The sequence below is a fragment of the Deinococcus radiotolerans genome (genome assembly GCF_014647435.1).
GTDB classification, from domain to species: Bacteria; Deinococcota; Deinococci; order Deinococcales; family Deinococcaceae; genus Deinococcus; species Deinococcus radiotolerans.
Map to the genome: position 1 here is coordinate 1 of NZ_BMPE01000003.1, position 230,686 is coordinate 230,686.

Genomic DNA, 230,686 nt, shown 5'->3' on the forward strand with positions numbered 1-230,686 from the left:
ACTTCACCCCGAAAGGCGTCGTCCGTTTCGTGAGTCTGGAGACCACCGGGGGGCGGTCCGCTCACTCAGCCCTGTCGAACTGTCCTTTGCTTCTCAAGCATCTTCCGTTGTCATGCTTCACAGAACCTTGGGGGTTCCGGTGCGCCTTCTTCGGAGCGGGCTCCGTTCAGCGACTTAAGAAGTGTACCAACTTTGCTTAAATCTGTCAACCTTCTACTCACGAGAGTTGAGCGGAAAACGCTCAGATATGACAGGTCCCCCACGACACGTCGTGGTCAGCCGGACACTTCCTGCCTCCTTTCCAACCAGACTCAGTCAGGCCAGATCACAGGCAGGCCTGATAACTTACCTCGGCCCTTCCAGGCTGTCAACTCTCTCAGCACACTGCTGGGAACCCCGAATGGTCTCAGTCCCTGCACAGGGAATAAACGCTCCTATCTCCGAACCTGGAGTGGCGGTGCGCCCCACAGCGTCAGGCGCAAGGAATCACGTGCGCGCACCAGCACCGCATCCAGGACGGGACCGCGGGACGCCACCCCGCGCACCCATACCGCCCCGCCCGCTGATACGCCCGACGCGAGAATTCCGGGCGAGGACGGAAGCTCGCCGGGCACGCCACCGACAAAGACCCCGGACGCCTGGTACTCGCCTGGGCCCCACACGCCCGGTGCTGACGTCAGGTCACCGGGCGTGAGCCGCTGACAGTCGAGGTAAACCCGGCGACCCGCGACGTTTACCTGCACCCGACTCTCGAAGGACCTGAACGCCAACCTCTCCCCCATCTGGACACGGCCCGCCGCGAGCGTCTCGGTCAGTCCGAACTGCGCGCCTTCCTCCAGCTCCGCCGTGAGCGTCTGCGTGAAGGCGCTGCCCGCGAAAGGAATGGTGCGTTCCGGGTGGTATTCCAGCCGACCATCCGCCGCCACCGCAAAGTGAATGTCCTGCGTGGCGCTCCGTCCATCCGGGGCCGGCTGAACCCGCGTTGCAGCCTGGGTGAGGATCAGCACGCGCGCGCCTTCCCCGACGACCGCGCGGATCTCAGCGTGATCGCCGCCCAGCACGCCCCCGGTGGGATTCATAATGAACACCATCAGCGTCCCGCAGGGCAGCTCGAACGGCCGGATCACCATCAGGGGTGCTTTCTGAATGTCCCGCAGCAGAACCGTCCGGCCCCTGCGTAGTCCGAAATTCAGGTGCAGCACACCGGTACGGGTGCGGGCCAGCAGTGTCAGACCGGTGCTCCCTGCCACCCGACACGGGGCGGGGCGACGTCACGAAACAGAAGGTCATGTTCAATCCAGGCGATGACGTCCATCAGCCCGTCCCCGCTTTTCAGGTTCGTGAACACGAAGGGCCGCACCTCGCCCCCCACCGTCCGGCCGGCCCGCGCGTCCGCGTCCATGACTGCCAGGTTCGCCCCCACCAGCGGCGCTAGGTCAGTCTTGTTGATCACCAGCAGGTCCGACGCGCGCACGCCCGGACCTCCCTTGCGCGGCACCTTCTCACCACCGGAGACGTCCAGCACGAACATCCAGGCGTCCACAAGTTCCGGCGAGAATGACGACGCCAGGTTATCCCCACCCGACTCGATGAACAGCAGCTCCAGGCGCGGGTACCCGGCGGTGAGCGCCTCGGCCGCCTCCTGATTCAGGGAGGTGTCCTCGCGGATCGCGGTGTGCGGGCAGCCGCCCGTCTGCACGCCCCGGATGCGGTCGGCGGGCAGCGCGGCTGCCGCCGTCAGGATCCGCTGGTCCTCGAAGGTGTAGATATCATTCGTGATGACGGCTAGTTCGTACCGGTCACGCAGCGCGCGGCACAGCGCTTCCAGCAGCGCCGTCTTGCCACTCCCGACGGGGCCGCCCACGCCGATCCGCAGGGGAGAGGTAGGAATCTGATGGGTCATGGCGTCTCCTTGGGGGTCACGTCTGGAAGAGTCGCGCGTCCAGGCCGGGCTGCTCACTGGCGGCGACGTCCAGGTGCGGGGTGAAGGTGAAGAGGTCGTCCGGCGTGGCGTGCAGGGCCGCGTGGACGCAGGCCTGCGCGGCCCCGTCGCAGTGGGCGGCGCAGCGCTGGGCGTCCAGCCCGCCGAGTTTCATCAGGCGCGTGGCGCTGGTGGCACGGCCCAGCAGCCAGCCGCTCACGAACGCCGTGACGGTATCCGCGCGGGGCGTGCCGAGCGCGTGCCCGAGCGCGCCGAACGTGGTGGCGTGGTGCCGGGTGGCGGGCAGGGCCACCAGGATGTCCGGCCAGAGGTGTGTGGCGGCGCGGCGCAGGTTCGCCCCGACCCGCGTGCTCGCCGCGCGCGGGCCCGGCACGAGCTTCAGGTCGTCCAGCAGATCGTCGAGTTCCGCTAGCGTGGCGGGGTCGGCGCCCCACGCCAGCGCGCAGGCGGGCGCGTCCTGCGCGCCCCACCCGTGCGTGAGTTGCCCCGCCAGGAACGCCGTCAGGTCGGCCGGTGTGCGCACCTCGCCGCGCGTCGTGAGGGTCTCCAGCCCGTCACTGAAGGCATACGCCCCGGTCGGGAACGCCGAATCCGCCAGCTGGAGCAGGCGCAGCAGGCTCATCCCTCGTGCTCCCAGGACGGGCGTCCGTGGAAGGGCCGTTCCTCTCGCGTGAAGGGCACGCCCAGACGCGTGAGCAGCAGTTCCAGCGGGGCGTCCCACAGTGCCAGGAACGCCCCTCCGTCCGGCACGAGGTCGCGGTGCAGGTTGCCCACCGCGTGCCCCAGGGCCGCCGCCTCGGCCAGCGTGCGCGGCGTGACGACCGCCACGTCCTCCGGGGCGGCGTCCACGACGTAAGTCACGTCGCCCCGCACCTCCAGCGGGGTGCCCGGCGACAGCACCGTCCCGGTCGGCAGGGCCAGCAGCAGTTCCACGCCGTCCGGGGCGCGCAGGCGGCGGCGCACCCGGCGGCGGTCGGCGGCCGTCATGGGCACCCGCACCAATTCGCCCGTCACCGTGCCTGCGGCCGTGACCATGCCCAGGACCGGGCGGCGCAACCCGGACACTTTCACACCCCTTGACCCCGGACGAACGCGTACCACGCGTCCAGGCCCGCGCCGCTGAGGCTGCTCAGTTCGATGACCGGCACGCCGGGCCGCGCCCGGTCGATGTTCTCCCGGCACAGGTCCCGGTCGAACCCCACCGCGTCCGCAAGGTCCATCTTCGTGATCACCACCACGTCCGCTGTGTTGAACATCGTCGGGTACTTCAGCGGCTTGTCCTCGCCCTCGGTGGTGCTGATCAGCACTGCGCGGGCCGCCTCGCCCAGATCGTACGAACTGGGGCACACCAGATTCCCCACGTTCTCCAGGAAGAGCACCTCCAGCCCCGCCAGATCGAAGCGCGGCAGCACCGCCTGCACCATCGCCGCGTCCAGGTGGCAGATGGTCCCCGTGACGATCTGCTCGGCCTGCGCGCCGTGCTGCCGCAGCCGCGCCGCGTCGTTCTCGGTCGCCAGGTCCCCCACCGCGACCGCCATGTTCACCTGCCCCGCGAGATCCCGCAGCGTGCGTTCCAGCAGCGCCGTCTTGCCCGCACCGGGACTGCTCGCCAGATTGATCGCCCGCACGCCCGCCGCCGCGAAGGCCGCGCGGTTCTCAGCCGCCGTGTGGTCGTTCGCCTTCAGGATGTGCTGCCGCACCGTCACGATGCGCGGTTTCGTCGCCGTCATAGGTCCTCCCGGTCAGGTTCAGCCAGTTCGATCTCGTCCAGTTCCAGCTCGTCGCCCGCCAGCAGCGTCGGCGTGGGCGCGCCACACGCCGGGCAGCGCAGGCCCCTTTTGACGTCCAGTGTCACGCGTCCGTGCACCGGGCACTCGCCCACGCCCGGCACCGTCACGACGCTCAGGCGCGCGCCCTCCAGGGGCGTCCCCGCCGCGCAGGCTGGAAAGGCGGCCGTCAGCGCCTCCGGCACCACGCTCGACCACGCGCCCACCCGTACCGTCAGTGCCGACGCCCGCGCCGCGCCGTGCTCACGCAGCACCTCCGACGCCACGTCAATCAGCGACAGGGCAATCGACGCCTCATGCACGGGCAGACTCTGGGCGCTGAGCGCTGGGTTGTGAGGGGACGGAGTGCATCAGAACAGGAAGTACCGCTGCGCGAGTGGCAGTTCGTCGAGGGGTTCGCAGGTGGCGACCTCGCCGTTCACGCGCACCTCGTAGGTTTCGGGGTTGACGTGGATGTCGGGCGTCTCGGCGTTCAGGATCATGTCCTTCTTGCCGATGTCGCGGGTGTGCTGCACGGCGCTGTAGCGGCGGCCCACGTCCGGCAGGTGGCCTCCCTCCAGGCTGACCTGGGAGACGAAGTGCAGGCAGGTGGCGTCCATTCCGCCCCCGTGTGCGGCGAACATGGGGCGCGGGTATACGGGTTGCGGCGTGGGGATGCTGGCGTTCGCGTCGCCCATCTGCGCGGCGACGACCAGACCGCCCTTGATCACCATGGCGGTCTTCGCGCCGAAGAAGGCAGGTTTCCACAGCACCAGATCGGCGAGTTTTCCGACCTCGACGCTGCCGACCTCGTGCGCGATGCCGTGCGCGACGGCAGGGTTGACGGTGTACTTGGCGACGTAGCGCCGGGCGCGCAGGTTGTCCGCGCGGGTGTCGGTGCCCAGCCCGGGGATGCTCAGCGGACCGCGCTGGAGTTTCATCTTGTGCGCGGCCTGCCACGTGCGGGTGATGACCTCGCCCACGCGGCCCATCGCCTGACTGTCGCTGCTCATCATGGAAAAGACGCCCAGGTCGTGCAGGACGTCCTCGGCGGCGATCGTCTCGGGGCGGATGCGGCTCTCGGCGAAACTCACGTCCTCGGGAATGCGCGGGCTGAGGTGGTGGCAGACCATCAGCATGTCGAGGTGCTCGTGGATGGTGTTCACCGTGAACGGCATGGTGGGGTTCGTGGAGCTGGGCAGGACGTTCGGCAGGCCTGCGACCCGGATGATGTCCGGCGCGTGCCCGCCCCCGGCGCCCTCGGTGTGGAAGGTGTGGATGGTGCGCCCGGCGAACGCCCGGATGGAGTCCTCGACGAACCCCGACTCGTTCAGCGTGTCGGTGTGAATGGCCACCTGAATGTCGAAGTCCTCGGCGACGCTCAGGGCGGCGTGGATGGCGGCGGGCGTGGTGCCCCAGTCCTCGTGCAGTTTCAGGCCCAGCGCCCCGGCGTGGATCTGCTCGGCCAGGGGCGCCTGCGTGCTGGCGTTGCCCTTGCCCAGCAGCCCGAAGTTCAGCGGCAGGCCCGCCAGGGCTTCCAGCATGCGGTGGATGTGCCACTCGCCGGGCGTGCAGGTCGTGGCGGAGGTGCCCGCCGTGGGGCCGGTGCCGCCGCCGATCATGGTCGTCACGCCGGATTCCAGCGCCGTCCAGCACTGCTGCGGCGCGATGAAGTGAATGTGCGTGTCCACGCCACCCGCCGTGAGGATGTGTCCCTCGCCCGCGATGATCTCGGTGCTCGCCCCGATGGTCAGGCCCGTTGTTACACCGTCCTGCGTGCCGGGATTCCCGGCCTTCCCGATGGCCGTGATCCGTCCGTTCTTGACGCCCACGTCGGCCTTCACGACGCCCCAGTGGTCGAGGATCAGGGCGTTCGTGATGACCAGGTCCGGCACGTTCGGATCGGAACGGGTGGCGGTGCTGCTCTGCCCCAGTCCGTCGCGGATGACCTTCCCGCCGCCGAACTTGACCTCCTCGCCGTACGTGGTGAAATCCCGCTCGACCTCGATCAGGAGGCCCGTGTCGCCCAGGCGCACGCGGTCCCCGACGGTGGGGCCGTACAGGTCGGCGTACTGCCGACGCGTGACCTTCATTCCGCCCCTCCGAAACCCTGCTCCCGCGCCCGTCTCAGAGCGGCGTCCTTCATTCCGGCGCTGTCGAGATCGCCGCTGACCAGCGCGTTCATGCCGTACACCTCGCGCGTGCCGCCCAGCGGGACGAGGTTCACGTCGCGTTCCTCGCCCGGCTCGAAACGCACGGCGGTCCCGGCGGGAATGTTCAGGCGCTGCCCGTAGGCCGCCGCGCGGTCGAAGTGCAGGCCCGCGTTCACCTCGAAGAAGTGAAAGTGACTGCCGACCTGGATGGGCCGGTCCGAACGGTTCGCCACGGTCAGGGCCGTCACGGGTCGCCCGGCGTTCAGGTCAATCTCTCCGTCCTCCAGGAGGTACTCGCCGGGCACGACGCGGCTGGCCGCGCCGCGGATCGGGTCGTGAATGGTGACCAGTTTCGTGCCGTCGGGGAAGGTGCCCTCCACCTGAATGTCGTGGATCAGTTCGGGCACGCCGTCCATCACGTCCTCTGGGGTCAGGAGGGTCGCGCCCCAGCTCATCAGGTCCTCCACGCGCCGACCGTCGCGGATGCCTTCCAGTACGGCGGCGGTGATCAGGGCGACCGCTTCCGGGTGGTTGAGTTTCAGGCCGCGCGCACGCCGACTCTGGGCGAGCTGGGCGGCGGCGTGAATCAGGAGTTTGTCGCGTTCACGTTCGGTGAGCTGCATGCGGGGCGGACCTCCTGAGCGTGTGTGGGATGCCCTCAGCGTAGCGCGGCAGGCGCCAACGAGGGGGTTCCGGCGGGCGCGGCTGTGTAGGCAGCGTGCCGTGAGGGGCGCGTGCTACCTTCGGCGTACCTGAGTCCGGGGAAGTCCGGTGCGATTCCGGCGCTGTTGCGCAGCGGTGTGCGTGGTCCACGCGAGCCCGAATGCCGTTCAGGGACGCCCCCTTCGCGGGGCACCTCTCGCCTTCAGAGGGCCAGCAGACCGAACGCCCGCCATCCGGCGCGCCGCCGCTCCGGCCCCGCCAGAGCGCAGCGGCATTTTTTCTGCTGTGTGCTCGCGCTGCGCGCTGGCGTCTCGTCTCCCCGCACACGCCGGAGCTCACCATGCGATTTGCCCTTCTGCTGACCTTGAGCGTCAGCACTGCCGCGTCCGCCACCTCGTACCCCCTGACCGTCCGCGATGACCTGGGCCGCACCGTCACGCTGAACCGCGAGCCGCGCCGCATCATCGCCATGCTGCCCAGCCACACCGAGACGCTCGCCGCGCTGGGCGCGTCGGATCAGCTGATCGCCGTGGACACCTACAGCAACTACCCCAAGGCCGTCGTGGAGCGCCTGCCCCGCGTGGGCAGCGCGTACCAGCCGAACCTGGAAGCGATCCTGGCCCTCAAGCCGGACCTCGTGCTGGCCGACGAGTCCAGTGGGTCGCGCCTGACGGAGAAACTCGCGCAGGCGGGCCTGACCGTGTACGGCGGCACCGGGCAGTCCTTCAACGAGGTGTTCGAGAAGATCGCGGTGCTGGGGAAACTCACGAACCATGAGGCGAACGCCACGCGCCTGATCGCGTCCATGCGCGCCGACCTGAACGCCCTGCAACGCAGCGTGGCGGGCCTGCCGAAAGTCAGCACGTACTACGAGATCGACCCCAGCCCGTACTCGGTCGGGCCGAACTCGTTCATCGGGACGCTGATCACCAAGGCGGGCGGGCAGACGATCGTGCCGCCCGCGCTGGGTGACTTCCCGAAACTGGACCCGGAACTGATCGTGCAGCGCAACCCGCAGGTCATGGTGGGCCTCACGCTCGCGCAGGCGCGCGTCCGGCCGGGCTGGTCGGGCCTGCGGGCCGTGACGACCGGGCGGGTGTTCAGCCCCACCCCGGAGGAACGCGACGCGCTGAGCCGCCCCGGGCCGCGCCTGGCGCAGGCGCTGCGCGCCCTGATCCGCTTCCTGCACCCCGAGGCGCTGTGAGCGACACCGTGACCGCAGAGCGGCGCGCGCAGGCCATGCAGGCCTTGACCGAGCAGCGCGACGCGTACCGCAAGCGCGAGGGGATCAGCAAGGGCCGCCGGGGCCTGCTGATCGTGAACACCGGGCACGGCAAGGGCAAGACGACCGCCGCGCTGGGCCTGATGCTGCGCGCGCACGGCCGGGGCCTGCGCGTGCGGATGTTCCAGTTCCTGAAGCACGACACCGCCAAATTCGGCGAGCACCGCACGCTGGAGGCCCTGGGCATTCCCTGCCAGGGCCTGGGGGACGGCTGGACGTGGCGCAGCAAGGACTTGGAGAACTCCGCGGCGCTGGCCGAGCACGGCTGGACGCTGGCCCGGGCCGCGATCCTGGGCGGTGAGGACGACCTGATCGTCCTTGATGAGTTCACGTACCCCCTCAAGTTCGGCTGGGTGCCCTGGGCGGACGTGGAAGCCACGCTGCGCGCCCGCGATCCGCGCCTGCACGTGGTCATCACCGGCCGGGACGCCCTGCCGGAACTGGTGGCCCTGGCCGACACCGTCAGTGAGATTCAACCGGTCAAGCACGCGTATGAGGCAGGCATCGGCGGGCAGAGCGGCATCGAGTACTGATCAGCAGACCCTCCCCAGGCCTGCGGTAGGCCTGGGGAGGGTCTGTCCAGGTCTCAGCCGACGCGGCCGAGACGCTGCGCGAGGATGCCCGGGCCGTGTTCGGCGGCCACGCGCACCAGGATGCCCATCTTGTGCGGGTTCGCTTCCAGATCAATCCGCAGGCCCAGGTCCGCGGCCGCCTCGCTGCACGCCGGCCCGATGCTGACCACCACGAGTCGGTTCAGGCCCGCGCGGGCTTCTTCCAGCAGGCCCAGTTTCTCGGCGTACTTCAGGAAGTGCAGGATCTGCGTGCCGCTGGAGAGCAGCAGGATGTCCGGGCCGCCCAGCACCACGTCCCGCACTGCCCGGGCCAGTGGGGCGGGGTCCTGCGGGAACGCGCAGCGGTATACGGGCACGCTGGTCACGCGGATCCCGGCGTAACCCAGTTCGCGCAGCATGGCGCCGGGGATGGCCTCGCCGTACTCGAGGATCACGGCGTGCTGCCCGCGGGTGAGCGTGGCGAGGAGGTGCTCGGTGACCTCGTGCCAGGTGCTGGGCTTGGCGACCTGGGTGCTGCTCAGGCCGAAGGTCTTGAGGGCCTGGGCGGGTTTGCTGCCGCGGGACACGAACGGCACGGCCTGGAGGGCGTCGAGGTGGCTGGGGTCGCGGGCGGTGAGTTCCTTGAGGAACATGCGGGTGCCCACGCCCGTGAGGCAGGCGACGGTGTGGATGTCCCCGGCGAGGAGGTCACGTTCGAACTGGGCGAGGGGGCCGGTCAGGTCGAGTTTCATCTCGCGCATGCTGGGGGCCACCTGAGGGGCGCCGCCGTACTTGCGGATCAGGGTTTCCATTTCCTCGCTGCGGCGGGATTCCAGACTCAGGACGTTCAGGCCAGCGAACCAGTCCATACGTCACCTCCTTCGGTGCGCGCGGCGTACACGGGGACGCTCACGCTGGGATCGTCGAGGCTCAGGCCGCTGTCGAGGTCGAAGGCGTGCTTGAGCAGGGGCGAGGCGACCTTCACGCGGGTCTGGCCGCCAGCGGTGTAACTGCCGGTCAGGCCGCGCGACAGGACGTTCGCGCCGGTGAAGGGGTCACGGTTCCCGATGGCGTACACGCGCTCACCGACGCGGAACACGGCGACCTGCTGGCCCGAGATGAGGGCGCACACGCCGGTGCCGGGCAGGATGTCGTCCAGCGCGCACACGCGCGTCATGGGGAGCGGAACTGGGGTGGGTGTGGCGGTGAGGGTCATGGCACTTCTCCTTGCGGCGGGCCCTGCGGTCAGGGTGAGGGTCGGGCTTCAGCGGGGTGTCAGCCGGGCGGGGGTGAGTCGGGTGGGGTTCAGTCGCCGCCGAGCATCGGCAGGGGGTAGAAGTGAGGGTGGTCGGCGGGGCGGATCTGGCCGCGCTCGTCCACCCACTGCACGCCGTCGTCACGGGCGTCCGTGTTGATGAAGGTGCGGAAACGGGCGCGGATGGCGGGGTCCGCGACAGCGGCGGCCCACTCGTCCTGGTACGTGCCGATGTGCCGCTGCATCTCGGCGTCCAGTTCGGCGCACAGGCCCAGGCGGTCGTCGATGATCACGGCCCTCAGGTACTCCAGGCCGCCCTCCAGGTTTTCAAGCCAGGCGCTGGTGCGCTGAAGGCGGTCGGCGGTGCGGACGTAGAACATCAGGTAGCGGTCCAGCAGCGTGATGACCTCGTCCTCGGTCAGGTCACTGGCGAGGAGCAGCGCGTGCTTGGGCGTCACGCCGCCGTTCCCGCCGACGTACACGTTCCAGCCCTTCTCGGTGGCGATGATCCCGAAGTCCTTGCTGCGGGCCTCGGCGCACTCGCGGGTGCAGCCGGACACGCCGCTCTTGAGCTTGTGGGGGCTGCGCAGGCCCCGGTAGCGCAGTTCCAGGCGGATGGCGAGGCTGGTGGAGTCCTGCACGCCGTAGCGGCACCAGGTGCTGCCGACGCAGCTTTTCACGGTGCGCAGGCTCTTGCCGTACGCGTGGCCGCTCTCGAAGCCGGCGGCGATCAGGGCCTCCCAGATGGCGGGCAGGTCATCCCGCTGCGCGCCGAGCAGGTCGATGCGCTGCCCGCCGGTGATCTTGCAGTACAGCCCGAACTGCTGCGCGACCGCGCCGATGGCGATCAGGCCCTCGGCCGTGACCTCACCGCCGGGGATGCGGGGCACGACCGAGTACGTGCCGTTCTTCTGGATGTTGGCCAGGAACGCGTCGTTGGTGTCCTGCACGGGGGCGTGCTGCGGCGCGACGACCAGTTCGTTGTGCAGCGTGGCGAGGATGCTGCCCACGGCGGGTTTGCAGATCTCGCAGCCCAGCCCCGAGCCGTGCGCGTCCAGCACCTCGTCCCAGGTGGTGTGGCCCCGGACGCGGATCAAGTCGAACAGTTCCTGCCGGGAGTACGGGTAGTGCTCGCACAGGTGGTTCGTGACGGTCTCGCCCAGGCGGCGCAGTTCGCTGTGCAGCAGGCCGTGCAGGCTGGGTACGCAGCCGCCGCAGCCGGTGCCCGCGCCGGTGCACTTCTTCAGGCTGGCGACGTCCCGCGCGCCCTCGGCTATGGCGGCGCACAGGGCGCTCTCGCGGACGTTCTCACACGAGCAGAGCAGCGCGTCGCTGCTGGTGGAGACGGCCCCGCCAGGCAGGGGGGGCACGATCAGCGTCTCCGGCGGGACGCTCAGGGGCGTGCCGGACAGCGTGAGGTCCAGAAGGTCGCTGTAGCGCGCCGTGTCACCCACGAGCAGGCCACCCAGCACGCGCCCGTCCCCGGAGAGGACGACCTTGCTGTACGTGCCGCGCACGTTGTCACTCAGGGACACGCTGCGCGCGCCGGGCGTGACGCCCTTCGCGTCGCCGAACGACCCGACCTCCACGCCCAGCAGTTTCAGCTTGGTGCTCAGGTCCGCGCCGCGGAACTGCGCGGGCGCGGCGTCCAGCAGGCCCAGGTCCCGCAAGACGTTCACGGCCGCCACCTTCGCCATCTGGTAGCCGGGGGCGACCAGGCCGTACACGCGCCCGTCGTGCAGGGCGCACTCGCCGACCGCGTACACGTGCGGGTCGCTGGTGCGGCAGGTGTCGTCGATCAGGACGCCGCCACGTTCCCCGACCGTCAGGCCGGCGGCGCGGGCCAGGTCGTCCCGGGGGCGGATGCCGGCGCTGAACACGACCAGTCCGGCGTCCAGGCCCGCGCCGCCCCCGAAGTCCAAGCCGGTCACGCGGCCCGCGTCGTCCGTGCGGACCTGCTGCGTGGTGGTGTTCACGTGCACGCCGATGCCCATCGCCTCGATGGTGCGGCGCAGCGCCGCGCCGCCCTCGGCGTCCAGCTGGGCGGGCATCAGGTGCGGGGCGAACTCCACGACGTGCGTTTCGAGGCCCAGCTTGCGCAGCGCGCCGGCAGCCTCCAGGCCCAGCAGGCCGCCACCGATGACCACGCCGACCTGGGTGTCCTGCGCGGCCTCGCGGATGGCGTCCAGGTCATCCAGGGTGCGGTACACGAAGCAGCCGCGGGCGTCGCGGCCCGGCACGGGCGGCACGAAGGGGAACGAGCCGGTGGCGAACACCAGCGCGTCGTACGCGAGGGTCCACCCGGCGATCTGCACGGTCTTCGCGGTCAGGTTCACGGCGTCGGCGCGGCCCGTCACGACGGTCACGCCTGCCTCGCGGTACCCGGCGTCGGTGGCCAGGGACAGGTTGGGGCGGGGGTCGTCGAAGTGGCTAGAGAGGTGCACGCGGTCGTACGCGAGGCGGCGCTCCTCGCTGATCACGGTGAGGCGCAGGACGTCCGGGCCGGCGTGCTGACGCAGCTGCTCGGTCAGGCGGTGGCCGACCATGCCGTTGCCGACGATCACGAGGTGGGGGATTGGGGTGGACACGGTGAAGCCTCCATCAGGTCTGGGAAGGGGCCGTGGCATTCGGGGCCCGGCTGCTGGGGCACAGTTAACGAGCCTTCATGCAATTTGTCAAGGAAAATTGGTCACGAGCTAAGTTTTTTGACCAATTCGCCTGTACAACTCCCTATATTTTCCCTCTTGTCGCAAAATTTTTGAACGCTTTGCAGATTTGGCCTTGACTTCCCGCTTCCGGTCCGCCACCGTGACCGCATGAGTCAGGCGACCCTGCACGCCCCCACCGTCCGGACCACGTGTCCCTACTGCGCCGTGCAGTGCAATTTCGACCTGCACCTTGACCGCGGCCTGCCGGTGAAGGTCACGCCCACGAAGGACTGCCCGGTCGCGCACGGCACCGTCTGTAAGAAGGGTCTGGCCGCCCTGAACGACCTGCGCCACCCCGAACGCCTGACCACGCCCCTGCTGCGGAAGAACGGTGAACTCACCCCAGTGGACTGGCCGGAAGCGCTCGCGTACGTCCGGCAGGCCCTGGGCAGCCTCGCGCCTGAGCGCATTGGCGTGTTTGGCAGCGGCAGCCTGACGAACGAGAAGACGTACCTGCTGGGCAAGTTCGCCCGCGTGGCCCTGCGCACCCCGCACATCGATTACAACGGCCGGTACTGCATGGCCAGCGCGTCGACCGCGCTGAACCGCACCGTCGGGTACGACCGTGGCCTGGGCTTCCCGCTGGACGACCTGGTCCGCAGCGACCTCCTGATCCTCGTCGGCGCGAACGTCGCCGAGACCCTGCCGCCGCTGATGCAGTACCTCAAGGGCGTCAAGGACCGCGGCGGCACGGTGTATGCGATTGATCCGCGCGCCACGACCACCAGCAAGGTCGCCGGGCGGCACCTCGCGCCGCGCCCCGGCACGGACGGCATCCTGGCGCTGGGCCTGCTGCACCTGATGAAACAGTGGGGCCGGATCCGCCCCACCGCGCCGGCCCACGGCATGGCCCAGGTGCTCGCCCAGGCGGACGACTACCCGCCCGCGCGCGTCGCGCACGACTGCGGGCTGACCGAAGCGGACGTGTTCACGCTGGGCCGCGCGTACGCCGAGGCGCGCACCCCCCTGATCCTCACCGGGCGCGGCCCGGAACAGCACGTGCAGGGTACCGACACCGTGCAGGCCTGGCTGAACCTGGCGTTCCTGACCGGGCATTTCGGCAAGGTCGGCGGCGGGTACGCGCCCCTGACCGGGCAGGGCAACGGTCAGGGCGGCCGCGAGCACGGGCAGAAGAATGACCAGCTGCCCGGCGCGCGCAGCCTGCGCGACCCCCACCACCGCGCCGAGATAGCCGCCCTGTGGAACGTGCCGGAATCCACCCTGCCGCAGCCGGGGTACAGCGCGCAGGAACTCCTGAACGCCTGCGGCCAGCCGGGCGAGGGCGGCCTGGACGCCCTGATCGTGCTGGGCAGCAACCCGGCCGTGAGTGCCGCCGGGGCCGGGCAGGTCACGGAGCACCTGAAGGCCCTGAAGCACCTGATCGTGATTGACTTCCTACCCAGCGAGACTGCGCAGCTGGCCACGCTGGTGCTGCCGGGCAGCATGTGGTGCGAGGAGGACGGCACCACCACCAACCTGGAGGGCCGCGTGCAGCGCCGCCGCCGCGCCGTCACGCCGCCCGGCGCGGCCCGCGAGGACTGGCGCATCCTGTGCGACCTGGCAGGTGCCCTGGGCCGGCCCGATGGGTTCACCTACCCCGACTTCCGCGCCCTTCAGAACGAGTTCTTCCGCGCCACGCGCGGCGGCAGGGCGGACTACAGCGGCCTGAGCGCCGGGCGCCTCGATCAGGCCAGCGCGCAGTGGCCCGTGAGAAGCGCCAGCGGCCCCGACACCCCGTACGCCTACGCGCCGCCCTTCCCCACCCCGGACGGGCTGGCGACCCTGCACGTTCCGCAGCTGCGCGCGCCCGTCCACGGCCCCCGCGCGCTGCACCTCACCACGGGACGCCTGGGTAATCAGTACCAGAGCGGCACCCAGACCCGCCGCAATCCCGCGCTGAAAGCCGAGCTGACCGTGCAGCTGCACCCCGACACCGCCCACGAGCACGGCCTGCATGCTGGGGACCTCGTGACGCTGCGCACCGCGCACGGGCAGGCCACCGCGCCCGTCACCCTCACACCGGGCCTGCGGCGCGACACCGTGTTCATTCCCTTCCACTGGCCGGGCAGCGCGAACCTCCTCACCGACCCGCACACACTTGACCCGCACTCGCGCATGCCGGGCTTCAAGGTCACGCCCGTCACGCTGCACCCCGCCCGGCTGACCCTGCCGGCGTCCACCTCGCCGCTGCTCAGCCCGGTGTCCTGACCCTCACCAGGAGCGTTCACATGCCCCCACCCACCCCCTGACCCACCCGGAGTTCACCCGTCAGGCCTGCGCCCCGCGCCGGTCCCGCCCCATCACGCCCGCAGGAGGCCCCGCATGACCACTGTTCCCGCCGCTCCGCCCCTGACCGCCGACGCCCGCCGGGTCGTCACCGCCGCCACCGTCGGCTTCACGCTGATGTTCGCCGTGTGGGTCATGTTCGCCATCGTGGGCCTGCCCATCCGCAAGCAGCTGGGCCTGACGGACGCGCAGTTCACGCTGCTGACCGCCATTCCCGTCCTGACCGGCTCCCTGCTGCGCCTCCCCGCGGGCATCTGGGCGGACCGGTACGGCGGGAAGGCCGTATTCCTGATCACCACGGTGGTCACCGCGCTGTTCTCCCTGGCGCTCGCCTGGGCAGACGGGTACACCACCCTGCTGGTCCTCGCGCTGGGCGTGGGCCTGGCCGGGGTCAGCTTCGCCGTTGGGAACGCCTGGATTGCGCAGTGGGTCCCGGTCGCCCGGCAGGGGCTCGCGCTGGGCACCTTTGGCGCCGGGAACGCCGGGGCGAGCATCACCAAACTCCTCGCGCCGCTGATGATCACGCTCGTCCCGGCGGGCCTGCTCATTCCCGGCGGGTGGCACTTCGTGCCGTTCGTGTTCGGCCTGGCGCTGCTGCTGTGCGCCGCGCTGACCGCCCGCCTCACGCCCGCTGATCAGAGCACGCCGACCGGCCGCACCCTGAGCGACTGGCTACGGCCCCTGGCGCGCGCGCAGGTGTGGCGCTTCGGGCTGTACTACGTGGTGTTCTTCGGCGCGTACGTCGCGTGCAGCCTCTTCCTGCCCAAGTACTACGTGGATCACTACGGCGTGCCGCTGGCGCAGGCGGGCCTGCTGACGGCGCTGTTCATCTTCCCCGCCAGCCTCCTGCGGCCCCTGGGCGGGTACCTCTCGGACCGCTTCGGGCCGCGCGCGGTGACCACCGTGGCCTTCGGGGTGATGCTGGCGGGCCTGCTGCCCCTGCTGCGTGACCTGAACGTCACGACGTTCATGCTGCTCACCACGGTCATCGGGGTGGGCATGGGTGTCGGCAAGGCCAGCACCTACACCCTGGTCGCCCAGTGGAACCCGGGGCAGATGGGCGTCGTGGGAGGGCTCGTGGGCCTGCTGGGGGGCCTGGGCGGCTTCATCCTGCCGCTGGCCTTCGCGGCACTGAAACCCACGCTGGGCGCCCAGAGTGCGTTCGTGACGTTGTTCGCCCTGACCGCGCTGAGCACCGTGGTGTTCGTGGCGAACATGGTCCGCCTGAAGGTGCTGGGGCGCGTGCCGGACTTCGCCTGACCCACTTCATTCGCCGGGCGCCGGGAGATGCCGCTCCCGGCGCCTAACGTTCCTGCGCGTGTTCCAGCGCGTTCTCCAGCAGCAGCGTCACGTGCTGGTCGGCCAGGTGGTAGTACACGGTGCGGCCCTCCTTGCGGTACCCGACCAGCCGGTGCGCGCGCAGCAGGCGCAGCTGGTGACTGGCGGCGCTCTCACTGATGCCCGCCACGGTCGCCAGGTCATGCACGCACAGTTCCTGCGCGGCCAGGGCGCTCAGCATCCGCAGGCGCGTGGGGTCCGCGACGGCCTTCAGCAGGGCGCTGGCGGCCTCCACGGCCTGCTGAGTGGGCAGCGCCGCGCGCGCGTTCGCCACCGCGTCCGGGTGGCGGCAGTCCTCATCACAGCGGGGAAGCTCGGCGGTCAAGCGCGCCCCCGGTCTGGGCGGAAGCGCAGCAGACGCAGGGCGTTCGCGGTCACCAGCGCCGTGGCGCCCGTGTCGGACAGGATGGCTGGCCACAGGCCCGTGATGCCCAGCAGCGTCGTGACGAGGAACACGGCCTTCAGGCCCACCGCGAACGCCACGTTCTGCCGGATGTTGCGCGTGGCGGCGCGGGACAGCTGGATCAGGTCCGGCACGCCGCGCACCTCGCGGCCCAGCAGCGCGGCGTCCGCGGTTTCCAGCGCCACGTCCGTGCCCCCGCCCATGGCGATACCCACGGTAGCGGCGGCCAGAGCGGGCGCGTCGTTGATGCCGTCCCCGACCATCGCCACGCCGCCGCGCGCCTTCAGGGTCTCGATGAGCCGCAGCTTGTCCTCCGGGAGCAGTTCGGCGTGCACCTCGATGTTCAGGGCCTCCCCGATGGCGCGCGCGGTGCGGGCGTTATCCCCGGTGAGCATCACCGGCTGCACGCCCAGCGCCCGCAGCCCATCGGCGGCGGCGCGCGCGTCCGGGCGAGGTTCGTCCCGCAGCGCGATCAGCCCGAGCACCTGGGCGCCCTCAAGCAGGAGTACCACCGTCTTGCCCTGATCCTCCAGGGCCGTGACGGTTCCCTCGAGCTGCGCGGTCCAGGCACCCTGTTCGCGGGCGAAGCGGGGCGAGCCGACGCTCAGGGCGCGGCCGTCCACGGTGGCCTGGGCGGCCCGGCCCGGTAGGGCGCGGGCGTCCTGCGCGGCGGGCAGGTCCGCGCCTGCCTGCTCAAGGATCGCGCGGGCCAGCGGGTGGCTGGAGCCCTGCTCCACGGCCGCGGCGAGGCGCAGCACGCTGGCCTCATCCAGGCGGCCGGGAACGACGTCGGTCACGGCGGGGCGCCCGGCGGTCAGGGTGCCGGTCTTGTCGAACGCCACGGTGCGGACGCCCCCGACCGCTTCCAAGGCCGCGCCGCCCTTGATGAGCAGGCCACGGCGGGTGCCGGCGCTCACGGCGCTGGTGATCGCGGCGGGCACGCTCAGGACCAGCGCGCAGGGGCAGCCGATCAGCAGCAGCGCCACGCCCTTGTACAGCCATTCGTGCCACGCGCCGCCCAGCAGCGGCGGGATCAGGGCCGTCAGCAGCGCGATCAGCAGGACCACAGGCGTGTAGACCCGTGAGAAGCGGTCAATGAACCGCGCGACCGGCGCGCGGTGCGCCTCGGCCTGCTCGACAAGGTGAATGATGCGCGCGATGGTGTTGTCCCGGGCCTCGGCATTCACGCGCAGGGTCAGCACACCGTCGGTGTTGATGCTCCCGGCGTACACGGCGTCCCCCGGGCCCTTGAGGATCGGAACGCTCTCGCCCGTGACGGGGGAGTCGTCGAGGCTGGACTGCCCCTGCGTGACCGTACCGTCGGCGGGGACGCGGCCGCCGGGCTGCACCTGCACCAGTTGCCCGACGCGCAGGGTGTCGGCGGGCACCTCGACCACCCGCCCCTTGGTGAGCAGCAGGGCCGTTTTGGGCGTCAGGCGGGTGAGGGCCTGGATGCCGCTGCGCGCGCGGCTCACGGCGACGCCCTCCAGCAGTTCCCCGATGGCGAAGAAGAACACGACCACGGCGGCCTCGGCGGCCTCGCCGATCAGCAGGGCGCCCAGCGCGGCCAGCGTGACCAGGGTGTTGATGCCGAAGGGGTCCCCGGCGCGGGCGGCGGCCACGGCCCGGCGGGCCAGCGGGGCCACGCCGAGCAGCGTGGCCGCGGCGTAACCCCACACGGCGAGGCGAGGTTCGATCCAGCTGAATGTCCACGCCAGGGCCAGTAGCGCGCCCGAGGTGATCACGAGGCGGCCCTGGGCGGTCTGCCACCAGGGGCGCGGCGTGATGGGGACCTCGGGCGTCAGGAGGCGCGGTTCGTGCCCGAGGCCGCGCAGGGTCTGTTCCAGCGCGGCGCGCGGGGTCTGCGCCTCGTCGAGGGTCAGGGTGAGGCTCTGGCGGGTGAGGTTCGTGCGGGCCTGGGTGGCGCCGGGCATGCGGCTCAGGGCGCCCTCGATCTTGCGCACGCAGGACGGGCAGTCCATGCCCTCGACGAAGTAGTCGAGTTCCGCGGGTGTGGCGAGGGGTCCAGGAGCGCTCATGCCCCCAGCATATCTGAAAACCTGCTCAGATATTCACTTTCTGTCGCTGCGCTCCTTACAGACCGAACACCGCACGCTGCTGCGGGTGAATCAGGTCGTTGTACTCCGGATGCCGGCGGATGTACGCCGCAATAAAGGGGCACATGGGCAGCACCAGCTTCCCCTGCGCCCGGACATCATCGAGCGCCGCGCGGGCCAGCTGACTGCCCAGCCCCTCGCCCTCATGCCCTTCCTCGACCTCCGTGTGGGGCAGCATCACCGCGTTCCCCACCGGACGGAACTCCGCGAAGCCCAGCACCCGCTCGCCGTCCAGCAGTTCGTAGCGTTGCCTGTCATCGTTGCGCTGCACGTGTGGGGTCATGCCGGTCATCCTACCGCCTGCCCCGGTGGAACCCGAACCCCGCGCCACGCACGCAGGGCTCACCGCACGCCATACGCCGGGGCGGTATGCTGGGCGGCAGGAACCGTCATGCCCGATCTACCCCCCGCCCTGACCGAGACCGACACCCGCGTCCTGATGCGCCTGCGCCGCATCGAGGGTCAGGTGCGCGGCCTGCAACGCATGATCGAGGAAGGCCGTGACTGCCACGACATCCTGACCCAGCTGTCCGGCGTGCGCAGCGCCCTGGACGCGGCCGGAGAACAGATCCTCGAGCAGTACGCCGCCGGGTGCCGCGCCCGGCCCGGCGAGGCCATCACGCCGCAGGACGTGGTCCGCGCCGTGAAACTCCTGCGCCGCTGACCCGCACGGAACGGACGCGACTCAGGATAGGGTGGCCCGGCAGTCGACTGCACCGGGCCACCCTGCGAGACGCTGAGGCTCAGTGCGCCTGACGGCGGGGCAGCAGGTGCAGCGCGCCCACCACCACCAGCCCAACGATCAGGCCCACGACGGCGCTGCCGAGCGTCTCGACCAGCCACGTGACCAGGCCGCCCAGCGCGGGCAGGGCGTGCGCCGCGCCGTGTGAGAGGTCATGCAGGACATCCTCCGGGGCGTGCCAGCCGAAGTCCGCCACGCCCACGATCAGGATGTGCCCCCCAACCCACAGCATCGCGGCCGTTCCGATGGTCGCCAGGGTGCCCAGCACGATGGGCATGCCCTTCACGAGGCCCCGGCCGATGGCGCGGCCCGTGCCCGTACGCGCCCGGGCGAGGCGCAGGCCGATGTCGTCCATCTTCACGATCAGGCCCACGACGCCGTACACCAGCGCCGTGATCAGGAGGGCCACGACGATCAGGATGATGGTGCGCTGCCAGAAGGGTTCCGTGGCGACTTCGGCCAGGGAGATGGCCATGATCTCGGCCGAAAGGATGAAGTCGGTGCGGATCGCGCCGCTGACCATCAGCTTCTCGTGCTCGGCGCTGCTGAGGCGGGCCTCGGCCTGCGCGTTGTCCTCGTGGCCGCCCCGCACGGCCTCAATGAGTTTCTCGGCGCCCTCGAAGCACAGGTACGCGCCGCCCAGCATCAGGATGGGCGTCATGGCCTGCGGCAGGAACTCGCTGAGGAGCAGCGCCACGGGCAGGATGAACACCACCTTGTTCCGCAGGGAGCCGCGCGCGATCCGCCAGATGATCGGCAGTTCACGGTCGGGGCTGAAGCCCGTCACGTAGCGGGGCGTGACGGCCGTGTCGTCCACGACCACGCCCACGGCTTTCACGCCGGCTTTCGCGGCGGCGGCGCCGATGTCGTCGATGGACGCGGCGGCGAGGCGGGCGATGGCGGCCACGTCGTCCAGCAGCGCGACAAGACCGCCGCTCACAGGCGGGCTCCGGAGGTTGAGGATCGGTGCGGCATGCCCGACCAGGGTAGCAGCGCAGGGGCCGGGCGCGGCGCAGCATCAAGGCTTGATGGCCCCCGGCTCAGGTGGGTTGCCTGCCCAGACACGCGTCCACACGGGCGCCGGGCGCGGTGTATGCTGAGGCACCTGACAATCAGGCTGTCGTTCTGCATGGATAACCGGCAGCCCGCCCCCGCACCTTCGCACCCTGGCGTCAACCATGCGCGGCCTCCCCACTTCATCCGGGGACGCGGCGCGCTGGACGGCACAGGACGGGAGGACGAGCGGTGATGGTGGAACTGATGATCAACGGAGAAACGCGGCGGGTGCCCAGTGCGGCGCACACGACGCTCCTGAATGCCCTGCGCGGCCAGGGCCTGACCGGCTGCAAGGAAGGCTGCGCGGAAGGCGAGTGCGGCGCCTGCGCGGTGCTCGTGGCCCGCGCGGACGGTAACGGCACCCGCTGGGAGAGCGTGAACGCCTGCCTGGCCCTGCTGCCCGCGCTGGACGGCGCGGAGATCGTGACCAGCGAGGGCCTCGGCACTCCCGCGGCCCTGCACCCCGCGCAGGAGGAACTGGCCGTGCGGGGCGGCTCCCAGTGCGGGTACTGCACGCCGGGCTTCGTGGTGAGCCTCGCGGCCGAGTACCTGCGCCCCGAACGGACGCCCGGCCAGCATGGCGAGGCGAACGGCTTCGACGTGCACTCGCTGAGCGGGAACCTGTGCCGCTGCACCGGGTACCGCCCAATCGTGGACGCCGCCCGCGCCCTGGGCACCCCGGGTGACGGCGACCCGCTGGCCGCGCGGCGCTCGCAGCCTGCGCCGCGTCCCCGAGCCACGCAGCTGGACGCGGCAGATGGCGTCTTCCACCGCCCGGCCACGCTGGAAGACGCCCTGGCCCTGCTCGCGGCGCACCCGGACGCGCGGGTACTGGCGGGCGGCACCGACTGGGGCGTGGACGTGAACCTGCGCCGCGCCCGCGCCGCCATGACCGTCGCCGTGGACGCCCTGCCGGAACTCCGCACGTTCGAGGTCGACGGGGACATGATGCGGCTGGGTGCGGGCCTAACCCTCAGCGACCTAGAACGCCGCCTGAAGGGGCGGGTGCCGCTGCTGCGCGAGTGGTTCCCGCAGTTCGCGTCCCGCCTGATCCGGAACTCCGCCACGCTGGGTGGGAACCTGGGCACCGCCTCGCCCATCGGGGACAGCCCGCCCGTGCTGCTGGCCCTGGAGGCCGAACTCGAACTGGTGGGGCCGGGCGGCGTGCGGGTCGTGCCTCTGAGGGACTACTTCACCGGGTACCGCCAGACGGTGCGCGCGCCCGGCGAACTGATCCAGGCGGTGCGCATCCCCACACCCCTGGCGCCAGTCACGGCGTTCCACAAGATCGCCAAACGCCGGTTCGACGACATCTCCAGCGTGGCCGTCGGGTACGCCCTGCGCGTGGACGGCGGCGTGGTCACGCAGGCCCGCATCGGCCTGGGCGGCGTGGCGGCCACGCCCCTGCGCGCCACCGAGGCCGAGGCGGCGCTGGAAGGGCAGCCCTGGACGGCGGACACCGCGCGCCGCGCCGCCCGCATCCTGGGGGCAACAGGCACGCCCCTGAGTGACCACCGCGCCAGCGCCGCCTACCGCGCGGCCATGCTGGAGCAGAGCCTCCTGAAATTCCACTGGGAGACGGCGCAGGAGGTGAGCGCGTGAGCGTTCACGAGGTTCCCGCCGGGGCCCCCGTGGGGCAGGCGCTGGCGCATGAGAGCGCGGCGCTGCACGTGACCGGACAGGCGCTGTACACCGATGATCTGGGCGTGCGAATGAGCGGGCTGCTGCACGCCTGGCCGGTGGGTTCACCGCACGCGCACGCGCGGGTGCTGAGCCTCGACCCTTCAGGCGCGCTGGCGGTGCCGGGCGTGGTGCGGGTCCTGACCCGCGAGGACGTACCCGGCGTGAACGACGCGGGCGTGAAGGGCGACGAGCCCCTCTTCCCCACCGAGACGATGTTCGTGGGGCACGCGGTGTGCTGGGTGCTGGCCGACAGCGAGGACGCTGCCCGGCAGGGCGCCGCGGCCGTGCAGGTCACGTACGAACCGCTGCCGTCCCTGATCACGCTGCGCGAGGCGATGGACGCCGGGTCGTTCCAGGGCGCGCAGTCCACGCTGCGCCGCGGGGACGTGCAGATCGGCTTCGCGCAGGCCGCGCACGTCTTCGAGGGCGAATTCGAGCTGGGCGGGCAGGAGCACTTCTACCTCGAGACGCACGCCTCGCTGGCGCACGTGGACGAGTCCGGGCAGGTGTTCATCCAGTGCAGCACGCAGCACCCCAGTGAGACGCAGGACATCACGGCGCACGTGTTGGGCCTGGACGCGAACGCCGTGACCGTGCAGTGCCTGCGCATGGGCGGCGGGTTTGGCGGCAAGGAGATGCAGCCGCACGGTTTCGCGGCCATCGCGGCGCTGGGCGCGACCCTGACCGGGCGGCCCGTGCGCCTGCGCCTGAACCGCACGCTGGACCTGACCATGACCGGCAAGCGCCACCCGTTCCACGCGTCGTGGAAGGCGGGCTTTGGCGCCGACGGGCGCTTCACGGCGCTACAGGTGCAGCTGACCAGTGACGGCGGCTGGAGCCTGGACCTGTCCGAGCCGGTCATGGCGCGCGCCCTATGCCACGTGGACAACGCGTACTTCATTCCGCACGTGGAGGCCCGCGGGCGGATCGCGCGGACGAACAAGACCTCCCAGACGGCCTTCCGGGGCTTCGGGGGGCCGCAGGGCATGCTGGTCGTGGAGGACCTGCTGGGCCGCGTGGCGCCGCTGCTGGGCCTCGACGCGCACGAGCTGCGGCAGCGGAACTTCTACCAGCCGGGCGAGTGCACCCCGTACGGGCAGCCGGTCCGGCACGCCGAGCGGCTTCAGACGATCTGGGCCGAACTGCTGGAAAGCAGCGACTTCCACGCCCGCCACACCGAGGTGGAGGCGTTCAACGCCGCGAATGAACACGTCAAGCGCGGGCTGGCGCTCACGCCCGTGAAGTTTGGGATCTCGTTCAACTTCACGGCGTACAACCAGGCGGGCGCGCTCGTGCACGTGTACAAGGACGGCTCGGTCCTCGTGAACCACGGCGGCACCGAGATGGGCCAGGGCCTGCACACAAAGATGCTGCAGGTCGCGGCGACCGCGCTGGGCGTGCCGCTGGACGCCGTGCGCCTTGCCCCGACCCGCACGGACAAGGTCCCGAACACCAGCGCCACGGCCGCCAGCAGCGGCGCGGACCTGAACGGCGGCGCGGTGAAGGACGCCTGCGACCAGATCCGCGCCCGCCTCTCGGAAGTGGCCGCCGGGCGGCTGGCCGTGCACCCGGACGACGTGCGCTTCGAGGCGGGCCGCGTGTTCCCGCTGGGCCACCCGGAGCGCGGCTTCACGTTCCGGGAGCTCGTGCACGACGCGTACCACCGCCGCACACAGCTGTGGGCGGCGGGCTTCTACCGCACGCCGGGCCTGCACTGGGACCGCGAGGCGATGCAGGGCGAACCGTTCAAGTACTTCAGTTACGGCGCCAGCGTCACCGAGGTGGAACTCGACGGCTTCACCGGCGCGTACCGCGTGCTGCGGGCCGACCTGCTGCACGACGTGGGTGACAGCCTCTCCCCCCTGATTGACCTGGGTCAGGTGGAGGGCGGGTACCTGCAGGGCCTGGGCTGGCTGACCCTCGAGGAACTGAGGTGGGACGAGTCCACCGGAGCGGGACGGGGGCGCTTGCTCACGCAGGCGGCCAGCACGTATAAATTGCCTTCGCTCTCGGAGCTGCCCGCGGACTTCCGCGTGGCGCTCCTGCGCCAAGCCACCGAGACCGGCGTGGTGTACGGCAGCAAGGCGGTCGGGGAACCCCCGCTGATGCTGGCGATCTCCGCCCGCGAGGCCCTGCGCGCCGCGTGCGCCGCCTTCGGCCCGGCCGGACAGCCCACCGAACTGGCGTCCCCGGCCACGCCGGAAGCGGCGTTCTGGGCGCTGCACGCCGCCCGGTCCTGGTCTTCAACGCCCGCCACTGAATCTGACGCGCCCGGCGCGACCCAAGGAGTCCCCACATGACCGAAGCTGCCCTGCTCATTACTGCCCCGATGCCCGCCAGCGCCCTGAGCGCCGCCGACCTGGCCCTGCTGCACGCGGACCTGCCCGTGAACGGCCCGCGCTTCCTGGAGGACGAGGCGTGCGACGCGGACGCGCTGGCGCTGCTGGAATGGGACGCGGAACTGCCGCTGAGCCCGCAGGACCTGCTGCCGCTGGAATGGACGCGCACACCCTGACACCCCAGCACGTGGCAACCGGCGGCCCGGCGTGGCTCGTGGCCCTGACGCGGCTGGCGGCGCAGGGCGAGGCGGCGGTGCTCGTCAGCGTGATGGCCGCCCGCGGCCACACGCCCCGCGAGGCGGGCGCACGGATGGTCGTCAGCCGGACCGGCAGCTGGGGCAGCGTGGGCGGCGGGAACCTGGAGGCGACCGCCGTGGAGCGCGCCCGCACCCTGATCCGCGCAGGCACCCAGGCCCCCGAGACGCTGACACTGCGCCTGACGGACCGCGCCGCGAACGGGCACGGGCGGCAGTGCTGCGGCGGTGAGGTCACCCTGCACCTCGACCCCGTGCTGCACGCCCAGCCGCAGGTGGCCGTGTTCGGTGCGGGACACGTGGGCCTGGAACTGGCGCGGCTGCTGGCCCGGCACCCCATCGGGCTGCACCTGATCGATTCGCGCGCCGCGCAGCTGACCCCCGAACGCCTGGCTCCACTGCGGGACGCCGAGGCGCAGGTCACCGCGCACCACGCGCCCATCCCGGAACTGGTGCTGGATGGGCTGCCACTCAGCACACATATTCTGATCCTCACGCATGACCACGCCGAAGACGCTGCCATTCTGGACGCCGCGCTGCGCCGCCCGGGCACTGGCTTCCTGGGCCTGATCGGGTCGAGCGCCAAGTGGACCCGCTTTCAGGCGCAGCTGCGCGACCTGGGCCACCCGCCGGACGCCCTGGCCCGCGTCACCTCACCCATCGGCCTGCCGGACCTGAACACCGGCCCCGCCCGCAAGCACCCGGCCGTGATTGCCCTGAGCGTCGCGGCGCAGCTCCTCCCCCACCTCACCCTCCAGCCGGACCCAGTGCCGGCGCCTGAAAGGACGTCATGACCGCCACCCTCTACCGCGCCACCTTCCTGCACACCCCCGAGAATCCCTTCACGCACGCCGAGGCGCTGCACGCCGAATCCGACGGCGGCCTGCTCGTTGAGGGGGGCGTGATCCGGGCCCGGGGCGCCTTTGCCGACCTGCGCGCGGCGCACCCGGACGCGCCCGTGACCGACCTGCGCGGCGGGCTGCTGCTGCCGGGCTTCGTTGACACGCACGTGCACCTGCCGCAGGTGCGGGTGATCGGCGGGCTGGGCCTGCCGCTGCTGGACTGGCTGGATCAGTGCGCGCTGCCCGAGGAGGCCCGCATGGCCGACGTCGCGTACGCGCGCGGCGTGGCGCGGGACTTCATCGGCGGCCTGCTGGGGGCGGGCACCACCACGGCGCTCGTGTTCGGGTCGCACTTTGCGGGCGCGGTGGACGCCTTCTTCGAGGAGGCCGCTCAGGCGGGGCTGCGGGCTGTGACCGGGCTGGTCGTCAGTGACCGCCTGCTGCGGGACGAGCTGCACACCACGCCGGAGCGCGCCTACGCCGAGGGCAAGGCCCTTATTGAGCGCTGGCATGAGGTGGGCCGCGCGCTGTACGCGGTCACGCCGCGCTTCAGCCTCTCGGCCTCGGAGGGCATCCTGGACGCCTGCGCCGCCCTGATGCGCGAGCACCCGGGCGTGCGCTTCACGAGCCACATCAACGAGAACACCCGCGAGATCGAGGTGGTCCGCGAGCTGTTCCCCGGCGCGCGCGACTACCTGGACACCTACGAGCGCGCCGGGCTGATCGGCCGCCACAGCGTCCTGGCGCACAACGTGCACCCCAGCGACCGGGAACTGGGCGTCATGGCCGCCGCGCGCTGCACGGCCGCGCACTGCCCGTGCAGCAACTCCGCGCTGGGCAGCGGCTTCTTCCCGCTGCGCCGCCACCTGGACGCCGGCGTGCCCGTGTCCCTGGGCAGCGACGTGGGCGGCGGGACCGGCTTCAGCCTGCTCAAGGAGGGCCTGCAGGCGCACTTCATGCAGAACCTGATGCCCGGCGGGGTGCCCCTGAGCCCCGCGCACCTCCTGTACCTCGCCACGAAAGCGGGCGCCGACGCGCTGGACCTGCCCGAGGTCGGTGCGTTCGAGCCGGGCCAGCAGTTCGACGCGGTGCACCTCGCCCCCGCGCCCGGCACGCCGCTGGACGCCGTGTTCCGGCACGCGGCCAGCCCCGAGCGGGCCCTGGCCGCCGCGTTCGCCACCGGCACGCCCGGGGACGTGGCGCGCGTCTGGATCGGCGGGGAGCCCGCCTTGACCCGGGCCTGACGCCGCGGCTCAGTGGGTGTCGATCCAGCTGCTCAGCGTGGCTTTCGGTACGGCGCCCACCTGCCGCCCGGCGAGTTTCCCGCCGCGGAACAGCAGCAGCGTGGGAATGCCCTGCACGCCGTACTCGCCGGGCGCGCGGGGGTGCTCGTCCACGTTGACCTTCACGACCTTGAGCTTCCCGGCCCGTTCGCGGGCGAGGTCCTCCAGGACGGGGCCGATCACGCGGCACGGGCCGCACCAGGGCGCCCAGAAATCCACCAGGACCGGGACGTCCGCCTGCACGTCCTGCGTGAAGGTGGCGTCACTGCCGCTGACCAGCCAGGGCAGGGCCGCGCCGCAGCGGGCGCAGCTGGGCACCTGGCCTTCCGGCACGGTGGACACGCGGTTCTTCGCGCCGCACGCGGCGCACGTCAGGACGTCGCTCATCCTGAAAGTATGCGCCCCGGGCCCGCCGGGCGCGCTTTACGGAAACTGAACACAGGCCCGCTACGGTGCGCAGCATGAACCGACTGCTGACCGCCCTGCTCACGGCCGCGCTGCTGGCCACGCCCGCGCACGCCCAGATGGATCACTCCGGGCACGCCATGCCGGGCATGACCGCCGCGCCCGCCGCCCCGAACCTGAAGGCCCTGAGTGGCCGGGCCTTCGACCGCGCGTACCTGAGCCTGATGGTCGCGCACCACCAGGGCGCGCTGGACATGGCGCGCGCCGCGCAGCCCCGCCTGAAGGATGCCAGGGTGAAGGCCTGGGCGGCGGCCGTCATCAAGGACCAGAGCCGGGAGATCACGCAGATGACTGCGTGGCTGGGCGCGCTGGGCGGCGTGGACGCCTCTGCGCGTGGGCACATGCAGGGCGTGATGGCGGGCATGATCGCGCCCCTGCGCTCAGCGGCGAACGCGGACCGCGCGTTCGTGCAGGGCATGCTGCCGCACCACCAGAGTGCGCTGGAGATGGCAGGCGTGGCCCTGCAGCGCAGCAGCGACCCGCGCGTGCTGCAGCTGTCGCGTGACATCGTGCGCGCGCAGGCCGCCGAGATGTACGCGTACCGCCTGTGGCTGCTGCGCTGAGCGTCCGCTACGCTGCGTGGGCATGGCGCGCGTCCTGATCGTCGATGACGACCCGGCGATCCTGGAGATCCTGGGCGCGTACCTGCGTGCCGACGGGCACGAGGTGACCGAGGCGAGCAGCGGCGTGCAGGCGCGCGCGCTGCTGCCGGGCGCGGACCTGGCCGTGCTGGACTGGATGCTGCCGGGCGTGAGCGGCCTGGACCTGGCGCGCGAGCAGCGCCGCGCGGATCCGGACTTCCCGCTGCTGCTGCTCAGCGCCCGCGGGGAGGAGGAGGACCGCCTGCGGGGCCTGGAGGTCGGCGCGGACGATTACGTGACCAAGCCCTTCTCGCCGCGTGAGGTCGCAGCGCGCGTGCGGGCCCTGCTGCGCCGCAGTGGCGTGCGGGACGTGACGGACGTGGGCGGCCTGCACCTCAACGAGCGCACGCGTGAGGTGACGCTGGACGGGCGACCCCTGACGCTGACCCGGCTGGAATTCGAGCTGCTGCGGACCCTGGCGCGTCACCCGGGCCTGGTGTGGACCCGCGAGCGCCTGCTGGACCGCGTGTGGGGCCCGGACGACCCGGTGGTGGAGCGGGTGGTGGACGTGCACCTGGCGGGGTTGCGCCGCAAGCTGGGCGAGGACGCCACCCATCCACGCTTTATCGAGACGGTGCGCGGCGTCGGGTACCGCTTCCGGGAGGGCACGTGAAGCTGTTCCCGCGCCTGTTCCTGGCGCACCTGCTGGTGATCCTGGTGGCGCTGGGGGCGCTGCTGCTGGTGGCCGAGTGGACGCTGCCGGGCGTGTACCAGCACCACGTGGAGCAGATGGTGCAGGCCATGGGGGACCGCGGCCGGGCGCTCCGGCCGGATCTGGAGGCCGGCATGCGCGGCGCGCTGACGGGCGCGCTGCTGCTGGCGCTGCCGTTCGCGGCAGGCGCGGCGGCCGTCACGGCCCTCCTGACCTCAAGGCGGGTGGTGCGGTCGGTGGCGCTGCTGGGCGAGGGAAGCCGCGACCTGGCGGGCGGGCAGTACGCGCGGCGCCTGCCGGAGCAGGGCCGGGATGAGCTGTCGGAACTGGCGCGGAACTTCAACCGGCTGGCGGCCGCGCTGGAACGCGTGGAGCAGGACCGCGTGGCCCTGATCGGCGAGGTCGGGCATGAACTGCGCACGCCCCTGGCGGCGCTGCGCGGGTACAGCGAGGCGCTGCTGGACGGCGTGCTGCCCCCGGCGGCCGTGGCGCCTGCCGTGGAACGGGAGGTACGGTTTCTGGAGCGCCTGGCGCAGGACCTGAGCCTGGTGTCCCGCGCCGAGGCCGGGCACGTGGAACTGGACCTGCGGAACGTGCCGGTGCAGGACCTGCTGGACGCCGCGCGCGACCGGTTCGCGGAGGCGTTCGCGGCGCGGGGCGTGGACCTGCGCGTGGCGCGTTCGGCATCGTGGGTGCGGGCGGATCCGGAACGGGCGGGGCAGGTGCTGGCGAACCTGCTGCACAACGCGGCGCGGCACACGCCGCCCGGCGGGACGGTCCGCCTGGACGTGCTGGTCGGGGACGCGCAGGTGGCGCTGACGGTGCATGATGCCGGCCCGGGGATTGCGCCGGAGCACCTGGAGCGGATCTTCGAGCGCTTCTACCGCGTGAACGAGGCCCGCACGCGCGGCGAGGGCAGCGGCGTGGGCCTGACGATCGCGCGGGCGCTGGCGCAGCGCATGGGCGGCAGCCTGAACGTGACGTCCAGTGCGGCCGGCAGCGTCTTCACGTTCACACTGCCGCGCGTGACTGCTGAATCCAGACACGCTGACCCTGAACAGGTGGAGCCAGCTGGTCTCTAACGCTCGCCTTGCGTCCATCAGAGGGTCGCTGCGGTGGACGCCCACCACGGCGGATTCCATGGGCGCGGCCCGGTTCAGGCCGCTGGAGTGCAGCTGATCACACATTCAGCTGAAGACTTCATAAAGAGTGCTGCACCATTGACCTTCATCGAATCCCGATCTTGTGCTGGTGAACTCTGCTCTGAACGCGGGACGCTGCCCGCACGTGGTGGGCGCGTGACTGGCGCGCCGTCCGATCTGGACCTCAGCCTGCTGCACGCCCTTCAGGCCTACCGGCGCGGTGACTTCACGGTCCGCCTGCCCAGCACCTGGGAAGGCGTGAACGGCCGCATCGCGGACACCTTCAACGACATCGTCGAGGAATCCGCGCGGATCGCGCAGGACGCCGCGCGGGTGGGCCGCACGGTCGGGAAGGAAGGGAACGTCAAGCAGCGCATCCCCCTGGGCACCACGACGGGCAGCTGGGCCGCACTCATCGAGGGCGTGAACGAACTGGTGGACGACCTCGTGTGGCCCACCACCGAGATGACGCGCGTGGTTACGGCGGTCGCGCACGGGGACCTGTCTCAGCTGATGGCGACCGAGGCGAACGGGCAGCCCATGCAGGGGCAGTTCCTGCAGATCGTGTCCACCGTGAACACCATGGTGGGGCAGCTGAACTCGTTCGCGGGCGAGGTGACCCGCGTGGCGCGCGAGGTGGGCACCGAAGGGAAACTGGGCGGTCAGGCGCAGGTGGCCGGGGTCGGTGGGGTGTGGCGTGACCTGACCGAGAACGTGAACGGCATGGCGAACAACCTGACGAGTCAGGTGCGCAACATCGCGGACGTCACGACCGCCGTGGCGAACGGGGACCTGAGCCGCAAGATCACCGTGGACGCCCGCGGGGAGATCCTGGACCTGAAGAACACCATCAACACCATGGTGGACCAGCTGAACTCGTTCGCGGGCGAGGTGACCCGCGTGGCGCGCGAGGTGGGTACCGAGGGCCGCCTGGGCGGTCAGGCGGACGTGCGCGGCGTGGGCGGCACCTGGAAGGACCTCACGGACAACGTGAACTCCATGGCCGCGAACCTCACCGGGCAGGTGCGCAACATCGCGGACGTGACGACCGCCGTGGCGAATGGCGACCTGTCGAAGAAGATCACGGTGGCCGCGCAGGGTGAGATTCTGGAGCTGAAGAACACCATCAACACCATGGTCGATCAGCTGAACGCCTTCGCGGGCGAGGTGACCCGCGTGGCGCGCGAGGTGGGCACCGAGGGCCGCCTGGGCGGTCAGGCGGACGTGCGCGGTGTGGGCGGCACCTGGAAGGACCTCACGGACAACGTGAACTCCATGGCCGCGAACCTCACCGGGCAGGTGCGCAACATCGCGGACGTGACGACCGCCGTGGCGAACGGGGACCTGAGTCGCAAGATCACCGTGGACGCCCGCGGGGAGATCCTGGACCTGAAGAACACCATCAACACCATGGTGGACCAGCTGAACGCCTTCGCGTTCGAGGTGACCCGCGTGGCGCGCGAGGTGGGTACCGAAGGGAAACTGGGCGGTCAGGCGCAGGTGGCCGGGGTCGGCGGCACCTGGAAGGACCTGACCGACAACGTGAACTCCATGGCGAACAACCTCACCGATCAGGTGCGCAACATCGCCTTCGTGACGACGGCCGTGGCGAACGGGGACCTGTCGAAGAAGATCACGGTGGACGTCAAGGGTGAGATCCTGGACCTGAAGAACACCATCAACACCATGGTGGACCAGCTGAACTCGTTCGCGGGCGAGGTGACCCGCGTGGCGCGCGAGGTGGGCACGGAAGGGAAGCTGGGTGGTCAGGCGCAGGTGGCCGGGGTCGGCGGCACCTGGAAGGACCTCACCGACAACGTGAACGGCATGGCCACCAACCTCACCGATCAGGTGCGCGGCATCGCGCGGGTCGTGACAGCCGTCGCGGGCGGCGAACTGAACCGCAAGCTGAACGTGAAAGCGCAGGGCGAAATTGCGGAACTGGCCGAGACGATCAACTCCATGATCGACACGCTGGCCACCTTCGCGCAGCAGGTCACGACCGTGGCACGCGAGGTGGGCACGGAAGGCAAGCTGGGCGGGCAGGCGAACGTACCCGGCGCCAGCGGCACCTGGAAGGACCTGACCGACAACGTGAACGGCCTGGCCGCGAACCTCACCACGCAGGTGCGCGCCATTGCCGAGGTGGCGACCGCCGTGACCAAGGGCGACCTGACCCGCAGCATCTCGGTGGAGGCCAGCGGGGAGGTGGACGCGCTGAAGAACAACATCAACGAGATGATCGTGAACCTGCGCGACACCACCGAGAAGAACACCGAGCAGGACTGGCTGAAGACCAACCTCGCGAAGTTCACGGGGATGCTGCAGGGGCAGCGGGACCTGCTGACCGTCAGCCGCCTGATCCTCTCGGAACTGGCGCCCCTGGTGCGCGCCAAGCACGGCGTGTTCTACACCCTGGACGAGGAGGCCAGCCCGCCCGCGCTGCAACTGCAGGCCAGCTACGCGTACCGCGAGCGCAAGGGGCTGGGCAACCGCTTCCGTCTGGGCGAGGGGCTGGTGGGACAGGCGGCGCTGGAGCAGCAGGCGATCGTGCTGACCGACGTGCCCGGCGATTACGTGCAGATCAACAGTGGCCTGGGGGCCGCCACGCCCACCACCATCGTGGTGCTGCCCGTGGTGTTCGAGGGGCAGACGAAGGCCGTGATTGAACTGGCGTCCTTCGAGCGGTTCAGCGCCACGCACATGAGCTTCCTGGAGCAGTTCACGGAATCCGTGGGGATCGTGCTGAACACCATCCAGGCGACCATGCGCACCGAGACGCTGCTGCGGCAGTCGCAGAGCATGGCGCAGGAACTCCAGAGTCAGCAGGAGGAACTGCGGCAGACGAACGAGGAGCTGGAGGAAAAAGCGCGCCTGCTGGCCGATCAGAACCGCGAGGTCGAGAAGAAGAACCAGCAGGTCGAGTCCGCCCGGCACGCGCTGGAGGAGAAGGCCGCGCAGCTGGCCCTGACCAGTAAGTACAAGAGCGAGTTCCTGGCGAACATGAGTCACGAGCTGCGCACGCCGCTGAACAGCCTGCTGCTGCTCGCCAACCAGCTCCGCGACAACCCGGAAGGGAACCTGACCGATCAGCAGCGCACGTACGCCAAGACCATCTACGGCGCCGGGAACGACCTGCTGAACCTCATCAACGACATCCTGGACCTCAGCAAGATCGAGTCCGGCACCGTCAGCGCTGATCCGACGAACGTGCCCCTGTCGCACGTGCGTGAGGCGGTGGAGTCCACCTTCGCGCCCCTCGGGGCGGCCAAGAACGTGGATCTGGTGCTGGACTTCGACCCGGGCCTGCCGCGCAGCATCCTGACCGACGACACGCGCCTCCTGCAGATCCTGAAGAACCTGCTGTCGAACGCGTTCAAGTTCACGTCCAGCGGCAGCGTGACCCTGCAGGTGGCGCCGGTCACGCAGGGCTGGAGTCCGGACCAGCACGTCCTGAACCGCGCGTCGCAGGTGCTGGCGTTCCGCGTGGCGGACACGGGCATCGGCATTCCGGCGGACAAGCAGCGCCTGATCTTCGAGGCGTTCCAGCAGGCGGACGGGTCCACCAGCCGCAAGTACGGCGGGACCGGCCTGGGCCTGGCGATCAGCCGCGAACTGGCCCGCATCCTGGGCGGCGAGATCACGCTGAGCAGCACGCCCGGCGTGGGCAGCGAGTTCACGCTGTTCCTTCCCGCGCGCTTCCAGACGCCCGGGCGCAGCGAGGCTCCGGCCCTGTCCGCCCCGGCGCGCCCGGCCCAGCCCCACGTCCCGGCGGCTTCCCCAGCGTCCCTCGCCGCCACCCCGGCCCTGACGGAGGAGCCCGACGCGACGGTGGTGGACGACCGGTCCAGCCTGCAACCCGGGGACCGGACCCTGCTGATCGTGGAGGACGACCCCACGTACGCGGCGACGCTGCTGGACCTGGCGCACGAGCGGGGCTTCATGGGCCTGATCGCCGCGCGCGGGGACGAGGCGCTGCGCCTGGCGCAGGAGTACCGCCCGCAGGCGATCACGCTGGACCTGGCGCTGCCCGACACGAACGGCTGGGCGGTCCTGGACCGGCTCAAGCACGACCCGCACACGCGGCACATTCCGGTGCACGTGATCAGCGGGCAGGAGCCCAGCATCGTGAGCCGCAAGCTGGGCGCGCTGGACCACACCACGAAATCCGGTAACCGGCAGGACCTGGCGAGCGTGTTCACGAACCTCGAGGCGTTCCTGGCCCGGCGGGTCAAGCGGGTGCTGATCGTCGAGGATGACGAATCTCAGCGGCAGAGCATCGAGACCTTGATCGCCGACACCGACGTGGAGACCACCTCGGTCACCACCGGGCAGGCCGCGCTGGACGCCCTGGCGGACACGGCGTTCGACTGCGTGGTGCTGGACCTACACCTGCCGGACATGACGGGCTTCGAGCTGATGGGCACGCTGCACGACACGCCCGCCTACCGGGCCATGCCGATCATCGTGTACACCGCGCAGGACCTGACCCGCGCGCAGGAGGCGGAGCTGCGCCGCGCCGCGAAGTCCATCATCTTGAAAGACGTCCGCTCGCCCGAGCGGCTGCTGGACGAGGTGACGCTGTTCCTGCACCGCGTGGAGGCCAGCCTGCCCGAAAGCAAGCGTCAGGCGCTCGACGCGGCCCGGCAGCAGGAACCGGCCCTGCAGGGCAAGAAGGTGCTGGTCGTGGATGACGACATCCGCAACATCTTCGCGCTGACGGCCGTGCTGGAACGCCACCAGATGCAGATCCTGACCGCCGAGAACGGCCGCGAGGCGATCAGCATGCTCGACAGCCACCCGGACACCGACGTGATCCTGATGGACGTCATGATGCCCGAGCTGGACGGCTACGAGACCACCCGCCTGATCCGCGGCAACCCGGAGTTCCGGACGCTGCCCATCATTTCCCTGACCGCCAAGGCCATGCCCGGCGACCGCGAGCAGTCCATCGAGTCCGGCGCGAGCGATTACATCAGTAAACCCGTGAACACCGCGCAACTCCTGTCGCTGCTGCGGGTCTGGTTGTCGAAGTGACCGCGGCGCGCCTCGCCGCGCGGGCGGCGGACGGTCCGGGCGCCCCGGTATGGGGGAGTGTGCGGGCATGAGCCGCGAATCCGGGACGCCCGAACTGACCGAGGACATCGAACTGAGCCTGCTGCTGGAAGGCGTGTACCGCGTGACCGGGCACGACTTCCGGCAGTACACGCCCGCTACGATGCGCCGCCGCGCGCTGCACGCTGCGGCGGCCGAGGGCCTGCACTCGATCAGTGAGTTGCAGGGGCGGGTGCTGCGGGACGCGGCGGCCATGCAGCGGCTGCGAGAGACGCTGAGCATCAACGTGACCGAGATGTTCCGCGACCCCACCTTCTTCCAGGCGCTGCGGGAGCAGGTGCTGCCCGTACTGCGCACGCACCCGTTCATCCGCATCTGGCACGCGGGCTGCTCGACGGGTGAGGAGGTGTACTCCCTGGCGATCCTGCTGCGCGAGGCGGGCCTGCTGGACCGGTCGCGGCTGTACGCCACGGACATGCACGCCCCGGCCCTGAACGCCGCGCGCAGCGGCATCTACCCCCTGCAGAAGCTCGCGGCGTACGAGCGGAACTACCGCGAGGCGGGCGGCACCGGGGAGTTCGGCGCGTACTTCACGGCGCAGTACGAGCACGCCCTGGTCCGTGCGGACCTGCGGCAGAACATCATCTGGGGGCAGCACAACCTCGCCACGGACAGCAGCTTCAATGAGTTTCACCTGATCCTGTGCCGCAACGTCCTGATCTACTTCACGCGGCAACTTCAGGAACAGGTGAAGGCGCTGCTGTGGCACAGCCTGACGCCATTCGGCATGCTGGCCCTAGGCCGCCACGAGAGCATGGACTTCAGCGAGCACGCCCCCAGGTTCACGACCCTGAACCTGACGGAGAAGTTGTACCGGAGGATCGGCTGATGCCGCACCAGATTGCCGTCCCGCCCGCCCGGGTTCTGATCGTGGATGATCAGGACAGCAAGCGGCTGGGCCTGGCGGCCGCGCTGCACCCCCTGGGCTACGAGATCGTGATGGCCGCGTCGGGCCGGGAGGCGCTGCGGTACCTGCTGTCGAACGAGGTGGCGGTGATCCTGCTGGACGTGCGCATGCCCGAGCTGGACGGCTTCGAGACGGCCGCCCTGATCCGCTCGCGCCGCCAGTCGGAGACCACGCCGATCATCTTCGTCACGGCGTTCACGCACGCGGAATCCGACACGCTGACCGGCTACACGCACGGCGCGGTGGACTTCATCTTCTCCCCCATTCAGCCTGAAATCCTGCGGGCCAAGGTGCAGGTGTTCGTGGACCTCTACCGGCACGCGCACCTCGCGCGCGCGCAGGAGCGGCGCCTGCGGGAACTGGAGGGCCAGCAGGCCCGCCGGGAGCTGCACAAGTTGTCGAGCGCGCTGGAACAGGCCGCCGACCCCGTGATCATCACCGACGCGCAGGGCCACATCGAGTACGTGAACGCCGCCTTCAGCGCCAACATCGGGCACAGCGCCGCCGACCTCAGTGGCCGCCCGCTGGCGTCGCTGCAACCCGCCGCGGACGGCGCCGCCGACCTTCAGGCCCTGTGGTGTCAGGTGCGGGCCGGGCAGGTGCGGCGCGCCGAGGTCACGTACCACCGACCCGACGGCCAGCCGTACCATCAGGCGACCACCATCACCCCCCTGACGGACGACGCGGGGACCGTGACGCACTTCATCATCACCGGGCATGACGTGAGTGAGCGCAAGCGCATGGAGGCCGAGATGCAGGCCCTGAACGCCAGCCTGGAGGCCCGGGTCCGTGAACGCACCGCGCAGCTTCAGGAGGTCAACGAGGAGATTGAGGCGTACGCGTACTCGATCAGCCACGACCTGCGCACGCCCCTGCGGCACATCATGAGTTTCGCGGATCTGCTGTCCCGCTCGATGGGCGACGCGCTGCCCGCCAAGGCCCGCGATTACCTCAGCCGCATTCAGGGCAGCGCGCAGCGCATGAGTGAACTGATCGACCGGCTGCTGGATTTCGCCCGCACGGGCCGCCACCAGCTCACGCCGCAGGCCATCGACCTGGGCGCGCTGATCAACGAGGTGATCTCGTACTACCTGCGCGACCCGGCGGCGCCGGCCATCACCTGGGACATCGGGCCGATGCCCACCGTCACGGCGGACCTGATCAGCCTGCGGGAACTGCTGGGCAACCTGATCTCCAACGCCGTGAAGTACTCCCGCAACGCCGAGGGCGGCCCCCGCATCCGCGTGCAAGCCGAACTGATCGGCGGGTACCACCACGTGTCCGTCACCGACAACGGCGTGGGCTTCGACATGGCCTACAGCCACAAACTGTTCACGGTGTTCCAGCGGCTGCACACCTACGATCACTTCGAGGGGCACGGGGTGGGCCTGGCGCACGTCAAGCGCATCATCGTCCGGCACGGCGGCACGGTGCAGGCGCACAGCGAGGAGGGCCGTGGCGCGACCTTCACGTTCACCCTGCCCGCCCTGGTCGCCGCGTCGTATCCGGCCGCCGAGGGCCGCCGGGTCGGTCAGGCCTGAACTGGGCCGCACGCCCGGTCGCCGGGCGTGCGCCGTGCCGCTGGCCCGCACCGCCGGACCGGCTTTTGCTAGATTGGCGCTGATGCTGCGCCCGCCCGACCTGCCCAGCCGCGCCCTGCTGCGGCTGCGGCTGAACCTGGGCCGGGCGGCTGCGAATGAGATCGCCCCGAACCTGCACGGGTGGTGGTGCGCGAACCTGGGCCGTCCCCTGCGGGTCTGACCTCCGGATGGCTTCCCGAAAGCGCGCCCACAGTGCGCGCGTCGCCGCTTTCTTCCCTGGAGGATGACCGTGACCACCCTGACCCTGCCCGACCACCTGATGGCCCTGGACGCCCGCGACCCGCTGGCCCATAAACGCAGCGAATTTCACCTGCCGCGCGGGGTGGTGTACCTCGACGGCAACAGCCTGGGCGCGCTGCCCCGCCGCGTCCCTGAACGCGTGGCGCAGGTCGCGCAGGGCGAGTGGGGCGAGCAGCTGATCCGCTCCTGGACCGCCGGAGCCGAGGAGGGCCGCGACTGGATGGCCCTGCCGGACCGGGTGGCCGCCAAGATTGCCCGACTGATCGGCGCCGCGCCGCACGAGGTGGCGGTGGGCGACTCGACCAGCGTGAACACCTTCAAGGTGCTCGCCGCGGCGCTGGGCGTGGCGCAGCCGGGCCGCCGCATAATCCTGACCGACGCGGAGAACTTCCCCACGGACCTGTACGTCGCCCAGGGCCTGAACGCGCTGCTGGGCGGCACGCTGGAACTGCGCCGCGTGCCCGCGGACGACATTGAAACGCACCTGACGGACGACGTGGCGGTCCTGCTGCTGACGCAGGTGGATTACCGCACCGGCCGCCGGCTGGACCTGAAGGGCATCACGGCGCAGGCCCAGGCAAAGGGCACCGTGACCGTGTGGGACCTGGCGCACTCCGCGGGCGCGTTCCCGGTGGACCTGAACGGCGCGGGAGCGGATTTCGCGGTGGGCTGCGGGTACAAGTTCCTGAACGGCGGTCCCGGCGCGCCCGCGTTCCTGTTCGCCGCCGAGCGGCACCACGCGCAGGCCCCGGTGGCCATCAGCGGCTGGATGGGGCACGCCGACCCCTTCGAGATGGCCCGCGACTTCACGCCCGCGCCCGGCGCGCGCCGCTTCGTGGCGGGTACGCCCATGGTCCTGAGCCTGAGCGCGCTGGATGAGGCGCTGGATGTGTTCGCGGACGTGGACATGGAGGCCCTGCGGGCCAAGAGCCTGTCCCTGACCGACACGTTCATCGAACTGCTCGAGCCCCTGACGGCCCGCTTCCCGCTGACGCTGGTCACGCCGCTGGACCACGCGCGGCGCGGCTCGCAGGTCAGTTACCGCCACCCGCAGGCGCGCGAGGTGATGGCCGACCTGATCGCCGCCGGGATCATCGGGGACTTCCGCACGCCGGACATCCTGCGCTTCGGGTTCACGCCCCTGTACCACTCGCACGCGGACGTGTGGCAGGCTGCGCGGGGCGTGCAGGCCGCGCTGGAGGCCCGCGCATGACGGGACAGCCCGCACGGCCCGGCGCGCCCGACCGGGACGCGCCCGAACAGGCGTACACGGACTTCACCCGCAGCCTCAGCTACGGCGACTACCTGCAACTGGACGTGCTGAAAAGTGCGCACCGCCCGGTCACGGCCGCGCACGACGAGCACCTCTTCATCGCGGTGCATCACGTTTCGGAAGTGTGGCTGGACCTGATCATCCGCGAGCTGCGCGCCGCGATGGACCAGCTCGCGCGCGGCATCACGGACGCGCCCCAGAAGGGCCTGTCTCGCGTGGTGCGCGCCCAGGAGCAGCTCACGAACGCCTGGGAAGTCCTCAAAACCATGACCCCGGCTGACTACCTGCAGTTCCGCAGCGCGTTCGGGCAGGCGTCCGGCTTTCAGAGCGCGTCGTACCGCATGGTGGAGTTCCTGCTGGGGAACCGCCACGCGGTGCTGCTGCGCCCGCACGAGCACCGCCCGGACCTGATCGGGCCGCTGCGTGAGGTGATTGAGGCCCCCAGCGTGTACGACCTGACGCTGCGCCTGATGCACGCGCGCGGCCTGAGTGTCCCGGACGAGGTCCTGAACCGCGACCTGACGCTGCCGCCCGTGCTGAACGAGACGGTGCTGGACTCCTGGCTGACCGTGTACCAGAACCCGGAAACGTACTGGGACCTGTACGAACTGGCCGAGAAGCTGCTGGACGTGGAGGACAACTTCCGCCGCTGGCGCTTCAATCACCTGACGACCGTGGAGCGCACCATCGGGTTCAAGCGCGGTTCGGGCGGCACGAGTGGCGCCGGGTACCTGCGCCGCGCGCTGGAGACCGTGCTGTTCCCGGAACTGTGGGAAGTCCGCACGCGCCTGTGACCGCCTGACGTGCCCGTTCTCGCCGCGCTGGCCTTCCTGGGCCTGACCCTGCTCGCTGCGCCGCTGGCCGCGGCGGCGCAGCGCGTGCGGGTGCCGCCCACGCTGCCCGCGGCGGGCCTGCTGCTGCTGGCCGCCGCGTGGGCCGCGCAGGTGGCCGTGACCCTGAATGCCCTGGGGCTGGGTGCCGGGGACGCCCCCGCGTTCATCACGGACACGGGGACCGGCCGGGCCATGCTGACCGGCCTGCTGGGCGGCACGCTGCTGCTCGCGGCGTGGGTGGCGCGCGCGCCCGCTCTGACGCTGCTGCCCGGGGCGCTGCTGCTGGCGTGGGGCGCGTCCGGGGTGGGGCACGGCGCGGGGCACACCCTGTGGATTCGCGGCCTGCACGCCCTGCACCTGAGTGCCATGGGTGTCTGGCTGGGCGGGGTGCTCAGCCTGACCGTGGCCCGGCCCCTGACGGCGCGCGCCGCCGCGCGCTTCACGCCTCTGGCGGCGGGCAGTGTGGCCGTGCTGGCCGGGACGGGCCTCCTGATGGCGCACGAGCACCTGCCCACCCTGGCCGAGTGGTTCAGCACCCGCTACGGGCAGACGCTGCTGCTGAAACTCGCGCTGGTGGCGCTGGCGCTGGGCGCGGCCACCCTGGTGCGGCGCGCCTTCGCGCGGCAGGACCGGCGGGTGCGGCTGCTGCTGGCCCGCGAGGCCCTGCTGCTGCTGGCCGTGCTGGGCGTCACCGGCGTGCTCAGCACCACCGACCCGCTGGGCCACGCCACGCACAGTCAGGGCCAGTCCCCCGGTCCAGGCAGAGCGCGCTGACCGCCTGGCCTCCCGTCTCCCCGGTGCCGTCACCTGGGGCCGTGGCGCCACGAATCCCCCGCACGTGCGGGACACTGTGACGCATGCGTGACCTGCTGCTCGACGTGTTCCATGGCGCCCTGAACGCAACCCGCGCGGACAGCCTCACGGCGCCGCACCTGCCCGGCACAGCCCCGGACTTCATCCTGAGCGTCGGGAAGGCAGGAGCCGGCATGCTGGGCGCCGCCCTGACGCGCTTTCCTGGCGTGCCCGCGCTGCTGGTCGTGCCGGACGGCGCGGCGGGCGGCCCGTGGCTCGCCGGGGTGGAGGTGCGTGAGGCGGGCCACCCGGCGCCGGATGAGCGCAGCGTGGCCGCCGCCCGGCGGGCGCTGGAGGTCTTCAGGTCGCTGGGGCCGGACGCGCGGGTGCTGGCGCTGCTGTCCGGGGGCGGATCGGCACTGCTGTGCGCGCCGCGCGGCGTGACCCTGGCGCAGAAGGTGGACGTGTCCGGGGAGCTCATGCGGGCCGGGGCAGACATTGCCGCCCTGAACGTGGTCCGCCGGGCCCTATCGGACGTGAAGGGCGGGCGGCTGGCCGCGGCCACGCGGGCGCAGGTGGAGACCCTGATCCTCAGCGACGTGGTGGGCGACGATCCGGCGGTGATTGCCAGCGGGCCCACGGTGCCCGGCCGGACGACACCCGCGGACGCCCTGGCCGTGCTGGATCGGTTCGGTGTGGCGGCGCCCGAAGTGCGGGCGGCCCTGAACCAGCCCGTGAACGGGACGCCGCCTGTCAGGCCCGCCGGGCCGGTCCGGATGATCGGGGGGAACCGAGATCTGCTCGCCGCGGCGGCCCAGCAGCTCGCGGCGCGGGGCGTGACGCCGGTGATCCTGGGCGATACGTTCACCGGGGAGGCAAGAGAACTCGCCAGTTTTCACGCCGCGCTGTGCCGCTCTGTGATGCAGCATGGGTTGCCGTGGGCCGCGCCAGTGGCCCTGGTATCCGGTGGGGAGGCGACCGTGACCGTGCGGGGCGCCGGGCGCGGCGGTCGAAACACGGAGTTCGCCCTGGCACTCGGGCTGGCGCTGGAAGACGGCGGTGTCCACGCCCTGTCAGCTGGGTCGGATGGCGTGGACGGCACGTCCGGCGGGGCGGGCGCGCTGCTCACGCCGCACACCCTGCACCGCGCCCGCGCTGCCGGACTGGACGCCCGGGCAGCGCTGGACGCCAACGACAGTGGCTCCCTGTTCGCCGCGCTGGGTGACCTGATCCCGGCGCGGCCCAGCGGGCAGAATCTGAACGACCTGCGCATCATCCTGGTCGGTGGCGGACGCGGAATGAATGGGTGAGTCCGGGGAAAAACTATGGACGGCGGGCCGGTCCCGCCGTCCATGTCCCTTGCCGGCCGGCTACTCGTTGGCCAGGAAGGCGTAGCGGGCCAGGAGCAGGATGGCCACGCCGTACAGGATCGGGCTGACCTGCCGCGCGCGCCCGGCGAGGACCTTCACGGCGCAGTACGTGATCACGCCGAAACTCACGCCATTGGCGATGCTGAATGTCAGCGGCATGGCCACGATGGTCAGGAACGCGGGGAGGCTCTCGCTGAGGTCATCCCAGTCGATGTGGCGCACACCGTCCATCATCAGGGCGCCCACTAGGATCAGCGCGGGGGCGGTCGCGGCGGCCGGGATCGCGGCGGCCAGCGGCCACAGGAACATGCTGAGCAGGAACAGCACGCCGACCGTCACGGCAGTCAGGCCAGTGCGGCCCCCCTCACCGATGCCGCTGGCGCTCTCCACGTACGCCGTGGTGGTGCTGGTGCCCATGAACGCCCCGAACATGGCGGCCAGGCCGTCCATGGCGAAGGTGCGCCGCGCGCGGGGCATATCACCTTTGGCATCCAGGTAGCCACTTTTCTGCGCCAGGCCGGTCAGGGTGCCGGTCGCGTCGAAGAAATCCACGAAAAAGAACGTGAACACCACGCTCAGCAGACCCAGGCCCAGCGCGCCGGCCAGGTCCAGCTGCCCGACCAGGCTGGCGGGCCACACCGGCGCGTCAATGATGCCCAGCACCCGCCCGCCGAAACCGGGGAAGGCCTGCAATGCGCCGTCCGGGCCGCCCGCGAACACGGGGAGGCGCAGGAGGATGGCGGCGGCGCTGGTCAGCAGGATGCCCCACAGCACCGCGCCCTTCACCTGCCGCACCATCAGGGCCGCCGTGATGACCAGGCCCGCGATGGTCAGCAGCGCGCCCGGTGAGGTGAGGGTGCCCAGGCCCACGATGGTCGCGGGGTTCGTGACGACAATCCCGGCGCTGCGCAGACCCAGGAAGGCCAGGAACGCCCCGATCCCGCCGGTGATCGCGAACTTCAGGCCCAGTGGGATGGCGCGCACGATGGCCTGCCGGGCGCCCAGCACACTGAGCAGCACGAACAGGGCGCCCGAGATGAACACGGCGCCCAGCGCGGTCTGCCACGGCACGCCCATGCCCTGCACGACCGTGAATGCGAAAAAGGCGTTCAGGCCCATGCCGGGCGCCTGAGCGAATGGGTAGCGGGCCACGAGGCCCATGGCCAGCGAGCCGAACGCGGCGGCCAGCGCGGTCGTCATGAGGAGCTGCACGAACGCGTTCGGCACGGGAATCGCGCCGGACAGCAGCTGCGGGTTCACGAACAGGATGTAACTCATGGTGAGGAACGTCGTGACGCCCGCGCGGACCTCCTGCGCGGCGCTGCTGCCGTGCGCGCTCAGGCCGAAGTACCGGTCCAGGGGGGAAAGGGGGGAACTGGTCAAGGGTGAACCTCCAGGGGAAGCCGCGCCGGGTCCCGGCGGGGAAAGGGGCATTAAACCACCCTCAGCTCATCCCTGTGCCCCGCGGTACGTCCCTGGTGACACCCCGCCAGCCGGTCAGGGCAGCGGAACCGGCGCGCTGTCCGCGAAGCTGGGCGGCACCTCGCGCCCGTCCCGCAGGGCCTGCACGAACGCCGTGAACTGGGCGTCCAGCTGGTCGCGCACGGCCCGCCAGCGGTCCAGGCTGCCGCCGGACGGATCCATGAACGGGTAGTGCCGGCGCTCGGTGCGGCCCGGGTAGACCGGGCAGGCCCCGGCGGCGCTGTCACACACGGTGATCACGTACTCGAAGTTCTGCGCGTCCGGCACGTCCCAGAGGGTCTTGCTGGTGTGGCGGCTCAGGTCGATGCTGCGCTCGGCCATGACCGTGATCGCCTCGGGCTTGACGCGGGTGGCTTCAGTCCCGGCCGAGTGGACGTCCAGCGGCACGCCCAGCCTCTCGGCCGCCGCGCGGGTCAGGCCCTCGGCCATCTGGCTGCGGGCGGAATTATGCGTACAGAGGATCAACACGCGCGTCATGCGGGTCAGGATACCCGCGCAGCGCCCCGGCGCCCGGCCACTCAGGTCTGAAACGCGAGGTACGTGCGGGTCAGGAAGGCCGGATCGCTCAGCTGCCCGCCCAGCAGCTCCTCGGCGCGGCGCAGCCGGTACCGCAGGGTGTTCAGGTGCAGGTTCAGCTCCTGCGCCAGCGCCGCCAGGGAGCCCACGTGGCCCAGGTACGCGCGCAGCGTGGCCGCCAGCTTCCCGTCGGGGTCCCCGGCGCGCAGCCGCGCCTGCCAGTCCGCAGCGTGCGCGGCCCGCTCGGGGCTGTCCAGCAGGGGCCGCAGCGGGTCAGGCTGAGTGAAGGTCGCCGCCCCACGTCCCGGCGCGCGCGTCAGGGCCTGCACCGCCTCGCGCAGGGCCTCGGCGGCCGAGGCCGGACTGGCGTGCGGTCGGCTCACGCCCAGGCGGAAGGACGCGGTGGTGGCGTTCAGCAGCGCGTCGTGCAGGCCCGGTGCGCCGCTGCCGTCCCCAGCGGGCCACAGCCACGCGGCCACGTCGCCGTCACCCTCAACGCGTACCGCGGTCAGGCACGGCACGCCCCGGCGGTAGAAGAAACCCTCGCCGACGCTGCACAGCACGTCCAGCTGCGCAGTCCGGGCCTCGCGCGCGCGGGCCGAGCGGGGGCTGGGGCCGTCAAGGCGCAGCGCGGCGACCATAAAGGCCTCGCCGGGCGGCAGGTGCGCGGCGTCGCCGGAGAGCAGCGCCTCGAACTGCCGCTCGCCCACCCGGCGCCGCGCGGCGCCCGCCGCGGCCGCCTGAAGCCGCGCGAGGCGCAGGAGTTCCGCGATGAGCGCGGCAAGGTCCGCCCAGCCGGGCTCGGCGCGCAGGTGCAGCGTGCCCACCGGGCGGCGCTCGAACGCGAGGGGCACCTCGGTGCTCACCGCGCCGTCCGGGGCGAGCCCCGCGTGCGCCACCACGTCCCCCCAGCTGGCCCGGACGGTGACCTCGCCGCCCGTGACCCCGGCCAGCCAGCGGGCCAGCGCCGCCTCCGGCTGCGGGTGGCCCAGGGCCCGCTGCGCGCTGTCCAGCAGGGCGCGCAGGTCCGGTAGATGAGGGCGCAGCGCCTGAGCCTGAAGTCGGGCGAACGCCGCACGGACGTCGCCCACTGGCACGCCGGGCAGGACCCGCACGGCGGCCTCCGCGTCCGGCAGCAGCTCCTCGCCTCCGTGAGGGTGGAGGCCCAGGGCCGCCCGCAGCGCCGTGAGTGACACACTCACTCCTTTCGCCCCACACTGGTCATTGTCAGATCATACAAAAGTGGTTGTAGTTTCTGTGCCTTCCACCGTTGAGCGCTCAGGCCGCGCGGGCCTACGCTGCGGGGAAGCCCAATTCACGTGACCGGCACCCGAGCCGCGACCCCGTCTCTCCTGGAGGATTCATGACCGTCACCACCCCGTCCCCCCAAGGCGCCCTGCACGACCGCCTGCGCACACCCCTGCTGCACTTCATCGGCGGGCAGTGGGTGCCCGCGCAGTCCGGCGAGACCTTCGACTTCCACGCCCCAGCCGATAACCGCGTGCTGGGCCAGGCCGCCAGCGGTGACGCCCGCGACATGGACCGCGCCGCGCAGGCCGCGCACGCCGCGTTCCCCGCCTGGCGGGCGCTGAGCGGCAAGAAACGCCGCGCGCTGCTGTACCGCGTGGCGGACCTGATCGAGGCGCGCGCGCACGACATCGCCGTGGCCGAGAGCACCGATACGGGGCAGCCCATCCGCTTCATGAAGAGTGCCGCCGTGCGCGCCGCCGAGAACTTCCGCTTCTTCGCCGACCGCGCCGAGGGCGCCCAGGACGGCCTGAGCCTGCCCACCGAGGGCTTCCTGAACTACACCGTCCGCCAGCCCATCGGGCCGGTCGGCGTGATCACCCCGTGGAACACGCCGTTCATGCTGAGTTCCTGGAAGATCGCGCCTGCCCTGGCCGCCGGGTGCACGGTCGTGCACAAGCCCGCCGAGTGGAGCCCCGTGACCGCCACGATCCTCGCCGAGATCATGCACGAGGCCGGGATTCCCGCTGGTGTGGTGAACCTCGTGCACGGCTTCGGTGAGACCGCCGGGAAGGCCCTGACCGAGCACCCCCTGATTAAAGCCATCGCTTTCATTGGGGAGAGCCGCACCGGGAGCCTCATCCAGAAGCAGGGCGCGGACACCCTCAAGCGCGTGCACCTCGAACTGGGCGGGAAGAACCCGGTCGTGGTGTTCGACGACGCCGACCTGAGCCGCGCGCTGGACGCCGCAATCTTCATGATCTACTCCCTGAACGGGCAGCGCTGCACGAGTTCCAGTCGCCTGCTCGTGCAGCGTGGCGTGCATGACCAGTTTGTCGAGCAGCTTGCGGCGCGCGTGGCGAACATCCGCGTGGGGGACCCCCTGGACCCCGCCACCGAGGTCGGGCCCCTGATTCACCCCCGGCAGTTCGAGAAGGTCTGCTCGTACTTCGACGCAGCCCGCGCGGACGGCGCGACCATCAAGGTCGGCGGCGAGCGCATCGGCGACACCGGGAACTACGTGCGCCCCACCCTCTTCACAGACGCCCGCAACGACATGCGGATCGCGCAGGAAGAGATCTTCGGGCCCGTCCTCACGGTCATCCCGTTCGACACGGACGAGGACGCGCTGCGCCTCGCCAATGACGTGCCGTACGGTCTCGCGGCGTACCTGTGGACGAACGACCTGACCCGCGCGCACACCTTCGCGCACGGCCTGGACAGCGGCATGATCTGGGTGAACAGCGAGAACGTCCGCCACCTGCCCACCCCGTTCGGCGGCATGAAGGCCAGCGGCATCGGCCGCGACGGCGGCGACTACTCCTTCGACTTCTACATGGAAACGAAGAACGTCGCCATCAACCTCAGTGGCCACCGCGCCCAGCAGCTCGGGATGCCGGGCACGCCCCAGAACAAGGAGAATTGAGATGGCCCGTACCGGACAGCAGTTCCTCGACCGCCTGCGCCAGAACCCGCCCAACCTGTACATCGACGGGCAGCGGGTGGAGGACGCCACCACGCACCCCGCCACGCGCAACATCGCCCACTCCCTGGCGGGGCTGTACGACCTGCAGCACGACCCACGCTACCGTGACGTGCTGACCTTCGAGGAGGACGGCGAGCAGCACGCGACCGCGTTCATGGTGCCCCGCACCAAAGAGGACCTGCGCCGGATCGGCGAGGCGCACCGCATCCGCGCGAACTACTCGCTGGGTACGCTGGGCCGCGCGCCGGATTACATGAACACGAACGTCATGGCCGCCGGGATGGCCAGCGCGTACTTCGACCAGTGCGAATCGAGCGGCGAGCCCGGCTCGGGCCGGAACTTCAGCGAGAACATGCGCCGCTACTTCGAGTACGTGCGCGACCACGACCTGTGCCTCACGCACGCCCTGACGAATCCGCAGGTGAACCGCAGCAAGCAGGCCAGTGAACTGCCCGACCCGTACATCGCCATGGGCATCGTCGAGGAAACTGAGGCCGGTGTGATCGTGCGCGGCGCGCGGATGCTCGCCACCCTTCCCATCGCGGACGAGATCCTGATCTTCCCGTCGACCGTTATCAAGGAAAACGGGGACCGCAGCCGCTACGCCATCGGCTTCGGGCTGCCCACGAACACGCCGGGCCTGTACTTCCAGTGCCGCGAGCCCTTCGACCTGGGCCGCGACGTGGAAGACCACCCGCTGTCCAGCCGCTTCGACGAGCAGGACGCGTTCGTGATCTTCGACGACGTCCTCGTGCCGTGGGAGCGGGTGTTCCTGATGTACGACATGACCCTCGCCAACCAGGCCTACGCCAAGACTGACGCCGTGCTGCACATGGCGTACCAGGTCGTGAACCAGAAGGTCAGCAAGACCGAGGCGTTCCTGGGTCTCGCGCAGAGCATCGTGGACACCGTCGGCAGCGGGCAGTTCCAGCACGTGCAGAGCAAGGTCAGCGAGATCATCGTGACCCTGGAGATCATGAAGGCCCTGCAGGTGGCCGCCGTGGAGGGCGCGCAGCTCAACGCCTACGGCGTCATGACCCCCGCACGCGGCCCGCTGGACGCCGCGCGGAACTACTACCCGGCGATCTACCCGCGCCTGAACGAGATCATCCAGCTCCTCGGCGCCTCCGGGATCATCATGATGCCCGGCAAGGCCGACCGCGAGGGGCCGCTGGGGGCGTTCATCGAGAAGCACCTCCAGGCCACGAATGCCAGCGCCGAGGAGCGGCTGAAACTCTTCCGCCTCGCGTGGGACCTGACCCTGAGCAGCTTCGGCGCGCGGCAGAACCTGTACGAGAAGCACTTCTTCGGCGACCCGGTCCGCATGCACAGCGCCCTGTACGAGGTGTACGACAAGGCGCCCTACGTGCAGCGCATCCGCGAGTTCATCCACCAGACCAGCCCTGACCAGACCAACCCCGACCAGACCAAAACCGTGGCGGCGGACTGACATGGAGACGCCCAATACCATCCGCATCGCGCACGGCATCTTCTACGTCACGGATCTCGCCGCGTCCCGCCACTTCTACGTGGACCTGCTGGGCCTGAACGTCCTGCACGAGACCGAGGGCGCCCTGTACCTGCGCGCCAACGAGGACCGCGAATGGACGCTGAAACTCGAACTCGCCCCCGAGGCGGGCGTGAAGCACCTCGCGTACCGCGTGGGCACCGACGCCGACCTGGACGCCCTGACCGCGTTCCTGGACGCGCAGGGCATCCCCTGGCGCTGGGAGACCGAACTCGACCGCCCGCGCCTGCTGCGCTTCCAGGACCCGTACGGCGTGCCCGTCGCGTTCTACGCGCAGTCGGTCAAGCACCCCTGGCTGCTGCAGGACTACCACCTGCACCGCGGCGCGGGCCTGCAACGCATCGACCACATCAACGTCATGACGCCCGACGTGGAGGGCGTGATGCGCTGGTACATGGATCACCTGGGTTTCCGCCTCAGCGAGTACACCGAGGACGACCACGGGCGCATCTGGGCCGCGTGGATCCAGCGCCGGGGCAGTGTGCACGACCTCGCCCTCACCAACGGCATGGGGCCGAGGCTGCATCACTTCGCGTACTGGATGCCGGACATGCAGAGCATCATCCGCACCTGCGACATCCTCGCGGGCGCGCGCATGCCCGAACACATCGAGCGCGGCCCCGGCCGCCACGGCGTCAGCAACGCCTTCTTCCTGTACATCCGTGACCCCGACGGGCACCGCATCGAGCTGTACACGTGCGACTACCTGACCGTCGACCCGGACTTCGAACCGATCCGCTGGCACCTCGCCGACCCCCGCCGCCAGACCCTCTGGGGCGCCAAGACCCCGAAAAGCTGGTTCGAGGAGGGCTCCCTGCTGGAAGCCTTCGGCGGCGGCTGGGTGCAACCCCGCGAGAGCGACCTGAAAGGCCTGCCCGTCCACGTCATCTAAGGTGAGTGGGTCGTCAACCCCTCTGGCCCCTGTGCCTTTCTGGCTCCCCTGTGGGGAGCGGGCGGCGCAGTGGACGGAGGGGTCCGCCCGCGACTCCATTCCCACCTGAGGTTTCCAATGAAAACTGCGAATTTTATGGCCCGTGGCCGTCAGCACCGTGGCGTGCTGCAAGGTGGCCTGCTGATCGACGCGGCGGGCGAGGCGCACCGCCCGGACGAGGTGCAGTTCCTGCTGCCCGTGAACCCCGGTAAGGTGATTGCGCTGGCGCTGAACTACGCCGATCACAATGCCGAGCTGGGCTTCAAGACGCCGGAGGAACCGGTGATGTTCCTCAAGCCGAACACCAGTCTGCTGCCGCACGGCGGCACGGTGGAGTACCCGCGCGGGGCGCAGTTCATGCACTACGAGGTGGAACTGGGCATCGTGGTCGGCCGGGACGCGCGGCGCGTGAAGGCGAAGGACGCGGAAGCGTATATCGGCGGGTACACGATCGCGAACGATCTGGTCGTGCGGGATTACGTCAGCAACTACTACCGCCCGCCCATGCGCGCCAAGGGCTGGGATACCTTCGGGCCGCTGGGGCCGTACCTCGTGTCGGCGGACGAGGTGCCGGACCCGTACAACCTGGGCCTGCGGGCCTTCGTGAACGGCGAACTGCGCCAGGAGGGCAACACGCGCGACATGATCCTCCGCGGGCCGGAACTGATCGAATTCATGAGCCGCTTCATGACCCTGCAGGCGGGCGACGTGATACTGACCGGCACACCGAAGGGCGTGTCGCACGTGAAGCCGGGCGACGTGATGCGCCTGGAGATCGACGGGCTGGGCGCGCTGGAGAACGACGTGCAGTGGGAATCGGAGGACGCCGAGCCGCTGATCGCGCAGGAAGGGCAGCGGATCTGATGCCGCACCTGACCGTGGAGTACACCGACAACCTGACGGCGCCCCGCGTGCCGGAGCTGCTGCGCGCGCTGAACGGGGTGCTGCTGGCCCGCCCGGACGTGTACCCGCCGGGCGGCATCCGCGCCCGTGCGCACCGCCTCACCGAGTACGTCGTCGCGGACGGCGCGCATGACGACGCGTTCGTGCACGTCACGCTGAAGATCGCCGCCGGGCGTAGCGAGGCCGTGAAGGCCGAGACGGGCGCGGCGCTGTTCGAGGTGCTCAAGGCCCACTTTGCCAGCGACTTCGAATCCCGCTATCTGGCGCTGTCACTGGAGATCGCGGAGTTCAGCGAGGCCGGCACCTTCAAGCACAACAACATCCACGCCCGCTACCGCAAGGTGACGTCGTGAGTGGCCTGAGTGACGCGCAGGTGCAGGACGCCGCGCGCCGCCTGCACGCCGCCGAGCAGTCCCGCGCCCCCATGCGGCAGCTGTCCGGGCAGTACCCCGGCCTGACCATTGCGGACGCGTACCGGGTGCAGGACGCCTGGGTGAGCCACAAGCTCACGCAGGGCCGCCGCGTGATCGGGCACAAGATCGGCCTGACATCGCGCGCCATGCAGCAGGCCGTGAACATCGACGAGCCCGACTACGGCACCCTCCTTGACGACATGGTGTTCAGCGAACTCCAGCCCATCCCGTCGGGGCGATTCATCGTGCCGCGCGTGGAGGTGGAACTCGCGTTCATCCTCGGGAAGGACCTGCGCGGGCCGAACGTGACCGTCATGGACGTGCTGGACGCCACGCGCTGGGTGGTCCCGGCCGCCGAGATCATCGACGCGCGCATCGAACGCGTGGACCGCGAGACGGGCGCGACCCGCAAGGTGACGGACACCATCAGCGACAACGCCGCGAACGCCGGGATCGTGCTCGGCGGGCGGCCCGTGCGACCCACCGACGTGGACCTGCGCTGGGTGGGCGCACTGCTGTTCCGCAACGGCGTGATCGAGGAGACCGGCGTGGCGGCCGGCGTGCTGAACCACCCGGCCGAGGGCGTGGCGTGGCTGGCCAACCGCCTCGCGCCGCACGGCGTGACCCTGCGCGCTGGGGAGACGGTCCTGGCCGGGTCGTTCGTGCGCCCGGTGGACGCCGCGCCCGGCGACCTGTTCCACGCGGATTACGGCCCGCTGGGCAGCGTGACCCTGAGGTTCGCGCGGTGAACGCCCCCGACCTGCACAATCCGTTCAAGGCGGCGCTGGCGCGCGGCGAGTTCCAGCTGGGCCTGTGGCTGGCGCTGGCCGACCCGTACAGCGCCGAGATCATCGCCGGGGCGGGCTTCGACTGGCTGCTGATTGACGGGGAGCACGCCCCGAACGACGTGCGCAGCACCCTGTCCGTGGTGCAGGCGCTCGCGGCGTACCCGGTGACGCCCATCGTGCGGCCCCCCATCGGGCAGACGCACCTGCTCAAGCAGTACCTGGATCTGGGCGTGCAGACGCTGCTGGTGCCCATGGTCGAGAGTGGCGCGCAGGCCCGTGAGCTGGTCGCCGCGACCCGCTACCCGCCGCGCGGCGTGCGGGGCGTGGGCAGCGCGATTGCCCGCGCGTCCCGCTGGAACGGCATTCCCGACTACCTGCACCGCACCGACGCGGAAATCTGCCTGCTCGTTCAGGTCGAGAGTGCCGCCGGACTGGCCGCGCTGGACGACATCCTGGCCGTCGAGGGTGTGGACGGCGTGTTCATCGGCCCGGCGGACCTGAGTGCCAGCCTGGGTCACCTCGGGAACCCCGCGCATCCCGACGTTCAAGCCGCGATTCTGGATGCCGTGACCCGCACCCGCGCGGCCGGGAAGGCAGCAGGCATCCTCTGCACGGAAGTGCAGGTCGACACCTACCGCGCGGCCGGTTGCACGTTTATTGCAGCGGGCGTGGACACGACCCTGCTGGCCCGCGCCGCGCGCGAACTGGCCGGCCGGCACCGCGCCGAGGGCGAGCAGGGGAACAGCGGGCCCTACTAACGGCGATCATGCTTAAAACGGAGTGGAAGGTGCAGGCCTTCCACTCCGCGTTCACCCGCGCCGTGGCCGGTGCGGGAGGCACCCCGGCGCTCAGAGGCCCAGGCTGACGTACTTGACTTCCAGGTACTCCTCCAGGCCCCAGTGGCCGCCCTCGCGGCCCACGCCGCTGTTTTTCATGCCGCCGAACGGCATCTGCGGGGCGGCCGCGCTGGGCACGCCGTCGTTGATGCCCACGATGCCGTACTCCAGCGCCTCGGCCACGCGGAACGCGCGGCTCAGGTCGCGGGTATACGCGTACGCGGCCAGGCCGTACTCGCTGGCGTTCGCCAGGGCCAGGCCCTCTTCCTCGGTGTCGAACACGACGACCGGCGCTACGGGCCCGAAGGTCTCCTCGCGCAGGATCAGGCTGTCGGGGTGCACGCCGGTCAGCACGGTCGGCTGGAAGTACAGGCCCTCGTGCACCTCTCCTCCGGTCACGGCGGTTGCGCCGCGCGTCAGGGCGTCCTCCACCTGCGCGCGGACCTTGTCCAGGCCCGCCTGCTCCACGACCGGGCCGACCCCGGTGCTGTCCAGCAGGGGGTCACCCAGGACCAGTTCGCCGGTCAGGCGTTTCAGAATCTCTGTGAAGGGCGCGGCCACGTCCCGCTGCACGTACACGCGGTTGGTGCTGATGCAGGTCTGCCCGGAGTTCCGGAACTTGCTGGCGACCACCTCCCGCGCGGCGCGGTCCAGGTCGGCGTCCGCGAAGATCAGGAACGGCGCGTGCCCGCCGAGTTCCAGGGACACGCGCTTGAGGGTCCGCGCGGCCTGCCCGTACAGCAGCCGGCCCACGGCGGTGGACCCCGTGAAGGTCAGTTTGCGGACCCGCTCGTCGGCCATGAAGGGTGCGCTGAAGGCGGGCGCGTCGTTGGTGGGGAGCACCTGCAGCGTGTTGGGCGGCCCGCCCGCCTGGAGCCACAGTTCTGCGAGGTACAGGGCGGTCATGGGGCTCTGCTCGGCGGGCTTGAGGATCATGACGCACCCGGCGGCCAGGGCGGGCGCGGCCTTGCGGGTGATCATGCCCGCCGGGAAGTTCCACGGCGTGACGGCGTACACGATCCCGACCGGTTCGCTGCGGGTGAAGCCCCGCTTGTGGTCGAAGCGGCTGGGCACGCGCTCGCCGCCGATGCGGCTGGCCTCCTCGGCGCACCATTCGACGAAACTGGCCGCGTAGTGCACCTCGCCGCGCGTTTCCGTGATGGGTTTACCCATCTCCAGGGTCATGAGCCGCGCGAGCTGCTCCTTGTGCTCGAACATCAGGTCATGCCAGCGGCGCAGCACCTGCCCCCGCTGGTAGGGGTTCACGTTCCGCCACGCCTTCAGGGCCTCATCGGCCGCGTCGATGGCGCGCCGGGCGTCGTCGGCGGTGCAGTCGGCAACTGCGCCGATGGGCCGCTGCGTGCCGGGGTGAATGACCTCGAAGGTCCGGGGGGTGGCGTGCCACGCGCCGTCAAAGTACGCCTGGCTGCGGATGACGCTGTCGTTGGTGATCATGGGGCCTCGCTCGTCGGTGACGTCCACTGGGACGCCGCCGCGCGCCGGGATGACCGGTCAGGAAAGGGGGAAGTGCCGAAGGTCGCCTCCGATGATAGTGAGCGCGGGCCGCTGCGGGGCGTCGGGCGTCCCGCGCTGGTGATCGACCCCGCAAGGCAGCGCGTTCCAGACAGGCCGCCCGGCCCCACGCCGGGCGGGGGGCTACGCTGAGCCGCATGACCGACCCGGCGCGGCTGACCCTCCCCGACCTCCTCACGCGCGCCCGGCAGCTGATCGCGTCCGGGGAGCGGCGCCTGTTGGGCCTGACCGGCAGTCCGGGCGCCGGGAAATCCACGCTGGCTGCGATGCTGGCGGCGCAGCTGGGCGATCAGGTCGCGCTGGTGCCCATGGACGGCTTTCACCTGGCCAACGAGGAGTTACGCCGACTGGGCCGCGCGCCGCGCAAGGGCGCGCCCGACACCTTCGACGTGGGCGGGTACGCGGCGCTGCTCACGCGGGTGCGCCGTCAGGACGAGGAGGTAGTGTACGCTCCTCGCTTCGACCGGCACCTGGAGGAGAGTATCGGCAGCGCCCTGCCGGTGCCACGCTCGGCGCCGCTGGTGATCACGGAGGGCAATTACCTGCTGCTGGACGGGCCGTGGCAGGCGGCGCGCGCACAGCTGGACGAGGTGTGGTTTCTGGCGCCGCCCGAGGACGCGCGCCGCGCGGGCCTGATCGCCCGGCACGAGGCGCACGGCCGCGACGCGCTGGCCGCCCGGCAGTGGGTGGAGTCGGTGGATGACGCGAACGCCCGCCTGATCGAGGCCGCGCAGGAGCGCGCGGACCTGATCGTGCGCCTGGACTGGTGAGCGCAGGGCCAGAGGGTAACCGCCTGAACGTCCAGTGGGCGGGAATGTGCTGATCGTCCGTGATTGCGCAGCCGCGCCAGATCAGAGCGTCCTGCCAGGTCCATGCAGAACAGATCCGGCCGACTGTCCCGTACTCGGGGGGCGGTCCGGATCTGCGCTCAGCGGTCAGTGCAGCTCGTCGCTGTCCACCTGTGGTTCGGGGAGGACGTGGAGGGTGGAGGGCGCCGCGGGCGGACCCGGCGGCAGCGGTTCGGCGAGAGCGCCCAGCAGCCATTCGATCTGCTGGACGTTTGCCTGCTCGTGAGGATCAGACATGCCGTCATGCTGGCACCCTGCGGGGCGTGGCGTTGCCTCAGGTGACGCAGGTCCTGTCCCGGATGCTTGAGCACTTCTTCATCCGGCGGCCCCATCTTGCTGCCGGGCCGTGAAGCAGCTTCAGCCGAAGCGGCCCGTGACGTACGCCTCGGTCCGCTCGTCACGCGGTGAGGTGAACAGCTGATCGGTGACGCCGTGCTCCACGAGGTCGCCGTTCAGGAAGAAGCTGGTCGTGTCACTGACGCGCGCTGCCTGGTGCATGTTGTGCGTGACGATGATGATGGTCGTGACCTTCTTCAGGTCGGTCATCAGGTCCTCGATCTTGGCGGTGCTGGCGGGGTCCAGGGCGCTGGTGGGTTCGTCCATCAGCAGGATCTCGGGTTCCACGGCCAGCGCGCGGGCGATGCACAGGCGCTGCTGCTGTCCGCCGCTCAGGCCGGTGGCGGGCGTCTTGAGGCGGTCCTTGACTTCCTCCCAGAGGGCCGCGCCGCGCAGGGAGCGTTCGGCGATCTCCATCAGGCGTTTCTGGTCGCGCATCCCGGCGAGTTTCAGGCCGGACACGACGTTCTCGAAGACGCTCATGGTCGGGAAGGGGTTGGGTTTCTGGAAGACCATGCCCACGCGGCGGCGCATGGTGACGGGGTCCACGCCGCTGCCGTACACGTTCTCGCCATCGAGCAGGATGGTGCCCTCGACGCGCGCGCCGGGCGTGAGGTCGTGCATGCGGTTGATGGCGCGCAGGAAGGTGGTCTTCCCGCAGCCGCTGGGGCCGATCAGGGCGTTCACGCTGCCGCGCTGCACGCGGAGGTTGACGTTCTTCACGGCCTGCTTGTCGCCGTAGTAGATGTTGACGTTCTGGGCGTCGAGGATGGGGGTCACGGCATTCTCCTTATTTGCGGCGGCTGGCGCGGCGGGCCAGCAGGCTGGTGAGGAAGATCAGGGTGATGAGCAGCAGCGCGCCGGCCTTGGCGAGACGCTGGTTCTCGTCGTAGGCGCTGGTCGCGCCGCGGTAGATCTCAAGCGGCAGGGCGCTCATGGGCTTGGTCGGGTCGAGGTTGATCTGGTTGTTCCCGAACGCCGTGAACAGCAGCGGCGCGGCCTCCCCGGCGACGCGGGCCAGGGCCAGCATCACACCGGTGACGATGCCCCCGGCAGCGGCGGGCAGCACAATCCGCAGGGTGACCAGCCACTTGGGGAGGCCCAGGGCCAGGCCAGCCTCGCGCACGGTCTGCGGGACGAGTTTCAGGACTTCTTCCGTGGTGCGCACGACGATGGGGATCATCAGGAAGCCCAGCGCGACGGCGCCCGCGAGGCCCGAGAAGCCGAAGTGCAGGACGATCAGGCCGTACGCGACGAGGCCCATGACGATCGCGGGAATCCCGGCGAGCACGTCGCTGATCATGCGGATGCTGGGCATCAGCGGGTGGCGGGGGTACTCGGCCAGGAAGATCCCGCCGGACACGCCGACCACGACCCCCAGCACGCTGGCCAGCGCGAGCATCTCGATGCTGCCCAGGATGGCGTTCGCGAGGCCGCCGCCGGTCTCACCCTCGGGGGCGGGGACCTTGGTGAAGAAGTCGAGGTTCATGGCGCCCAGGCCCTCGCGGATCAGGTACGCGAAGATCAGGATCAGGGGGGCCACGACAATCGCGGTGGCCAGGACGATCAGGCCGCCCATGACAAGGTTCTTCGTGCGCCGGGCGGGGCTCAGCTGGTGCCGGGTGTTCCTGGGGGTGGTCGCGGCGCTCATCATTGGATTCCCTTGGGCGTCAGGCGCGCGATGATCAGGCGTGCGACGTAGTTCACGATGACGCTCAGCAGGAACAGGCTCAGGCCGAGCGTGACGACGCTGGAGCGGTGCAGGGTTTCCTGCGCGTCCCCGAACTGGTTGGCGATCACGGAGGCCATGGTGCTGGCGTTGCCCCAGATGCTCTTGAGGATGTCCTGGCTGTCCCCGATGACCATGGCGACGGCCAGCGTCTCGCCGAGCGCGCGGCCCAGCGCGAGGATCACGCCGCCCATGATGCCCGCGCGGGCGTACGGGAGGATCGCGCGGGAGATGACTTCCCACTTCGTGGCGCCCAGCGCGTACATCGCTTCCCGCTGGTCCTGCGGCACGAGCCGGATCACGTCCCGCGCGACGGAGGCGGTGTAGGGCAGGATCATGACGGTCAGGATGATGACCGCCAGGGCCAGGCCGCGCCCGGCGGCGCTGCTGGGCACGAAGAAGCACTCCAGGCTGGTCTGGTTCCTGTTCCACAGTTCGGTGCAGCGCGTCAGGGTCTGGACGTTCTCGGGGCTGGTGAAGAAGCTGGTCTGCCACTTGCCGAGGATCGGGGCGATCACGAACAGCGCCCACAGGCCGTACACGACGCTGGGCACCGCCGCGAGCAGTTCGATCAGGTAACCGACCGGGTTGGCGAGCCACTTGGGCGCGTACTCGGCGACGAACAGCGCGCTGGCAATCGCTAGGGGCACGCTGATGACCAGCGCGGCGAGGCTGGTGACCAGCGTGCCCGCGATCATGGCGGCCGCGCCGAACTCGCCGGTGACGGGGTTCCAGACGCGGCTGGTGAAGAAGTTCAGCCCGAATTTCTGCAGGGCCGGCCAGGATTCGGTGCCGAGCTGATAGACGCTCAGGACGAACACCAGCACGATCACGGCGGCCAGGGCGAGGATCAGGCCCTCGAACACCCGGTCACTGCCGCTGCTCAGCTGGCGTGGGGAGGCGGTGCGTTTGCTCATGGTTTCGTGACCCCTTCGGGACTCATGGGTTCAGTTCACCCGGTTTTCGTCAGGCGCAGGTCAGCCCGCGCCTGCCGCAGCGGATCCGGGTGCCGGGCGGCAGACGAACGCGGCGTGCCCGGTCAGGGGGCACGCCGCGCGGTCAAGCATGGACGGTCATACGGATTCCGTCTGTTGCGTTGACAACCCGGAACATCACCGGGTTGCCAGCGCCACGCCCGGGTTACGTGTTGTTCCTCCTCGCTCCGCTCGAATTGAACGGTTTTTGCAAACCGTTCAATTGGAGTCCGTATCAGAGTTTCTTGCCGCTGAAGGTCATCTTGCCGATGATCGTCTTGGCCTTGTTCGCCACCGTGTCGGGCAGCTTCGCGTAGTCCAGGGCCTCGTTGTACTGCTGGCCGGTCGTGACGACCCACGTCAGCAGCTTCTTCAGCGCCGCGGCCTGCGCCTGCGTGCGCCCGGCGTAGCTCTGCTCCTTGTAGAAGATCAGGTACGTGAAGCTCGCAATCGGGTACGCGTCGGCGTTCGCGCTGTTCGTCAGGCTCACGCGGGTGTCGGCGGGAATCACGACGCCCTTGGCGGCCAGCGCGGCGGGGCCGTTGTCGGCCAGCACGTACTTCCCGGCGCGGTTCTGCACGCTCCCGAAGGTCAGTTTGTTCTGCTTGGCGTACACCAGTTCCACGTAGCCCAGCGCGCCGGGGGTGCTCTTCACGACGCCCGCCACGCCGTCGTTGCCCTTGGCGCCGGTGCCGACGGGCCACTGGAGGCTGTTGCCCACGCCCACCTTGGTCTTCCACTCGCTGGAGACCTTGCTCAGGTAGTCGCTGAACACGAAGGTGGTGCCCGAGCCGTCACTGCGGCGCGCGACCGTGATGGGCAGCGGGGGGATGGTTACGCCGGGGTTGATCGCGGCGATGGCCTTGTCGTTCCAGGTCTTGATCTTGCCCAGGTAGATGTCGGCCAGGACCTTGCCGGTGAACTTCAGCGGCGCGGTGACGCCGGGGAGGTTGTAGGCGGGCACGACGGCGCCGATGGCGGTGGGGATGTGCAGCAGGTCGGCGGGCGCGGCCTTCATGGCCTCGTCACTCATGGGGTTGTCGCTGCCGGCGAAGTCGACGGTGCGCTCGGTGATCTGTTTCTGGCCGGCGCCACTGCCGACGGACTGGTAGTTCACGCTGACGCCGGTGTCACTCTTGTACTCGGCGAACATCTTGCTGTAGAGGGGGTAGGGGAAGCTGGCCCCGGCGCCCGTCAGGCTGGACTGCGCGCTGGCGGTGGTCGCGACGAGGGCGGCGGCGAGGATGAAGGTCTTCTTCATGCCGCGCAGTCTGCGGCGCGATTGTCAGCGGCACGTCACGCGCGCCCGGACCCCGCGGGGTCGCCCAGCCGGGAGGCGGCCGACGCGTAGAGCACGCGGATCAGCACGGCAGCCGGGCCATATGCCCGCCGGGAGGACCGCCGCTGACCCGCGGTGACCGCGTCAGCCCGGGATCAGGGCGGCCCGACTGTTACGGCAGAAGGTGCGCCAGGGCCAGGGGCACGGCGGCGTCCCAGCCCTGCGGGTGGCACGCGGCCGGGTACGGCACGGGGGGCAGGTCACCGGTGCGGGGAAAGCCGGCGAACAGTTCGCTCAGGCGGCCGTCAGGGGCGGCGGCGGCCGCGTCGAACAGCGCGCGGGTGACCTGGGCCGCCTCGGCCTGCAGGCCGTAGCGGGCCATGCCCAGGGCGGCCAGGGCGGTGTCGTGCGGCCAGACGCTGCCGTTGTGGTACGAGACCGGGTTGAAACGCGGTTCGTTCACGCCCAGCGTGCGGATGCCCCAGCCGCTCCAGAGTTCGTCCTGCAGGGCGGTGCGGGCCACCTGCGCGGCGTGGTCCGGGGGGTAGATGCCGGTGATCAGGGCGTGCGCGGGGTTGCTGACCAGCACGTGCAGGGGCTGCTTGTCGCCGTTCAGGCCGTGCGCGTAGTACCCGCGTTCGGGCCAGTGGAAGGCGGTCACGAACGCGCGTTGCAGCGCGTCGGCGCGCGCGTCCCACTCCTCTGCACGTGCGTTGTCGTCCAGCTGGCGGTACAGGGCGGCGGCGGAGCGGTACGCGGCGTACGCGTAGCCCTGCACCTCTACGACGGCCACGTGCCCGCTGACGTCCACACCGTCAGCCGTGAAGGTGCTGTCCCCGCTGTCCTTCCACACGGCGTTCGTGATGCCGCCCGGGTCCGGGGTGTACTCCAGGAAGCCGTCCCCGTCGGGGTCGCCGTCGCCCAGGCACCACGCCAGCGCCGCCTCCCAGTGCGGGCGGAGTTCCTGCGCGAGGCCCGGGTGGTGCGGCGCGAGTTCCCCGACCAGCCACACGAACAGCGGCGTGGCGTCCGCGGTGGCGTAGTACGGGCGGTGGGGCGTGCGGCCCAGCCGCGTGAGTTCACCCACGCGCAGTTCGTGCAGGATCTTGCCGGGCTGTTCCAGCGTGACCGGGTCGTACGTGCGGCCCTGGTGCGCCGCGAGGTACCGGGCAACGGTGCAGGCCACCTGCGGGAACTGCCGGTGCGTCATCAGAGCGATCAGCAGGGAGTCCCGGCCGAACGGCGCGACGAACCAGGGCAGCCCGGCGGCCGGGAAGGGCCCCTGCGGGGTGGGGAACGTGAGGCTGCGCAGGTCCTCGGCGCTGCGCGCGATGACCACCCGGTCGCGGGGGTCCGCGGCGGGGACCTGCGCGAGGATGTCCGCCTGCACCTGCGCGTACTCCGCCAGCAGGGCGTCCCGGCTCCCGGCGCGCGGGGTTTCATCGTCCTGCAGGGCGTATACGCTGACCTGGAGGTCTGTGGTGTCCTGGCTCAGGTCCCAGTGCAGGGCCTCTCCGTCCCACTGGGCGGGGGGGTCGCAGGTGACCACGGCGCGGCTGCGCAGGCCGTCGGCGGCCTCGTAGGCGAAGGTCACGCCCTGCGCCGTGGCGTGCGCGTGCACGGTGCGGGCGGGCAGGGCGCCGGGCCAGCCGCGCACCTCGAACATGTCCACGAAGTCCGCCGCGAGGTGCAGGCTCAGTCGGGTGGGGGGCCCGGGCTGGTAGCGGGTGACGCGCAGCGTGTCGCGCAGTTCGGTGCCGGTGACGGTCAGGTCGCGCTGCACGCCCACGCGCATGGTGTACCCGACGTTCGCGTTCGCGCTCTGCTGGTGCAGCCAGAACGGCGCTCGTTCGTGGGCCATCAGGGTCTGGGGGCTCTCGCCGTCCACGCGCCATTCGTAGCGGGACAGGACGCGGGTGTCGCGGCGGTACAGGCCACTTTCGCCCTGCGCGACGACGTGGTTGGCGTCACCGACGAGGTACAGGTCTTGGTCTTTCAGGACGGTGCGGGTCTGGAGCATGACGTTCCTTTCAGGGGTGGGGGTGGCGGCTCAGCCCTTGACGGCGCTGTCCGCTCCGGTGTCCACGAAGTACCGCTGGAACACCACGAACATGATGATGACCGGAATGGCGCTCAGGACGGCGCCCGCGAGGATCAGGCCGTAGTCGCCCTGCCCGCCGTACAGCTCGCGAAAGTTCGACAGGCCGACCGTCAGGGTGAAGCTGGCGTTGTCGCGCAGGATCACCAGCGGCCAGAAGAAGTCGTTCCAGGCGCCCTGGAACTGCGTGATGGCCAGCGCGATGAGCGCCGGGCCCGCCTGCGGCAGCATCACGCGCAGGAAGGTGGTCAGGGTGCTGGCGCCGTCAATGGCGGCGGATTCCTCCAGTTCGCGCGGCATGCCCTCGAAGAACTGCTTCATCAGGAACACGCCCCCGGCGGGCACCAGGCCGCTCAACCACAGGCCCCACAGGTTCAGGAGGTGCAGGTCCTTGAGGAGCACGTAGTTGCTCACGAGGTTCACCTGACTGGGCACCATCTGCACGAACAGCACGGCCGCGAAGAAGATCAGCGTGCGGCCGGGGAAGGTCAGGCGGGCCAGGGCGTATCCGGCCAGCGAGCAGAAGAGAATCCCGGCGGCGACGCGCAGGAACGCGTACGTGAAGGAGTTCGTGACCCAGCCCAGGAACAGGCTGCGGCCGCTTTTCGGGTCGCGGGTCTCGTTGAAGGCGCGGCGGTAGTTGCTCAGGGTGTAGCCCATGATGCCGGGGGTAATGTTGCGGAAGGCGAAGGACCGCCCGAAGTTCTGCCGGTCGCTGGGCGGCAGGGTGCTGGCCGTGATGGCCTGCCCGCGCTGCACGTCCACCTGCAGGGGGGTGCGTTCCAGCAGCGGGCCGCGCAGGCTGTACCCGGCGGGGCCGCGCACGAGTTCCACGGGCTGACCCTCGTTCAGGTCGTACTGCCGGGCCTGCGCTTCAGGGGTGTCCAGCACGACGGGCACGGTCTGACCGCCGGGCAGGCGCGCGCGGAGGTTCGCGTCCGGCGCGGTCAGCACGGCGCGCACGCTCTCCCCGGTCTGCTTCGTCAGCACGGGGCTGATGACGGTCACGCGGTAGCGGCGCGTGTCCCCGGTCTGCCCGGTGGGCTGCACGCGCAGCTGCGCGTAATCCCGCGCCTGCGCGAGGCGGGTCGTGGCGACCAGACTGACCGGCTGGTACGGGAAGAGGGCCACCGTGGGCGGGTCCTGCGGCGCCCCGGCGGGCGAGGTGACGCTGACGTCGAAGGTCACGGTCCGTCCGGGCGTCAGGCCGCCCTGCCAGCCGTCCCCGCTGCCCTGCGCGCCCAGCGCCCAGGCGCGCGCCATGAACCGCGGCGTGAGCTGGGGGATGTTCAGGCTGGGTGGGTACTCGTTGGGGTTGTCCTTGACGGAACTCAGCGCGCCGGTCACGAAGGGGCCCAGGAAGACGAAGCTCATGACGAGCATGAACGCGTACAGCCAAGCGGCGCGCGCCCAGCGGCGCCGGGCCAGCCAGCGGTCCTGCGCGCTGCGAGCCGAGGGGCGCGGCGCGGCGGTGTGGGGGGCGGCGGTCATGGGGCCTCCGAGGGGAAGAAACGGCGCTGCGCGGCGACCATCGCGAGGATCAGCGCGGCCAGCAGGATCGCTGCGGCGGACGCCATATTCACGGGCGCCGCCCCCGCCTTGAAGGTGTTCGCGTACACGTAGTACGCCAGGGTGATCAGGGTCTCGCCGGGCGCGGCGCTGCCGATCACGGCCACCTGGTCGAACATCTGCATGGTGCCGATCAGCCCGACCGTGATCACGTAGAACGTCACGGGCCGCAGCATGGGCACAGTCACGCGGGTCAACTGCTGCCAGGGCGTGGCGCCGTCAATCTCGGCCGCCTCGTACAGCGCGGCCGGTATGTTCTGTAACCCCGCCAGGAAGAACAGCATCAGGGTGGGAATGGTCGTGAAGGTGTTCTGGATGACCACCACCAGCAGCGGGATGCTCAGGACCCGCACGCCGCCCAGCGTGATCCACTTGTCCGCGAAGTACTGGTAGTCGAAGGGCGGCACCTCGCGCGCGCTGATCACGCCCGTCCAGGCGAGCGCGGCGGTCACGAGTACGGCCAGGAGGGCGCTCGTGACGCCCAGGGCCGGGTCGAACCACCCGGCGGGTAGCGCGCGGCGCCGCTCCAGCAGGACCTGCACGACCTGCGCGCCGATCAGGGTGAGCAGGAAGGTCAGGGTCAGCGGCGCGGACGCCTGCGCCTGCGTGATCAGGTAGTTCGCGACGCCGCGGCGCTGGAACAGCCACAGGAAGATCAGGGTGATCACGACGCTGCTGGTGATGGACGGCATGTACCACGCCGCGCGGAAGAACGGCAGGCCGCGCAGGCGGCGGTTCAGTGCGACGGCCATCAGCAGAGCGCCCACCGTCTGCAGGGTCGTGGTGACCACCGCGAACACCAGGCTGTTGCCCAGCGCGCGGCGGAATGACGGGTCGCCCAGCACGTCCGCGTAGGGCTTGAGGCCGATCACGCGGGGCGTGTTGAACAGGTTGAAGTCCGTCACCGAGTAGTACGCGGCGCGCGCGAAGGCGTAGAAGAAGAACACGGCGACCGTGATCAGGAAGGGCGCGAGGAACAGCCACGCGGTGCTCGTCTGTCGTCGTTGCATCAGGGGACACCTCCAGCCGCGCGGGGAGGCGAGCCGGGCGGACCCGTCTGCCTCCCCGCGACCGGGCTGAATCTCAGCGGGACTGGAAGGCGTTCATGTCCGCCTGCGCTTTCTTCAGGGCGTCCGCGGCGCTCTTCTGTCCGCTCAGCACGGCGGCCAGGGCCTCGTTGATGGGTTTGCTCCAGTCGGTGCCCTGCGGCCCGAACGTGAAGGCGCGGACGTTGCCGTCGTCGGCGCCGTCGAACACCAGGCGGCTGTTCACGGCGCCCGGGTCGGTCTTCTTGAAGTACGCGTTGTTCGTCAGGGCCGTGCGGCTGGGAATGGCCAGGCCCTGCTCCAGGACGTACTGCTGCACCTGCGGGCTGGTGAGGATATTCAGGACCTTCAGGGCCGCCGCGCGGTTCTTGGTGCCGCTGTTGATGGCCCAGCCGACGGTGTACAGGAAGTTCCCGCGCTTGGCGGTCTTGGTGTTCTTGGGCATCAGGGCCGTGCCGAACTTCAGGTTCGGGGCGTTGTCGCGCAGGAAGTTCACGACCCAGTTGCCTTCGATGCCCACGGCGACCTTGCCGGTCTTCAGGCAGCCGCCGGTCCAGCCTTCACTGACCTCGCTGGGCTGAATGCCGACCTTGTTGCGGGCCAGTCCGGTGTAGAAGTTGAACGCTTCTGCGAAACGCGGGTCGGCGAGGTTCGTCTTGCCCTTGCTGTCGAACTGCGTCCAGCCGGTCGCGAACGCGAACGCCCCGAAGCGGTCCCAGTTGGGTTGCAGGCAGATGCCGGCGTAGTCCGGGCCGAGTTTCTGTTTCAGGGTGGTCAGCTTGGTCTGCAGGGTGGCCCAGGTGTCGGTGTTGTCGGGGTACTTCACGCCCGCCTCGTCGAAGAGGTCTTTGTTGTACACCAGGGTCAGCGTGTTGAAGTCCTTGGCGACGCCGTACAGGCGACCGTTGCGGGTGAAGGCCGTGTTCAGGCTCTTGATGAACGGGCTGGTGTTCACGAGGCCGTTCAGGGGCATCACCTTGCCGGTCGCGACGAACCCGTCGAGGGTCTCGGCCGGGAGGTAGAACACGTCCCCGGCTGTGCCGGCGGCCAGCAGCGTGGTCAGGGACTTGTTGTAGTCACCCTGAAGGGGTTCGTACACGACCGTGATCTTGTCCTTGGCCAGGGCGGGCTTCACGAAGCGGTTGATCAGGTCGCCGACCACGGCGGGGTCGGTGCCGCCGTAGCCGTTGATCTTCACGGTGGTCTGGGCGTGGGCGGTGGCGAGCAGGGCGCAGGCGAGCAGCAGGCACTTCTTCATGGTGTTCCTCCTGGGGGCGCGACGGTCGCGCCGGGTTTCAGGTGCACGGGAATGTAGGCGCCGCGGGGGGCGGCCCCGGCCACGGCTTCCTGCATGAGGGTCAGGGCGGTCTTCGCAATGCGGGGAATGTCCTGCGAGACGGTGGTGAGCTGAACGGGGACGGGCAGTTCGGGCAGGCCGTCGAAGCCGACGACGCTGACGTCCTGCGGGACGCGCACGCCGAGGTCCTCCAGAGCGGCGATGGCGCCGGTGGCGCTCTCGTCGCTCTGCGCGAACAGCCCGGTGAAGCGCTGCCCGTCCTCCCAGGCGCGGCGCACGGCGCGGTAGCCGCCAAGGACGGTGAAGTCGCAGGGGATGGCCTGCACGGTGGCGCCCGCGGCGCGGGCCGCGTCCACACAGCCGTACTCGCGGTCCTGGGCGACCTGGCTGTCGCCCTTGCCCAAGTACGCGAGGCGGCGGTGACCGGCCTGCGTGAGCTGCTCGGTGGCGAGTCGGGCGCCGCCCACGTCGTCCGGCGCGACCCAGAACGCGCCCACCTGATGGCCGATGAGCACGGCGGGCACGTCCCGCTCGGCGAGGTACGCGAGGCGGGAGTCGTTCTCAGTGGCGTGCATGACCAGCACGGCGCTGGGCAGGCGGGTCATGCGCCGCAGGTCGGCGCGCAGGTCCTCCAGGCGCACGCCGAGCGCGGCGGTCTGGGCTTCCAGCGCGCGGCGGAACAGCACGTGGTAGGGGTGCAGGACGGGGTCGTCGCGGTCCAGGGAGAGGCCCAGGGTCTGCCCGCGCCGCCAGCTGAGGTGCCGGGCGGCGGGGTCGGGGGTGTAGCCCAGCTGCGCCATGATGTCCTGCACGTGCGCGCGGGTGCGGGCAGCGACGGTGTCCTTGCCGTTGATGACGCGGCTGACGGTGCCGGTGCTGACGCCCGCGGCGCGGGCAATGTCGTCGATGGTCGGGCGTGGGGACATGATGTTGATTGTGGCGTTCACCCGGTCCTCCCCCTTTCTTGTAACCGCTTACAATTGCCGCGCGAACGTCTGCCAGACGATGCGGCAGCCTCCCACCAGTGCGGGTAGAACGTGTTGTAAGCGGTTACAAAATCAGTGTACGCTTCTGCCTCGAGCTGTCAACCCACCCGCCTGACCTTCACTTCAGCCCAGCCCGGGGCCATGCAGCGTGAGCACCCGGGGCAGCTCAGCTCGGACCCTGCAACCGCTCAAACCGCACGCAGACAGCATTTCGCCACCACGTCACGTCTTAGTCTGGGCTGCCCAGCACTCTGCCGACGAGCCTGCACTCTTCCTAGATGAGAAAAATCAAAAGCTCGTCTTGACGGTCACCTCAGGCTTTCCCCGAAGTTCATTCATGCAGGCGGGCCGGGTTTTCACAGGGGCAGCCGCTCACCGCGCCACGCTAACAGGAGGACCGTTTCGCCCAGCGGTCCCCAGCCGCCCCAAAGGGCCTCCACACGACAGCGTGCCCCACGGCCCAGCCATCCCATATCGCCACGCCGGGCACCGCGCGCCTCTGGTCCTCCCGGCCCCACGCTGAATCTGAGGCCGCCTGGAGGGTCGCGCGCGAGACCACCACCCCGGGAGGTTCACCGTGTTTCCCACTGAATCCACAGCTCACCGCAGCCCACACCATCAGCTCGGCAGGTTGACCTCGACCGCCCCGGCGGATCCGGGCACCTCCTGCAGCTCACGGTCCCGTCCGCCCGTCGGCGGTCAGCGGGCCGGCTCCTCTGCACGGTTCAGCTGCGGCAAGGGCCGAGGCGCATGACGGGCCACGACGCGGCCCCCGGATCCTGGGCGATCCATCCGGGCATGACCGTCATCACGGCTGAAGGGGAGGTGCTGGGTTCTGTCTCCGGCCAGTACGGCCGGTACGTGCAGTGCCGCATCCCCGGTGATGACCGCCAGCACTTCATTCCTCTGGACGCCGTGGCGCAGGTGGGTGACGCGGTCCACCTGCACCTGACCCATCAGGAAGTGCTAGGCCTCCTGTGAGGGTCCAGGGTCCACCCCACGCACGGCCTGAATCTCTGGCGTGCGGGCGGACCAGAGGCAGACCGATCAGGGGCAGTCCCCACGCCGCACAGCGCCCGGCGGCCTGACGTGCGGACCGGGCTGCGCCCTCCCCCATTCGGTGCCCGCTCTGGCAGGCTCACGCCCGTTTCATTCCCGGTCTGCCGGGAGGAGGTTGTCCATGCTGGCCCCGGCCCTGATTGTTCTGGCTCACCTGCGGTGGGATTTCGTGTTTCAGCGTCCCCAGCACCTGATGACCCGCGCGGCCCGCACGCGCGCCGTGTACTACGTGGAAGAACCCCTGTTCGGGGAGTGGGACGACACCATGCAGGTCCGCCGCGACCCGTCGGGCGTGATCGTCTGCACGCCGCACGTGCGGCTGGGGGACACGCCGCGCGGCTCTCAGGCGCGCACGGCGGCCCTGCTGCACACGCTGCTGACCTCACACGGCGTATCTGACTGTGACCTGTGGGTGTACACGCCCCTGGAACTGCCTGTCGCTGATCTGCTGCGCCCGCGCCTGACCGTGTACGACTGCATGGATGAACTGGCGAACTTTCAGGGCGCGTCGCCGCTGCTGCGCGAACGCGAGGACGAACTGTTCCGCCGGGCGGACGTGGTGTTCACCGGCGGTCACCGCCTGTTCGAGCACAAGGCGCGGCGGCACCCGAACGTGCACGCGTTCCCGTCCAGCGTGGACGCCGCGCACTTCCGGCAGGCCCGCGCCGCCCCGGCGGACCCGGCCGATCAGCGGCACCTGCCGCGCCCCCGCCTGGGCTACGTGGGCGTGATCGACGAGCGACTGGACCTGAATCTGATCGACGAGCTGGCCGAGCGGCGGCCCGACTGGCAGCTGGTCCTGCTGGGGCCCGTCGTGAAGATCGACCCGGCCAGCCTTCCGCAGGCCCCGAACATTCACCTGCTGGGCATGAAAGCGTACGCGGACCTCCCGGCGTACCTGGCGCACTGGGACGTGGCGCTGCTGCCGTTCGCGCTGAATGCCGCGACGGAATTCATCAGCCCCACCAAGACCCCGGAGTACCTGGCGGCCGGCCGGGCCGTGGTGTCCACGCCCATTCATGACGTGGTGCGGCCCTACGGGCAGGCGGGCACCGCGCGGATTGCCGGGACGACGGCTGCGTTCGAGGCCGCCTGCGCCGCCGCGCTGGCCGAGCAGGGCACGCCCGCCGCGGCCGACCGGCTGGCCCGCGCCGACGCGCTGCTCGCCACGCAGTCCTGGGACGCGACCTGGGCGGGCATGCTGGCCCACCTGGACGGCCCGCCGCACCGTCCGCCGCAGGCCACCTCCCGGTCCATCCCGGCGCTGGGCGGCAGTGATGACTGACCCGGCACGCGGGTTCGACGACCTGATCGTCGGGGCGGGCTTCGCGGGGGCCGTGCTGGCCGAACGACTGGCGCGGGACGCGGGGCGACGCGTCCTGATCGTGGACCGGCGGCCACACATCGGAGGGAACGCCTACGACTGCTACGACGACGCGGGCATCCTGATTCACCCGTACGGCCCGCACATCTTCCATACGAACAGCCGGGAGGTCTTCGAGTACCTCTCGCGCTTCACCGAGTGGCGGCCCTACCAGCACCGCGTCCTGGCCAGCGTGGACGGGCAGCTCGTGCCGATGCCCATCAACCTGGATACCGTCAACCGCCTGTACGGCCTGAACCTCAACGCCGCCGAGCTGGACGCGTACTTCGCGTCGGTGGCGGAACCCGTGACGCAGGTGCGCACCAGCGAGGACGTGGTCGTCTCGAAAGTTGGCCGTGACCTGTACCGCAAGTTCTTCCAGGGGTACACCCGCAAGCAGTGGGATCTGGACCCCAGCGAACTGGACGCCAGCGTCACCGCCCGCGTGCCCGTCCGCACCACCCGCGACGACCGGTACTTCACGGACACGTATCAGGTGATGCCCCTGCACGGGTACACCCGCATGTTCCAGCGGATGCTGGACCACCCGAACATCAGCGTGATGCTGAACACCGACTACCGCACCATTCAGGAGTTCGTTCCGTGGCAGCACATGATCTACACCGGCCCCATCGACGCGTTCTTCGAGTACCGGCATGGGAAACTGCCGTACCGCAGCCTGCACTTCGAGCACCGCACGCACGCAACCACGCAGTTCCAGGCGGTCGGGACGGTGAACCACCCGAACGAGTACGCCTTCACCCGCGTGAGCGAATTCAAGCACCTCACGGGCCAGCGGCACGAGCACACCAGCGTCGTATACGAGTACCCGCGCGCGGAAGGTGACCCGTACTACCCGGTCCCCCGGCCCGAAAATGCCGAACGCTACCGCGCGTACGAGGCACTGACCCGCACGCGCCCGGACGTGACGTTCGTGGGCCGGCTGGCCACGTACCGGTACTACAACATGGATCAGGTGGTCGCCCAGGCGCTTACCACGTACCGCCGCCTGCACCCCCGGCCGGCCGAGACCGCGGCAGAGCCGGAACCGGTATGACCAGGACGCCGGGCGGGCCGGAGCGGGCCGGGTGACGCGACCCCTGCGGCCGACCAGCTGGCCCGCGCTGCTGGCGGCCCTTCAGGACAACGACTGGAATCCGCAGCTTCGCCGCTTCCGCTCGCCGTACGTCTTCCGGGGTCAGGGAAGCCTGGCGCCGCTGACCACATCCCTGCAGCGCCTCACGGACCGGCCGCGGGACCTGGAACGGCATCTGGCGCGCGCCTTCCGCAAGTACGCCCTGGCGACCGCCCCGCAGCAGCCGCACCTGTGGGCGTGGCTGGCGCTGGGGCAGCATCACGGTCTGCCCACCCGCCTGCTCGACTGGACATACTCGCCGCTGGTGGCGCTGCATTTTGCGACCAGTCAGGAGCACCACGATCAGGAGCACCACGATCAGGAGGACGGCGTCGTGTGGATGCTCGACTCGGGCCGCTGCGCCGCGCGGCTCCCGCCCACCCTGTCCACCCTGCTGCGCCAGGAGGGCAGCGTGGTCTTCACCACCGACCTCCTCGCGTCCCTCAGTAACGGGCCCGGCCGCGCGCCCGCATTTGACGCGGAGATGGGCTGGCTGGAACGCCTGGAGGCCGAGCAGGGCGAACCGTTCCTGCTGCTGCTGGAACCGCCCTCGATTGATCAGCGGATCGTGCAGCAGTCCGCGCTGTTCGCCCTGCTGTCCAGCCCGGACGTGACCCCGGGCGTGTGGTTGCAGGACCGGCCGGATCTGGCGCGCCAGATCATCGTGCCGCAGGAACTGAAACTGGAAATCAGGGACCGCCTGGACCAGTTCAACGTGACCGAGCGGACCCTCTTCCCGGACCTGCACGGCCTGAGCCGCTGGCTGCGGCGCTACTACCGCCCCCCCACGGGCGAGGAACCTGAACCTTAATGGTCGGCGGTACGCCGCTCCGACCGTGCCCGGGGTCCGGTCCCGCGCCGCGCTTCATGTTCACTTCACCGGATTGAACGGGTGCGCCCACGCACGGGTGAGGGCGCCACAGCCGACATTTCACGGCCCGCGCGGCCTGTGGGGAGACACTGCGCCATCAAGGAGGCCCACATGAAACGACTGCTTCTGACCCTCAGCCTGCTCTGCCCCACCGCCCTTGCCCAGACGGACACCGCCCAGACCGACACCACCCAATCGGAGACCACGCCGACGGACCCCACCGCGCCCTCCACGGACACGGCGCAGAGCACGGCCACCCCCGCGACGACCGAGGGGACCAGTACCGAAGGGGTCGGCGAGGCGGGGAATGCACCAACGGGCCGTGATCAGGACTTCGAGTGGGGTCTGCTGGGCCTGGCGGGCCTGGCCGGCCTGAACCGGCGCGCGCCCGATCCCCGGCCCACGACAGGCTACACGGACACGCACCGCTGACCCACCCCGCCGCCCTTACCCCGCCACAGTCGGCGGGGTGGACCGCTGGAGGCCCATGACCACACCCCTGAACCTGCCGGACCGGCCGCCCCTGCACCTCTGGGCGGGACTGGAACCGACCGTCAGCCGCGTCCGGGACTGGCAGCTGGATCAGCTGCACCTGACGGGCACGGACGAACGGCCGGAGGACATGGACCGCCTGGCGGACCTGGGCGTCCACGCCGTCCGGTTTCCCCTGCTGTGGGAACGCACCGCGCCCCAGGGCCCGGAGCGGGCGGACTGGCGCTGGGCGGACGTGCGCCTGGAGCGCCTGCAGGCGCGCGGCGTTCAGCCGATCGCAGGGCTCGTGCATCACGGCAGCGGGCCGCGCGGCACTCACCTGCTCGACCCGGGGTTCGTGACCGGCCTGGTCGAGTACGCGCGCGCCGTGGCACGCCGCTACCCGCACGTCACGGCGTACACCCCGGTGAACGAGCCGCTGACCACCGCCCGCTTCTCCGCGCTGTACGGGCACTGGTACCCGCACGCGCGCAGTGAGGCGAGCTGCTGGACGGCCCTGAAGCACCAGCTTCAGGCGACGGTGCTGGCCATGCGCGCCGTGCGTGACGTGCAGCCCGGCGCGCAGCTGATCCAGACGGAGGATCTGGGAAAGACCTTCAGCACGCCGGATCTGGCCCAGCAGGCGGATTTCGAGAATGAGCGGCGCTGGCTCAGCTTTGACCTCCTGAGTGGCCGCGTCACCCCGGAGCACCGGATGTGGGGTCACCTGCGCTGGGCTGGCGCGACCGAGCGGGACCTGTGGTGGTTCGTGGAGCACGCGTGCCCGCCGGACGTGCTGGGCCTGAACGTCTACGTGACTGGCGAGCGGTTCCTGGACAGCCGCCTGGAGCGGTACCCACTGCACACCCGCGGCGGCAACAGCCGGGACGAGTACGCGGACGTGGAGGCGGTGAGGGTGCGGGGCGCGGCGCACGGCGGCCCGGCCGCCCGGCTGGCCGAGGCGCACGAACGTTACGCGCGGCCCCTGGCGCTGACCGAGGTGCACCTGCACTGCACGCGTGAGGAGCAGCTGCGCTGGCTGTGGCAGGCCTGGCAGGCCGCTCAGGCTGCCCGGGTGGCGGGGGTAGACGTGCGCGCCGTGACGGCCTGGTCTGCGCTGGGCGCCTGCGAGTGGAACAGCCTGCTGACCCGGCAGGACGGCCAGTACGAGAGCGGCCTGTGGGACGTGCGCGCGCCGCAGCCCCGCCCGACGGCGTTGGTGCGGCTGGCGCAGGCGCTGAGCAGCGGCGCACCCCCCGCGCCCATTGCGACCACCGCGGGCTGGTGGGCGCGCCCGGAACGGCACCTGTACCCGGTGGACGGCCCGGAGGAGCACGAGCGGCCCGGTGGGCCCGCGCTGCTCATCGTGGGGGCGCCCGGCCCGCTGCGGACGCAGCTACTGAGTCGCTGCGCGCTGCGGGGCCTGAGGGTCCAGACCGCCGCGCGCTGCCCGGACCACCTGACGGACCTGCCGGAACCCACGTGGGCTGTCGCGCACCTGCCTGGCGCGCCCCAGGGTGCCGCCACGCGGGCATGCGCCGAGGCGCAGGTGCCGCTGCTCACGTTCACCAGCGCGGACATCTTCAGCGGCCCGCCGGACAGCGTGTGGACTGAGCGGGATCACCCTGTCCCGACCAGCGTGCGCGGTCAGCGGCAGCTCGGGTGGGAGCAGGCGGCGCTCGGTGAGGTACCGGGGGCGCTTGTCGTGCGCAGCGGCCCCACGTTCGGGCAGGGTGGCGTGGCAGACCTGGCCGCGCGGCTGCGGCGCCGCGCCGCGCAGGGAGAGCCGACCGTGCTGGCACGCAGGTGGATCACGCCCGTTCATGCCCAGGACCTGTTCGACACGGCCCTGGACCTCCTGATCGATGGTGAAACCGGGGTGTGGCACCTCAGCAGCGGTCCGGCGGTCCTGAACATGGACTGGGCACGGCAGGTCCTGCGGGCAGCGCACGTGCCCGCAGGTGGCGTGCGCTGCGCAGGCGGCACCCCGACCAGTCAGGCCCTGGGCAGCGTGCGCGGGTGGCCCCTGCGCCCCCTCACGCCATAGAGCCAGCCCAGGGCGTGCGCCGTCCAGAAATCTGGTCGCACTGCGAGACTGCCGCCGTTACGGGTCACCGCGCTCCCCGGGCAGCTGCGGATCAGTACAGGCGGGGATTCTTGGGCCACGCGAACCAGAACGTGGCACCCTGGTTCAGTTTACCCTCCGCCCAGACGCGGGCGCCAAAGCGCTCACAGGTGCGCCGGACGGTGGGCAGGCCCACGCCCAGACCCTCGTACTCCTTCGGAGAGTGCAGTTTTGCGAAGAGTTTGAACAGCTGATCCTTCTGCCGCATGTTGAAGCCCACGCCGTTGTCCGCCACGCCGACCTGATGCTCGGTGGTGGTCTCCCGGTGAATAACGTGAATCCGGGCGTGCGGCTGGGACCGGGTGAATTTCAGCGCATTGGACAGGTACTCCTCGAGGATCAGGGTCAGGGCCTGACTGTCCCCCAGGAGAGTCGGCAGCGGATCATGCGTCACCGTAAATTGCCGGTCCGTGGCGCCAGCACTCACGTGCGCCATCGCGGTGGACAGCGCTGTCTGGAGGGGCATGGGGCGCAGCCTGGCCCGCATGGTCCGCGTCTGCCGGTACCGTTCGAGGCTGTTGAGCAGCAGGTTCACCTGCTGGGTCACGTGGCCCGCCGACTGAAGGTGGGCCTCCAGTTCGGTCGGGGTGGCGGCCGAGTGCGCCTGCGCGAGCAGGTTGGTGACGCGGGCGAGCAGCAGGTGCAGCTGCTGCTGCGTGGCGATCAGGACTTCCTCCAGTTCCTCGTTCAGGTTCCGGATGCGCGTGGCAGCGTTTTTGACTTCCTGCTCCTGATGCGTGCGCTCGTTGATCAGCAGCAGGTGCGCCTGCTTGTACGGGGTGATGTCGGTCAGCAGGGCGTGACAGACGCTGCCGGCCGGCGTCAGGTGCATGAGCATGTTCTGCGCGGGTTCTGCGGGGCGGGCGATGGACAGCTCCGCCTGCTGCACGCGGCCGCTCTCGAGCACCTGCCGGAGCAGCACACTGAGCGACCCGGATGAGGCAGGTGCCAGGAACTGATCGAGGCGTTTGCCGCGCAGGCGCGCGGCGCCCAGTCTCAGCAGGTCGGACGTGGCTTCGTTCGCCTGATGAATGACGCCGTGCACGTCCAGTCGCAGGTAGGGCACGGCCACCATTTCGAACTGGTCCGCGGCGTCTTGGGCTGTGGTTGAAGGGTCCATGTGGGGCCTCACGTTGAGCTGAGCGTTGTGGTCACGCTTCAGGAACACACAGCTGGGATGGAGTGAGGCGGAGGAGGAAGGAAGCCAACTTCTGGGTGTTCAGGTGGAGTGCACAGTGGAATGGCTGGCCTGATTCGGCGTTTGTAGCGCAGCATACTGAGCCTCACGTTGGGTCAACCCCCTAGCTACATGAAGATCACCCAGCGCATTTTTGGGCAAGGAATGAGAGATAAATAAATAAGATTTTAATTTTTAGCCACATCCAGATTCGGAATGACAGCGTCCTGAAGACCGGAGATCGACCTTCAACTGGCCACCGAGTGGCTGACTATGCGCACAGCATCCGATTCAGGCACCATCGACATCAAAATGGCCAGTGCCCAGTTAAGGAACCTCCTTCGACGACTGGAAGCATGAAGGGCGCGTCACAGCAATCAGGCGCCCCGTGCGACGCAGATGAAGAACGCTTCGGACGTCCTGCATGACCGTCACGTCACCCCGCGCGACACTCAGCGCCGGAGGTCCTCATGTCTGAACAGCCCACACAGCCTGCCACTGCGTCCACGGCCGATCTACCCACCACGCTGCCCGCCGAGACCCAGGCAAACCAACCTGGTCAGGAACAGCAGATGCACCCCGCTCCCATCGTGATCCGTGAGGGGTACGAGGGCAGTCACAAACTACGTGGTCGGGTCGCCTTGATTACGGGCGGGGACAGTGGCATCGGCCGCTCGGTGGCCGTGCACTTTGCGCGTGAGGGGGCGGATGTCGTCATCGTGTACCTCAATGAGCATCAGGACGCCCGGGAGACCGAGGGGATGGTCACGGCTGAGGGCCGGCGCGCGCTGCTGCTGGCCGGTGACATCGGCGATCCGGCCTTCTGTCAGGAGGTCATCCGGCGCACCATGGACACGTTCGGGCAACTGGATGTTCTCGTGAACAACGCCGCGGAGCAGCACCCGCAGGAGCATCTGGGGGACATCACCCCGGAGCAGCTGGAGCGGACGTTCCGCACGAACATCTTCGCCATGTTCTACCTGACGCAGGCGGCCCTCCCGCACTTGAAGCCGGGCAGCGCCGTCATCAACACGACCAGCGTGACCGCGTACCGGGGCAGCCCGCAGCTGCTGGATTACAGCAGCACCAAGGGCGCCATCGTGGCCTTCACGCGCAGCCTCAGCCAGAACCTCGCCGGGCAGGGCGTCCGCGTGAATGCCGTGGCGCCCGGCCCCACCTGGACCCCCCTGATTCCCAGCACCTTTGACGCGCAGCGGGTCAGTGAGCACGGCCAGAACACGCCCCTCCAGCGCCCAGGGCAACCGTCGGAGGTCGCGCCCGCCTACGTCTACCTCGCCTCTGAGGACAGCAGTTACGTGACGGGTCAGGTCCTACACCCCAACGGCGGCGACATCATCAACGGCTAAGCACGACGCCCGGCCAGCCCGTCCACAGGGGCGAGTGTGTTGTGGACGGGCTGAGGGTCACGCGCCCCCAGCCCCCACGAACTCTGGGGCCGCGCCCAGGCCTCGAACCCCTGTCCAGCCTCAGCCGAGGGCGCTGAGGCCCGTCAGGTGACGGCCCACGATGAGCGTATGAATGTCGTGGGTGCCTTCATACGTGTCAACGGTTTCCAGGTTCAGCATGTGCCGGATGACGGGGTACTCCGTGGTGATGCCGTTCCCGCCGTGCAGTTCCCGCGCGAGGCGGGCGCCTTCCAGGGCCACGCGGACGTTGTTGCGTTTCGCGTAGCTGACGTGCGCGTAGTTCATCTGACCGCCGTCCTTCAGGGTGCCCAGACGCCAGGCCATCAGCAGGCCCAGGCTGTGGCTGGTGGCCATGCAGACCAGTTTGTCCTGCACGAGCTGCCGCGCGGCGATGGGCTGCCCGAATGTCTCCCGGTTCAGGGTGTAGTCCAGGGTGCTGCTCAGCACGGCTTCGAGGGCGCCCATGGCCCCCCAGGCAATCCCGAAGCGGGCGGAGGTCAGGCAGGACAGGGGACTTTTCAGGCCCCGGCTGCCCGGCAGGACATTGGTCGCGGGAATGCGGCAGTCTTCAAGTACGATCTCGCCGGTGACACTGGCCCGCAGGCTCTGCTTGCGTTCAATCTTGGGCGTGTGGAAGCCCGGAGCGTCACGCGGAACGAGGAACCCCCGGATGACGTCCTCGTCGTCCTTGGCCCACACGACCGCCACGTCCGCCTCGGGGCTGTTGGTGATCCACATCTTGCTGCCGTTCAGGACGTACTCGTCACCGTGTCGGCGGGCGCGGGTGCGCATCGCGCCGGGATCGCTGCCGCCATCCGCTTCTGTCAGGCCGAAACAGCCGATAAGGGTCCCGGCAGCCAGTCCGGGCAGCCAGCGCTGACGCTGCTCCTCGCTGCCGAACTCGTGAATGGGGTGCATCACGAGGCTGCCCTGCACGCTGGCCGCGCTGCGCAGGCCGCTGTCCACCCGTTCCAGCTCATACATGAGCGCGCCGTACCCGCTGTAACTGAGGCCCGCCCCGCCGTACGTTTCGGGCGTGGTGGGTCCCAGGAGCCCCATCTGCCCGAACGTTTTCATCAGGTCGCGGATGGGGGGCTGCCCGGAGTCCCACCAGCCGGCGATGTCCGGGAGCAGCTCCGTGGTGCAGAAGGTCCGCACGGTCTCCCGCACGAGCCGTTCCTCTGGCGTCAGGAGGTCATGCACCGAGAATTCATCGAACATGCTGAGCATGATACGTGTGGCGCCCACACCAGAAGGCCTGAGGGCGGCACTGGTGAACGGGCCCAGGCAGCCGAAATGGGGGCTGAAGGCCAATGAGGCTACCTAGATCCCTCCGCATCAGGGGCCTGTGTTGCACGCTCTTTCAGCAGAGAAATGGCCGCCCCGGCCTGTTCGGGCTAGGGCGGCGGGACGCGGCCTTTCCGTGTTGAAAATCGGTTCAGGCCCAGGGGTTGAGGACGACCTTGATGCAGCCGTCTTTCTTGTCCCGGAAGGTCTTGTACAGGTCCGGCGCTTCATCTAGCGTGGCGCGGTGCGTGATCACGAAGCTGGGGTCAATCTCGCCCGCCTCAATGCGCGACAGCAGCGGCGCGATGTGCCGGTGCGTATGCGTCTGGCCCATGCGGAAGGTCAGGCCCTTGGCGAACGCGGCGCCCATGGGTACCTTGTCGATCAGGCCGCCGTACACGCCGGGCAGACTGACCGTGCCGCCCTTGGCGCAGCTGAGGAGCGCCCAGCGCAGCGCCGTGATCCGGTCGAAGCTGAGTTTCAGGCGCTGCTTGGCAGTATCCACGAGCGCGCCAGGACCGTGCCCGTGCGCTTCCATGCCCACGGCATCAATCACGTGATCCGGGCCGCGCCCGCCCGTCGCCTCGCGCAGCGCGATGAGCACGTCCTCCTGCTCGTAGTTGATGACCTGACACCCGGCCGATTCCGCCATTGCCAGTCGCTCGGGGACCCGGTCGATCACGATGACGTGAGCGGCGCCCAGCATCTGTGCACTGCGGGCCGCGAACTGCCCCACGGGCCCCGCTCCGAACACGGCCACCACGTCCCGGCCGGGCACAATGCCACACTGTTCAGCGGCCTGGTACCCCGTGGGGAAGATGTCCGTCAGGAACAGCACCTGCTCGTCGCGCAGGTCCGATTCAATCCTGTGCGGGCCCACGTCGGCGAAGGGCACGCGCACGTACTGCGCCTGTCCGCCCGCGTACCCGCCGTACATGTGCGAGTACCCGAACAGGCCGCTGCCGCTCACGCCGCCGTACAGGGCCTCCGCCATGCGGTGGTTGGGGTTGGAGTTATCGCACGCGCTGAACAGGCCGCGCCGGCAGGGATCGCACATGCCGCAGGAGATGTTGAACGGCACGACCACCCGGTCGCCCACCTTCAGCTTCCGGACGTCACGCCCGACCTCGACGACCTCACCCATGAACTCATGGCCCAGGATGTCGCCCCGTTCCATGCTGGGAATCACGCCGTCCAGCAGGTGCAGGTCCGAGCCGCAGATCGCGGTGGAGGTGATCTTCACGATCGCGTCGGTGGGCAGGAGGATCGTGGGGTCAGGGACGGTCTCCACGCCCACGCGGTTGGTGCCCTGCCAGACGATGGCCTTCATGCTAACCCTCCCTGCGCGGCCCGGCCGCTGCTCTGCCCTTCCGTGGTGGGCGCAAAGCCCAGTTCCTGCTCACGTTTAAAGCGCATCAGGTCATCCCGGAGCTGCTGCGCGGGCTCCTCACCCAGCAGTCGCGCCGCGACCGCGCCAGCTGACCCGGCAGGCGGGCGGTACGCGAGGCGCACCACGACCTCCGTGCCGCGGTCACCTGCCGCTGGCCGGAACAGCACCTCACCGTGATTCTCGATGGCCGCGCCCGGCAGGGCCGCCCAGGCCAGGCGGCGCCCCGGCTCGTCCGCCGTGATCTCAGCTTCCCAGCTGACTGTACCCGTGGGGGCCGTCACGGTCCAGCGTGAGCGGCGCTCATCCAGGACCTCCACCGACTGAAGATGCGTCATCAGGCGCGGCAGGCCTGAGAGGTCCCGCCACACGCCGTACAGCTGCTCGGCCGGCCGCCCGATCGTCACGGCGTCTCCCACCAGCACCTCCCCCTGGGGCGTCTGACGGATCTTCAAGGCGGTGGCCAGGGGGTTGCGGCCCGTGGCGGCCATGGCCGCCAAACCGGCTCCCACGGTGCCCAGGACCAGTTTCTGGAGAGGGCGGCCACTGCGCAGTCCCGCGCCCATGAGGGCCACACCGACACTGCCCATCACGGAGCGTTCCAGTGTCGGCAGCTGCGCGCCGGTGTCATTGGTGCCCAGCTCGTCAGACTGCGGCGTTGGGTCAGAGGCGTCAGGGGACGCGGGAACAGGACGGTCATCACTCATGGGAACCTCCGGAACAGAGGCGCGAACCGCGGATCACACGGGCAGCGCAAGGAACGGCAAACCGGACAGCACAGACTGGCGGGCAGTCAACCCTGCGCGCAGAGGGCCCTTTGAGCCGCAGGCCACTGTGTGACCCTCCGCTCAAGGTTCAGCTGGATCCCCTCTCTTCACCGTTGCCGTGCGCTCCACGCTGGTGAAAGCGCTCCTCTGCGGAACGCTTCATGGGATTGGCCTGAGTAAACGCGGTTTCCAGGTCACGCCCGACACGCGCGGCGTCCGAGCGGCCTGGCCCGGGCAGCAGCCGCGCGGTCAGCGCCATTACATCCGCCGTCAGCTGCGGCGCCAAGGCGTGCGCGGTCCCCAGCAGCCACGCCGGTCCTCCCACCATCACCTCCGCGCGGTTACGCACCAGGGCGTTCACGATGCGGCCCGCCGCAACCTGCGCGTCCAGCGCCAGGACCGGGAGGCTGGCCAGCGTCGCGAACAGTGCGTACTCCCGGCGGTGCTGCCCCTTGACCGGCGCGTTCAGCGGACTGCCCGTCCGCATCAGGCCCGGCATGACCGTGGTCACCCCGATGCCCTCCAGCGCCAGTTCCGCACGCAGCGCCTGCCCCAGGCCCACCGCCGCGAACTTACTGACCGAGTACGGCCCCAGATGCGGAATGGCCACCCGACCTCCCAGCGACGCCACGATCAACACTCGCCCCCCGTCCCGCAGGTGAGGCCGCGCGGCCTCCACGAGGCGCAGCGGCGCCAGCGCATTGAGTTCCAGTACCTGCCGGACGTCCGCTTCAGTCATGTTGGCCATCGGACCCAGCTGGATGATGCCGGCGTTGTTCACCAGCACGTCCAGTCGGCCATGCACGCGGACAGCCTCGTCAATCAGACGCTGCGCGTCCGCTGCGACGGTCACGTCACCAGCCACGACGTGCACACGTTCTCCCGCGTTCAAGGACGCCTGCGCGCTCCGCAGGTCACTGCCTGTACGCGCCCCCAGCGTGACCCGCGCGCCACGCGCGAGGAACTCACGGGCCAGCGCCAGCCCCAGACCCCGCGAACCGCCCGTGATGATCACAGAGCGGTCCCGGAGGTCCAGCGGGCGCGTCAGCGCGTGGCGGGCGGCCAGGGCGCCCAGGGCGGCAGTCAGCAGCAGGCGTTTCGGGATTCGCATGTCCGCAGTGTGCCCCCACGGCGCGGCCCCGTCCGCAGTGCGTGAAGCGGACACCAAGGCCATCTGAGTGCAAGCGCCCCGCAATGCGTCCATGACCGAAGGGCCTAGCTGGAATGCAGATGCAAGAGATAACTCAGACAAAATCGTATGACGCCAGAATCTCAATCATCCAGAAGCATCCACTGGATTGCTCGGGTAGAGTCCCGCACGCACTGCTTTTTTGTCGAGCTGGTCGCCAGGTAATCCCGGAATTGCTGTGGGCGTGTTCTGACTGCTCTACCGACTTGACCTCTGCCCAGAGAGACCTTTCAGCGTTCCGTCGTGGACGTCGAGTACCACGATAATAAAGGCGCTTCTCCTGCACCGAATAGCCTGCTTCCAACTCCTGTCACCTACTACCGATTTACTCGGCAGGTTTATCCGTGAGAGCACCCGATTTACTCGGCGGGTTGAGGGCTGAACTCGTCAAATTTCCCGCCAAGTTCGGCATTTCCGCCGGATGAGATTCCGCCGAGTCAATCGGGCTCAATTGTTCTGCACGGCCCGATTTACTCGGTAGGTATCGCAGGTTTTCCACAGCGGGGCCCGATTTACTCGGCAGCTTTCGACCCGGGAGTGTACCGGTTTACTCGGTAGCTTTCGCCACCTGACCCGATTTACTCGGTCAGATCGCGGGTCGCACTGACCCGATTTACTCGGTAGGTTCTGTCCAATGACGCCCGATTTACTCGGCAGGTTTCCCGATTTACTCGGCAGTTTCACAGAGGTTATCCACAGATTTTTCCCGATTTACTCGGCAGGTACAAGCCAAAAACGCCGTGCAGGACGCAAGAGGAAGAATCCGCTTGTTGTTGTTGATCATCATTTCTTTTCTTCTTTAAAAACAAAACAAACAACACAACAGCAGAATCAGCAGACCGTATGCCGCTTTGCTACAGTAATGGGCGAGGATTCCTGACCGATGCCCCGCCCCCGCAGGAAAGCGACCGTGTCGCCGCAGCGCCCCGGTGAAATCGAGCGCTTCGACGAGGCCAACTCGGCCCGTCTGGGCCTCATCTGCGTGCAGGAACGCATCCCAAGCGACTACACCCGCTGGGATCAGGAGTGGACGGTGGACGGCCGCGCGGCAAGGCTCACGTGCATCTCGCCCAGCGAGTACGGCGGCGTTCCCCACGGACTTGACGGCGATTTCGCCACGACCCTGAACCTCATGTTCCTGGAGCAGGGGGCCCCGGAAAGCGGGGAGGTGAACGCCACTGCCTACCAGCTGCTGAGCCGCTCCGGTTTCCCTGACAGTGGCCAGTACTATCAGGCCCTCCAGGATTCACTGGACCGCCTGAAGGGAGCGACGTACACCGCCAGTGAATCCTGGCGTGACAAGCGGCACGACCGCTGGACAACCGTGAAGTTCAACATCATTGAGCAGATCGACGCGGACACCGAAGCAGGCCTCGCCTACGGTTCCGGCACGATCCTGAAGGTCCGGTTGGCCCGCCCAGTGGTGCAGAGCCTCCGGGCGCAGTACGTCAAGCCGCTCGACATGACCTTCGTGCAGAGTCTCAACCGCGCCCTGACCCGGAGCCTGTACCGCATCCTGGACGCCCGGCGGTACGATCCTGTGCACCTGGGGGACCCGGTACCACTCCTGCGGATTCCTCTGCAGCAGTGGGCGCGGGAATGTAAGCTCTTGGAGACCATGCCCGCGCGGATCAAGCGGAACCTGGACGGCGCGCATCAGGAACTGATCGAGCGGGGGTACCTGCGCGCCGTGACGTACGAGGGCTCCCGTGCGAACACCGTAATCGTGTACGAGTTTGGGGACGTCACCCCCTCCCCTGCCCCGGAACCAAGCCTTCAGGTGATCGCGGACTCACCCCTGGTGGAAGCGCTATGCCGTGAGGGCGTCGTGCCGCCTGTGGCCCGCAAGCTCGTGCAGCAGTTCGGGGACCTGCACGTCACCACGCGTCTGGAAACCTTCCACGCCCTCCTTGAGGGGTACACACCGAAGAAACGCTCGGCCCTGCTGGTGGATGTCATCAAGGATACGGAAGGCAAGTACCCCGCTGTACCCCGGGCGGCTGGTCAGCCTGACCCTCTGCCCACCGCCGCGCCTGCGCGGGCCCTGAAAGCCCCGGCAGCGCCCGCCCCGGACACCGAGGCCCTGGAGGTCCACACGGACCGCCTGAAGGCCGAATTCAGGGCCCTGCCGCGCGAGGAGCAGGCCGCGCGCGCCGTGACGCAGGTGCGGATGTTCGTCGGGCGGGAACTGCGGGACAGTCACCTGCGGGCCCTGCACGCCGCCATGTTGGCCGGAGAGGCTGATCCGGACTCGGTACAGAGCGAGGTCATTCGCGCAGCCAGTGAACTGCGCCTGCCCGAGTTCGCCCAGCAACTCCGGGACACCTACGACCCGTGATGAGTGGCGTAGGGGAGGCACTTCTGAAGGCAAACCATCAGTTGTCGGTCGCCCGGGACTGACAGGAGACGGTTCAGGTAGTCAGGGGCCAGCAGGCACACGCCTGGCTGGCCCCCGAGCACAGTGCAGTCGTCCTTCTCCTCTGCCTAGCTGTCTGCCTCCCAGCCGGCCAGGATCTTGTCGAGCGTGACCGGGAAGTCGCGGACGCGCACGCCGCTGGCGTTGTACACGGCGTTCGCCACGGCCGCCCCCACACCACTGATCCCCAGTTCCCCGACGCCCTTGGCGCGCAGTGGACTGGACTGGTCATCACGTTCATCCAAGAAGATCACGTCGAGGTCCGGAATGTCTGCGTGCACGGGGACGTGGTACTCGCCCAGGTCGTGATTCACGAACAGGCCCAGGTCATGGTCCACGTGCAGGGCCTCCATCAGCGCGGAGCCGATCCCCATGGTCATGCCGCCCAGGCACTGGCTGCGGGCCGTGACGGGGTTCAGGATGCGGCCAGCCGCCACGACACTCAGGGCGCGGCGTACGCGGATCTCGGCGGTGTAGGCGTTCACGCCGACCTCCACGAAGTGCGCGCCGAATCCGGCCTGCATGAACTGCTCCGTGAGCTCGCCGAACGTCATGCGGGCGGTGGCCTCCACGCCCTCCGGACCGGCCAGGTCGCTCAGCTCGGTGCACTCGGCGCCCTGCCAGACCTTCCCGCCCCGGAACACGGTGTTCGCGGGGGTGTATCCGGCCTTGCGGGACAGGTCGCGGCGCAGCTCATCGCAGGCGGCGTACACGCCGGCCGAGCTGCTGTTGGCCCCCCAGGAACCGCCGGACCCGCTGGCCTGCGGGAAGTCCGAGTCGCCCAGGCGGACCTCAACCTGCGCGGTTTCCAGGCCCAGCATCTCGGCCGCCACCTGCGCCAGGATGGTGTAGCTGCCGGTGCCGATGTCCGTCATCTGGGTTTCCACCGTGAGGGTCCCGCCCCGGTTCAGGCGGACGGTTGCGCCGGACGGCTGGACGAGATTCGTGCGGAACGCGGACGCCACGCCGTACCCGATGAACCACTCGCCGTCGCGGCGTTCGCGGGGCGCGCCGGGCCGCTGATCCCAGCCGAAGGCCCGGGCGCCCGTGCGCAGCGCCGCTGCCAGTCGCCGTGATGAGAAGGGTCGCCGCGGTCCCTTCTCCGGGTCGAACTGCACGTCGTTGCGCAGGCGCAGCTCGACCGGGTCGAGGTTCAACTGCTCGGCCAGTTCATCCATCGCGCCTTCCAGGGCGAGCATGCCGACCGCCTCGCCAGGAGCGCGCATGCTCGCGCCGGGTGGAAGGTCCAGTTCGCTCTGCCGGGTGCGGATCAGGCGGTGCTCGCCGCCGTACAGGTACTTCGTCTGCTCGCAAGCGGGTTCACTGTCCCCGCCCGGCAGGTTTCCGGTCCAGGTGTCATGCCCTACAGCGTGCAGGGTGCCGTCCTGGTCAGCACCCAGCCGCACGCGCTGGATGGTCGCGGCGCGGTGCGAGGTGTTGTTGAAGATCAGGGGCCGGTGCAGCGTGGTCTTCACCGGGCGGCCCAGCAGTCGCGCGGCCGCGGCGGACAGCACCGCGTCGGAGAAGAACAGGAGTTTTGTGCCGAAGCCCCCCCCCACGAAGGCGGCCACGACCCGCACGTCTTTCTGCGGGACGTTCAGCGTCAGCGCCAGGCCGCGTTTGACCCAGTGCACCACCTGGTGTGCTGTGTACAGCGTGAGCTGATCCCCGTCCCAGTGGGCGACCGTGGCGTGCGGCTCCATGGGTGCCTGGGACTGGTCGGGCGTGGTGTAGGTGCGGTCCACCTGGGCAGCCGAGGCGGCAAATGCCGGTTCGAACTCCCCCACCACGCTGTCCACGGCGTCCTGGGGTTCCTTGCCGCTGCCGACCGTGTCAGCCAGCGTGAACTGCCCGGGGGTCTGCTCATACTCGATCTCGATGAGCTGAGCGGCGGCGCGCGCCTGCTCGAAGGTTTCAGCCACCACGAACGCGACCGCCTGGTGGTAGTGCCGCACGTCCGGCCCGGCCAGCTGTGGCGAGGCTTTCCGCTGCTGCGGGACGGGCGTGTCCGACGCCCCCTGCGCGGGCATGTTCTCGTGCGTGAGGACCAGCAGCACGCCGGGCGCCGCCTCGGCCCGACTCGCGTCGATGCGCGTGATGCGGCCGTGCGCAATCCGGGAGCCCAGCACGAACCCGTACGTGGGCGCCCCGGGCAGTGCGTACTCGTAGGCGTACGTGGCCTGCCCGCTCACCTTGAGGGGCCCCTCAATGCGGGTGTGGGGGCGCGTCACGACGCGTTCCTGATCAATGGGGTTGGGTGGAGACGCCTGATCGAACTTCATGCCTGCTCCTCCAGCCCGCTCTGCGCGAGCACGGCCTTCAGCGTGCGCCGCGCGAGCGGCACCTTGAACGCGTTCTGCGCGGTAGGTCTCGCCTCGTCGAACGTGCGATCCAGCAGGGTGTCTGTCTGCTCACGGCTGTCAACCTGCGCTGCGGCTGCCTCGGCGTCCGGCACGCGCCACGGGCGGGGGGCGACCCCGCCGAACGCGGCCCGCACGTTCCGGCCATCCACAATGACGGCCACGGACACCAGTGCAAACGCGTACGACGCGCGGTCCCGCACCTTCCGGTATACGTGCGTCCCCCCCACCGGTGGCGGCAGGGTGACCCCCGTGATCAGCTCGCCGGGCTTCAGGTTGGTGTCCAGGTGCGGCGTGTCCCCCGGCAGCCGGTAGAACTCGTCCAGAGGCAGGCTCCGCTGGGTGCCGTCTGGGGCCAGGGTGTTCACGTGGGCATCCAAGACGCGCAGCGCCACGGCCATGTCCGACGGGTGCTGCGCGATGCAGGCGTCACTGGTGCCGATCACAGCCAGCGTGCGGCTCAGGCCCCCCAGCGCGGCGCAGCCGCTGCCCGGATCGCGCTTGTTACACGGCAGGTTCGGGTCGTAGAAGTACGGGCAGCGCGCCCGTTGCAGCAGGTTCCCGCCCGTCGTGGCCTTGTTCCGGATCTGCCCGGACGCACCCGCCACGATGGCACGTGACAGGACGCCGTACGAGGCCATCACGCGCGGATCGCTGGCCAGCTCCGTGTTCGAGACCAGCGCCCCCACGTGCAGGCCGCCGTCCGGCGTGGCCGTGATGTCCCTGAGGTTCAGGGCATTCACGTCCACCAGCCGCCGGGGCTGCTCAATATCGAGTTTCATCAGGTCCAGCAGGTTCGTGCCGCCCGCAATGAACTTCGTCCCGACGGCCTCCCCATCCCGCGCCGCCGCCTCCGGGGTCTCGGCCCGGACGTACGCAAAGGGCCTCACGCGCTCTCCCCTGCCACGTGAACCTCGCTGACCGCCGCGATGATGTTCGGGTACGCCGCGCAGCGGCACAGGTTCCCACTCAGCCGCTCACGCAGTTCCTCAGCACTGAACTGCACGTCCGCCAGGTCCGCCGTGACGTGACTGGGTACGCCGCGCGCCAGTTCATCCAGCGCGCCCACCGACGAGCACAGCTGGCCCGGCGTGCAGTACCCGCACTGGAATCCATCGTGCCGGATGAACGCCTCCTGAAGGGGATGGAGCGCGTCGGGCGTGCCCAGGCCCTCGACCGTCGTGACCTCCTGGCCCCCGTGCATGACGGTCAGCGTGAGGCAACTCAGGATCCGCTGCCCATCCAGCAGGACGGTGCAGGCCCCGCACTGCCCGTGATCGCAGCCTTTCTTCGTGCCGGGCAGGTGCAGGTGCTCGCGCAGCGCGTCCAGCAGCGTCACGCGTGGGTCCACGTGAAGTTCAGTAGCCGCGCCGTTCACAGTCAGCGTGACGGGCAGCAGAGTGGAGTCAGCAGGAGTCACGGCGCCCTCCTGTGACCTGCGGGTTCTGGCCCGGGAACGATCGGCGGGGGATGGAGCGCGGGCCGCGCCCGGCACGAATCTGACAACAGGAACTCATGCTTAATGGTCGCGCACCGGTCACGGCGCAACCCGCCAAACAAGTCAAGTCAACTTCATGCAAGCTACGCGGCCCGGCTCCTGTCCGCAGACAGAGTTGTGAGATACAGAAAATGGCGAATATTGGAGGAGCGGATACGTGAAAGGGCACAGTGCGATAGCTTTGTAAGCTGGCCGTTGCTCAAGCAGGCCAGTGCTGCCCTGAGTGCAAGTGACAATAGAGGCCAAGTGTTCAACCGGTGGATCGTGAAACGGCAGGCCCGTCAGCTTCAGTCGGTGTAAAAACTCCAGAGCTACGCCGACTCAGTTTGTACTGATCTGGTGCTCTCCGACTTGGAGTGGAGACATTAGGCGGGTTGATCACCCGCAGCATTCATCAGGTCCCGAGAGGTGATGGGTGGGGAACCTGATTCATCAACCCCCTCTGGGCGTTGGGCAGGACCCCGTGAGCGGCTCTGGGTCAGAAGCCTGATTGTTCGCCGCGCAGGAGGTCTTCCAGTTCCGTGACCGTCTCATCCTGCGGGAAGGCCAGGACGACCCGGCCGCCCGTGAGCCGCGCTTCGGCCCAGGCCCAGCCGCCGTGGCGGGCCAGAATGCGCCGCACCTGCATCAGCCCGCTCCCGTCCAGCACGGGGACCGCCTGCTCACTGCGTACCGTCAGGTCGAACAGAGTGGCCGCCTCTTCCCCACTCAGGCCCGTCCCATCATCTGACACGCTGACCCACACCTCCCCCTGCACCGCCTGACTGGCCACGTCCACATACCGCGCGCCGCGCGTGTCGCTCAGCGTGAAGTTCAGCAGCACCTCCAGCGCCTGCCTGAGCAGAGCGCGGTCGGCGCGCACGATGGGAAGAGGCTGAATGAACCAGGTGGCCCGTGCAGGCGCAGCCGCCCGAACCTCCGTGAACAGCTCGGCAAGGGGAACGAGGTCGTGGTGGAGGGCCTGACTCTCCAAGTGCGCCAGCGCCTGAAGGTCCAGCGCCACCCCCCGCAGCTGGGCCAGACTGCGTTCCAGGGCGTCGGGCGCGGCCGCACTGGGGCCGGCGAACAGGTCCCTGGCGTGCCCAGACTCCAGCCACTGACTGAAGTAGGCGGCGGGGGTTTTCAGGTTGCGGGCCGTGCGGGTGATCACGTGACTCAGTTCGGCATTCAGGTCCGCGAGTCGGCGGGTGCGTTCCTCCACGCGGGCCTCCAGATCACTGTTCAGGAGCCGCAGGGCGGCCTGGGCGCGCTTCAGGTCGTTCACGTCCATAACCACCGGCACCTGCCCGGTGATGTGGCCCGCTGCGTCTCTCAGGGGGACTGCGGCCACCCGCGTCCAGATGTCCGTGCCGTCGTTCTGCGTGTACTGCATCTCGATGCCAGGCACGACCTTCTCGCCGCGCAGAGCGCGCGCCCCAGGGAAGTTATGGGGTTCCACGCGGCGGCCCTGTTCGTCAAAGCCCAGCCACCGCCCTTGCTGCTCAGGGTCGAGCGCGGGCATCAGACCGTTGGGCAGAAACCGCTTCAGTTCCTGGTTGCCCAGCAGGACCCTGCCTTCGGTGTTCACGAGTCCGGCGCCCACAGGTAGCGCCTCCAAGATGGCGGCCAGTCGCGCCTCGCTGTCCCGCACGGCCTCCTCGGCCTGTTTGCGGGCCGTGATGTCGTATGACATGGCCAGGGCCGACGTGACCTGACCGGCCGCGTCGTACAGGGGCAGGCCGCGGGTCAGGTACTGCCGGCCGTGCGCGGCATGTTCCACCTCGAAGTGCTGGCCACTCAGGGCGCGCCGGTACATGGCTTCATGCTCGGCCACCAAGGCTACGGGGAGCACCTGTTTCACGGTGCGGCCCACGAGGCCATCCGGCGTGAAGCCCGCTGTGGCCAGCGCTTCACCCTGCGCGAGCAGATACCTCAGGTCGTGATCCACCACGAAGACGGCGCCGCCCGGCAGATGCTCAATCAGTCGGCGGAGCCGGTCGTCGGCTTCCGTGCGGGCCCGTTCGGCCCGGACCCGCTCGACGGCCGCCCAGGTGCGTTCGGCCACGTCCACGGCGAGCGTGACGTGCAGGTCCGTCCAGCGGCGTGGAGCGCTCTGCACGAGGCACAGCAGCCCCAGCGCCTGCCCCCTGCGGATCACGGGCACGCCGATAAAGGAGATGACCTGCAAGCGTCGGCAGACGTCCTTGAGGGCGTCATCCACCAGTGACGTGGTGTTCACGTCCGGCACGACGAAAGGCTGACCGGCCTCGATGACGGCCCGCACGAGCGGAAAGTCGCTGAGGGGGTAGGTGCCAGCTACAGAGGGCAGGTCACCCCGGGCGGCGTCACGCCGGATCAAGGCGAGGTCTCCCTCAATCTCGCAGTAGTAGCAGCGGTCAGCGCCAAAATGCGTCAACGCCTGCGCGGTCACCAGATCCTGGATTTCTTCTGGGTCGCTCAGGGGCCGCAGGGCGTCACTGAGCTGAAGCAGCAGGGTCATCTGCGCCTCCAGCTGCGCCCGGGCCTGCTCCGCGCGGCGCCGCCCGGTGATGTCATGCGCGAGGATCGCCAATTCGTCGTGCGCACGCGGATACACGCTCACCGCAAACCAGCGGTCCACCAGCTCGGCATACTGCTCGAACCGGACCGGCTCACCCGTCTCCGTGACCGCGGAGTAAATGGGCAGCCAGCGGGCCAGATCACCCAGGGGTACGACCTCCGAGAGCCTGCGCCCCAGCACCGCCCCGCGCGTCAGGCCCGTCTGTTCCTCCATCCCGCGGTTCATCTCGGTGTACCGCAGGTCCACCACGCGGCCCGCGTCATCCCGGAGCACGTCGCACAGGGCGAGCCCCTCGGTCATGGCGTCGAACAGGGAGCGGTACCTGACCTCACTCTCCCGCAGGGCGCGATCAGCCCGTGCCCTCGCGGCGGCAGCGCAGGTGCGCTCCGCGACCTCCCGCACCAGCTCAACATCCTCCGCACGCCACACGCGCGGTGCGTCGTGCTGCACGCCCAGCACGACCACCAACCGCCCGTCCTCGACCACCGGCACGCCCAGCCGCGCCCGCACGCTCTGCCCTCGCCACGTTTCCCGCAGCGCCTCTGTCGTGTCCTCCGCCTCGATGTCCGGCACGACGATCATGCGCCCAGCCCGCAGGGCGGGGACGTCCGGCCCAAACGGCGCGGCGAGATGAACCCCGGCATAGCTGGGTGTGCCGGGCGCGTAGTGCTCGGCTGCGATCACCACCCGCTCGCAGCCATCCTTCACCACAAACTCGGTGTATATGCAGCGGCTGACGCCCAGGTACTCCCTCAGCAAGCGTGTGGCGAGCTTCTGGATCTTGCTGGCGTCTGTCAGGGGCCGCAGCGCGTCACTGAAGGTCAGCAGGAATCGCTGCCGCCGCAGCGTCTCCCCCACGTTGCCCTCTGTCGGCACGCCCGGGTGGGCATGGCCTGACAGCAGCGCGGCAACAGTGTGGGCGCATTGGTCGGCGGGTACGCCGGTGGCGGTTCCGTCGGCTAGCAGGTCCGCCGGGACACTGGCCTGCGGGTCTTCAGGCAGGCGGACCAGGATGGTTCCCCCCACTCCCCTGAGCGCCCGGGCACCCAGCCGACCGTCCGTGGCTGCGTCCGCCAGAAAGACTGTCAAGACACGCGATCCGAACCCCATGGCCAGCGAGGCGAGCAGCTGATCCAGTGGCCGCGCCGCATCCAGCCCGCCCAGCAGGGGCACCAGGGCGCCACGCTGCCTGTTCTGCGTCTCGACCAGGGCAGGCCCGGCGACGACGTACACCTGCCCAGACTGGAGCGCCGTGCGGACCTCGGCCACGTACACAGGATGTGGAGTAAGGCAAGCCAATCCTGACTGGAACCGACGCCCCTGACCTGATGGGACGGCGACCACCACGGGGACCGCGGCCGGAATGTCCGCCAGGAGTGCGGCCATGTTGGCAGGATCTGCGGCGGCGCACAGCATCAGCACATCGAATGGTGCGCCGCTGTCGGGGAGGGAGGCACCCATAGGTGACCTGCATTCTACTGACGCGCCAGGCCCAAACGGTGCAGGGCACGTGAGAATCACCGAACCACCCGGGCTCCCCACACCGCGAGCAGGGAGGACTGAATGCTGTCCCTGACGAAGGCTTCATCATTCCTCAGCGCGGAGGGCCGCTTTGTCGTGATGATCTACACTGCGCAGATATGCCGGTCCGACAATCCCTGAATCAGTGGATTCTGCTTGGCATCCTCCTGCCCGTCCTGGGCCTGGTCACCCTGACCGGCCTGAGCCTGAACGCCATGCACCAGAATGCCCAGAACGTCGCCCTCCAGACGCGGTCGCAGGAGGCACTGACCCACCTGCGAAAACTGCAGATTCTGGAGCGCCAGCTGATCCTGGCCCGCACCCGCCCGGAACGGCAGGCGACCTTCACAACGTTTGACGATACCTGGCGCGCCGCGCTCCGTTCGGTGGAGAACGATCCGGCTCAGGCGCAGCGGCTGGAAGTCTGGCGTGACCGGGTGATGACCTGGGCCGCAGGTGACGAGCCCGTCACGGCTGACGTCACGCGCCTCGCGCAGAACCTGCCCCTGATCCAGACGCTCGTGCAGACTGAGGAAGACCGCCTCGCTGACATGCGTCAGGCGACCGAGCAGCAGATGCAGGACGGCCGCACGGGCCTGCTGACCTCCACTGCCGTGCTGGCCGGCGCGGCACTCCTGATGGGCCTGTTCGTGCAGCGGCGGCTGCGCACCTTCGTGCGGCAACTCCACCGCGCGACCGCTCAGCTGGAAGCCGGTGACCTCACTACACGCCTCCCCACCGAGGGGAGTGACGAACTGGCCGACCTGGCCACGCAGTTCAACAGCATGGTAACGTCCGTGGCGCACACCATGGCGTCCGAGCAGGACTTGAAGAACAGCCTGGAGGCGCGGGTCGAGGCGCTCGTGCACGCCAGCACGCACGAACTGCAACTCCTCGGCCAGCTGGGCACGTTCATGCAGGCTTGCCGGGACCAGACGGAAGCGGCGGGCGTGTTACGCCGCATCGCGCCGGTCATCTTCCCGGACGGTGGGAGCGTGGCGCTCGTCGACTCGTCACGCCGGGTCATGAACGTCTTCGCTGAGTGGGGCGACCACAGCGGCGTGGCGGCGTACGGACCGGACGACTGCTGGTCCTCCCGGCTGGGCACCGCGCATGAAACCGCTGAGATGCACCCGGCGCCCCGCTGCCCGCACGATCACACGCGGCACGCCACGACCTGCATTCCTCTCACCGCCCAGGGTGAGACGCTGGGTGTCATCTCCCTGCACTTCCAGACCGTGGAGGAGATGGAACGCGCCCGGGAACTCGCCCAGCGGTTCGCGGACCGCGTGGCCCTCTCCCTGGCGAATGTCCGCCTGAAACAGTCTCTGAGGGAACAGAGCGTCCGGGACGCCCTGACCGGCCTGTACAACCGTCGCCACCTGGATGACGTGGGGGAACGGGAACTGGCGTGGTCGCGCCGCCATGGGGTGCCGCTGTCCGTCCTGCTGCTCGACATTGACCACTTCAAACAGTTCAACGATCAGCACGGGCATCTCTTCGGGGACGAGGTGCTGCGTCAGGTGGGCGCTGAACTGGAGCGGCGCGTCCGGACGGAAGACGTTCTGTGCCGGTACGGCGGTGAGGAATTCGTGCTGCTTATGCAGGACTGCGCGGCGCCCGTGGCTGTAGAGCGCGCCGAGACGCTCCGGCAGGCCGTTCAGGGTCTCCAGGTACAGGGGGCGGAGGGGAGAGCAGAGCCGGTCACAGTGTCCATCGGCGTGGCGACCGCAGCTCCCGGTCAGGTGGCCCGGCTGGATGACCTGATTCGCCGGGCTGACCTGGCGCTGTACCGTGCGAAAGAGGCTGGACGGAACCGGACTGAGCAGCAGGCCAGCTGAGTCGCTCGTCGTCGGGCGACCAAGCCTGAGGGTCGTGACCGCCTATTGACTTCACATGGGTCTGCTGTTGCGAGAGACATTCCCGATGTGATTCAGACGTGCGTGAGTACGAGTGCTCGAGACTTCTGAGTCGCGGGTAGGTGATGGATTCTTGGCCGGGTGAGTGGCCGTTCCTGCTGACCAGAACGTGTCTACTGCGCCCTGAGGCTGCGTCCCCGTGGCTGGGTGGGTACTGCTTGATGCGCGTCAACCCAGTTCGTTCGTCGCGGGTTGATGCGCATCAACCCGGTGTGCTCAAACGACAACGGGGAGCTCAGTGGCCCCCCGTACTCTGTCTGTTTCGGGTTGCCGCGCGTCAAGCTAGCGGGACAGGAGATCTTCCAGCTGTGTCAGGAGCGCATGGACCTTGGCCTGCTGGTGACCCGTGAGCTTGCCCAGCCGCGCCGGCTTCAGCTGACGCGTGACGCGCGCCGCGACCTCATGCACTGCCGGACGAGCCTGCTCTGGCCGGAGTACCTCGTTCACTCGTTCCCGTGCGGTACGGGTGGACCACGCCTCGTGCATGGCCGTTGTGAGGAACTCACTCCGTTCAGCCCGTTCTCCCAACCGCACGAGTTCCAGGGCCACAGTTGGGGGGAGGTTCCGGGCGTACACCGCGCGAATCTCCTCCGGGCGCAGGCGCAGGACGCGCGCGTATTTCGTGTTGAAGGTGGACAGGCTGGCGCTGGTCAGCACCTTCAGTCTGTCCTGCAGATCGTGCGGGTCCTCGCCAGTCTTGAGGACGCGGCTCATCAGGCTGGGCAGCTGCTCAGGCGCGACGTTCAGCTGACCTGCAAGCGTCCGGAAAACGCCGCGCACCACCTCGAACTGGTTGAGTTCCTCCCGCTGCGTGTTCTCCAGAGTGGACAGAGCGTCCAGCTGATCATCGCGGAAGGTGAACACACTCGCCAGCACGGTAGCGTCACCGAGCAGTCGCCGGCTGTGGAAACGGCGCCAGCCAGCCACCAGCTGATAGCGGTGCGGACCCCGCTGATCCGGATGGGGGCGCAGGAGGATCGGTTGAAGCTGCCCGTACTCCTGAATGGCCGCCATCAGGCCCGCCAGGGCCGGTTCACTGTACGGTTCGTCGCCAGCGCTCCCGCGCGGGTTCCAGTCCCCCGTCGCATCAATGGCGTCGAGTGGGATCTCATGGGTGCCCGACGCGTAGGCCGCCTGCACAGCCTGTTGCAGTTCAGCCTGGGCGTCCAGTGACCGCTGCTGCTGAGCCTGAAGGTTCAGGCCGCCCCGCCGGGTCATCCCGCCACCTTCGCCGCCTGACGGTTGGCCACCGAGATAACCGCCTCGGCCACGGCGTCCAGTTCCTGCACGGCCGGACTCTTGGGGCGGTACACAGCGACAGGCTGCATCGCGTTCGGCGCGTCCTTGTAGATGCCCGGTCGGAAGGCGACCGGCGGGGCAGTCGGACCCAGATCGCCGTACACCTGCTGGAGGGCCTCGTAGACCTCCGCGTCGTGCAGCAGATTCTTGTTGTACCCGGTCACGACAAACAGCCCGAAATTTAGCTCGGGGTTGATCGCGCGCGCCTGACGGATCACCCGGCTGACGTTGTCAATGTTGTCGAGACCCTTCGAGCCGGTCACGGGCATGATCATCAGGTCACTGGCCGCAATGCACGCTAGGACCAGCGCGTTATCCGCCGGTGGCGTGTCAATGAGTACGTAGTCGTACCGTCCAGACAGCGCCTGAATGGCGTGGCGCAGCCGACCCTGCTCCTCGGGTAGCTGACCACTGAGATACAGTTCCGCCCCCTTGAGGTGCCGGTTCGCCGGAATCACGTCCATGCCGAACGCCGGGATCGGCGTGGGGAGTGTGTCTGCCGTTTCATCCAGCACCTGCCGGATGGTGGACTGGATGTTCAGGGCGGCGGGCACGCTGCCGTCCTCGGGCACCTGGAACAGCCCAAGCCAGCGGGTGAGGCTGGCCTGCGGGTCAGCATCAATGAGTAGCACCCGGTGACCACGCGCGGCCAAGGCGTAGCCCAGGTCGCGGGTGAGGCTGGTTTTCCCGCTGCCCCCAGCCTGGTTATAGGTAGCGAGAACGGTCATGGTGGGGCGCATAGGGGTCTCCTTGAGGGGGGGTGAACTGAGGGGGACGATGCGGGCGACATCAGTGGCGTAGTGCCTCAGGGTAAAGGCCTCGCCACGCTGCACCGCACTGAGGACCGCAGGAAGTTGCTGGCGGAGCTGCGACGTGAGCACCACGCCATCCCGGCGTCGCTCGGGGTTCCGCTTTTTCCGTGCCACGTCAGAACGGTACAAATGTTAAACACTTTTTACAAGCGGCACGCCATCGTGGTGACCGCCTAGATGAATGGCTGGTGGGCTCAGCGGGTCACGTGGCCCATGGGGAGCCAAATTTTCAATTCCGAAGACGACGTGGCTCCCATGCCATAAGGGGACATACCGCGTGATACTCAGGCGTCGGTGGTCGCGGGCGGTAGCGCCCGGCGTGGCGCGAGTGCAGCACGTTCAGAAAGGCCAGCGTTGCGGCCAATTATGCCGAGTGAAGATGGGGCTGGCCTCCCGTTCAGGGCGTACGCATGGCACAGCAACGCCATTTCTTTGCGCGCAGTGTGATTGCTCAAGTGATCATGGCTGGGCGTCTTGCGTGCGTCGCCAGCGGCTGACGGCTGAAGGTCCCTTCACGAGAGTCAGGGAGGAAACTGGAAGTGCGGTGACCACGTCATCACGCCTTTGACACGCCCGTGAGGTGTGGGAGCGCCAGAGTGAAGCCGTTCCGCACCACCTGCGGACGCATTCAGCCCAAGGAGGCACCGACATGACCAAAGGCAACGGAAACGGCGGTAACGGCGGCAATGGTGGGAACAACAACGGCGGGCGTGGCTTTGCGGGTATGGACCCGGAACGCCAGCGTGAAATCGCTGCCGAAGGGGGCCGCGCCGCTCACGAGAGTGGGCACGCGCACGAGTTCACCAGTGAGGAAGCGCGCGAAGCGGGCCGCAAGGGGGGACAGGCCTCGCACGGCGGCGGCAATCAGGGCGGAGGGAACAGCGGTGGTGGCGGCCGGGGTGGGCAGGGCGGCAGTACCTCGCAGCGAGGCGGCACCAGCGAGCAGCACGCTGAGGCTGGCCGCCAGAGCCACAAGAACGACTGACCGCTCGACCTCACAGGGGTTAACCAGTTGAGGGGACGTTGGCCTGGAGCTCCGCGTGTGCAAGCCGCGGAGCTCTTCTTAGGTGCGGAGAGGCTCTACCTGAATCTTTCGTCGAGACCTTCCGGTGACCTGCATCCACATTCGGGACAACGTGTGTGGGAGCCGGCTGCTGAGCTGAGCCGCTACTGAGCGCTGGGCTGATGCGTGCATGTTGGCTCCGCCAGCGTTGAGGGGTGGGAGCGCCGTGAATTCAGCGTTCCCACCCCATTGCGGCCTGACGCGGACTACTTTTCCTCGATCGTCAGCGGCGCCTTCCTGCTGCTCCTGTAAACCTCACGGAGTGGCGATCAGGGCGCGGCCCTCTCCGTGAAGGTGGACGGCTCTGGCCTGGGCGGGGATGAGGACCGTCTCGAACGGCTGTACGAGCAGGGTCTCGCCCTGCGCTTCAAGGGTCAGCTGCCCCTCGACCACCGTGACGAGTCCGAACGAGTCGCCCAGCGTCGTGGTGTCGCCGCCGCGCGCTCCACGCAGCGTGAACTGCTCGCACCGCACCAGGTCGCCCACGCCGTGGGTCTCGCGGGCCGGACTCCAGTCTCCGCGCAGGTCCGCGCGGGTGACCGCCACGGATTCTTCGAGATGCAGGGCGCGGCCTGCGCTGGCGGGGCGATCCCAGTCGTACACGCGGTAGGTGGTGTCGCTGGCCTGCTGCACCTCGTACAGCAGCAGGCCGGGGCCCAGGGCGTGCAGGGTGCCGGCGGGGATGAACAGCGTGTCGCCCACGGTGGGGCCGTGGCGTTCGCTGACGTCCAGGATGCGGCCGCTGCGGATGGCGTGGGCAAGCGTCTCTGGCGTGGTGCCGGGCGTGACGCCCGCGAGGAGCTGGGCGCCGGGGTCGACGTTCAGGAAGTGCCACGCTTCGGTCTTGCCGCGTTCGCCGGGTCCGACCATGACCTGTGCCTGCGCGTCGTTCGGGTGGACCTGCACGCTGAGCCAGTCGCGGCAGTCGAGCAGCTTGATCAGGAGCGGGAAGCCCGCGTCCGGGTCGAGGTGCTCGCCGAGCAGCGCGCGCGGGTACGTGCGCATGAGGTCGTTGACGGTGTGCCTGGTCAGGGGGCCGCTGCTGACGGCGCTCAGTCCGTCGGCAATCCAGGCTTCACCGATGGGGGTGCCGTTCACGGCCGGCGCGAGGCGCGCTCCGCCCCACACGCGGGGCTGATAGCGGGCGGAGAGGGGCAGCAGGGCGGGCAGGGGGGTGGTCACGGGTGGGTCTCCAGGGGGGTGGCGTGCAGGGCGGCCGCGCCGAGCAGTGGGGCGAGCTCAAAGTATGCACTGCGCCGCACGCGGCACGTGCCGAGGTGCAGGGTTGGGGCGAACAGGTCGAAGGCCTGGCTGACGTTCCCGCCGAGCACGAGTTCCTCGGCGCCGAAGGCGTCGGCCCACGGGGCGAGGCGCTGCGCGGCGCGGGTGCCGAATTCTGCCCAGAGGCGCTGCGCGGCGCCGCTGCCTTTGCGGGCGGCCTGCGCCCAGTCGGCGGCGCTGCCCTGCCGTCCGGTGAGGGCCTCGCCGAGGCGGGTGATGGCGGGGCCGCTCAGGGTGTCTTCCAGCAGGCCGCTGCCGTCGGGGGCGTTCCAGAGTTCCCCGCCGGGTGGAACGCCAGGGCCGGACTGCTGCGCCTGGCCGCGCAGGATGAAGCCCGAGCCGAGGCCGGTGCCGAGCGTCACGCCGATCAGGCGGTCGGGCCGGGTGGGGCTGGCCCACCACTCGCCCAGGGCGAACAGGTCGGCGTCATTCCCGAACAGGATGGGCAGGGCAGGGGAGAAGTCCGGGCCCAGGACTTCGCGCAGCAGGGGGCGCAGTGGGACGCCGTGCAGTGCGGGGAACTTGTGGGTCATGTGGGACTGGCCGCCCAGCGGGTCGAATGGGCCGGGTACGGCGAGGCCGAGGTGGCGGACGTCTGGCGCGTGCGCCTGGGCGGCCTCGCGGGCGGCGTCCGCCCAGGCGCCCAGCAGCGTGGTCAGGGGCGCCTCGTGTGGCACTTCGCGCCGGGCGGTGCGCAGGACGTGGCGCGCCTGCGCGTCGATGAGGCCCGCGGTGACGTGACTGCCGCCGATGTCCAGGCTGAGGGTCAGGGGCGTCATGTGAGGCGGAAACTCAGGATCTCGTAGGGTCGCACGGGGACCTCCAGGGCCGCTGCGGGGTGCGCCGGGCCGAGTGGGTCTTCGAGCAGGTTCACGGGTTGCGCGGCGCTGAAGTGACCGGCGTTGAGGGTCAGGGTGCCGCGCTGGCCGTGCGCCTCGTACACGCGCAGGATCACGCCGCGTCCGTCCTGGGCAGGTTTGAGGCTGCTGAGCATGACGTCCAGGCCGCTCAGGGTGGGTGGGAAACGCAGGTCCAGGCGGCCCGGGTGGGCCAGCAGCGGGCTGTTGAGGTCGAAGCCCGCGCGGGGAGTGTGCGCGGCGCGCCAGTCGCCACGGTGGGGGTACAGGGCGTACTGGACGTCGTGGGCGCCCAGGTCCGCCTGCGGGTCGGGCCACATCGGGCCGCGCGCGACGCTCAGCGCGGCCTTGTCGCCCAGGGTGCTGTGCCCGTAGCGGCCGTCGTTGAGCAGGCTCACGCCGAAACCGGGTTCGCTGAGGTCCAGCCAGCGGTGGGCGCTCACCTCGAACTGCGCGGCGTCGGCGGGCGTGTTGCGGTGGGTGGGGCGGGGCTGGGCGCCCATCGCGGTTTCTGCCCACGCCTCGTGCGCGTGAACGTTCAGGCTGGTCTCGGCGCGCAGCAGGGTGTGCCGCTCGCGCCAGTCGGCGTGCAGCGTGACGTTCAGCTGATGCTGTCCGGCGTCGAGGGTGAAGTCCTGCGTGACGGCCGAGTCCCGCCACTGGCGGGTCACGCGCACGGCCGCGCGCAGGGGGCCACGGGCGGTGATCTGCACCGTGCACGGTCCGCTCAGGGGTTCGCCGTCCGTTCCGAGGTCCCGCGCGACGTCCCAGGCGTCCCAGGCGTACGGGAGGTCCGGGTACGCGACGAGGCGGTGCCCGTCCGGTCCCAGGGCCTCGCGGTTCGCGGCGCGGTCCAGCAGGCGGATCAGATGGCCGTCCCGGTTGAATTCCGCCCGGAGGGTCGCGTGCTCCAGCATCACACGCTCGCCGTCCTGCCAGGCACGGACCGTTCCGGCCGGTTCAGCCGGCTCGGCGGCCGGGTCGAGGCGCAGCGTGAGCTGGCCCAGGGCGGGCACGTGGACGTGCGGGGCGTGCACGAGGAGGCCGTCCTCGACCGGCTGGCCGGGCAGCACCTGACCATCCAGGCTGACTGCGCCGCCGGTCACGCCGGGCAGCGTGACGCTCAGCGGCCGGGGCCACGTGGCGGCATTGAAGACCGTCCAGCTGCCGTCCTGCGGCTGCCAGTGCGCGCGGGTCAGCTCGGCGGCGCGTCCGGTGACGTGCGTGAGTTCCGGCAGGGCGTCGCGGTACACCTCGTGAATGCTGGAGCCGGGCAGGATGTCATGGAACTGGTTCAGAAGGGTCGTCTGCCACAGGCCGTCCGTTTCCCCGGGCGTGGCCGGGGAGGCCGGGTGCAGCGCCGCGAGGGCCTCGAGTTCCAGCAGGCGGTGCTCGGCCTGCCGGTTCAGGCGCTTGATGGCCGCCTGCGAGGTCAGCGTGCCGCGGTGCAGTTGCAGGTACAGTTCGCCCACCCACACCGGCAGGCCGTCCCGCGGGAGGGTCCGGTAGAAGTCGTCCACGCGGGTCATGCGCAGCGCCGGGAGGGCCGGGAAGGCCTTCAGCGTGTCGTAGGCGTGCAGCATCGCCTCGCTGGGCCCGCCGCCACCATCGCCGTAGCCGAACGTAAAGAGGCTCTCGGGCGATCGGCTCTGCCAGGCGCGGCTGGTTTTCGCGCCGAAGCGTTCCCAGGTGCCCAGCAGGTCGCCGGGGCGCACGTCGCCGTTGTACCCGCCCAGGCCGGGGCGGCTGCCGCCCGGATTGTTCAGGCTGTGGGACAGGACGCGCGTGCCGTCCAGGCCCTGCCACCAGAACAGGTCGTGCGGGAAGGGCGTCTCCTCGTTCCAGTTGAGTTTCGTGGTGAAGAACCCCGTGACGCCCGCCTGCGCCAGCAGCTGCGGCAGGGCGGGCGTGAAGCCGAAGGTGTCGGGCAGCCACGCGACCTCGCAGGTGCGGCCGAACGCCCGGCGGAAGTACGTCTGCCCGTACAGCAGCTGCCGCGCCAGGGACTCCCCGCCGGTCATCTGGCAGTCCGGCTCGACCCACATGCCGCCCACTGGTTCCAGGCGCCCCCCGGCCACCTGGGCCTGCACGCGGGTGAACAGCGCCGGGTCGTCCTGTTCCAGCCACGCGAACAGCTGCGCGCTGGACTGGTTGAACGTGAAGTCCGAGAAGCGCTCCATCAGATTGGTGACGGTGTGCAGCGTCCGGCGGGCCTTCCGTCGCGTCTCGTGCACCGGCCACAGCCAGCCCAGGTCCAGGTGCGCGTGCCCGGTCAGGGCCAGCTGTCCGCGCGGGGGAAACTGGCCCCGCAGGGTCCGCAGGCCCTCCAGCAGCGCCCCGTGCGCCTGTGAGGAGCGGGCCCTGAGGCTGTCCGGCAGCGCCGTCCGGTCGGGCCGCGTGGCCGGGGTGGACCACAGACCCTGCGTGAAGCTCTCCCCACCGCCCAGGTCGTGCAGGCGCGCCAGGTGCGCGTCGGCGCTGCTCGTCCAGTTCAGCTGCCGCAGCGCCTCCTCCGTGACGTTCAGGAGGTGCCCGGCGACCTCGCTGCCGCTCTCGCGGGATGCTGCGTCCCGGCCGCCCTCCAGGCCCTCGCGGCCCAGCGTGCGGATGGCGGCGGCCGTGACCTTCAGCGCGTCATGCAGCGCCGTCACCTGCGCCTGCGGGACGCACACGCGCGCGCGTTCCAGGTGCGGGCGGCGCGTGGGTGACCCGAACAGGCCGCGCGGGACGGCCGTGACCTGCACGTCCAGCGTGACCCCACCGCGCAGGGCGCCCAGCGGGAAGCGGCGGTGGTAGGGGTTCAGGCCCCCGCTGGCGACGACCTGCCCGTCCAGCGTGGCGGTCACCAGCGCCTCGCCGCCCACGTCCAGCTCCAGCTCGCCGGCCTGCCCGTCCAGGTCGGCGGGGACCGTCCAGCGGGTGCTAAATGCCACGGGCTGCTCGCGGAGGGCCTGCACCTCCACCGGCCAGGGCTCACCCGGCGCGAGGGGCACGGCCGCCTGCCCGGACGCCTGGAAAGTCCAGTCCGGGAGCGTGTGCTGCGCGTCGTCACGCCACGCGCCCAGCCGCGCGATCTGCGCGTCCAGTTCCCGCAGCCGCCGCTCGAAGCGTGTCAGGGTCACGCCGGCTCCGTCAGGACGTCCAGGTGCGTCAGGATCGTCTCGGCCAGCAGGCTGTTCGCCCACGCGAACCACGGGCGGCTGTACTCGGCGGGGTCGTCCGGGTTGAAGCTCTCATGCATTAGGTTGGTGCCGGCGGTCGTGGCGGCCAGCGTACCCAGCAGCGCCCGGATCTCCGCGCGGCCCTCCGGGGTGCCCGCGTCGGCGGTCAAGGCCTGCATGCATAGCGCGATGGGCCACACGCGCCGGCCCGGCGTGTGCGGGCTGCTCACGCCCGCCGCGAACGCCCCGGCGTGGTAGTGCGGGTTCTCGCCGCTCAGGATCAGGCGCCGGGTGTTGAGGTACGTCGGGTCGCTCGGGGCGCAGTACCCCAGGTACGGCAGGGACAGCAGGCTGGGCACGTTCGCGTCGTCCATGAGCAGATGCTGGCCCAGCCCGTCGGTCTCGTAGGCGTACACGCGCCCGAAGGTGGGGTGCTCGGTCACGCCGTGCGTCTCGATGCCGCAGCGGATCTGCCCGGCGATCTCCTCGCAGCGGCCAGCGAGCGCCTCGTCGCCGTACAGGGCGCGCACCAGGGCCGCCGCGCCCTCCAGCGCCGTGACCGCGAACGCGTTGGCGGGCACCAGGTACGGGTACGTGCAGGCGTCGTCGCTGGGGCGGAAGCCGCTCCAGACCATGCCGGTCGGGTGGTGCGCCGCGCCGCGCCCGCCGCGCGTGAGCGTGTCGCTGGGCAGCACGCAGTACGCCTCGGGGCGCTCGAAGGTGTACGCGGAGCGCGCGTCGTGATCCTGCTCGGTGTGCAGGACGTCCAGAACGGTGTGCAGCGTGGGGCGCAGGTCCAGCGGCGCCTCGTCCGTCACCTGCCAGTACCGCCACGCCAGCCACAGCGGGTAGCACAGCGAATCCAGCTCGTACTTCCGCTCCCACACCCACGGGCCCGGCGCGGGCCGGTCGAAGTGGTACTCGTCGCCCGGCTCGCGGTTGAAGGCGTTCGCGTACGGGTCCACGCTCAGCAGGTGCGCGTGCTGCCGGATCACGCCGGCCACCGCGCCGCGCACGACGGGGTCCGCCGCGCACAGCGGCAGGTACGGGCTCATCTGCGCGGCCGAGTCCCGCAGCCACATGGCGGGAATGTCGCCGGTCTGCACGAACACCCGCCCGTCCGGGAGGGTGTCGAGGGTCGTCTGCCAGGTGTTCGGGTAGCAGCAGGCGAACAGCGCCGCGAGCGCCGGCTGGCCGCTCAGGCGCGCCTGCACGCGCGTGATCACGCCGGTCTGCTGAGGGGTGAGGGCCCGCTGGGGGGCCGGCATGGGGTCCTGATGCACGGGGGGGGTGACGGTGTGGGTCATGGGGTCCTTTGCGGGAAGACCCGCAGGGCCCCACGCGCGGTGGGGCCGCCTGCGGGAGCGGGTGCTTACTTGCAGCTGGACTTGTACACGTACTGCGCGAACGCGGGCTGGTTGATGTTCGCGCGGGTCAGGCCGACCCCGCCGGTGGGGATGGACTTGGCCACGGCCTGGCCCATCAGGGCCTTGCGGGCGGTCTCGACGGCCAGGGCGCCCATCTGGGCGGGTTTCTGCGCCACGATCGCCTGGATCTGGTTGCTCTTGAGGGCCGCGACGAGGGCGGGGGCGGCGTCGAAGCTCACGACGCTGATCTTGTCGCGGCGGTCCTCGGGCAGCTGGCGGATCGCGCCGGCTGCGACGAGCGCCTCGTTGTTGGCGATCAGGAACATACCGGTGATGTCGGGGTTCGCGGCGAACGCGGCGCTGAATGCGGAGGCGTCCTCGCTGGCGCCCTTGTAGACGATCTTGATATTCTTGTGGTTGGCCTTGATCTCGTCGATGAAGCCCTGGATGCGGTCGGCGACGGTGGTGATGCCGGGCGTGATGGGGGGGATCAGCGCGGTGCCCTTCTCACCCATGAGTTTGGCGAGGGTGCGGGCGGCCTCGGCGCCCAGGGCGCGGTTGTCCGAGGAGATGTTGCTGACCACGAAGCTGGAGTCCGCGAGGCGGGTGTCCACGCCGATGATCTTGATGCCCTTGTCGTTGGCGGCCTTGAGGGGCGCGAACAGGGCGCGGCCGTCGTTCACGGCGATGGCGATGGCCTGTGCGCCGCTGGCGGTCACGGCGTTCACCACGGGCGTCTGGAGGGTGGCGTCCCAGCGGGGCGCGCCCTGCACGGTCAGTTCCACGTCCCCGAGGCGGCGGGCGGCCTCGACGGCGCCGCACTGCATGGAGGTGTAGAAGTTGTCGGTGGTGGTGCCCAGGATCAGGGCGATCTTGTACTTCTTGGGGGCCGTCTGGGCCTGCGCGGGCTGCGCGGCGCTGATGAGGAGGAGGGTGCTGAGGGCGGCGGTGCTGAAGTGACGCATGGTGTGCTCCTTTAGGTGGGTCCGGTGGACCGGGTGACGGGGCGGGGCTGGGGGGTGCGGGCCGGGTGGGGTGGCGTCAGCCGCCTTCGGTGCGGCCGCGGCGTTTGACGAGATCGATGTAGACCACGGCGATCAGGACGATGCCGACGATGATGTACTGCCAGTAGGGGAGGACCTGCATCATCACGAGGCCGTTGGAGAGCACGCCGGGGATGAACACGCCGACCGCCGTGCCGACGACCGTGCCGGTCCCGCCGAAGAGGCTGGTGCCGCCCAGGACGACCCCGAGGAGCGCGGTGAGGTTGTCGTTCTGGTGGGCGGCCAGGGTGGTGGAGCCGTAGCGGGCGAGGCTCATGAAGCCAGCCAGACCGGCCCCGGCGCCGGAGATGAGGTACAGGGTGATGGCGACGCGGTCGATGTTGATCCCGGCGCGGCGGGCGGCCTCGGCGTTCGAGCCGGTGGCGCAGGTGTACTGCCCGAAGCGGGTCTGGGAGAGGACGAACGAGCCGATGGCGACGGCCAGGGCGGCCACGACGATGGGGACGGGCAGGCCGAGCACCTTGCCCTGGCCGATGTGGTCGAGCATGACCTTGGGCACGGCGTACAGGTCCACGCCGCCTGTGAGGACGTACGCGGCGCCCTGCGCGACACTGAGGGTGCCGAGCGTGACGATGATGCTGGGCACGCGCGCCTTGACGATCAGGAAGCCGTTCACGAGTCCGGCAAGCAGGCCCGTGCCCAGGCAGACGATCAGCCCGATCAGGACCGCGCCCCACCCGCCGTCGGCGCCGCCCAGGGCGCCCATGGCCTGGGTGCCCAGAACGCAGGAGAACACCAGGACGGCGCCGACCGAGAGGTCGAAGCGGGCGCTGGTCATGATGAAGGTCAGGCCCACGCCCAGCAGGACGATGCCGGAGTAGTCGACCATCAGGGTCTGGATGTTGTAGAGGGTGGCGAACTTGCCGGGGAACAGCGCGGTGAACAGCGCCATGACGACCAGCAGGGTGCCGGCGGTGAGCATGGCCTGGGAGGCCAGCACGCGGCGCAGCGCGAGTTTGGCGGGGGCGGGCGGGGTGGGGCGGGTGGTGGTCATGCGGCTCCCGTGACGCTCAGGCCGGTCATGTCGGCCACGACTTCCTCGATGCTGGTGTCGGCCTTGCGGCGCGCGGCGACGCGGCGGCCCAGGCGCAGCACCTCGATGCGGTCGGCGACCTCGAAGACGTGCTGCATGTTGTGGCTGACGAGCACGACCGCCACGCCCTGGTCGCGGACGCGCAGGATCAGGTCGTTCACGTGCCGGGACTGCACCACGCCGAGGGCAGCGGTGGGTTCGTCCATCAGGACCATCTTGCTGGCCCAGACCATGGCGCGGGCGACCGCGACGCCCTGGCGCTGCCCACCGGACATGCCGATGACCTTGGCTTGGGCGTCCTGGATGTTCACGCCCAGGCGGGTGAAGGCCTCGACGGTGCGCTCGTGCATGGCGCGGCGGTCGAGCATGCCCAGGCGGCCCAGCAGGCCGGGGCGCAGGATCTCGCGGCCCAGGAAGAGGTTCCCGGAGGGGTCCATGTCGGGCACGAGGGCGAGGTCCTGGAAGACGGTCTCGATGCCGAGGGTGCGGGCGTCGAGGGGCGAGGTCATCTGGACGGGACGCCCCTCGAAGAGAATCTGGCCCTCGTCGGGCTGGATGGTACCGGTGATGGCCTTGACGAGGGTGCTCTTGCCCGCGCCGTTGTCGCCGAGCAGGGCGACGACCTCGCCGGGGTAGACGGTGAAGTCGGCGCCGCGCAGGGCCTCGACGTGCCCGTAGCGTTTGGTGATGCCTCGGGTTTCCAGCAGGGGTGGGGCCGACATGAGTTCCTCCGGTGCGGTGCAGGGGGCGGCGTCACGGACCGGGTGTCCGGGACGGGGGCGGGGGTAATCCGGGGTGGGATCTGATCTGTGTGACAACGTTGACATGACTGTAGGTCCAGCTTCGTGGAAAGTCAATGCACTCGACAGGCCACCCGCCCCGGTAAGCCGCATACGCCAGGCCGGGCGAGGGCCCGGCAGGCCGCGGCTGTTCAAAAACCCGGCGAATTGAACCGAGTCGAGACAACGTTGACATGGCGTACTGGCGGCTGCGCAGCGCTTTACCCCCGCGGGAGGTACACTGCCCGAATGAACGCCCGCCCCACGATGCAGGACGTCGCCCGCCTGGCTGGCGTCAGCATCAAGACGGTCTCCCGCGTGGTCAACAACGAACCCCGCGTCGACCCCGACACCCGCGCGCGCGTGCAGGCCACCATCGACGAACTCGGCTTCCGCCGCAACGAACAGGCCCGCAGCCTCCGCCCCGGCCAGAGCAGCTCCCTGATCGGCCTCGTCAGCGGCGACCTCGGCAACCCCTTCTATTCCGCCATCGCCCGCGGCATCGAGGAGGTCGCCTACGAACACGGCCACCTCCTGCTCACCGCCAGCAGCGAGGAACAGCCCGCGCGCGAACGGCAACTCCTCGAAACGTACCTGCAACACAACGTCGCGGGCCTGATCGTCGCCCCCACCCTTGACGCCGCCCACACCATCACGCCCGAACTGCTGCGCGGCGTGCCGCTCGTCAGCGTGGACCGTCCCGTCAGCGATCCGGACCCATTCGACACCGTGCTGCTCGACAACCGCGCCGGCGCCTACCGGGCCGTCACGCACCTCATCCACGACGGCCACACCCGCATCGGCATCATCGACGGCAACCCCCGCGTGTACACCGGGCAGGAACGCACCGCCGGGTACCTGAACGCCCTGCGTGACGCCGGACTCACCCCGCACCCCAACCTCATGATTCACGGCCACCACGGCGCCCAGCACGCGGAACAGGCCACGCACCAGCTGCTCAGTCAGGACCAGCGGCCCAGCGCGATCTTCGCCACCAACAACCGCATCGCCACCGGCGTCATCCGCGCCCTGCACGCCCGGCGCCGCACGCTGGCGGTGGCCAGCTTCGACGACTTCGAATTCGCCGACGTCATCAACCTGCCCCTGACGCTCGTCTCCTACGACGCCATGGACCTCGGCCGCGCCGCCGCCCGCCGCCTCCTGCAACGCATCCAGGGGGACACCAGCCCGCCGCAGCGCCTGACGCAGCCCGTCACGCTGCGGGTGCCCGGCGAGGCCCACTGACCACCCCCACCGCGGCCGCCCGGCGGTCACATGTGTCCCCGACAGGAGAGAGGGACCGCTACCCTGCCGGACGTGACCTCCGCCGCCCCGGCCACCCGCTCCCCGCAGACCCGCTGCCCTGCCCCGCTGCTGGACGCGGCAGGCACCCTGCACGCCGGGCCGGAAGAGACCGGTGCCAAGGCGTGGTCCCTGGCCCGCCTGCACCACTACGGCTTTCGCGTGCCGGAGGTGCTGGTCGTGCCCGCCCACGTGCACCGCGACTGGCTGGATACGGCGCCTGTGCCCAGCACCCGCCCGGATCTCCTGAGGGCATGGGCGGCCCGCGCGCCGCTCCCGACTGCTCTGGTGGCGGCGTTGCAGACCCTGGCCGGGCGTGGCCGGCACTGGCGCGGCGGGCACTGGGCCGTGAGATCCTCCTCGCCGCACGAGGACCACGCGGCGCACGCGTTCGCCGGGCAGTACCTCACCCGCCTGAACGTCGCGGCCGCCGACCTGCCCACGGCGGTGCGGGACGTCTGGCAGTCCCTGTGGACCGAGCACGCCGTCACGGCCCGCGCGCGCAGCGGCGCCAGGCCCGACATGGCAGTCCTGTTGACCCCGATGGTGGACGCGGTCAGCAGCGGCGTGACCTTCACGGCCGACCCCGTCACGGGAGCGCCGGACCGTCTGAGCGTTCACGCGGCCTGGGGCCTGGGGGAGCAGGTCGTGCAGGGCCACGCCGCGGACACGTGGACCTTCCGCACCGACCCCCTGACCAGCACGTTGCGCCTGATCAGTGCCCATGTGGCCAGCAAGACGGAACAGGTCCGCCCGCAGCCGGGCGGTGGCGTGCAGGTCACCGGGGCGCCCCCCGGGCAGGCCGATCAGCCCGCCCTCAGCCGCCCGCAGGCCCTGAACGTGGCGCAGCTGACCCGCCTGGCGGCCCTGAGTCTGGACTTCAGCAGGCCCTGCGACCTCGAATGGGCCTTCGACGGCCGCGACGTGTGGCTTCTCCAGGCCCGGCCCATCACCACGCCGCCCCTTCAGCCCATCATGTGGACCCGGGGGAACATCGGCGAGGTGACCCCGCACCCCCTGCGCGCCGTGGACTGGAGCGCCGCGCAGGTCATCACGCCCCACGTCCTGAACGGGGCGCTCACCGTGGCCCGAGTGCCCGCCGAACCGGACGCCCCGCGCTGCGCGCTGCGCGGCGGGTACCTTTACCTGAACGCCACGGGCCTGCACCGCGATCTGCGCCGCGCATTCGGCCTGACCGCGGCGGACGTGAACGCCCTGATCGGCGGCCCACCGCTCGCGCCCGCAGACGAGGTCACGCCAGTTGTGCGGTCCGTCCAGATGGCCAACCTGCTGAAGCTGGCGGTCCGCATGCCCGGGCTGCGCCTGCTGGGCCGCTTTCAGGCCACGCGGCTGATCCGCTGGAGCGCGCGGCAGGCCGGCGCGGCCCTGCCCACAGGCCCGGCAGCGCTTTCCCAGGCCCTGGAGGCCACCTTCGGTCAGCTGCTGGGCCGGCGGGCGCTGTTCCTGCTCCAGGGGAGCGGCGCCGCCACCTGGGTGCTGCGGGGACTGCTCACGACCCTGCGGCCCGGCGAGGGCCCGGCGCTGGCGCTGGATCTGCTGCAGGGGGGCCGCCCCAGCGTCAGTGCCGCGCAGGCGCATGACCTGGCCCGACTGGCTGATCTCGCCCGGACCGATCCGGCCGCGCGGGCGTGGCTGCAAGCGGCCGAACCGGACTGGCCGCCACCCCATCCGGTTGGGCGGCCGCTGCGCAGAGGCCTTCAGCGGTTCCTGCGCCGGTACGGGCACCGCGCCACCCTGGAGAGCTACAGCTCGCCGCCCCGCTGGCGAGACGACCCCCGGCCGGTCCTGGCCCACCTGGCCCTGCTGCTCGACCGGCCGCCCCTCACGGCCCGGCCCCGCCGCCCGGTCCGGGCCGCCCTGTGGTGGCCGGTCGCGGCGCTGCTGGCCGCGCTGGCCCGTCAGGAACTCCGCGACCGTGAACTGGGCCGCAGCGCCGTCTTCAGTCCCGTCGGACCGTACAGGCGCGTGCTCCTCGGCGCCGGGACCCAGTGGGCCGCGCAGGGCGTCCTGACCCGGGCGGAGGACGTCTTCGACCTGACGCTGCCCGAGGTGCACGCCGCCCTGCGCGGCGAGCGGCCCCTCAGGGGCCTGCGTGACCTCACCCGTGACCGTCAGGCCACCCTGGCCCGTCAGCAGGCAACGCGCCCGCCTGATCTCCTCATGGAAGGTTCCGTCAGTCCAGCTCAGGCCTCACCGCCCCCAGCGCCGCCGGGAGGGCTCCCCAGCTGGTCCGGGACCTGCGCCAGCCGGGGTGCTGTCACGGGCCGCGCGTGCGTGCTGCGTAGCCCGGCCGACCACGCCGACCTGCGCCCCGGTGACATTCTGATCGCCCCCAGCGCCACGCCCGCCTGGACGCCCCTGTACCTGCAGGTCCGGGGACTCGTGCTGGAGACCGGCGGCCTCCTCTCACACGGCGCGATCGTGGCCCGCGAATTCGGGCTGCCCACCCTCATCAACGTCCCGGGGCTCCTGAACGAGGTGCAGACCGGCGATCACCTGCACCTTGACGCGACGAACGGCACGCTCACCCGCGTGGCCCGGACCGGTCCATGACCGCCCGGTCCCTGCGTCAGCGGGTCATCCGCGCCGCGCTGCTGTTCCTAGGGTTCAAGTTCGCCACGTTGCTGGTCAATGCCCTGAGCCTGCCGCGCCTGCACGCTGCTCCGGCGCCCGGGGCGCGCCGCGTGTCCATCCTGATTCCCGCGCGGGACGAGGCGCGCAACCTCGCCCAGCTGTTGCCGGGCGCGGTCCGGCAGGGGGCGCTGGAGGTCCTGGTGATTGACGACGGCAGTACCGACGGCACGGCTCAGGTGGCCCGCGCGGCCGGCGCGCGCGTCGTGCCGGGCCGGCCCCTTCCACAGGGCTGGAAGGGCAAGAGCTGGGCCTGCCATCAACTGGCCGAGCAGGCCAGTGGGGACATCCTGTTGTTTCTGGACGCCGACGTGCGCCTGCACCCGGGCGCCGCCGCCGCTCTGGCCGCGCACCTTCAGGCCAGCCGGGCGGGCCTGGTCAGCGTGCTGCCCCGCCCGCAGCAGCTCAATCTCGGCACCCGTCTTCTCGCGCCGCTGGTGGACGTGATGGTGCTCACGTGGCTGCCGTACCCCATCCAGCGGCTGCGCTGGCCCGGCGCGACCACCGCCAACGCGCAGGTGATGGCCTTTCGCCGCGCGGCGTACGACGCGGCCGGTGGGCACCGCGCCGTGCGCCACGAGATGCTGGAGGGCACCCAGCTGGCCCGGCGGGTGCGGGCCACTGGCTGGCCGGTCACGAAGACCGTGGGCGCCGCCCTGATCGGGATTCGGGCCTACGCCTCCTATCCGGCGTCGGTGCAGGGGTTCAGCAAGCACGCGCTGCACGTGCACCTCGGCTCGCGGGCGCTGATGGTCGCGCTGAGCGCGCTGCATTTTCTGGTGTACACGTGGCCGTGGCTGATCCCGGCCGGTGGGCGCGCGCACTGGGCGCTCCGTCTGCTGGGCCCGGCCGAGCGGATCCTGGTGAACCTGTTCACCGGGCGGCGCCGCGCTGCGGACCTGGGTGAAGGCCTGCTCGTTCCCCTGACCCTGCCGGCAGCGCTGCCGGCTTACCGGCTCGCCCTGCGAGCGCGGGTGACCTGGAAGGGACGCGCCTATGAGAACGACCCGTCCCGGCCCTGATCCGGGAGATCAGGTTACAAATCACTTTACATTACAAAGTGATGGGATTATGGTGGCGGGCATGTCTGACGTGTCTGCCCTCTTCGAGCCCTACACCTTCCGCAGCGGCGTGCAGGTCCGTAACCGCCTGGCGCTGGCGCCCATGACCACCACCTCCGCCGACCCGGACGACAACGTTTCCGCCGCGGAACTCGACTACATCGCCCGGCGTTCCGCTGGCGTCGGCCTGGTCATCACGGCGGTCGCCTACGTCACCCCGGGCGGCAAAGGCTTCCCCGGCCAGTTCGGCGCTGAACACGACGGCCGCCTCGACAGCCTGCGCGCCCTCGCCGGACGCATCAAGGCCGCCGGCGCCCGCGCCGTGCTCCAGATCTTCCACGCCGGACACAACGCCCCGCCCGAACTGGTGGGTGGAGACGTCACCTCCGCCAGCGACGTCCCGTCCACCCAGGCGCACCGCGCCCACGTGCCGGTCCGCGCGCTGAGCAGCGACGAGGTGGCCGCCATCGTCCGGGACTTCGGCCACGCCACCCGCCGCGCCATTGACGCCGGTTTCGACGGCGTGGAAATCCACGGCGCCAACGGCTACCTGATCCAGCAGTTCGTTTCCGCGCACAGCAACCGCCGCGAGGACCAGTGGGGCGGCACTCCCGAAAAGCGGCTCGCGTTCCCGCTGGCCATCATTGACGAGGTCCAGCGGGCCCGCGCCCAGGCCCCCCAGCCGTTCCTGATCGGGTACCGGTTCTCGCCCGAGGAACCGCAGGATCAGGGCCTGACCATGCACGACACCTTCGCGCTGCTGGACGCGCTGCGCGAACGCCACCTCGACTACGTGCACGTGTCTCTGCACGAGTACGACGCCACCCCCCGCCGCGGCGGCGACCCCGACCGCACCCGCCTCCAGCAGATTGCCGAGCACCTGGGTGACACGCCCCTGATCGGCGTGGGCAACATCTGGACGCCAGCAGACGCCCAGCGCGCCCTGGACCTGGGTGCGACCTTCGTGGCCCTGGGGCGCGCCCTGCTGCTTGACCCGGAATGGGTTCAGAAAGTGCAGGCTGGCCGCGCCAACGACCTGCGCACCACCTTCACGCCTGCCGACCGCGACGCCCTCACGCTTCCGGAACCCATGTGGGGCGTCCTGACCGGATTCATGCTCAAAGACCGCCTCGTCACACCCGCCGAAGCTCACGCCTGACCCGGCGACCATGACCGGCTGAGCCTGCGGTTCCCGCGCAGGCCCGCCGCGCCAGGGAACAAACAATCAGACGCCTCGCTGAGGCCCTGCGCCGCCCGGCACTCCACGCGAGTGCCGGGCGGCGCCCGTCTTGTGGGGTGTGGCTGGCGCTTCTGGTCCTGGGCGGTGGCGGCCGCTGCGTGGGGTGGAACGGCCGGGTGCTGAAGGGAGGCGCCTTTGTGAGCGTTGCTGATCGAGTGTTGACATGATTGATTGTTTGTGCGCATACTCATGGCACGAAGAGGAAATCAATCAGACACGCTCAACCGAGAGCGATGCCATGGAGGAGTGCATGCAGTACGCCACCCGCCTCAATTCACTCAGGTCCAGACCGGAGCTGTACTTCCCGCCGGGCCGGATCACCACCCTCGATCTGCTGCGCCGCGCCACCCAGATTCAGGGCCTCAACTCGCTGAGCATGAACTACCCCGAGCACTTCGCCGACACGACCCTGGCCGAGGTTCGCCAGTTTCTGGGCGACGCCGGGCTCACGCTCGACAGCCTGAACATCCGCTTCCCGGCAGAGGACTTCGGGGACGGCGGCTTCACCCACCCGGACGCCCGCGTGCGGCAGGCCGCCATCGACCTGACGTGCCGCGCCGTGGACGCCTGCGTCGAGCTGGGTGGACAGGACATCATCGTCTGGCCCGGGTACGACGGCTTCGACTACCCCTTCCAGGACGAGTACGCCCGCATGTTCGACGACACCGTGGCGGCGTTCGCGCGGATCGCAGCGCACAACCCGGCGGTCCGGATCGGCATCGAGTACAAGCCGCGCGAACCCCGCAAGCACTCGCTGCTGGCCAACATGGGCGAGACGCTGCTGGCGGTCAGTGCCGTGGACGCCGACAACCTGGGCGTCGTGCTCGACTACTGCCACACCCTGATGGCCAACGAGCACCCGCCGAAGGTGGCGGGGCTGGCCCTGGGACGCGGCAAACTGTTCGGCGTGCACCTCAACGACGGCTACGGCCAGCAGGACGACGGCATGATGGTGGGCACGGCCTCGCTGGTCACGACGGTGGAACTGCTCGTGACGCTGCTGCGGCACGGCTACGCCGGATCGATCTACTTCGACACCTTCCCCGTCCGTGAGGACCCGGTGCGTGAATGTGAGTGGAACATCCGCATCTCTGAGCGTTTGCTCGGGATGGCCCGGGAGGTCGTGGCCACCACGCCGCCCAGCACCACCCACGACCCCTTCACCGTGACCCGCGTGATCGAACAGCTGCTCATCCCGGAGCGGGTGCATGTCTGACGTCCTGGTGGTGGGCAGCATTCACCTTGACCGCATGGTGAGCGTGGCCGCCTTCCCCCAGCCCGGCGAGACCATCGTCTCGCTGGACACCTGGACGCAACTGGGCGGCAAGGGCGCCAACCAGGCCGTGGCCAGCGCGCAGCAGCATCCGACCCGGCTGGTGGCCTGCGTCGGCCGGGACCGGGACGGCGAACAGGCCCGCGCCCTCCTGACCGCCCGGGGCGTCAGCGTGGTCCTCAGCGAGTCCGCGACCCAGGCGACCGGCAGCAGCGTCGCCCTGATCGACGCGGCCGGCGAGAACATGGGCATCATCGCGCCCGCCGCCAACACCGACCTCACGCCAGCCGCCGTCACCGCCGCGCTGGACACGCCGCCCGCCCTGGTCCTCTGCCAGTGGGAGACGCCGCCGGACACCCTGAGCGCCGTTCTGGAGGCCGCCCGCCGCCGCGGCATTCCCACCCTGCTCAACGCCGCGCCCTGGCGCGAGGACTACCGCGCCCTGCTGCCCCTGGCCGATCACGTGATCGTCAACGCGGTCGAGGCCGCCGCCTGGCTGGGCCGGCCGGTCGACCCGCACGCCCAGACCCTTCCCTTCGACCATCCCAGCGTCACCGTCACCCTCGGAGCGGACGGCGCCGCCCACTACGCGCGCGGCCACCTCCGCCACCGCCAGCCCGCCCCCCGCGTGCAGGCGCAGTCCACCCACGGGGCCGGCGACCGCTTCGTGGGCACCCTCGCCGCGCACCTCGCGCAGGGCCGCGCCCTCCCGGACGCCCTGAGCGCCGCCAGCGCCGCTGCCGCCACCTTCGTGCAGACCCTCCACAAAGCCGAACTTCACACCGAACTTCAGCCTCACCGTTAAAGGAGCACACTCATGCGCAACCGGACTGTTCTGACCCTGACCCTGGCCCTCACCGCCCCGCTCGCCGCGGCCGCCACCTTCTCCCCGGACGCGGAAAAAGACCGCATCGACTCCACGCAGCTGACCGCCAAGTTCGGCCCCGTCCCCAAACTCCCGGCCGACACCCGCATCGGCGGCGTGATGAAGGCGCTGTCCAACGAGTACTGGCAGCTGCTGCGCAAGGGCTACCAGAATGGCGCGCGCAAGTACGGCGTGCAGGTCGACGCGCAGGCTCCCAGCAACGAGAGTGACCAGATCGGGCAGCTCAGCATGATGAACACCATGATGGGCAAGGGCTACAAGGCGTTCCTGCTCTCGCCGCAGACGGACGCGAACCTGCTGCCCGGCGTGCAGCGCGCCAAGGACCGCCAGCTGCTCACCATCAACGTGAACGACGCGCTCGTGTCCACCACCCCACACTTCGTCGGCAACATCCAGCGCCAGAACGGCGTCAGCGTCGCCGAGTACCTCATCAAGACATTCCCCGCAGGCGGTAAGGTCGCCGTGATCGAGGGCCAGCCCGGCGTGTACGCCGCGGGCCAGCGCACCGGCGGCTTCAAGGACACCCTCGCCAAGAGCAAGTTCAAGATCGTGGCCAGCGTGCCCGCCAACTGGGACCGGCAGCAGGCCTTCAACGTCGCCCGTGACATCCTGCGCAAGAACCCGGACCTGACCGCGTTCTACGCCAACAACGACACCATGGCCCTCGGCGTGGTCGAAGCCGTGAAGTCCGCCGGGCGACTCGGCAAGACCCTGGTCTTCGGCACGGACGGCATCAACGCCGCCTACGACAGCATCAAGAAGGGCGAACTGACCGGCACCGTGGACTCCTTCCCGGTCCTGACGGGCGAGGTCGCCATGGAAGTCACGGTGCGCCTGCTGGCCGGGCAGAAACTGCCGCGCGTGATCGCCACGCCCCAGGCGCTGGTCACGAAAGCCAATTACAAGCAGTACGAGCAGTTCAAGTAAGGAGCTGCCCGTGACCGCACTCCTGTCCGCCCACGACATCCGCAAAGCCTTCAGCGGCGTGACCGTGCTGCAGGGCGTGTCCTTCAGCGTCGAGCCGGGCGAGGTGCACGCCCTGCTGGGCGAGAACGGGGCCGGCAAGTCCACCCTGCTCAAAACCCTGTTCGGGATCTACCAGGCGGACAGCGGCGTCCTGCGGGTGGACGGCCAGGAGGTCACCTTCCGCGGTCCCCGCGACGCGCAGCGGCACGGCGTCGCCATGATCCACCAGGAGCTCGCGCTCGTGCCTGAACTGAGTGTCGCGCAGAACGTGCTGCTCGGGCAGGAAGGGCAGGGCCCCTGGCTGAACTACCGCCACCTGAATGACCGCGCCCGGCCGTACCTGGACCAGGTCGGGCTGCAGGTAGACCCCCGCCGACCGGTGCGGCAGCTGACCATCGCGCAGCAGCAGATGGTGGAGATCGCCCGCGCCCTGGCGCTCCAGGCCCGGGTGATCATCATGGACGAGCCGACCTCCAGCCTCGCCATGCAGGAGATCGAGGCGCTGTACGGCGTGATCCGCACCCTGACCGCGCGCGGCGTGGGCATCGTGTACGTCAGTCACCACTTCGACGAGATCGAGGCCCTGGCCGACCGCGTGACTGTGCTGCGCGACGGCCAGCACATCGCCACCGTGGACCAGCGGGCCGTGACCCGCGAGCAGCTGGTGTCGATGATGGTCGGCCGGGACATTCCGGCGCTGCACGGTCAGGCGCCCCGGCCCCTCGGGGACGTGCGGCTGGACGTGCGGGGCCTGACGCGCCGTGGCGTGTTCGAGGACGTGACGTTCCAGGTGTGCGCCGGGGAGATTGTCACGCTGGCGGGCCTGATCGGCTCGGGCCGCACCGACGTGCTGCGCGCCGTCTACGGCGCGGACGGCGGCGTGACCGGCACCGTCCACCTCGACGGGGAGGCGCTGGCGCGCCGCTCGCCGGACCGCCTGATGCGCCGCGGCGTGGGCTTCATCGCCGAGGATCGCCGCCAGCAGGGCATCGTCCCGGACGCCCCGGTCAGCCTGAACCTGCTGCTCACCAGCTGGGCCAAGGGCAAGGTGGGCCTGGGGGCGCGCGAGAGCCGCGCCGTGGTCGAGCCGCTCATGGAGCGGCTGCGCGTGCGGCCCGCCAACCCGCAGCAGATCATCCGGCGCCTGTCGGGTGGCAACCAGCAGAAGGTCATCCTGGCGCGCTGGCTGGCCGCTGGCTGCACGCTGCTGCTCATCGACGAACCCACCCGCGGGATCGACGTGGCCAGCAAGGCCGACCTCTACGCGCTGCTGGACGAACTCGCGGCGCAGGGCGTGGCGGTGCTGATGGTCTCGTCGGAACTGCCCGAGGTGCTGCGCCTGAGTGACCGTGTGCTCGTCATGCGCGGCGGGCGCGTCGCGGGAGAACTCTCAAGGCAGGAGGCCAGCGAGGAACGCATCCTCGCGCTGGCGACAGGAGCGAACGCCGATGCAACAGGTTACGCAGATGCAAGCGACTAAACGGCCCAACGTTCTTCAGCAGGTGCGCGAGGCGGGCATCCTGGCGGTGCTGCTGCTCGGCGCGCTGATCTTCAGCTTCACGGTGCCGTCGTTCTTCACGGTGGACAACGTCATCAGCGGCATCGGCCTGAGCGCCGCGATTAACACGGTGGTCGCCATCGGCCTGACGTACGTGATCATTACGGGCGGCATCGACCTGAGTGTCGGGTCGGTCGCCGCGCTCGCCGCTGTGATCGGCGCGGACCTCATGCAGCGCGGCACGCCGGCCCTGCTGGCCGTGCTGATCGCGCTGGCCGTGGGCGCCCTCGCCGGGCTGATCAACGGGCTGCTCGTGACCCGCGTGAAACTCGCGCCCTTCATCGTCACGCTGGGTACCATGACCTTCTACCGCGGCCTGGCGCTGTCGTACACGAATGGTCAGCCGATCCTGTCCATGCCCGACGGGTTCAAGCAGGCGCTGGGCGGCACGGTGGCGGGCCTGCCCATGCCGCTCGTGATCGCGGTGCTGCTCGTGATCCTGGGCAGCCTGCTGCTGCGCTACACGAAAACCGGGCAGTACATCCTGGCCATCGGGGGCAACGCCGAGGCGGTGCGCCTGAGCGGCATCAACGTCAGCCGCTACACCACCCTGACGTACGTGATCTCCGGCGTGATGGCCGCCGTGGCGGCGCTGGTGCTGGTTGCGCAGCTGGGCGCGGCCGAACCCATCCTCGGGAACGGCTGGGAACTCAACGCGATTGCAGCGGCGGTCGTGGGCGGCGCCAGCCTCTCGGGCGGGAAGGGCAACATCGTGGGGGCGCTGCTGGGCGCGCTGCTGCTGAGCATGCTCCAGAATGTCCTGACGCTGCTGAACGTGCAGGCGTTCTACCAGATGCTCGCGACCGGCCTGATCATCATCGGGGCGATGGTCATCGACCGCTACACCCGCGGCGAGTAACGCGCGCGTCGGCTGGCACCGGGAGGCCCTGGTGCCAGCCGGCGCTGCTGTCCGGTGTCCCCCCGGCCCGTCAGGGGGCCGCGAGTACCAGCTCGGGCCCGGCGGTGCGCAGCCAGGGCAGGTCGGCGGCCCCGGCGTCCGTGATGATCTGCTGCACCTGATCCAGCGGGCACACCTGCGCCATGGCCCGCGCGCCGAACTTGGTGTGATCGGCCAGCAGGACCGTGCGGGCACTCGCGGCAATGGCCAGCCGCTTAACCACCGCTTCCTCCAGGCCCGCGTTGGACACGCCGCGTTCATCGACGGCGTGCGCGCCCATCAGGTACACGTCCGCGTGCAGGTCCCGCAGGTACGCCTCGGTCCAGGGGCCGGTGATGCTGAAGCTGTTGCTGCGCACCCGGCCGCCCAGCAGCAGCACCTCCGTCTCGCCCACGGCCAGGGTCTGCGCGGCGGGCAGGTCCAGCGTGATGGCCGTGATGGGCCGCCCAGCCAGGCAGCGCGCGACCTCCTGCATGGTGGTGCCCGCGTCGAGAATGACGGTCGCACCGTTCGGGATTTCCTGCGAGGCGCGCAGCGCGATTGCGGCCTTCTCGTGGCGCATGCGTGCCGCCTTGGCGGCGAAGGCCGGTTCCTGCGTGAGGCTCAGGCGGGCGCGCATGATGCCGCCGTGCGTGCGGGCCACGAGGCCCCGCTCGGACAGTTCAGTCAGGTCGCGCCGGACGGTTGCGAGGGACGCGCCGACCTCGTCGGCAATCTGCTGCGTGAGGAGCTTGTCGTGAATTTCGAGCAAACTGAGGATGCGTTCCTGACGCTCGAGCGGTAACAGCATGCGGTCAGTATACGCTCTGCCGTGATCGAATTCAGGGCAAACGTGCAGAAACAATCATGTCGGGCTGTCCTCCCGTCAACGTGGCCCCGCCGGGCGCAGTGACCCCAGCGTCGAAGCCGCCAGCGGACTCAGGGAACGGCCGCCGGCCCGCCGCACCTCAGCCGCTGGCCGCCGACCCGTGAACGATGCGGGCGTAGGCCGCCGGGTCCGTGGCCCCCTCGGTCGAGAGCACCAGCACGGAAGACGCCGGCGTCAACCCCAGGTGCGCCCGGACCCCGGCGTCACCCGGCAGCAGACTCAGCAGGCCGCCCGCCCCGGCCGCGCCACTTTCACCCGACTGGACGCCGTCCCGGGCCAGCAGGCGCATGGCCGCCTCCGCCTGCGCATCGGAGATCGCCGCCGCGGCGCTCAGGCCCCCCCGCAGGAATGGCCAGGCCAGGGGGGAGGTCTTCCCGCAGTTCAGGCCCGCCATGATCGACACGTGCGGGCCCGGCACCTCCGTCAGCTGCCCGGCCCTCAGGGAGGCCAGGACGCAGGCGGCACGGGCAGGCTCCACGCCGACCACCCGGGTGGCCCGGCCCGGAGCGCGGTAGTGCTGCACGGCCGCCATGGCCAGCGACCCCACTCCCATCTGCACGGCCATGACGTCCGGCTGCGGCGCGCCCAGCTCAGCCAGCTGTTGATCCACCTCCCGGAAGATGGTGCTGTACCCCTCCACCACCCACCCCGGCACCCGCGTGTACCCGTCCCAGGCGGTGTCACTGATCACCACGTGCCGGTCCCCGGCCCGGAGGGAGGCCGCCTCGACCGCCTCGTCGTACGTGCCGCGCACCACCTCGACCTGCGCGCCCTCGGATTCAATCGCGTGAATGCGGGCCGGGGCCATGTCGTCCGGCACGAGAATATGCGCGGCCAGGCCCAGCCAGCGGGCCACGCGCGCCACCGCCCGCCCGTGATTCCCGTCGGTTGCGGTGACCAGCGTCAGGGGCCGCTGGGGGCGCAGGCGCGCGGCCAGGTCCTCCAGCGTGGTCCACGGGCCGAACGGGTCGAAGCGGGTGTCCAGTTCACGGTACACCGCCCAGGACGCGCCGAGAATCTTGTACGCGGGCAGGTCCAGGCGCCGCGCTTCATCCTTCACCCAGGCGGCCCGCACGCCCAGGGCGGCCGCCAGGTGCGGCGCCGCCACGAGGGGCGTGGGGGCGTACCCGGGCAGGCGCCGGTGGAAGGCCAGCACCTCCGGGTCCAGGGCGGACGTGACGGTCATGGGGGGGGCCGGGTTCAGGTACGGGGGGGCAGGGGTCATCAAGGGCTCCTTGAAGGGTCAGGCGCAGAACGAGCGGACGGTGGCGGTCAGGGTCTGCCGGCACTGCTCCGCAGAAGAGAGGTCCACCCACTCCTCGGTGGCGTGGGCGCCGCCGCCACACGGCCCGAAGATGACGGTGGGAATCCCGGCGGCGGCCAGCAGCGCGGAATCCATCCAGAAGCTCTGTCCGATCACGGCCGGGCGCTGGCCCAGCACGTGGGTCGCGGCGGCCTGAAGGCTCTGCACGATGGGGGCGTCCGGCGCGATCCCGAACGCGTCGCGCGCCAGGGTGAGGCGGTGCTCCGCGTGGAAGTCAGGATCGGCCGCCAGGGCGCTCAGGCGGGCCGTGATCTCCTGCGTGACCGCCTCGGGCGTCTCGCCCGGCAGGGTGCGGCGCTCCACGAGCAGCGTGCAGCGCTCCGGGTAGCTGGACAGTTCCTGCCCCCCGCTGATCAGGGAGGCGTGAACGCTGCCGTGCCCGAGCAGCGGATGCGGCGGCCGCTGCCCCAGCTCCCGCCCCAGCGCCTCCAGCTGGCCCAGCACGCGGCCCATATGGGCAATGGCGTCCACGCCGAGGTCCGGGCGGGACCCGTGCGCGGCGCGGCCCTGCGTGATGATCTCGTGCCAGGTGAATCCCTTATGCGCTACGGCGACGCGCAGTTCGGTGGGTTCCGTGACGATCGCGGCGTCCGCCGTGACCCGCTCCAGCACGGCCTGCATGCCCAGGCTGGCGTGTTCCTCATCGGCCACGGCGGCCAGGATCACGTCGCCCCGCAGCCGGTCGCTGCGCACGTCCAGCAGCGTCAGGAGGCAGGCGGCCAGTCCGGCCTTCATGTCGTACGCGCCCCGGCCGTACAGGCGGCCACCGTGGACGCGCGGCGTGAAGGGAGCGGTCATGCCGTCCGTGCCGACCGTGTCGAGGTGGGCATTGAGGATAAGGGAGCGGCCTCCGCCTGTGCCGGGGACGCGGGCCAGGACGCTGGGCCGGCCGGGAGCGGCCTCGACGGTCTCTGAGGGGACGCCGTGGGTGGAGAGCCACGCCCGGATGAACTGGGCCAGGTCCGCCTCGCCGGGGCTGCCGGGAACCAGGGACGGATTGACGGAGTTCACGCGGACGAGATCTGCCAGCAGACCGGTGAGGGCTTCAGCCATACTGATATATTACATATCAGTTACACTTGATGGTACCCATGCCGATCCCCCCCACGGCTCCCCAACGGCCCCGCTCTCTGGCGCGCGAGGACGTCTACGCGCAGCTCAGCACCTGGATCATCGACGGCACCCTGCACCCAGAGGAGCCCCTGCGCGACCAGGACATCGCCGAGCAGCTCGGCGTCAGCCGCACCCCGGTCCGCGAAGCCCTGCGCCGCCTGGAGGACGAGGGCCTGATCGAGACGGCCCTCAACCGCTGGACCCGCGTCGCCCCCCTGCACCCCGGCCAGGCCACCGAGCTCTACCCGGTGGTCGAGGCGCTCGAGGAACTCGCCCTGCGCCTCGCCGCGGCCCACCTGACCCCCGCCGACCTGACCCTCCTGCGGGCCGCCAACCAGCAGCTGGCCCAGGCCACCGAGCGCCGCGACGCCGGAGCCGCCGTGGCTGCCGACGTCGCCTTCCACGCCGTCTGGATCACCCGGTCCGGGAATCAGGCCCTCCAGCAGACCCTGCACGGCCTGAAACGCAAACTGCGGCGCATCGAACGCGCCTACTTCGACGCCGCCAGCGCCGGGCAGGCGTCCGTGGCGGAACACGACCTCATCATCACCGCCCTGCACCACGGCCAGACGGATCAGGCGGTGATGGCGCTCAGGGCCAACTGGCAGGGCAGCCTCCAGCGCCTCCTGAACAGGCCGCGCTGACCACCACGCCTGAGTCGCCCAGGAGCGGCATCCCCTTGATCTTCAGGCGGACTCGTCGATGAACTCCACGTCCAGCCAGTACTCGGCGGCGCCCAGGTCCTCACCGGCGTCGCGCAGCACGTCCTGCCACGCCGCCCACACGTCGTCCCGCACGCCGTCGTGGCGCCTCAGGTGATCCGCCAGGGTCGCCCGCACCGCGCCGTCCACCGCCTCCACCTCCTCCCCGCGGTCCACGAGGTACAGGACGGTCAGCACGTCAGCCATCTCGGCGGCAGTCAGGTCGGCGGGGCGCATGCCCGCACCCTACCGGCTCCCCGGCTCGCCCGGATCTGCCCGCGCGGCCCCGGTCAAGAGGGACTCGGAGGGCTGTCCCCGGGTTGGCTCAAGGGCCGTTCAGGTGCGCCCCGGAGTGGCCCATCCGGGCGGCCAGCGCCGGTGCGGAAATCCGGCGTGATGACCGGTCCGCCGCGCGGCCCGGCGCTACCCTGGGGGCATGGCGACCCTCGTGATTGTCGAAAGTCCCGCCAAGGCCCGCAAGATCGCGGGCCTGCTGGGCGACGGGTTCGTGGTGCGCGCCTCGCTCGGGCACGTGCGGGACCTGCCGGGCAGCAAGGCTGAGATTCCCGAGCGGTACCGGGCACAACCCTGGGCGAACCTGGGCGTCAACCCGCAGACCTTCACGCCCATCTACGTCGTGCCGGCCGCCAAGCGCGCCACCGTGCGGGACCTTCAGCAGCTGGCGGCGAAGGCCGAGCGGGTCCTGTTCGCGTCCGACATGGACCGCGAGGGCGAGGCCATCTCGTACCACCTCAGCCGCCTGCTGAAGGTTGAGCAGCCCACCCGCATGGTGTTCACCGAGATCACCCGCGAGGCCATTCAGGCCGCGCTGAAGGCCACGCGGCCGCTGGACCTGCACCTCGTGGCGGCGCAGGAGGCCCGGCGGGTCATTGACCGGCTGGTGGGGTACCAGGTGAGCCCGCTGCTGTGGGGCAGCGTGGGCGGCAAACTCAGCGCGGGGCGCGTGCAGAGCGCGGCGCTGATGCTCCTCGCGCAGCGAGAAATGGCCCGCATGCGCTTTCGCCCCGCGACCTTCTGGGCGATCCGCGCGGAAGTCCTGACCCGCCCGAAATTCACGGCGACCGTCACGCACGTCCGCAGCAGCGAGCACCCCCAGGGCCTGCCCGTCGCGCGCGCCAGCGACTACACGCAGGACGGCGTGCTGAAACCCGGCGTGCACGTCCTGGAGATGACCGACGACCAGGCCCGCGCCCTGAGCGCCTACCTGGACGGCAAGGACGCCACCGTGACCCGTGTGGAGGTCACCGAGACCCGCTCGCGCCCCGCGCCGCCCTTCATCACCAGCACCCTGCAGCAAGCGGGCGGGCGGCTGAACCTCAGCGCCAAACAGGTCATGGACACCGCCCAGCGGCTGTACGAGGGCGGGTACATCACGTACATGCGCACCGACTCCCCGGCCCTGTCGGACGAGGCGCTGACCGAAGCGCGCCGGGAGGCCACGCGGCTGTTCGGCCCGGCCGCCGTTCCCGCCCAGCCCCGGCAGTACGCCACCCGCAACAAGAACGCTCAGGAGGCGCACGAGGCGATCCGGCCCGCCGGGACCACCTGGCGCGCCCCGGACAGCGTCGGCCTGAGCGGCGACGACCTGGCGGTGTACACGCTGATCTACCAGCGCACCGTCGCCTCCCAGATGCACGACGCCGTGTTCGACAGGACAGACGTGACCCTCACGTGCGGCGCCGCCACCCTCAGCGCGCAGGGCCGCGTGCTCAAGGAAGCCGGGTACCTGCACCTCCTTCAGGATGAGGAGGACGACAAGGAAGACCAGCGCCTCCCGGCCCTCCAGCAGGGCCAGCGGGTGCCGCTGAAGGCCCGCCCGCCCGAGGGGAAAAAGACGTCCGCCCCGACCCGCTTCACCGAGGCGACGCTCGTGCAGGCCATGGAAAAGGCGGGCATCGGGCGGCCCAGCACGTACGCGCAGACGCTCAGCACCCTCCAGACCCGCGAGTACGTCCGGCTGTCCGGCCGTCACCTGAGCGTGACCGCGGTGGGTCTGCTCGTCACCACGTACCTCGCCCGGCAGGTGCCGGAAGTCATGCAGAAGGACTTCACGGCGACCATGGAGGCCGGACTGGATGACGTGGCAGCCGGGGGCGTCACGCGGATCGCGTACCTGACGCGCTTCTGGACCGACGGTCTCGCGCAGACGATCCGCAAGGCGTCGCGGGACGCGCCGAACCTGCCCCTGCCGCACCTGGACGCCACGCGGCTGCGCGCAACCAGCAGCGGCCCGCACCTGGTGCGCGCCGGGCAGAGCGTACCACTACCCCCGGACGTGATTCCCGCTGACCTGGACGCCGATCAGACCGACGCGATCCTGAGCGGCACCTGGACCGCCAGGAAGACGGGGCGGCCGCGCGGTAGCCGGGGGACCGTCAAGGGCAGCAGGGCCAGTCGGGGCACGAAACGGCCCAAGAAGGCGGGCAAGACCAGCCGCACCGGGGACTCCTGATACGGGAGCGGCGGGGCCCAGTCGGACGCCCCGCCGGACTCCACCCGCCCTGCACCTGTCAGGTCACCGGGGCCGCCTCCTCGCGGCTCAGGAGGCGGCGCGCGGTCGTCAGGGCCTGCGCGACCACCTGATCCATGTTGTAGTACCGGTACGTGGCCAGGCGGCCCACGAAGGTCACGTCCGTCCGGGTGCGCGCCAGGGCCTCATAGCGGCGGTACAGTTCGGCGTTCTCCGGGCGCGGCACCGGGTAGTACGGGTCGCCCTGCGCCTGCGGGAACTCGTACACCACGCTGGTCTGCGCGTGCTCCTGCCCGGTGATGTGCTTGAACTCACTGACGCGGGTGTACGCGTAATCGTTGGGGTAGTTGACCGTGCCCGTCGGCTGGAACTGCGCCACGGGATGCGTCTCGTGCTGGAAGCGCAGGCTGCGGTAGGGGAGAGGCCCGTAACAGTGATCGAAGAACGCGTCGACCGGCCCGGTGTAGATCAGGTGCCGGTGCGCGATGACCGGCAGGACCTCGCGGTAATCGGTGTTCAGCAGCACGGGAATGCCGCGCAGGAGGTTCTGGAACAGCCGCGTGTACCCGTGCCGGGGCATCGCCTGGTACGTGTCCGTGAAGTACCGGTCGTCGCGGGTGGTGCGGGTGGGCACGCGCGCGGTGACGCTGGCATCCAGCTCGCTGGGATCAAGCCCCCACTGCTTGTGGGTGTACCCCTGGAAGAACTTGCGGTACAGATCACGCCCGATCTTGGACACGACCACGTCCTCGCTGGTGCGCACCTGCTCGACCGGTTCCGCGCGGGACGCGAAGAATTCCTCCAGTTCAAAGGACGTGAGGTTCAGGCCGTACAGGGCGTTCACGGTGTCGAGGTTGATGGGCATCGGGACGAGCTGCCCGTCCACGCTGGCCCGCACGCGGTGCTCGTAGGGCCGCCACTCGGTGAAGCGCGAGAGGTACGCGAACACGTCCGCCGAGTTCGTGTGGAAGATGTGCGGCCCGTACGGGTGAATCAGGACGCCCGCGTCATCGTAGGTGTCATAGGCGTTCCCGCCGACGTGGGCGCGGCGCTCCACGACCAGCACCCGGCAGCCCGCGCTGCGCAGCTGCTCGGCCAGCACGCTGCCCGCGAACCCCGCGCCGACAATCAGGTAATCGTATGGCTCAGCGGCTGGCCCGGCCTCCGGGCTCACGCGCGCCCCGAACGGACCGCTGCGGCTGCCCGCTCGGCCCGGACCTGCGCGGCCGCATCCAGCTGCCGCTGCATGTCCGCCCACGTCCTGCCCCACGAGAGCGTGCTCAGGTACGCGTCTGCCCGCGCGCGCCGGTCCTCGCCGCCGGGCGTGCCCGCCTCGGCCAGGGCGGCGCCGCACGCGGCACTGAACGCCTCGGCGCCGTCCGCGACCCGCACGAGGTCCTGCTGCCCGTACGGCCGGATCACGTCGCGGATGCCGGTCGACACGACCGGCAGGCCCGCCGCGAGGTACTCGGGGGTCTTGGTCGGCGAGATGAACGTCGTGGCGTCATTGTGCGCGAAGGGCAGCAACCCAGCGTCCCAGTGCGCCATGAACGCCGGCAGGTCCGCGTACGCCTGCATGCCGACGTAGTGCAGGTTGGGCGCCTGCGGCAGGTCCTCCGGGCTGATCTTCACGACCGGGCCGATCATCACGATCTGCCACTCCGGGTGCCGCGCGGCCAGGTCGCCCAGCAGCGCGGTGTCCAGCCGCTCATCAATCACCCCGGCGAACCCCAGGCGCGGGCGGGGCAGGTCCCGCTGCGCTGCCGGGTCATCCAGATCGGTGCGCGCCGCGTGAAAGTGCGCGGTGTCCACGCTGGACGGGAAGGGATGCGCGTTCGGATGCTGCTCGCGCTTGGCCTCGTACAGGCGGTGCCCGCCGGTGAAGACCACGTCCGCGCGGTCCAGGAGCGCCGCCTCCCGCACGCGCAGTTCGGGCGGCGCGCCACGGAACAGGCTGAGTTCATCCATGCAGTCGTACACCGTCAGGCGGGGGCGCAGCAGGGCCGCGACCGGGTATTCCATGGGCGTGTACACCCACAGGTCGTACTCCTGCACGCCCGCCTCCTGCACGAGGTTCCGCAGCAGCCGCGCCGTGCGGGCCTGCGACTCGGCCGGTGAGTGCCCGATCTCGATGTGCGGCACGCACACGTGCACGTTCGGCTGGACCTCCTGCACGTCCAGGTGATCGTCGTGCTGGCCGAAGATGGGTTCCTCGATGAAATAGACGGCGCGGTCGGCGGCGGCCTGCGTCATCAGATGCTGGGGCCGCTGGAACACGAAATTCCAGCGGAGGTGGGACAGAACAAGCAGGGCCGGCTGGGTGATGCGACTCATGGAGCCTCCTGAAAAGGGTCAAGCGGGCGCCAGCGCGCAGAGGAGCTGGCGTCGCCGGGTGGAGGCGGAATTTCCCGGACTCTAGCTCTGCCGTTCTGGTGCAAACGTAGCCATTGGTGCCGAATGACGACAGCGGGCCGGGTGTGTGAAGGTCGCGTTCAGGTTGAGGTTTCAGGCCTGCCCTGGACGCGCGCTTCGTCCCACAGCAGGTCGGTCGCTCCCAGCGGTCCACGGTGCAGTAACCACTGTGCGAGGGTCCCCAACGCGCGGCCCGGGTCCTGAGCGCCAGGTTCCAGACCGGCAACCAGCTGCCTGGCGCGCCCCGCCGCCTCACCGGTCAGCTGCTCGGCCACGGCCACGGCGGCCAGCGTGTCCTGCGGCGCCCGGTCCGGCATGCCCCTCGCGGCGGCCAGAACGGCCTGCCAGGCGCCCTCCTGCGCCGCCACCGCCCGCGCCAGCCTCCCCACGGCCGGGTCGTGCGCCGGGACGGCCTGCGCGCGCAGCTGCCCCCGGACCTGCTCGGTCACGTCATCGGCCGCGCCCAGTCGCGCCGCCAGTCCCCGCAGGGCCAGCACCGCCGCGTCCCCGGTGACCTGATCCGCCAGTGGGGCGTCAGGACGACCGGCAGGCCCGGACACCCGCAGGCTGGCCGCGGTGCCCCCCGGGGCCGGTGTGCCGCGCCCTGCCGCAGCCAGTTCAGCCGTCGCTGGCTGGCCGCCAGGGCCGCTCCGGGCGTCTGGCAGGCCGCACGGCCACTGGCGCCCCAACCACTGGGCGGCCTCCAGGTGCGCGCGGCCCACCAGGCGCAGCGTCCGGAGGCGGTCCTGTTCGGACCCCTGACCCGCCAGTCCGGTCAGCCCGGCGCGCCGCAGGGTCACGGCGGCCTGATCCAGAGTGCCGCCCCTGGCCGCGCTGAGATCCGCCAGTGCCGCGGCCAGGTGGCGGTCCGGGTCGGCGGTCAGCTCGGCCCCGCGCGCCTGCTCGTCCCGGCTCTGCTGCTCCTGCACCTGGGCGTCCCGCAGGGCGTCCAGCAGCGGCGCGTGCACCGGGCGGTACCCGTCCCGGTCCGGGTAGTCCCACAGGCCGTTGTGACAGTGGCGGTCGTCGTCCCAGCCCGGGTGGTTCACGACCGGGTACAGGCACACGCCGTGCACCGGCACGCCCTGGGCGCGCGCCTGCAGCGCCTCGGCCGCCACCCGCCGGAACCACGGCGCGCGCGCGTCATCCTCGGCGCCGGTCTCAGCGACCAGCAGGGGGCGGCCGTACCGGGCGTGCAGTTCGGCCAGCAGCGCCGACAGGGGCCGGTACGCGGCGTGCTCGGGCGGCAGCACCTCGCGCTGCTCATGCTCGGGGTGATGCCGCCACTGGTTGTACGGGTAGAAGTTCGCGCCGATGACGTCCAGGTAGCGGGGGTGGCCGCCCAGTTCCGGGTTCAGCCGGCCGCTGAGCATGTCCAGCGCCTCGAACTGCGCCTCGTGCATGGCCCGGGCGGTCAGGTCCTCCGCGGGCCGCTGCGGGTCGGGCGCCACGTGAATGAGCGGCTCGGCGTGCAGGAAGCGCGCGGTGGGCAGCACGTCACGCGCGGCGTCCATGCCCGCCAGGACCGCCCGGACCAGCGCCCGCTTGAGCCGCGCACCCTGATCCCGCGCGAACGGGTTGAGGTACCCGACCTCGCCGCCCGCCCAGGCAAAAAAGGACAGTTCGTTGATGGGGCACAGCCACACCGGTGTGGGCGGGTGCAGCGGCGACGCCTGCGCCGCGTGCCCCAGGTAGGCGGCGCACTCACGCGCGTACCGGGCAAACCGGGCGGGGAAGTCCGGCGCGAACACGTCCACGTGGTCCGGCACGCCGTAGTGCAGCAGGTCCCAGATGACCTGCACGCCCGAGTCCTGCGCGGCCTGCACCTGCGCCTGCGCGGACGAGAAGTCGAAAGTGCCGGGCTGGCGTTCAATGAGCGGCCAGCGCAGCCCGTCGCGCGCGCCGAGCAGGCCCGCGGCGCGCAGGCGGGCGTAGTCCTCTGCGGCGAAGTGATCGTGCCGGGTCGCGTCGATCACGTCCACCCGGCGGCCCGAGGGCCGGCGGTGGGCGCTGCATTCAAAGCCTCCCAGGAAAAAGGAGGGCAGCAGGGTGGATGACACGGCGCCCAGCATTGCACGCACCTGTAAGGCGACACTGCGGCGCGCGCCGCGCCGGCCAACACCGTTTCTTTAGGAAGGCCTCAGGGCCCGCGGTTATGGATGAGCTTGGTGGGAAACGTTGCATCTGCACGCCAAGAACCGCGCCTACGCTGACCGCCATGACCTGCACCCCAGCACTGGACGAACTGCATGAGCACTGATGACCGCGCGGCGGTCGAGGCGGCCCTGCGCGGCCCTGCGGTGACGCCCCCCACCCGCGCGGCGCTGCTGGCCCGCTTAAACGCCCGCTACGATCGGCAGTACTTCACGCCCGCCGAGTTCGGGCAGCTGCGCGCGGCCGCCGTGCGCCTCGTGCCGCACGACCCGGCCGAGCTGGACCTGGCTGGACTCGTGGACGACCGCCTGCACGCGGGCCGCACGGACGGCTGGCGGTACGCGGACAGCCTCCCGGACGGCGACGCCTACCGCGCCCTGCTGGCGGCCCTCCCGGCTGACTTTGCCACGCTGGCGCCCGGCGCGCAGGATGAGGCGCTGCGCGCCGTCCAGACCCGCCTGCCCCGCGCGTTCGAGGACCTGCTGGCTGAACTGGTCGAGGGCTTCGTGTCGCACCCCCTGACGAGCTACCGCTTCGGGTACGCGGGCTTCATGGACGCGCCCGGCTGGCCGCAGGTCGGGCCGAACGAACTGGAAGACCGGGAGGCGCAGTATGGCCGCTGAGTCGCGCGGGGCCCTCCCCGCAGCGCCGGACGTGCTGGTCATCGGCACCGGTGCTGGCGGCGCGCCGCTCCTGGCGCGGCTGGCCCAGGCGGGCCTGCGGGTCGTGGCGCTGGAAGCCGGGGAGCGCCACCCGCCCGGCGGGATCGCCACGGACGAGGTCGCGCAGGCGGGCCTGTTCTGGATGGATGAGCGCCTCGCGGCGGGCGGCGACCCGGTGGGCTTCGGGCGCAACAATTCCGGCCGGGGCGTGGGCGGCAGCACGCTGCACTTCACGGCGTACACCCCGCGCGCCCACCCGGACGACTTCACGCTGCGCCGCGACACCGGCCAGGGCGTGGACTGGCCCTTCGGGTACGACGAGCTTGAACCCTACTACGACGAGGTCGAGCAGTTTATTGGCGTGTCCGGTCCCGCCGAGTATCCGTGGGGCGGGCCGCGCACCACGCCGTACCGGCACCCGCCGCTGCCCCTGAACGGCGCGGCCCGGCTGATGGAACGCGCCTGCGCGGAGGTCGGCCTGCGCACCAGCCCCGCGGCGAACGCCGCCCTGAGCCGCCCGCAGGAGCAGGCGGGGTTCGGCGTGCGGCCTGCCTGCACGAACCGCGGCTTCTGCCAGGCGGGCTGCTCGACCGGCGCGAAGGCCAGCCTGGACGTGACGTACCTCGCGCTGGCCGAGCAGCACGGGGCCGTCATCGTGGACGGCGCGCAGGTCACGGCCCTGCTCACGGACGCCAGCGGCCGGGTGCGCGGCGCGCGGTTCGTCCGTGCGGGCCGCGAGGAGACGCTGGAGGCCGGCACGGTCGTCCTGGCGGCCGGCGCGATTGAAACGCCCCGGCTGCTGCTGCGGCAGAACCTCGCGAACTCGTCCGGGCAGGTGGGCCGGAACTTCATGGCGCACGTGGGCGTGCAGGTGTGGGGCCTCGTCGAGGACGACCTGCGCCCCTACAAGGGCATTCCCGGCGGGCTGATCAGCGAGGACACGCACCGCGTCGACGGCGTGGTGGGCGGGTACCTGCTTCAGTCCCTGGGCGTGATGCCCGTCACGTACGCCACGCAGTTCGCGCGCGGCACCGGCACGTGGGGGCCCGCGCTGATCGACCACCTGAGCCGCTACAACCACGTGGCGGGCATCAACGTCCTGGGCGACTGCCTGCCCTACGCGCACAACTACCTGGAACTCTCGGATGAACTGGACGCCCGGGGGCTGCCCAAGCCGCGCGTGCACTTCACGTTCGGCGAGAACGAAAGGCGCATGAGCGCCCACGCCGAGGCCCTCATGCGGGACCTGTGGGCGCGCGCCGGGGCGCGGGACGTGTGGGCGCTGCCGCGCGCCGCGCACACCATCGGCACTGCCCGCATGGGCGAGGACCCTTCCAGCAGCGTGATCGACCCTGTGGGCCGCGCGCACGACACGCCGGGCCTGTGGATCTGCGACAACTCCACCTTCCCCAGTGCCCTGGCCGTCAACCCGGCCCTGACGCAGATGGCGCTGAGCCTGCGCACCGCCGACGCCCTGATCACCCACCTCAAGGAGACCGCGTGACCCCCTCTGACCCCCACCGACCCGGCCCGGACACGCTGGCCGGGACTGCCGCAACACACACACCTGAAGGCCAGACCAGCACCGAGCCGCCCATCCCGCCGACCCTTCCGCAGCCGCGCGCGCAGCAGGTCGGGTACGCCGTGCTGGGTCTGGGGGAACTGACCCTGGATGAACTGCTGCCCGCGTACGCCACCGCCGGCCGCTCGCGCCTGGCGGCCGTGGTCAGTGACGATCATGACAAGGCCGTGCAGTCGGCCCTGGCGTACGGCCTGAGTGAGGCGGACGCGTACTCCTACGACACCTTCGAGGCGCTGGCCGGGCGGGACGACGTGCAGGCGGTGTACATCGTGCTGCCCAACACCCTGCACCGCGAGTACACCGAGCGGGCCGCCCGCATCGGCAAGCACGTCCTGTGCGAGAAACCCCTGGCGGGCAGCGTGGAGGACGCCGAGGCGATGGTCCGCGCCTGCCGTGGCGCCGGGGTGTACCTGATGACCGCGTACCGCTGTCAGTACACGCCCGTTCACTGGCGCGCCCGCGACCTCGTGCAGAGCGGCGAGCTGGGCGCCGTGAAACTCATTCACGCCGTGAACGTCCAGGTGGAACCCGACGAGGGGCAGTGGCGCCTCCGGCGGGACCTGGCCGGGGGCGGCAGCCTGCTGGATGTGGGCCTGTACTGCATCAACACTGTCCGCTTCCTGCTGGGCACCGAGCCCCTTGAGGTCACGGCCCGCACCCACAGCACGCCCGGCGACCCGCGCTTCACGGAGGTCGAGGAGAGCGTCAGCTTCCAGCTGGCCTTCCCGGGTGGCGTCCTCGTGAGCTGCTCGTGCTCGTACGGCGCGGCCCACGCCCGCACCCTGGACGTGTACGGCGCCCAGGGCCGCCTCAGCCTCGACCCGGCCTTCGACTACACAGACCTGCGCCTGCGGGTGCACACGCCCGACACCATCACCGAACACCGCCTGAAGGAGAGTGACCAGTTCACGCTGGAAATCGATCACTTCTCCCGCTGCATCCAGGAACGCCGCGGTCCCTTCACGCCCGGCGAGGAGGGCCTGCAGGACGAACGCATCATGGCCGCGATCTACCAGAGTGCCCGCGAGGGGCGCCCGGTGCCCCTGGACGAACACCCGGGACGGGACGTGTTCCGCGGCGCGCCGCCCGAGCGGCCCCTCATGGAGCGCGCCTGACATGCCGCCCCTGAGTTTCCTCACCACCGCCGAGCGGCTGAAGGTCAAAGTCGGCGGGCAGAAGATCTACGCGGGTGACGAGTTCGGCGGCGCGCGCGGCGCGACCGGTCAGGGCCGCCCGAACGGCAGCCCCCGCAACTTCATGTTCGCCACCGGCATCGAATGCTCGTACCCGAAGATCGCGGGCGGCGTGCGGCGCGACCAGCTGCGCGAATGCGGTCACTACGAACACTGGGAGCAGGATTTCGACCTCGTGCAGGGCCTGGGTATCCAGTACCTCCGCTACGGCCTGGCGTTCCATGAGATCTGCACCGGCCCCGGCGAGTACGACTGGGCGCGCGCGGACGAACTGATGGGCGGCCTGCGTGCGCGCGGCATCACGCCCATCCTGGACCTGATGCACTTCGGGCTGCCCGACTGGCTGGGTGACTACCAGAACCCGGAGCTGCCCGTGCACTTCGCTGCGTACGCGGGCGAGGTGGCCCGCCGCTACAGCTGGGTGCGCTTCTTCACGCCCGTCAACGAGATCTACGTCACGGCCCGCTTCAGCGGTCTGGACGGCCTGTGGAACGAGCGGCTGCGCTCGCAGCGGGCCTTCATCACGGCGCTGAAGCACGCGGCGGCTGCCAGTATTCTGGCCTGCCACGCGATCGTGCGGGAACGGCCCGACGCGGTCATCGTGCAGTCCGAGAGTGCCGAGTTCCTGCACGACGCGCAGGCCGAGCCGCGCGAGGACATCACGCTGCACAACAAGCTCAGCTGCCTGTCCATGGACCTGCTGTACGCCCATCCACCCGACGCGGACGTGTACCGTCACATCCGCGCCCACGGCCTGCGCGCCGACGAGTACGACTGGTTCATGGCGGGCAAGCAGCCCGGGCATCAGGTGATCGGCAGCGACTACTACGGCCGCAACGAACGCATCGTCCTGCCCGACCGCACGGAGGTCGGCGCGGAGGACATTCTGGGCTGGCGCACCTTGATGCGCCGCCTGTTCGAACGCTACCGGCACCCGGTCATGCACACCGAGACCAATACCTTCGACGCGGAACGCAACCCCGCCTGGATGTGGAAACAGTGGATGCACGTCCTGCAACTGCGGCGCGAGGGCGTCCCCGTGCTGGGCTTCACGTGGTACTCCCTGACGGACCAGATCGACTGGGACACCGCGCTGGCCGAGCACAACGGCCGCGTCAACCCGGTCGGCCTGTACGACCTGGCCCGCCGTCCCCGCCCCGTGGAAGGCGCCTACCGCAGTCTTCTGGAGCAGTTCGGGCAGATCGCCCTGGCACCCCTCGGGGAGATCTTCGAACTCAGCGGCGAGCCCGCCTCGCTGAAAGTCCAGCGGTGACGGGCCCTGCCGTCCTCGTGCACGGCTTCGGCACGTCCAGCCACATGTGGCGGCCCGTGGTGGCCGGGCTGCGCGGCGCCCTCACCCCGGACCTGCCGGGCTTTGGGAGGGCGGCCGCGCAGGGCCAGCCGGGTCAGGGCACGGCGGACATGGCCGCCGCCCTGGCCGGGTACCTGCGGGACCGGCCGCCCGTCACGCTGGTCGGGCACTCTATGGGCGGCAAGGTCGCCCTGCTCGTGGCGGCCCGCTGGCCGGACCGCGTGGCCCGGCTGATCCTGGTCGCGCCCTCTCCGCCCACCCCGGAACCCATGCCGGACGAGGGACGCGCCGCCCTGCGCGCCGCTCACGGCGACGCCGCGGCCCTGCGGCGGCAGTACGCGCAGATCACCCGGCAGCCGCTGGAGGACCAGGACTTGGCCCAGCTGATCCGCGACGGTCAGCGTGCCAGTCCGGACGCCTGGGTGGCCTGGCCGGACGTCGGCAGCCGCGAGGATATTCACGCGCTCACCACGGACCTGCGGCCGCCCGTCACGGTCCTCTTCTCCGAGGATGACCCCGCGATCCGCCCGGACGTGATCCGCCGCGAGGTGCTGGCCCGCCTGCCCCACGCGCAGGCGCGGCCGGTCAGCGGCAGCGGGCACCTCCTGCCGCTGGAACGGCCGGACCTGGTGCTGGCCGCCCTGCGGGACGCGGGCGCCTAACCTGCCGTAGGACCGCACCCAATTGCGTTTCCCCACCGACCGTTGAGCCCCCCTTTACACGCCGTCTGGCCCGCGCGGGCGCCCGGTACTCTGCCCCTATGAGTCGAAACGAGATCCTCAAAGGCGCGCTGATCGGCGCGGTCGCCGGACTGGCCGGAGCCTTCGTGAAGGCTCAGGTCGAGCCGCCACTCCAGCGGCTGACCGAACACCACTTCCCGCCCACCCCAGCCGAGAAGAAGATGACGGGCGCCGACCCGATCGGCCGTCAGGATCACATGCCACCCGCCGAGATGATCCAGGCCGCCGCCGACGCCACCGGACACGACATCAGCAAGAAGGAGAAGCTGGAAGCGCAGCAGGTCATTCACTACGCCATGGGCGCCGCCCTCGGCGCCGCGTACGGCGCGCTGGCCGCCGCCAACCCCCGCGTCTCCTGGGGGGCCGGCGTGCCCGCCGGCGCGGTCATGTACGGCCTCACCCACGCGACCGCCGTGCCCGCCACCGGCTTCCAGGCGTGGCCGTGGCAGCTGCCCCTCGCGGCCGTCCTGTGGGAGGCCGGATCGCACCTCGCCTTCGGCCTAACCACCGACCTGACCCGCCGGGGCCTCACCGCCCTTGACCCCACCGAATAGGTCCAGCGTGCCCAGGGCCAGTGCGAGCTGAACCGGCTGGCCAGTGAACAGGCGGTACGGCGAAGGCCGCACCTGTTTGCCGCAGTAGGGGAAGCACAGAGCGGCCGCCCGGGCATACCCCCGGGCGGCCGCCTGCTCTCTGTACGGTCGGCACAGCAATTAATGAATCTGTCCAGGGTCCGGCCGGTCGGCTGGTTCAGTCGGCGGCGTGCAGGGCCGGGGCGTGGCGGTCGAGGCGGACGCTGAGCAGGGTCAGGAGCAGGCCGCCTGCGACGAACAGCGCGCCGATCCAGGGAGTGGCGGCCAGGCCCAGGGCGCTGCTGACGACCAGCCCACCGATGAAGGCACCCGCGGCAATGCCGAGGTTGAACGCGGCGATGTTCAGGGCGCTGGCGACGTCCACGCCGCCGGGCGTGAAGTGTTGCGCGAGCTGCACGACGTACACCTGTAGGCCCGGGACGTTCGCGAAGGCCAGGGCGCCCATCAGGAACAGGGTGATCACGGCGAGGACGGGGTGCGGGGCGGTGAAGGTGAAGGCGAGCAGCACGAGCGCCTGCGCGAGGAACAGCGTGGTCAGCGCCCGGACGGGGTCGCGGTCGGCCATCTTCCCGCCGATGACGTTGCCGATGGCGATGGCGACGCCGTACACGAGCAGCAGGACGCTGACCATGCCCGCGCTGAAGCCGCTGATGGTTTCCAGGACGCTGCCGAGGTACGTGAAGGTGACGAAGGTGCCGCCGTATCCGAGGGCGGTCATGGCGAACACGAGCAGAAGGCGGGGGTGGACGAGCACGCGGGCCTGCTGGGTCAGGGTGGTGACTTCCCCACGGGGGAGGGTGCGGGGCAGCAGGGCGGCGGTGGCAATCAGGGAGACGACGCCCAGGGCGGTAATGATCCAGAAGGTGGCGCGCCAGCCGAGTTCCTGGCCGACCCAGGTGCCGACGGGGACGCCGATGGCGGTGGCGAGGGTCAGGCCCGCGAACATGGTGGCGATGGCGCTGGCGCGTTTTTCGGGGGCAACGAGGCCGGCGGCGATGGTGCTGCCGACGCTGAAGAACACGCCGTGTGCCAGGGCGCTGAGGATGCGGGCGGTCATCAGGAGGGCGTAGGTGCCGGACAGGGCGGCGGCGACGTTGGCGGCGGTGAAGAGGGCCATCAGGCCGAGGAGCAGGTGGCGACGGGGGAGGCGGCCGGTCAGGGCAGTGAGGACCGGCGCGCCGATGGCGACGCCCAGGGCGTAGCCGCTGACGAGGAGTCCGGCGCTGGGAACGCTGACGTGCAGGTCGGCGGCGATGGTGTTGAGCAGGCCGACGATGACGAATTCGGTGGTGCCGATGGCGAAGGCGCTGATGGCCAGGGCGAGCAGGGCTGGGGGCATGGGGGTCTCCTGGAATGGGGTGAGGCAGCCGCGAGGGCTCAGGGCTGCTAGAGTATTTGCACAAGCAATGCTTGCATCTGCAAGTAAATTAGACTTGAAGGTCCACACTGTCAACCCCCACCCTGGAGCCACATGACCACCGACCTCGAAACCCGCTGGCAGACCCTCGACCACGAGTGGCAGACCATCAGCCGCGCCCTCGAACACGCCCTGAACACCCACCACGACCTCAGCCTCAGCGAATACCGCGTCCTCGCCGCGCTGGAAGCCAAACACGACCACCACCACCGCATGCAGGTCCTCGCCGACCTCGCCGGCCTCTCCCAGAGCGCCACCACCCGCCTCGTCGCCCGGCTTGAAGCGCAGGACTGCGGCCTGCTGGCCCGCTACATGTGCCCCACCGACCGCCGCGGCGTGTACACCGAGATCACCCCCGCCGGCCTCCAGAAACTCAGCCGCGCCCGCCAGACCCTCCAGCAGACCCTGGCCACCCTGTGGACGCCCACCACACCAGACCCGCACGCCGAAGCGCCGTCCTCCTGAATCTACTGATCACCTGGGTCGCCATGGCCCGCACGACTGGCCGAGCCCAGACCAGAGCGGCACGGTCCGTTGATTTGCCCCAGGACCGCAGCAGGGCGAGGTACAGGCGGCGCTCCGCAGGTTGGTCACGCCGCTGGTCGCCTTGCACCCCAGAGAACATTTCTTACGATGACCTCGCTGTCATGTCTGATCCAGAGGGTCGAGGCGTCAGGCTCAGATTCCTCCGCCTCAGTCCCCGCTGGCCCGCCCTCTTCAGCCCTCCGATGAGCCTGACTCTGCCAGCGGCAGCGTGAACGAGAAGGTGGCCCCCTGACCGACCTCGCTGTGCGCCCACACGCGCCCGCCGTGCCGCATCACGATGCGCTTCACGGTCGCCAGCCCGGCGCCCGCACCGGCGAAGTCCTGCTGGGTGTGCAGCCGCTGGAACAGCCCGAACAGGCGCGCGGCGTAGGCCATGTTGAAGCCGATGCCCTGATCCTGCACCGAGACCGTCACCTGTCCGCCCCGCGGATCGGCGCCGCCTGACGTGTCGGCCCGCACCGTGACGCGGGCGGGCGCGGCGCCCTGACTGAACTTCACGGCATTCGAGATCAGGTGCGTCAGGACCTGCTGCAGCAGGGCGCGGTCACCCAGCACCGTGGGGAGCGGGCCGATATCCCACTGCACCTCCTGGTGCGGGAACTGCAGGTGCGCGTCCTGCTGCGCCCTGCGGACCAGCGGGTCGAGGGCGCAGGCGCTCAGGTGCAGCGGCTGACGCCCGGTCCGGGAGAGGGTCAGCATGGCGTCGATCATGCCCGCCAGGCGTCCGGTGGCGTCCTTCACGACCGTCAGTTTCTGCTGGGCTTTCTGCACCTGCCCCTGCTCCAGGGCGCGCAGGGTCACGTCCACGAATCCCTGCGCGTGCCGCACCGGCGTGCGCAGATCGTGCGAGGCGCTGTACATGAAGGACTCCAGTTCCTCGTTCAGGGCGTCCAGGTCCTGATTGGCGCGTTCCACCTGCGCCGTGCGGGCCGCCAGGGTCGTCATGCTCGTGGCCCGCTCCAGCGCCAGCGCGAGCCCCTGACCGACCGCGCGGATGATCCCACGCTCCCGCTCGGAGAACGACCGCCGGGCCCTCACGCCCGTTGCCAGCAGCTGCTGGGTCTGCCCATCCACCACCAGCGGCACGAACGCCGCCGTGCTGTACATGTCCGCACCGGGCAGGTCGTTTCCGGCGGCGTCCCAGTCATCCGCGAAGACCACCTCCCCCGAGTCCACGGCGCGCGCGAAATCCGGCGCGGTGGCCGACACGCCCGCCTGCAACTGCGTCAGCAGGCCCGGATCGATGTCCTCCGACCAGACCCGCGCCACCCACTGCGGGCCCGACCGCACGTAGAACGCAACGCTGAGGCCCGGCAGGGTCGTGGTCAGCAGCGTCACCGCCTGCTGCGCCAGCCGCAGGCTGTCCCGCTCCGTCCCGACCGCTTCCGTGAACGCGGCGAAGGCGGCCAGACTGGCCCGTTCCTCCTCCAGCTGGCGCAGGTGTGAGGCCCGTTCCATGGCCAGCCACAGCCCCTGGGCCAGGGTCTCCAGGAGCGCCTGATCCACCCGGTTCCACTGGTACGGGGCGAACGTCGTGAAATTGATGACGCCGCGCCGCGCCCCGCTGTGCCCGATGGGCAGTGACGCGATCGCGTGAATATGCGTCGTCATCTCGGCAGCCACGTCACGGCCGCCCGGGTACGCGTTCTGGTACAGGGGCCGCCCCGTGGTCCAGGGAACGTCCAGCGTGGGCGTGGCGCCGGCTGGCATGCCAGCGCGCATCAGGGTCATCAGGTCCGGGTGACCGACATCGTTGACATGCGCGCGCAGGCGCCAGAGGGCGCCGTCCTGCTCCCAGTACGCGGCGTGCCCGGGCGGCAGCAGGCGCAGCACCTCCGCCTGAACCTGCTCGATCAGCGCGTAATCGTCCTGCGCCGTCGTGAAATCCGCCGTGAGCCGCGCCAGGACGCTGAGAATATGCTCGCGGCCCTCGGCCAGCGTCCGCTGCCGGTGCAGCTGCTCCGCTGCGGACACGCGGTCGTACAGCAGCGCGAAGCTGCGTCCCAGCGCCCGCACGAGCGCCTCGCGCTCCGGCGTCCAGGCGGGCACGTCCTGAAGGGCGATGCCCAGCACGGCGCACAGTTCCCCCTGCTGATGCACCGGGTACGCCGCGACCGCGTGAAACGGACGCTGCTCCTCACCAGCGGGATGGGCCGCGCACCAGTCGTTCAGGAAAATCGGCGCGTCCGCTTCCCGCAGGTTCGTGAACAGCGGCGTGTCCAGCGGCAGGCCCCGCCGGAGGACCGCGAGCAGGTCGGGTGGAAAGTCCGCCGTCCAGCGCAGGGGTGTCCAGTCCACCTCGGTGCGGGTGTAGAAGGCGCCGCTGCTGCCCGGAAGAACCTGTTGCAGGGTGCGCAGGGCCAGATCTGCCAGCGACGCGACGTCGTCCGTCTGACTGGCCGCCTCGGTGAACTGCATGAACGTGAGCAGGGCTTCGGGAACGACTGGAGGTGACGTGGACGGCGGGAGAGCAAGCGGTGAAGGTGAGCCGTCAACCATACCATTCAATATAGGAGGATCTCCCGGGCCGTTCTGGGTCACGCACGCAATTGGCACTCCGTGCAGTAGGGAGCGGCCGATCCGACCCTTTCGGCGGCAGGCCGGTCAGCGTTCCAGCCGACGCCGCAGCCGGAACGGCGCGCCCAGACCTCACCAGCCGCGGATCTCCTCCCGACTAGACTCAGGCCGTGCTCAGCTGGGCGGGCGCCGATTGCCGCTCCGGGAGGGCCATGCGCGGCAGGAGCCCGCCAGGCAGGCTCAGCTCCCGGTTGCTGACGAAGGTGGGCACGCCCAGCTGCTCCGCCCGGCGCAGCGCGAACCGCCGGGCCCGGGTGGTGATGGCGTAATCCAGACCGAAGGCGTCCAGGTGCAGGCGGCGCGCCTGCGCGACCCGGGCGGCTGTCACCTCAAGTTCAGCGGGGTCCAGCACGCGGTACCCGTCCTCCCAGGTCGTGGACAGCCCGTTGATCAGCACGCCGTTCACGCAGCCGCCCAGGCGGGGCAGCAACCTGAACCCCTGATTGGTCAGCAGGTAACACGGGCCCGCCCACTGCCGGACCTGCCGGATGAGTTTCAGCATGGCCCGCACCTGAACGGGATCCTCAGCCAGATCAACGTGATCCAGGTAGAAGCCGTTGAAGATGGTCTTCTCCCCGAGAATCTGCGCCTCGATCCGGGCGCGCCACTCGGGGTCGCGGACATCCACGGGCCTCAGGGGCCAGTCGGGCATGCCGGGCAGCCGGGCCTCAGCCGCCGGGTCCTCCGCGCCCAGGCGCAGGTGGGCGAGCACCTGCACGCCCCGCGCCTGCAACCACCGGACGGCGTCGGCGCGGTAGTGGGTGGGCTGCACCACGACCCGCTGGTAACGGCCCAGCACCGTCAGCGAGTGCGACCCGGAGTAGATGCTCAGCGCCCGCGGGCCCGCAGGCGGGGCAGGCCGCGCGGCGGAGGTCACGTACGTGAGCGGATGCCGGACCTGAGGCGTGAAATCCCGTGCGGCAGATACCATTCCTGTCCTCCCTGCGCTGAAACCCTGAACTGCGGTGCTGACCGGATCGGCGCGCGGATGAGGCGCGGCCACGGGACGAACCGGCGACCCACGGCGCCAGCGCGGGCCGGAAGCGGACGGTCACGAACGGCCGGATCAGGTGGCGGACCGCTGGACCTCCACTCGGGTTCTCCCGGATCGCGCGGCGTGGCCCGTCCGTGGCGCCGGCTTTGCCCGGCCGTCCAGTGGCCCGTTCAGCTGGCGCCGCTCGCCTCACGTTCGGCCGCGTGGCGGTCCACCTTGCCCGGGGGACACGGCCGTTCGTGATGAATTATGGTAAGTGTGAACCCGGACGCGTGGCGTTAAAACGTCGTCTGAGGCGCTACTGAAACGTTAAACGCCAGCCGTTGGCACCCGCGGCCGAACGTGTCAGAGTCAGTGTGGGATGAACAATCCCCGCATGCACCCGGACCGGCCGGGCGGGTCCCTCAGGGCTGACTTTTCTGGTGCTGTTCAGGTGACCAGCACGGCCCCGGACTCCCGGAAGCTCAGCGTGAGATGAAGGCGCGCCCTGCACGCCCGCCGCCTCATGGACCGCCGGCGCCATCCCGCCGGGGGAAGGGAGTGAAGATCAGGGCGCTGAACGCTTCAACGGCCGACCACACGGCCCCCTGCCCCCGGGCGGAGCCTCCGGGAAGGACGAACGAGATGCCTGACCTCAGCCGCACCTCTGCTTTCACCCTCCACGTGCTGGGGCACACGTACCTCAGCGCGGCGGGCGCGCCCCTGCCTGTCTCCGCCAAGGGCGTGGCGCTCCTCACGTACCTGACGCTGGAAGGGCGGCCCTTTCACCGTGAGCACCTCGCCGACCGGCTCTGGCAGTCCGCTGACGCGCTGCGGAACCTGCGGGTGGAACTGAACCGGCTGCGCCGGGCCCTGCCCGGCCTGATCCCGGACCGGCAGCCCATGCTGACCCTGAGCGTCCCGACAGACCTGACCGACTGGATGCAGCGCGCCGACACCCTGACGCCTGCCGAGGTCGGGGCGTGGCTCTCGGTCGGGACAGGCGTGCCCCTCAGCGGCCTGGAGGACCTGGGGTCGCCCGCGTTCCGGGCATGGGTGGACAGCCAGCGGTGGCGGGTCACGCAGGCGATCGAGGCTCAGCTGGGGGCGACCTACACGCGCCTGCGCCGCGCAGGCGAGGGCACCGCCGCGGCGCTGATAGCGGACCGCGCCGAACACCTCGGCTGGACCCTGCCCCCGGCGCCCCACCCGGCCCGCAGCGCACCCCTGCTGGGCGGCCCGCAGCGCCCGGCCCTGGACGCGCTGGAGGCCGCGCGGCACCGGCCGCAGGTGGCGCTGCTCAGCGGCCGTGGCCCGCAGGCGCGGCGTGACCTCGCTGAGGAACTGGCGCAGGGCGACTGGCGCACGGTGCACGTGACCTGCCCGCCCGATCCGGAGCTGCTGATGGGCGCGTTCCTGCACCAGCTGGGGGCCCTGGCCGGGCAGAACCCGGATGTTCAGGCGCTCCTGCACGCGCCGGACGCCACAAGTCGCCACGTGGTGCAGCTGTGGACGCTGTACACGCAGCTTCAGCGGCCCCTGATCGTGGTGGTGCACGAGATCAGCGACCCGGCCCTGATCCTCCCGCACGTGCAGGTGGCGCTGAACCTGCCGGCCGAGCTGCTGCTGGTGCTGTGCCCGGCCAGCCCGGCCGCCCGCCGGGCGCTGCGGGCAGCCCTGGGGACAGTGGACCCTTCCAGGCAGGTTGAACTTCACCTGCCCCCACTGGGGATTCACGACCTGCTGGAAGCCCTGCCTGCCCAGCCGGATCTGAACACCGACGACCGGCGGTACGCCCAGGCCGCGCGAATCGCCATGGACGCTGACGGCTGGGAGCCCCTGGCGCAGCACCTGCTGGACCACCCGGACCCCGACGGGCTGAGGCCGTCCTTGCCGCCCCAACTGCGCGGGGCGCGGCTGGCCGAACTGGCTGGCCTGCCCGGTCCGTTCCGGGCGGCGCTGGCGCGGCTGGCCGTGGCGCATGAACCCCTGACGGCGGCCCTGGCGGACGCGCTGGGCGTGGATGAGCCCGGCGTTCTCGCGCAGGCCGAGCAGCTGGGGCTGCTGCTGCCCTGCGAACCGGTCGAGACCGTCACCCTGCCCGGCCTGGATTACCGCTGCCCGGACCACAGCCGCACCCTTGGTTTCGCCAGCGAAGCGCTGCGCGTGGCCCTGGCGTCCACCCTGACGCGCAGCGAGCGGCAGGACATGCGCCGCCGCCTGGCCCTGGCCGCCGCGGGGGACACGCCGCTCGCCGCGCATTACGCCCGGCAGGCGGGCGAGGAGGCACCACCCGGGGCCCAGCAGGCGGGCCGAGTCGTCGTGCCCGGCCGACCGGGCCCCATGACCCCACCTGCCGCGCCCCTTCCCGGTCCAGAGACGCCCCAGCGGGCCTGCCGGACGGGCAGCGGGTACCGCGTGACCGTGGCCGGACCGACCGTGCAGGTGCTGCGGCGTGGACTGTACGGCCGCCCCGTGACCCTGCGCCTCGCGTGGGGGCCGCTGCCCGCGGGGCCCTGGCAGCTCACCGTCCGGGTGGACGCCCTGAGAGCCGGCCCGGACCTGGGCCCGGGTGAAACGCCGTACGCGCTCTCGTGGCGGACCGACCGTGAAGAGATCATCGTGGGCACCGCGCCCACCTGGCACGTGGCGCCGGACGCGGGTCCCGTCACGTATTACCGGGCGCAACCGGGGCAGTGGATGACGCTGTCTGGCCAGAATGCGGCCGGTGTGCCGGAACTGAGGGTGCGTGCGGTTGACGTCGCCCTGACCTTCATGATGACCACGCCGTTGGACTCGCCTGCCCGTGTCAGGACGCGCGGGTAGGGTCAGGGCACCGCGCAGGACGCGCATACAGGTGGGGTCAGTCGTGCCGCTCGTGTCTGGAGAGCAGGCCCAGACCGCCGCGCCGGACACTGACGAGCAGGTCGGCGGCATTCACGGCGGCCAGCTTCGAGCGCAGGTGACTGACGTGCACGTTCAGGGCGTTGCGGCAGGTGTGATCCGGCCAGATCCGCTGCTCAAGCTGTTCGCGCGCGTGCAACTGCCCCGGCGCTTCCAGCAGGACGCTGGCAATGGCCAGTTCCGTGGGGGAGAGGTGCAGGTCCTGACCGGCGTACGTCAGGCGGTGCTGATCGCGGTACAGGCAGAAATCGCCGACCTTCACGGGTGTGGGCGCGCCGTGCCGCCGCAGGTGCGCGTGCACCCGCGCGAGCAGTTCGCGGGGTTCGTACGGTTTCATGACGAAATCGTTCGCGCCCAGCGACAGCTGCCGCACGCGTTCCTGAAGGGCGTCCGTGGCCGTCAGGACGATGATGGGCGCGTCGGTCACGGTGCGCAGTCGCTCGGTGACCTCCGCGCCGGTCAGGTCGGGCAGACCCAGGTCCAGCAGGATGAGGTCCGGCGCGTGCTGCGCGGCGCAGGTCAGGCCCGCCTCACCGGTTTCGGCTGTCTGGACCCGGAAGCCCTCCAGTTCCAGTTCGTCGGTCAGGACGCGCCGCACGTCCCGGTCGTCCTCGATCAGAAGGAGATGGGTGCGGTCAATGATCTGAGCGGCGTGATGGTGAGGGTCGGCAGACGTGGTCATACGGAACTCCGTGGCGCGTGAGTGATGGCGCGTCAATAGCGCTCAGTCAAGGTGCCACGGGGGGGAGCTGCGCAGGATTGGAGTCCGCTAGGCTGGCTTTGAGCTGGCCTACGTGAAGTCTTGAGGTTGCGTGTCACCGGTGCACGCGACGGGTTAACCCTGGATAGAAGGTCTGCACGCAGGAGCCCCCGCGTGGCCTTCCTATGAGGTGGGTGCCCCGCGCCAGGAGAGGCCGCCCGCGTTCAGCAGAGTTAGAGGTAAGTCGAGGGATGGACTGCCGTTGATGGGCTGTGAGAGCTCGCCGTTCACTGGTGGCCTGCGCAGGCCTTCCCGTGAGGCCTATTGGATCGAGCGTCGCCTGACCATGTGCAGTTCGTTCGGTATTTGGTGAACAAAATGCACGGTTAGGCAGCCGACTGACCGCGTAAGGGAGTAAGTCACTCGGGATGTTTAAAAATTCATGTGCGAGTGAGTGGACCGATGAGGGAAATCACGTCAGGGGCGTTTGTTGTGGGGCCTCACCAGTGTAAACCTTGTCAGAGCATCCGACATATAAGAATATTTATGCATAATCCTATGCAATTTGACCTTGTAGGAGAAAGAGACCTAGTTGGACATAGTGTCAAGAAAACACGTCTGGATCCAATAAATTGACTCAATCGGCATCTGGATGCCTGAAGCTGCTGTTTCATAAAAATGCTCATCTAGCTTGACGTTATGCAGCGTCGCGCCTTAAGCTGAACTTCATTCGGTTAAGTCGACTCCAGAGAGGGTGCGAACCGACCCCGCTTCCCCACGCCCCACCGTGAAGAGAGGTCAGTCATGGAAGACGCCCGCCCACCGCAGCTCTCGTTCCAGGAACTCCTCCCACCCATGACCCCGCACGAGGCAACCGTCGAGGCCAACCGCTGCCTGTACTGCTACGACGCTCCGTGCCTGCACGCCTGCCCCACCCACATCGACATTCCCACCTTCATCCGCAAGATCGCCACCGGGAACGTCAGCGGGGCTGCGCACACGATCCTGGAATCCAACTTCCTGGGGGGCACCTGCGCCCGCGTCTGCCCCGTGCAGGAACTCTGCGAGGGCGCGTGCGTCTACAACGCGCACGACAAGCCCATCCAGATCGGGCGGCTGCAACGATTCGCCACCGACCACCTGCACGCCAGAGGCGAAGCTCCCTTCACGCCCGCCCCGCCCACCGGGAGGCGCGTCGCCGTAGTCGGCAGTGGGCCCGCCGGGCTCAGCGCCAGCGCCGAACTGGCCAAGCAGGGCCACGCGGTCACGCTGTACGAGAAACGCGAGCTGGGCGGCGGCCTAAGCACCTACGGCATCATCGTGCTGCGCGAACCGGTCGAGGTCGCGCTGCGCGAGGTGGACGCCGTGCGGGACCTGGGGGTGCAGGTCGTCACCGGACAGGAACTGAACAGCCCGGCAGGCCTGGATGAACTGCTGGCCGCCAACGACGCCGTCGTCCTGAGCGTGGGCCTGGGCGCCGTCCCCGCCCTGGGTATTCCCGGCGAGGCGCACATCCTCAGCGGTCTGGACGTCATCGAGGCCAGCAAGCTGGAGCGCCCCACCGGGGTCGGCACGCGGGCCGTCGTGATCGGCGCGGGCAACACCGCCATTGACGCCGCCACCATCGCCCGCCGCGCCGGAGCCGACACCACCATGGTCTACCGCCGCACCGAACGCGAGATGACCGCCTACCACCACGAGTACCTGTTCGCCCTGAGCGAGGGCATCGGGTTCTCCTTCCTGACCCAGCCGGTGGAGGTGCTGCACGAGAACGGGCAGGTGACCGGCCTGCGCTGCGTCCGCATGGGCCTCGGCGCGCCCGACACGTCCGGCCGCGCGCGCCCCGAACCCATCCCCGGCAGCGACTTCGTGATCCCCTGCGACACCGTCATCAGCGCCATTGGGCAGGAGAAACCCGCGCTGGCCGTCACGCTGGGCCTGGACCTCGACCAGGGCTACATCCGCGTGGACGACGAACTGCGCACCAGCCTCCCCCGCGTGTACGCCGGCGGCGACTGCATCCGCGCGCGCGGAAACGCCAGCACCGTCATGGCCGTCCAGGACGGCAAACTGATCGCGGCGAGCCTGGCCCGCATCCTGGGCACGCAGGCCGCGCCCATCGCCCCGACCCGCCCGCCGGAAGTGCGTGACCATCCCCTCTATCAGGCGGCGCACGGCGCTGTCCCCCACGCGGAGGCCCAGCATGGCTGACCTGAGCATCAACTTCGCGGGCATCCGCGCGCCAAACCCCTTCTGGCTGGCGTCCGCGCCCCCCACCAACAGCGGCGCGCAGATTCACCGCGCCTTCGAGTACGGCTGGGGCGGCGCCGTGTGGAAGACCATCGGCGCGCCCGTCCTGAACATCAGCAACCGCTACGGCGGCCTCACCCTGGGCGGGCAGCGGCTCCAGGCGATCAACAACGTCGAACTCATCAGCGACCGCCCCCTGGAAGTGAACCTGCGCGAGATCGCCGAGGTCAAACGCCTCTGGCCCGACCGCGCCGTGATCGTCTCCGCCATGGTGGACGCCGACCCACAGGCGTGGAAAGACATCGTCATGATGATCGAGGACACCGGCGCCGACGGCATCGAACTCAATTACGGCTGCCCGCAGGGCATGAGTGAACGCGGCATGGGCGCCGCCGTCGGGCAGGTGCCCGAGATGTGCGAACTGAACACCCACTGGGTCACCAGCGTCACCCGCCTGCCCGTCATCGTGAAGCTCACGCCGAACATCACCCGCATCACCGACCCCGCCCACGCCGCACTCGCCGGAGGCGCGCACGCCCTGAGCCTCATCAACACCATCAACTCCATCATGAAAGTCGACCTGGACACCCTCCAGATCACCCCCAGCATCGGCGGGCGCGGCACGCACGGCGGCTACGCTGGCCCCGCCGTGAAACCCATCGCGCTGAACATGCTCAGCGAACTCGTCACGGACCCGCAGGTCATCCGCAGCGGCGTGCCCATCAGCGGCATGGGCGGCATCCAGACCTGGCGTGACGCCGCCGAATTCCTGCTGCTGGGCGCCGGCAGCCTGCAAGTCTGCACCGCCGTCATGCACTACGGCTACCGCCTCATCGACGACCTCACCGACGGCCTCAGCCGCTGGATGGACGACCACGGATTCCAGACCATCGCCGACGTCACCGGCCGCGCCGTGTCGCAGGTCAGCACCTTCGGGCAGCTCGACCTCGGCTACCAGGCGGTCGCGCGCATCAACCCCGACAAGTGCATCCAGTGCAACCTCTGCTACGCCGCCTGCAACGACACCGCCCACCAGTGCATCGACCTCGTCGCGCCCGACGGCGTGCGCGTGAACCCCGGCTTCGATCCCCGCGCCAGCGGCAAGGAAGTCGCGCTCGGCCGCCCCACCCCGCAGGTCCGCGAATCCGACTGCGTGGGCTGCGCCCTGTGCGCCAACGTCTGCCCCGTGGACGGCTGCATCGAGATGGTCAGCGTCCCCAGCGGCCGCCCCCACGTCACCTGGGACGAACTGACCGCCCAGCGGCCCGCCGTCACCCAGACCTGGCCCGCCATGGAAACCTACCGCGAAGAAACCGGCATCGAGATTCATTGAGCATGGTTGAGACGTCGTTTGAATTCCTGATTCAGGATCCCGAAACCGGTTGGTTTGAATGGAGTCCTGATCGGTACCCCGAGTTGTTGAGACTGACGCAAACGCCCTTTGTCCTCGGGCCCGGGCCGGGACACAGCCTTCAGGTAGACGACGCCTCCCTGCGGTTTTACGACGAGATGGTCGGGATTCAGGTCATCGTGTCGGGGAACGTCACGTACGAGCGGGCACATGCCCTGGTCACCGAGGTAGCTGACCATCTGGCCCAGCTCACGCAGCAGAACGTCACCGTGTTTGAGGTCGAGGTTGAGCTGAAGGGACGACCTGTCCGATTCGTCAGCGAAGAGGAGTGAACTGCATGACCCTACTGATTCAGAACGGTGAGATTGTCACGGACGGCAAACGGTTCAAGGCGGACGTGCGGGTGGAAGGGGAGACCATCGCCCAGATCGGCGAGCACCTGAGTGTCCCCGAGGGGGCCACGGTGATCGACGCGAGCGGGAAGTTCGTGTTCCCCGGCTTCATCGATCCGCACGTGCACATCCACCTGCCGTTCATGGGGACGTTCGCGAAGGACACGCACGCGACCGGGTCGCAGGCGGCGCTGATCGGCGGGACGACCACGTTCATCGAGATGCTCGCTCCGGCCGGGAGTGAGGACCTGATGGACGGCTGGCGCACCTGGACGGGCATGGCCGAGGGCAACAGCGCGTGCGATTACTCCTTTCATATCGGCGTGACCCGCTGGGATGAGAGGACCGAGGCGACCCTGCGCGAGCTGGTGGGGCAGGGCATGCGGTCCTTCAAGGTTTTCCTGGCGTACAAGGGCGCGTTCGGGATCGACGACGCGGCGCTGTACCGGGTGTGCCGCCTGGCGGCGGAACTGGGTGTGGTGGTCACCGCGCACTGCGAGAACGCGGATCTGGTCGCGGAATTGCAGCAGAAGCTGATCGCGGAGGGCAAGACCGGCCCGGAGTGGCACGAGCCCAGCCGTCCGGAGAGCGTGGAGGCGGAGGGCACGGCGCACTTCGCGACGTTCGTGGAGATGACGGGCGCGCACGGGTACGTGGTGCACCTGAGTAACGCCCGCGCGCTGCAGGCGGCGCTGGACGCCCGCGCGCGCGGCGTGAACCTGGACGTGGAGGTGGTGATTCCGCACCTGACGCTGGATAAGACGTACGCCGAGCGGCCCGGCGTGGAGGGCGCCAAGTACGTCATGTCGCCCCCCCTGCGTGAGAAGAGCAACCAGCCCCGGCTGTGGGCGGCGCTGGAACGCGGGGACATTGCCACGGTCGCCACCGATCACTGCCCCTTCGACGTGGTGCAGAAGCACATGGGCGATGGGAACTTTACCCTCATCCCGAACGGCATTCCGGCCATCGAGGACCGCGTGAACGTCCTGTACACCCAGGGCGTCAGCCGCGGCAACCTGAGCGTCGAGCGCTTCGTGGACGCTGCCAGCACCCGCGCCGCGCAGATCTTCGGGCTGTATCCCCGCAAGGGCACCGTCAGCGTGGGCAGTGACGCCGATCTGGTGATTTACGACCCCGCGTACCGCGGCACGATCAGCGCCGCGACCAGCCAAATGAACAACGACTACAGCGGCTTTGAAGGCTGGGAGATCGACGGGCGGCCCGAGGTGGTCACCGTACGAGGTCAGGTGGCTGTGCAGGGCGGCGCCTTCGTGGGCGACCCGGCCAGGGGGCAGCTGCTCAGGCGGTGAGTCGGAAGTGGTGAGTGGATTCAGGCCCGAGGTTGACCGGAGTTTCAAGGAGGAACCGTGACGTACACCAGCCCCGCCCCGCCGACCAGTCCGCCCCCGAACGAGCCGCCCATTGTCTCCATCCGCGACCTGCAGAAGGTCTTCCCCGTGCCCGGCGGGGAGACGGTCGCGCTGAAGGACGCCAACCTCAGCATCCAGCGGGGCGAGTTCATCAGCCTGATCGGCCCGAGCGGCTGCGGGAAGACCACCCTGCTGCGCCTGATGGCCGACCTGGAACAGCAGACTGGCGGGGAACTGCTGATCGCGGGCCGCTCCGCCGACGCCGCGCGCCGTGAGCGGCAGTACGGGTACGTGTTCCAGGCGCCCGCCCTGATGGAGTGGCGCAGCGTGCTGAAGAACGTACTGCTGCCACTGGAGGTCATGAACGTCCCCGGCGACCGTGTGGGCCGCGCGCGCGAGATGCTGAAACTGGTGGGCCTGGACAAATTCGAGCGGAACTACCCCTGGCAGCTGTCCGGCGGGATGCAGCAGCGCGTGAGCATCGCCCGCGCGCTGGCGTTCGACCCGCCGCTGCTGTTCATGGACGAACCCTTCGGTGCGCTGGACGAGATCACCCGCGAGCACCTGAACCTGGAACTGCTGCGCCTGTGGCGCGAGACGGGCAAGACCGTGATCTTCGTGACGCACTCCATTCCGGAAGCGGTGTTCCTGAGCACGCGCGTGGTCGTCATGACCGCCCGCCCCGGCCGCATCGAGGGCGTCGTGGACATTGACCTGCCCCACCCCCGCAGCGACGACACCCGCGAGGACCCGCGTTTCTTCACGCTGGCCACCGAGATCCGCGAACTGTTGAAGAAGGGGCACGCGTGAACGGGGAGAGGCCGTGACCACCCTGCGGCCCTCACGCGCGGCGGGTCTCGGCCCGATGCTGATCGTGGCGCTGATCGCGGCGGCGCTGTACTGGCCGCTGATGCTCGCCGCGAACGTCGGCCCGGCGGGGCGGACCCTGGCGAGCGGCGCGGAACTGGACTGCAAGACAGCGCTGGCCTGTGCCTCGCAGCTGCGCAACCCGGTGGTGCCGGCCCCGGCGCAGCTCTCGCAGGGCTTCGTGCGGCTCAGTACGCCGGTCACGTCGCCGCTGGCCCTGCCGTACAACGTGGGCGTGACTGCCGGGGAGACGCTGCTGGGCCTGCTGCTCGCCACCGTGACCGGGATCGGGCTGGCGCTGCTGCTCGTCGCCAGCCGCGCGTTCGAGCGGGCCACGCTGCCGTGGCTGGTCGCCTCGCAGACCGTGCCGGTCGTGGCGATCGCGCCGATGCTGGCGGTGCTGCTGGGTCAGTACGGCGTGCAGGGCTTCCTGCCCAAGGCGATCATCGCGGCGTACATCGCGTTCTTTCCGGTCGCGGTCGGCATGAGCCGGGGGTTGCGCAGCGCCGATTCCCTCCACCTCGACCTGATGCGCACCTACCACGCCAGCCCCGCGCAGACGTACCGCTGGTTGCGCTTCCCGGCCAGCCTCCCGCACCTGTTCACGGCCCTGAAGGTGGCAGTCACGTCCGCGCTGGTGGGCAGCATCGTCGCGGAGATCAGCACCATCTCCTTCTCCGGGCTGGGCAAGATGCTCGCGGAGAACTCACGCGCCAGTGACACGGTCGCCCTGTGGGTGATCATGGGGTACGGCGCGGTGCTCGGCGTGACGCTCGTGGCACTCGTGAACGCGCTGGAAAGGTGGGTGACCCCGTGGAGCAGACGATGACCCCAGTGCGGACGGCCGCCGCCCGCCCCGGCGCGGCCCTGCTGACCGCCGCCGCGCTGCTGATCGGCGTGGGGGGCCTGCTGCTCGTCGCGCTGACCCTCCCCGTGCCCGGCGATGGCACGCCCCCGAACGCGCGATTGTGGCTGGCGGGCATCCTCGCCCTGCTGGCCGTGGGGGCCGTCGGCGTGCGCGGCGCCGCGCAGGGCGAGTCCCGCGCCGCCCGCACCCTGCCCGCCGCGTTCACGCTGCTCCTGGCCGTGCTCGGCACCGAGGCGCTGCTGCGCGCCTACGCCGTCCCCGCCGGACTGATCCCCACGCCGGGCCGCGTCCTGAGCGCCCTGTGGACCGCCCGCACCGTCCTGCTGCAGGACACGTACACCACCTTCGTGCTGGAGGCGCTGCTGGGCTTCGTGGCCGGCACCGTTCTGGGGCTGGGGCTGGCGCTGCTCGTCGTGCGTTTCCGCTTCCTGGAACGCGGCCTGCTGCCCTACGCGGCGCTGTTCTCCTCGATTCCCATCGTGGCCCTCGCGCCCGTCATCGTGAAAGCCGTCGGGCTCGACTGGCCCAGCAAAACGGTCGTCGTGGCCGTCACCGTCCTGTTCCCCGTCGTGGTGGGGGCCGTGCGCGGCCTCCAGAGTGCCTCGCGGCTGCACCTCGACCTGATGCACACCTACGCCGCCACGCCCGCGCAGACCTTCCGGGATGTCCGCGTGCCCGGCGCGCTGCCGTTCGTGTTCGGCGCGCTGAAAGTCGCCAGCACCCTGGCCCTGATCTCCGCCATCGTCGCCGAGTTCTTCGGCACGAACGGGCACGGGCTGGGCTTCCGCATCCAGATCGAGGTGGGCCGCTTCGGGCTGGACATCGTCTGGGCCGCCATTGTCCTCGCCTCGGTCGCCGGTATTGCCTTCTTCGCGCTCGTCAACGCTCTGGAAACCCGCCTGCTGCCCCGAGCGGGCCGCTCCTGAATCCTGCCCTGCACTCCTCTCTGGAGGTTCACATGAAACGAGGCACCATCATCCTGGCCACCCTGCTCCTCGCCGTCACGGGCACCGCTTCCGCGCAGAAGCTCGTGCCGGTCAAGGTGCAGCTCAAGTGGTTCCCGCAGGCGCAGTTCGCGGGCTTCTTCGTCGCGCAGGCCAAGGGCTACTACAAGGCTGAAGGCCTGGACGTGCAGTTTCTCCCCACCGGTGATCAGAGCCCCATCCAGACCGTCGCCACCGGTACCGCCGACTTCGGCACCACCTGGATCACCGACCTCCTGACCGCCCGGCAGCAGGGCATTCCGGTCGTGCACATCGCGCAGCTGTTCCAGAAGAGCGGCTACACCCTGGTCGCCCTGAACAGCAGCGGCATCAAGACGCCCGCCGACTTCAAGGGCAAGCGGGTGGGCGTGTGGCCCAGCGGCAACGAGTACCCCGCCGTGGCCCTCCTGAAGAAGTACGGCCTGACCACAAGCCTCGACTCCTCCGTCAGCAACCCCAGCGTGCAGGCCGTCACGTATCCCTTCGACCCCAGCATCGTCTTCCCCGACAAGGTCGACCTGGTCAGCGCCATGACCTACAACGAGGTGGACCAGATCGTGGGCCTCGGCTACCCGCTGGACAAACTCAAGATCTTCAACGCCAGCGACTACGGCATCAACCTCCTCGAAGACCTGATGTTCAGCACCGAACGCACCCTGGCCAACAAGAACTTCAAGGGCAGCGGCCAGAGTGGCGAGGACATCGCCGCCAAGCTCGTGCGGGCCACCATCAAGGGCTGGAACTACGCCGTGAAGAACCAGAAGGAAGCCGTGCAGATCGTCCTCGTGAACTGCGGGAACACCTGCAAGGGCTCCGGCACCCGCTCCAGCGCTGCCAGCCACCAGACGTGGCAGATGGCCGAGGTCGCCAAGCTCTACAACGCCGGGCCCACCCTCAAGGGCCGCGCCGGATACCTCGACCCAGCCACGTACAAGGCCAACGTCACGCTGCTCAAGAGCCTCGGCATCCTGAAAGCCGACCCGGCCCCGGCCGCCGTCACGTACAAGGTCTGGGAAAAAGCCACCGGGAAGAAGTAGACCGTTGATGGTTGAAGGTTGACAGAGGGTGTTGCCATCACCTATCACCCATCAACTTTCAACCGTCTCCGAAGGAGATGCATGCTTGATCCACACCGCACCATCGATGAACTCAAGGCTCTGCGCGCCCTGACGGGGGATGAAAACGGCGCGCAGCGGGTGGCGTTCACGGACACCTGGGTCGCCGCCCGCGCGTTCCTGAAAGAGCGGCTGGACGAGCTGCCCGTCACGCAGCACATGGATGCCGCCGGGAACTGGTGGGCGACCCTCCCCGGCGAGAGCGAGCGCGCCCTGCTGATCGGTGGGCACCTCGACAGCGTCCCGAACGGCGGGTGGCTGGACGGGTGCCTGAACGTCCTGGCGGGCCTGGAAGTCCTGCGGCGCGTCAATGAGCAGTACGCCGGGCGCCCACCGGTCACGCTGAAACTCGTGGACTGGGCCGACGAGGAAGGCGCCCGTTTCGGCCGGAGCCTGTACGGGTCCAGCGCCGCCGGGGGCCACCTGAACCTCGACGAGATGCGCGCCCTGCGCGACCGGGACGGCGTAAGCCTTGAAGACGCGCTGAACCGTGTCGGCATTACCCTCGCAGATGCCCCGAACGCCCGCGCGGAACTGAAGGACGCCGCCGCTTACCTTGAACTGCACATCGAACAGGGTCCCGTGCTCGAAGGACTCGACCTTCCCCTCGGCGCGGTGCTCGGCACGGTCGGCGTCGAGCGGCACACCATTACCTTCCACGGGCAGGCCGCGCACAGCGGCAGCACCCCCATGAACGTCCGCAAGGACGCCTTCCTCGCCGCCGGACGCCTCGGAGAGGCCATCTACGACATCGCCGCGCGCCACGGGGGCGTCTGCACGGTCGGCAGCGTCAAGACCCTGCCCGGCATCGTCACCAGCGTTGTCGAAACCTGCGAACTCACCCTCGACCAGCGGCATCTCGACGTGGACAAGCTCGCCGCCATGTGGCAGGACGCGCAGGACGCCGCCACGCAGTTCGCGCAGGAGGCGGGCTGCACCGTCACCTTCGGGTACCTCTGGAACATTGAGCCCATCCCCTTCCACCCGATGCTCATCGACGCGGCCGAGGCCAGCATCCTGACCGTCACGCCCACCGCGCATCGCCTCCCCAGCGGACCCCTGCACGACGCTGCTGAGGTCGCTCGCGCGGGCGTGCCCACCGTCATGCTGTTCGTGCAGAGCCTGCGCGGCATCAGCCACAACAAGATTGAGGACACCCGCGAGGACCACATCGCCCTGAGCGTGCAGGCCCTCGATGACCTGACCACCCGCACGATGGACTGGATGGTTAAAGGCATCTAATAGTTCATCCTGAATGGCGCACACTGAAGTCACCATGCAGACGAAGCGCGAACGGACCAAGCAGGAACGGCGGCTCGCTGCCTTCCTTCAGGCATCTCGCGGTGAGGTGGCGACCTGTCCACGCTGCGGAGCGCATGCGTTGGAGTTGATCGCGGACGTGCCATTCGGGCCAGTGCAGCGAGATCACTGGGTGAAGTGTGGCGGCTGTGGCCTCATGGAAATCCTGACTGGACGCTTCGAGGACTTGTCATGACCCCTGTTCGACTGGAGGATCCGATGTTGCCGACGCTGGCGGAACTGTTGACGCTTCCGGCGTTCGCGGGCGCGGAGGTCGTGAGTGGACATGCCCACCTGACGCAGCCGGTTACGTGGGTGCATGTGTCTGAAGTGGCGGACGCGGCGCGGTTCCTGACGGGCGGGGAGTTGCTCCTCTCGACCGGGTCGCTGCTGACCCGCATGAACGACGGCGAACTGGAGGGGTTCGTGGCTTCGCTGGCGCAGCGGGGCGCGCACGGGCTGGCGCTGGAACTCGTGCAGGTGTTCCGCGACGTGCCGCCCGCGCTGCTGGGCGCGTCGCGCCTGCATGGGCTGCCGCTGATCGTGTTCCGGCAGGAGGTGAGTTTCGCGGCGCTGACCCGCGCGGCGCACGCCCGCATCCTGAACCACGGCGGCCCGGCGCTGGACCCGAGCCTCGCGCCGCTGCTGGACGCGCTGGCCGAGACGGGCCGCAGCGTGGCGTTCCTGCGCGCGCAACTGGGACCGCTGCTGAATCTGCCCGCCCGGCCCCGCTCGACGCTGCTGGGCACGCTGGACGCCCTGCTGACCACGAACTTCAACATGGCCGAGACCGCCCGGCGCCTGGGCGTGCGCCGGCAGACGGTGTACTACCGCCTGGAGCAGCTGCGCGCCATGCTGCCCGACCTGGATGAACCCCGGCGGCAGTTGGGCCTGCACCTGGCGCTGGAGCTGACGCGCAGTGAGGCGGGCGAGGCGCTGAGCGCCGCCGAGCGCACCTGAGCATGGGGCGACTGGACAGACTGTCTCTTGCCGCGCCAGCACGGTAAAAACTACACTTTCTGCACCACGAATCCCGGCGTCCGAATCCGCCCGACTTTCACGCCCGGCCCTGACCCGCCGGGTCAGCCCCGTCATTCCGGCAGGAGGGAGCCCCGCATGACCCAGCCTCACCCCGACACGCACGACATCATCCACGAGAACCGCGAGCACACCCTGTTCTCCTGGAGCGTGCAGACGCAGACGAACCCCATCCACATGACCGGCGGCAAGGGCAGTCACTTCTTTGACGGCGAGGGGAACGCCTGGCTGGACTTCAGTAGTCAGCTGATCAACATCAACGTCGGGCACCAGCACCCGGCCGTGCTGGAGGCCATCAAGGCGCAGGTGGACACCATGTGCTTCGCCGGGCCGAGCTTCGCCACGGACGTCCGCGCGCAGCTGGGCAGGAAACTGCGCGAGGTGACCGGCCTGGGCAAGAGCTTCTTCACGCTGGGCGGCAGCGAGGCGAACGAGAACGCCATGAAGATGGCCCGCCTGTACACCGGCCGCGACAAGATCATCACCCGCTACCGCTCCTACCACGGGGCGACGATGGGCAGCATGACCGCCAGCGGCGACCCCCGGCGCTGGCCCGTCGAACCCGGCGTGCCCGGCATCGTGCGTGCGTTCGACCCGTACTGCTACCGCTGCCCGTTCGGCAAGACACCGGACAGCTGCCGCCGCGAGTGCGTCTCCCACATCGAGGAGATCATCCAGATGGAAGGGCCGCACACCATCGCCGCGATCATGGTCGAAGGCATCACCGGCAGCAACGGCCTCCTCGTCCCGCCCGACGACTACTACCCGAAACTGCGCGCCCTGTGCGACAAGTACGGCATCCTCCTCATTGACGACGAGGTCATGAGCGGCTTCGGCCGCACCGGCACGTGGCTCGCCACGCAGCACTACGGCATCAAACCGGACATCGTCACCTGCGCCAAGGGCCTCACCAGCGGGTACATGCCGCTGGGCGCGGTGGTCGTCAGCGACGCCATCGCCGAGTACTTCGAGACGCACTTCCTGGCGGGCGGCCTGACGTACAGCGGTCACCCCGTCTCGCTGGCCGCCGCCGTCGCGAACCTGAAGGTCTACGAGGACGAGGGACTCTTCGAGCACACCCGCGAACTGGGCGAGTACCTCGGGCAGCGCCTGGAGGCCATGAAGGCGAAGTACGCCTGCGTGGGCGACGTGCGCTACAAGGGCCTGTTCAGCGTCCTTGAACTCGTGCGGGACAAGGCCACCAAAGAACCGCTGGCCCCGTTCAACGGCACCTCGCCCGAGATGGGCCGCCTCGCCGCGCACCTGAAAAGCAAACATGTGTACGCGTACAGCCGCTTCAACTTCCTGTGGGTCTGCCCGCCCCTCGTGGTCACCCGCGAGGAACTCGACGAGGGCCTCGCCGCCTACGAGGAAGCCCTGGCGCTCGTGGACGAGATGATCGGCTCGCCTGTCGCCGCCGACTGAAGTTCCACCTGCCCCCATTCCCCCTCCCCAGGAGTTTCCCCATGACTGACACGATGACCAAGCCCGCGCCCATCAACCACTGGTTGGGGGGCAAGTTGACGCCCGGCACGTCGGGCCGCAGCGCGAAGGTATTCAACCCGGCGACCGGGGAGGTGGCGGGACTGGTGGACCTCGCCAGCCGCGATGAGGTGAATGCGGCCGTGGCAGCCGCAGTGCAGACGGCGCGGTCATGGCGGACGGTACCGTTGAGCCGGCGGGCGGAGATCATGTTCCGTTTCCGGGCACTGCTGGACGCCCGCCGGGACGACCTGGCCCGCATTCTGACCCGCGAGCACGGGAAGGTGCATGCGGACGCGCTGGGCGAGATCGCGCGTGGCATTGAGAACGTGGAGTTCGCGTGCGGCGTGCCGAACCTGCTCAAGGGTGGGTATTCCGAGGGCGCGAGCACGGGTGTGGATGTGTACTCGATTCAGCAGCCGCTGGGCGTGGTGGCGGGCATCACGCCGTTCAACTTCCCGGCCATGGTGCCGCTGTGGATGCTGGCCAACGCGCTGGCCTGCGGGAACGCCTTCATCCTGAAACCCAGTGAGAAGGACCCGTCGGCGAGCCTGTTCCTGGCAGACCTGCTCAAGGAGGCGGGCCTGCCGGACGGCGTGTTCACGGTGATCCACGGGGATAAGGAGGCGGTGGACGCGCTGCTGGAGCATCCGGATGTGGCAGCCGTCAGTTTCGTGGGGTCCACCCCGATTGCCCGTGCCATCTACCAGAAGGGCACCGAGCATGGGAAGCGCGTGCAGGCGCTGGGTGGCGCGAAGAACCACATGCTGGTCCTGCCGGACGCGGACGTGAACATGGCCGCCGACGCCGCCGTGAGTGCCGCGTACGGGTCCGCCGGGGAGCGCTGCATGGCGATCAGCGTGGTGCTGGCCGTCGGGGACGTGGGGGACAGGCTGGTGGAGGCGATCCAGTCGCGCCTCCCTGCCCTGAAGGTGGGTCCTGGGGATCAGCCCGGCAATGAGATGGGGCCGCTGATCACCCGCGAGCACCGCGACCGGGTGGCCGGGTATGTCGCCGGGGCCGAGGCGCAGGGCGCGACGGTCGTGGTGGATGGCCGCGCGCAGCAGTTTGATGGAGACGGCTTCTTCCTGGGCGTGTCGCTGCTGGATCACGTCACGCCGGACATGGACGCGTACCGCGACGAGATCTTCGGGCCGGTGCTGTGCGTGGTGCGCGTCCCGACGTACGAGGCGGGCTTGAAGCTCATCAACGACAACGAGTTCGGAAACGGCACGGCGATCTTCACGCGGGACGGCGGCGCGGCCCGGCAGTTCCAGTTCGATTGTCAGGTGGGCATGGTAGGCGTCAACGTGCCCATTCCGGTGCCGGTCGCGTACTACTCGTTCGGCGGGTGGAAGGCCAGTCTGTTCGGGGACACGCACATGTACGGCCCGGACGGCATCAAGTTCTACACCCGCACGAAGGTGATTACCTCCCGCTGGCCTGATCCGGCGACCAGCCGCGTGGACCTGGGCTTCCCACAGAACCGCTAACGCGCCGGGGCGGCCGGGGTGGCTCGGGGTTCTCCTGGGGCCACCTGGCCGCCTCCCGGTTCCAGGCGCGCGGCGGGGCCCATTGACCGGTCCCGCCGCGCGCGCGAGCATGGCGGGCGATGCCCCGCCCGACCGCGCCGCCCGTGAACCTGCCCCTCACCCTGGACCGGGAGGCGGGGGGCCTGACGCGGCAACTGGCTGGGCAGCTGCGCGCGGCCGTGCGGTCGGGCGTGCTCACGCCGGGGCAGCGGATGCCGTCCACGCGCGCGTTGGCGGACGCGCTGGACGTGGGCCGGGGCGTGGTGTTCGAGGCGTTCGACGCCCTGCTGGCCGAGGGGTACCTGATCGGGCGGGACCGTTCGGGGACGTTCGTGGCGCCGGACCTGCCGCCCGACTCGCCCGGCGCGCGGCCCGCTCCGGTCGTCACGGCCCGCTGGTTGCGCCCGGTCCCGGACGCCCAGGTGGAGCCGCCCACCCCGCAGGCGCTGCTGGCCTTCCGCGTGGGGCAGACGGATACCCGCTACCTCAACGGAGGCGCGTGGCGGCAGGTGTGGCGGCGCGTGGCCCTGGATGCCCTGCCAGACGATTACGCGGACCCGGCAGGCGACCCGGACCTGCGGGCGGAGGTGGCAGCGTACCTGCGCCGCGCGCGGGGGCTGGTCTGCGGCGCGGACGACGTGATCATCACGTCCGGCGCGCTTCAGGGCGTGGACCTGATCGCGCAGGCGACCCTCACGCCGGGCGACGCGGTGGCGTTCGAGGATCCCGGTTACCGCCTGGCACGCCAGACGTTCGAGGCGCGCGGTGCGGACCTCCTGCCCGTCCCGGTAGACGGGGACGGCCTGACCGTGGGGGCGCTGCCGACCGGGGCGGGCGCGCCGCTGCTGGTGTACACCACGCCCAGTCATCAGTTTCCGCTGGGGGTGCGGCTGTCCGTGCCGCGCCGCCTGGCGCTGCTCGACTGGGCGCAGCAGCATGACGCCCTGATCCTGGAAGACGATTACGACAGCGAATTCCGTTTCGGTGCCACGCCGCTCCCGGCGCTGGCGTCACTGGACACGGCCGGGTGCGTGGTGTACCTCGGGACGTTCAGCAAGGTCCTCAGCCCCGCGGTGCGCGTGGGGTACGTGGTGGCGCCCGCGCCACTCCGGGACCGGCTGCTGGCCCTCAAGGCCCGCGCGGACGCCCACACGTCCTGGCCAGTGCAGCGCGCCCTGAGCGCCCTGCTGGCCGGCGGACATCTTGAGGCCCACATTCGCCGCATGCGCCGCGAGTACTCGGCGCGCCGCCTCGCCCTGGACGAGGAGCTGACGCCCCTGGCCCCGCACGCTCGCCTGCTGGGCCTCGCGGCGGGCCTGCACGTGTACCTGGACTTCACGGCGGGACTGGACGCTGCGGCGGTCGCTGCGGCGTGCCGTCAGCAGGGCGTGCTGGTCAGCCCGGTGGCACCCCTGTACCGCGGGGCGCCGGACCGCGCCGGGCTGCTGCTGGGCTACGGGGGCCTGACCGCCGCGGAAGTCCGGCGCGGCGCGCAGGTCATCGTCCAGGCCGTGCAGGATCACGTGAACTGACCCGGCTGGTGGGGGTCAGCCCCCGATGTTCACGGTGGGCGCCCCGACCACGATCTGCCCCCCATGCGCGGTGGTGTCCCCCTGCCGCGCGGCGGGCTGACCGTTGATCCGGACCGTGGCACTCCCACGAACGATGGAGTCTGGCGGGCCCACGCACACGCAAGTGTCGCCCTGGCGCGCGGCGGGCTGGCCGGCGATCAAGACCGTGGGGCTGCCCGCGCTGACGGGACCACCCACGTGGGGCGTCCAGCCGGTGGACATCGGACAGGTGTGTTGATCACCGACGCGGGCAGCTGGAGGCATGCCTTCCAGTGTAGGGAACGCCCGCGGAGGATCAAGCGAATCTGCCCCCTCCCGCAAGATCCGCGCGCGGGGCGGCGGGGGGTCCCCTCGACCGGGGCGGGCGGTAGCGGTGCGTGCACTCGGAACCTATGGCTGCACGCTCCGCACTGGGTAGACCAGTCAGCTGCCTATCCCTTCCCGGCCTCGCTGCTCCCCGGGGTTTCAGGCGTCTGACGGGAGCAAGTGATTCAGAGCCTGTCGCCGCACCTGAGGCAACGGAACGCCCAGAATGCCCGTATACTGGCGGCCATGACCGCCCTTCGCCCGAAACGTGACGCCGTATGAAACGGCCCTTCCGGGTACTGCTCGTCGATGACAACCCAGCCGACCTGATGCTCGCCAAGGAGGTCTTCGCCGATCATGGTGAGAACCTGATCGTCACCACCTGCGCCAGTGGCGATGAGGCGCTGGCGCTGCTGCGAGGCGGGCACCGGCCGGACGTGATGATCCTGGACGTGAACATGCCTGTCATGTCCGGGTTTGAGGTGCTGCAGGTCATCAAGGCCGATCCGGCCCTGCTGTCGATTCCGGTCGTGATGCTGTCCACGTCCTCACAGCCGGGCGATGTGGCGCGCGCCTACACCCTGCATGCCAGTTCGTACCTGGTGAAAAGCACCAGCTTCCAGAATTTTGTCGAGCAGGTGGACGCGTTCGTGACGTTCTGGCGGGAGAGTCACACGCCCAGCTGGCCTGGCCGACCCGCCAACTGATCCAGCAGGAACCGGCCACAGCACAGGCCCAGTCTGTTCGGCGGCTGGCCTCACCCGGGTCGGGGGAAATCCTCTGCACGGAACAGTCCGTCTGTGAGGCCTCCTGTGCTCAGGTGGCGGCCATGACACGGTTCCGGCCGCTGCGCTTGGCGGCGTACAGGGCCTGATCGGCGGCCGCCACGAGCCCCTCGCCCGATACACCTGCGGTCAGGCTGGCAACACCCAGGGACACGGTCACCTGGCCCAGGGGCAGGCCGTCGTGCGTGAGGTGCAGACCCTCGACCGCGCTCCGCAGCTGCTCGGCCAGGGCCTGCGCGGCGCGCAGATCCGTCTGGGGCAGCAGGAGCGTGAATTCCTCCCCGCCGGGGCGGGCTGGGGTGCTGCCGGTCGGGGCGAGGTCGCGCAGTGTGGCGCTCACGCGGATCAGTGCGGCGTCGCCTGCGTCATGCCCGAAGGTGTCGTTCAGCCGCTTGAAGTGATCGATGTCCAGCGCGATCAGGCTCAGGGGGGCATCCGTGGCGTTCGCGGCGGTCACCCCGGCGCTCAGCTGCGCTTCCAGGTGACGGCGGTTGAACAGGCCGGTCAGGGGGTCACGGATGGACTGCTGCAGCAGCCGGTCTTGCAGGCGCAGGCTGGCCAGCGCGAGCGCCACCTGCCGCGTTACATCGTCCAGCGCGGCGCGCTGCGCGCTCAGGTCCGCGCCGGCGGGCGGGCGGATGCGCAGGAGCCCCAGGGTCTCCCCGTGCGAGAACAGCGGCGCGCACAGATACGGGCCGGTCTGGTCCGAGCAGCGGGGCATGAAGGGCTGCCCGGCCGCCTCGCCCTGCGTTTCGCCGCGCCGCAGGGCCCAGCAGGTGTCAGGGCCGGGCGTGCCGAGCGGTTCACCCCACTGCGCGGCCTGCAGCAGGAGGTTGCGCGACGCGTTGTGTTGCAGCAGCTGCCCGCTGGTGTGGGGCAGCAGGTGGGGCAGGGCGCGGGTGAGGATTTCGGACGCCTCGCTCAGCGTGCGTGCGGCCTGGAGGGCGTCACTCAGCCGGGCCAGGTCGCTCAGCCAGGTGTTGCGGCGCTCTAGCTGACTGACGGCCTGGTCCGTGGCCTGCCGCGCCTCCCGGATGCGTTCAGTCATGCGGTTGAAGGTGCTGGCCAGGTCGCGGTACTCGCGGGGGCCGCGTTCCGTGACGGTCACGCTGCCGCTGGTGTCGGTGATGCGGCGCGCGCCGCGGCCCAGATCGGAGAGTGGGTGCGTGAGCATGCGCGCCGCGCCCAGCGTCGTGGCGACACTCAGGGCCAGCAGGACCGCGGCGGCGATCATCAGGTCCCGGCGGAGCGCTTGAAGCTGACGCTGCGCCCGCGCGTCTGAGACGCTCAGCTGCGCGGCCAGATTCTGGCTGAGGGCGTCCACGTCGGCGCGGACCGCATCGAGGAGTCGCTTGCCGCGGCCGCTGCGGACGAGGGCCTCGGCCACTTCCGGCTGTGACGGCCGGGCGCGGATCTCGGGCTGCGCCACTTCGGTCTGCCACTGCCGGATGACCGATCCGATGCGGCCGAGCCGCGCGCGCTCCTGCGCCGGCAGTTGCGCGTCGCGGCTCAGGGTTTTCAGCACGGGCGGGTAGGCCGCCTCGCCACGGTAATAGGGTTCCAGGAAGCTGGCCTGTCCGGCAATCACGTAGCCGCGCACCCCGGTTTCCATGTTCACGACGTGCGTCAACAGGGCGTTCACGGCCTCCAGCTGCGAGCGGGTGTCGCTGGAGCGTGCCAGCGTCTGCACCCGGCTTTCCAGGCCGCTTTGCAGGTTCAGGAAGGCGAACAGCAGCAGCGCCCAGAAGGGCAGCTGGGTGAGCAGCAGCAGGTGACGCAGGCGCACGGGGACACTGTAGGGCATGCCGGACGCAGACCCTACGCTCACCACGGTGGGGGTGGTCATGGGGCAGGTCAGGTGGGCCGGCGGGCGCGGCGGCGGCGGGTCTTCTCGGCGTACATGCGTTCGTCCGCCAGTTGCCACAGCGTCTCGGACTGCTGCCCTTCCTGCGGCGCGTAGGCAACCCCGACGCTCGCTCCGGCGTCGGGGAAGCCCTGGGCGGGCAGGGTGTCCAGGGCCACCTGAAGCTGAACGAGGACGGGCCGCTGTTCCCCACCCAGCAGCAGGCAGAATTCGTCGCCCCCCACGCGGTAGGCGCAGTCGTCTCCGCTCAGCACGGACCGTAGCGCCTGCATGACGGCCCGCAGCAGGGCGTCGCCGCGGGCGTGCCCGAACTGGTCGTTGATGGTTTTCAGGCCGTCCACATCGAGCGTGACGAGGGTCAGGGGGCCGCGGCGTAACCGCTGGGCGAGGTCCTCCTCGAAGGCCCGCCGGTTGCACAGGCCGGTCAGCGGGTCCGACCGGGCGGCGGCGTTCAGGTTCGTGAGGGTCTCCCGGCGCTCCAGGCTGACCTGAAGCACGCGGGACGCCACGGCCAGGGATTCCAGCTCGTGTTCCGCCCAGGGCCACTCCTCCTGCCGGTAGGCGGCGAGCAGCAGGTGAGATTCACCCGCCGTGATGGGCTGGATCAGGGCGGCCTTTAGCCCGGCGCCCGGGAGGTGCAGGTCCAGTTCCGTCCGGCCCAGCGCGACCGGGTCGGCACCCTGAACGGCGCGGCGCAGGGCGTCGGGCAGCTGCGCGCGGGCCTCAAGTTCGGCCGGACCGGGCAGCGGCGCCCCGCGGATCACCAGCGGGCGCAGGGACGCGCCCTGTTCCCACATGACTAGCGTGGTGCCCGGCAGGGCGGGCAGCAGCACCGTCATGACCCGCGCGGTGACGGCCCGCAGCGGTTCAGACAGCGCCAGAATCTGCGTGAGTTCCAGCAGGATCTCCGCGTGGGCCTGCGCGCGCTGCGCCTGCGCGCGGGACTGCGCGAGGTCCGTCACGTCGAAGGCCACGCCCAGCGTCCCCCCGCCTGGCAGGAGCACCTGATGCGTGTCGTACACCCGCCCGGCCAGGGTGATCGTGCGACGCAGCTCCTGCGCCCGGCCGAGCTGATCACGGATGGCGGGACTGTCAACCTCACCAGCCAGGGCCTGGAGCGAGCGGCCCAGCACCGCGTCGGCCTGCACGCCCAGCCCGCGCAGGCCACTGCCTTCCGCCGTGACGAGGCGCCCCTGCGCGTCGGTGATCCACAGGATCATGGGAAAATTTCGCAGCGCGAAATGCAGCTGCCCTTCGAGGCCCTTCACGGCGCTGCGCTGCGCGGTGAATGACAGGACGTGCTTGAGGGCCCACACGAGGTCACGCAGCACCTTCCGGTCCGACTGCGTCCAGCGCGCCCCCGGACCGCACCGCACGAACAGCAGCCGCGCGGCGCGCCCCGGCACCTCCAGCCACGCTAGCGCGGCCGGGCGCCCGTCCTGAAGGTGCCAGCCCTCACCGCTGTCCAGCGTGAACACTGGGCCCTCCCCGGCTGGTGGCAGGGCCGGGAGAAGCTGTGCCAGGTTCGCGTCGGGCGGCCAGACCGCTTCCAGGGGCGCGCCGGTGTCCATCTGCACGCCGCTCCAGTCCACGCCGATCAGTTCCGCCGTGAGCTGCGCGGCGCCGCGCAGGCCGTCATCCTCGTCCAGGGGGAGGGCGGTCAGATCGGCGATCGCCTGAAACGTCCGGGCGGCCAGGGTGGCGCGCTCCAGTCGGCGCTGGAGCTCAACCTGCTGCTGCTGCGCGGCCCGCAGGTCCAGGCGGGCCGCGCGGCCTTCCAGGGTCTGAATGACCAGCTGCGCCCCTGCCCGCAGCGTGACCTGAAGAGCGGGTGTCCACATCATGTCCGGACGGTCACCAGCGATCACGAGCAGGCCGACAGTCACGTGCTCCGGCGTGACCAGAGGCTCGCCCGCCGCGAACGTCCAGGTGTCGCGGGGGCGCAGCAGAGCCAGCCCAATCTCCGGTGGTGGCCGCGGGTCCAGGCGCGTCCAGAAGAAGGCGGTGGGTTCAGGCTCTGAGCCGCTTACCCCGAGTGTGCGGGGTGCCCAGCCGGTCGCAGCCGGAGTCCAGCTGCGTCTGGGCGTCATGAAAACCACAGCCACGTGCTGCACACCCAGAGCGGCGCCCGTCAGATGGCACAGCGCCTGAAGATCAGGCTGCGCGGCGAGGTCCTGCACGCCGTACCGCGTGCAGGCCTCGGAGCTGGGATCTGGCGGGAACGGAGCCTGAATCACATGAACCTCATGGTAGGAGGTGCCCACTGACCGCGGTGAAGGGCCAGCAAGGACAGTCTTCACCCTTGCTCCGTGATTCTGGCTGGTCAACAAGTGCAAATTCTGGATCTTCCAGTCAGCCAAAGTCTTTCATAAGGTAGAGCTCACCCGCACGCCCCGGTTGCCTGCTCCGCAGGTCAGCCTGGCCGGCGCGCAACAGGAGCACCATGACGCAGACCATGACCAACCCCGCGGCCCTGATCGAGCGTGAAGACGCCCTCGGCGCCCACAACTACAAACCCCTGGACGTCGTCATTCAGCGCGCGCAGGGCGCCTGGGTGTGGGACACCCAGGGCCGCCGCTACCTGGACGGCCTGTCCGCGTACAGCGCCGTCAACCAGGGCCACTGCCACCCCCGCATCATCCACGCGCTGACCGAACAGGCCCGGCAGGTGACCCTCACGTCCCGCGCGTTCCGCAACGACCGCCTCGCCTCCTTCTACGAGACCGTAACGAGCCTCCTGAACTTCGAGGCCGTCATCCCCATGAACACCGGCGCCGAGGCCGTGGAAACCGCCATCAAACTCGCGCGGAAATGGGCGTATCACACGCGGCAGGTGCCGCACGATCAGGCGGAACTGATCGTCATGAACGGCAACTTCCACGGGCGCACGACCACACTGGTGTCCTTCAGCAGCGAAGCGCAGTACCGCCGCGGCTTCGGCCCGTTCACGCCCGGCTTCGTCAGCGTGCCCTACGGTGACGTGGCGGCCATCGAGGCGGCCATCACGCCCAACACGGCCGGCGTTCTCTTCGAACCGATCCAGGGTGAGGCCGGCGTCATCACGCCCCCCGACGGCTTCCTGCGCGCCCTGCGTGACGTGTGCGACCGCCACGGCATCCTGATGATCGCCGACGAGATCCAGACCGGCCTGGGCCGCACCGGCCACTGGCTCGCGTGTGATCACGAACAGGTGAAACCGGACCTGGCGATCCTTGGCAAGGCCCTGGGCGGCGGCGTGTACCCCGTCAGCGCCGTCCTGGCCAGCCGGGACCTCATGAACCTGTTCCAGCCCGGTGATCACGGCAGCACTTTCGGCGGCAACCCGCTGGCCGCCGCCGTCGCGCAGGCCAGCCTGGAAGTCCTCGAGGACGAGGCGCTGCCCGCCCGCGCGCAGGAGCTCGGCGCGTACGTCCGCGCCCGCCTGGAGGCCATGAACAGCCCTCAGGTGAAAGACATTCGCGGGCGCGGCCTGCTGATCGGTGTGGAACTGCACGGCCCGGCCCGTCCCGCCTGCGAGGCCCTACGCGACCTGGGCGTGCTGTGCAAGGAAACCCACGAGACGACCCTGCGCCTGGCACCCCCCCTGGTCACCAGCCGTGAGGACCTCGACTGGGCGCTGGACCGCATCGAGCAGGTCCTGGCCTGACCCGGCGGTCTGGTGGGGACGCCCGCCGCCCTGAACACAGCTGAAAGCCGCCGCCCCACACCGGGGCGGCGGCCTTTCTACCCGCCATCGCTGCCACCCCCGACGGCCGTCCCGATCAGCGCGTACAGGTGAGCCGCACATGACCCCTCCTCACAGAATTAGACTGTGTGCAGGAGACTCCATGTCGAACCCGATCTGCGCGCCTGAGCATGTCCCCAGCGGGTCCTTCTACCTGGCGGTCAACCCAGAAGGCACCGTGACCGCGGCCAGCGCCGCCGCCCGGCACTGGCTGCGCACCGTCGCGCCCGCCGCGCAGGACCTCCTCGGGCAACCGCTGCTCAGCCTGCTCCCCCCGGGCTGCCTGCTGCGCGCCCAGCTGGAGGGCACCACGGTCCCGGCCGGGTGCGGCGGGCACTGCCAGCACCTCCGCGCGGACCGCACCCCTGACGGCCTGGAATTTCACGCCCCTCACGGCGACCTGCTCACCCCCCACGAATCGCTCGCGCGGACCCTGAACGAAGCGCAGGCCATGGACGAGGTGATCAGCGCGGTCCTCACGCACCCCGCGTGGCAGGCACTAGACGTGTACCTGGCCCTGTTCGACCCGGTCGGCGCCACCCTGCGCGTCCTGACCGCCGGACCGGACGGCCCCCAGATCACCCGAACGCTGGTGGCCACCGACGCACACCCACTCGCCCGGGCCTTGCAGGCCGGGAACGCTACTGCCAGCAGCGCAGGCACCTGGACCACCCTGGACCCGGCGCTGCACCCGGCCGCGCAGGAGGTCATCACCCTGCCCCTGGTCACCTCCGGCCGCGCCCTGGGCCAGTTGATCCTCACGATGCAGACCCCGGGGCACCTCGTACGCGTCAGCGCCCTGATCGCCCCGTGCGTCGCCGCGCTGGACCGCGCCAGACTCTTCGACGACACCACCCGCGCGCACCTGCGCTACCGCACCCTGCTGGAAATCACGCACGCCGCCCTCTGGGAACTCGACCGGAACTTCGCCATTCAGGGCCACAGCCCCAACTGGGAAGCCCTGACCGGCCAGGCCTTCGACGAATACATCGGGCACGGGTATCTGAACGTCGTCCACCCCGACGACCGCGCCCGCCTCTGGGCGGACATCCTCCGGGGCATGCGGGGCGGCATCCCCTTCGAACTGCGCGGCCGGATGCGCCGCGCCGACGGTCAGTACCGGCACGTGGTGGCCCTGGCCCTGCCCGTCCCCGAGGAACGCGGCAACGGCCAGGGCTGGGCCGGGTCCATCCAGGACGTCACCGAGGAAGTCTGGGCCGCCGAGTGGGAAGGACCAGCCCAGCAGCTGCTGACGCTCTCCGTCCAGGGCGGACCCGCCCGGCCCACCTTCCACGCCGTGCTGGCCGAACTGCAGCGCGTCAGCGGGGCGCCCGGCGCGCTCCTCATCCAGATGGCCGCGCCTGCCGCGCCCCCCCGCATCCTCGCGGCGCAGGGCGACCATGAAGCGCTCCGGGAACAGCTGCGCGAACTTCCCGACGCCTCCACCGCGCTGAACACCCTGATCAGCAGCCTGACGCACCCCACCTGGCTGCGGGACCTGCCCCGGAGCACCCTCAGGGAGAGCCGCGCCCTCCTGCTCCCCCTGCGACACGAGGAACGCCTGATCGCCCTGGCCCTGCTGGACATCCCGGACGGAACGCTGGACGCCACGACCCTCGAGCACCTGCGCTGGCTTCAGTCGCACCTGGCGCCCATCATGCACAGCGCGCAGCTGCGGGACGCACTGGAACGCAGTGAGGATCAGGCGCGGTCCATCGTGTCCGCCCTGGACGAGGGCGTCATCATGATCAGCGAACAGGGCCAGTTCCTGGCCGCCAACCGCGCCGCGCGCGACCTGCTCGAACTCCCCCGCGCCCTCCCTCACGTCTCCAACCTCGACTGGGGCCTGCACGACGAGCGTGGTCAGCTCGTCACGTGGCAGAAGAACCCGGCCGCCACCGCGCAGCAGACCGGCCGGGCCGTCCGGCAGGTCCTCCTGGCCCGCCGGCACCGCGACGGGCACCAGCTGTGGCTGTCCATCAACGCGATCCCCCTGGACGACCGCAGCGGCGTGGTCGTGTCTTTCAGTGACGTGACCGAAGCCGTCACGCTGCGCCAGCAGCTGACCTCCCAGGCGTTCCAGGATGACCTGACCGGCCTGGGCAACCGCCGCGCCTTCCAGCGCGCTGTCCGGGACCTGCGTGGTCCACGGGCCGCGGCACTCCTGATCGACATCGACCACTTCAAGGAAGTCAACGACACGTATGGGCATCACGTGGGAGACGACCTCCTGCGGGAACTGGCCGCCCGTCTGTGCGCCCACACGCCGGACGGGACGCTCATCGCCCGCCTGGGCGGCGACGAATTCGGCCTCATGCACCCCGACCTGGACCCCGCGCTGGCCTCTGACTTGGCCGTCCGGCTGGTGGACGCCCTGGGCCAGCCGGTACACGTGGGCACGATCTGCGTTCACGTGAGTGCCAGTGTGGGCGTGGCCGTGGCCGGTCGCGTACCGGACGGCGACCTGCACCGCGCTGCGGATCTCGCCATGTACGCCGCGAAACATGCCGGGAAGGCCGGGTGGCGGACCTACACCGTCGAACTCGACCTGGAACGCCTGCGGTAACCGGTGCGGCGCGCAGGGCACCCGGGCCGGCCGCAGTCCGGCGTGGTCCTCGCGCCTACAACCTGGCTTGAATCGAGCGGGCCCTACCTCCAGGAGCCACCGGCCATGCATGGAACAGGGCCGCTCATGCAGGCGGCAGCTCTGCCCTGCGCATGAAACGGCCCCTGCAATTTGTCGAGAGACCCCCGGGTCAGTTCAGGCGCCGCATCTCCTGACTGAGCTGTTCCCGCAGGCGCGCGTAGACATCCCGCGCCATCTGATCCAGGTCCACCGCCGCCGTTTGCGGGGCGCGTCGACCGACCGCCTGATCTTCGGGGGGGCGGCTGGCCGCCTTGGCCGGCGGCGCTGGGGCCGGACGGTCCGCAGCGGCAGCATGCCAGGGCACAGCGCCAGGCCCAGGAGGAGGTGACGAGGGCCGCGGGGCCGGCGCTGCGGGCAGGCGGGCCGCGCCCGGGCGTGGACCGGAGGACAGTGAGGGTTCGCCGGACCAGGTGGGGAGTGGTTCCCACGGGGCCGGCAGCCCCGGGGCGCGTCTGGGCGGCGCCGGGTCCGGCGTGTGCTCGAAGGCGGCGTGTTCGGTGGCCAGCGCGACGGCTTCCTCATCGGCCGCCTGCGGCGCTGCGTGCGTGAGGGCCGAAGGAACGAACAGCGGGTCGCGGGCGCGGCGGGCGTGCGTGAATTCATGCGCCGCGAGGGCCAGGCCCGCCGGCCGATCAAGGGGCAGGTCGTGCGGCAGGAACACCGTGTCCCCGAGGGTCAGGCCGTCCGCGCGGGCCGCGCGCAGCGCCGGGGCCACCTCGGGTCGGCGGATCACCCGGACGTCCGCGACACTGGTCCCCAGAACGTCACGCAGGGCCGCCAGTTCACCCGGCGCCAGGGGCGTGCCGTGCCCATCGCGGTGCGCTGCGTGCGCCAGCGCTGAGAGGACGCCGTCCACGCCGGGCGGAGTGCTGAGGGGTACCGCTGGCACGGCTGCCGGACTCCGCTGCACGCCGGGCCGGGGCAGCGGCATGACCGGGGTGGGCGTGCCCGGCGCAGTTCTCGGCCCCACCGGCGGCCGGTCAGCCCGCTGGGGCAGCTGGGGGAGAGTTCGTGGGGTGGCCGTGACCTCAGGGTTCTGACGCTGCAATGAGTACACAGCTGGCGTGTCCAGTTCCCTGTCCGGTGCGGCGCGGCCCGGTGTCTCTGCGAACGGCGCGACGGATTCTGCGGGTCCGGGAGTGGCTGGGTTTGTGGGCCAGAAGGCGTTCATCGCAGTTTCCTGCGCCATGTCTGGTGGTACGGCGGCCGGAACCTGGATGGGTTCAGGACGTGATGCCGTGGCGAGAGGAGGAAGGATCCCTTCAGGCGGGGTCGTGGGAGGCGCGGGAAGATACGCGTTCGGCGCGACCTGAGAGAGGCCGGGGTCTGAGGCCACCGGCGGGTCCGGCTGGTGGCTCCAGGGAGCTGCCGGGGCTGACCCGGCTGTGCGCTGGACCGAGGCGGGAACAACTGGCAGCCCTTGAACAGGCTGCACGGTGGGCAGCGGGACAGGCATGGCCGTGTGGCGCCCTACCTGAGTCCCCACGGGAGGCGTAAGGAGCGGGCTCATCGGCGGAGCATGGAGCGGCAGCCACGATTCTGTAGTGACTGGGGTAAGCGAGGGGCGCAGCAGAGCGGATGTCGGTCGTGCGACGGGCCAGGGAGCCGGGGCCTGGACGAACACAGCGGCATCTTCCGCAGGCATATCCGAGCTGGCCAGGGCCGGGCGGTGCGGCAGTGGACTGGGCGGGACTGGCCAGACTGCTGACGTGGAAGGTGCGGCTGGATGCGTTTCAGCCCAGGCTCGCCCAGTCTGTGGGGTGCTCTCTGGCGAATCCCCGTGATCTCTGAACGCTGCGCGCCGGACGGTCGGAATGAAACCCGGTCGGGCCGTCCCGATCGGCGGCTCGATTTGTTCCTGCGCGGCAACCTGATCTGACTGTGCCGGGCGCGCCGTGACCTGTTCTGGAGGTACCTGAGTCGTGCGTTCCTCCAGATCACGTCCATCAACGATCGGCCTTACCGTCTGCCCTTGTGCCTCTGGCATGGTCACGTTGACGTCCAGTCCGGCCGAGGAGGTTCGGCCCGTTTGGAGGACACGCGCACGGATGGGCTGTCCCGTTCGGTCCGTGCTGCCCGGCGCCTGGGTCAGTGCGGGCAGGGTGGCGGCCTGCTCCATTGGGGAAGGTACGGTCAGGCTGGGTTGATCATTCCTCACGACCCGGATGGGCGCGGCGGATTGAACTGGTCTTGCGATCGACGGTGCTTGAGGGGCTGGCGCAGTCGCGTCACGCTCCCAGGTGAGTGCGGACTGACTGGGTGTGGGACTGAATTGACTGGTCAGTTCCAGACTGTTGATTTCAGGCTGGACGTCAATCCCAGCTGGAGTCGGTGAGTCCAGCAGCAGGGACGGCTCCTGCTGTGACGTCGAAACAGGCGTAGCCTGACGTGCACTCGGATCAGTCAAGAAACCAGGTGGGTCGGGCAGGCGTGGCGGAACTGGGGACTGGGCAGGCACGGCCCCGGCCTGGACGTCGATCCCAGCTGGAGACGGTGAGTTCAGCAGTGGGGACGGCGCCTCCCATGATGTCGAAACAGGCGCAGCCTGACGGGCGCTAGGATCAGTCAGGAAGCCAGTTGGGTCGGGTAGGCGTGGCGGAACTGGGGAGTGGACGGGCACGGCCCTTTCCGTCCCCACGTCCTGCGGGAGGGGGTGGAGTGCCGGGACCTGCCCCATAAGCCTGGAAGGTTGTTCGGTCGAGTTTGTGTCTCTGGTGAGTGGCGCTGCCAGTTCATGGGGCAGTGCAGCGAGAGGTGAACCGTCAGGTTCAGTTGGTGCGGTCACGATCCTGGCCGCCTTCCGTGGTGTGCGGTCTGGACTGAGCTGAGGGGTGACTGCCGCTTTAACGCCCCTATCCTCTGCGCGTTTGTAGCTCTCTGGGAGCGAGGTCAGGTTGGTCAGATCAGTCGTGACCACTCGCTGATCCTCCTGGCTCCCCTGTGGCTGGTCGTGCTGGCTGGTCGGCCCGGGTGCTGCGGGAATCGCAGCTGTCACCGCATTGAGCCAGGGGTCGGCTGGCAGGTCGGTCTCTGACACGGGTGCAGTCGGTGCGGCGACGGCTGGCCCATCCGTGCCGGGAGACTTTGCCGGGTTCGTGTTGACTGATGACACTGGCTGCGCGAGCGGCGTGACTTGGCCAGGGAGTCGTGATGGCGCTGGGGACAGGCCAGGCGCGCTCTCGGTGGCGGGTGTCGGTGAAGTGGCCGGCGCCGTGCCGTCAGGTAAAGGGAGTGCAGTCTGTTGGGCCGTGCTGGGCTGTGCTGGACTGGCGAGCGCGGATTGGACCTGATCTGAATCGGGCTGCTCCTGCTCCTGCTGCGTCTGCCCGGACGGGGCCGCTGTGAGTCCTCGCTCTGGGTCCTCGTCCTGTTCAGTAGAGGGGGTGCGTGGGGTCGCCTGCGGCTCACGGCCCTGCCCGCGACTGCGGGCTTTCACGCGGGGGCCGGCGCCCGTGCCGTGCGTGGGGGCCGCCTCGGCGCGCGGGGCCGGAGCGACGGGCAGGTCGGGCGCGCCGACGTTGCGTTCCGGATGATGGTCCTGCCAGTCCTCCAGTTGCCTGAAGGGAATCACGCTGGCTTCGGTCTCCCCGGCCGCTTCCAGTTCAGCGAAGCGGTTCAGGCGGGCCAGGATGTTCTGTGAGACGTCCGCCGGGATGGGCGGCGCGGCCTTCACTTCCTCTGGCTCGGCCGCCGGGGCGGGCGCGCGCAGGGGGACAGGCCGGGGGCGGCGAGGCAGGCGGACGGTAATGTCGTTGTTGCCGCCGCGCAGCAGCACCTCCAGCTCCCGCCGCTCACGGTCCTGCTGCTCCCGGTCTGTCTGCGCTTTCGCAGGGTCTGGGTGCAGGTCCGGGAGGGGAGCGCTGGCCTGAGGGTCCGCAGTCGGCAGGTCCTGCACGACCGGACGCACCTCTGGTGCCGGGGTGGCTGACATGGGAGCCTCGTTCACCTGGGGCCGGGCCGCCACTTCTTCCGTTGGGGCGGGCGTGGTCGCTGGACGTGCCGCTTCCAGCTGGACCGGGCTGGCGGGCCGGTCTGCTGGCGTGTCGGCACGGGCCTCGCGGGCTACACTCGGGCGGGACGGTGGGGCGACCTCCAGATCAGCTTCCGAGGGTCGGGCCGTCACATCTTCACGGGGGGTGTGCGTGGGCTCTGGGCGTTCGGCTCCCTTGCCGGGCGGGCGAGCGGGCCGGTCTGCTGGCGAGTCGACATGCGCGGTGTGGGGCACGCCCGGGTTCGGCAGCGCGGCAACCTGCGGGTCAGCCTGGGGCGGTGTGAGGTCGGCGGCGCGAGGGGCTTCCTGCTGGGGTGCGGTCCGCGGGGTGACTGCTGCGCTGTCGCGGGCGGGCGTGAAGTCCGGCTCGGTGTTCAGGGCCAGGGCTTCCCTGAACGACGCGGCGCGCAGGGGCCGGGCCTCCATGACGGGCGGCGTCTGCTCCTGCACCGGCCCGGTGGGGACGGGCGCAAAGGAGGCTGGCGGTGTCTCGCTCAGCCCTGCGGCGAGGAGCGCAGCGCGGTCACCGAACGGGTCTGCCTGAAGCTCTGCGGGCGCGTAGGGCGTGGCCTCCTCCGTCCAGACGGGAGTGGGGTCCGGCGGGCTCGGCGCGAAGCGCGGTGCGGGGGCCGTCCGCTGCGGCGCGGCTGGGCTGGGGGTGGGGTCCGCGAGCGGCTCGGTCCAGTCTGGCTCCTGCGCGGGCGCCGTCCAGCCTGGCGGGAGGGTGGCCTGCGGCGCGTGGGGTAGAGCGATCAGGCGGGCCGGGACTCGCCGGACCCGCGCGGCCAGAGGGGCGGGCGGTAGAGGCTGGACCAGCGCCGGCGTCACGCCCAGCGGGACCGGGCCCCAGAAGGTGGGGAGGGGGTCCTGGCGGGTGATGGCCATGCGCGTGGCGTGTTTCAGGCGGGCGAGCCGCTCGTCGATGGAATTCACGTCGCTCCTTTCGGGGGCAGCGGGGGTCAGGGCGAGGAGGGTCGCGCCGGGCGTTACTGGCTGATCTGGAGGAAGCCCGCGTGCGCGAGTTCCAGCGTCTCGACCGCGACAGCGTCGCCGCTCCCGGCGAACTGCGGGCCGCTCCACTTGACGGGGTACGCCTGGAGCAGCTCGAACCGGGTGAGGACCGCGCCGGTCGTCTGGTAGACGGTGATGGTCACGTTGCGGACGTCCAGGTAGCCCTGCACGATGTTCAGGTGCCACTGTAGGAGCTTCTGCCCGGCGACCACGCCGCGCTTCAGGGTCAGGTTGCCCACCTTGGACCGCACCGGGAGGCGCAGCACGCGGTCGTTTACGCCACCCTCAATGAAGTCCATGGTTTCCGTCTCGATGGTCAGGCCGCTCACCTCGCTGAACGCGGCCTGTTCCAGGCCGTCGATGGCGACGTGGTAGCGGTGGTTGGAGAGCACCTGATGCGCGGCCTTCTGCGGGGTGGTGGGGACGGGCAGCCCGAAGCGGCGTGCGGCGGCCTCGGCACTCAGGTTGTGGCTGGCCTGCACGCCGCGGCTGTCGGTACGGACGCTGGCCTGCCCGGCTGGGGTGTCTGCGCGGGCCACGCCGCCGCGCACGGTGGCGCTCACGCGGGGGACGCGACTCATGATGAGCCTCCGCGGCGCTGGTGGTCGAGGCGCAGGTCTTCCAGCATCAGCGCGTACACGCGGCGGGTGAGTTCATCCAGGTCCGGAGTGCTGGGGCGGGGGGCGCGGGTGCCGACAGCCACCTGCTCCTTGCGCTGCGGAGTGGGCGCTGCCGGAGTCATGCGCCCGCCAGGTCGAGCTCAAGCACGGCGCCGCAGTGCGGGCATTCCGTCTCGACCGTGTCGGGCAGGGCTGGGGTGCCGGGCACAGGGGCAAGGGCGCCGGGCGTGAACGGGGCGGGCGCGTGGCCGCTGTTCAGGTGCGCGTACAGCTGTTGCAGGTGCGCGAAGTCAGCGGCGGGGAGTGCGGCGAGCACGTCGGGCGTGACCGGCGCGAAGGGACCCAGGCGGGTGGTGACGCGGGAGAGCAGCAGCAGGGGGTAGTAGGCTTCGTTGCGCTGCACGCGCGGATCGCCGAGGGGTTCAATCTCGTCGAGGGCGGTGGCGGGGCGCATGTGGCCCTGGCGGTGAAGGTGCCCGTCGGACGTGAGCAGTCCGACGGGCAGCATGAAGGGAAGTTCGTTCACACTCGGTCACCCTTGGCGGCAGCCTCCGGAAGGTGAAGCGCGGGGCCAGCCGACTGACTGGGAGAGGCGAAGTGGGGGCAGGCGTGGGCCGCCCCCGGTGGGGTGAGGTTCAGCCGCCGACGGGCACGCGCTTGTAGCCCTCGTGCGTGATGGTCAGTTCCTCGATGGCGACCTCATTGCTCTTGGCGTCGTAGGTGGGGCCGTTGAGTTTGCTGGGCCAGGCGCGCTCGAAGGTCCAGGCGGCGACGGGCTCGCCTTTCTGGTTGTGGAGGGTGATGGTGCCGCTGCGGCGGGCTTCGTCCATCTTGCCTTCCTCGACCTGCTGGCGCCAGCCCCACATGTCCATGTCGTTGGTGATGCCGCGCTTGAGGACGATGTCGTTGTACTTCATGGTGCCGGGTTCGCGGATCAGGACGGCGCGGCCCTTCTCGTCGGTGGCGCGGTACTCGACGACCTGGCTCTCGCTGCCCAGGCCGGTGCATTCGCGGAAGGCGCCGACAACTTTGTTGTCGAACTGGACGCTGAAGTAGGCGGCGACGAGCGGATCTCTGCGGGTGGGTGCGGTCATGGTGTACCTCCGGGGTCAGGTGAGGGGATGCGGGATGGATGGACTGGAGGGCTTACTGCCCGCCACCGGCGTGCTGGCTGAAGCGGAACACGATGAACTCGGCCGGTTTGACCGGCGCGAGGCCGATCTCAACCTGCAGGACGCCGCGGTCGCGGAGTTCGGAGGGGTTGAGTTCGGTGTCGCACTTCACGTAGAAGGCCTCGCGGGGTGTGTTGCCGAACAGCGCGCCGTCGCGCCAGACGCTGGTGAGGAAGGAGTTGATGTCGCGGCGGATGCGGAACCACAGGTTCTCATCGTTGGGTTCGAACACAGCCCACTGGGTGCCGCGCTCGATGCTCTTCTCGACGTAGTTGAACAGGCGGCGCACGGGCACGTAGCGCCACTGGGCGTTGCTGGACAGCGTCCGGGCGCCCCAGACGCGCACGCCCATGCCGGGGAACTCGCGGATGCAGTTCACGCCGATGGGGTTCAGGATGTCCTGCTCGCTCTTGGTGACCTGGATGGCCGGCCCGAGGATGCCGCGCACGATCTCGTTGGCGGGGGCCTTGTGCACGCCGCGTTCCACGTCGTTGCGGGCGTAGATGCCGGCCACGAAGCCGCTGGGCGGGACCATCATGGGGTTGCCGTCCGGACCTTCGACCTTTACCCAGGGGTAGTACATGGCGGCGTAGCTGGTGTCGAAGTTGGTGTCGACGTTGCGCCACTTCACGACCTGCTGCGGGGTGAGGTCGGGCGGGGTGTCGAGCAGCGCGATGCGGTTGGCGTTGCGCTCGCAGTGGTCGATCAGGGCGCGCTGGACGCTCTTGACGCCGTCCTCGTTGATCATGCCGGCCTGGTAGGCGCTCATCAGGTCAGGCACGGCGATCATGCTGACTTCCTCGGCGATTTCCAGGCTCTCGATGCCGCTGCGGCCGTCGACGCTGCCCACGAAGTCCTGACCACGGATCTCGCGGCCCTGCTCGATGACGTTGCTGTCGGCCTGCAGGACGTAGGCCCCGGGTTCCGGGGCGCGCTCGACGAGGGGGCCGGCGCTGCTGGTCTCCTCGATGGTGATCAGCACGCTTTCCTTGTTCACAACCTCGGCGACGCTGCGGGTGTGCTTTTTGCCCATGCTGACGTTCGGGAAGGTCTCGGTGACGTCGTTGCGGGTGACTTTCAGGGTGAACAGGCCGTCGCTGCCTTCCTCGGGGTCGGTCTTGCCGTCCTTGCCTTTGGGCGCCTCGCCGGGCTTGATGGGGTCGGCGGGCAGCACCTCGATCTGGATGTCGCTCTGGCGGCCGTCCCGCGCGGCGATGCTGAGGCTGGGCACGGCCTTGCTGGCGCGGCTGGGCAGCTGGAGGGGGCGGGCGGCTTCAACGGTGCGCTTGCTCTGGGTGGCCTGGGCGGGCACGAGGCGCACGACGTAGCAGCGGGTGCCGCCGTTGTTGAAGTAGGCGTAGACGCTCTGGGCGAGGTACGCGCCGTCCATGAAGGGGTTCTTCTCGCCGCGGGCGTCGGTGGTGCCGAAGATCTCCTTGAACTGCTGCCAGTTGGCAATGAAGACCGGGGTGTTGGCGGGGCCACTGGGGGCGAAGCCGACGAAGGCGGCGGTGGTGGTGCTGATGCCCTCGATGGGGCGTGGGCCGCTCTGGATTTCTTCGACGTAGACGCCTGGGGATAGGTATTCAGCCATGGGTTCCTCCGGTGAAGTTGCAGCGATTGACGACCCCCGCGGCTGTTGCGTGGGTGGACGTTGAGCACTGAGGTATTCACCTTTCCAGAACTGACCTGGCGTGTAAACCGCATGTGAGCAGACACGGGAGGTGATCTGTTTCTATACTGACCAGTCACTCAACTACCCGTGAGGTTGAAACCTTGAAGATTAGCCCTCCTGGACGTTATTTGCCTGTACGAATTCCCGCAACGCCCCTGCTGGTGGCATCCCCGGGGGGGGGATGTGACGTGTCTGGAATGTCTAGACAGATGGGGAGCTCATCATGATTGCCGACGTCCAGCAGGCCCTGCGGGACCTCGTGTATACCGAGGCGCAGCTTCCCCGCGACGCCCTGGACATCCGCTTCGCTGCGCCCACCAGCAGCTGGGTCAGCGGACTGACGCGCCCGACCCTCAACTTCTTCCTGCATGACCTGCGCGAGAACACCAGCCTGCGCTCCATGGACTTCACGCAGCTGCCCGTCGCGGGCGGCGTGCAGCGCCAGCTGGCGCCCAGGCGCGTGGACCTGCGCTTTCTGGTCACCGTGTTCTTCAAGTCCCAGCTGGACGAACTGGGCCGCGACGAGTGGGCGGTCCTGTGGCGCGTGCTGGCCGCCCTGCTGCGCCAGCACGACTGGGACGACGCCTACCTGCCTGACGAGGCCCGCCGCCTGGGCCTGGGCGTGCTGGGCAGCGTCACGCAGGGCGACACGCCCCAGGCGGTGTTCAGCAGCCTGGGCCTGAGTCTGCGCCCTCACCTTCAGTACACCGTGACGGTCCCCCTGGACCTGAACGTCGAAACCTTCTCGCCCTTGGTCCTCGAACGGAACCTGGTCGTGCGCGGCGACGCGCACCGCGACGCGCCGCTCGTCAGCCAGTTCCGCCGCAGCAGCTGGCAGCTGCGCGCCCCCGACGGCCGCCCCCTGGCCGACGCCCTCGTGCGCAGCGACGGCGGCGCGCGCGGCTTCACCGACGCGACCGGCACTGTGCACCTGGACGCGCCGCGCGAACAGGTGGGCACCCTGCACGTCCTGACCCTGGACGGCCAGCAGCTCCAGCTGGCCCCGGGGACCGATCAGGCCCGCCTCACCCTGGATTCCCCTGGAGGTTCCGCATGACCCGTCCCCTGACCCGCCCCGCCGCCCGCGACGTGCTGGGCACCGGCCTGGCCTTCCCGCTGGGCATCAACCCGCGCGGTCAGCTGGGCATGGTCAGCGGCGAGCGCGCCGTGGCGCAGGCCATCATGACGTTGCTCATGACCGCGCCCGGCCAGCGCGTCATGCGGCCCGAGTACGGCTGCCGCATTCACGACTTGGTGTTCGCCCCCGGCGACGCCACCACCCTGGGCCTGGCCTCCTACTACGTCGACGAGGCCCTGCGCCGCTGGGAGCCGCGCGTCACCACCGAGCGCGTGCAGGCCCGCCTGGACCCCGCCGACCCGGGACGCATCATCGTGGACCTCCGCTACCGCGTCAAAGGCACGCCGGAACCCCGCTCCCTGATCTTCCCCTTCTACCGCGCCCCCTGACCCCACCCGGAGACCCCACTGTGCCGTTACCCACCGTGAACCTCGACGACCGCCGCTTCGATGACATCCTCGAAGAGGCCCGCCGCCTCATCCCGCAGTTCTGCCCCGAATGGACCGACCACAACCCCAGCGACCCCGGCATGGCCATCCTGGAAGTGTTCGCCTGGATGACCGACCTGCTGCTGTACCGCGTGAACCAGGTGCCGGACAAGCTGCTGATCGCGTTCCTGGACCTGATCGGCGTGCAGCTGGCCCCGCCGCGCGCCGCGCAGGCCCCGGTCACGTTCTACCTGAGCGCCCCGCAGGACACGCCGCTGGCCATCGCCGCCGGGACCGAGGTCGCCACGCTGCGCACCGAGGTGAACGAGGCGACCGTGTTCTCCGCCGAGCGCAGCGGCGTGATCCGCCCGCCACAGCTGAGCGGCCTGTACACCGCCAACACCCTGGCGCAGGTGCAGGGCGAGGAACGCGGCGTCCGGCACGACCTGGCGCAGCTGGGCCTGCCCGGCTACCGCTTCCCGATCTTCCAGCCGCAGCCGCAGCCCGGCGACGCGCTCTTCGTGCAGCTCGCCGGGGACCACAGCGACCACGTCCTGGCCCTGCACTTCGGCGTGGAACTCGCCGGGGGCGCGGGCGTGAACCCCAACCACCCCCCGTACGTCTGGGAGGCGTGGCAGGGCGGCGTGAGCCGCTGGGCGCAGTGCGAGGTGGAGTACGACGGGACCGGCGCGTTCAACATGTCCGGCGAGCTGATTCTGCGCCTGCCCACCCTGCGCGAGGGCACCTTCTTCGAGCAGCGCGGCTACTGGCTGCGCTGCCGCCTGACCAACGAGCAGATGCACGCCGGGTACCGCGTCAGCCCGGACCTGGAGACGTTACGCGTGGACGCGCGCGGCATCACCGTGCCCGCCCGGCACGCCACGGTCGTCACGAACGAACTGCTCGGCCAGAGTGACGGCACGCCCGGCCAGCGCTTCACGCTGCTCAACGGGCCCGTCCTGCACCTCGACCCGGACCGCGACCTGATCGAGGTCATCACGCCCGAGGGCGACAGCGTCCTGTACACCCCGGTGGAGGACTTCAGCCTGTCCTCGCCGCTCGACCCGCACTTCACGTTCGACACCGCCACCCGCGAGGTCGCCTTCGGGCCCAGCGTGCTGCAACCCGACGGCAGCGTCTACCGGTTCGGCCTGACCCCACCGCAGGGCGCCACGATCCGCATGCGCCGCTACCAGTACGGCGGCGGCGCCATCGGGAACGTCCCGGCGCGCAGCCTCAGCGTCCTGAAAAGCAGCCTGCCGTACGTGGCCCGGGTCACCAACCACGCCCCGGCCGTGGGGGGCCGCAACGCCCAGCAGCTGGAGGACGCCGTGCAGCGCGTGCCGCAGCTGCTGCGCACCCGCACCCGCGCCGTCACCGCCGACGACTACGAACACCTCGCCGCGCAGGTGCCCGGCGTCGCCCGCGCCCGCTGCGTCACGCCCAACATGCACGCCCCCGGCCAGACCTACCCCGGCCAGATCCGCGCGCTGCACGTCCCACCCGGTCAGGTCACGGTCGCCATCCTGCCCGAGGTGCGCCTCGACGACCCCGGCGTGGACGTCGATCCACTCACGCCGGGCCGGGTGGCGCCCGAACGCCTGACCCTCAGCGCTGAACTGCGCGCCGCCGTGCAGGAGGAACTCGACCTGCGCCGCCCGGTCGGCACCACCCTGGACCTGCGCGCCCCGCAGTACGTGTGGGTCAGCGTGACCGCCACGGTCCGCGCCGCGCACGCCGCCAGCCGCCCCGCAAGAGAGGACGTCCGACGCCGCGCCCTGCACGCCCTGTACAGCTACCTCAACCCCTACACCGGCGGGCCCGACGGGCACGGCTGGCCGTTCGGGCGCACCCTGACCCTCAGCGAACTGTACGGCCTGCTGCGCGGCGTGCCGGGCCTGGAAGTCGTGGAGGACGTGCAGGTCGTCCTGACCGAACCCGGCCAGCCCGACACGCGCGAGGTCGTGACCGGCAGCCTGCCCATGCCCCCACAGGCGCTGATCGTCAGTGACGTGCACCACGTCCGGGTGGAACAGGGATGAGCGCCACCCTGCAGGTCCGCCGGGGCGGCGAGGTGCAGCGCGTGCTGCCCCTGGCCCGGGCGCTCTCGATTGGCCGCACGCCCGACAACGGCCTGCCGCTGCGCGACCCCGCCGTCGCCATCCGCCACGCGGAGATCAGCGCCGAGGGCGGCGCGCTCCTGCTCACCCACCTCTCGTCAGGCGAGCACGTCACCTTCGTGAATGGCCACCGGCTCTCACCAAACGAACCCCGGCGCCTGGAAGCTGGGGACGAAATCCAGATCGGCCCGTTCACGCTGGCCTTCCTGACCGCCGCGCCCGACACCCAGCCCGCCCCACCCCCCACCGGGCGCGTGCGCGAACAGGGCGACCTCGCCGCCCGGTCCGCCCGCCCGCCCCTGCCCACCTTTCCGCCCGAGACGCCCGCACGCGGCACCCTGGCGCTGTACACCGAGTACCTCCCGCCCTTCTTTCAGGAATCCGAATTCCTGTCCAGGTACCTGAAGATCTTCGAGGCGATCTGGGAGCCCCTCCAGCGCCGCCAGGACAGCGTGGACATGATCTTCGACCCCCGCGTGGCGCCGCCGCGCGTGCTGGCCTGGATGGCCGCGTGGCTGGGCGTCCCGCTGGACCCCCACTGGCCCGAGGCGCGCCAGCGCGCCTGGCTGCGCGAGGCCGTCACGCTATACCGCTGGCGCGGCACCCGGCACGGCCTGAGCCGCGCGCTGGAAACCGTGTACGGCCTGAGCCCCGTCCTGCGCGAGGACAGCGCCCAGCCGTACACGCTGACCGTGCGCCTGCTCGACCCGCCCGACGGGGACGACACCGCCAGCCGCGAGGCCGTCACCGCGTTCATCCACGCGCACGCGCCCGCGCACACCCGCGTGGACGTCGAGTGGATCAGCGCACCGGGCGCCCCACCCGACCCGCCCGGCCCGGCTGAACCCGCCGCCCCGCCGGCCCCTGAACCCCTCACCGCCCAGCCTCCCCAGGCCCAGACCCCCGACGCAGGACCCACCGCATGACCGATACCAAGATCTTCCACCACTACCAGCTCACGCGGCCCCTGGGCGGCGACTGGCTCGGGGCCGTGCACGTCGCCACCGACCTCGACGAAGGCCGCGAGGTCGCCCTGCGCGTCCTGGACGAGACCACCAGCGGCCAGTCGTTCCTGCTGATGCAGCTTGAACGCCTGCTGCTGCGCGTCTCCACCCTGCGGCACGCGCACCTGCTGCCCACCGGGGAACTCCAGACGCGCGCCGGACGCGCCTTCTACGCCATGGACCTCGGCCGCGCCGGCAGCGCCCGCGCCCTCCTGCAGGCGCAGGCGAAAGAGGCGCGGCCGCTGCCGATCGTCACCGCCGTGGAACTCGTCCGGCAGGCCGCCGCGGGCCTCGCGCACGCGCACGCGCACGGCCTGATGCACGGCAACCTGAAACCCGAGAACCTGATCATCCAGCCCGGCCGCGCCCTGCTGGGCCACGCCGGGTACGTCACGCAGCTCTCGGACTTCGGCCTGGCGGAACTGCGCGCCGGCAGCTACGGCACGCACGACCGCGCGGTCGTGAACGCCCTGGCGTACATGAGCCCCGAGCAGTGCCGCGGCGTGCGCAACGAACTGCGCACCGACCTGTACGCCTTGGGCCTGGTGCTGTACGAACTGCTGACCGGCCTGGTGCCCTTCGACATCCGCGACGCGGCCGAGGCGCTGGAAAAACACCAGCACGTCGCGCCCCGCCAGCCCAGCGCGCTGCGCCCCGAACTGCCCGAGGCGCTGGAAGAGGTGATCCTCACCTGCCTGGCCAAGGACCCCGAGGACCGCTACCCGGACGCCGCGGCGCTTGAAGGGGCGCTGCAACACATCCTGAATACCCTGATGCCCGGCGGTCCTGAACCCACCGTGCGCCTCAGCGCCCTGCCCTTCCTGCCCCCGCCGCCCCCGCTGGACGGCGTGACGCCCGGCACCGACACGGACCTGCTGGTGTTCAGTGAACGGCACGAACTGCTGCGCACCCTGCCCGTGACCACCCCCACCCTGACGGTGGGCCGCGCGCACGGGAACACCGTCGTGCTCGATCACGCCGGGGTGAGCCGTCACCACCTGAACGTCACGTTCCAGAACGGCCAGGCGACCGTCACCGAACTGACCGCCACGAACGGCGCCGTCATGGACGGGCTGCCACTGACGCCCATGACGCCGCTGCGCTGGCCTGAGCGCACGCCCGTGTACCTGCGCCCCTACTGGCTGGTGCTCGTCCCGCCGCGCCGCGCCCCCACCCGCTCACGGATCGTGGTCACGCCCGACGTGGAGCGCCTGACCCTCACGCCCGGCCGGCCCGCCCAGCTGCACCTGAACCTCGCCAACACCGGCGTGACCGTGGACCACTTCCGCCTGAGCCTGGACGGCATCCCGCCGGAATGGGTGCTGGACGCCCACCAGGAAGTGCAGCTGAACCCCGGCACGCAGGGCAGCGCCACGCTGACCGTGCAGGCGCCCCGCGACAGCCGCAGCCGCGCCGGCACGTACGACGTGACCGTCATCGCCCGCTCGCGCGAGAACCCCGAGGAGACCGGCACCGCGCCGCTGAGCGTCATCGTCACGCCGTTCCACGAGACGGTCGCCACGCTGCTGCCCCCCACCCGCCGCACCTGGCGGCACACCACGTACACCCTGAAGCTGGAGAACAAGGGCAACACCGACCTCGTGCTGTCCCCCAGCCTGCGCGACAACGAGGGCGAGGTGCACGTCCTGCCGCGCCTGAGTGACCTCGTGCACCTGCCGCAGGCGCCCAATGCCGCTGGGCACGTCGTGAACCCCGAGCAGCTGGCCCGCGAGGCCGCCCGGCAGGCCGCGATGGAAGCCCGCCACGCCGCCACCAGCGCCGCCCGGCGCGCCCTGATGGGCCAGGGCCGCATCCGCGTGACCGACATGCCCGCCCGCGTGACCCTGGCCGCCGGGGCGCGCAGTGAGGACGTCATCAAGGTGCGCGTGCCGCTGCGCTGGTTCGGCGCGGCCAGCCAGCACACCCTGCAGGTGAACGTCCAGCCCGTCAACGAACAGAACGAGATCGAGGACCACGTCGTGACCAGCGCCGAGGGACAGCTGCACCACCTGCCGCTGATCCCGTTGTGGCTGCTGCCCATCCTGATCGTGCTGCTGGGCGTGCTGATCTGGTGGCTGACCCGACCCCCGCAGATCACGCAGTTCGACCTGAGCGGCAGCGACACCGTCGTCGCGCCGGGCCAGCCGTTCACGCTGCGCTGGGACACCCAGAACGCCCGCAACGTCAGCATTCTGGAACTGGGCGGCACCGGGCAGCACCTGACCCGCGACGGCCAGCTGAAAGTTCCGGGCATCCAGAAGGACCAGAAGTACACCCTGGTCGCCCGCTCCCTGATCGGGCGGCGCGTGGAACGCTCGCAGGTGGTGCAGGCCCGCTTCGAGCGGCCCGTCATCGAGCAGTTCGACGTCAGCCCCGCCCGCGTGTCCGGTAACCAGCCCGTCACGGTCACGTGGCGCGTGAAGAACGCCTCGCAGGTCAGCATCAGCGAACTCGGCAAGGTGGAAGCCAGCGGCAAACGCCAGTTCGTCCCCAACAAGGACACCACCCTGATCCTCACCGCGCAGAACGGCAGCGAACGCGAGAGCGACTCGCGCGCCGTGAGCGTCCTGGGCCCCGAAGTCCGCGAGTTCAAGCTCACGCCCCCGCAGGTCAAGAAAGGGGAGAGCGCCGTGCTGTCCTGGAACGTCGCCAACGCCACCGAGGTCAGCATCGACGGCCTGGGCACCGTCCCCGCGAAGGGCAAGCGCACCGTCACGCCCCGCGACGAGACCAGCGCCACCTACGTCATCACCGCCACCGGCGCCGGCGGCCTGACCAAGAGCGCCAACATCCGCCTGGATCTCGTGACACCCAAACCCGAATTCACGACCTTCGAGGTCACCCCCAACCCGGTCAAGAGCAACGAGCAGTTCAAGATCATCTGGAAGACCAAGAACGCCAGCGTCGTGAACGTCCAGTACGGCCAGGGCGCCGAGGACAGCGCCCCGAGCGGCGAGACCATCAAGGCCGCGCCGCCCACCAGCACCAGCATCACCCTGACCGCCCGCAACGAGGCCGGAGAACAGGTGGCCGTCAGCAAGCAGCTGAACGTGACCCTGGTCGACCAGGGCGCCATCGACCGCGCCAACGCCGAGAAGGCCGCGCAGGAAGAGGAACAGGCCAACCTGAAGAAGATCACGTTCACCGCCACGCCCGAGCGCATCACCGGGCAGGGCGACGTGACCCTGAACTGGGACGCGCCCGGCTGGCAGACCGTCACCATCCTGCCCCTGACCGGACCGGTCAACGGGCGCTTCGAGGCCAACGGCACGAAGATTATCGAGAAGGTCAACACCACCCGCACGTACACGCTGGTGCTGCGCCTGCGCAACGGCAAGACCATCAACCGCGTCGCCAAGGTCATCGTCACGCCCCTGCCCGTGAAGATCAACACCTTCACCCTCAGCCCCACGCAGCTGAGCGCGCCAGGACCGGTGACCCTCAACTGGGACGTCGCCAACACCCCTAGCGTGCGCATCGCCGGACTCAAGGGGCCCCTCACCAACGGCCAGTGGCCCGCCAAGGGCAGAACCACCGTCCAGACCACCGGCACGCGCACTTTCACCCTCACCGCCGGGACTCAGGTGCAGCAGCAGACCGTCAAGGTGACCCTCCCACCCCCCACCGTGCAGGTCTTCACGGTCAACCCCACGCAGATCACCGGGAAGGGCGTCACGGTGCTGAACTGGAAAGTTCAGAACGCCACAGCCATCCGCATTGACGGCCTGCGCGGCCCCAACCGGGACGGCAGCTGGCCCGCGCAGGGGCAGACGACCGTGCCCGTGAACGCCTCGCGGACCTTCGTGCTGCGCGCCGGACCCGCCAGGGCCACGCAGGCCGTGACCGTGACCGCCGCCCCCACCCCGCAGATCACGTACTTCACCGCCACGCCCACCACCCTGACCGGCGGCGGCAGCGTGACCCTCAGCTGGGGCGCGCAGAACACGGCCGCCGTGCGGCTCAGCGGCCCGGCCGGCGCGATGGGCACCACTTGGCCCGCCAGCGGCTCCGCCCGCGTGCAGGTCACGAAAACCAGCACCTACACCGTCACGGCCGGCGGGCAGAGCCGCAAGGTGACCGTGACCGTGAAACCGGCCGTCACCCCCACCCCCCTGACCGTCACGCCCACCCCGAACCCCACGCCCAACACCGTGACCACCGACGGGCCCATCATCACGCGCTTCAACGTCAACAAACGCAGCGTGAACTCCGGCGAGAGCGTCACCTTCGACTGGTACACCGTCAATGCCAAGGTCGTGCGTATTGAAGGCATTCCCGGCGACCTGCCCCCCAAGGGCAAGATCACCATCCAGCCCAACCAGACCCAGACCTACTCCCTGACGGCCGACGACAAGCAGTACAAGACGACCATCACCGTCCGCGTCCAGGACGCCAGCGACGCCAACTACACCGACCTGAGCGGCATCTGGACGCACCCCTTCGGCGTGGTCAACTTCAACGTCACCGGGAAGACCGGCACCGGCACGTTCAGCAGCAGCCGCGCCGGAGTGCCCAGCGTGCCCATCAACCTGTACTTCAACGGCGACACCGTCACCGCCACCTCACCCAAAAACCCGGACTTCAGCTTCGTGGCGTCCCTGCGCGCCGGCCGCAAGGCCATGCTGGGCACGTACACCCTCAAAGGCGAGCAGGAACGCTGGTGCATGTACCGCCCCGGCACGCCCCGCCCCGCCGAATGCAAGTGACCCTTCCCTCACCGCACCCCCACACAGGAGGCACCCCATGAGCGACATTTCAGGCAGCGGCGGGCAGTTCATCAAAGCGCAGATCGTACCCATGGAAGGCGACCGCAAACGCACGCCCATCGAGTGCATGTTCAACCCCCGCGAGTACGCCATCAGCCGCAGCGTGAACTGGAAGACCGAAAGCAACGACAACAACGACACCGGCAACAAGGTGTACCTCGGCGGCTCCCCCGCCAAACTCACGCTGGAACTGTTCTTCGACACGTACGCCCGCCGGCAGTCCGCCGGCGTGGTCGAGGACGTCCGCAAGTACACGGCCGCCCTGTGGGCCCTGAGCGAGATGGACACCGGCGGCAGCCAGGGCGGCAAGGGCAGCATCAAGAAAGGCAAACCCACCAGCGTGCTGTTCCAGTGGGGGCAGACCTGGCACTTCCAGGCGGTCATCACCGACATCGAGCAGCAGTTCACGCTGTTCATGCCGGACGGCACCCCGGTCCGCTCGGTCATGAAAACCACCTTCGAACAGGCCGACCACGCCACCTCCTTCGAGGGCAAGAGCGGCCACTCCAGCTACCACATCAGTCAGGGCATCCGCGCCTCGGCCGCGCAGCGCGGCTTCGTGGGTGACCTGCGCCGCACGCCCTTCGGGAAGGGGCAGACGTGACCCGCGCCACCCGCGACGCACTCGAAGGTGCCGTCAGCACCCTGTACCTGAACCTCGACGGGCGCGACATGCCCCCCGAACAGTTCCGCATGATCGACGAGATCACCGTCGACAGCAGCCTGCAACTGCCGGACGTGGCGTCCATCACCCTGCGCGACCCCGAGGGTGAACTCGTGGACGACACGACCTACAAGCTGGGCGCGCGCATCAAGGTGATCGCGCAGGTCAAAGGCAACAAGGAAACGGTGTTCGACGGGGAGATCGTGGAGATCGAACCCCGCTTCACGCGCGGCACGCAGCAGCTGCGTCTGCGGGCCTTCGACCGCCTGCACCGCCTCTCCCGCGGCACGCACACGAAATCCTACCTGAACGTCAGCGACATGGACCTCGTCAAGAAGATCGCGTCGGAAGTCGGCCTGACCGCCAAGACCGGCAGCGCCAGCGTCGTGCATCCCTACGTCCTGCAGCACAACCAGTCGCACCTGTCCTTCCTGCGTGAACGCGCCGCGCGCCTCGGGTACATCCTGTACGTGGACGGCACCACCCTGCACTGCGAACCCGTGCGCGGTCAGGACCCCATCGTGCTCACCTGGGGCGACAACCTCAGCGAATTCCTGCCCCGCCTGAGCAGCCTGAACCAGACGAGCGCCAGCACCGTCCGGTCCTGGGACCCCAAGCAGAAGCGCGCCGTGACCAGCGAAAAACAGAACGGCGAAGGCAAAGCCAAGGTTCAGGAAAGCACCCGCAGCGAGCAGGTCTCACAGCAGGCCTTCAGCATGAAAGCCCCGGCGACCAGCAGCGCCCTGATCGTCCGCGACCAGGGCTACGCGGACGCCATCGCGCAGGCCCAGCGCAACCGCGTTGCTGAAGGTCTGCTCGAGGCGCGCGGACAGGCCGCCGGGTACCCCCGCCTGACCGCCGGCACGCAACTGGACATCAAGAACGTCGGGCAGCGCTTCAGCGGCTCGTACGTCGCCAGCAGCGTCCGCCACGTCTACCGCAACGGCGAGGGCTACAGCACCGAGTTCGCCGTGACCGGCAGCCACCCCGACTCCCTGGCCGGCATGATCCGCCAGGTCACCGGCGGGGCGGGCAGCGCAGGCGGCGCGGGCGGCTTCACGCCCGCGCCGGGCCTGATGATCGGCATCGTCACCAACAACGACGACCCGGACAACCAGGGCCGCGTGAAACTGAAACTTCCCGCCCTGACCGAGGACGACGAGACCGACTGGGCGCGCGTCGTGAACCTCGGCGGCGGCCCGAACCGCGGCTCGCAGCACACCCCGGAAGTCAACGACGAGGTCCTCGTCGGCTTCGAACACGGCGACATCCACCACCCCTACGTGATCGGCGGCCTGTGGAACGGCACCGACACCCCACCCCGCCCCACCGCGAAAGTCGTGAAGAACGGCAAGGTCATTCAGCGCGTCTACCGCACCCGCCTGGGCCACGAATTCATCTACGACGACCCGCAGGACCCCGACCCGCCCAAGATCACCGTGCAGAGCAGCAAGGGCCACGCCATCGAACTCAACGACGACAAGAAAAAACCCTTCGCTGAGTACCGCACCAAGGCCGGGCACCGCCTTACTCTTATGGATGATCCCAAAGCGCCCTTCGTGGTCCTGCGCGACAAGAACGGCAACGAGGTCAAACTCGACAGCAAGAGCAACACCCTCACCATCACCAGCACCGGCCGCCTGGAACTCAAGGCCACCCGCGGCATCCGCATTGACGGCGGCGGCGGGAACGTCGACGTGAAAGGCGTCATGATCAACCTCAACTGACCCCGGCCCCCCGTTCGCCCAGGAGACGTCATGACCCAGTCCTCCACCCTCACCCCCGCCGGTCGCCTGCTCCACCACCTCGAAGATGGAGCCCAGCGCCTCACCGGACAACTCCTCACCGGACTCGGCCTTCAGACCCCCACACCGGCACCCGCTGCGCCCACCACCCCCAAAACCGGGCAGGACTGGGAGCGCGACTTCACCGTCACCAGCGGCGTGCTGACCATGAACCTCCACCTGCGCCGAAGCAAAGGCGGCGGCCTGAACGGCCACTACACCGTTCAGAACAAAGGAAAACCGCTCAGCCAGCGCTGGCCCGTCACCGGGCAACTCCAGCGGGACGACACGTTCAGCCTGCACGGCACCCAGAACGGCGCCACGTTCACCGGCAGCCTGCGCGGCGGCATTCCGCAGGTCAGCGAATTCCATAACCGCTCGTTCCAGTTGCAGAACCTCAGATTCCGCCGTCTTCCCTCCGCGGCGGTCGTGCAGGCCGCCGGTGCAGGCGCGACCACCGCACCCTCCACCACCTCGGCGGGAGCCGCGGGCGCCAAGCCGGCCAGCAGCCCCCTGCCCAACCTGCCCGCCTTCCGGGAACCCGGTTTCCTCCCCAGATTGCGGCAGGTCGCCGCGTCAATCAACACCACGCCCGAGATCGTGCTGGGGTTCCTGACCCTGGAAAGCACCCTCGACCCCACCAGCAACAAGAACAACACCCGGCAGTACAAGGGCCTCGGGCAGATCGGTGACGCGGCCAGAGTAGACATCAACCGATTCATCAAGTCGCGTGGATTGGCGCTTAAAACGCTTCAGACCACCTCAGAACTGACGGGTTTGACCGCGACACAGCAGCTGGATTACATCGAGATTCACCTCAAGATTCATATGAGGCAGGTGGATGTCGAGAACAAGGTGGCCGGGAAGACCAGTTCACTGGAGCAGGTGTACATGGCACATCTGGGTGGCAGCGCCCGGTACGCGCAGCAGGACGTGTGGGTGACGTCCGACAGTGCCGCCTACCACCAGAACCCGATGGACGCTGATCAGGACGGACAGAACACGCCCGCTGAGGCTGCCGACACGGTGCGGGGCAAGTTCACGGCAACTTTCCGGGCCAATCTGGATGAACGGAGCCGTCACCTGCGGCCGACCAAGCGGAAATTTGACGGAACCGTGCAGCTGTTCTACGTGTTCGACCCCAAGTACGACAACGGATACCCACTGTTCTCGCTGGGCGACGCCGCTCCGTCAGTCACGCCGACGCCCGCGGTTGCAGGTGGAGCGTCGGGGGCGCCTGAGCCTGAACCGGCGAACGCCCCCGACGCGTTGGATCACCTGATGAAATTCACGAGCGAAACGCCGGAGTACACGGTTGCGCAGGTGCGCATCGCCCGGCAGGTCATCCAGATACAGCCTGCCTCGGCGCGCGCGGAACTGTACCTGCTGCTTCAGGAGAAGACGCCGCATCACTCGCAGCGCAACAACCTGAGCCTGGGTCGTGCGGTTGATGGAGATAAGCCGGGCGGCAGGATCGGGAATGTCATGTGCAACCTGACGAGCGCGGCGATGGTTCTTGAACAGCTGGGCATCGAGAATCCGGACCCCGAGCACTTCCCGCAGTTCGAGGACTACCTCGAAGATCTGCGCCGGAAGTTCGTGGATGCCAAATACCAGGAGCTGATCAAAGCTGGCCTGTCAGCCAAGATGGCGAGAAAAGGGTCATACGACCGCTTCCACCGAACGACCCAAGAAGGCTGGGGAAAAGTACTTGATTTGATGGGGACGCAGCACACCAATGTGCAAACTTCGCCAGATCGGGCCTACTGGGAAACGAAGATCAAGCCGCATCTTGCTGCGGGTGAAGCTGTGATGATGAGTATCTATGGGCATATCGTCAGACTTCAAGGAATGGATGAGGAAGGTCTGATTGTAGACGATCCATACGGAAGGTCAAAATTGCTTAAGACTGATAACCTTAAACCGGAGGACCGCTTCGGCATGTATAAACACCAAGCGAACGTAAGCGGCAACAATACAGTCTGGAGCTGGAAGAGCGTGGCGGAGCATCCAATGCTGTGGCTGGCAGTGGTGAAGAAAAAATGACCAGCAAACATCAATTCTTCAAAAGAAATGCCGCGCTCATCCTCTGTGGCATGGCAGCACATGTAGCGTCGTGCGCAAAGGCGTCCGAAAGACAAGCAAACCTCATCGGGCGAAATTTAGTGGTTGCCAAGCAGACCCCTGAAGGTCCTGTGCGCCGCATGCCCTCCATCGAAAATAGCCCTTTCTGTACATCGTACCAGTGCGTTATCAGTGAACCCGTTGAAGGAAAGGACGGCGACTCCATCTGGGTTGTGCTTCCGTTGACCACCCGCGCAGGCGACGCCCTTGCACAAAGGTACAAAGGGTCTTTTTTCCCCGAACTGACGGTACACATCGAGAAGAATCTAATCCTCTTTGCCAATCTGGCTGTTGACACTCGGGTGCGTTCGCCCATGCCGGCGGCGACGCTGAATCTGCTGGGGAATTTCACGCGACTGGTGCTGGGCGCGCCGGTCAGCGCGCAGAAGCTCTCGGGCTGTTACCGTTCGCTGGTCACGGAGGCCACGTGCGTCGTGGGTCGGGGCTCGGTGCGGGTGGGCGGGCAGGTTCGGGCCTACGTGGCGGCCTTCCGCACTGTGGATGACGGCGCGGGGTACTCCGTGGTGAATTACTCGATAGGCCTGGAGGACTGATGGGAGAGGTGGTGCATGCGGTAGACGTACCCCGCGCGCAGGCGCTTCAGGCGCTGTGTGATCAGTTGAGCGCGCAGGTGCTGGACGTGGCGCTGAACGAGCAGGCGGAGCCGGACGTGCGGTACGTGGTGGCGCTGCCGGACCTGACGGGCACGCGGCTGGCGGACGTGCAGGCGCGACTGGACCTGACGGAGTTCGAGACGGGCGTGCTGGCGCTGGCGCTGGCGACTGAGCTGTTCCCGGAGCGGATGCTCGCGGCGTGCGCGGCGGCGCTGCAGATGGACAGTCTGTACGCGGCGTTCCTGACGCCGTCCCTGACGCGACGCTGGCTGCTGGGCGATGACTGGGCCGAGGGCGCGGCGTTCAGTGCCGAGCGGCCACTGGTGGCGTGTGGCCTGATCGAGTTTGGCGCGAGTGCGAACGCCAGTGTGCTGGAGGCCCTGACGCCCCTGCGGCTGGGGGCGGGGCTGCTGTCGGACCTGCGGGGCCTGCCGGGTGTACCGCCGGACCTGCGGGGCGTGCTGCGTGACCTGCCGCCCGGCGGCCTGCTGAGTGACTCGCAGGAGGCGCAGCGGGAGGGCCTGGGGAAGCACCTGAGCCGGGCAGGTGATGAGCGCGCTGCGCTGCTGTTCGGCACGAACGTGGCTGGCATGCAGGCGGTCGCGGCGCATCTGCTGGGCGCCAGCGCGAGCCTGCTGGACCTGCCGCTGCTGGCTGCCCGGCCCGCCGAGGAGCAGGAGGGTCTGCTGCGCGCCCTGCGGCGCGACACCCGCCTGCGGGGCACGCGCGTGGCGGTGGACGCGGCCACGCCCCTCTCGGACGCGTTGCCCCCCGAGGGGCTGGTGGACCGCGTGCTGGACGCCGCTGCTGGACCGGTGGTGATCCTGGCGGCTGATCCGCTGCCGCTTGATTCGCCGCGCGCGGTGGTGAGTGCCGAGGTGGGTGCGCCCACGCCCGCCGAGCAGCGGGAACGCTGGGCGCAGGCGCTGGGTGTGAATGCGGATCAGCCGCTGCTGCGGCAGCTGGGGGACCAGTTTCACCTGAACCTGGACCGGATTGACGCGTTGGCCCGCGACGCCCGCGCGGCCCTGCCGGGCAACGCGAGTCACGCGGCGCGCCTGGAGCGCGCCTGGGAGGCAGCGCGCGGCGCGAACCGCCGCCTGATGGGCAGCCTCGCGCAGCGCATCGAGACCCGCGCGGGCTGGGCGGACCTGATCCTCCCGGACGCGGAGCGCCTGGCGCTGGAACAGATTGCCGCGCACGTCCGGCACCGCTCGGTGGTGTTCGAGGACCTTGGGCTGGCCCGCCCGGGGCGGGGCCGCTCGATCACGGCGCTGTTCAGCGGGCCCAGCGGGACCGGGAAGACCCTGAGTGCCGAGGTCCTGGCGCGGGAACTGAATCTGGACCTGTACCGGGTGGACCTGAGCAGCACGGTCAGCAAGTACATCGGTGAGACCGAGAAGAACCTGAAGAAGATCTTCGACGCGGCGGATCAGGGTGGGTGCGTGCTGCTGTTCGACGAGGCGGACAGCGTGTTCGGCAAGCGCGGCGAGGTGCGCGACAGCAATGACCGCTACGCGAACACGCAGGTGAACTACCTGCTGCAACGCCTGGAGACCTTCAACGGGCTGGCGCTGCTGACCACGAACCTGGAAAGCAGTATGGACGTGGCGTTCATGCGCCGCCTGCAGTTCGTGATCAACTTCCGCGCGCCTCAGGCGGCGGAACGTGAGCGGCTGTGGCGGGGCGCGTTCCCGGCGGCCCTGGACACCAGCGAGCTGGATTTCGGGCGGCTGGCGCAGGCGGACGTGGCGGGCGGGAATATCCGCTCGGTGGCGCTGAACGCGGTCTTTCTGAGCGTCTCTCGCCGGCAGCCGCTCACGCAGGTGCTGGTGGAGGAGGCGCTGCACCTGGAGTTCCGGAAGCTGGGGCGCCTGGTCCTGACCTGAGTGCGGGACGGGGCGGCCGCGACAGGTGGGCTGAGGATGTCGTACTCTGGGGTGTTCGCCAGCGCGCGGCCCTGTGGCCCCGCGCGGCAGCGCTCTGGGCCGCGCACGGACCGGCCCGCCACGCGGTCCCCCATCCAGGGTGTCATCGTGTGGCCGGTGATCAGACTGTCCACCCCGGACGGCCTGACCTGCCTGTCCCCGGAGTGTTCCCCTTGCCTGCGCGGCCGGTGCGCCGCGTTCCTTCTCACCTGACCTTGAAACGGAAGCCATCATGTATCTGCTCGCTCATGTTCCCGCCGCGCGTGCCACTCTGGAGCACGTTCATCAGCAGCTGACCGCCCAGGGGCTCGCGCACGCCGCCGTGCAGGTGCCCGGGCGTGACGAGGCCCTGCCCTTCGACCTGTTCACCGGTCTGCACGTCGTGGATCACGGCACGCGGCAGGCGCACCTGAAGTGCCTGCTGTGCCCGCCCGGCAGTGGGCATCACCTGCGCTACGAGTTCCGCGTGACCACCCTGGGCGGCGAGACCATCGGTCCCATCGGGAGTTCCTGCGTGTTCGCGCGCGTGCTGGGCGAGGAACGTGGGCGGCAGGTGGGCGCGCACCTCACGGATCAGGTGGGCGCTCACGTGCGCCGCACGCAGGCGCAGACGCAGGCCGAGCGGCTGGCCGCCGCGGGCAACTGGCGGGAGTACCTGCGCGCCCAGGGGCTGGACTGGGTGCTGCCCGCCATGGCCGGCGCGGGCGGCCTGAGCGCCGACCTGCGCGAGAAACTCCAGCGCCTTCAGGACGAGGCGCGGCCGCTGCCACTTGCCCTGCTCACGGAGTTGCGCGTCCTGACCCGCGCGCGTGAGGACGCGGCGGCCCCGAGTGCCTTCGCACCCGCGCCCGCCGCGTTCCAGGCGCAGGCCACCCCGGATCTCGCCCGGCCAAAGAAGGCTAGGAAGGCCCGCGCGGGCGCCGGGAACCGCATGGATCACACCGAATGGGAGGAGTACCTGCGGGCCAGCCGCCTCACGAACCTCGTGGGGCACTGGATGACCGTGCACGAACAGCTGGACCTGCCGGACGACACCCGCGACTTCCTGCTAGAAACCATCCGCGGCCGCCGCCCCTTCCGGCTGGAGGACCTGACGCTGCTTCAGGGATTCGCGCGGGACGAGGCGGTGCTGGAGCAGCTGCGCGAACTCGGGCCACCCGAACGGCTGCGCCCAGCCACCCGCGCGCCACGCGCGCAGCGCGTGATCGAGCCCGAGAGTGGCCTGGAACTGCTGGATGTCCGGGACGACGTGCACGTGCAGGGCGCGCGGGCGTGGCTGTGGGGGCTCAAAGCCGTGTTCAGCGCGGCCCAGTGGCGGCGCATTGAGGCCGGAATCAACACGGGGGCGCTGCGCGCCGACGACTACGCCGCCCTGCGGCAGACGCTCCTGGCCCTGCCCGAACAGGCTGAACCCGGCGTGCCCCGCACCGCGCGGCAGTTCCTGACATACGTGGCCCTGCTGCTGGGCCGGGAGAAACGCGTCGAGCGGGCCCGTGAACTGCTGCACCAGCGGCGCCAGGCCACCAGCCTGGTCGTCCTGGACGCCCTGTGGCAGCGGTACCGGGATGGAAAACCCATCCTGGAGAGTGAACTGATCGGCCGCGCCCTGAACGGCACCCGCAGGGACGCCCCGGCAACCCGCCGCGCCGAGCCCCTGAACGCCCCGGCGCGGGCGAAGGCCACGGGGTCGGCTCAGAAGGGGTCCCAGCCGCAGGCACCCACCCTGCCGGGACACCCCGCCCAGGCACAGGCCCCGGCGAGGACGCCCAAGGCCGTGAAGGCCGCGCCAGCCCAGAGCGCCCCCTCATTGCCCGGCGATCCACTGGCAGCCGAGCGGACTGAGATGCAGGACGGCTGGGGGCGCGGCCTGTCCAGCCTGGTGCCGCCCACGCACCGCCGCGCGGTCAGTCGCGCCGTGCACCAGCCACCCGGCACCCTGACGGCCGAGCAGCAGCGGGCCGCGCGGCACGCGCTGGATGTGTACCGCCGCGTGACGCGCGCGGGGAACCCACCGAAGAAGGTCTTCATCACGCCGGACGGGCCGCGCACGCCGCAGACGTACGCGGCCGCCCTGGACCGCCTGTTCACGGCCCTGGGGGTGGGGCACCTGCGGGAGCCGCTCGGGGCGCGCGGCCCGGCGTGGCTCCAGGCGACCTTCCCTGGCCCGCTGAAGCACTATGAGCGGACCGGGGAACTGCACCGGGATCTCAGCGGCATCCTGAACGCCCTGAGCTGACCGCGCGGCCCCTACTGGACGGGGTCGATCTCGCTCAGGGAGCTGGAGGCGCTCTGGAGGCGCTGCTCGCGCAGGTGCTGCATTTCACGCTCGTTCAGGGCGTGTTCGGCCATCACGATGGTCTGGCAGAGCAGCATCAGGGATCCGCTGACGCTGCTGCTCAGCGCGCGCGACTCCCGTTCACCCAGCACCACGCCCCGCTGCCCGTCCGTGAGGATCAGCACGCTGGGGCCCACCAGCAGGCCCACGGTGCCCCAGGTGCGGGCGCGGCTGCCCATCAGTTCATCCCGCCACACGTCGGTGCCGTTCGGACTGTCCGCGGCGGGCGCGCCGTGCCCGTGTGGCGCGGCCTGGACGGTCAGTTGGCCGATCAGCTCGCTGAGCAGCGGGGCATCCTCTCGACCCAGAGCCGTGAGGCGCGCGATCAGGTCCTCGCGGTCCAGCGCTCCACGCTGCCAGGCGTGCACGGCGGTCAGGAGCGGTTCGGTGTTCATGCCGTCACTATAGGTCGCCCGGCATGAGAGGCGCGCGCGACCCTGCGGGGACCGGTCAGGTGTACTTGAGGGCTTCCATCAGCTCCTCGATGATCTCGTCACTGTCGCCCCGCTGCGCAGCCGTGGCGACGTGGGCCTGCAGGTGGCCGCGCAGCACGACTTCCCCGGCGCCGCTCAGGGCGCCCTGCACCGCCTTAATCTGCCGCAGGACGTCCACGCAGTAGGCGTTGGGGTCGTCCAGCATGCGCACGATGCTGTCGAGGTGACCGCGGGCGATGCTCAGGCGCCGGGCGGCGCGCTTGCGGGCCTCCTCGGGCATGCACAGGTGCTGGGGTTCCGTGTGGCAGGCGGCCTGCGCCATGTCAGCTGCGGACCTGCGCGGCGTAGCCTTCCTCGGTCACGGCGTGGATCAGGGCCTGCACGTCGGCGTTCCCGGTGACGCTGGCCTGACCGGCGGCGCGGTCCACCTGGACGGACTCAACACCAGGAACGTGTTGCAGGGCGTCACGCACCGCTTTCTCGCAGTGGCCGCAGGTCATGCCGGTGATATTCAGTTCAGTGGTCATGACCACATCGTAGAACCCCGGGGGGAGGGCCGTCAAGAATCCATGCTCGTCCGTGTATTCGTACGACGTTAAAAGTATTGAAAAGGCCCATAATATGAGTATTTATATGAGCTGGTTCGGATGCCTGAAAGTCTTATCCCCCTGGGGAGGATGACGCCCGGGCACTGGTTGCTGCTCTGTGCAAGAAGCGCCGGTCTCTAACTGGTGGCTGTAAGGGTGACCTGCGCCGCGCCCGCCGCCCCTAACCCCGGCGCCGGTGGAACCTCACCCTGTGTGGATGCCTGCGCCACGCGCCGCGCCTTTGGGCGCATCATCGGAGGCAGGATGCCTACGTACCGATCCCGCACCACCACCGAGGGCCGCAACATGGCCGGAGCCCGCGCGCTGTGGCGCGCCACCGGCATGCAGGAAGGCGACTTCCAGAAGCCGATCATCGCGGTCGTCAACTCGTTCACGCAGTTCGTGCCCGGCCACGTGCACCTCAAGGACCTCGGGCAGCTCGTCGCGCGCGAGATCGAAGCGGCGGGCGGCGTTGCCAAGGAGTTCAACACGATCGCCGTGGACGACGGGATCGCCATGGGCCACGACGGCATGCTGTACTCGCTGCCCAGCCGGGAACTGATCGCCGACAGCGTCGAGTACATGGTGAACGCCCACTGCGCCGACGCGATGGTCTGCATCAGCAACTGCGACAAGATCACCCCCGGCATGCTGATGGCCGCGCTGCGCCTGAACATCCCCGTGGTGTTCGTGTCCGGCGGACCCATGGAAGCCGGGAAGATCCTCCTGAAAGACACCCTGCACTCGTTGGATCTCGTGGACGCGATGGTCATGGCCGCCGATGACAGCGTCAGTGACGAGGAGGTCCTGAGCGTCGAGCGCAGCGCCTGCCCCACCTGCGGGTCCTGCTCGGGGATGTTCACCGCCAACAGCATGAACTGCCTGACCGAGGCGCTGGGCCTGTCCCTGCCCGGGAACGGCTCGGTGCTCGCCACGCACGCTGACCGTCAGGCGCTGTTCAAACGCGCCGGGCACGTGATCGTCGAACTGGCCAAGCGCTACTACGAGGGCGACGACGAGTCCGCGCTGCCCCGCAACATCGCCACCTTCCAGGCGTTCGAGAACGCCATGACGCTGGACATCGCCATGGGCGGCAGCACGAACACCGTGCTGCACCTGCTGGCCGCCGCGCACGAGGCGGGCATAGACTTCACCATGCAAGACATCGACCGGCTGTCGCGCCGCGTGCCGGTGCTGTGCAAGGTCGCGCCCGCGAAGAACGACGTGCACATGGAGGACGTGCACCGCGCCGGGGGCATCATGGGCATCCTGGGTCAGCTGGACGACGCGGGCCTCCTGAACCGCGACGTGCACAGCGTCCACGCGTCCAGCCTCACGGACGCCCTGAACCGCTGGGATGTCAAGCGCACCGGGGACGAGGCCACCCACACCTTCTACCGCGCCGCGCCCGGCGGGGTCCCCACCCAGTTGGCGTTCTCGCAGGCCCGCCGTTACACCGCCCTGGACCTTGACCGCGAGAAGGGCGTGATCCGCAGCGCCGAGCACGCCTTCTCGCAGGACGGCGGCCTGGCCGTGCTGTACGGCAACCTCGCCGAGGACGGCTGCATCGTCAAGACCGCCGGGGTGGACGAGAGCATCCTGAAGTTCACCGGCACCGCCCGTGTGTTCGAGTCGCAGGACGCCGCCGTGGACGCCATTCTGGAGGGGACCGTGCAGGCGGGGGAGGTCGTGCTGATCCGCTACGAGGGTCCCAAGGGTGGCCCGGGCATGCAGGAGATGCTGTACCCCACCAGTTACCTGAAATCCAAGGGGCTGGGCAAGGCCTGCGCGCTCGTCACGGACGGCCGCTTCAGTGGCGGCTCGTCGGGCCTGTCCATCGGGCACGTGTCCCCCGAGGCGGCCGAGGGCGGCACCATCGGCCTGGTGCAGACCGGGGACATCATCGAGATTGACATTCCCGAGCGCCGCATTCACCTCGCGGTGGACGACGCGGAACTCGCCGCGCGGCGCCAGCGGCAGCAGGAACTGGGCTGGCACCCGGCCGAGGCGCGTCCGCGCAAGATCACGGGGGCGCTGCGCGCCTACGCCAGCATGACCACCAGCGCCGCCCGCGGCGCCGTGCGCAGCATCTAAAGTCCTGAAGTGGAGCGCCGGGGTACGTCTGCGCAAGCGGACTGCCCCGGCTTTCTGCCGCCTGAGTGCGGGCGGGACATTTTGCCTTCAGTAAACCGAGTGGTTTACTTAGGATTCGATTATGAAACGAACTGTGATAGCCGTCACCGCCCTGCTGCTCGCCGGCACCAGCCTCGCGCAGACCAAGACCCTGACCATCTACTCCGGTCGCGCCAAGACCTTCGTGGACCCGGTCGTGCAGCAGTTCGAACGCCAGACCGGCATCAAGGTGAACGTCCGCTACGGCACCGACGCGCAGCTCGTCGCCGCCCTGCGCGAGGAAGGCAGCCGCAGCCCCGCCGATGTGTACTGGGGCAACTCGGTGGGCGCGCTGGGCGAACTGGCCGAGGAAGGCAAGTTCACCAAGCTGGGCGCCGCCCTGACCCGCAACGTCAGCGACGACTACCTGCCCGACAGCCGCACCTGGCTGCCCACCACCGTCCGCTTCCGCACGCTGGCGTACAACACCAGCAAGATCAAGCCCGAATCGCTGCCCGACTCGATCATGGACCTGCCCAAGATGACCAGCTTGAGGGGCCGCATCGGCTGGACCGTCAGCTACCCCAGCTTCCAGGACTTCCTGGGCGTGATGATCGCGCAGCAGGGCGAGCAGAAGACCCGCGCCTGGATCGAGGGCATGAAGGCCCTGCAACCCAAGGACTACAAGACCAGCAACGTCGGCATGCTCGAGGCCATGCGCGCCGGTGAGATCGACGTCGCGCTGACTAACCACTACTACATCCAGCGCGTGAACCGCCTGAGCTACCCGATCGACACGTACTTCTTCAAGAACGGCGACATCGGCAACCTGGGCAACGCCACGGGCGCCGGCATCCTGAAGACCAGCAGGAACCAGGCGAACGCCGCGCGCTTCCTGAGCGCCCTGGTCGCCAAGGACGCCCAGACGTTCTTCCTGAGCGTGAACTTCGAGTACCCCGTGATCGGCAACATCCTGCAGCCCACGACCATGCTGCCCTACGCAGACGTGATCAAGCGCAGCCCGAAGGTCGACCCCACGGTCATGCCGAAGAACATCGAGAAGGCGCAGAAGCTCCTGCGTGACGCCGGTCTGCTGTAATACGGATTCCGTCTGTTTCGTTGACAACCCGGAAGAGCGCCGGTTTGCCAACTCCACGTCCGGAACCCGCTTCTCTCCTGCTCGCATCCGCTCGGATCGAATGGTCTTTACAGCCCATTCAATCGGAGTCCGTATAAGCCCCAGGCCTGTCCGCTGCCGCCCTGACTCCGGTCGCGGGCAGCGGTTTTTCTATGGGGCGGAGGCCTGACGTGGGGACACCCGACCCGAATCCCGAGTAAACCGCTCTGCTATCGTGACGGGGCGGCCCGCGTGGGCGCACCCCACCCATGACCCGACGACGCCCGCCCCTCGCCCTGCTGCTGCCCGCCCTGCTGACCGTGGCGGGCGTCCTGCTGCCCCTGGTGTACCTGCTGATCCGCGCACTGGGCGCCGAGGGCACCGAACTGCGCGAGATCGTGTTCCGCGCCCGCAACCTGGAGCTCCTCGCCAACACCCTGCTGCTGACGGCCAGCACGCTGATCACGACCACGCTGGTCGCGCTGCCGCTGGCGTACCTCGCGGCGCGCACCGACCTGCGCCCCCGCCGCGCGCTGATGCTCGCCGGCGTACTGCCCCTGGCGATTCCCGGGTACGTGGGCGCGTACGCCATGATCGCCGCGAGCGGCCCCGGCGGCACCATCGAGGCCCTGACCGGCCTCAACTGGCCCGGCCCGACCGGCTTTATGGGCGCGCTGGGCATCCTGACGCTGTTCACGTTCCCCTACCTGTTCCTGAACCTGCACGCCGCGCTGCGCGCCCAGGACCCCGCCCTGGAGGACGCCGCCCGCCTGCTGGGCCGCACGCCCACGCAGACGTTCCGCGAGGTGACCCTCCCGTACCTGCGCCCCGCGTGGCTGTCCGGCGCGCTGCTGATCGCCCTGCACGTCCTGGGGGACTTCAGCGTGGTCAGCCTGATGCGCTACCCCACCTTCAGCGCGGCGATCTACCAGCAGTACACCGCCGCGTACGACCGGGTGTACTCCGCGTGGCTGGCGCTGGGCCTGCTGCTCGTGACCGGCGCGGCCCTGCTGCTTGAGGCGCGGCTGATGCGCGGCCTGCACCTCGCCCGGGTCAGTCCCGGCGGGGCGCGCGAGGTCCGCACCACCCGCCTGGGCCGCGCCCGACCCCTGGCGTGGGCGTTCGTGGCGGCCCTGGTCGGCGCGGCGCTGATCGTCCCGCTGGGCACCATCGGGTACTGGCTGCGCCTGGAACAGAACCCCTTCGCGTGGGCCAGCCTGTGGGACGCGCTGAAGAGCGCGCTGGGCGCCGCCGCTATCGCCGCCGTGACCACCACCGCGCTGGCGTTCCCGCTGGCGTACATCGGCAGCCGCGCGCAGGGCGCCCTGGCGCGCTTCACGGAACGCGCCGCGTACCTCGGGTACGCCACGCCGCCTCTGGCGTTCGCGCTGGCGCTGGTGTTCTTCAGCCTGAAAGTCGCTCCGCCGCTGTACCAGACCTTCCCCCTGCTGATCCTCGCGTACACCTTGCACTTCGTCGCCGAGGCCGTCGGGCCGATCCGCACCAGCTTAAGCAGCGCCACGCCCCGCTTGGAGGAAGCCGCGCGGCTCCTCGGGCAGACCAGCCGGGGCGCGCTGACCCGCGTCACGCTGCCCCTGATCCGCCCCGGGCTGCTCGTCAGCGCCGCGTTCGTGTTCCTGAGCGTCCTGAAGGAACTCCCGCTGACGCTGCTGCTGGCCCCCATTGGCTTCGAGACGCTGGCCCGCAACGTCTGGGCGTACACCGAGGAAGCGCAGTACGCCGCCGCCGCCCCTTACGCCCTGGCCCTGGCCCTGAGCGGCGCGGTCCTGACCCTGCTCATCCTGCGCCGCGAACGCCGCCCCGTCCCCAGACCACCCCGCCCCCCCAAGGAACAGGCATGACCCCGATCCTCCAGCTCGACCACCTCGGCAAACGCTACGCCCCCGGCCACCCGCCGGTCGTGAACGACCTGAACCTCAGCGTCAGCGCCGGGGAACTCCTGACCCTGCTGGGCCCCTCCGGCTGCGGCAAGACCACCACCCTGCGCCTCATCGCGGGCCTCGAACAGCCCGACCGCGGCGACGTGCTCATCGGGGGGCGCAACGTGACCACCCCCTTCGCGCCCCCCGAACGGCGCGGCGTGGGCCTCGTCTTTCAGGACTACGCCCTGTTCCCGCACCTGAGCGTCCTGGGAAACGTCCTGTTCGGCCTCTCGCACCTGCCCCGCGCGCAGCGCCTCCCGCGCGCCCGCGAGACCCTGGCCCTGGTCGGCCTGACCGTCTTCGAGAGCCGCCGCCCGCACGAACTGAGCGGCGGGCAGCAGCAGCGCGTCGCGCTGGCCCGCGCGCTCGCGCCGCGCCCCACCCTGCTGCTGCTGGACGAACCGTTCAGCAACCTCGACGCGCAGCTCCGGCACGCCACCCGCCAGGAGATCCGCAGCATCCTGCGCGCGGCGGGCACCACCGCCATCCTCGTCACGCACGACCAGGAAGAGGCGCTGGCGTTCAGCGACCGCATCGTCCTGATGCGCGCCGGGCAGGCCGAACAGATCGGCACCCCGCACGACGTGTACACGCAGCCGCGCACCGCGTTCGTCGCGAACTTCCTGGGCCGCAGCAACCTGCTGTCCGGCACCGCCGACCGCCACATGGCCCGCACTGCGCTGGGCATCCTCCCGCTTCAGGAACCCCGCAGCGGCCCGGTGCTGGTCAGCGTGCGCCCCGAACACCTGCGCTTCACCGACGACCCCGCCGCGCCCGAGGTCACCATCCAGGCCCGCGAGTTCAAAGGCCACGACGTCACGTACACCGTCACGCTGGACGGGCACACCCAGGACCTCCTCGTGCACGCCCACAGCGACGACCTGCGCCCCGAAGGCAGCCGCGCCCGCCTGAGCGTCACGCACCCCGCCCGGCCCGTGCAGTGAGGGCGCCCGGAGGCGACCCGGCGGCTGCCCCCACGGGCCCGGGTCAACTGGTCAGGGCTGCACGATGAACCAGACGTTCCCGACATTCTGCCCAGTCGTGTCGCCCGGCTTCTTGTCCTTCACCCAGTAGTACAGCGGCTGGCCGTCGTACGTCACCTGCACCGCGCCGTCCTTGCGGGTCGTGGTCCCCAGGTGAGGTTGCAGGTCCGCGGAGGCGGTCGGCAGGTACGCGGTGAGCAGGGGCGGCCAGGCAGCGGCGCACCCGTCGTAGCAGTTGCTGACGTTCTTGGCGTCCTTGGTGTAGAGGTACAGGGTCATGCCGCCCGCGTCCACCAGCCCTTTGCCCAGAGCGCCGAGACTGGCGACCTGCACGCTGGGGCCGGGGTTCACGGCGTACCAGACCTTCCCGACGTTCTGGCCGGTCGTCTCGCCGGGCTTGGTGTCCTTGACCCAGTAGTACAGCGGCCAGCCGTTGTACGCCACCTGCTTCTGCCCGTCCTTGCGCGCAACCAGGGACAGTTTGCCCGTCACGCCCGCCGGGAGTTTCGGGAGGTCCGCGGCGAGCAGGGGCGGCCACGCGGCCGCGCACTGGTCGTAGCAGTTGCTCTTGCCCGGCTCGTCCTTGGTGTACAGGTACAGGGTCATGCCCCGGCTGTCCTGAAGGACCGGGCCGAGCTTCGCGTCACTGCGGACGGTCAGGTTCGCCGCGTGCGCCTGCGCGAACAGGCCAAGCAGGGTGAGCGGTAGGGTCAGGTGAAGTGCAGTCATGGGAGCCTCCTGGGGGAATTGGGATGTGCCCTCATGCTAGGAAGCGCCCCCACCACGCCGCTACGGACCACCGGACCGTCCGGCGGCGCGCAGCACCCGACCAAGGTCCCTTGACGCGCCGGGCGTCAGCTGAGCCCGCGCCGGCCCTCCCGCTGGGCCAGCAGCGCCGCCTCCACCCGGTTGCGCACCTGAAGTTTCTGCAGCACGTTCGTCATGTAGTGCTTGACAGTCTTCTCCGTCAGGTCCAGGTCCCGCGCGATCTCCTTGTTGCTGCGCCCGGCCGCCACGCCCTCCAGAATCTGCCGCTCACGCGCGGTGAGCAGGTCCAGCGGGCTGCCGACGCTGCCCGCCCGGGTGGCCGTCGTCAGTTCGAGCAGCATCGTGCCCGCCAGGGCCGGCGTGATGAACACCTCGCCCGCGGCGACGCTGCGCACCACGTGGCGCAGTTCCCGCCCGGTCACGCCCTTGACCACGTACCCGCGCGCCCCGCCGCGCAGGGCGGCCAGCACGTCAGCCTCATCGTCACTGACGGTCAGCATGACCACGTGCACCGCCGGGCAGGCCGCCGTCAATGCTGACAGGGCCGCCAGGCCCCCGCCGGGCAGGCTCAGGTCCAGCAGCAGCACGTGCGGCAGGTGCTGCTGCCCCAGCCGCACCGCCGCGTCGGCGCTGTCCCCCTCGGCGACCACCTCCAGGTCCGGCTCGCGGTCCAGGGTGGCCGCCACGCCCTCCCGGAACAGCGGGTGGTCATCCACCACGACCACGCGGATCACGTCACTCATCATCCACCTCCGGCGCCAGGGGCAGCTGCGCCACCACCCGCACACCCGGCCGCCCGTCCGTCACGCTCAGGTGACCACCCAGACTCTCGGCCCGCTCCCGCATGCCGCCCAGACCCAGCCCGGGCGTGAGCGTCCCGCCCGGCCCGTCATCCCCGACCTCCACCGTCAGGTCCGCGCCGCTCAGGCTCAGGCTGACCCGCTGGCCGCGGCCCCCGGCGTGCCGGTAGGCGTTGTTCAGCGCCTCCTGCACGATCCGGTAGGCGGCCATGCGCACCCCGAGCGGCACCGGACAGGTCTGCACGTCCGGGGCGATCTCCACGTGCACGTCCGTACCCGTGCGGCGCCGGTGTTCCCGGACGGCCCGCTCCACGACCGCCGCGACGTCCAGGTGATCCACGTCCGGCAGGCGCAGGTCCTGCGCCAGGGACCGCATCTCGCCCAGCGCGGACGTCAGGCAGTGCGTCAGGGCCTCCAGCGTGCCCTGCAACTGCGCCTGCTCGGCGGGCGGCAGGTGGCGGCCCAGGTCCTCCAGGCGGTCCAGGCGCAGCAGCGCCACGCCGACGTCCTGCGCGGGCCCGTCGTGCAGGTCCTGCGCCACGCGCCGCAGGACGTCCTCGTTCACGGCCACCGAGCGGCGCGCGGCCCGCCGGACCCGTTCGCTCAGCGTGCGGTTCTGCGTCAGCAGGCCCTCCAGGCGCGTCACCTGCCGCCGCAGTTCCGCGCTCTGGCGGTCAATGGTGTCACTGCCGCGCCGTACCAGTCCCGACAGCAGCAGGTACGTCAGGCCGAACACGAGGGCCACGACCGCCCAGCTGCGGCGCTGCGTGGCGCGCACCTCGCCGTCCAGGGCGTCCACCCGCTGGTAGAACTCCGCGACGGCCAGCACGCGGTCACTGCCCTCCAGGCGGATCGGCGTGTAGATCTCCAGCAGCCGCCCGTAGCGGGGGCGCAGGTCGGCGTTTTCCGGATCGGTCAGGTTCGTGAGGTCCGCCACGACCTCGCCGCGCCACGCGCCGCTCTGCTCGCCCTTCACGTCAAAGGTCTGCCCGGCGTTATCGCCGTACACGACCCGCCCGTCCGGGCCCCAGATCTTGATGGCCACGATCTCGCGTCCCAGGGGCGTGTCGGCCAGCAGGCGCTCGATGGCCGCGGTCCGCTGTGGCGGGAGCGCCCGGGCGTGGTCGAGTTCCTGCACCTGCGTCACGATGAAGTTCTCCACATACAGCGCGGTGGCGGCGGCCGCGCGGTGCACGACGCCCACCTCGATCTGCCGGCTGACCCACCAGCCCAGCACGGCGAGGCTCACGAGCAGCACGGCGAGGCTCAGCGCCGCGTACGTCCGGGCCAGGGCCCCGCGGGCGAGTGGCCTGCCCGTGGCCGGGGGCTGGGGCAGCGGGACGCTGGTCACCCCCTCATTGTGCGCTTCCGGCGCGGTACGGCAACGGACCTAGGTCGGGTGGGCCGCGGATCACGGGACTCGGTAAGCGTCCGCGTGCGTTCAAAATTGACGTTCACGTAACTTTCTGCCTATGCTGGAACCCTCAACCGCACCCCCCAGCCCCTCTCCCGGAGGTTCCCCCGCATGGCCCTGAAAGACCTGTTCAACCTGACCGGCACGGTCGCCCTCATCACCGGCGGCAGCCGCGGCCTCGGCCTCCAGATCGCCGAAGCCCTCGGCGAGTACGGCGCCACCGTCGTCCTCACCGCCCGCAAAGCCCACGAACTCGACGAGGCCAGAGCGCACCTCGCTGCCCTGGGCGTCACCGCGCACGTCTACCCGAACGACCTGGGCGCCTTCGACACCCTCGACCCCCTCGTGGAGCGCATCCACGCCGAGGTCGGACCCATCGACATCCTCGTGAACAACGCCGGCGCAACCTGGGGCGCCCCCACCACCGAACACCCCCTGGACGCCTGGATGAAGGTCATGAACGTCAACGTGAACGGCACTTTCCTCCTCACGCAGGCCGTCCTGAAACGCTGCATGGTGCCGCGCGGCGCCGGGCGCATCATCAACGTCGCGTCCGTCGCAGGCCTCCAGGGCAATGACCCGCGCATGGCCGCCACCCTCGCGTACAACACCAGCAAGGGCGCCATGGTGAACTTCACCCGCGCCCTGGCCGCCGAATTCGCCGCGCAGGGCATCACCGTGAACAGCATCTGCCCCGGCTACTTCCCCACCAAGATGACCAAGGGCACCCTGGCGTACGGCGAGGCGCAGATCCTGGACCACACCCCCATGCGCCGCCTGGGAGGCGACGAGGACCTCAAGGGCGCCGCCCTGCTGCTGGCCAGCGCCGCCGGCGCGTACATCACCGGGCAGAACCTCGCCGTGGACGGCGGCATCAGCGCCGTATGAGACCCGACGAACTGGCCGGACACCTCGGGCAGCAGGTCGCCCTGTCCGAGTGGGTGGAGATCACGCAGGCGCGCATTCAGGCGTTCGCGGACGCCACCGGCGACCACCAGTTCATTCACGTGGACCCCGAGCGGGCCGCGCAGGGCCCCTTCGGCGCAACCATCGCGCACGGCTTCCTGACCCTGTCGCTGCTGGCCGGGGAATTCATGACGCGCGGCGGCAGCCCCGATATCGAGGGCGCGCGGATGGTCGTGAACTACGGCCTGAACCGCGTGCGCTTCATCGCGCCCGTCCGCGCCGGAACGCGGCTGCGCAACCGCGCCGTCCTCCAGGCCGCCGAGCCCGGCCAGGGCTACGTGCAGATCACGGTCGCGAACACCATCGAGATCGACGGCTCGGACAGACCCGCCTGCACCGCCGAGAGCGTCTACCGGATCTACCTGTGACCCTCAGCAACCGCCACAAAGTCCGCGGGCGGCGCGCGCAGGCCCGGCGAGTGGCCCGCTGGCGCGCCGCGAACCTCACGCCCGACTGGCGTCACCTGAATGCCAGCGGCGTGGACTACGTGAAACTGTGGATTGACCCGTGGAACCGCCTGCCCCCCCGTGAACCGCCCGCGTGGCTGAGGCGGCAGATGGTCGAGGGCCTGCTGGACATCCTCGACCACTGGGCGGCCGAAACGCTCGACCGTGCCGACCTGCCGTTCCTGGCCGTGTGGCTGTGCTGGCCGCACTTCATGGACTCCCAGGTCGTCCTGGCCCGCGAGGACCGCGCCCCCATGTACGGCACCATGTTCGAACCCATCCCCACCCGGCCGCTGCCGAACGCCCTGGCGCCCCTGGCCGGGCGCCTGAACCGCCTGCGCTGGACAACCGGCCTGGACGAGACGCCCCTGGACCCCGAGGACCTCGCCCGCTGGCCATCCCTGGCCCGCCGCCCCCACCGGACCGCGCGCGCCACCGACGGAACGCCCCAGCACCTGCTGCGGCGCGGCCTCGTCTGGATCGGGCGGCCCGCATGATCCGCTACGTGACCGGCGACGCCACCCAACCGCAGGACAGCGGCCCAAAATTGCTGGTCCACATCTGCAACGACATCGGCGCGTGGGGACGCGGCTTCGTCGTCGCGCTCTCGAAACGCTGGACGGCTCCGGAACTTGCGTTCAACCGCTGGGCCTCTGGACAGACGGACCAGCCGTACGCGCTGGGCGAGGTGCAGTTCGTCCCCGTCCAGGCAGACCTGACCGTCGCCAATCTCATCGGGCAGCACGACATCGCCCGCAAGAACCGACCCACGGACGTCCCCCCGGTGCGCTACGAGGCCATCCGCGCCGGCCTCGCCCAGGTGCGCACCGAGGCGCAGCGGACCGGCGCCAGCGTCCACATGCCCCGCATCGGCGCCGGCGTCGCCGGGGGCGACTGGCGCCAGATCGAACCGATCATCACCGAGGAACTCGCCGCGCACGGCGTGCCCGTCACCGTGTACGACCTGCCCAGCCCGGAGAGCACATGAGCCCGCACCCCGGCGTCCGCTACACCCTGGAACGCCCCACCACCGGCGAGGTGCTCGGCACCCTGACCGTCACCAGCGTGGAGCTGTTCGCCGTGACCGCCACCTTTGACGCCACACCCGCCTTCGGTCCCTACCGCCCGCTGTTCGACGAGGACGCCCGACTGGCCCAGCACCTCGCTGAAGATCCCGACCCGGATCTGCTGGAGCGCGCCGAGGCGGTGCTGGACGGCCTGATGTCCCTGAGCCTGATCCTGCGCGGCGACTCCGGGCGGGGCTACAGAGACTTTCTGCTGGGCATCGAGGGTGACGAGGCCAGCTTCCGCCCCCTGACCCCCGAGGAGGAACCCCTATGACGATGTTCGACGTGTCCCCCCGCGCCCGTGACCTGCACGCGCGCCTCACCGCGTTCATGGACGCCCACATCTACCCCAACGAGGTGGAGGTCGCCCGGCAGATCGACGCGGGGAACCGCTGGGAGCACCTCCCGATCATCGACGAGCTGAAGCCAAAGGCGCGTGCCGAGGGCCTGTGGAACCTGTTCCTGCCGCCCGCCAGCGACCCGGACGGCACGTTCGGGCCGGGCCTGTCGAACCTAGAGTACGCGGGCCTGTGCGAGGTCATGGGCCGTGTCTGGTGGGCGCCTGAGGTATTCAACTGCTCCGCGCCCGACACCGGGAACATGGAGGTCCTGGCCCGCTACGGCACGCCCGAGCAGCAGCAGCAGTGGCTGATCCCACTGCTGAACGGCGAGATCCGCAGCGCGTTCTCCATGACCGAACCCGACGTCGCCTCAAGCGACGCGACGAACATCCAGTCCAGCATCACCCGCGACGGCGACGAATACGTCGTGAACGGCGACAAGTGGTGGACGAGCGGCGCCGGCGACCCCCGCTGCAAGATCAGCATCTTCATGGGCAAGACCGACCCGAACGCCGAACGGCACCGCCAGCAAAGCATGATCCTGATTCCCCTGGACGCCCCTGGCGTCACGAAGGAACGCATGCTGACCGTCTTCGGGTACGACGACGCCCCGCACGGCCACGCGCAGATGACCTTCCGGGACGTGCGCGTCCCCGCCACGAACCTGCTGCTCGGCGAGGGGCGCGGCTTCGAGATCGCGCAGGGCCGCCTCGGCCCGGGCCGCATCCACCACTGCATGCGCCTCATCGGGCAGGCCGAACGCGCCCTGGACCTCATGGTGCACCGCGCCGCGTCCCGCACCGCCTTCGGCAAACCCCTCACCGGGCACCAGCACGTCCGCGAGGCCATCGCCGCGAGCCGCATGGAGATCGACCAGGCCCGCCTGCTCACCCTGCACGCCGCGCACATGATGGACACCGTCGGCAACAAGGAGGCGCGCGGGCAGATCGCGGCGATCAAGGTCGTCGCGCCAAACGTCGCGCTGCGCGTCATCGACCGCGCCATTCAGGTGTTCGGCGGGGCGGGCGTCAGCCAGGACACGCCCCTGGCGATGATGTACGCCCAGGCGCGCACCCTGCGCCTCGCGGACGGCCCCGACATCGTGCACGCCGAGACGGTCGCCAAGGAAGAACTGCGCCGCCAGGGCGTCAGCGGACGCCGCTGATCATGGACCTGAATCAGGCGGTGGCGGTGGTGACGGGGTCAGCATCCGGGATCGGACGGGCGCTGGCGGCGCGTCTGGTGCAGGAGGGCGCGGTCGTGGTCGCATCCGACCGGAACGCGGAGGCCGGGGCGCGCGAGGCGGCAGCCATCGGCGCGCGCTTCGTGCAGGCGGACGTGGGACAGGAGGCCGGGGTGAAGGCCCTGATCGACGACGTGCTGGCGCACGAGGGCCGCGTCGACCTGCTGTGCTCGAACGCGGGATTGGCCGTCGGGAACGGTCTGGAGCCGGATGACGCGCTATGGGACGTGTCGTGGCGCGTGAATGTCCTGAGTCACGTGTGGGGCGCGCGGCACGTCCTGCCTCACATGCTCTCGCGTGGGAGCGGCACGCTGCTGCAAACGGTGTCGGCGGCGGGCCTGCTGACCGAGGTGCATTCCGCGCCGTACGCGGTCACGAAGCATGAGGCGCTGGCGTTCGCGGAGTGGCTGGCGATCACGTACGGCGACCGTGGGATCAGCGTGGCGGCGCTGTGCCCGGAGTGGGTGCAGACGCCATTGATCGCGGGCGCGCCGCACCTGCAGGCCGGGGCGATCACGCCCGAGGAGGTCGCGGAGGCGGCCGTGACTGGCCTGCGGTCGGGGCAGTTCCTGATCACGACGCATCCGATGACCGTGCGGGCCTTCCAGGCACGCGCGAATTCACATGACCGCTGGCTGGGCCGCGTGCGGGACCTGTCGCGGCAGACGACCGAACAACTTGCCGGGGGCCACGCGTTCCCGGATGCACTGGAGGGCTGACATGGACTTTGAACGGAAGGTGATCGTGGTGACGGGCGCGGCGTCGGGGATCGGGAAGGCGCTGGCGGCGGCGTTCGTGCAGGAGGGCGCGACGGTGGTGGCGTCCGACCGCAACGCGGAGCTGGGCGCGCAGGAAGCCGCCGCGATCGGCGCGCGCTTCATCCCGGCGGACGTGGGGCAGGAGGCGGGCGTGAAGGGCCTGATCGACGACGTGCTGGCGCATGAGGGCCGCATCGACCTCTTCTGCTCGAACGCCGGGATCGCGGTGGGCGAGGGGCCGGACACCCCGGACCGCGTGTGGGACCTGATCCAGCGCGTGAACGTCATGAGTCACGTCTGGGCGGCCCGGCACCTGTTGCCGCACATGCTCGAACGCGGGGACGGGTACCTGCTGAACACCGCGTCGGCGGCTGGGCTGCTGACGGAACTGCACTCCGCGCCGTACGCCGTGACCAAGCACGCCGCGCTGGCGTTCGCAGAGTGGCTGAGCATCACGTACGGGGACCGGGGCATCAAGGTCGCCGCGCTGTGCCCGGAAGGCGTGTGGACGCCCATGATCCAGAACGCGCCCCTGCTGCAGCAGACGGCCATCACGACCGACGAACTGGTCGCGAAGACGCTGGAGGTCCTGCGCGCCGACGGGTTCCTGATCACCACGCACCCCAGCACCCTGAAGGGCTTCGGGCTCAAGGCCGCGGATTACGACGGCTGGATCGGGAAGATGCGGCACCTGCGCGGCAAGGCCATGGCGCTGCTGCACGCCCAGCAAGGCGGGGCAGAGGCGGGGGAGGCGAGAGGTTGACCGCGCCGGACGCCGCGCCCGTCCGCCCCGGCGAGGAACTCCCGGTCGGCGCGCTGCGGGAGGCCCTGCGCGGCCGGGTGCCCGGCGACGTGGACGCGCTGGAGGTCCTGCAGTTCCCGGGCGGGTTCTCGAACCTGACGTACCTGCTGCGCCTGGGCGAGCAGGAGTACGTGCTGCGCCGCGCGCCGCTCGGGCCGCTCCCGAAGGGCGCGCACGACATGACCCGCGAGGCGAACCTGCTCTCGCGCATCCACCCGGTGCTGCCGGTCGCCCCGGCGCCGCTGCTGGTCGTGGAGGACGCGGGCGTGATCGGCAGCCCCTTCTACCTGATGGAGCGGAGGCGCGGGACGGTCGTGCGGACCAGCCTCCCCCCCGAGTACCGGGAACTGCCCGGCGCCCCGGAGCGGCTGGGCGCGGCCCTCATTGACACGCTCGCGGACCTGCACGCGGTGGACATTGACGCGGCAGGCCTGCGCGACCTGGGGAAACCCGAGGGGTTCAACCGCCGTCAGGTGGACGGCTGGGCGGGCCGCTGGCGCCGCGCCCGCGAGGCGCTGAAGGACACCGGGGACCTGCCGCCGCCCGCCGAGCTGCGCGACGAACTGGTGATCGCGTGGCTGGAGGCCCACACGCCCACGGAAACGGCGCACGCGCTGGTGCACAACGACTTCAAGCTGGACAACCTGATGCTCGACCCCCACGATCCGGGCCGAGTGGTGGCGCTCCTCGACTGGGAGATGACCACGCTGGGCGACCCGCTGGTGGACCTGGGCCTGACCCTCACGTACTGGACGATGCCGGAACTGCCGGGCGGCGCGCCCAACCGCGTCGGCGCGGCCGCGCCCGGCTTCCCGGACCGGGACGCGCTCGTGGCCCTTTACGAGGCCCGCAGCGGGCGGCCTGTCGCGGACATCCTCCCCTGGTACGAGGTACTGGGGCACTTCAAGCTCGCGGTGATCGTCATTCAGATCTTCGCCCGCTACCGCCTGGGCCAGACCCAGGACCCGCGCTTCGCGCCGCTGGCGGGGCAGGCGGCGTGGCTGATGCGCCGCGCGTGGGACCTGATCCTGAAACAGGACGCGCCGCGTGAGTGAACTGCGCCTGATCCGCCACGGGCAGGCCACGCCGTTCGAGACGGACACCGACCGGCTCTCCCCGCTGGGCGAGACGCAGGCCCGCGCGGTCGGCGCGGCTTTTCAGGCCGAGGGCTGGGTGCCCACGCATGTCCTGCACGGACCACTCGTGCGGCAGCGGCGCACGGCCCAGCTGGCCGCCGCGCCGGACTGGCCCGCCCTGGACACCGACGCCCGCCTAGCCGAGTTTGACGGGGACGGACTGATCCGCACGCTGGCGCCACTGCTCGCCACGCAGGATCCCGCGTTTGCGGCGCAGGTCGCCGCGTTCCGCGCCAGCGCCGCTCCGGAACGCAACCGCACGTTCCAGGCGCTGCTGGAGACCGTGGCGGACGCCTGGCAGTCCGGGCGCCTCACGCATCCGGACGTGGAACCCTGGGCGGCGTTCCGCACGCGGGTCCTCGCGGCCCTGGCGGACCTGCTGGCGCTGCCCGGCGGGAGCCGCGTGGCGGTGTTCACGAGTGGCGGCGTGATCGGCGTCACGGTCGCCCGCGTGCTGGACGCCCCGGACGCTGCGGCGCTGCGCCTGAACTGGCGCGTGCGGAACGCCAGCGTCACCCGGCTCACGTTCGGCCGGGGGCGGGTCAGCCTGGACAGCTTCAACGAGGAAGCGCACCTGCCCCGCCAGGACCGCTCATGGCGCTGACCGCGTGAGCAGCTCCGCGCATGACGCCGGGCCCCAATGCCAGTATCCTGAGGCCGTGATCCCCGCCGTGAAAGAGAATTGTGCCGACCGTTCCCCTATGGTGGGCGCATGACCGTCCGTGAGGCGCTGCTCGCCACCGATGACGCGGTGTACCGCACCGCGCAGGTGATCACCGTCCTTCAGGCGCACCGCGCCCGTGGCCCCTGGCTCCGCCTGATCGCCGTGCCCCGCCGCGACAGCCTGCCCGACCTGCTGGCCGTGCAGGGCGACAAGGTCCGCCGCCCCGGGAACACGGTCGGCCTGAACTCCAACATGGGTCACGCTCAGCACCTCGACACCCGCTGCATGGCGGACCTGGGCGCCGACCCCGCCACGCTCAGCGGCCTGCTCAAAGCTCAGCCCGTCGTGGAACTCCTGTCCACGCCCCTGGACGAGCAGATCGTGCAGGCCACGCGGGCCCTCGTGACGCTCCTGGACGAGCGGACCGCCCAGGCGAAAACGGCCAGTAAACCGCGCTTCTGGTTCCGCGCGCGCCCGTCCGACCCCGCCGAGGACCTGCCCCTGTCCCCCAAGGTCCTAGAGCAGCTGGCGGCCCTGCGCGCCCTGCTTGAGACCATTCCGGTCGTGACGCTGGACGACGTGGCGCTCGACTGGGATGACGTCAGCATAGACACCGCGCAGTAACTGCCGAAGCAGCGGCGGGCACCCCCGGCCGTTCACACAGATCAGTGCGTCCCGGGGCCCACCGTGGGTTCCGGGCCGTGGGTGCGCCCCAGCCGCTGTTCAGCAGGCGCCAGGCCGTTGTGGCCGCCGTCAGTGACCGTGGGCCAGGCGGACCGTGTCGCGCCCCGCGGCCTTCGCCTCGTACATGGCGGTATCCGCCTCCCGCAGGATTGCTTCCTGTGGCTGCCCGGCGGTGATCTCGGCCACGCCGATGCTGGCGGTGACCTGAAGGCCCGGGGCGACGTCGGACCAGTCGATCTCGGTGATGAGCTGCCGCACGCGCAGGCAGGCGCGGAACGCCTCGGCGCGGGTCAGGCCGTCGAGCAGCAGCAGGAATTCCTCGCCGCCGTAACGGGCCAGCAGGTCCACCTCACGGATGGCGCGCGTGATGGTCTGCACCACGCGGCGCAGGACCTCGTCGCCCGCCGCGTGCCCGTACCGGTCGTTGATGGACTTGAAGTGATCAATGTCGAGCAGCGCCACGGCGCCAGAGCGGCCGCGCTGCGCGGCGGCGCGCATCTGATTCAGGCGGCGCTGCGCGCCCGCCCGGTTCGCGATGCCGGTCAGCGGGTCACGCAGGGCCGCCTCCGCGAACGCCTCGGCGCGCACTTCGGCCTCGGCGGCCTGCCGCTCGATGACCCGCAGGCGCGCACTCTGCTGCATGAACGCCCGGTAGATGCGGTCCGCCTGCGTGGACAGGGCCTGCTGCACCTCGAAGGCCGCCTGCCACTGCCCCTGCGCGGCGTGCGCCTGCGCCAGCAGCTGCTGCGCGGCCAGGGCGCGGCTGGGGTGCTCGTCCCCGAAGTCCTGCGCCGCGCGGGCGGCGTCCACGCGCACGCCTTCCCACTGCCCGGTGTGGGCGCGCAGGGCCGCGCGGCCCAGGAGCGCCCGGCCCAGCTGCGCCGGCACGTTCCAGTCCTGCGCCAGCTGCACCCACTCGTCGGCCAGCGCCTGCGCTTCGGTCCAGCTGGCGCGGTAGCGGGCGTGAATCAGCAGCGCTTCAAGCACGTCCGGCTGCCAGCGGGAATTGGCCAGCGGCATCTCATGGTGGTAGCAGCGGCGCAGGACGTCGTACGAGACCTCCAGCTGCGCGCTGATCTCCTCCCGGGCGCCACTGAGCTGCGCGCTCAGGTCCGGCAGGTCCGGGCTCAGGCCCAGCAGGGCGTGCGCGGCGCCGCGCGTGAAGTTCATGTGGAACACCTGGTCCAGGCCGCGGCCCTCCTCGTCCGCCTGCACCGCCGACGCGTACGGCGAGCGCAGCAGGGACATCAGGCGCAGGGTGCTGCTGGCGTAGTGCGCGCGTTCCAGCTCGTGGTGCGAGGCGTTCACGCTGACCACGGCCACCCCGCGGGCGTCCCGCGCGCTGCGGGCCAGTCCCTCGGCCTCCCGGAAGTGCGTGGCGGCGCCCACGTCGTCGTGCACGTCGCCCATCACGAGCGCGATCGTCACGTGCGCCAGAGCCTGCAGGGACCGGTTCGTGGTGCGCCGCGCCGCGTCCAGGCACGCCAGGGCGTACGTCATGGCGCGCGCCGGGTCACCCAGGTCCAGCGCCAGGTACGCCGCCTCCCGGAAGTGACCGGCCCGGACGGCCGGGTCGGGCGCGGCGTCCGCGGCCAGGTGAAGCCCGCTGAGTTCCTCCCGCAGGGCCTGCACGGTGACGCGGTTCACGCGGACTCCGGCGTGGCGGCGCGGCGTTCGCGCAGCAGGTCCAGGAAGGCCCGCACGACCTGGGGGTCGAACTGCTGCCCGGCCTGCGCTTCCAGGTGCGCGCTGGCCCGCTCCTCACTCCAGGCCGCGCGGTACGGCCGGTCGCTGCGCAGGGCGTCCCAGACGTCCACCACGCTGAAGATCCGTGCGGCAAAGGGAATGGCGTGCCCCTTCAGGCCGCGCGGGTAGCCGCGGCCATTCCAGTGCTCGTGGTGCGCGTACGGGATGTCCAGCGCCGGGTGCAGGAACGCGACGGGTTCCAGCACGTCGAACGCCATCTGCGGATGCAGTTGCATCACGCGCCACTCGTCGTCGGTGAGCGGACCGGGTTTGTGCAGGATTGCGTCCGGAATGCCGACCTTGCCGATGTCGTGCAGCAGCGCGCCGCGCCAGATGTGCACCAGGTCGGTTTCGGGGACGCCCAGGCGGCGCGCCAGTTCCACGGTCAGGTCCGTGACCCGCTGGCTGTGTCCTTCCGTCTCGCGGTCGCGCAGGTCCAGTGCCCGCGCCCAGCCGGCCAGCGTCTCGTCGTACGCGGCGCGCAGCTCGTCGCGGCTGCGGCGCAGGTCGTCGAGCAGTTCCACGTTCGCCAGGACCGACCCGGCCTGCGCGGCCACCGTCTCCAGCGACTGGATGTCGGCGGGATCGAACGCGTCCGGGTGGGGACTCTCGACGTTCAGCACGCCCCACAGCTGCCCGCTGACGCGCACGGGGATGATCACCTCGCTGCGCACCTCCGCGTGGCGCGCCACGTACCGGGGATCGGCCGTCACGTCCGGCACGTACACGGTCCGGCCGGTCTGCACGCACGCGCCGATCACGCCCGCGCCGGGCGGCAGGCGCCGGACCGGCTCGTCCCGGCTGGTGGCCTCACGCGCGACGGTGTCCACGCTGAGGTCCGGCAGAACGCGGCCCACCTGCACGTACGGGTAGGCCAGGCGGTTCTGGATGAGGTTCACCAGCCGCTCGGCCACCTGCGCGGCCGTGCGGCCCAGCTGCAACTGCTGGACGGTGTCGTGCATCAGGGTCAGGTCCTGTACGCGCCGCTCCAGGTGCCGCTGCGTGGCTTGCGCGGCCGACACGTCCCGCATGTGAATCACGATGCCGCGCACGTGCGCCTCGTGCAGGAGGTTGCGGGCGTTCGCTTCCATCCAGACCAGCTGCCCCCGCGCGTGCCGGATGCGGAACGACAGGTTCACCGTCCCGCCCGGCTCGCGCCGCAGCTGCGCCAGGGCGGCCCTCACGCATGGCAGGTCCGCGTGGTGCACCGCGCCGTCGTACGGCCGGCCGATCAGGACCTCTGCCGGGTACCCGATCAGTTCGCCGGACGCGGCACTCTGGTACGTGATGGTGCCCTGCTCATCGATGATGCTCAGCAGGTCGCTGCCTTGGTCAGTTACCATGCGCAGCATCGCCTCACGCCCGGCCAGTTCCCGCTGCGCCTGCATGCGCGCCAGCAGGGTGCCCCACAGTCCCCCGACGGTGCCCAGCACCTCCAGGCCCGCCAGGTCCTCGCGGGGTTCCGGGAACAGCAGGTTCACCGTGCCGATCATCTGGGGCCCGCTGTACAGCCCGAAACTCACGAGGTGCTGCGCGCCCAGCCGGACGTAACTCCGGTCAGCCGGGCCGAACCAGTCGGGCGAGGGGACGGGCGAACTGATCCACGTGCCGGCCTGCATGAGTTCTTCCCAGCCGGGTTCCATGGTCTGCACGTCATGCACGTGCAGCAGGGGGTGCGCGCCGACGCTGGCGTGCATGCGGTACGTCACGGCACTCTCCCGCAGGTGCAGCATGCCCAGGTTCGCGCCCAGCTCGGCCGCCAGGAACGCCAGCCCGTCACGGCACAGGGCGTCCGGATCATGCCGCGTCAGCAGAAACCTGGTTGTGTTGAGCAGAAGGTCATGCGCGAAGGAGTCGGCCATGCCACGGTCATCCTAGCCCGAACGGCTCAGGCGCCTCTGCGTGAAACCGGGCATCACCCCGGGGGCGTGCTCATGCATTCTTCAGCTGCTCGGACGCCCTGAAGCGGGGGCGGGCCGGAAGAAATGCCCGCCCGCTAACCAGCGCCTGTAAATTGTCGCCGCAGTGCTGGCCCTCAGGCCTGCGCGGCCCTCTCCCGGCGCTGCGCGAGTTCGCGTTCCTTCAGGCCCTCGGCGGCGTAGTACGAGCCGATCACGGCCACGAGCGAACCCAGCTGGAGCAGCGCGCCCTCCCAGGTGGCGTGCAGACCCAGCCACAACCCCAGCCCGGCGGGCAGGTCGAACGGCAGCGGGTGCACGGGCAGCCAGCCGACCAGTTGCAGGGTGTGCGTGGTGTTGCCGACCATGACGGCCAGCACCGCGGCGATCAGCACGCCGGTCCAGACGAGCAGTTTCTTCATGGGCAGCTTCGCCTGCCACGCGAACACCAGCGCGCCCACGCCCAGCACGGCGCTCAGGCCGGCGGCGGTGCCGCCCAGCACGGCGCCCGGACCGGCCTGCAGCACCAGCGACTGCAGGAACAGCACGGTCTCGAAGCCCTCGCGGTAGATGCTGGTGAAGCCCAGCACGGCCAGCCCGATCCACTGCGCGCGCATGGCGGCCGTCCCGCCGTGCGTGAGCTGGTGCTTGGTCTTCTGGAACGCGGCCATGCGGTCGGTCCAGTACACCTGATGAAAGAACCAGTTCATGATCAGCAGCAGCACCCCGATGGCCACGACGCTGACCACCGCTTCCAGCTTCTCGCCGTAGCGGCCCAGCAGGCCCAGGGCGCCCTGCAGGACCAGCCAGGTGGCGACCGTGGCGACGCCCGCCGCAGCGGCGCCCAGCCACATGGGCCGGCGCAGGCGCACCAGGTCGCCCTTGCGCAGGCTGCCCATCAGCGCCGCGAGGATCAGCACGGCTTCCAGGCCCTCGCGGAACACGATGATCCCGGCGTTCGTGGCAACCGCGGTGGGGGCCACGTCGGTGCCCAGGACCTGACCCACCTCGCGCAGCGTGGCCTGCAACTCGGTGCGCGTGGTGCGGAAGGTGGCTGCGTCGGCGCGCGCGTGGATCAGGCTGGCCAGGCCGCGCGGCTGCGTGCCGTTCCAGATCTGGGCTTCCAGGCGGGCTTTCAGGTCCGGGTTGAACACGGCAATCCGGGCCTCGGTGCCACTTTCGAGCAGGGCGTAGGCGTCTAGCCGGGCCGTTTCAGCGGCGGCCCAGTCGCCGGCCTGCGCGGCGGCGACCACGGCGTCCAGCTGCGTGCGGACCACGTCCAGGTCCGCGTCGGGACGGGCCTGCTGCCACGCGGCGGGGAACGCGGCGCGCAGCTGCCCCAGCAGGGCGTTCACGTCCGTCTTCAGGGCGTCCGGGGTGGGCACGTCTGACGTCAGGGCCTCGGGGCTCAGGCGGCCGTTCAGCTGGGCGAGCGCGCCGGTCAGGGTGCGGGCGGCCTGCGGGTCGGGCAGCAGTGGCGACAGGTCACTCAGGGCGGCCTGCGCGCCGTGCAGGAAGGTGCGGGCCTCGTTCACCTCGACCTCCTGCGTGACCTGGGCCGCGCCGCCCGTGACCTGCACGCCGCGCGCGTACTCGACCGGCATCAGGCCCAGGAAGCGCATGACCTGCGCGGCGCGCGCCCTGACCTCACGTTCGGACAGCGGCGCGGCGCGGAAACCGTCCAGCGCGGCCTGCACCTGCCCCAGGTGGGCAAGCAGCGCATTGAAGTGCGCCTGGACCTGCGCCGTGGCGTCCGCGCCGCGCTGCGCAGTGTAGGCGGGCGCCAGGAGGGCGAAGTACCCGGCGGCCAGCGCGGCCTGCTCGGCACTCAGGGTGCGGAAGCCCCGTGCCTGGCTGGTCTGGAGGTCGCGCAGGGCGTCGTTCAGGCGGGCCTGGTACCCGTCAAGCGTGTCGGCGCGCACGGCACTCAGCGCGTCAGCCGCGCTGATCCGGCCTGCGGCGAGGTCGTCCAGGGCGGTGGTGGCGTCGGCGTTCGGGCGGGTCAGGGTGCTGGCCAGGCGGAACTCGCGGGCGGCCAGCCAGTCGCGGGCGTCATCCGGGCGACCGGCCCGCACGGCGCCCTCCAGGCCGGTCTGCGCGCCGCTGAGCAGCGCCGTCCAGGCCTGGGCACGCGCGCGTGCCAGGGCGGGTTCGTCGCCGCGCGCGGCGGCCTGCGCGGCCCCCTTCAGGGCGGCGTCCACCTGCGCGGTCTGCGTGGGGGCGGCCTGCTGCCAGTGGGGGCGCACCGCGGTCCACGCGGCGCTGGCCTCGCGGACCAGCGCGGCGGCGCTGCTCGGGTCGAACGTCACGTCCAGCGCCGCGTCGGCCAGGCGGGCGCGCATCGTCTCGGCGGGCGTGGCGAGGTCCGCGGCGGAAGCGGTGACGCTCAGGGCGATCAGCAGGGGCAGCAGGCGCGTCATGGCAGGGTCACGCCCAGGCGCGCGGCGGCCTGCGAGAGGCGCCCGGTGAGGACGGTGGCGCGGTTCTGCGCCTCGCGCTGCAGGGTCTCGGCCTGCTCGGGCGTGTAGCGGCGCTGCGCCTCGCGCGCGACCAGCCGGTCCACAAAGGCGGCCAGTTCGGTCAGGCTGGCGCTGATCTGCGTGTCCAGCGCGGCGTCCTTGGCTTTCACGTCCCCGTGCAGGCCGGCGTACATGGCCCGCCAGGACGCGACGTTGCCCTGAAGGTCGCGCAGGCGGGAGATGACCACGAAGTCCCGGCGGTCGCTGCGCGTGCCCAGCACGAAGGGGCTGCTCTTCCAGTCCTCGAAGAACACCGGGCCGACGGTGGGCACGTTGCCCACGAGCGCGCCGAAGACGTCCGCGCGGGTGGGTGTCCAGGCGCGGGCCGCTTTCTGCAGGGCCAGGGACTGCGTGTGCAGGGCGTCCGCGGCGGCCTTGAGGACGAGGGCGTCCGGCAGCTGGTCGTCGAAGTCGGCGCGGCCGTTGCCGTTCACGTCGAAGGGCACGCCCGCGCGGTAGGCCGGCACGGTGCCCCAGAGGGTGCCCTCGGTGACGCCGAAGAGGTTTCCGGGTTTCTTCAGGACCTTCCCGCCGGGCAGGGTCAGGTCGAAGGTGACGGCGTCCTCGCCGCTGCTCGTACCGGCGTCGAGGTTCAGATCGAAGCTGGCCAGGGTGGGCACGCCGGCCACGATGCCTTCGATGTTCTCGTAGGCGGGGCTGGCCTGCTGCCAGCCGGTGCGGGCGGCCTGGAGGGTGGCGCGCGTGGCGGGCTGCGTGCTCAGCGCGCGGTAGTTGAAGTTCGCGGCCTTTGCGGCGGCGTAGTAGGTGTCGGCGGCCTGCTTCAGGGTGGCCGCGCCGCTGATCTGCGTGCTGATATGCCGGTCGAGGTACGTTTTGACGCCGCTCAGGTCGGCGGCGTGGGCGCTGCCGAGCAGCAGGGCGGAGCACAGGAGGAGGCTGGGAGCGCGCATGCCTGAATGATCATTAAACCGAGTGGATTTGTCAAGAATAGAGAGAGGTACTGGGCCGCCACGCTACCCCTCACGCCCCGAGCCGCGCGCGCCGCGCCGCCAGCACCCGCACCGTCAGCAGCACCGTGAACGCCACCATCACCATCACCGCCGACAGCACCAGCGCCGGCCCCAGCTCACTGTCCAGCGCGCTGTAGATCGCCAGCGTCACCGTCCGCGTGCGCCCCTGCAACGATCCCGCGAACAGGATCGTCGCGCCGAACTCGCCCAGCGCCCGTGCCCAGGTCAGCACCAGCCCCTCCAGCAGAAACGGAAACGCCAGCGGCCACGTCACGAACCGGAACGCCCCCCAGCGGCCCGCGCCGTCCGTCAGGGCCGCGGCCTCCGCATCCCGGTCCACCGACGCGAAACCCGCCTTCGCCGCGCGCAGGTAAAAGGGCGCCGCCGTGAACAGCTGCGCCAGCACCACCGCCGCCGGCGAGAACGCCAGACTGACCCCTGCCAGTTCCAGCCCTGGCCCCAGCAGACCGCCGCGCCCGAACGTCAGCAGGAGGCCCAGGCCCGCCACCACCGGCGGCAGCACCACTGGCAGGTCCAGCAGCGCGTCCAGCAGCGCCCGACCGGGAAACTCCCGCCGCGCCAGCACGAACGCCAGCGGCGTGCCGGTCAGCACGGTGACCAGCAGCGTCACACTGGTCGTCCACAGGCTTACGCGCAGCGCGTCCAGCACCGCCGGGCTGCGCAGTGTCGCCAGGAAATCCGCGCCCAGGCCGCGCGCCAGCAGCGTCAGCGTGGGCAGCAGCAGGAACGCCGCGAACAGCCCTCCCAGCGCCCAGCCCACCCATGGCAGCCCGGCGCGCCTCACGGACTGGGGCTCAGGAAACCCCAGCGGCGCAGGATCGCCTGCCCCTCCCGGCCCTTCACGAACGCCACGAACGCCCGCGCGGCCTCGGGGTTCGCGCTGCTCTGCACCACGCCCAGCGGGTACGCCGCGGTCTGGTTGAAGCGGGTGGGCAGCGGCACCACCCGCACCGATTTCTTCAGGGTAGGTGTCACGTCACTGGCGTACACAACGGCCGCGTCCGCCTCGCCCAGACTGACCTTCAGCGCCACCTGCCGCACGTTGCCTTCCTCGCTGACCACGTTCTTCAGGGCGCGCGCCGCGAAGTCCTTCCCGTACGTGCCCGAACGGTCCACCGCCGCGAGCATCCGCCGGGTGTACTCCCCGACCGGTACGTTCGGTGCGGCCACGACCAGCCGCACGCCGCTGCCCGCCAGATCGCGCAGAGTGCGCACCTTGCCACTGCCTGCCGGCGCGATCACCGTCAGGCGGTTGCGGGCAAACACCTCGCGCGAGACCACCCCTCTGCCCAGCAGCGGCGTGAACTGCGCGTCGTTCGCGCTGGCGAACACGTCCGCGCGCGCGCCGCCCTCCAGCTGCGCGCGCAGCACCTGCGACCCGGCAAACTGGAAGGTCGTGCGGTGCCCCGTTCTCGCGTCGAACGCCCGGCCGATCTCTGTGAACGCGTCCGTCAGGGACGACGCGGCGAACACGGTCAGGGACGCCGCGCCCGCAGTGGGGGAGAGCAGCAGCAGGGCCAGCAGGGTCAGTCGGTTCATAGGTCCTCCAGGACGTTCAGCGGCGGGTCCAGGTGCTCCGCGCCCGCCGGGTCGTACCCGCCCAGGCTGCGCAGGTCCTCCTGGAAACTCAGGCTGCGCGCCGCGTTCAGCAGCGCCTGCACGCCCGGGTGCCCCAGGTGCCGCTCGGGTACCGCCAGGTCGAAGGCCTCCGCATGCAGCGGGAGGAAGTGCAGGCCGTACGCCCGCGCCGCCGAGCGGGGCCCTGGCGCCACGTCCGCGTGCCCGTGCCCCAGGGCCGCCGCGGCCTCCAGCGGCGTGGCGGCCAGCAGAGCCCCCGCATGCCGCGCCTCGCGGGCGGCGGCGCCGAGCCCGGCCTGCGTGAGCCACGTGTCCAGCAGGACCCGGCCCCCCGCGCCGGGCGCGCGCGTCACCAGCCGCAGCTCGGGCCGCGCCAGGTCCGCCACGCCCCCCACGGCCCGGGGATTCCCCGCCGCCACGATCAGGCCCTGCTCGGCCTGCCACAGGCGCAGCAGGCGCGCGCCGGGCAGTTCACGCGCCACGACCTCGCGGTGCTGCTCGGCGCTGCCCAGGTGCAGGCCAGCGGCGTGCACCTCGCCCCGCGCCGCGGCCCACAGGGCGTCCAGACTGGCGCGCGGCACCCACGCGGCGCGCTCCGGGCCGCTGACCCGCTCGCACAGCAGGTCCAGGGCCGGGTCGCAGCCGGCGATCAGCGCCGTGCGCGCCAGCGCCGCCCGCGCGCCCAGCACGTCCACCTCGGCCCTGTCTCCGGCCAGTGCGGTGACCGTTCCGTCGGCCGCGCGGCGCAGGCCCGTCTCGCCGGTCAGGGGCAGCGCCAGCCACCGGTCGTCCACGGCGGCCAGCCTCACGCGCGTGCCCACGCGGGCCGGACCCAGCGTCAGTGTGTGCAGGCGCGGGGCGCGCAGGCTGAACAGGTCCTCAACCAGGCACCCCAGTTCGCGGGCCAGCAGCAGGGCCAGCTGCGTGCCCGGCACGGCCGCCCCGGATTCGATCCGGCTGAGCGCCTGCCTGGAGATCCCCACCCGCTGGGCCAGCCCGGACAGTGTCTGCCCGGCACCTTCACGTTTTTCACGCAGGTGGCAGCTGAGCAGCGCGTCATGCCGGGTGTCCGTCACCCCCCGAACGTAAAGCCCACATGACTGACTGTCAAGGCGGCATTCCGCTGCGGGGGTGGGCAAGGTCAGACGCAACCACTAGAGTGAAGCCCATGAGCGGCGCGCCACACCCTGCAGACGAGGCCCAACGCCTAATGGCCCTCGCGCACTACGGCATCCTCGACACCCCCCGCGAACCCCAGTTCGACCGCATCGTGCGCCTCGCCGCGCACCTGCTGCGCACCCCGGTCGCCACCATCAACTTCGTGGATCAGGCCCGCCAGTGGAGCAAGGCCAGCGTCGGCCTGAACGGCCGCACCGCCGACCGCCAGGACTCCTTCTGCGCCTGGACCATCCTGAACGACCAGCCGACCGTCATCGAGAACGCGCCCGCCGACCCGCGCTTCTCACGAAACCCGATGGTCACCGGCGACCCGCACATTCACATGTACGCCGGGGCGCCCCTGATCATGCCCAGCGGGCAGCGCATCGGCACGCTGTGCGTCACGGACCACCAGCCGCACCCCCTGAGTCCCAGTGACCTCCAGGCCCTTCAGGACCTCGCGGCCCTCGTCGTGACCGAACTTGAACTGCGGTCCTACCAGCAGCGCCTGAGTCTCTCGCTGGCCGCCCAGCGGGAACACAGCAGCGAACTGCAACGCAGCCTCGAACAGGCCCAGGCCCTCACCGGCATTCATCAGCTGTTCGACCTAGACCTCGACCCACGGGACGCGCTGCTGGCCGTCACCGGACTGCTGGGCGGCGCCCTCGACGCGGACCAGGCCGGCTTCAGCGTCACGCAGGGCGACAGCGTCACCGTGGACCTCAGTCCTGTACGGGCCGCCACGGCCATAGACACGACCGGCGAGACGGCGCAACTCATCACGGCGCTCGGCCTGCACGGCGCGCGCAGCCCGCTGTACATCGACGATCTGCCGGCACTGGCCCGGGCGCGTGGCGTGCCCGCCAGCGACCACATCGCGCAGATCGCGGTCATTCCGGCCGGGCACGACCCGCACGGCGCGTCCCACCTGCTCGTCACGCGCCGCAAGGACCACCCCGTCGCGCACTGGCGGCCCTCGGACCGCAACCTTTTGGAAGCGACCGGCCGCGCCGCGCAGCAGATGCTGGACCACCAGCAGGCCCGCGGCACGCAGGCCTGACCGGGGCCCCGGTCAGGTGGTCTGGAACTGAGCGCGCTGCACGTGCTGTAGGGCGTCCAGCACGTCCCGCACCAGATCCCGGGGCTCCTCGATGCCCACGCTCAGGCGCACCAGGCCGGGCGTGACCCCCTGGCGGCGCAGGGCTTTCTCGCCCAGCAGGTGGTGCGTGGTGCTGCCCGGGTGGCACGACAGGCTCTCCACGTCGCCCAGACTGACGGCCTGCGTGAACAGCCGCAGGTGATTCAGGAACGTGAACGCCGCGCCCTGCGAGCCCAGGTCCAGGCTGACCAGCCCGCCAAAGCCGCTCATCTGTCGCGCGGCCACCGCGTGCCCCGGATGCCCCGGCAGACCCGGGTAGTGCAGCGCATGCAGCGCCGGGTGCCCGGCCAGGGCCTCGGCCAGCGTCTGCGCGCCCTCGCAGTGGGCCTGCATGCGCAGCGGCAGGGTCTTCATGCCGCGCAGGAACAGGTACGCCTCGAAGGGCCCCAGGGCCGCCCCGACGTGCCGCAGCCCGATGCCGCGCAGTTCCGCCAGCAGGTCCTGCGACCCGGCCACGACGCCCCCGATGGCGTCCCCGTGCCCCCCGAGGTACTTGGTGGCGCTGTGCATCACGAGGTCAATGCCGTGCTCGGCGGGCCGGGTCAGGGCCGGGGTGCTGAAGGTGTTGTCCGCAACCGTCAGCGCCCCGCACGCTTGGGCGGCGCGGGCCACCCGGGCCAGGTCCACGATATCCAGCGCAGGGTTCGTGGGCGTCTCCACCCAGATCAGGCGCGTGGCCGGGCCGCTCAGCGCCTCCACGGCCGCCTCGTCCGCCGCCTCGCGGACCGTCACGCCGAAGCGCGCAGCGACCTCGTGCAGGAAACCGGTCGTGCCGCCGTACAGGGGCGCCACGAAGATCACCTCATCGCCGGGGCGCAGCAGCGTCAGGCACAGGGCGGACACGGCGCCCATGCCGCTGGCGAACGCCACGGCGTCCGGCAGGCCCTCCAGGCTGGCGACCTTTTCCTCGAACGCCCGCACGGTCGGGTTGGAGAGCCGCGAGTAGAAGAACCCGGCCTCCTCCCCGGCGAACAGCCGCGCGCCCCGCTCGGCGCTGCCGTACCCGAAGGTCGAGGTGGCGTAGATGGGTGTCGCGTGCGCCCCGGTGGCGGGGTCCAGCCCGTGCCCGGCGTGCACGGCCCGCGTCCGGAACGCGTGGTCTGAATTGTGGCTCATGCCGCATGCTAGCGCCCCGGGCAAACGGGCGTTCGTTCGTCCGCGCCACGCGCAGCCGGGGCGTCCCGCGCAGCCGATCACCTGCCGCGCCGCGGGCGCCTATCCTGACCCAGTGACGGACCTCAGCCCGACCCACCTCCGCCACGAGACCCGCCACCTGCTGCGCCTCGCCGCGCCCGTGATCGTCTCGCAGTTCAGCCTCAACGCCCTGGCCCTGATCAGCACCGCCGTGATCGGCCGGCTGGGCGAAACCCAGCTGGCCGCCGTCGCCTACGCCAGCGCCACGTACTACCTGGGCTTCATCGTCCTGGTCGGCGTGATGCTGTCCGTCGGCCCGCGCGTGGCCGCCGCGCACGGCGCCGCCGACCCGCGCGGCGTGGCCCGCACCACCCGCGCCGGCCTGCTGCTCGCCGCGCTGCTGGCCGCCCTGTTCCTGCCCCTGGCGTACCTGGCCGCCCAGCTGATCGGCCCGCACGCGCCCGGCGGCATCCGCGGGGACCTGGCCGCCACGTACCTGCGGCTGTACGCCCTGGGCATGCCCGCCACGCTGATCTTCAGCGCCCTGCGCGGCGCGCTGGAGGGCACCGGGCAGCCGCGGCCCGTGACCGCCGTCGCCCTGAGCGCCGTGGCCCTGGCCGCCGCCCTGAGCCCCGCCCTGGCCTTCGGGTGGGGCCCGCTGCCCACCCTGGGCGTGGCGGGCGCGGCCCTGGCCACCGTCAGCGCCTCGTGGTTCAGCGCGGGTGCGCTGGCCTGGGTCGCGCGCCGCCGCCTGCCCCGCCAGCCGGTGCCCCGCGCCGAGGTGCTGAATGAGCTGCGCGCCCTGCTGCGGCTGGGCTGGCCCATCGGCCTGACCCTGGGCGCAGAGGGCGGTCTGTTCACCGTCACCAGCCTGCTCATGGCCCGCTTCGGCCCGCAGGCCCTCGCGGCGCACAACGTGGCCCTTCAGGTCATCACGGCCGTGTTCATGGTGCCGCTGGGCCTGGCCACCGCCACCGGCATCCGCGTCGCGCAGCACGCCGGCGCGGGCGACCTGCGCCGCTCCCGGCAGGCCGGACTGCTTGGCATGGCCCTGGCCGTGCTGATCATGCTGACCGTCAGCCTCACGTACATCTTCAGTCCGAACGCCGTGATCGGCGTGTTCCTGAACGTGAACGACCCGGCGAACACGGCGGTCGTGCGCGGGGCGGCCAGCCTGCTGCTGATCGCCACGCTGTTCCAGGCCTTCGACGGCCTTCAGGTCACCGCGAACAGCGCGCTGCGCGGCCTGCAGGACACCCGCTGGCCGCTGCTGATCTCCCTGGCGGCGTACTGGCTGATCGGACTGGGCAGCGGTTCACTCCTGGCGTTCGGCCTGCACCTGGGCCCCCGCGGCCTGTGGTTCGGCCTGACCGCCGGCCTGTGCTTCGCGGGCGCGACCCTGCTGGCCCGCTTCCTGCGCCGCACCCACCCGGACCGGGCTCGCGCGGCCTGAACAGCCCGGCCGCCGCGCATGTGAAATTCAGGACGTGCGCCCCTCGCGTTGCCCCCCGCCCGGAGCGCAGGCTGTACCCATGACCGTGTCCACCCCCTCACGGCTGAACCGCCCGCGCCCCCCGGCCCCCCCCGGACGCGCCGAGGTGCGCGGCGTCCTGAACGCTCCCCCCGGCGTGCGCGGCCCGCTGGTCTGGAGTGCCGCCCTGAGCCTGCTGGGCGCGCTGGGCACCGCGCTGGCCTTCGTGCTGGCCGCGCAGGTGATCGCGGGCGTGCTCACGCCTCCCGCCCGGTGGCCGGAGCCCGGCCACGTGCTGGGCCTCGCCCTGGGCCTGGGGCTGCGCGCCGTGACGGGCGCGGCGCGTGAGGCGCTGGCGCAGCGGCTGGCCACCCACGCCACCGCGTTTCAGCGCGACCGCCTCACGGCGCGGCTGCTCGCCCTGGGTCCCGTGGCCCTCGCCAGCCGCCGCGCCGCCGACCTCGTGACCCTCAGTAGCGAACTGGGTCCGCGCCTCACGCCGTACTACGCGCGCTTCCTGCCGGGCCGCGCCCACGCGGCCATCAGCGCCCTGGTGGCCCTGGCGGTCACGGCGTGGCTGGACCCGGCCACGGCCGGGCTGCTGCTCGTGACCGGCCCGCTGACCGTGGTGTTCCTGTACCTCGTAGGGCTCGCCACGCACGCGGCCACGCAGGCGCAGTGGACGCGGCACACCCGGCTCGCGGCGCGCCTGCTCACCCTGACGCGGCACCTGCCCACCCTGCACGCCTTCGGGGCAGTCCCCACCTACCGGGACGTGCTGGTGCGCTCGGCGGGCGCGCACCGCGAGGCGACCCTGCGCGTGCTGCGCGTGGCGTTCCTGTCCGGCTTCGTGATGGAGTTCGGCGCGACCCTCGCCACCGCGCTGGTGGCCGTGTGGATTGGCGTGCGCCTGTTCGGCGGCGAGGCGACCCTGGCCCCCACCCTAGCCGCCCTGATGCTGGTCCCGGAGTTCTTCGGGCCGCTGCGGCAACTGGGCGCCGACCGCCACGCGGCGCTGGACGCCGAACCGCTGGCCCGCGACCTGGCCGACCTCGCAGCCGTGCCCGGTGCACCCCAGGGCGCGCGGGACATCTCCAAGGGCGCTCCAGAGGTGACCTTCACGCAGGCGCGGGCCGCTCTGCCAGGCATCACCGCCACCCTGAGCGGCACCGTGCGCAGCGGCGAACACGTCGCCCTGCGCGGCCCGAGCGGCGTGGGCAAGAGTGCCCTGCTGCACGCCCTGGGAAAATTCGTCGCCCACGCGGGCGAGGTGAGAGTGAACGGCGTCCCACTCGATGAACTCAGCGCACCGGCGTGGGCGGGGCAGGTCGCGCTGGTGCCGCAGGCGCCGCGCCTGCTGGCGGCGAGCGTGCGCGACAACCTGCGGGTCGCTGCCCCCGACGCGGACGACGCGGCCCTGTGGCCCGTCCTGCGGCACGTGGACCTGGAAGGCGTGATCAGGGCGCTGCCCGGCACGCTGGACGCCCCGCTGGGCGAGGGCGGCACCCGCCTGTCCGGTGGGGAGACGGCGCGGCTGGCCCTGGCGCGCGCGCTGCTGTCCGGCGCGGACCTGCTGCTGCTTGATGAGGTCACTGCGCATCTGGATGAGGACACGGCGCGGGCCCTCCACGCGCTGATCGGCCGGGCCGCTCCGGGAAGGACGGTCCTGCTCGTCACGCACCGCGACCCCCCGACCGGCTGGCGCAGCCTGACGTTGGAGGCCCCATGACGGGCGGCGTGACCCGCGCGGGCCGCTGGCGCCCCTTCATCCTCCCGGTGCTGCTGGGCGTCGCGGCGACCCTGGCGGGTGTGGCGCTGGCGGGCGCCTCGGGTCGTCTGATCGCCCGCGCGGCGCTGCGGCCCGAGGTGTTCCTGAGCCTCACGCTGCTCGTGACGCTGGTGCGGGCCCTGGGCGTGGGCCGCGCGGGCCTGCGCTACGCCGAACGTCTCACCGGGCACGCCGCCGCCCTGAAGGCCGGAGAGGCGCAGCGCGCGGCACTGTTCGACCGCGTGGCCCGCTTCGGGCGGGACCTGCTGGCCCGCGAACGCAGCGGCGACCTGCTCTCGCGCAGCGGCGCCGACCTGGACGCGCGGCAGTTCGCGGCGCTGCGCGTGACGCTGCCGCTGCTGGGCTTCGCGGGCGCCACACTCCTGGCGGGTGGCTGGCTGCTGAGCCTGGACGCCGGGCTGGGCCTGAGCGTGCTGGGCCCGCTGCTGCTGGCCGCGGCGCTGCCCGGGCTGGCCCGCACCTGGGCGGCCGCGCTGGCCCGCGAGGAGGCCCACCTGGCGCGCGAGCACGGCGCGGCGCTGCTGGACGCGCTGAGTGCCAGTGCAGACGGCGCGGCGCGGCTGTGGGGGCCACGACTGGCCCACCTGAGTGCCGGACTGCGCCGGGTGACGCAAGCACAGGGCCGCCTCCAGACCGGCCTGACGCTGGGCCGCGAGGCGCTGTTCGCCCTGAGTTTCACGCTGGTGCTCACGCGCGGCCTGACCCTGGTCGAATCGGGCGCGCTGGGTGGGGCGTGGCTGGCGGCGGTGGTGCTGCTGGCCGCCGCCAGCTTCGACGCACTGACCCCACTGGCGCTGGTGCCCGGCGCGCACGCGGCGGCGCAGGCCGCGCGGGAACGCGACGATGAACTGGCCGCCGTGCAGCCCGCCGTGACAGAACCCCGCGACCCCGCTTCAGTTCCGGATGGTCCGCTGCCCCTGGCACTGGAGGGCGTGCGCGTCACGCGGGGCGGGCGGGACCCGCTGCGGGACGTGACCCTGCACCTCCCGGCGGGGGCGCGCGTGGCCGTCACCGGTCCAAGCGGCGCGGGCAAGAGCACGCTGCTGGGCCTGATCAGCCGCGACCTCGACCCCACCGCCGGGCGCGTCACGCTGGGCGGCACCGACCTGCGCGCACTGGCCCTGGCTGACCTGCGTGCCCGCCTGAGCCTGCACG

At 70.4% G+C, this 230,686-nt stretch carries 187 protein-coding genes (1 of these 187 cut by a window edge); 105 read left to right on the forward strand and 82 right to left on the reverse strand.

What is annotated here, in order from left to right:
- Positions 1–434: 434 nt before the first annotated feature.
- Genes IEY63_RS08115 through IEY63_RS08150 form a run of 8 tightly spaced genes read right to left on the reverse strand, consistent with a single transcriptional unit; the run spans position 435 to position 6,484 of the window.
- Positions 435–1,202, reverse strand: a complete 768-nt coding sequence (locus IEY63_RS08115; protein ID WP_229784576.1) for an urease accessory protein UreD — start codon at positions 1,200–1,202, stop codon at positions 435–437.
- 26 nt (positions 1,203–1,228) lie between these two features.
- Entirely contained in the window at positions 1,229–1,903 is a 675-nt protein-coding gene (ureG, locus tag IEY63_RS08120; RefSeq protein WP_189068512.1) for an urease accessory protein UreG, read from the reverse strand.
- Between the two features lie 16 nt (positions 1,904–1,919).
- The gene (locus IEY63_RS08125; protein ID WP_189068513.1) at positions 1,920–2,564 is read right to left on the reverse strand and encodes an urease accessory protein UreF; all 645 of its coding nucleotides are present in this window, start codon (positions 2,562–2,564) and stop codon (positions 1,920–1,922) included.
- A complete protein-coding gene (gene ureE, locus IEY63_RS08130; RefSeq protein ID WP_229784577.1) occupies positions 2,561–2,956 on the reverse strand; it encodes an urease accessory protein UreE in 396 nt (131 codons plus the stop codon). Before ureE ends, IEY63_RS08125 begins: the two co-directional genes overlap by 4 nt.
- A gap of 53 nt (positions 2,957–3,009) precedes the next feature.
- Positions 3,010–3,672 carry a hydrogenase nickel incorporation protein HypB gene (gene hypB / locus IEY63_RS08135; protein ID WP_189068514.1) on the reverse strand — a complete coding sequence of 221 codons (663 nt, stop codon included), beginning with the start codon at positions 3,670–3,672 and terminating at the stop codon, positions 3,010–3,012.
- A complete protein-coding gene (locus tag IEY63_RS08140; RefSeq protein WP_189068515.1) occupies positions 3,669–4,031 on the reverse strand; it encodes a hydrogenase maturation nickel metallochaperone HypA/HybF in 363 nt (120 codons plus the stop codon). Before IEY63_RS08140 ends, hypB begins: the two co-directional genes overlap by 4 nt.
- A gap of 48 nt (positions 4,032–4,079) precedes the next feature.
- Positions 4,080–5,801 (reverse strand): urease subunit alpha, encoded by a 1,722-nt coding sequence (ureC, locus tag IEY63_RS08145; protein ID WP_189068516.1) that lies wholly within the window; start codon positions 5,799–5,801, stop codon positions 4,080–4,082.
- On the reverse strand, positions 5,798–6,484 hold the full coding sequence (locus tag IEY63_RS08150) for an urease subunit beta (RefSeq protein ID WP_189068517.1): 687 nt from the start codon (positions 6,482–6,484) through the stop codon (positions 5,798–5,800). Before IEY63_RS08150 ends, ureC begins: the two co-directional genes overlap by 4 nt.
- Before the next feature lie 380 nt (positions 6,485–6,864).
- Here IEY63_RS08150 and IEY63_RS08155 point away from each other — a divergent pair, with 380 nt between their 5' ends.
- Positions 6,865–7,728 carry an ABC transporter substrate-binding protein gene (locus tag IEY63_RS08155; protein ID WP_189068518.1) on the forward strand — a complete coding sequence of 288 codons (864 nt, stop codon included), beginning with the start codon at positions 6,865–6,867 and terminating at the stop codon, positions 7,726–7,728.
- Positions 7,725–8,339, forward strand: coding sequence for a cob(I)yrinic acid a,c-diamide adenosyltransferase (gene cobO, locus IEY63_RS08160; RefSeq protein ID WP_189068519.1), 615 nt, complete (start codon positions 7,725–7,727; stop codon positions 8,337–8,339). The genes IEY63_RS08155 and cobO overlap by 4 nt, the downstream gene beginning before the upstream one ends.
- Positions 8,340–8,392: 53 nt before the next feature.
- Here cobO and IEY63_RS08165 read toward each other — a convergent pair whose 3' ends face one another.
- From IEY63_RS08165 to nirB, 3 genes are all read right to left on the reverse strand, one after another.
- Positions 8,393–9,226, reverse strand: a complete 834-nt coding sequence (locus IEY63_RS08165; RefSeq protein ID WP_189068520.1) for a uroporphyrinogen-III synthase — start codon at positions 9,224–9,226, stop codon at positions 8,393–8,395.
- Entirely contained in the window at positions 9,205–9,573 is a 369-nt protein-coding gene (gene nirD, locus IEY63_RS08170) for a nitrite reductase small subunit NirD (RefSeq protein WP_189068521.1), read from the reverse strand. The genes IEY63_RS08165 and nirD overlap by 22 nt, the downstream gene beginning before the upstream one ends.
- A gap of 89 nt (positions 9,574–9,662) precedes the next feature.
- The gene (gene nirB / locus IEY63_RS08175; protein ID WP_229784578.1) at positions 9,663–12,200 is read right to left on the reverse strand and encodes a nitrite reductase large subunit NirB; all 2,538 of its coding nucleotides are present in this window, start codon (positions 12,198–12,200) and stop codon (positions 9,663–9,665) included.
- 228 nt (positions 12,201–12,428) lie between these two features.
- Between nirB and IEY63_RS08180 the strand changes: the two genes are divergently transcribed.
- A complete protein-coding gene (locus tag IEY63_RS08180; protein ID WP_189068523.1) occupies positions 12,429–14,528 on the forward strand; it encodes a molybdopterin oxidoreductase family protein in 2,100 nt (699 codons plus the stop codon).
- A 114-nt stretch (positions 14,529–14,642) separates the two neighbouring features.
- Positions 14,643–15,866 carry an MFS transporter gene (locus tag IEY63_RS08185; RefSeq protein ID WP_189068524.1) on the forward strand — a complete coding sequence of 408 codons (1,224 nt, stop codon included), beginning with the start codon at positions 14,643–14,645 and terminating at the stop codon, positions 15,864–15,866.
- Between the two features lie 43 nt (positions 15,867–15,909).
- On the opposite strand, the gene IEY63_RS08190 is transcribed toward IEY63_RS08185, so the two are convergent.
- The 3 genes from IEY63_RS08190 to IEY63_RS08200 are packed head-to-tail and all read right to left on the reverse strand — an operon-like array spanning position 15,910 to position 18,747.
- Entirely contained in the window at positions 15,910–16,269 is a 360-nt protein-coding gene (locus IEY63_RS08190) for an ArsR/SmtB family transcription factor (RefSeq protein WP_189068525.1), read from the reverse strand.
- Entirely contained in the window at positions 16,266–18,386 is a 2,121-nt protein-coding gene (locus IEY63_RS08195; protein WP_189068526.1) for a heavy metal translocating P-type ATPase, read from the reverse strand. The genes IEY63_RS08190 and IEY63_RS08195 overlap by 4 nt, the downstream gene beginning before the upstream one ends.
- 55 nt (positions 18,387–18,441) lie before the next feature.
- Positions 18,442–18,747: a GNAT family N-acetyltransferase gene (locus IEY63_RS08200; protein WP_189068527.1), complete on the reverse strand. Its 306-nt coding sequence runs from the start codon at positions 18,745–18,747 to the stop codon at positions 18,442–18,444.
- A 108-nt stretch (positions 18,748–18,855) separates the two neighbouring features.
- Here IEY63_RS08200 and IEY63_RS08205 point away from each other — a divergent pair, with 108 nt between their 5' ends.
- Positions 18,856–19,128: a metal-sensitive transcriptional regulator gene (locus IEY63_RS08205; protein ID WP_189068528.1), complete on the forward strand. Its 273-nt coding sequence runs from the start codon at positions 18,856–18,858 to the stop codon at positions 19,126–19,128.
- Between the two features lie 79 nt (positions 19,129–19,207).
- On the opposite strand, the gene IEY63_RS08210 is transcribed toward IEY63_RS08205, so the two are convergent.
- Positions 19,208–20,146, reverse strand: a complete 939-nt coding sequence (locus IEY63_RS08210) for a DUF808 domain-containing protein (protein WP_189068529.1) — start codon at positions 20,144–20,146, stop codon at positions 19,208–19,210.
- Between the two features lie 320 nt (positions 20,147–20,466).
- Here IEY63_RS08210 and IEY63_RS08215 point away from each other — a divergent pair, with 320 nt between their 5' ends.
- Genes IEY63_RS08215 through guaD form a run of 5 tightly spaced genes read left to right on the forward strand, consistent with a single transcriptional unit; the run spans position 20,467 to position 26,624 of the window.
- The gene (locus tag IEY63_RS08215) at positions 20,467–21,864 is read left to right on the forward strand and encodes a xanthine dehydrogenase small subunit (RefSeq protein ID WP_229784579.1); all 1,398 of its coding nucleotides are present in this window, start codon (positions 20,467–20,469) and stop codon (positions 21,862–21,864) included.
- Positions 21,861–24,245, forward strand: coding sequence for a xanthine dehydrogenase molybdopterin binding subunit (xdhB, locus tag IEY63_RS08220; RefSeq protein ID WP_189068531.1), 2,385 nt, complete (start codon positions 21,861–21,863; stop codon positions 24,243–24,245). Before IEY63_RS08215 ends, xdhB begins: the two co-directional genes overlap by 4 nt.
- A complete protein-coding gene (locus IEY63_RS08225; RefSeq protein WP_189068532.1) occupies positions 24,242–24,460 on the forward strand; it encodes a hypothetical protein in 219 nt (72 codons plus the stop codon). Before xdhB ends, IEY63_RS08225 begins: the two co-directional genes overlap by 4 nt.
- Positions 24,442–25,332, forward strand: a complete 891-nt coding sequence (gene xdhC, locus IEY63_RS08230; protein WP_189068533.1) for a xanthine dehydrogenase accessory protein XdhC — start codon at positions 24,442–24,444, stop codon at positions 25,330–25,332. The genes IEY63_RS08225 and xdhC overlap by 19 nt, the downstream gene beginning before the upstream one ends.
- The gene (gene guaD / locus IEY63_RS08235; RefSeq protein WP_189068534.1) at positions 25,329–26,624 is read left to right on the forward strand and encodes a guanine deaminase; all 1,296 of its coding nucleotides are present in this window, start codon (positions 25,329–25,331) and stop codon (positions 26,622–26,624) included. Before xdhC ends, guaD begins: the two co-directional genes overlap by 4 nt.
- 9 nt (positions 26,625–26,633) lie before the next feature.
- Here the strand turns inward: guaD and trxA are convergent, their stop codons facing one another.
- A complete protein-coding gene (gene trxA / locus IEY63_RS08240; protein WP_189068535.1) occupies positions 26,634–27,050 on the reverse strand; it encodes a thioredoxin in 417 nt (138 codons plus the stop codon).
- A 74-nt stretch (positions 27,051–27,124) separates the two neighbouring features.
- On the opposite strand from trxA, the gene IEY63_RS08245 reads away from it, so the two are divergent.
- From IEY63_RS08245 to IEY63_RS08295, 11 genes are all read left to right on the forward strand, one after another.
- Positions 27,125–27,691 carry a DUF305 domain-containing protein gene (locus IEY63_RS08245; protein WP_189068536.1) on the forward strand — a complete coding sequence of 189 codons (567 nt, stop codon included), beginning with the start codon at positions 27,125–27,127 and terminating at the stop codon, positions 27,689–27,691.
- A 22-nt stretch (positions 27,692–27,713) separates the two neighbouring features.
- Positions 27,714–28,382 carry a winged helix-turn-helix domain-containing protein gene (locus tag IEY63_RS08250; RefSeq protein WP_189068537.1) on the forward strand — a complete coding sequence of 223 codons (669 nt, stop codon included), beginning with the start codon at positions 27,714–27,716 and terminating at the stop codon, positions 28,380–28,382.
- Positions 28,379–29,503: a sensor histidine kinase gene (locus IEY63_RS08255; RefSeq protein ID WP_189068538.1), complete on the forward strand. Its 1,125-nt coding sequence runs from the start codon at positions 28,379–28,381 to the stop codon at positions 29,501–29,503. Before IEY63_RS08250 ends, IEY63_RS08255 begins: the two co-directional genes overlap by 4 nt.
- A gap of 216 nt (positions 29,504–29,719) precedes the next feature.
- Positions 29,720–34,600 (forward strand): response regulator, encoded by a 4,881-nt coding sequence (locus tag IEY63_RS08260; protein WP_189068539.1) that lies wholly within the window; start codon positions 29,720–29,722, stop codon positions 34,598–34,600.
- Between the two features lie 67 nt (positions 34,601–34,667).
- Positions 34,668–35,507: a CheR family methyltransferase gene (locus tag IEY63_RS08265; protein ID WP_189068540.1), complete on the forward strand. Its 840-nt coding sequence runs from the start codon at positions 34,668–34,670 to the stop codon at positions 35,505–35,507.
- Entirely contained in the window at positions 35,507–37,126 is a 1,620-nt protein-coding gene (locus IEY63_RS08270) for a sensor histidine kinase (protein WP_189068541.1), read from the forward strand. Before IEY63_RS08265 ends, IEY63_RS08270 begins: the two co-directional genes overlap by 1 nt.
- 82 nt (positions 37,127–37,208) lie before the next feature.
- Positions 37,209–37,346 (forward strand): hypothetical protein, encoded by a 138-nt coding sequence (locus IEY63_RS08275; RefSeq protein ID WP_189068542.1) that lies wholly within the window; start codon positions 37,209–37,211, stop codon positions 37,344–37,346.
- A 69-nt stretch (positions 37,347–37,415) separates the two neighbouring features.
- Positions 37,416–38,639 (forward strand): kynureninase, encoded by a 1,224-nt coding sequence (kynU, locus tag IEY63_RS08280; RefSeq protein WP_373290905.1) that lies wholly within the window; start codon positions 37,416–37,418, stop codon positions 38,637–38,639.
- Positions 38,636–39,493 carry a tryptophan 2,3-dioxygenase gene (locus IEY63_RS08285; protein WP_189068544.1) on the forward strand — a complete coding sequence of 286 codons (858 nt, stop codon included), beginning with the start codon at positions 38,636–38,638 and terminating at the stop codon, positions 39,491–39,493. The genes kynU and IEY63_RS08285 overlap by 4 nt, the downstream gene beginning before the upstream one ends.
- Before the next feature lie 9 nt (positions 39,494–39,502).
- Complete coding sequence (locus tag IEY63_RS08290) at positions 39,503–40,306, forward strand: CopD family protein (RefSeq protein ID WP_229784580.1); 804 nt, start codon at positions 39,503–39,505, stop codon at positions 40,304–40,306.
- A gap of 83 nt (positions 40,307–40,389) precedes the next feature.
- Entirely contained in the window at positions 40,390–41,634 is a 1,245-nt protein-coding gene (locus IEY63_RS08295; RefSeq protein ID WP_189068545.1) for a glycerate kinase type-2 family protein, read from the forward strand.
- Between the two features lie 60 nt (positions 41,635–41,694).
- On the opposite strand, the gene IEY63_RS08300 is transcribed toward IEY63_RS08295, so the two are convergent.
- From IEY63_RS08300 to IEY63_RS08310, 3 genes are all read right to left on the reverse strand, one after another.
- Positions 41,695–43,077, reverse strand: a complete 1,383-nt coding sequence (locus tag IEY63_RS08300) for an NCS2 family permease (RefSeq protein ID WP_229784581.1) — start codon at positions 43,075–43,077, stop codon at positions 41,695–41,697.
- A 114-nt stretch (positions 43,078–43,191) separates the two neighbouring features.
- Entirely contained in the window at positions 43,192–43,653 is a 462-nt protein-coding gene (locus IEY63_RS08305) for an arsenate reductase ArsC (protein WP_189068547.1), read from the reverse strand.
- Between the two features lie 41 nt (positions 43,654–43,694).
- Complete coding sequence (locus tag IEY63_RS08310) at positions 43,695–44,888, reverse strand: PucR family transcriptional regulator (protein WP_189068548.1); 1,194 nt, start codon at positions 44,886–44,888, stop codon at positions 43,695–43,697.
- A 167-nt stretch (positions 44,889–45,055) separates the two neighbouring features.
- Between IEY63_RS08310 and hpaE the strand changes: the two genes are divergently transcribed.
- From hpaE to hpaI, 7 genes are all read left to right on the forward strand, one after another.
- On the forward strand, positions 45,056–46,585 hold the full coding sequence (hpaE, locus tag IEY63_RS08315; RefSeq protein WP_189068549.1) for a 5-carboxymethyl-2-hydroxymuconate semialdehyde dehydrogenase: 1,530 nt from the start codon (positions 45,056–45,058) through the stop codon (positions 46,583–46,585).
- A 1-nt stretch (position 46,586) separates the two neighbouring features.
- The gene (gene hpaB / locus IEY63_RS08320) at positions 46,587–48,095 is read left to right on the forward strand and encodes a 4-hydroxyphenylacetate 3-monooxygenase, oxygenase component (RefSeq protein ID WP_189068550.1); all 1,509 of its coding nucleotides are present in this window, start codon (positions 46,587–46,589) and stop codon (positions 48,093–48,095) included.
- A gap of 1 nt (position 48,096) precedes the next feature.
- The gene (gene hpaD, locus IEY63_RS08325; RefSeq protein ID WP_189068551.1) at positions 48,097–49,065 is read left to right on the forward strand and encodes a 3,4-dihydroxyphenylacetate 2,3-dioxygenase; all 969 of its coding nucleotides are present in this window, start codon (positions 48,097–48,099) and stop codon (positions 49,063–49,065) included.
- A gap of 117 nt (positions 49,066–49,182) precedes the next feature.
- A complete protein-coding gene (locus IEY63_RS08330) occupies positions 49,183–49,968 on the forward strand; it encodes a fumarylacetoacetate hydrolase family protein (protein WP_189068552.1) in 786 nt (261 codons plus the stop codon).
- The gene (locus IEY63_RS08335; RefSeq protein ID WP_189068553.1) at positions 49,968–50,360 is read left to right on the forward strand and encodes a 5-carboxymethyl-2-hydroxymuconate Delta-isomerase; all 393 of its coding nucleotides are present in this window, start codon (positions 49,968–49,970) and stop codon (positions 50,358–50,360) included. Before IEY63_RS08330 ends, IEY63_RS08335 begins: the two co-directional genes overlap by 1 nt.
- Complete coding sequence (gene hpaH, locus IEY63_RS08340) at positions 50,357–51,169, forward strand: 2-oxo-hept-4-ene-1,7-dioate hydratase (RefSeq protein ID WP_189073024.1); 813 nt, start codon at positions 50,357–50,359, stop codon at positions 51,167–51,169. The genes IEY63_RS08335 and hpaH overlap by 4 nt, the downstream gene beginning before the upstream one ends.
- Entirely contained in the window at positions 51,166–51,966 is an 801-nt protein-coding gene (gene hpaI / locus IEY63_RS08345; RefSeq protein ID WP_229784582.1) for a 4-hydroxy-2-oxoheptanedioate aldolase, read from the forward strand. The genes hpaH and hpaI overlap by 4 nt, the downstream gene beginning before the upstream one ends.
- A 90-nt stretch (positions 51,967–52,056) precedes the next feature.
- Here hpaI and IEY63_RS08350 read toward each other — a convergent pair whose 3' ends face one another.
- A complete protein-coding gene (locus IEY63_RS08350; protein ID WP_189068554.1) occupies positions 52,057–53,499 on the reverse strand; it encodes an NAD-dependent succinate-semialdehyde dehydrogenase in 1,443 nt (480 codons plus the stop codon).
- A 215-nt stretch (positions 53,500–53,714) separates the two neighbouring features.
- Here IEY63_RS08350 and IEY63_RS08355 point away from each other — a divergent pair, with 215 nt between their 5' ends.
- Complete coding sequence (locus IEY63_RS08355) at positions 53,715–54,347, forward strand: nucleoside/nucleotide kinase family protein (protein ID WP_189068555.1); 633 nt, start codon at positions 53,715–53,717, stop codon at positions 54,345–54,347.
- Positions 54,348–54,512: 165 nt separating this feature from the next.
- Here IEY63_RS08355 and IEY63_RS08360 read toward each other — a convergent pair whose 3' ends face one another.
- From IEY63_RS08360 to IEY63_RS08405, 10 genes are all read right to left on the reverse strand, one after another.
- Positions 54,513–54,662 carry a hypothetical protein gene (locus tag IEY63_RS08360; protein ID WP_189068556.1) on the reverse strand — a complete coding sequence of 50 codons (150 nt, stop codon included), beginning with the start codon at positions 54,660–54,662 and terminating at the stop codon, positions 54,513–54,515.
- Between the two features lie 120 nt (positions 54,663–54,782).
- Entirely contained in the window at positions 54,783–55,541 is a 759-nt protein-coding gene (gene pstB / locus IEY63_RS08365; protein WP_189068557.1) for a phosphate ABC transporter ATP-binding protein PstB, read from the reverse strand.
- Positions 55,542–55,551: 10 nt separating this feature from the next.
- The gene (gene pstA / locus IEY63_RS08370) at positions 55,552–56,415 is read right to left on the reverse strand and encodes a phosphate ABC transporter permease PstA (RefSeq protein WP_189068558.1); all 864 of its coding nucleotides are present in this window, start codon (positions 56,413–56,415) and stop codon (positions 55,552–55,554) included.
- Positions 56,412–57,407 carry a phosphate ABC transporter permease subunit PstC gene (gene pstC, locus IEY63_RS08375; RefSeq protein WP_189068559.1) on the reverse strand — a complete coding sequence of 332 codons (996 nt, stop codon included), beginning with the start codon at positions 57,405–57,407 and terminating at the stop codon, positions 56,412–56,414. The genes pstA and pstC overlap by 4 nt, the downstream gene beginning before the upstream one ends.
- 292 nt (positions 57,408–57,699) lie before the next feature.
- Complete coding sequence (pstS, locus tag IEY63_RS08380; protein WP_189068560.1) at positions 57,700–58,725, reverse strand: phosphate ABC transporter substrate-binding protein PstS; 1,026 nt, start codon at positions 58,723–58,725, stop codon at positions 57,700–57,702.
- Between the two features lie 190 nt (positions 58,726–58,915).
- Positions 58,916–60,763, reverse strand: coding sequence for an amylo-alpha-1,6-glucosidase (locus IEY63_RS08385; protein ID WP_189068561.1), 1,848 nt, complete (start codon positions 60,761–60,763; stop codon positions 58,916–58,918).
- A gap of 30 nt (positions 60,764–60,793) precedes the next feature.
- Positions 60,794–62,332, reverse strand: a complete 1,539-nt coding sequence (locus IEY63_RS08390; RefSeq protein ID WP_189068562.1) for a carbohydrate ABC transporter permease — start codon at positions 62,330–62,332, stop codon at positions 60,794–60,796.
- Positions 62,329–63,420 (reverse strand): carbohydrate ABC transporter permease, encoded by a 1,092-nt coding sequence (locus IEY63_RS08395; RefSeq protein ID WP_189068563.1) that lies wholly within the window; start codon positions 63,418–63,420, stop codon positions 62,329–62,331. The genes IEY63_RS08390 and IEY63_RS08395 overlap by 4 nt, the downstream gene beginning before the upstream one ends.
- Positions 63,421–63,493: 73 nt before the next feature.
- Positions 63,494–64,714, reverse strand: coding sequence for an ABC transporter substrate-binding protein (locus tag IEY63_RS08400; protein ID WP_189068564.1), 1,221 nt, complete (start codon positions 64,712–64,714; stop codon positions 63,494–63,496).
- The gene (locus IEY63_RS08405; protein WP_189068565.1) at positions 64,711–65,679 is read right to left on the reverse strand and encodes a LacI family DNA-binding transcriptional regulator; all 969 of its coding nucleotides are present in this window, start codon (positions 65,677–65,679) and stop codon (positions 64,711–64,713) included. The genes IEY63_RS08400 and IEY63_RS08405 overlap by 4 nt, the downstream gene beginning before the upstream one ends.
- Positions 65,680–66,489: 810 nt before the next feature.
- Here IEY63_RS08405 and IEY63_RS08410 point away from each other — a divergent pair.
- The 6 genes from IEY63_RS08410 (at position 66,490) to IEY63_RS08435 (ending at position 72,685) form a co-directional block, all read left to right on the forward strand.
- The gene (locus IEY63_RS08410; RefSeq protein ID WP_189068566.1) at positions 66,490–66,720 is read left to right on the forward strand and encodes a DUF2171 domain-containing protein; all 231 of its coding nucleotides are present in this window, start codon (positions 66,490–66,492) and stop codon (positions 66,718–66,720) included.
- A 199-nt stretch (positions 66,721–66,919) separates the two neighbouring features.
- Positions 66,920–68,083 carry a glycosyltransferase gene (locus IEY63_RS08415; protein ID WP_229784583.1) on the forward strand — a complete coding sequence of 388 codons (1,164 nt, stop codon included), beginning with the start codon at positions 66,920–66,922 and terminating at the stop codon, positions 68,081–68,083.
- On the forward strand, positions 68,076–69,218 hold the full coding sequence (glf, locus tag IEY63_RS08420; protein ID WP_189068567.1) for a UDP-galactopyranose mutase: 1,143 nt from the start codon (positions 68,076–68,078) through the stop codon (positions 69,216–69,218). Before IEY63_RS08415 ends, glf (IEY63_RS08420) begins: the two co-directional genes overlap by 8 nt.
- 31 nt (positions 69,219–69,249) lie before the next feature.
- Positions 69,250–70,107, forward strand: a complete 858-nt coding sequence (locus tag IEY63_RS08425) for an FRG domain-containing protein (RefSeq protein ID WP_229784584.1) — start codon at positions 69,250–69,252, stop codon at positions 70,105–70,107.
- A gap of 171 nt (positions 70,108–70,278) precedes the next feature.
- Entirely contained in the window at positions 70,279–70,599 is a 321-nt protein-coding gene (locus tag IEY63_RS08430) for a hypothetical protein (RefSeq protein ID WP_189068568.1), read from the forward strand.
- Positions 70,600–70,654: 55 nt separating this feature from the next.
- Positions 70,655–72,685, forward strand: coding sequence for a family 1 glycosylhydrolase (locus IEY63_RS08435; protein ID WP_189068569.1), 2,031 nt, complete (start codon positions 70,655–70,657; stop codon positions 72,683–72,685).
- 91 nt (positions 72,686–72,776) lie between these two features.
- Here the strand turns inward: IEY63_RS08435 and IEY63_RS08440 are convergent, their stop codons facing one another.
- Positions 72,777–73,883, reverse strand: coding sequence for a sensor histidine kinase (locus IEY63_RS08440; RefSeq protein WP_189068570.1), 1,107 nt, complete (start codon positions 73,881–73,883; stop codon positions 72,777–72,779).
- Between the two features lie 527 nt (positions 73,884–74,410).
- Here IEY63_RS08440 and IEY63_RS08445 point away from each other — a divergent pair.
- A complete protein-coding gene (locus IEY63_RS08445) occupies positions 74,411–75,307 on the forward strand; it encodes an SDR family oxidoreductase (protein ID WP_189068571.1) in 897 nt (298 codons plus the stop codon).
- 120 nt (positions 75,308–75,427) lie between these two features.
- On the opposite strand, the gene IEY63_RS08450 is transcribed toward IEY63_RS08445, so the two are convergent.
- The 4 genes from IEY63_RS08450 to IEY63_RS08465 form a co-directional block, all read right to left on the reverse strand.
- Positions 75,428–76,588 (reverse strand): acyl-CoA dehydrogenase family protein, encoded by a 1,161-nt coding sequence (locus tag IEY63_RS08450; protein WP_189068572.1) that lies wholly within the window; start codon positions 76,586–76,588, stop codon positions 75,428–75,430.
- Positions 76,589–76,805: 217 nt separating this feature from the next.
- The gene (locus tag IEY63_RS08455) at positions 76,806–77,984 is read right to left on the reverse strand and encodes a zinc-dependent alcohol dehydrogenase (RefSeq protein WP_189068573.1); all 1,179 of its coding nucleotides are present in this window, start codon (positions 77,982–77,984) and stop codon (positions 76,806–76,808) included.
- Positions 77,981–78,748, reverse strand: a complete 768-nt coding sequence (locus tag IEY63_RS08460; RefSeq protein WP_189068574.1) for an SRPBCC family protein — start codon at positions 78,746–78,748, stop codon at positions 77,981–77,983. Before IEY63_RS08460 ends, IEY63_RS08455 begins: the two co-directional genes overlap by 4 nt.
- Positions 78,749–78,896: 148 nt before the next feature.
- Positions 78,897–79,919, reverse strand: a complete 1,023-nt coding sequence (locus IEY63_RS08465; protein ID WP_189068575.1) for an SDR family NAD(P)-dependent oxidoreductase — start codon at positions 79,917–79,919, stop codon at positions 78,897–78,899.
- Between the two features lie 712 nt (positions 79,920–80,631).
- Between IEY63_RS08465 and IEY63_RS08470 the strand changes: the two genes are divergently transcribed.
- Positions 80,632–80,877: a hypothetical protein gene (locus IEY63_RS08470; protein ID WP_189068576.1), complete on the forward strand. Its 246-nt coding sequence runs from the start codon at positions 80,632–80,634 to the stop codon at positions 80,875–80,877.
- 3 nt (positions 80,878–80,880) lie between these two features.
- Positions 80,881–82,335, forward strand: coding sequence for a replication initiator protein A (locus IEY63_RS08475; protein ID WP_189068577.1), 1,455 nt, complete (start codon positions 80,881–80,883; stop codon positions 82,333–82,335).
- A 146-nt stretch (positions 82,336–82,481) separates the two neighbouring features.
- Here IEY63_RS08475 and IEY63_RS08480 read toward each other — a convergent pair whose 3' ends face one another.
- The 4 genes from IEY63_RS08480 to IEY63_RS08495 all read right to left on the reverse strand — a co-directional run bounded on the left by IEY63_RS08480 (position 82,482) and on the right by IEY63_RS08495 (position 90,271).
- Positions 82,482–84,695: a xanthine dehydrogenase family protein molybdopterin-binding subunit gene (locus tag IEY63_RS08480; protein ID WP_189068578.1), complete on the reverse strand. Its 2,214-nt coding sequence runs from the start codon at positions 84,693–84,695 to the stop codon at positions 82,482–82,484.
- A complete protein-coding gene (locus tag IEY63_RS08485) occupies positions 84,692–85,663 on the reverse strand; it encodes an FAD binding domain-containing protein (RefSeq protein ID WP_189068579.1) in 972 nt (323 codons plus the stop codon). The genes IEY63_RS08480 and IEY63_RS08485 overlap by 4 nt, the downstream gene beginning before the upstream one ends.
- Complete coding sequence (locus tag IEY63_RS08490) at positions 85,660–86,193, reverse strand: 2Fe-2S iron-sulfur cluster-binding protein (RefSeq protein WP_189068580.1); 534 nt, start codon at positions 86,191–86,193, stop codon at positions 85,660–85,662. Before IEY63_RS08490 ends, IEY63_RS08485 begins: the two co-directional genes overlap by 4 nt.
- Before the next feature lie 556 nt (positions 86,194–86,749).
- The gene (locus IEY63_RS08495; RefSeq protein ID WP_189068581.1) at positions 86,750–90,271 is read right to left on the reverse strand and encodes a PAS domain S-box protein; all 3,522 of its coding nucleotides are present in this window, start codon (positions 90,269–90,271) and stop codon (positions 86,750–86,752) included.
- A gap of 179 nt (positions 90,272–90,450) precedes the next feature.
- Here IEY63_RS08495 and IEY63_RS08500 point away from each other — a divergent pair, with 179 nt between their 5' ends.
- Positions 90,451–92,172: a GGDEF domain-containing protein gene (locus tag IEY63_RS08500; protein WP_189068582.1), complete on the forward strand. Its 1,722-nt coding sequence runs from the start codon at positions 90,451–90,453 to the stop codon at positions 92,170–92,172.
- Between the two features lie 360 nt (positions 92,173–92,532).
- Here IEY63_RS08500 and IEY63_RS08505 read toward each other — a convergent pair whose 3' ends face one another.
- Together IEY63_RS08505 and IEY63_RS08510 are read right to left on the reverse strand one after the other, a co-directional pair.
- The gene (locus tag IEY63_RS08505; protein WP_189068583.1) at positions 92,533–93,468 is read right to left on the reverse strand and encodes a ParB/RepB/Spo0J family partition protein; all 936 of its coding nucleotides are present in this window, start codon (positions 93,466–93,468) and stop codon (positions 92,533–92,535) included.
- Positions 93,465–94,277: a ParA family protein gene (locus IEY63_RS08510; protein WP_189068584.1), complete on the reverse strand. Its 813-nt coding sequence runs from the start codon at positions 94,275–94,277 to the stop codon at positions 93,465–93,467. The genes IEY63_RS08505 and IEY63_RS08510 overlap by 4 nt, the downstream gene beginning before the upstream one ends.
- A gap of 733 nt (positions 94,278–95,010) precedes the next feature.
- On the opposite strand from IEY63_RS08510, the gene IEY63_RS08515 reads away from it, so the two are divergent.
- Positions 95,011–95,346: a KGG domain-containing protein gene (locus IEY63_RS08515; RefSeq protein WP_189068585.1), complete on the forward strand. Its 336-nt coding sequence runs from the start codon at positions 95,011–95,013 to the stop codon at positions 95,344–95,346.
- A 333-nt stretch (positions 95,347–95,679) separates the two neighbouring features.
- Here IEY63_RS08515 and IEY63_RS08520 read toward each other — a convergent pair whose 3' ends face one another.
- The 7 genes from IEY63_RS08520 to IEY63_RS08550 all read right to left on the reverse strand — a co-directional run bounded on the left by IEY63_RS08520 (position 95,680) and on the right by IEY63_RS08550 (position 104,909).
- Positions 95,680–96,606, reverse strand: coding sequence for a type I phosphomannose isomerase catalytic subunit (locus tag IEY63_RS08520; protein ID WP_189068586.1), 927 nt, complete (start codon positions 96,604–96,606; stop codon positions 95,680–95,682).
- A complete protein-coding gene (locus IEY63_RS08525; protein ID WP_189068587.1) occupies positions 96,603–97,484 on the reverse strand; it encodes an ROK family protein in 882 nt (293 codons plus the stop codon). Before IEY63_RS08525 ends, IEY63_RS08520 begins: the two co-directional genes overlap by 4 nt.
- Positions 97,481–100,684, reverse strand: a complete 3,204-nt coding sequence (locus IEY63_RS08530) for a glycoside hydrolase family 38 N-terminal domain-containing protein (RefSeq protein WP_189068588.1) — start codon at positions 100,682–100,684, stop codon at positions 97,481–97,483. The genes IEY63_RS08525 and IEY63_RS08530 overlap by 4 nt, the downstream gene beginning before the upstream one ends.
- The gene (locus tag IEY63_RS08535; protein ID WP_229784585.1) at positions 100,681–102,030 is read right to left on the reverse strand and encodes a glycoside hydrolase family 125 protein; all 1,350 of its coding nucleotides are present in this window, start codon (positions 102,028–102,030) and stop codon (positions 100,681–100,683) included. Before IEY63_RS08535 ends, IEY63_RS08530 begins: the two co-directional genes overlap by 4 nt.
- Before the next feature lie 65 nt (positions 102,031–102,095).
- Entirely contained in the window at positions 102,096–103,055 is a 960-nt protein-coding gene (locus tag IEY63_RS08540) for an ABC transporter substrate-binding protein (RefSeq protein ID WP_189068589.1), read from the reverse strand.
- 76 nt (positions 103,056–103,131) lie between these two features.
- Positions 103,132–104,148: an ABC transporter permease gene (locus IEY63_RS08545; protein ID WP_189068590.1), complete on the reverse strand. Its 1,017-nt coding sequence runs from the start codon at positions 104,146–104,148 to the stop codon at positions 103,132–103,134.
- On the reverse strand, positions 104,145–104,909 hold the full coding sequence (locus tag IEY63_RS08550; RefSeq protein ID WP_189068591.1) for an ATP-binding cassette domain-containing protein: 765 nt from the start codon (positions 104,907–104,909) through the stop codon (positions 104,145–104,147). Before IEY63_RS08550 ends, IEY63_RS08545 begins: the two co-directional genes overlap by 4 nt.
- A gap of 306 nt (positions 104,910–105,215) precedes the next feature.
- On the opposite strand from IEY63_RS08550, the gene IEY63_RS08555 reads away from it, so the two are divergent.
- From IEY63_RS08555 to IEY63_RS08595, 9 genes are all read left to right on the forward strand, one after another.
- On the forward strand, positions 105,216–106,211 hold the full coding sequence (locus tag IEY63_RS08555; RefSeq protein ID WP_189068592.1) for a LacI family DNA-binding transcriptional regulator: 996 nt from the start codon (positions 105,216–105,218) through the stop codon (positions 106,209–106,211).
- A gap of 72 nt (positions 106,212–106,283) precedes the next feature.
- Positions 106,284–108,842: a PEP/pyruvate-binding domain-containing protein gene (locus IEY63_RS08560; protein ID WP_189068593.1), complete on the forward strand. Its 2,559-nt coding sequence runs from the start codon at positions 106,284–106,286 to the stop codon at positions 108,840–108,842.
- Positions 108,839–109,942 (forward strand): glycosyltransferase family 2 protein, encoded by a 1,104-nt coding sequence (locus tag IEY63_RS08565; RefSeq protein ID WP_189068594.1) that lies wholly within the window; start codon positions 108,839–108,841, stop codon positions 109,940–109,942. Before IEY63_RS08560 ends, IEY63_RS08565 begins: the two co-directional genes overlap by 4 nt.
- Positions 109,943–110,003: 61 nt before the next feature.
- Positions 110,004–111,140, forward strand: a complete 1,137-nt coding sequence (locus IEY63_RS08570) for an NADH-dependent flavin oxidoreductase (protein WP_189068595.1) — start codon at positions 110,004–110,006, stop codon at positions 111,138–111,140.
- Positions 111,141–111,471: 331 nt separating this feature from the next.
- Positions 111,472–112,437: a sugar phosphate isomerase/epimerase family protein gene (locus tag IEY63_RS08575; protein ID WP_189068596.1), complete on the forward strand. Its 966-nt coding sequence runs from the start codon at positions 111,472–111,474 to the stop codon at positions 112,435–112,437.
- Positions 112,430–113,299: a PfkB family carbohydrate kinase gene (locus IEY63_RS08580; RefSeq protein WP_189068597.1), complete on the forward strand. Its 870-nt coding sequence runs from the start codon at positions 112,430–112,432 to the stop codon at positions 113,297–113,299. Before IEY63_RS08575 ends, IEY63_RS08580 begins: the two co-directional genes overlap by 8 nt.
- A 12-nt stretch (positions 113,300–113,311) precedes the next feature.
- On the forward strand, positions 113,312–114,307 hold the full coding sequence (locus IEY63_RS08585; RefSeq protein ID WP_189068598.1) for a sugar ABC transporter substrate-binding protein: 996 nt from the start codon (positions 113,312–113,314) through the stop codon (positions 114,305–114,307).
- 10 nt (positions 114,308–114,317) lie between these two features.
- Positions 114,318–115,826: a sugar ABC transporter ATP-binding protein gene (locus IEY63_RS08590; RefSeq protein ID WP_189068599.1), complete on the forward strand. Its 1,509-nt coding sequence runs from the start codon at positions 114,318–114,320 to the stop codon at positions 115,824–115,826.
- The gene (locus IEY63_RS08595) at positions 115,813–116,763 is read left to right on the forward strand and encodes an ABC transporter permease (RefSeq protein ID WP_229784586.1); all 951 of its coding nucleotides are present in this window, start codon (positions 115,813–115,815) and stop codon (positions 116,761–116,763) included. Before IEY63_RS08590 ends, IEY63_RS08595 begins: the two co-directional genes overlap by 14 nt.
- A 70-nt stretch (positions 116,764–116,833) precedes the next feature.
- Here IEY63_RS08595 and IEY63_RS08600 read toward each other — a convergent pair whose 3' ends face one another.
- The 3 genes from IEY63_RS08600 to IEY63_RS08610 all read right to left on the reverse strand — a co-directional run bounded on the left by IEY63_RS08600 (position 116,834) and on the right by IEY63_RS08610 (position 120,047).
- On the reverse strand, positions 116,834–117,592 hold the full coding sequence (locus IEY63_RS08600; protein WP_229784587.1) for a DeoR/GlpR family DNA-binding transcription regulator: 759 nt from the start codon (positions 117,590–117,592) through the stop codon (positions 116,834–116,836).
- Between the two features lie 157 nt (positions 117,593–117,749).
- Positions 117,750–118,895: a diaminopropionate ammonia-lyase gene (locus IEY63_RS08605; RefSeq protein ID WP_189068601.1), complete on the reverse strand. Its 1,146-nt coding sequence runs from the start codon at positions 118,893–118,895 to the stop codon at positions 117,750–117,752.
- Between the two features lie 18 nt (positions 118,896–118,913).
- A complete protein-coding gene (locus IEY63_RS08610; protein WP_189068602.1) occupies positions 118,914–120,047 on the reverse strand; it encodes an ArgE/DapE family deacylase in 1,134 nt (377 codons plus the stop codon).
- A gap of 38 nt (positions 120,048–120,085) precedes the next feature.
- On the opposite strand from IEY63_RS08610, the gene IEY63_RS08615 reads away from it, so the two are divergent.
- Positions 120,086–120,751: a GntR family transcriptional regulator gene (locus tag IEY63_RS08615; protein WP_189068603.1), complete on the forward strand. Its 666-nt coding sequence runs from the start codon at positions 120,086–120,088 to the stop codon at positions 120,749–120,751.
- A gap of 42 nt (positions 120,752–120,793) precedes the next feature.
- Here IEY63_RS08615 and IEY63_RS08620 read toward each other — a convergent pair whose 3' ends face one another.
- Entirely contained in the window at positions 120,794–121,045 is a 252-nt protein-coding gene (locus tag IEY63_RS08620) for a hypothetical protein (RefSeq protein ID WP_189068604.1), read from the reverse strand.
- Positions 121,046–121,244: 199 nt separating this feature from the next.
- Here IEY63_RS08620 and topA point away from each other — a divergent pair, with 199 nt between their 5' ends.
- On the forward strand, positions 121,245–123,281 hold the full coding sequence (gene topA, locus IEY63_RS08625; RefSeq protein WP_189068605.1) for a type I DNA topoisomerase: 2,037 nt from the start codon (positions 121,245–121,247) through the stop codon (positions 123,279–123,281).
- A 58-nt stretch (positions 123,282–123,339) separates the two neighbouring features.
- Here the strand turns inward: topA and glf (IEY63_RS08630) are convergent, their stop codons facing one another.
- The 3 genes from glf (IEY63_RS08630) to IEY63_RS08640 form a co-directional block, all read right to left on the reverse strand.
- Positions 123,340–124,473: a UDP-galactopyranose mutase gene (gene glf, locus IEY63_RS08630; protein WP_189068606.1), complete on the reverse strand. Its 1,134-nt coding sequence runs from the start codon at positions 124,471–124,473 to the stop codon at positions 123,340–123,342.
- On the reverse strand, positions 124,470–125,633 hold the full coding sequence (locus tag IEY63_RS08635; protein ID WP_189068607.1) for a glycosyltransferase family 1 protein: 1,164 nt from the start codon (positions 125,631–125,633) through the stop codon (positions 124,470–124,472). Before IEY63_RS08635 ends, glf (IEY63_RS08630) begins: the two co-directional genes overlap by 4 nt.
- Before the next feature lie 158 nt (positions 125,634–125,791).
- Complete coding sequence (locus tag IEY63_RS08640; RefSeq protein WP_189068608.1) at positions 125,792–127,771, reverse strand: glycosyl transferase family 1; 1,980 nt, start codon at positions 127,769–127,771, stop codon at positions 125,792–125,794.
- Positions 127,772–127,960: 189 nt separating this feature from the next.
- Between IEY63_RS08640 and IEY63_RS08645 the strand changes: the two genes are divergently transcribed.
- From IEY63_RS08645 to IEY63_RS08670, 6 genes are all read left to right on the forward strand, one after another.
- Complete coding sequence (locus IEY63_RS08645; RefSeq protein WP_189068609.1) at positions 127,961–128,488, forward strand: gluconate 2-dehydrogenase subunit 3 family protein; 528 nt, start codon at positions 127,961–127,963, stop codon at positions 128,486–128,488.
- Positions 128,478–130,031 (forward strand): GMC family oxidoreductase, encoded by a 1,554-nt coding sequence (locus IEY63_RS08650; protein WP_189068610.1) that lies wholly within the window; start codon positions 128,478–128,480, stop codon positions 130,029–130,031. The genes IEY63_RS08645 and IEY63_RS08650 overlap by 11 nt, the downstream gene beginning before the upstream one ends.
- Positions 130,028–131,224 carry a Gfo/Idh/MocA family protein gene (locus IEY63_RS08655; protein WP_229784588.1) on the forward strand — a complete coding sequence of 399 codons (1,197 nt, stop codon included), beginning with the start codon at positions 130,028–130,030 and terminating at the stop codon, positions 131,222–131,224. The genes IEY63_RS08650 and IEY63_RS08655 overlap by 4 nt, the downstream gene beginning before the upstream one ends.
- A 1-nt stretch (position 131,225) precedes the next feature.
- Positions 131,226–132,575 (forward strand): family 1 glycosylhydrolase, encoded by a 1,350-nt coding sequence (locus tag IEY63_RS08660; protein ID WP_189068611.1) that lies wholly within the window; start codon positions 131,226–131,228, stop codon positions 132,573–132,575.
- Positions 132,572–133,276 carry an alpha/beta fold hydrolase gene (locus IEY63_RS08665; protein WP_189068612.1) on the forward strand — a complete coding sequence of 235 codons (705 nt, stop codon included), beginning with the start codon at positions 132,572–132,574 and terminating at the stop codon, positions 133,274–133,276. Before IEY63_RS08660 ends, IEY63_RS08665 begins: the two co-directional genes overlap by 4 nt.
- Positions 133,277–133,374: 98 nt before the next feature.
- Complete coding sequence (locus IEY63_RS08670; RefSeq protein WP_189068613.1) at positions 133,375–133,908, forward strand: DUF1440 domain-containing protein; 534 nt, start codon at positions 133,375–133,377, stop codon at positions 133,906–133,908.
- Positions 133,909–134,104: 196 nt separating this feature from the next.
- Here IEY63_RS08670 and IEY63_RS08675 read toward each other — a convergent pair whose 3' ends face one another.
- Complete coding sequence (locus IEY63_RS08675) at positions 134,105–135,286, reverse strand: MFS transporter (protein WP_189068614.1); 1,182 nt, start codon at positions 135,284–135,286, stop codon at positions 134,105–134,107.
- A 132-nt stretch (positions 135,287–135,418) separates the two neighbouring features.
- On the opposite strand from IEY63_RS08675, the gene IEY63_RS08680 reads away from it, so the two are divergent.
- On the forward strand, positions 135,419–135,829 hold the full coding sequence (locus IEY63_RS08680; protein WP_189068615.1) for a MarR family winged helix-turn-helix transcriptional regulator: 411 nt from the start codon (positions 135,419–135,421) through the stop codon (positions 135,827–135,829).
- A gap of 252 nt (positions 135,830–136,081) precedes the next feature.
- On the opposite strand, the gene IEY63_RS22445 is transcribed toward IEY63_RS08680, so the two are convergent.
- Both IEY63_RS22445 and IEY63_RS08690 read right to left on the reverse strand, forming a co-directional pair.
- Positions 136,082–138,328 carry an ATP-binding protein gene (locus tag IEY63_RS22445; RefSeq protein ID WP_189068616.1) on the reverse strand — a complete coding sequence of 749 codons (2,247 nt, stop codon included), beginning with the start codon at positions 138,326–138,328 and terminating at the stop codon, positions 136,082–136,084.
- Positions 138,329–138,590: 262 nt separating this feature from the next.
- On the reverse strand, positions 138,591–139,418 hold the full coding sequence (locus tag IEY63_RS08690; protein WP_189068617.1) for a putative glycoside hydrolase: 828 nt from the start codon (positions 139,416–139,418) through the stop codon (positions 138,591–138,593).
- A 687-nt stretch (positions 139,419–140,105) separates the two neighbouring features.
- On the opposite strand from IEY63_RS08690, the gene IEY63_RS08695 reads away from it, so the two are divergent.
- Complete coding sequence (locus IEY63_RS08695) at positions 140,106–142,286, forward strand: hypothetical protein (RefSeq protein ID WP_189068618.1); 2,181 nt, start codon at positions 140,106–140,108, stop codon at positions 142,284–142,286.
- Between the two features lie 37 nt (positions 142,287–142,323).
- On the opposite strand, the gene IEY63_RS08700 is transcribed toward IEY63_RS08695, so the two are convergent.
- Positions 142,324–143,046, reverse strand: coding sequence for a response regulator transcription factor (locus tag IEY63_RS08700; RefSeq protein ID WP_189068619.1), 723 nt, complete (start codon positions 143,044–143,046; stop codon positions 142,324–142,326).
- 822 nt (positions 143,047–143,868) lie between these two features.
- Here IEY63_RS08700 and IEY63_RS08705 point away from each other — a divergent pair.
- The 13 genes from IEY63_RS08705 (at position 143,869) to pdxR (ending at position 159,143) form a co-directional block, all read left to right on the forward strand.
- Positions 143,869–145,275, forward strand: coding sequence for an NAD(P)-dependent oxidoreductase (locus IEY63_RS08705; protein ID WP_189068620.1), 1,407 nt, complete (start codon positions 143,869–143,871; stop codon positions 145,273–145,275).
- Complete coding sequence (preA, locus tag IEY63_RS08710; protein WP_189068621.1) at positions 145,268–146,647, forward strand: NAD-dependent dihydropyrimidine dehydrogenase subunit PreA; 1,380 nt, start codon at positions 145,268–145,270, stop codon at positions 146,645–146,647. Before IEY63_RS08705 ends, preA begins: the two co-directional genes overlap by 8 nt.
- A gap of 86 nt (positions 146,648–146,733) precedes the next feature.
- Entirely contained in the window at positions 146,734–146,997 is a 264-nt protein-coding gene (locus tag IEY63_RS08715; RefSeq protein WP_188846311.1) for a hypothetical protein, read from the forward strand.
- A gap of 5 nt (positions 146,998–147,002) precedes the next feature.
- Positions 147,003–148,367 carry a dihydropyrimidinase gene (hydA, locus tag IEY63_RS08720; protein WP_189068622.1) on the forward strand — a complete coding sequence of 455 codons (1,365 nt, stop codon included), beginning with the start codon at positions 147,003–147,005 and terminating at the stop codon, positions 148,365–148,367.
- 57 nt (positions 148,368–148,424) lie between these two features.
- Entirely contained in the window at positions 148,425–149,237 is an 813-nt protein-coding gene (locus tag IEY63_RS08725; protein WP_189068623.1) for an ABC transporter ATP-binding protein, read from the forward strand.
- A 13-nt stretch (positions 149,238–149,250) separates the two neighbouring features.
- The gene (locus tag IEY63_RS08730; RefSeq protein WP_229784589.1) at positions 149,251–150,123 is read left to right on the forward strand and encodes an ABC transporter permease; all 873 of its coding nucleotides are present in this window, start codon (positions 149,251–149,253) and stop codon (positions 150,121–150,123) included.
- On the forward strand, positions 150,120–151,088 hold the full coding sequence (locus tag IEY63_RS08735) for an ABC transporter permease (RefSeq protein ID WP_189068624.1): 969 nt from the start codon (positions 150,120–150,122) through the stop codon (positions 151,086–151,088). The genes IEY63_RS08730 and IEY63_RS08735 overlap by 4 nt, the downstream gene beginning before the upstream one ends.
- Positions 151,089–151,120: 32 nt before the next feature.
- A complete protein-coding gene (locus IEY63_RS08740; RefSeq protein ID WP_189068625.1) occupies positions 151,121–152,182 on the forward strand; it encodes an ABC transporter substrate-binding protein in 1,062 nt (353 codons plus the stop codon).
- 81 nt (positions 152,183–152,263) lie between these two features.
- On the forward strand, positions 152,264–153,502 hold the full coding sequence (locus IEY63_RS08745; protein WP_189068626.1) for a Zn-dependent hydrolase: 1,239 nt from the start codon (positions 152,264–152,266) through the stop codon (positions 153,500–153,502).
- A gap of 249 nt (positions 153,503–153,751) precedes the next feature.
- Positions 153,752–154,519, forward strand: coding sequence for a PucR family transcriptional regulator (locus IEY63_RS08750; RefSeq protein ID WP_229784590.1), 768 nt, complete (start codon positions 153,752–153,754; stop codon positions 154,517–154,519).
- Positions 154,520–154,675: 156 nt separating this feature from the next.
- The gene (locus IEY63_RS08755; RefSeq protein WP_189068627.1) at positions 154,676–156,022 is read left to right on the forward strand and encodes an aminotransferase class III-fold pyridoxal phosphate-dependent enzyme; all 1,347 of its coding nucleotides are present in this window, start codon (positions 154,676–154,678) and stop codon (positions 156,020–156,022) included.
- 41 nt (positions 156,023–156,063) lie between these two features.
- Positions 156,064–157,572, forward strand: coding sequence for a CoA-acylating methylmalonate-semialdehyde dehydrogenase (locus IEY63_RS08760; RefSeq protein WP_229784591.1), 1,509 nt, complete (start codon positions 156,064–156,066; stop codon positions 157,570–157,572).
- A gap of 119 nt (positions 157,573–157,691) precedes the next feature.
- Entirely contained in the window at positions 157,692–159,143 is a 1,452-nt protein-coding gene (gene pdxR, locus IEY63_RS08765; protein ID WP_229784592.1) for a MocR-like pyridoxine biosynthesis transcription factor PdxR, read from the forward strand.
- Positions 159,144–159,158: 15 nt separating this feature from the next.
- On the opposite strand, the gene IEY63_RS08770 is transcribed toward pdxR, so the two are convergent.
- The gene (locus IEY63_RS08770; RefSeq protein ID WP_189068628.1) at positions 159,159–159,446 is read right to left on the reverse strand and encodes a PAAR domain-containing protein; all 288 of its coding nucleotides are present in this window, start codon (positions 159,444–159,446) and stop codon (positions 159,159–159,161) included.
- A gap of 320 nt (positions 159,447–159,766) precedes the next feature.
- On the opposite strand from IEY63_RS08770, the gene IEY63_RS08775 reads away from it, so the two are divergent.
- Positions 159,767–160,195 (forward strand): response regulator, encoded by a 429-nt coding sequence (locus IEY63_RS08775; RefSeq protein WP_189068629.1) that lies wholly within the window; start codon positions 159,767–159,769, stop codon positions 160,193–160,195.
- A 109-nt stretch (positions 160,196–160,304) separates the two neighbouring features.
- Here IEY63_RS08775 and IEY63_RS08780 read toward each other — a convergent pair whose 3' ends face one another.
- Positions 160,305–162,059 carry a diguanylate cyclase gene (locus IEY63_RS08780; protein ID WP_189068630.1) on the reverse strand — a complete coding sequence of 585 codons (1,755 nt, stop codon included), beginning with the start codon at positions 162,057–162,059 and terminating at the stop codon, positions 160,305–160,307.
- Positions 162,060–162,127: 68 nt separating this feature from the next.
- Complete coding sequence (locus IEY63_RS08785; protein WP_189068631.1) at positions 162,128–164,374, reverse strand: GGDEF domain-containing protein; 2,247 nt, start codon at positions 164,372–164,374, stop codon at positions 162,128–162,130.
- Positions 164,375–164,580: 206 nt separating this feature from the next.
- On the opposite strand from IEY63_RS08785, the gene rocD reads away from it, so the two are divergent.
- Both rocD and IEY63_RS08795 read left to right on the forward strand, forming a co-directional pair.
- Positions 164,581–165,783 carry an ornithine--oxo-acid transaminase gene (gene rocD, locus IEY63_RS08790; RefSeq protein WP_189068632.1) on the forward strand — a complete coding sequence of 401 codons (1,203 nt, stop codon included), beginning with the start codon at positions 164,581–164,583 and terminating at the stop codon, positions 165,781–165,783.
- A gap of 181 nt (positions 165,784–165,964) precedes the next feature.
- A complete protein-coding gene (locus tag IEY63_RS08795; protein ID WP_189068633.1) occupies positions 165,965–168,427 on the forward strand; it encodes a sensor domain-containing protein in 2,463 nt (820 codons plus the stop codon).
- 190 nt (positions 168,428–168,617) lie between these two features.
- On the opposite strand, the gene IEY63_RS08800 is transcribed toward IEY63_RS08795, so the two are convergent.
- The 6 genes from IEY63_RS08800 to IEY63_RS08825 form a co-directional block, all read right to left on the reverse strand.
- Positions 168,618–169,439, reverse strand: a complete 822-nt coding sequence (locus IEY63_RS08800; protein WP_189068634.1) for an eCIS core domain-containing protein — start codon at positions 169,437–169,439, stop codon at positions 168,618–168,620.
- A gap of 4,046 nt (positions 169,440–173,485) precedes the next feature.
- Positions 173,486–174,091 carry a phage tail protein gene (locus tag IEY63_RS08805; RefSeq protein WP_229784593.1) on the reverse strand — a complete coding sequence of 202 codons (606 nt, stop codon included), beginning with the start codon at positions 174,089–174,091 and terminating at the stop codon, positions 173,486–173,488.
- Complete coding sequence (locus IEY63_RS08810) at positions 174,088–174,252, reverse strand: hypothetical protein (protein WP_189068635.1); 165 nt, start codon at positions 174,250–174,252, stop codon at positions 174,088–174,090. Before IEY63_RS08810 ends, IEY63_RS08805 begins: the two co-directional genes overlap by 4 nt.
- A complete protein-coding gene (locus tag IEY63_RS08815; protein ID WP_189068636.1) occupies positions 174,249–174,656 on the reverse strand; it encodes a hypothetical protein in 408 nt (135 codons plus the stop codon). Before IEY63_RS08815 ends, IEY63_RS08810 begins: the two co-directional genes overlap by 4 nt.
- A 109-nt stretch (positions 174,657–174,765) precedes the next feature.
- Positions 174,766–175,224, reverse strand: a complete 459-nt coding sequence (locus tag IEY63_RS08820) for a phage tail protein (RefSeq protein ID WP_189068637.1) — start codon at positions 175,222–175,224, stop codon at positions 174,766–174,768.
- A 52-nt stretch (positions 175,225–175,276) separates the two neighbouring features.
- A complete protein-coding gene (locus tag IEY63_RS08825; RefSeq protein ID WP_189068638.1) occupies positions 175,277–176,896 on the reverse strand; it encodes a phage tail sheath family protein in 1,620 nt (539 codons plus the stop codon).
- Between the two features lie 304 nt (positions 176,897–177,200).
- On the opposite strand from IEY63_RS08825, the gene IEY63_RS08830 reads away from it, so the two are divergent.
- The 11 genes from IEY63_RS08830 to IEY63_RS08880 all read left to right on the forward strand — a co-directional run bounded on the left by IEY63_RS08830 (position 177,201) and on the right by IEY63_RS08880 (position 195,723).
- Positions 177,201–178,034: a Pvc16 family protein gene (locus IEY63_RS08830; protein ID WP_189068639.1), complete on the forward strand. Its 834-nt coding sequence runs from the start codon at positions 177,201–177,203 to the stop codon at positions 178,032–178,034.
- The gene (locus tag IEY63_RS08835; protein ID WP_189068640.1) at positions 178,031–178,444 is read left to right on the forward strand and encodes a GPW/gp25 family protein; all 414 of its coding nucleotides are present in this window, start codon (positions 178,031–178,033) and stop codon (positions 178,442–178,444) included. Before IEY63_RS08830 ends, IEY63_RS08835 begins: the two co-directional genes overlap by 4 nt.
- A 20-nt stretch (positions 178,445–178,464) precedes the next feature.
- Positions 178,465–180,525 (forward strand): putative baseplate assembly protein, encoded by a 2,061-nt coding sequence (locus IEY63_RS08840; RefSeq protein WP_189068641.1) that lies wholly within the window; start codon positions 178,465–178,467, stop codon positions 180,523–180,525.
- On the forward strand, positions 180,522–181,529 hold the full coding sequence (locus IEY63_RS08845; RefSeq protein ID WP_189068642.1) for a phage tail protein: 1,008 nt from the start codon (positions 180,522–180,524) through the stop codon (positions 181,527–181,529). Before IEY63_RS08840 ends, IEY63_RS08845 begins: the two co-directional genes overlap by 4 nt.
- Entirely contained in the window at positions 181,526–186,313 is a 4,788-nt protein-coding gene (locus IEY63_RS08850) for a serine/threonine protein kinase (RefSeq protein ID WP_189068643.1), read from the forward strand. Before IEY63_RS08845 ends, IEY63_RS08850 begins: the two co-directional genes overlap by 4 nt.
- A 37-nt stretch (positions 186,314–186,350) precedes the next feature.
- Positions 186,351–186,977 (forward strand): CIS tube protein, encoded by a 627-nt coding sequence (locus tag IEY63_RS08855; RefSeq protein WP_189068644.1) that lies wholly within the window; start codon positions 186,351–186,353, stop codon positions 186,975–186,977.
- Positions 186,974–188,764: a VgrG-related protein gene (locus IEY63_RS08860; protein WP_189068645.1), complete on the forward strand. Its 1,791-nt coding sequence runs from the start codon at positions 186,974–186,976 to the stop codon at positions 188,762–188,764. Before IEY63_RS08855 ends, IEY63_RS08860 begins: the two co-directional genes overlap by 4 nt.
- A gap of 30 nt (positions 188,765–188,794) precedes the next feature.
- Positions 188,795–190,867, forward strand: coding sequence for a C39 family peptidase (locus IEY63_RS08865; RefSeq protein WP_189068646.1), 2,073 nt, complete (start codon positions 188,795–188,797; stop codon positions 190,865–190,867).
- A gap of 392 nt (positions 190,868–191,259) precedes the next feature.
- A complete protein-coding gene (locus IEY63_RS08870) occupies positions 191,260–191,499 on the forward strand; it encodes a hypothetical protein (RefSeq protein ID WP_189068647.1) in 240 nt (79 codons plus the stop codon).
- The gene (locus IEY63_RS08875; protein WP_229784594.1) at positions 191,499–193,448 is read left to right on the forward strand and encodes an ATP-binding protein; all 1,950 of its coding nucleotides are present in this window, start codon (positions 191,499–191,501) and stop codon (positions 193,446–193,448) included. The genes IEY63_RS08870 and IEY63_RS08875 overlap by 1 nt, the downstream gene beginning before the upstream one ends.
- 271 nt (positions 193,449–193,719) lie before the next feature.
- Complete coding sequence (locus IEY63_RS08880) at positions 193,720–195,723, forward strand: hypothetical protein (protein ID WP_189068648.1); 2,004 nt, start codon at positions 193,720–193,722, stop codon at positions 195,721–195,723.
- Between the two features lie 11 nt (positions 195,724–195,734).
- Here the strand turns inward: IEY63_RS08880 and IEY63_RS08885 are convergent, their stop codons facing one another.
- Genes IEY63_RS08885 through IEY63_RS08895 form a run of 3 tightly spaced genes read right to left on the reverse strand, consistent with a single transcriptional unit; the run spans position 195,735 to position 196,783 of the window.
- A complete protein-coding gene (locus tag IEY63_RS08885; protein ID WP_189068649.1) occupies positions 195,735–196,217 on the reverse strand; it encodes a hypothetical protein in 483 nt (160 codons plus the stop codon).
- A 55-nt stretch (positions 196,218–196,272) separates the two neighbouring features.
- Entirely contained in the window at positions 196,273–196,578 is a 306-nt protein-coding gene (locus IEY63_RS08890; protein ID WP_229784595.1) for a metal-sensitive transcriptional regulator, read from the reverse strand.
- A 1-nt stretch (position 196,579) separates the two neighbouring features.
- Positions 196,580–196,783 carry a CopZ family metallochaperone gene (locus tag IEY63_RS08895; protein ID WP_189068650.1) on the reverse strand — a complete coding sequence of 68 codons (204 nt, stop codon included), beginning with the start codon at positions 196,781–196,783 and terminating at the stop codon, positions 196,580–196,582.
- A gap of 324 nt (positions 196,784–197,107) precedes the next feature.
- Between IEY63_RS08895 and ilvD the strand changes: the two genes are divergently transcribed.
- The 4 genes from ilvD to IEY63_RS08915 all read left to right on the forward strand — a co-directional run bounded on the left by ilvD (position 197,108) and on the right by IEY63_RS08915 (position 202,959).
- A complete protein-coding gene (ilvD, locus tag IEY63_RS08900; RefSeq protein WP_189068651.1) occupies positions 197,108–198,937 on the forward strand; it encodes a dihydroxy-acid dehydratase in 1,830 nt (609 codons plus the stop codon).
- Between the two features lie 121 nt (positions 198,938–199,058).
- Positions 199,059–200,054 carry an extracellular solute-binding protein gene (locus IEY63_RS08905; RefSeq protein ID WP_189068652.1) on the forward strand — a complete coding sequence of 332 codons (996 nt, stop codon included), beginning with the start codon at positions 199,059–199,061 and terminating at the stop codon, positions 200,052–200,054.
- A 287-nt stretch (positions 200,055–200,341) separates the two neighbouring features.
- Positions 200,342–201,934 (forward strand): ABC transporter permease, encoded by a 1,593-nt coding sequence (locus IEY63_RS08910; RefSeq protein WP_189068653.1) that lies wholly within the window; start codon positions 200,342–200,344, stop codon positions 201,932–201,934.
- Positions 201,931–202,959 carry an ABC transporter ATP-binding protein gene (locus IEY63_RS08915; RefSeq protein WP_189068654.1) on the forward strand — a complete coding sequence of 343 codons (1,029 nt, stop codon included), beginning with the start codon at positions 201,931–201,933 and terminating at the stop codon, positions 202,957–202,959. Before IEY63_RS08910 ends, IEY63_RS08915 begins: the two co-directional genes overlap by 4 nt.
- Before the next feature lie 51 nt (positions 202,960–203,010).
- Here IEY63_RS08915 and IEY63_RS08920 read toward each other — a convergent pair whose 3' ends face one another.
- The 3 genes from IEY63_RS08920 to IEY63_RS08930 all read right to left on the reverse strand — a co-directional run bounded on the left by IEY63_RS08920 (position 203,011) and on the right by IEY63_RS08930 (position 205,917).
- The gene (locus IEY63_RS08920) at positions 203,011–203,727 is read right to left on the reverse strand and encodes a hypothetical protein (protein WP_189068655.1); all 717 of its coding nucleotides are present in this window, start codon (positions 203,725–203,727) and stop codon (positions 203,011–203,013) included.
- Positions 203,728–203,852: 125 nt separating this feature from the next.
- Positions 203,853–204,509 carry a LuxR C-terminal-related transcriptional regulator gene (locus tag IEY63_RS08925; protein ID WP_189068656.1) on the reverse strand — a complete coding sequence of 219 codons (657 nt, stop codon included), beginning with the start codon at positions 204,507–204,509 and terminating at the stop codon, positions 203,853–203,855.
- A complete protein-coding gene (locus IEY63_RS08930) occupies positions 204,502–205,917 on the reverse strand; it encodes a sensor histidine kinase (RefSeq protein ID WP_229784596.1) in 1,416 nt (471 codons plus the stop codon). The genes IEY63_RS08925 and IEY63_RS08930 overlap by 8 nt, the downstream gene beginning before the upstream one ends.
- A gap of 174 nt (positions 205,918–206,091) precedes the next feature.
- Between IEY63_RS08930 and IEY63_RS08935 the strand changes: the two genes are divergently transcribed.
- The 11 genes from IEY63_RS08935 to IEY63_RS08985 all read left to right on the forward strand — a co-directional run bounded on the left by IEY63_RS08935 (position 206,092) and on the right by IEY63_RS08985 (position 214,027).
- Entirely contained in the window at positions 206,092–206,868 is a 777-nt protein-coding gene (locus IEY63_RS08935; RefSeq protein WP_189068657.1) for an SDR family oxidoreductase, read from the forward strand.
- On the forward strand, positions 206,865–207,314 hold the full coding sequence (locus IEY63_RS08940) for a MaoC family dehydratase (RefSeq protein WP_189068658.1): 450 nt from the start codon (positions 206,865–206,867) through the stop codon (positions 207,312–207,314). Before IEY63_RS08935 ends, IEY63_RS08940 begins: the two co-directional genes overlap by 4 nt.
- The gene (locus IEY63_RS08945) at positions 207,311–207,889 is read left to right on the forward strand and encodes a hypothetical protein (protein WP_189068659.1); all 579 of its coding nucleotides are present in this window, start codon (positions 207,311–207,313) and stop codon (positions 207,887–207,889) included. Before IEY63_RS08940 ends, IEY63_RS08945 begins: the two co-directional genes overlap by 4 nt.
- Complete coding sequence (locus IEY63_RS08950; protein ID WP_189068660.1) at positions 207,886–208,380, forward strand: macro domain-containing protein; 495 nt, start codon at positions 207,886–207,888, stop codon at positions 208,378–208,380. The genes IEY63_RS08945 and IEY63_RS08950 overlap by 4 nt, the downstream gene beginning before the upstream one ends.
- On the forward strand, positions 208,377–208,733 hold the full coding sequence (locus IEY63_RS08955; protein WP_229784597.1) for a hypothetical protein: 357 nt from the start codon (positions 208,377–208,379) through the stop codon (positions 208,731–208,733). The genes IEY63_RS08950 and IEY63_RS08955 overlap by 4 nt, the downstream gene beginning before the upstream one ends.
- The gene (locus IEY63_RS08960) at positions 208,730–209,965 is read left to right on the forward strand and encodes an acyl-CoA dehydrogenase family protein (RefSeq protein ID WP_189068661.1); all 1,236 of its coding nucleotides are present in this window, start codon (positions 208,730–208,732) and stop codon (positions 209,963–209,965) included. Before IEY63_RS08955 ends, IEY63_RS08960 begins: the two co-directional genes overlap by 4 nt.
- A 2-nt stretch (positions 209,966–209,967) precedes the next feature.
- On the forward strand, positions 209,968–210,762 hold the full coding sequence (locus IEY63_RS08965; protein ID WP_189068662.1) for an SDR family NAD(P)-dependent oxidoreductase: 795 nt from the start codon (positions 209,968–209,970) through the stop codon (positions 210,760–210,762).
- A 1-nt stretch (position 210,763) separates the two neighbouring features.
- Positions 210,764–211,564: an SDR family oxidoreductase gene (locus IEY63_RS08970; RefSeq protein ID WP_189068663.1), complete on the forward strand. Its 801-nt coding sequence runs from the start codon at positions 210,764–210,766 to the stop codon at positions 211,562–211,564.
- Positions 211,561–212,658 carry a phosphotransferase family protein gene (locus IEY63_RS08975; RefSeq protein WP_189068664.1) on the forward strand — a complete coding sequence of 366 codons (1,098 nt, stop codon included), beginning with the start codon at positions 211,561–211,563 and terminating at the stop codon, positions 212,656–212,658. The genes IEY63_RS08970 and IEY63_RS08975 overlap by 4 nt, the downstream gene beginning before the upstream one ends.
- Positions 212,651–213,343, forward strand: coding sequence for a histidine phosphatase family protein (locus tag IEY63_RS08980; protein ID WP_189068665.1), 693 nt, complete (start codon positions 212,651–212,653; stop codon positions 213,341–213,343). Before IEY63_RS08975 ends, IEY63_RS08980 begins: the two co-directional genes overlap by 8 nt.
- Before the next feature lie 108 nt (positions 213,344–213,451).
- Positions 213,452–214,027 (forward strand): hypothetical protein, encoded by a 576-nt coding sequence (locus tag IEY63_RS08985; protein WP_189068666.1) that lies wholly within the window; start codon positions 213,452–213,454, stop codon positions 214,025–214,027.
- 129 nt (positions 214,028–214,156) lie between these two features.
- Here IEY63_RS08985 and IEY63_RS08990 read toward each other — a convergent pair whose 3' ends face one another.
- From IEY63_RS08990 to IEY63_RS09020, 7 genes are all read right to left on the reverse strand, one after another.
- On the reverse strand, positions 214,157–215,734 hold the full coding sequence (locus tag IEY63_RS08990; protein WP_189068667.1) for a GGDEF domain-containing protein: 1,578 nt from the start codon (positions 215,732–215,734) through the stop codon (positions 214,157–214,159).
- Complete coding sequence (locus tag IEY63_RS08995) at positions 215,731–217,695, reverse strand: HD domain-containing phosphohydrolase (RefSeq protein WP_189068668.1); 1,965 nt, start codon at positions 217,693–217,695, stop codon at positions 215,731–215,733. Before IEY63_RS08995 ends, IEY63_RS08990 begins: the two co-directional genes overlap by 4 nt.
- Positions 217,696–217,868: 173 nt before the next feature.
- Complete coding sequence (locus IEY63_RS09000) at positions 217,869–220,151, reverse strand: 4-helix bundle domain-containing protein (protein WP_229784598.1); 2,283 nt, start codon at positions 220,149–220,151, stop codon at positions 217,869–217,871.
- Positions 220,148–221,161 (reverse strand): imelysin family protein, encoded by a 1,014-nt coding sequence (locus tag IEY63_RS09005; protein WP_189068669.1) that lies wholly within the window; start codon positions 221,159–221,161, stop codon positions 220,148–220,150. Before IEY63_RS09005 ends, IEY63_RS09000 begins: the two co-directional genes overlap by 4 nt.
- Before the next feature lie 70 nt (positions 221,162–221,231).
- On the reverse strand, positions 221,232–222,026 hold the full coding sequence (locus IEY63_RS09010; RefSeq protein ID WP_229784599.1) for an ABC transporter permease: 795 nt from the start codon (positions 222,024–222,026) through the stop codon (positions 221,232–221,234).
- The gene (gene modA, locus IEY63_RS09015; RefSeq protein WP_189068670.1) at positions 222,023–222,781 is read right to left on the reverse strand and encodes a molybdate ABC transporter substrate-binding protein; all 759 of its coding nucleotides are present in this window, start codon (positions 222,779–222,781) and stop codon (positions 222,023–222,025) included. The genes IEY63_RS09010 and modA overlap by 4 nt, the downstream gene beginning before the upstream one ends.
- Positions 222,778–223,896 carry an XRE family transcriptional regulator gene (locus IEY63_RS09020; RefSeq protein WP_189068671.1) on the reverse strand — a complete coding sequence of 373 codons (1,119 nt, stop codon included), beginning with the start codon at positions 223,894–223,896 and terminating at the stop codon, positions 222,778–222,780. Before IEY63_RS09020 ends, modA begins: the two co-directional genes overlap by 4 nt.
- Positions 223,897–223,988: 92 nt before the next feature.
- On the opposite strand from IEY63_RS09020, the gene IEY63_RS09025 reads away from it, so the two are divergent.
- Positions 223,989–225,038 carry a GAF domain-containing protein gene (locus IEY63_RS09025; RefSeq protein WP_189068672.1) on the forward strand — a complete coding sequence of 350 codons (1,050 nt, stop codon included), beginning with the start codon at positions 223,989–223,991 and terminating at the stop codon, positions 225,036–225,038.
- A 12-nt stretch (positions 225,039–225,050) separates the two neighbouring features.
- On the opposite strand, the gene IEY63_RS09030 is transcribed toward IEY63_RS09025, so the two are convergent.
- The gene (locus tag IEY63_RS09030; protein WP_189068673.1) at positions 225,051–226,253 is read right to left on the reverse strand and encodes a trans-sulfuration enzyme family protein; all 1,203 of its coding nucleotides are present in this window, start codon (positions 226,251–226,253) and stop codon (positions 225,051–225,053) included.
- 112 nt (positions 226,254–226,365) lie between these two features.
- Here IEY63_RS09030 and IEY63_RS09035 point away from each other — a divergent pair, with 112 nt between their 5' ends.
- The 3 genes from IEY63_RS09035 to cydC form a co-directional block, all read left to right on the forward strand.
- Positions 226,366–227,724 carry an MATE family efflux transporter gene (locus tag IEY63_RS09035; protein WP_229784600.1) on the forward strand — a complete coding sequence of 453 codons (1,359 nt, stop codon included), beginning with the start codon at positions 226,366–226,368 and terminating at the stop codon, positions 227,722–227,724.
- A 79-nt stretch (positions 227,725–227,803) separates the two neighbouring features.
- On the forward strand, positions 227,804–229,471 hold the full coding sequence (locus tag IEY63_RS09040; protein ID WP_189068675.1) for an ABC transporter ATP-binding protein/permease: 1,668 nt from the start codon (positions 227,804–227,806) through the stop codon (positions 229,469–229,471).
- A protein-coding gene (gene cydC / locus IEY63_RS09045; RefSeq protein ID WP_189068676.1) for a thiol reductant ABC exporter subunit CydC crosses the window boundary here: on the forward strand, positions 229,468–230,686 show its 5' portion. 422 nt of this gene lie beyond the right edge of the window; 1,219 of the gene's 1,641 nt are visible here — the first part of the coding sequence; it begins with the start codon at positions 229,468–229,470; its stop codon lies beyond the right edge, outside the window. Before IEY63_RS09040 ends, cydC begins: the two co-directional genes overlap by 4 nt.

Excerpts from the sequence above, each read along its gene's own strand:
- IEY63_RS08445 (WP_189068571.1), top strand. The coding sequence starts at position 74,411 with ATGTCTGAACAGCCCACACAGCCTGCCACTGCGTCCACGGCCGATCTA.
- IEY63_RS08660 (WP_189068611.1), top strand. The coding sequence starts at position 131,226 with ATGCCGCCCCTGAGTTTCCTCACCACCGCCGAGCGGCTGAAGGTCAAA.
- IEY63_RS08915 (WP_189068654.1), top strand. The coding sequence starts at position 201,931 with ATGACCCCGATCCTCCAGCTCGACCACCTCGGCAAACGCTACGCCCCC.
- IEY63_RS08985 (WP_189068666.1), top strand. The coding sequence starts at position 213,452 with ATGACCGTCCGTGAGGCGCTGCTCGCCACCGATGACGCGGTGTACCGC.
- IEY63_RS08935 (WP_189068657.1), top strand. The coding sequence starts at position 206,092 with ATGGCCCTGAAAGACCTGTTCAACCTGACCGGCACGGTCGCCCTCATC.
- IEY63_RS08855 (WP_189068644.1), top strand. The coding sequence starts at position 186,351 with ATGAGCGACATTTCAGGCAGCGGCGGGCAGTTCATCAAAGCGCAGATC.
- ureC (WP_189068516.1), bottom strand. The coding sequence starts at position 5,801 with ATGAAGGTCACGCGTCGGCAGTACGCCGACCTGTACGGCCCCACCGTC.
- hpaE (WP_189068549.1), top strand. The coding sequence starts at position 45,056 with ATGACCGTCACCACCCCGTCCCCCCAAGGCGCCCTGCACGACCGCCTG.
- IEY63_RS08400 (WP_189068564.1), bottom strand. The coding sequence starts at position 64,714 with ATGAAGAAGTGCCTGCTGCTCGCCTGCGCCCTGCTCGCCACCGCCCAC.
- IEY63_RS08705 (WP_189068620.1), top strand. The coding sequence starts at position 143,869 with ATGGAAGACGCCCGCCCACCGCAGCTCTCGTTCCAGGAACTCCTCCCA.
- IEY63_RS08865 (WP_189068646.1), top strand. The coding sequence starts at position 188,795 with ATGACCCAGTCCTCCACCCTCACCCCCGCCGGTCGCCTGCTCCACCAC.
- IEY63_RS08385 (WP_189068561.1), bottom strand. The coding sequence starts at position 60,763 with ATGCTCCAGACCCGCACCGTCCTGAAAGACCAAGACCTGTACCTCGTC.
- IEY63_RS09040 (WP_189068675.1), top strand. The coding sequence starts at position 227,804 with ATGACCGTGTCCACCCCCTCACGGCTGAACCGCCCGCGCCCCCCGGCC.
- IEY63_RS08830 (WP_189068639.1), top strand. The coding sequence starts at position 177,201 with ATGATTGCCGACGTCCAGCAGGCCCTGCGGGACCTCGTGTATACCGAG.
- IEY63_RS08480 (WP_189068578.1), bottom strand. The coding sequence starts at position 84,695 with ATGAAGTTCGATCAGGCGTCTCCACCCAACCCCATTGATCAGGAACGC.
- IEY63_RS08595 (WP_229784586.1), top strand. The coding sequence starts at position 115,813 with ATGCAAGCGACTAAACGGCCCAACGTTCTTCAGCAGGTGCGCGAGGCG.
- IEY63_RS08880 (WP_189068648.1), top strand. The coding sequence starts at position 193,720 with ATGTATCTGCTCGCTCATGTTCCCGCCGCGCGTGCCACTCTGGAGCAC.
- IEY63_RS08495 (WP_189068581.1), bottom strand. The coding sequence starts at position 90,271 with ATGGGTGCCTCCCTCCCCGACAGCGGCGCACCATTCGATGTGCTGATG.
- IEY63_RS08870 (WP_189068647.1), top strand. The coding sequence starts at position 191,260 with ATGCCGGCGGCGACGCTGAATCTGCTGGGGAATTTCACGCGACTGGTG.
- IEY63_RS08955 (WP_229784597.1), top strand. The coding sequence starts at position 208,377 with ATGAGCCCGCACCCCGGCGTCCGCTACACCCTGGAACGCCCCACCACC.
- IEY63_RS08185 (WP_189068524.1), top strand. The coding sequence starts at position 14,643 with ATGACCACTGTTCCCGCCGCTCCGCCCCTGACCGCCGACGCCCGCCGG.
- IEY63_RS08155 (WP_189068518.1), top strand. The coding sequence starts at position 6,865 with ATGCGATTTGCCCTTCTGCTGACCTTGAGCGTCAGCACTGCCGCGTCC.
- IEY63_RS08910 (WP_189068653.1), top strand. The coding sequence starts at position 200,342 with ATGACCCGACGACGCCCGCCCCTCGCCCTGCTGCTGCCCGCCCTGCTG.
- IEY63_RS08510 (WP_189068584.1), bottom strand. The coding sequence starts at position 94,277 with ATGACCGTTCTCGCTACCTATAACCAGGCTGGGGGCAGCGGGAAAACC.
- xdhC (WP_189068533.1), top strand. The coding sequence starts at position 24,442 with ATGGACGCGCACACCCTGACACCCCAGCACGTGGCAACCGGCGGCCCG.
- glf (WP_189068567.1), top strand. The coding sequence starts at position 68,076 with ATGACTGACCCGGCACGCGGGTTCGACGACCTGATCGTCGGGGCGGGC.
- IEY63_RS08410 (WP_189068566.1), top strand. The coding sequence starts at position 66,490 with ATGACGGGCCACGACGCGGCCCCCGGATCCTGGGCGATCCATCCGGGC.
- IEY63_RS08600 (WP_229784587.1), bottom strand. The coding sequence starts at position 117,592 with ATGCTGTTACCGCTCGAGCGTCAGGAACGCATCCTCAGTTTGCTCGAA.
- IEY63_RS08570 (WP_189068595.1), top strand. The coding sequence starts at position 110,004 with ATGTCTGACGTGTCTGCCCTCTTCGAGCCCTACACCTTCCGCAGCGGC.
- IEY63_RS08225 (WP_189068532.1), top strand. The coding sequence starts at position 24,242 with ATGACCGAAGCTGCCCTGCTCATTACTGCCCCGATGCCCGCCAGCGCC.
- IEY63_RS08700 (WP_189068619.1), bottom strand. The coding sequence starts at position 143,046 with ATGACCACGTCTGCCGACCCTCACCATCACGCCGCTCAGATCATTGAC.
- IEY63_RS08505 (WP_189068583.1), bottom strand. The coding sequence starts at position 93,468 with ATGACCCGGCGGGGCGGCCTGAACCTTCAGGCTCAGCAGCAGCGGTCA.
- hpaB (WP_189068550.1), top strand. The coding sequence starts at position 46,587 with ATGGCCCGTACCGGACAGCAGTTCCTCGACCGCCTGCGCCAGAACCCG.
- IEY63_RS09000 (WP_229784598.1), bottom strand. The coding sequence starts at position 220,151 with ATGACGCGCCTGCTGCCCCTGCTGATCGCCCTGAGCGTCACCGCTTCC.
- IEY63_RS08925 (WP_189068656.1), bottom strand. The coding sequence starts at position 204,509 with ATGAGTGACGTGATCCGCGTGGTCGTGGTGGATGACCACCCGCTGTTC.
- IEY63_RS08355 (WP_189068555.1), top strand. The coding sequence starts at position 53,715 with ATGACCGACCCGGCGCGGCTGACCCTCCCCGACCTCCTCACGCGCGCC.
- IEY63_RS08680 (WP_189068615.1), top strand. The coding sequence starts at position 135,419 with ATGACCACCGACCTCGAAACCCGCTGGCAGACCCTCGACCACGAGTGG.
- nirD (WP_189068521.1), bottom strand. The coding sequence starts at position 9,573 with ATGACCCTCACCGCCACACCCACCCCAGTTCCGCTCCCCATGACGCGC.
- IEY63_RS08285 (WP_189068544.1), top strand. The coding sequence starts at position 38,636 with ATGACGGGACAGCCCGCACGGCCCGGCGCGCCCGACCGGGACGCGCCC.
- ilvD (WP_189068651.1), top strand. The coding sequence starts at position 197,108 with ATGCCTACGTACCGATCCCGCACCACCACCGAGGGCCGCAACATGGCC.
- IEY63_RS08435 (WP_189068569.1), top strand. The coding sequence starts at position 70,655 with ATGACCACACCCCTGAACCTGCCGGACCGGCCGCCCCTGCACCTCTGG.
- IEY63_RS08200 (WP_189068527.1), bottom strand. The coding sequence starts at position 18,747 with ATGACCCCACACGTGCAGCGCAACGATGACAGGCAACGCTACGAACTG.
- IEY63_RS22445 (WP_189068616.1), bottom strand. The coding sequence starts at position 138,328 with ATGCAGTTCACCGAGGCGGCCAGTCAGACGGACGACGTCGCGTCGCTG.
- IEY63_RS08770 (WP_189068628.1), bottom strand. The coding sequence starts at position 159,446 with ATGCCTCCAGCTGCCCGCGTCGGTGATCAACACACCTGTCCGATGTCC.
- guaD (WP_189068534.1), top strand. The coding sequence starts at position 25,329 with ATGACCGCCACCCTCTACCGCGCCACCTTCCTGCACACCCCCGAGAAT.
- IEY63_RS08575 (WP_189068596.1), top strand. The coding sequence starts at position 111,472 with ATGCAGTACGCCACCCGCCTCAATTCACTCAGGTCCAGACCGGAGCTG.
- IEY63_RS09030 (WP_189068673.1), bottom strand. The coding sequence starts at position 226,253 with ATGAGCCACAATTCAGACCACGCGTTCCGGACGCGGGCCGTGCACGCC.
- pstA (WP_189068558.1), bottom strand. The coding sequence starts at position 56,415 with ATGATGAGCGCCGCGACCACCCCCAGGAACACCCGGCACCAGCTGAGC.
- IEY63_RS08615 (WP_189068603.1), top strand. The coding sequence starts at position 120,086 with ATGCCGATCCCCCCCACGGCTCCCCAACGGCCCCGCTCTCTGGCGCGC.
- IEY63_RS08740 (WP_189068625.1), top strand. The coding sequence starts at position 151,121 with ATGAAACGAGGCACCATCATCCTGGCCACCCTGCTCCTCGCCGTCACG.
- IEY63_RS08195 (WP_189068526.1), bottom strand. The coding sequence starts at position 18,386 with ATGAGCGCTCCTGGACCCCTCGCCACACCCGCGGAACTCGACTACTTC.
- IEY63_RS08695 (WP_189068618.1), top strand. The coding sequence starts at position 140,106 with ATGCCTGACCTCAGCCGCACCTCTGCTTTCACCCTCCACGTGCTGGGG.
- IEY63_RS08450 (WP_189068572.1), bottom strand. The coding sequence starts at position 76,588 with ATGTTCGATGAATTCTCGGTGCATGACCTCCTGACGCCAGAGGAACGG.
- IEY63_RS08540 (WP_189068589.1), bottom strand. The coding sequence starts at position 103,055 with ATGCGTCACTTCAGCACCGCCGCCCTCAGCACCCTCCTCCTCATCAGC.
- IEY63_RS08270 (WP_189068541.1), top strand. The coding sequence starts at position 35,507 with ATGCCGCACCAGATTGCCGTCCCGCCCGCCCGGGTTCTGATCGTGGAT.
- IEY63_RS08415 (WP_229784583.1), top strand. The coding sequence starts at position 66,920 with ATGCTGGCCCCGGCCCTGATTGTTCTGGCTCACCTGCGGTGGGATTTC.
- IEY63_RS08965 (WP_189068662.1), top strand. The coding sequence starts at position 209,968 with ATGGACCTGAATCAGGCGGTGGCGGTGGTGACGGGGTCAGCATCCGGG.
- IEY63_RS08330 (WP_189068552.1), top strand. The coding sequence starts at position 49,183 with ATGAAAACTGCGAATTTTATGGCCCGTGGCCGTCAGCACCGTGGCGTG.
- IEY63_RS08580 (WP_189068597.1), top strand. The coding sequence starts at position 112,430 with ATGTCTGACGTCCTGGTGGTGGGCAGCATTCACCTTGACCGCATGGTG.
- IEY63_RS08620 (WP_189068604.1), bottom strand. The coding sequence starts at position 121,045 with ATGCGCCCCGCCGACCTGACTGCCGCCGAGATGGCTGACGTGCTGACC.
- IEY63_RS08940 (WP_189068658.1), top strand. The coding sequence starts at position 206,865 with ATGAGACCCGACGAACTGGCCGGACACCTCGGGCAGCAGGTCGCCCTG.
- IEY63_RS08735 (WP_189068624.1), top strand. The coding sequence starts at position 150,120 with ATGACCCCAGTGCGGACGGCCGCCGCCCGCCCCGGCGCGGCCCTGCTG.
- IEY63_RS08970 (WP_189068663.1), top strand. The coding sequence starts at position 210,764 with ATGGACTTTGAACGGAAGGTGATCGTGGTGACGGGCGCGGCGTCGGGG.
- IEY63_RS08605 (WP_189068601.1), bottom strand. The coding sequence starts at position 118,895 with ATGACCCCTGCCCCCCCGTACCTGAACCCGGCCCCCCCCATGACCGTC.
- IEY63_RS08750 (WP_229784590.1), top strand. The coding sequence starts at position 153,752 with ATGACCCCTGTTCGACTGGAGGATCCGATGTTGCCGACGCTGGCGGAA.
- IEY63_RS08360 (WP_189068556.1), bottom strand. The coding sequence starts at position 54,662 with ATGTCTGATCCTCACGAGCAGGCAAACGTCCAGCAGATCGAATGGCTG.
- IEY63_RS08690 (WP_189068617.1), bottom strand. The coding sequence starts at position 139,418 with ATGGTATCTGCCGCACGGGATTTCACGCCTCAGGTCCGGCATCCGCTC.
- IEY63_RS08405 (WP_189068565.1), bottom strand. The coding sequence starts at position 65,679 with ATGTCCCCACGCCCGACCATCGACGACATTGCCCGCGCCGCGGGCGTC.
- IEY63_RS08835 (WP_189068640.1), top strand. The coding sequence starts at position 178,031 with ATGACCCGTCCCCTGACCCGCCCCGCCGCCCGCGACGTGCTGGGCACC.
- IEY63_RS08650 (WP_189068610.1), top strand. The coding sequence starts at position 128,478 with ATGGCCGCTGAGTCGCGCGGGGCCCTCCCCGCAGCGCCGGACGTGCTG.
- IEY63_RS08150 (WP_189068517.1), bottom strand. The coding sequence starts at position 6,484 with ATGCAGCTCACCGAACGTGAACGCGACAAACTCCTGATTCACGCCGCC.
- ureG (WP_189068512.1), bottom strand. The coding sequence starts at position 1,903 with ATGACCCATCAGATTCCTACCTCTCCCCTGCGGATCGGCGTGGGCGGC.
- IEY63_RS08585 (WP_189068598.1), top strand. The coding sequence starts at position 113,312 with ATGCGCAACCGGACTGTTCTGACCCTGACCCTGGCCCTCACCGCCCCG.
- IEY63_RS08875 (WP_229784594.1), top strand. The coding sequence starts at position 191,499 with ATGGGAGAGGTGGTGCATGCGGTAGACGTACCCCGCGCGCAGGCGCTT.
- IEY63_RS08125 (WP_189068513.1), bottom strand. The coding sequence starts at position 2,564 with ATGAGCCTGCTGCGCCTGCTCCAGCTGGCGGATTCGGCGTTCCCGACC.
- IEY63_RS09025 (WP_189068672.1), top strand. The coding sequence starts at position 223,989 with ATGAGCGGCGCGCCACACCCTGCAGACGAGGCCCAACGCCTAATGGCC.
- IEY63_RS08550 (WP_189068591.1), bottom strand. The coding sequence starts at position 104,909 with ATGTCGGCCCCACCCCTGCTGGAAACCCGAGGCATCACCAAACGCTAC.
- IEY63_RS08920 (WP_189068655.1), bottom strand. The coding sequence starts at position 203,727 with ATGACTGCACTTCACCTGACCCTACCGCTCACCCTGCTTGGCCTGTTC.
- IEY63_RS08950 (WP_189068660.1), top strand. The coding sequence starts at position 207,886 with ATGATCCGCTACGTGACCGGCGACGCCACCCAACCGCAGGACAGCGGC.
- IEY63_RS08995 (WP_189068668.1), bottom strand. The coding sequence starts at position 217,695 with ATGGCCGACTCCTTCGCGCATGACCTTCTGCTCAACACAACCAGGTTT.
- IEY63_RS08460 (WP_189068574.1), bottom strand. The coding sequence starts at position 78,748 with ATGAGTGATGACCGTCCTGTTCCCGCGTCCCCTGACGCCTCTGACCCA.
- IEY63_RS08825 (WP_189068638.1), bottom strand. The coding sequence starts at position 176,896 with ATGGCTGAATACCTATCCCCAGGCGTCTACGTCGAAGAAATCCAGAGC.
- IEY63_RS08555 (WP_189068592.1), top strand. The coding sequence starts at position 105,216 with ATGAACGCCCGCCCCACGATGCAGGACGTCGCCCGCCTGGCTGGCGTC.
- IEY63_RS08850 (WP_189068643.1), top strand. The coding sequence starts at position 181,526 with ATGACCGATACCAAGATCTTCCACCACTACCAGCTCACGCGGCCCCTG.
- IEY63_RS08295 (WP_189068545.1), top strand. The coding sequence starts at position 40,390 with ATGCGTGACCTGCTGCTCGACGTGTTCCATGGCGCCCTGAACGCAACC.
- IEY63_RS08635 (WP_189068607.1), bottom strand. The coding sequence starts at position 125,633 with ATGAGTCGCATCACCCAGCCGGCCCTGCTTGTTCTGTCCCACCTCCGC.
- IEY63_RS08810 (WP_189068635.1), bottom strand. The coding sequence starts at position 174,252 with ATGACTCCGGCAGCGCCCACTCCGCAGCGCAAGGAGCAGGTGGCTGTC.
- topA (WP_189068605.1), top strand. The coding sequence starts at position 121,245 with ATGGCGACCCTCGTGATTGTCGAAAGTCCCGCCAAGGCCCGCAAGATC.
- IEY63_RS08350 (WP_189068554.1), bottom strand. The coding sequence starts at position 53,499 with ATGATCACCAACGACAGCGTCATCCGCAGCCAGGCGTACTTTGACGGC.
- hydA (WP_189068622.1), top strand. The coding sequence starts at position 147,003 with ATGACCCTACTGATTCAGAACGGTGAGATTGTCACGGACGGCAAACGG.
- IEY63_RS08820 (WP_189068637.1), bottom strand. The coding sequence starts at position 175,224 with ATGACCGCACCCACCCGCAGAGATCCGCTCGTCGCCGCCTACTTCAGC.
- IEY63_RS08465 (WP_189068575.1), bottom strand. The coding sequence starts at position 79,919 with ATGCGAATCCCGAAACGCCTGCTGCTGACTGCCGCCCTGGGCGCCCTG.
- IEY63_RS08475 (WP_189068577.1), top strand. The coding sequence starts at position 80,881 with ATGCCCCGCCCCCGCAGGAAAGCGACCGTGTCGCCGCAGCGCCCCGGT.
- IEY63_RS08805 (WP_229784593.1), bottom strand. The coding sequence starts at position 174,091 with ATGAGTCGCGTCCCCCGCGTGAGCGCCACCGTGCGCGGCGGCGTGGCC.
- IEY63_RS08795 (WP_189068633.1), top strand. The coding sequence starts at position 165,965 with ATGTCGAACCCGATCTGCGCGCCTGAGCATGTCCCCAGCGGGTCCTTC.
- IEY63_RS08245 (WP_189068536.1), top strand. The coding sequence starts at position 27,125 with ATGAACCGACTGCTGACCGCCCTGCTCACGGCCGCGCTGCTGGCCACG.
- IEY63_RS08845 (WP_189068642.1), top strand. The coding sequence starts at position 180,522 with ATGAGCGCCACCCTGCAGGTCCGCCGGGGCGGCGAGGTGCAGCGCGTG.
- IEY63_RS08215 (WP_229784579.1), top strand. The coding sequence starts at position 20,467 with ATGATCAACGGAGAAACGCGGCGGGTGCCCAGTGCGGCGCACACGACG.
- IEY63_RS08745 (WP_189068626.1), top strand. The coding sequence starts at position 152,264 with ATGCTTGATCCACACCGCACCATCGATGAACTCAAGGCTCTGCGCGCC.
- IEY63_RS08565 (WP_189068594.1), top strand. The coding sequence starts at position 108,839 with ATGACCGCCCGGTCCCTGCGTCAGCGGGTCATCCGCGCCGCGCTGCTG.
- IEY63_RS08265 (WP_189068540.1), top strand. The coding sequence starts at position 34,668 with ATGAGCCGCGAATCCGGGACGCCCGAACTGACCGAGGACATCGAACTG.
- IEY63_RS08395 (WP_189068563.1), bottom strand. The coding sequence starts at position 63,420 with ATGCAACGACGACAGACGAGCACCGCGTGGCTGTTCCTCGCGCCCTTC.
- IEY63_RS08515 (WP_189068585.1), top strand. The coding sequence starts at position 95,011 with ATGACCAAAGGCAACGGAAACGGCGGTAACGGCGGCAATGGTGGGAAC.
- IEY63_RS08305 (WP_189068547.1), bottom strand. The coding sequence starts at position 43,653 with ATGACGCGCGTGTTGATCCTCTGTACGCATAATTCCGCCCGCAGCCAG.
- IEY63_RS08755 (WP_189068627.1), top strand. The coding sequence starts at position 154,676 with ATGACCCAGCCTCACCCCGACACGCACGACATCATCCACGAGAACCGC.
- pstC (WP_189068559.1), bottom strand. The coding sequence starts at position 57,407 with ATGAGCAAACGCACCGCCTCCCCACGCCAGCTGAGCAGCGGCAGTGAC.
- IEY63_RS08890 (WP_229784595.1), bottom strand. The coding sequence starts at position 196,578 with ATGGCGCAGGCCGCCTGCCACACGGAACCCCAGCACCTGTGCATGCCC.
- hypB (WP_189068514.1), bottom strand. The coding sequence starts at position 3,672 with ATGACGGCGACGAAACCGCGCATCGTGACGGTGCGGCAGCACATCCTG.
- IEY63_RS08470 (WP_189068576.1), top strand. The coding sequence starts at position 80,632 with ATGACGCCCGATTTACTCGGCAGGTTTCCCGATTTACTCGGCAGTTTC.
- IEY63_RS08275 (WP_189068542.1), top strand. The coding sequence starts at position 37,209 with ATGCTGCGCCCGCCCGACCTGCCCAGCCGCGCCCTGCTGCGGCTGCGG.
- IEY63_RS08500 (WP_189068582.1), top strand. The coding sequence starts at position 90,451 with ATGCCGGTCCGACAATCCCTGAATCAGTGGATTCTGCTTGGCATCCTC.
- hpaD (WP_189068551.1), top strand. The coding sequence starts at position 48,097 with ATGGAGACGCCCAATACCATCCGCATCGCGCACGGCATCTTCTACGTC.
- IEY63_RS08455 (WP_189068573.1), bottom strand. The coding sequence starts at position 77,984 with ATGAAGGCCATCGTCTGGCAGGGCACCAACCGCGTGGGCGTGGAGACC.
- IEY63_RS08205 (WP_189068528.1), top strand. The coding sequence starts at position 18,856 with ATGCCCGATCTACCCCCCGCCCTGACCGAGACCGACACCCGCGTCCTG.
- trxA (WP_189068535.1), bottom strand. The coding sequence starts at position 27,050 with ATGAGCGACGTCCTGACGTGCGCCGCGTGCGGCGCGAAGAACCGCGTG.
- IEY63_RS08645 (WP_189068609.1), top strand. The coding sequence starts at position 127,961 with ATGAGCACTGATGACCGCGCGGCGGTCGAGGCGGCCCTGCGCGGCCCT.
- IEY63_RS08430 (WP_189068568.1), top strand. The coding sequence starts at position 70,279 with ATGAAACGACTGCTTCTGACCCTCAGCCTGCTCTGCCCCACCGCCCTT.
- pstS (WP_189068560.1), bottom strand. The coding sequence starts at position 58,725 with ATGAAGAAGACCTTCATCCTCGCCGCCGCCCTCGTCGCGACCACCGCC.
- IEY63_RS08390 (WP_189068562.1), bottom strand. The coding sequence starts at position 62,332 with ATGACCGCCGCCCCCCACACCGCCGCGCCGCGCCCCTCGGCTCGCAGC.
- IEY63_RS08535 (WP_229784585.1), bottom strand. The coding sequence starts at position 102,030 with ATGACCCACACCGTCACCCCCCCCGTGCATCAGGACCCCATGCCGGCC.
- IEY63_RS08165 (WP_189068520.1), bottom strand. The coding sequence starts at position 9,226 with ATGGACTGGTTCGCTGGCCTGAACGTCCTGAGTCTGGAATCCCGCCGC.
- preA (WP_189068621.1), top strand. The coding sequence starts at position 145,268 with ATGGCTGACCTGAGCATCAACTTCGCGGGCATCCGCGCGCCAAACCCC.
- rocD (WP_189068632.1), top strand. The coding sequence starts at position 164,581 with ATGACGCAGACCATGACCAACCCCGCGGCCCTGATCGAGCGTGAAGAC.
- IEY63_RS08545 (WP_189068590.1), bottom strand. The coding sequence starts at position 104,148 with ATGACCACCACCCGCCCCACCCCGCCCGCCCCCGCCAAACTCGCGCTG.
- IEY63_RS08610 (WP_189068602.1), bottom strand. The coding sequence starts at position 120,047 with ATGGCTGAAGCCCTCACCGGTCTGCTGGCAGATCTCGTCCGCGTGAAC.
- IEY63_RS08895 (WP_189068650.1), bottom strand. The coding sequence starts at position 196,783 with ATGACCACTGAACTGAATATCACCGGCATGACCTGCGGCCACTGCGAG.
- IEY63_RS08250 (WP_189068537.1), top strand. The coding sequence starts at position 27,714 with ATGGCGCGCGTCCTGATCGTCGATGACGACCCGGCGATCCTGGAGATC.
- IEY63_RS08885 (WP_189068649.1), bottom strand. The coding sequence starts at position 196,217 with ATGAACACCGAACCGCTCCTGACCGCCGTGCACGCCTGGCAGCGTGGA.
- IEY63_RS08800 (WP_189068634.1), bottom strand. The coding sequence starts at position 169,439 with ATGCCGCTGCCCCGGCCCGGCGTGCAGCGGAGTCCGGCAGCCGTGCCA.
- IEY63_RS08670 (WP_189068613.1), top strand. The coding sequence starts at position 133,375 with ATGAGTCGAAACGAGATCCTCAAAGGCGCGCTGATCGGCGCGGTCGCC.
- pdxR (WP_229784592.1), top strand. The coding sequence starts at position 157,692 with ATGCCCCGCCCGACCGCGCCGCCCGTGAACCTGCCCCTCACCCTGGAC.
- IEY63_RS08335 (WP_189068553.1), top strand. The coding sequence starts at position 49,968 with ATGCCGCACCTGACCGTGGAGTACACCGACAACCTGACGGCGCCCCGC.
- modA (WP_189068670.1), bottom strand. The coding sequence starts at position 222,781 with ATGAACCGACTGACCCTGCTGGCCCTGCTGCTGCTCTCCCCCACTGCG.
- IEY63_RS08775 (WP_189068629.1), top strand. The coding sequence starts at position 159,767 with ATGAAACGGCCCTTCCGGGTACTGCTCGTCGATGACAACCCAGCCGAC.
- IEY63_RS08760 (WP_229784591.1), top strand. The coding sequence starts at position 156,064 with ATGACTGACACGATGACCAAGCCCGCGCCCATCAACCACTGGTTGGGG.
- IEY63_RS08525 (WP_189068587.1), bottom strand. The coding sequence starts at position 97,484 with ATGACGCCCCTGACCCTCAGCCTGGACATCGGCGGCAGTCACGTCACC.
- IEY63_RS08675 (WP_189068614.1), bottom strand. The coding sequence starts at position 135,286 with ATGCCCCCAGCCCTGCTCGCCCTGGCCATCAGCGCCTTCGCCATCGGC.
- IEY63_RS08440 (WP_189068570.1), bottom strand. The coding sequence starts at position 73,883 with ATGGACCCTTCAACCACAGCCCAAGACGCCGCGGACCAGTTCGAAATG.
- IEY63_RS08180 (WP_189068523.1), top strand. The coding sequence starts at position 12,429 with ATGAGTCAGGCGACCCTGCACGCCCCCACCGTCCGGACCACGTGTCCC.
- IEY63_RS08905 (WP_189068652.1), top strand. The coding sequence starts at position 199,059 with ATGAAACGAACTGTGATAGCCGTCACCGCCCTGCTGCTCGCCGGCACC.
- IEY63_RS09005 (WP_189068669.1), bottom strand. The coding sequence starts at position 221,161 with ATGCGCGCTCCCAGCCTCCTCCTGTGCTCCGCCCTGCTGCTCGGCAGC.
- IEY63_RS08960 (WP_189068661.1), top strand. The coding sequence starts at position 208,730 with ATGACGATGTTCGACGTGTCCCCCCGCGCCCGTGACCTGCACGCGCGC.